This window comes from Helicobacter suis HS1, from assembly GCF_026000295.1.
Lineage (GTDB): Bacteria > Campylobacterota > Campylobacteria > Campylobacterales > Helicobacteraceae > Helicobacter > Helicobacter suis.
Window position 1 is genome coordinate 1,438,275 of sequence record NZ_AP026769.1, and the last position, 227,203, is coordinate 1,665,477.

Below are 227,203 nucleotides of genomic sequence, written 5' to 3' on the forward strand. Positions count from 1 at the left end.
CATACATGTCTTCATTCCAGTTCCAGTAGTGATTAACGGGCATTATCTGCCATTTTAGGATAAATTTCCCCGGTTACAATTTCCCATGGATTTCTATGGCCTTGAACTAGAGTTGTATACCATCAAAGTTACAGATTTGTCCTTCACCAAAGTAGTAAAAGACATTATCATAACCGGCCAAATTCACACTCACGGTGTACATCAGGTTATGCCATGCATTAGAGCGGTTGGTTAAAATCCATTGATCGTTAACTTGTGTGCTATAGCCTGAGATGCGGATATACACATTAGATTCTAGTTTTAATACATTTGCGGCTTTGGCTAAGTGGACTAAGCAACTTTTAGAATAATCGGGGAATAAAGGGCCTTCTGTTTCTTTTAAATGTGGTTATTTTAGTGTAGTTGGAAATACGCAGTTTGGCGATTCATACTACACTTTCCTAGTTCTCTTTGCAGAGGCCTACCAACATAAGAAGAAAAAAGACGAAGGGTTTTGTTTGGGGGTTATAGAGAAAAAAGAGAAGGAAAGCGCGCTTTATAAAGGTTTTTGCTTAGAGGGCTTTAGCCAAATAGATCTTCATAATACCAATAATCCTAAACATATTAACCTTGTCCTTTATAAAAACAAACACCCAACACTTCTTTTTGCACAAAAACCCCAAAAACCTGATACAAAAAAACCTCTTGTAAATTATCTCACCTTCCAGTTTTTCAAAGATCGTTTTTATTTAACCCACTTCTCAGACAACACAAACATTTTTTTTAACCATATAGGCCATGAGTTTCCCATGTATGCGGTTAATAACGCGCTTCTAAATGATCTCTCATCTAAACAAACAAATATTCAGTACAGCAGAACAGACACCTATACAACAAAGATCACACTTGATGGTACGCTCTACACGCTTATTAACCAGACTACAAGTAATCAATCTCAAAAGAAACTCTCCAGTTGTCTAGAAATTAAAAGGGGGAATACAACGCTGCGGGGGAAATTTTGTTTAGATGGCTTGGGTAAGGTAAATTTTGTTTATAAGAAAAATTACATCACCCTAGAATTTTCAGGTCCTCTAGGCCATGAGATTAACCGCAAAGCCTACCTCACCTTTAAAGTGGTACGCGGGATTTTTTATTTGCACCAATACAGCGAGCAAAATTTTAAGGTAAATAAAGATGGCTCTATAAAAATCTTAAGAACGCAGATTATCTATCGCCAAAACAGAGACGATCCACAAAATAAAAACCCTATAACCCTTGATACTCTTAATAGCAACTACCAACGCCAACTACTTAACCAATGTATCAAGCGGGGCTATTGTATGTAGCCCCAAATGTACTTATTACTTGCCAAACCTTCCGCCAGTGGTAGGATAACCATAAATTGAGCCGTCTTTAATTTTCATGTGATCTTCCCAAGGCAATTTATATTTACCTGCGGCTAAATCTTTGATATAGGTTAAACCAGCATCGCTCTCACCGCCCGGTTTAGCCACATATCCACGGTGGCCTAAATTGTAAATATTATTTTCCAAGCCCCAGCTCAAACGGGCATTATCTGCCATTTTAGGATAAATTTCCCCGGTTACAATTTCCCATGGATTTCTATGGCCTTGAACTAGAGTTGTACCATCAAAGTTACAGATTTGTCCTTCACCAAAGTAGTAAAAGACATTATCATAACCGGCCAAATTCACACTCACGGTGTACATCAGGTTATGCCATGCATTAGAGCGGTTGGTTAAAATCCATTGATCGTTAACTTGTGTGCTATAGCCTGAGATGCGGATATACACATTACAACCCTTATAAGCCGCCTCACGCGCTAATTCTGGAATCATGCCATCATGGCAAATACACACAGCTAACTTAGATCCGCCCGGACCCTCACATACGGGCATACCTAAATCCCCCGGATACCAAGGCTCAATAGGATTCCAAGGAAAGAGTTTGCGGTATTTTAAAATGATTTCGCCCTTAGGGTTAATAATAATAGCGGTGTTATAGGGGTTTTTGTTAGGATCGGGGTTGCGCTCCATAATAGAAAATACGCCAAAAACACCTGCTTCTTTACAAGCTTTAGCATACATGTCTGTTTCTTTTCCCGGTACATCTAAAATAAATTCCTCACTGATCCATTTAGCGGTGTTTAAACCTTGTGTGCTGTATTCAGGGAAAATAATGAGTTCTACACCCGGATAACCCGCTTTAGTGGCATGCAAGGTTCTAATAATGCTTTCAATGTTCTTATCAATATCTGCCCGGCCATTAACCACAGGAACGGGAAACTGAATTGCTGCGACTAAAAACCCTTCAATGGGTTTGCCCATACTGCCAATACTGCCCATGAAAACTCCTTAAAATAAGATAAGTGGCCTAGCCACAAAAGCATACTAGGGCAGCAGTTCTAATTGAGGGTAAATAAAAAAGGGGTAACTTTTTTCTGAGGTGTAGTTTAGTTAAACCCCACCCCCTCCTAGCAGATTTTTAAGATTTTTTAGTGGTGTTTTTGATGTATTGATCAGCTAGATACAAGCCATGCCCACTCTCACCCATCAACTTGATTTTATCCAAGAGATTTTTAAAGAGCACTTCCTCTTCATGCTGTTCAGCCACATACCATTGTAAAAAGTTAAAGGTAGCGTAATCTTTGTGACTTAACATGTGATCTACCAAAGTGTTGATAGAGTGGGTGATGTGTTGTTCATGCTTATAAGCTTTTTCAAAGATTTCTACCAGACTTTGAAACGCATGTTCAGGGGCTTTCACTTCCTTGAGGTGTACGCCTACTTCATTCTCGTTTAAATAGGTGATGATTTTAGTCGCATGGGCGTATTCATCGCTAGCATGATTAAATAAAAACAACCCAGCTCCATCAAAACTATGGGTATAACACCAAGAACTCATGCTCATATACAAATTAGCAGAATAAAACTCATCCATCACTTGGCTATTGAGCAACTTAACGGTTTCTTGAGGCAACATAAAAACCATGGCATAAACGCTTTTCTGCTTGTTCTTTGAGTTGTATAATAATCTCTAGGGGATTTAAAACGCTCTGTGGTAAAGCCTGCTCTAATAAAAGATAAGCGCCTTGTTCTAGGCTAAGATGAGTTACATAATAGGCTAAAAGAGAAAAGATATAGGCCACAGCTGTAGTGAAGACAAATAAATAAAGTACAAACTTAGCCCCGCCTGCTTCTTTGCCAAAGGTAATGGTGGCCGCAAAGCAGGGAATATAAAACATGATAAAAACAATAAAGGCAATAGCTGAGGGGAAACTTACATTTTGGGCTAGGGTTTTTCTAAAGCGCATTTGATCTTGGGGGTTATTGCCTAAGGAGTAAAGTACCCCTAAAGTGGAAACAACCACCTCCTTAGCCATAAAGCCGGTAACTAATGAAATGGAAAGTTGCCAATTAAAATCCATAGGTTTAAAAACACCGTGTATAGCCTGCCCTATACGCCCTACTAAGCTATACTCAAGATTGCTTTTTTGTAGGTTTTCCTCTAGCAAATGCAAAGCTTGCTCTTGTTTGGAAGTTTCTAAGGGGTGGGCTTTGAGCTTCTTATATGCGATTTGGTAAGTTGTAAGCGCTTGGGGGTCTTTAGGATACTGCGAGGCAAACCAAATTAAAAGAGCTCCGGCTAAAATATAAGTACCTGCCTTTTTAAGATAAGAAAGAGATCGCGTATAAATACTCACCCAGATTACCTTAGGGCTTGGCATGCGATATTTTGGCATCTCCATGATAAAAGACTCATCTTGCCCTCTAAAAACACTAAGTTTAAGAAATTTAGCCATGAAAAGCGCGACTAGTGCTCCGGTTATATAAATCATGAATAGCACAAAAGAGGCGTATTTATCAGGGAAAAATGTACCCACAAAGAGTACATAAATAGGTAGCCTTGCGCTACAACTCATAAAGCCAATGACAAAGAGAGTAATAAGCCTTTCACGCTGGTTTTGTAGCGTTCGGGTTGCCATGTAAGCAGGTACAGAACAGCCAAAGCCTGTAACAAGCGGGATAAAACTTTTACCATGCAAGCCAAATTTATGAAAAATCCCGTCTAAGAGAAAAGCGACGCGACTCATGTAGCCTGTGGCCTCTAGGAGTGAAATACCCAGATAAAGCACCATAATTAACGGTAAAAAAGAGAGTACCGCCCCTACTCCACCGATGATTCCATTGCCTAAAAGCGAACCTAAACCTGTGTTACTTATATGTGTTTTTAAATAATCACTTAGTAGAGTAAACCCCGTTTCTATAAAACCTTGTAAACTTCCCCCTAGCAAAAAGCTTAAAGAAAACACTAAAAACATCAGCGCTAGAAAGATAGGGATACCATACACTTGGTGCATGAGGTATTTATCAATGGCTTTTGTGTAGTTAGTAGAAGTGGGGATTTGTTTGCAAACTTGTTTGGCTAGTTGTTTACTAAATTTAAGGGTTTCTTGGTTGAGAATAACAGAAAGAGAGCCTTCTTTTAAGGCATGGCATAAACGCTTTTCTGCTTGTTCTTTGAGTTGTATAATAATCTCTAGGGGATTTAAAACGCTCTGTGGTAAAGCCTGCTCTAATAAAAGATAAGCGCCTTGTTCTAGGCTAAGATTATGCGAATTTAAGTAAGCATGTAAATTTTCTAAGGGTTTGGTATTAAGCTGTTTGGCTAAATGATCTAACTCTAGTTTAAAGGCCGGGCTATAGGTGATTGTGGGGGGGGTGTAGGCTTGCTGGTGGAGTGTGATGAGGTGTTCTAGGATTTTTTCGGTATTTAAACGCGTATGAGCAGAGGTACAAATGCAAGGAGCGCCTAGAATTTTAGAAAGCATTTTAATATCAATTTCTAATCCTTCCTCACATGCCTCATCCCACATATTAAGGGCGATGAGAATCTTATGTTGGTTTAAAAGTTGGGTGGTGAGGGTGAGGTTGCGCTCTAAATTGGTACAATCCACTACATTTAAAATAAGATCGTAAGACTCATGATCTAAAAAGCGCTTGGTGATCTTTTCCTCAATGGTAAAATCATTGAGCGCATAAATACCGGGTAAATCAATAATATTGATAGTGTAGCCACCATAAACAACACTAATTTCTGTCTTTTCTACTGTAACTCCTGCAAAATTGCCCACTTTTAAATGCGCGCCACTCACGGCATTGATGAGCGAACTTTTCCCTACATTGGGCGGGGTTTTTAATTTCAGATTAATCTCTAAATCAAAATCCCCACTAGCGCCACTAAGCTGCTTAATAAGTGCTATCTCTAACACCTGCCCCCTTTAAGAGCTAAGTCTAAGACAATAGCGCAAATGATAAAGGGTAAAATCAAGCCCGCTAGCCTCCAAAGCTAAATGTGGTTTAAAGGGGGCGTAAGAGCCTTTAAAATCTGCTTTTTTAGCGTCGCGGTGATACACCGCATTACTATCACCCCTAATAAAAATAAAATGCACAATAGGAAAGCCTAACGCACTTAAATGCAGGCTAGAGGAGCGATCTTTCCAGTCTTTATAGTTTTTAGGATCGTAGATTTCAATTTCTTGCCCTAAAAGCGAACAACCCAAATAATCTTTAGGGATTAAATGATCATGGTTTAATGAATAGGCGATAGCATGGGGAGGTCTTGCATAGGCAATAAACCGGGCTTCTGTAAAATACTGGTAGATACTTGCATGGATACTTGTATCCATGCTTGATTCTTGCCAGCGGTAATCTAATTTATCATGTAAAACAATAAAAGACTCTTCATCTAAATTATCAAAGACGGCATTGTTTTTATTGATAATAAAACGCGTAGCGCCCATGCGCGCTGAAATAGAACCGCGAAAAATGCTAAAAAACCCTTTGCGAAACATAGAAAGCGATACCTTTTGGAGTTGCTCAAGTAATTTTTGATCCACTTCGCGTACATAGATATTCATGACAAAGATTCTAACACATCTAGTTTAAACGGGGTAGACCATTTGAGTAAGACGCTACTTCCATGCGCTAAAGAGGTCTTAATTGGGAGAGATAAAACCTGAGATTCAAGCATAAGAGTAAGGGTATTGCTATTACTATTTAAGACTTTGGCTAATAATCCGTCATCACAGCGTGTAGGGATTTTTATTTGGCATACATGGCGCTTTGATTGTTCTTGTATACACACAAGAGTATCTGCCATTTTATAAGCCTCTATTGGATCGTGGGTGATCATAAGAGTTGTGAGATTAAAATGTACACTTAAATACTTGATCTCTTCTCGTAGTTTTGTACGCATGTTAGAATCAAGGGCATTAAGCGGTTCATCTAAACATAAAATTCCCTGTGGGCTATCAAGTACTCTAAGAATAGCACGCGCTAGGGCAATTCTTTGGGCTTGTCCACCTGAAAGGGTGTCAATTCTGCGTTTTAAAAGCCCTTTTAATTCCATTGAATCAATAATGGCATGTATTTTTTCTAGATCGCGCTTATTAGCAAAGGTGATATTTTGATACACATTTAAATGGGGAAAAAGCCCATAATCTTGGAAAACAAAGCCTACAGAGCGTTTTTGAGGGGGGAGGCAGATTTTTTTATCTGTATCTAGCCACACTTCCTTATTAAAATAAATCCGCCCGCTATCCGGTCTTTCTAATCCAGCTAGCATGCGCAGCAAAGTACTCTTGCCCGCTCCAGATTTGCCTAAAATCCCTATAATTTGCGGGGTTTTTAATTTCAGATTAATCTCTAAATCAAAATCCCCACTAGCGCCACTAAGCTGCTTAATAAGTGCTATCTCTAACACCTGCCCCCTTTAAGAGCTAAGTCTAAGACAATAGCGCAAATGATAAAGGGTAAAATCAAGCCCGCTAGCCTCCAAAGCTAAATGTGGTTTAAAGGGGGCGTAAGAGCCTTTAAAATCTGCTTTTTTAGCGTTTAAATAAGCGCGCGCATTACTATCTTTTGTATAAAGAGGTTCGCCAACAATAGGAAAGCCTAACGCACTTAAATGCAGGCGAATCTGGTGTGTACGCCCTGTGAGTGGGGAAATTTGGAGTAAAGTTTGGTTATTAAAAGCATCAAAGCAAAGAATTTTAATAGTAGTGGCGCTAAACTTGCCTTGCTTATGGATTTGTGATCGCACACCTAGATCGCCTCGCAAATTAGAGGGCTCTAAAATGGGCAAAATGATACTAAAATCCCCGCTCGCATAGTTGTGCATATCTCCTTGCACTAAAGCGGTGTATGTTTTAATGATTTGGTGGTTACTAAAAAGAGCGCGTAGATTTTTTTCATGTTCTTTATTCTGGCTCACTAAAATAATGCCACTAGTTTCATAATCTAGGCGGTGGATTAAGCGCGCTTCTTGGTTATGGCTATAAACACTCTCATAAAGGCTAAAGCTGTGGTAGTTTTTAGGGTGGGAGTAGAGATTTTTAGGCTTGTAGTAGGCCTGAAAAAAGGGAGTAGAGAAAAAGGGTTTATGCAGGGCTGAGGGGAGTGCTTTAAAAAAAGTAAGGGCGATTAAACCTTGTATTTTTTGGGATTTTTTAAGAGGGCTCTGATCTAGGGCTTGCAGACGCCCCCTATCAATATGGCTTTGGGCTTTTTGGACGCTACAATGCAATATATTTGCGACAAATTTCCACGCCTTAATGGGTTCTTTGATCTCAAAGATTTGGCGTACAAAAGGCATTACATGCAGGCTTGTACAAAGGCTTTTAAAAGGGGATTGGGAGCAATAAGACGGGAGGTAAACTCGGGGTGGTATTGCACCCCCACATAAAAGGGGTATTTTTCTAAGGCCATAGCCTCTATCACAACTTGCCCATTTGTATCCACACTCTGCCCCATAACTTTAAGCCCGTGTTGTTCATAATCTTTAAGATAGCTCTTGTTGATCGTGTAGCGGTGGCGGTGGCGCTCCTCTATTTCTAAAGTATTGTAGGCTTTAGCGAGAATAGAGTTTTCTTTGAGGGTGATTTTATGTGTACCAAGGCGCATGCTAGAACCCTTAAGGGTGGTGTTTTCTTGTGTTTGGAGAAGATCAATAACTTTATATGGGGTGTCTTGTTTAAACTCTAAAGAATGCGCGCCTTTTAAACCTAATACCTCTCTTGCAAATTCTACAACCATGAGCTGTGCTCCCAGACACACGCCTAAAAAGGGCATTTTATTTTCTCGTGCATGCGTGATAGCCTGTATCATGCCCTCCACCCCGCGCCCTCCAAATCCACCGGGTACTAAAACCCCCTGCATGCCCTGCATTTTTAAAGCCACTCTTTGTTTTAACTGCTCTAAGCTTTCCCCCTCTTTGAGTTCTAATTCCTCGCTATTGATAAAGACCACCTCTACTTTAACCTGTAAATGCGCCCCTACACAGACCATACTCTCTAAATAGCTTTTATAAGATTCGCTTAAATGGGTGTATTTGCCCACAAAGGCAATAGAGATCGTGCGTTGCGGGCTAAGGATATTGTGCACTAGATCTTCCCAGATTTGTAACTCTCTTTGATCTAAGGAAGCTTTCATAGAAAAATGCGCAAAGAGGGCTTTAAGTAACCCTTCTTGTAAATAATTAGAAGGGCAGGCATAAATACTAGGGGCGTCTTTGGCTTGAATCACATTTTCCACACACACATCACAGCTACTTGCAATCTTAGCCTTCAAATCCGCCCCCAAATCCTGAGCGCAGCGGGCTAAAATGATATTAGCACTCACCCCCAAACGGCGCAACTCAATAATAGAATGCTGGGTGGGTTTGGTTTTAAGTTCTTGACTGGTGGCAATGAAGGGTACTAAAGTTACATGGATATTAGCCACTTGTACACTACCTAGAGTATTTTTAAGTTCACGGATAGCCTCTAAATACACCATTCCCTCAATATCCCCCACAGTACCCCCCACTTCCACGATTAAAAAATCCTTCCCCTGCCCTAGTTTTAAAATCCGCTCTTTGATTTCATCTACAATATGGGGGATTACTTGTATTGTTTTGCCTAAATACTTCCCCTGCCTCTCTTTTTCAATCACGTGTTCGTTTTGTTTAAGAGTAGCAATGCGGCGGATGTCTATGCATACACTGGCATAAAACTTTAAGGCATTGCCCCCTGTGGTGGTCTCAGGACTTCCATAACCCATAGTCCCAATTTTCATGCGAATCTGGTTGATAAAAATTAAGGTGGTATTCATCTTGTGTAAAATTCCGGTGATCTTGCGCAAGGCCTGACTCATTAAACGCGCCTGCAAACCTACATGTTGATCGCCCATGTCGCCTTCAATTTCCTTAATACCCCACCTGTAATAAAAATAAAACGCGTGTGCATGTCCCTTCCTTTTTGGATTTAATAAAGGTCTACAACTAAATAGTTTGTCTTTTGATCAATCTTGTACTGGTATTGCCCATCTAAGATGATAAAGAATCGGTAAAAATTATCATGGGTTTCTAGCGCGATCTGCTCTACATATTTTTGCCCCACCATAAGCCGTTTATCAAAACTTTCCTCGCCTCGATCAATGTCTAGTACTAAACGATAGGGTTTTGTCAAAATAAAAGAGCGCTGGATTTTAGCAGCGGTGCGCAGATAAAGTTTATTTTTGTGAGCCCAAAAATCAAAATTACCTATATGATAAATATTTTCCTTAGGGCCTAAAATAGCCCCTTCTTGGCTGAATGTGAAAGGATAATGCCAGTCAATATACTGGTTAACATCAATTGTTTTTGTATGGATTGAGGCGTCTAAATCTTTATAGGTGAGGGTGATTTTAGTGAGTACTCTAGCAGTAGTTGGTAAAGTGATTTTGACATGCCTAAAATAATCTGGTACTTCATCTCCTAAATGACTTGCCATGTTACTTCCAGATTTCATCAACGGTTCAAAAGGATCTTCACGGGCAATCAAAGTTCCTAGCAATAAAAGCACACATAGTTGTTTTAACATCAAATACCTATCATCTTTTAGGAGGCTCTAATTCTTTAAGTTCAAAGAGCTGTTTTTGGAGTTTGGCATTTTCATATTGCAGATTTTGTACGCTAGCTTGTAAATCATTTTGTTTGCGTTTGAGGGCTAAAAGCACTTCAATAGAGCTATCCCCAAAAAGCAAACTCCCAATATACATTCCAAAAGCAACAATGAGTGAAAACCCTAGCAACACACCCCTATAAATATAGAGAAATTGCCAAGTTTTACCCATTTATTCCCCTTCTGGCATAGCCCACTCTACATCAGACTTATCAAAAAGTTTTTCTTTAATTTTACCGGCAATCTCTGTTGCTAAATCCCCGTCATTTTTTAAGCTTAACTTAGCCGCCTCTCTCCCCTGCCCTAATTTCTTATCCAAATAGCTAAACCACGCCCCGCTTTTTTCTATCACCTCTAGCTTAACACCATAGTCAATCAATTCCCCCGCTTGGCTAATTCCATCTCCATACATAATATCAAACTCTGCCTCTTTAAAAGGGGGCGCTACTTTATTTTTAACCACCTTGACTCTTACGCGATTACCAATGGGGTGTTCGTTTTGTTTAAGAGTAGCAATGCGGCGGATGTCTATGCGTACACTGGCATAAAACTTTAAGGCATTGCCCCCTGTGGTGGTCTCAGGACTTCCATAACCCATAGTCCCAATTTTCATGCGAATCTGGTTGATAAAAATTAAGGTGGTATTCATCTTGTGTAAAATTCCGGTGATCTTGCGCAAGGCCTGACTCATTAAACGCGCCTGCAAACCTACATGTTGATCGCCCATGTCGCCTTCAATTTCTGCACGGGGGGTGAGCGCGGCTACTGAATCTACCACAATCACATCTACCGCCCCGCTACGCGCTAAGGTCTCTAAAATTTCTAGGGCTTCTTCTCCGGTATCTGGCTGAGAAATGAGTAGATTATCTGTATCCACCCCTAATTTTTTGGCATACTGCACATCTAAAGCATGCTCGGCATCAATAAAGGCACAAGTTCCCCCCTCTCTTTGTGCTTGCGCGATGATATGCAAGGTCAAGGTGGTTTTCCCGCTTGATTCTGGTCCATAAACTTCTACAATGCGCCCCTTAGGCACGCCTCCAATCCCTAAAGCCATATCCAAACCTAGCGATCCGGTAGAGGTGACCTCAATGTGTTCAACTTCTTTATCGCCCAAACGCATCAGCGCCCCCTTACCAAATTGTTTATCAATCTGTTTAATTGCTAACTCTAACGCCTTTTGTTTTTGTTCGTCCACAACGACCCCTTACTCAAATTTTACAGCTGGGGATTTTAACAAAGAATAGCTAAAACTAACTTACGCAGGTAGTTTTAAACAAAGGTTTATTTTTTATATGGCAAAATTGGGGCAATTTTTGTGGTTTTTGGGAGAGAATGCGCGGTATTGCAGTGGCTTTAATGGTGGCGCTGTGTTATGCGGGGTGCTTACAACCCATGCAAGACCCCCAAGATGAAAAAGTAGACTCGCAGGTGCGCTGTGGCTTTGGCTCTAGTGGGTGTTAAGCTCAAATGTTAAGGATTAATTTTTGGCAGAGGTGATAGGTGTTAAAAAGGGGGGACTGGTTTTAGATTTACAAAGTGAGGATTTGGAGGCTGGAGAGGCGATTTATTTTGATAATAGCCCGCCTGCTTTAGAGATTATCCGCCACTCATGCGCGCATTTGCTAGCTCAGGCAATTAAACAGCTTTATCCGGACGCGCAATTTTTTGTAGGGCCTGTGGTGCAAGAGGGGTTTTACTACGATTTTAAAACCGCTTCTAAAATTTCTGAGGACGATTTAGGCGTGGTTGAGGCAAAAATGCAAGAGATCGCCAAAAAAAAGCACCCCATTCTCAAACAAACCATGAGTCGCCAAGAAGCCCTAGAACGGTTTAAAAACGATCCGCTTAAACACGCCGTAATGTCTAAAATTGAAGGCGATCATTTCAGTGTTTACACGCAAGGAGAGTTTGAAGATCTGTGCAGAGGCCCCCATCTCCCCCACACCGCCCTTTTACAGCATTTTAAACTCACTAAACTTGCTGGGGCTTATTTGGGCGGTGATGAAAAGGCAGAAATGCTTACACGTATTTATGGAATTGCCTTTGCCACTAAAGAGGCGCTTAAGGAGTATTTATACCAACTAGAGGAGGCTAAAAAACGCGATCACCGCAAACTCGGGCAAGAATTAGGGCTTTTTTGTTTTGATGAGAATTTGGGGGCGGGTTTGCCTATTTGGTTGCCAAACGGAATGCGTTTGCGCGTGCGTCTTGAAAATCTCTTAAGTAAAGCCCTACTGCAATATGGCTATGAACCGGTAAGAGGGCCTGAAATTTTAAAAAGTTCTTTATGGCAAAAGAGCGGGCATTATCAAAACTACAAAGAAAATATGTATTTTACGACCATTGATGAAGTAGAATACGGCATTAAGCCGATGAATTGTGTGGGGCATATTAAAGTTTATGAACACGCTTTGCGATCGTATCGTGAGTTGCCCTTGCGTTTTTATGAGTACGGCGTGGTACACCGGCATGAAAAAAGCGGGGTTTTGCATGGGCTTTTGCGCGTACGCGAATTTACACAAGATGATGCCCATATTTTTTGCCGCTTTGATCAGATCAAAACAGAAGTGCTCTCTATTTTAGAATTTACCAAAAAAGTCATGGGTGTTTTTGGCTTTGAGTATGAAATGGAGTTATCCACTAAGCCTGCTAAATACATTGGAGAGGATCATATCTGGGAACAGGCAACCAATGCGCTTAAACAAGCTTTAGAGGAGCACAATATCTCTTTTGGAATTGATGCGGGCGGGGGGGCGTTTTATGGGCCCAAGATTGATATTAAAATCACCGATGCGATCAGGCGTAAATGGCAATGTGGAACCGTGCAGGTGGATATGAATTTACCCGCGCGCTTTGAGTTGAGTTATACCAATGAAACGGGGAATTTAGAACAACCCGTGATGATTCATCGCGCGATACTGGGTTCTTTTGAGCGTTTTATCGCCATTTTAACCGAACATTACAGCGGGAATTATCCTTTCTTCATCGCGCCGGTGCAAATTGCTTTAGTGCCGGTTTCTATGGATCAATTAGAGTATGCACAAGAAATTTATCACAAACTTAATAAACGGGGCTTTTTTGTGTGCATGGCAGATAAAAATGAGACTTTGAGCAAACGCATCCGCTCCCTAGAAAAACAAAAAATCCCCTTTATTGTGGTGGTGGGAAAAGAGGAAGTGGCGCAGGGCAGTTTAGCCATTCGCGATCGCGCTTTGGGCAAGCAATATACAATGTTGCAAGAGGAATTTTTTCAATCTATGGAGGCAAAAATGCGAGAGGTTAGCTTTTGAGCAAAGAGGAAGTTTTATTAAACCAAGCGATTCGTTTAAAAGAGGTGCGCTGTGTGGGGGAGAGAGGCGAGCAGTTTGGAATCATTTCCTCAGAGGAGGCTTTGCGTATTGCGATGAGTAAGGGCATGGATTTAGTACTCATCTCACCCACAGCTAAGCCCCCAGTGTGTAAGGTTATGGATTATGGCAAATTTTGCTACCAAAGCGAAAAAAAGCAGAAAGAGGCTAGAAAAAAGCAAAGGCAGATTGAAATTAAAGAGATCAAGCTTTCTACTCAAATTGCCCAAAATGATATTAATTATAAAGTCAAGCATGCCAGAGAATTTATTGAGGAGGGCAAACATGTTAAATTTAAGGTGGTGCTTAGGGGTAGAGAGAGCCATGATCCTAAAGCGGGTTTAGCGGTTTTAGAAAAGGTAGCAGAGATGATGAAAGATATTGCCAACGCCGAGAAAGAACCCAAAGCAGAGGGTCGTTTTGTGATGTGGCTTTTTGTACCACAAAAAAAGTAAATTTTGTTAGAAAGGAGAGAAGATGCCCAAGATGAAGACTAACCGCGGAGCAGCGAAGCGTTTTAAGGTGAAAAAAAACCTGATCAAGCGGGGCAGTGCTTTTAAAAGCCATATTTTGACTAAAAAAAGCCCGCAAAGAAAAGCCAACCTCAACGCTCCCCACTATGTGCATGCTACAAATTTGCGCTCAGTAGCAGGGCTTTTGTGTAAAGCTTAAGTTTTTCCCCCTCCAGCCAAGCAAAAAGGGAAAGTTTGATGATAATCACACCTCAAAAGGTAAAGGAAAGTTATGAGAGTTAAAACCGGAGTGGTGCGCCATCGCCGCCACAAGAAAGTTCTAAAACAAGCCCGAGGGTTTTATAGCGGGCGTAGGAAACATTTTAGAAAAGCCAAAGAACAGCTTGAACGCAGTTTGTGCTACGCTTTTAGAGATCGCAAGCAGAAAAAACGCGATTTTAGAAGTCTGTGGATTGTGCGGATCAACGCCGCTTGCCACATGCACAACACCAGTTATTCGCGTTTCATGCACGCGCTTAAAAGTAGCCATATTGAGCTAGATAGAAAAATCCTAGCGGATATGGCAATGAATGATATGCCGGCCTTTTCTAATCTAATAGAGCAGGTTAAAGCCCATTTATCGCCCAGCGCATAAAAACTCTGATTCTTGGATTGGAGTAAAAAGTGCCCCCTTTTTAAAAGGGGGTGGTTTGCAAGAAAAGGTGTTTGCTGGTTTTGTAGTGATTGCTACAAAAATTAATTTTATAATATTATTTTTTTCTGGTTAGTTTTTGTATTTTTATGTTTTTTTTAATAGCATAATGCTAGAATTCTGGCGCTAGAAGTCCATTTAAACTGAAGGAACCTAATGAAAAGAACAATAATAGCCATTCCCCTAGCTACAGCACTTCTAGGTGCTGCAGAGAGCCCGCAGTCCTCATCGAAGAAGTCTGATCACAAACATGCACAGCATGTGCGGATCTCTAAAAAAATGCGAGCCTCTAGCTCAGGACGCGGGGAGAGGAACGCCTTTTTTGTAGGCGCAGATTACCAACTGGGTATGTTTACCTCCACTGAACAAGCTTGTGCGGACGCGGGGCAATGTAGTGAAACAGGCGGAAAAACCGGTTATGGTAACATGGGTAGCCACACCTTTAAAGGAAATATCAATGCCCGTAACCATGTGAGTAATGGTTTTGGGATTGTGGTTGGGTATAAGCACTTCTTTAAAAAGTTGCCTGAGCTTGGAATGCGTTACTATGGCTTTTTTGACTATAACGCTTCTGATTACCGCTACTTTAAAAGCATTGATTCGGATAGCAATTGGAACAATAGCATGTATCACCCCACCAATATTTTTGCCTACGGCGTAGGGACAGATGTACTCTTTAACCCCCAAATTTTCAATAAAGAAAATTTCCACTTTGGCTTTTTTGCTGGGGCTGCCATTGGTGGATCTTCTTTTGGTCCTATGAACTGGTATTATAAAGAGTTAATGCAAACCTATGCTGGGCATATGCGAATCTCTAGCTTTAACTTCTTCCTTAATGGCGGAATTCGCTTTGGCACAAAACATAATGGCTTTGAGGTGGGTATTAAAGTCCCTCTCATCCGCACTAACTACTACACCGCTTTAGGTGATATACCCGCCGGTCTTCCCTTTAAAGCAACTTTACAACGCGACTTTGCTTTCTACTGGCGCTATCTCGTTGACTTCTAAGATTTTACTTTTGCCCCTTATGGGGGCTCTTATGGAGAGCAAGCAACACTGGTGTGTGCCTTGGGCTTCAAACCCAAAGAGCGTTTAGGTGTTCTAAGCGCTGCGAAGTTCGATTCTTTGGCTCTCTTGCCAATCTAAGGTTTTTTAAATGCAACAAATTTTTTTATGCTCGATCTCTAATGTGAGTAGCGGGGATTGTAGCGAGGATTGCGCTTACTGCACCCAGAGTTCTCACCATCAAGGCAAAATCCGCCGTTATAAATTTAAAAAGACTGAGGAAGTTGTGCAAGAGGCTAAGAGATTACATAAATTAGGCGCACTTGGCTTTTGTTTGGTAACCTCTGGACGCGATCTAGACTTACAAAAATGCGAGTACATCGCTAGATTAGCCCAAACAATCAAACAAGAAATCCCGCATTTGCATTTAATTGCTTGTTGCGGGCGCGCTGATGTATCCTCTTTAAAATATCTCAAACAACACGGCATAGACAGCTACAACCACAATTTAGAAACCTCAGAAAAGTTTTTCAAAAATATCTGTTCTACCCACCCTTGGGAAGAGCGTTATCAAACCTGTGAAAACACTCTTGAGGCGGGTTTAAGCTTGTGTTCGGGGGGGATTTTTGGCTTAGGGGAGAGTGTAGATCATCGCATTGAACTTTTAAAAGTTTTGCGATCTCTTACCCCCGCTACCACTCCTATTAACTTTTTTATCCCAAACCCTTCTTTGCCCATTAAAGAGCCCATTTTAAGTCCAGAGCAAGCCCTAGAGTGTGTGATTTTGGCGAGGGAATTTCTCCCTAAAACGCGCTTAATGATTGCTGGGGGGCGCGAGGTGGTTTTTGGTAAAAACCAAAGAGAGATTTTTGAGTACGGCGTAAATGCCATTGTTTTAGGGGACTATCTCACCACAAAGGGCGATGCCCCCAATCAAGATTTACAAATGCTCAAAGAGTATGGCCTGAGTATTGCTACTAGCTGTGATGGGTAGGTTTTTAGAGCGCATACAACAAATTTTTAAAGGCATTTTGGGTTTCTTTTATGCCTGCAGTGCTTTAACTTCTGATCGCATAAAAAAGCGCTTTGAGGAAATGGCCTCTCTTTTTTACTACGCCTCCTCATTAAGCTTTTATACCATTCTCTCCCTCTCTCCTATCTTGCTCTTTATCGCTCTTGTTTTTGTTAGCCCCTTTTCCCAAGCCTTTGAAGTAGAAAAGTTGCTTTTCCCAGATAGCCCGGATTTTATCAAAGTAACCCGCTCTTTTTTTAAATCCTTCATGCAAAATAACCGCGCCTTAGGCATTGTAGAAATCTCTTTTATTGCCCTTGCCTTCTTTTTATTCTGTGAAAACTACCGCTACATCGCCTCTAAAATTTTTAACGCTGAACCGCGCGATTACTTCACCTTTAAAGGAAAAAGGATTTTTGTTTTTTGGGGATTTGGTACGGGGATTGTATTCATGCTTGTCTTGCCCTGTATTTTGATTTATGATCTTAAAATGCAGGATTTAACACAGGGGTGGCAACTCTCTTTTTTACATTGGCTAGGTTCTTATGTTTTCTTTGTTTTACTCTTTCTTATCCCCACTAATAAAACCTTTAAACGGCTTTCATGGTCTCTTGTGTGGAGTTTTATTACAAGTATTTGTTGGAATTTGATGAAATGGGGTTTTGTTTATTATGTGCTTTATAACCGCACCTACCATGAACTCTATGGCTCAATTTCTATCCTATGGTTTTTAATGTCTTATATTTATGTTTCTTGGTTACTTTTGCTCTTTGGCATGTATGGGTGTGAGGTGTGTGATCAGAATAGTAAACCCTTAGTGAAGCGTTCCAATGCTAAGGATATGTAGGTTTGCTTAGTTTGAGGGAATGATTGGCTATTTCATAATAGCGGGATTTATAATAATCACTACAAAGCCAGTACGCGCTTTTTTTCTAAACCACCGCCCTTAAAAAGAGGCGTTTTTTACTCTAATTTCTATAAGTTAGAGTTTTTAGACATATAGGCGCATTAAATATCTGGTAAGCTATTTGTATACACCATAGATCTAGTGAATTATTGACGCGCACCTCTAGTGCGTTGTAGATAATGAAAAGTACGAACTACCCAAAAGCAAGCTTGTCGCGCGCCCCTTTAGGGTTTGGGCGTTGATAAATTTTAACCACTCCTTGATAGTGGAGTGAAACAACTATTCACTAAAAACATCAAGTAGCTAATTTATTTTACCCCACCGCTAAAGGTGAAATTTCTCAAAGTGGATTAAAAGGCGTGTTATTAGGCTTTTTGTTTGGCTAAAACATCTAAAATAGCATTGATAAGTTTAGGGGCTTGATCTTCGCCGTATTGTTTGGCTAACTCAATGGCCTCGTTAATCACAATGGGAGGCTTAGTAGTCGTATAAAGCACCTCATAAGCCCCTAAGCGCAAAATTGCCCTTTCCATGCTCCCAATACGCTTGATAGGCCAATCTTTTAATAAGGGCTGTAAAATTTGATCTAAATTTTCTAGGCGATCTAATGTTCCTTTTAAAAGTTCTAAAGCAAATTGTTGTTGGGCGTTTTTGATCTTTCTTTGGTTTAAAAAATCAGAGGCCTTTTCTAGCACCGCTTCATTCCCGCTTTCATAGGCATATAACAAGCCTACAACTGCCTCTCTAACTTGACTTCTAGTGGCCATTATAACTTCGTATAGAGATTAAGTAATTCAACCAAGGTTTGCATCGCCTCAAAGCCCTTATTGCCCGCTTTACTCCCGGCGCGCTCTAATGCCTGTTCTATATTTTCCGTAGTGAGTAAGCCAAAGCTAACAGGCAGACCATATTTTAAAGTGGTGTTAGCAATGCCCTTTGTAGCCTCTGCGCTGATATAATCAAAATGCGGTGTACCTCCTCTAATGAGTGCCCCTAATACGCATACCCCATCGTATTTTTTAGAAACAAGCAATTTATCTAATACAAAGGGTAATTCGTAAGCCCCCGGAACTCTAATCACGCTTAGATTTTCTAAATTACCTCCATGCCGTTTAAAGTTATCTAGTGCGCCTTCTATCAGTCTATCGCTAATTAAATGGTTAAAGCGCGAGGCTAAAATCGCCACTCTCTCATGCCCGTATAGATTTAATGCCCCTTCAATGCTTTTAAATTCCGCCATTAATATCCTTTAAATAATGTTGTGGGCAACTTTGCAGGGCTAATAAATCCTCTATCAAAGGTTGTAAATGCGCGGTATTAATCATATTAGCCCCATCGCTTAAAGCATTTTTAGGATCGATATGGGTTTCCATAAAAAACCCATCTACCCCCACTACTGCACTAGCCCTAGCTAGAAAAGGCACAAAAGAACTATCCCCCGTACTTTTACCCTGCGCTCCACCCGGCATTTGCACGCTATGGGTTGCATCAAAGATCACTGGGGCAAAGGCGCGCATAATCACAAGTGATCGCATATCCACCACCAAATTAGCATACCCAAAACTAGCCCCCCTCTCACAAAGATAAATCCCATGTTCTAAACAAGCTTGGTAATGGGGGGTTTTATAATTCTTAGCGCGGGTTTTTAATGCCTTCAGCGCGCTATATTGCATGTCCTTAGGGTGCATAAACTGCCCTTTTTTGATATTTAAAATCCGTTTAGTCTGTGCGGCTGCAACAATTAAATCAGTTTGGCGGCATAAAAATGCTGGGATTTGTAATACATCTACTACTTCAGCTACTACACCTGCCTGCGCGCTTTCATGAATATCGGTTAAGAGTTTATAGCCAAATTTATTTTTAATACTCTCTAGCATTAATAAACCCTTTTCTAACCCGGGTCCGCGATAACTCTCTAAACTGGTGCGATTAGCCTTATCAAAACTAGCCTTGAAATAAAAATCAATTCTAGGGTCTGTGGCTAGAGGTTTAAGAGCATTGGCAATAGATTCTAACACAGACATTTCCTCAATCACACAAGGACCAGCAATCAAGACGCATTTAGCCAAACTCTTTCCTTAAATAAGTGGTGTATAATGGCGCATTGTAGTTTATTTTTGCTAAAAAAGGGATATGATGCAGCTGTGTTTGGCGCTAGATTTAGATAATAAGCGCGCATGTTTAGATTTATTAAAACAACTTCAAGGGTTAAATCTGTGGGTAAAATTAGGTTTAAGGGGGTTTATCCGCGAGGGGCCACAGTTTATTCAAGAAATTAAAAACTTGGGCTTTAGAATTTTTTTAGATTTAAAATTACATGACATCGCCTCTACTATGCAAAAAGCCGCTTTAGAGTGTGCTAAATTAGGCGTAGAAATGATCACTTTACATGCCAGTGCTGGGAGTGAGGCGCTAGTAGGCGTGGTAGAAAAAATGCGCGCGTTAAAAAAAGCCCCTCTTTTAATGGGGGTGAGTATTTTAACGAATTTAGAGCAATCTCAGGTAGAACAAATTTACCATGCCTCTTTACAAGATCAAGTTTTACACCTTGCACAAATCTGTTTTAAAAGTGGTTTAGACGGCGTGGTGTGCTCTGTATTTGAGAGTAAGGCGATCAAACAAGCTACTAGTACGCGCTTTTTAACTCTGACCCCGGCTATTCGCCCCTTTACATATTCTTTAGACGATCAAAAACGGGTGGGTAATTTAGAAGATGCTAAGCGCGCTTTAGCTGATTTTATTGTCATTGGCCGCCCTATTTATAACGATTCTAACCCCCTACAAATCACCACCAAGATTTTAGAAAAGATAGGAGACTAGCATGCAGTTTTGTACTAAGGGGAGTGATCTTATTAGTTTTAGAGGCCAAGAAATTGGATTTGTACCCACAATGGGGGCTTTACACTCCGGACATGCTAGTTTAATCCAGAAGGCTAGGGCGCAAAATAAAATCGTGATTGTCTCTATCTTTGTTAACCCGACCCAATTTGGCCCCCATGAAGATTTCAACCAATATCCTAGAACGCTGCAAGCTGATTTAGAACTCTGTGAAGATCTAGGGGTAAGTGCTGTTTTTGCCCCAGAACCTACAGAAATTTATCCTTTTAAACAGAAAATCACACTCCAACCGCCCCCCTCTTTACTAGGCTTTGAAGCTGATGCGCGCCCACATCATTTTGAGGGCGTTTTACAGGTGGTGCTTAAACTCTTTAATCTAGTGCGCCCTAAGCGGGCGTATTTTGGACGCAAAGATGCCCAACAGCTTTTAATTATCCAGCATATGGTGGCTGATTTATTTTTAGAGATAGAAATTGTACCTTGTGAGATTGTACGCGATTCTGATGGACTAGCTTTAAGCTCGCGCAATGTGTATTTGAGCCAAGAGGAGCGCCAAAGCGCGCTTAAACTCCCTCAGGCCTTAATGCGCATAAAAAAGGCTATTAGTGCGGGGCAAAATCATAGCGCTAACTTAATTCAGCTAGGTTTAGAAGTTTTAGAAGGGCTGAAGGTACATTACTTAAGTATCTGTGATCACTACTTAACACCCTTAGATCAAATAAAACCAACAAAAACCCTTATTTTGTGCGCGATTCAAGTGGGGGCTGTGCGGTTATTAGATAATTTATGGGTGTGATTGGCAAAAGTCTAGCTAAAGAAAGGATAGTATCATGCTTTTAAACGCCATTATTGAAAAAGATGAGTTTGGGTATTTTGCCTATGTTCCCACCTTACAAGGTTGCATGACGCAAGGAAAAACTTACGAGGAAATTCTAAAAAACATAAAAGAGGCTATTGAGCTTTATTTAGAAAGTTTGAGAGCTGATGAATTAGCCCTCATTTCTAATAAAAATACGGCAATAGTTCCTATTGAAGTGGCTTTTAATGGCTGATCTGCCTAGACTCACTGCAAAAGAAGCTGAAAGATTGCTATTACAGAATGGTTTTACTCTTGCTAGGCAAAAAGGTAGCCATAAGATATATATAAAAGGTAAGATCAGACAAGTTTTGCCTTTTCATTCTGGTAAAATTTTACACCCCCTATAAAGACCTAACTTAGGAAAATTATCAAGCGCGCTATAAGATTGATAAATATTTCATTAGACCTTTAGATTACTCATAGATTACTCATTGTTACCTAATTAGAAATATAATACCAGAGTATTTAATTGTGGATTTTTTTCATGGTTAGGACGATAGGATTAGTTTTATTAGTTGTTATAGCATTTGGATCAATACCACGAGGCGATTTGTTAGCCGTTGATATTGATATTCGCAACGGGTTATTTGTTGGCGCTCAATATGGCATGAATAATGAGGATTTAAGTAGCCAAACAAAAGTTCCATGCCCAATCTGTGCTTTAGATCAAAGCGTAGTTAGCTTGCCAAGCTTAGATAGCAAGAGTAAATACCCGCCCTCTGTTGTGGGGTGGGTTAATAGCCTTGATTCAAATATCACGCAGGTCTTAAACGAACTTACTGATCTTAATAATCTTTTATTACAGGCTGAAATTGATAACCAAAGTCTAACTTCTCGTACTAGTATTTCTCTCTCAGATATTGCAGATTTACCCACACTTGAGGCACAAATCCAAAGTACAATGGCTGATTTAAAGGCTATATTGATGCCCACGCAGATAGCGCGCAAAATCAAGGTGTACTTTCTAAGTATGCCTCTATGCTATCAGAAATGAAAGTCTTAGTAAACAACTCACTACTGAGGTAAATAATCATAATAACGCTATATCTTCACAAGTGCAAAGTTACAATAAAGCAAAGTCAGAGTATGAAAATAAATTAAACCAATATAATTCAGAGAAGGATAAATACCAGAGCGTAGTTAATAATGTTGCTAACTCTTAGTAACGCGACAAGCAATCAAGAAAATCAAAAAAATCAAACTATACAAGATGTAACCAACAGTATTAATGGCATCATTAAAGGTCTACAAGCTTTAGAAACCGCTAGTTCTTGGCCATTTAATGGAGTTTGGACACAATCTCAATATAACCAAGCGATTAATGCAGGGATAAATGCAACCGGAGTAACCACCAGCTGTATGACGGATAGTACTTGTAAAAATTCAAAACAGACACTTGATCAAATAGCCAAAGATTTAAGTGATGCCCAATATAGAAATCTTAGCCCATGCCTCTATCATGTTAAAAATTGCCCCCTCAGTACACAAACTCCAGAAGAGAAGCTAACAGACTTAACGCAAACTATGGAATGGTTTAGTTGGATGGCTGCTTTGGTGTCTAATAATTCTACAGAAAGAACAGAGTTAATAAACGATTACAAGACTTTTCTTAGTTTGTTGAGTCAACAAACTTATAAGAATTTTCAACAACTATTCCCCACCACCTCCCAAGCTATGCAACCCGCCCCCACTTTCACCACTCCTAATACTTTAAGTTTTAACTACCAAAACTTCGCCAATGCCATTAAAGCAGTAGACACCACAAGAACTAGTTTAGTGCCTATGATGACAAGCTTTAATCGCTTTAATAAACCCTATGCTAATAGAAGTTATAACGGCTCGCTCTTGCTTGGCTACCAGTCTTTTTTTAGTAAACACTTTGGTTATTCTATTCAAGGTAGCGTAGGCTATGGCTATATAGGAAGCCCGCTTTTTAAAATGCAATACTTCGGTGTTAATGCGCTTAGAAACTTACAAGATGTATCCATTAATCTAGGCGCTGATTTGTATTGGGATTTTAACGCCCCAAAGAATAATACCGCCGCATTTTATGGGCTTTTTGTGGGTTTATCTGGCGGGAGTATGAATTATGATCTAAGCGCGCAAAGTGATATTTGGCGTGCTTCTTATGATTTTGATTTAGATTTAGGTTTGCGTTTTCAGTTTGGGGCTAATATTTTTAAAGTCGGGGTAGATATTCCTTTGCTAAAACATAATATTAACTGGCAAATAGAAATGGCAGGGCACGCGCCAATTAATTTTGAAATGCAACAAGGCGTGCAAAGTAGCGGGTTTTTTATCCAATATGATCGCATCATTTTATGGCGCGCCTCTAGTTTTTGGGCAACTATTCACCGCCACTTAAAAAAGAGACATAGAATTGAGCACATCTACGACCCGTATAGATTCTAATCCACAAAGGGCATAGAGTAAAAACTTTCTATGCCACAATAACAACTTTCTAAATTCATCGTCCCCCCTCCGCCTAGCATTATATCGCTATGTCTAAATAAAGCATTAGAGTGAGTTAGATCGTAAAAAACTTGATCAATATCTTTACCCTCAACTAATTTAATTTCAGGGTAGATGTTGTGCAAAATAGAAAAATCTAGCATTTCTTGGGTTTCTTTGATTCCGCCTACCAAAGAGCCATAAACTTTTTTATTCGGATCAAAAACAAGTTGGGCAATGCTAATAGTTGGCATCACATTAAAGGGAGGCAAACCTACAATGGCTAATTCCCCGCCATAAGCCAAACAACGAACATAATCTGTTAAATCATAGCTAGTTGGGATTGTAGAGAGGATAAAATCTAAATTAGCATGTTTGGCGTCTTTAACAGAGCTATAGTAATGTTTAGCGCCCATATCCATTGCCATTTCTTTTTTAGATTCACTTCTTGCAAACACGCTTACCTCAGCTCCCATAGCTAAAGCGTATTTAAATGCCATATGTCCTAATCCGCCAAAACCGGCAATGCCTACTTTAGTGCCTTCTTTGACTTGTGCAAATTTTAAAGGCGAATAAGTGGTGATCCCGGCGCAAAATAAAGGTGCGATTTTTTCAAAGGGCGCGTCACTAGGTACTCTAATCACATAATCCTCATCTACCACAATACAATTAGAATACCCGCCCATGTGGGGTTCGTTGTTGTGGAAGTAATCCGGACAATTATAAGTATGAACAGTCTTTCCATGCTCACAAAGTACTTCATGGTGGTTTAAACAATTAGAACATTGTTTACAAGAATTGACAAAAGTACCCACTCCAGCGCGATCGCCTACTTTAAATTTATGCACATGAGAGCCTACAGCGGTTACAATCCCTACAATTTCATGCCCGGGGATCATCGGATAAATCCCCTCCCCCCATTCGCTATAAGCCGCATGGATATCGCTATGGCAAATCCCGCAGTAGTGAATATCAATTAACACATCATTTTTACCCAGAGCGTGGCGGTTGAAGCGATGTTCTTGAAACTTCCCGTCTTTAGAAAAAATGGCAAAACCTTTGGCTGGTATCATAGTGTCTCCTTTTTTACTTTTAAGATTCATTGAAATTTAAGCATTTTTTAAGAGCTAATATCCTAGCCCGCGCGCGATTTTACTATAAAAATGCTAATAAAAATCATCTACCAAAATACTGGGCTAATAAAGGGGCTTTGAATAGAAAATCAAAATTAACCGCGCCTTTAATAAAAACTTTTTTAGCTCTAGCGTGGTTTTTTGCTTGGATACTCTTGCGGACTGTATTTACATCTTGATTTTGATAGGGCAATAAAGCATTTTGGACAAAATGAAGGACTTCAGGCAGAGTTTTAGCGTGTGCCATTAATTGGTGTTTGAGTAGGTAATGATCATGGTAGAGCCATAAAGAGCGTAAAGACAGAGTAGGCAAACCACAATAACAACTTTCTAAATTCATCGTCCCCCCTCCGCCTAGCATTATATCGCTATGGGCGTATAAATTAGAGGCGCTAAATTTTTGTTCTAAAATGATCACATTTTTAAGATGATTAAAGGCTTTTTTAAGAGGTTTAGCGCTGTAGCGTGGGAGGATTACCAAATTAACATCTAATTCATTTAAAACGGGGATACTTTCATAAAATAGGGTTGTGGGGGTGAATACATAGTGGGCTTGTTCTTCTTGGCGCAATAAAAGAGTGGGGCGCTTACAATTTAAACCACAGGTTTTTCTAAAATCTATCTCACTAGGCTCTTTTAACCACAACACCGGATCAATAAAGGGATAAAAGATCACCTCTTGCGCACCGGCTAATTTATAAGCCTCAAGAGGCACGATAAAAGGAGCAAAGATCACATCTGCTAGGGGGGCGCTGAGTTTAGCTAGTTTTGTAGGTGGCATGATCGTTTGTTTATTGTTGGGTTTAGAGCCTAAGCTTGGGGTGTCTAAAAAGTAGGCAATAGGGATTTGTAAAGCAAAGGCACTTTGCACAGCCTCTACACTTGCACCCACTAGCAATAAATCCGGGCGCTTTTTGGCAAAAAGCTTTAAAAACCAACGGCTACGCCTCAAGCGCTCTATATACTTTTGCTCTAAACTTTCCCCCCGCCCACCAAAACATAAATAAGGCATGTTATAAAGGTCTAAAAGCGCGCAGGTTTCTTGGTAATTAGGGCTACTGCGGGTTGTAATAAGAACTTCTGTTTGCAATAAGGGGAGTAATTCTTTAAAGAATAAAGCTTGTTTAGGATCAATAATATCTAGCCAAATCAAAGCGATTCTGCTAATCTTTCTAACATGGTGTATACAAAATGAGCGCTAATCTTAGCGCTTTCATGTAAAAAGAGATCAAAATCAGCGGGGGCTTCCCCATTTGCCTTATCACTCACACTTCTAAGTACACAAAAAGGGATATTAAAATCCCGGCAAATACAAGCCATGCTAGCTCCCTCCATTTCCACCACAGCCGCACCAAAGATTTGATTCCATGTTTGTTTTACTTCAGGATTGTTTACAAATTGATCGCAAGTGGCCACTATGCCCTCTTTAAGCTCTATATTTAAAGAACGCGCCACGCCTCTAGCTAATGCATTCAGAGTTTTATCACTTTCTACAAATACGCTACTCTCAGGGATAAAACCTAAAGGATGCCCAAAGGCGCTTAAATCCACATCTGCTTGACAAAGTTTGGTAGCTAAGATTAGATCATTAATTTCTAAATCAGTAGCCAAACCCCCCGCTACTCCGCTAAAAATAAGCGCCTCTACACCATAGCGTAAAATCATAATGCTAGCCGTTGTTGCGGCATGTACCTTACCAATTTTACTATAGGCTAAAATTAGGGTGGTGTTTTTAAAAGAGATAATGTAAAAAGTGTTATTGCCTACTTTTTCTGCTCTATGCTGGCTAAATATTTCTAAAAGCGGGGTGATCTCCTCTTGCATCGCTCCCATAACTCCAATGGTTTTAAAAGTAGGCATTTTGCTCCTTGTATTGATGATTAGTTTATTTTAACACATTAAGCTATCCATTAGTAGCGATAAGCTAAAATCTAACTTTGTGCTTGTGGACAGGTGGGTGAGTTGGCTGAAACCACATCCCTGCTAAGGATGCGTAGCCGTAAGGTTACCGAGGGTTCGAATCCCTCCCTGTCCGCCACTCCTTCTGCACTTAAATAGCGCTAGTTTATATCCTGCTTGTATTTTAGTTGTTAGCTATGGAAAAATTTTAAAAGATGAGAGTAAAGCCCCGGTGGCAACCGGGAGAATGAGAACTAGTTGTGTTCTTCCTCATGTTCATGGTGATGATGGTGTTCCCCATGGTGGTGATGATGGTGGTGATGATGACCGCCATAGTAGTGGTGATGGTGGTGATGATGGTGATGTTCTGCACACTCTTCATGCTCATGGCAACATTCATCAGTATGATGTGACATTTTCGTATCCTCCGGAAGTAAAATATTCTCAGTGTCAAACCGAGTGGGGGTATTCTATCTAAGAAAAACTATGTTTTGGTAAACAGCGTTATTAAAGATCAAGCTTGTTTGAAAAAAAGCACGCATTCTTTTTCTAAAGTGTATAACTCATAACGCAAGGTTTTAAAATTTGGAGTGTCTAGTGTGGGGGATAAGATGTATTTAAAACATTCCTCCAACACGCGCGCGCTCTCCTGTGCCCGTTTAAAATTGGCTTGCAGCATGTGCAAATAAGATTGTGCATGCATGCAATCATAAGCACTAAGTACATCTGCATTACTATTTCTTTGCGTGTATAACAGATTAAAATCAACTTTATTTTCAACAAAGATAGAAGTAGCCGTGTGGCGGATTGTTTTAAGGCGTGTGGCTAAATCTTGATGATCGCAAAGATAGCGCATCATATCCTCAACCACTCTAACCCCCTCCTTTAAACGATTCAAATTGGCATCTAAAAGACGCCAAACGGGTTTAGTCGTCGCGACCACCCATAATACCCATGATTTGTAGGAGCGAAACAAAGACATTTAGAAAATCCACATACAAAGCCACAGCGGCTTCTATAGGGCTTTCATAAAGACCTCTAATGATGTTTTGGGTGTCATAGGCAATAAAAAGGCTAAAGAGAATCACACTCACTCCGGCAATAGCCACTTGCATGAGAGGAGAACCTAAGAACAAGTTAATCAAAGAGGCCACCAAAACAACAATCACAGCAATAAAGAGCATTTTGCCCATATTAGCTAGATCGCTTTTGGTTTTAATCGCATACACGCTCATGATGCCAAATATAATAGTTGTCATGCCTAAAGCCTGCCAAATAGCACTTGCTCCTGATCTAGCAATCACAAACCCTAAGAGAGGTACTAGAGTGATACCAGATAAGAAAGCAAAGGCAAAGAGCATTAGCAAGTTAACAGTGGGCATTCTGCGGGTAAACATCAGCCCAAAAAAGGCGGCAATTTCACCAATAAAGAAAGCCCACTTATACTGGACAACAACACCAAAATGCATCAGCCCTATTAGCGCGCCAATGGTAGCCAAAAGAAGGCTGCCGGCGAAGAACTTATAGGTCGTTTTAACAAAATCAACTAAGACTGTTTCACTTTGTTCTGCATGGAAAGAAGTTTCCACCTGCGAACGGTTATACAATGCCATGGTAAGACTCCTTTTATCAAAAAAGTGCTAGGATTGTAGCAGATTGCGATTAATTTATTGCTTAATATTCATTAAATCGTTAGTGTTTAGCTTGAGATAGGAGGATTTGTTGAGGGTTGCAATTAATGGTTTTGGTAGGATTGGTCGTTGTGTGGCTCGGATTTTACTTTCTAGGTATGCGGGGACTTTGGCGCTTATTAATGATCCAGCAGATAGAGAGGTTTTAACCTACTTATTTGAGCATGACAGCGTGCATGGGGTTTATAGGCCGGAGGTATCTTTAGAGGGGGAAAAACTTTGTGTGGGGGATAGTTGCGTACTTTTTAAGCAGTGTCAAAATCCACAGGATTTAGATCTTTTAGGGATAGATATTCTCTTAGAGACTTCGGGGAAATTTAACACCTATGAGGATTTAGAGGTTTTTAGGCAAAAGGGGGCTAAAAAAGTGATTTTAGGCGCGCCCTTTGCACCCAGTGCCTCAGATTTAGCTAAAAAGGCTACTTTTGTATTAGGGGTTAATCACTTTGCTTACAAGAAACAAGATATTATCTCTAATGCCTCTTGTACCACTAATGCCCTCGCGCCTCTTTGCATGCTTTTAGATACGCATTTTGGGATAGAAAGCGCTTTACTCACCACCATTCATAGCTACACAAAAGGACAAGCCCTTGTTGATGGGGTTTTAGGCACGGATAAACGCCGTAGCCGCGCTGCTGCTAATATTATCCCAACCACCACTAGATCGGCTATGGCTCTTTATTATGTTCTGCCTAATCTTGAGGGGAAAATACATGGCCGTAGTGTGCGCGTACCGACTATAGATGTTTCTATGGTGGATTTAAGTGTGTATTTACAAAAGGAAACGGATACCCAAACACTTCTCACACTTTTTAAAGAGGCTAGCCAATCTAATCTTAAGGGCATTTTAGAAGTAGATAGCGCTTATAAAGTGAGTAGCGATCTTGTGGGCAATGAGGCTAGTTGTGTGGTGATAGAAGACATGATTTTTAGTCTAGGTAGGCATGTTAAGATCATGGCGTGGTATGATAATGAATGGGCTTATGCTAAACGGCTAGTAGATTTAGCCCTTTACACGGGGAATGCAGGCGGTGAGTAAACATGGTAATCTAGTTGAATATGGTAGAATTTGGTACATTGTTTTAAGCTAAGATACCTTAGAATTTGTCCTTATTATGATAAAGGGGCGCATGGAAAAGATAGACAAAATCTACCATCTACTCCGTATTAGGGCTATGCATGGATTCTAAGGAGCAAGACCTCCTCAAAGAACAACTTTTTCACGAATTGTATTTAAAAATCCAAGAGAATCAAGCCAAATTAGAACAGGAAATAGCTAGTAAGATTGAAAGTTTGGCTTTATCACACCTAGATTTAAATAGTGTGTTTCGGATTGAAAGACGCAATAGTGCTATGGCTTATAAACTTGTGGTGCTATTAAGTCTGATTAGTTTAGCTTTAACCGTTGCGTTAATTATTCTCTTGCCTCTTAAACAAACCCAGCACCATTTTATTGACTTTGCTAACCAAGATAAACACTATGCCATTATCCAAAGAGCTGATGCAAATTTAGCCAGTAACGAAGCTTTAGTGCGTTCATTAGTAGGCCAATACATTTTAAACCGCGAATCTATTAACCACATTGACGATCAAAACCGCTATGAAGTGGTGCGTTTACAAAGTAACTCGTCAGTTTGGCATGTTTTTGAAAGTCTAGTCGCCTCTAAAAATAGCATTTACACCGCCCCTAAAATGGATCGCGATATTCATATCGTCAATATTGCCTTGCTTAAACATTCTAAGAATCAAAATATCGCCCATGTACAAATTGTGGCTAAACTCTTTGATGCGGGGCAATTAATCCAGCAAAAGCGCTATAACATCGTGCTTAGCTTTACTTTTTTGCCCCCGCCTTCTTTTGATACAACCATGATGCCTAAAAACCCTACTGGCTTTCAAGTCAGCCGCTACAGCGTAACTGAAATGCAAGATCTAAAAACCCTCAAACCCTAAGAATTTAGGCTAATTCCTCTTTTAACAAGCTATTAACCATCGCCGGATTAGCGTTTTTCAGATTTTTAAGCACCTGCCCAACAAAAAACCCTAAAAGTTTTTCTTTACCGCCCTTATAATCCTTAACCTTATCCGGATTAGCCTCTAAAATCGTCTTAATAGCCTTTAAAATCACCTCTTTATCCCCCATTTGGGCTAGATTGTGCTTAGCAATGATCTGCTCAATATCTGCCACACAAGCTACCTTTTGCTCCATCAGTGTATCTAAAATTTCTTTGCCGGCCTTGCCTGAAATATGCTTACTATCAATTAGGCGCACTAAATGGGCTAAAACTTGCGATTCTATAGGGCTATCTTGCAAACTCTGCTCGCCTTGCAAACGGCCTAAAAGTTCCACACTTAGCCAAGTAAAACTCCCCTTAGCGCTAGCCCCCTGCTCTAACATCGCCTCAAAATAATTAGCCATTTCTAAACTACTCACCAAAATATCAGCCTCCTCAGCTTTAAGCCCTAAAACTTTGACATAGCGCTCTTTTTTAGCTTCAGGGAGTTCTTTAATATTTTGCGCCTCTTGCATCAGTTCTACTGGGATAAAAAGGGGCTTTAAATCTGGATCGGGAAAATAGCGATAATCTGCTGAACCTTCTTTATTGCGCATGGATTGGGTGATGCCTTTACTTGTATCAAATAAACGGGTTTCTTGCACCACTTCTTTTTCATAAGTCCCGCGCTCAAAGGCCTCTATTTGGCGTGCTACCTCATAATCAATAGCCTTTTGGATAAATTTAAAGCTATTGAGATTTTTAATCTCTACACGGGTATAGAGTTTCTCCTCCCCTTTGGGGCGGATAGAGACATTAGCATCGCATCTAAAATTACCCTCCTGCATATTGCCATCACAAATATCTAAAAAGCACACAATGCTATGCAATTTTTTAAGATAGCTAATTGCCTCGCTACTACTGCGCATATCCGGGCAACTCACAATCTCTAAAAGCGGCGTGCCTGCGCGGTTTAAATCCACTTGTGAATACTGTGGGCTATGGATATTTTTCCCCGCATCTTCTTCTAAGTGCGCCCTCTCAATAGCAATACGCTTTGCTCCCGCTTCTGTTTGTATGTCTAAATATCCGCGACTCACAATGGGTAATTCAAACTGAGAAATTTGATAGGCTTTGGGCAGATCGGGATAAAAATAGTTTTTACGGGCAAAAACACTATTTTGATTGATTGTTGCATGAATGGCTGTGCCAAAGGCAATGGCTTTTCTTACTGCCTCAATATTGAGCACAGGCAGGGCTCCGGGTAGCCCTAAACACACGGGGCATGTGTTACTATTAGGGGCGTCTTTAAAACTAGTAGGGCAGGAGCAAAATATTTTACTCTTAGTATTAAGCTGGGCGTGTACTTCTAACCCGATAATGGTTTCAAACATGTACTTCCTTATTTTAAAGATAAAGACATTTTACCACGCGCTATTTAACATTCTTAAGCAAAACCTTTCTTTGCGGGGTAGGATTGTATAAATTATGCTGTAATGCAGCCTCATGTGTTTTAGCAAATAGTTAGTTTTAGATCGCTTCACTTTATTTTTGAACGCACAACATGGCATAATGCGCCTATGCTATTTTCTATTTTTTTCGCGGTTTTTATGCATGTCTATTAAAGAGGCGGTTGTTTTGCTTAACATGGGCGGCCCTAATCATTTAGCTGAGGTCGCGCTTTTCCTTAAAAACATGTTTGCTGACCCCTGTATTCTCTCTTTTAAAAACCCTCTTTTGCGCAAAATTTTAGGGAGTTTCATTGTCAAAAACCGCCTACAAAAAGCCCAAGATATTTACAAATGCATTGGCAATAAATCCCCCATTAACGATCTTACCGCTAGGCTTACAAACCGCCTTAATGCTTTGGATACAAGCCGCCACTACACCTATGCTATGCGCTACACCCCTCCCTTTACCTCTATGGTTTTTAACGAATTAGCCCAACAAGGTTTTAATTCTTTAGTGCTTTTTTCTATGTATCCCCAATATTCCACTACCACCACACAATCCTCCATGCAAGAGGCCTTTAAAACCCTAGAAACTTTGCATTTTTACCCTAATCTGCGCATTATTGATCGTTTTTATACCCATTCGCTCTACAACGAGGCCATTATCCAAAGCATTTCTAAAACTTTGCAAAATAGATCTGCAAAAGATTTTGTCTTGATTTTCTCCGTGCATGGATTACCCGAAAGTATAATCAAAGAGGGCGATCCTTATCAGGCTGAATGTTTACACCAAGTAAGTCTTTTAAAACGCTTGCTACTGCCCTTTAAATTTAAACACATTGAACTTTCCTACCAATCTAAAGTAGGCCCTCTTAAGTGGCTAGAGCCTAGCACTGAGAGCATGATAGAACAACACCGCCGCGATAAAATCCTCATTTATCCTTTGGCCTTTAGCATTGATAATTCTGAAACCCTTTTTGAGTTACAAATCCAATATAAACTAGAGGCGACGCGCCTAGCCGTGCCTGAATATTTAGTTTGCCCCTGTTTAAACGATCACCCTCTCTTTGTCAAGGCTATTTTAGAGCTTGTAGAAAATGCCCCCTCCCTAAGCCAAGATTTTAAGACAAAAGGCTACAATGTCCCCTTTAATCCACACCAAGAGGCTTTTAAATGCGTATGATCTCTTATTTTACTTTATTGCTTTTATTATTCCATTTTAGTTTGGCTTCTGATGATGAGATTGATGATAGCATGATTTCCTCAGGCGCGATCTCTCCTAAAAGTACGCTAGAGACAAGCGACAATTTAGACAAACAAAGTTATGCCGGGCTAGAGGATATTTTTCAAGATACCCGTATCATCAGCCCCCATGGCAAACATATGCTACTCATTTTTAGCAAAAATGGCTGTGCGTACTGCGAAATGCTCAAGCAAGATTTAAAACACTATGCAGAGCTTAAAAACTACATCAAAACACACTTTAGCGCCTACTACATCAACACCAGTTATAGTAAAATGCATGATTTTAAAATCGGCACGCCTGAAAAACCCCGCGAGTTAAAATTACCCACTTCCGAGCTTGCTCAGATGTATGAGGTTAACTCCACACCCACCATTGTTTTAGCCGACTCCACCGGTAAAACCATCTATGAACTCCCTGGCTACATGCCCCATGTCCAATTTTTAGCGGTTTTAGAATTTGTAGGCAATAACCTTTATCAGGGCATCAATGACGATAAAATCTTTATCCAAAAACTACGCGCCTACATTCTTAAAAAGACAAGAGAGTCTAAACATGCAAGTTAGGCAAATCTTTGCATTCTTTTTTGGATCTTTTTGGGTAGCCATTCCCCTTATTGTTGTATACGCCACCGCTTGTGCTATGGCCACCTTTATAGAAAACGACTATGGTACTCCTGCTAGCCGTGCTGTTATTTATGACACTTGGTGGTTTAGCGCTTTGCATGTGTATTTGTTAATTGTCATCATTGGTACGATGATCACTTCTAAAGCATGGCAAAGAAAACGCTATATTAGTCTCTTTTTCCATAGTTCGCTAGTGCTTATTATTTTAGGCGCGGGAGTAACCCGCTTTTTTGGCTTTGAGGCCACCATGCATATCCGTCAAGATCAAAGTAGCGATCGTATCCGCACCACAGATAGCTATTTAAATCTCACCGTGCAAAAAAAAGACAGCCCCCCTTTGCATTTTTCTCTTAAAACCCCTCTCTCACCCTTTTCTAAATACCTTCCTAATACGGAGGTTATGGTCTATGGTAAAACACTGCTTTTAGAACCCTTAAGTGTGCGCAAAATGACTCCTAATAAAAAAGATAACCGCGCTCTTTTGGTTATTAAGGTAAGTTTTGATGGAGAAAGCCAGACACTACAAATCATAGGCGGGCATGAGGTAGAAAGCCAAGATGCACAAGCAACTCTTAAAGACCTACAAATACGCCTTAATTGGGGTATTTCAGAGCGCAAACTTCCCTTTAAACTGCATTTAAAACGCTTTGAATTAGAGCGCTATCCCGGTTCTATGAGCCCTTCTTCTTATGCCTCTGAAGTGGAAGTTTTAAGCGCAGATGGCAAGGTGATCAAACCCTATAGGATTTTTATGAACCATGTTTTAGATTATGGCGGGTATCGTTTTTTCCAATCCTCCTACGATCAAGATGAAAAGGGCACGATTCTTTCAGTCAACCGCGATCCGGGTAAAAACTTCACCTATGCGGGCTATGCCATGTTAATCTTGGGCGCACTCTTGTTGCTTTTTAATAAAGAGGGGCGTTTTCAAAAGCTCTCGCGCTTTTTAAAGACCCAACAAGTAGCCGGGATTTTATTAGCCCTTTCTTTAGGGTTTAGCTCTTATGCACGCGCTGAGCAGGGCAAGATTGATATGCACGGGGGCAAGGAGGCAAAAACCCCTGTAGAAAACATGGCTAAAGTTAAGATAGATAAAACCGCTCAAAGAAACGCCCAGATCATTACACGCATGAAAAATCTTAAAACCCACTCTAAAGGCCAATTAGAAAGATTTGGCCGCTTGCAAGTACAAGGCTTTGAGGGGCGCATTAAACCCTTAGACACGCTTAGCATGGAGCTTATCCATAAAATCACCCACCAAGACGACTTTAAAGGCATGGATAATTTACAGGTGATGCTTGGCATGATGCTTTATCCAGATGATTATAAAAATATTAAAATGATCTACACCTCCACGCCTAAACTACGCACGATGATAGGAGTCCCTGCTAACCAAAGGCGGGTAGCTTTTTTGGATCTCTTTGGGCCCCATGGTTATAAACTCCAAAACTATGTAGAGGAAATCAACCAAAAAGCCCCTAAAGATCGCGATGAATTTGATAAAGATGTATTAAAAGTTGATGAGCGCATTAATCTAGTCTACATGATTTTTAGCGGTTCAATCTTAAAGATTTTTCCCAGCCATAAAGGCCAAATTTGGCTCGATCCTGAAGATGCGATTAGAAGTAGCGATGCGACTCTAACTAAAGAGGCCACAGGATTTTTACGGGCTTTGTTTGTAGGCTTTGATATGGGGGTGGATCATAACAAATGGGAGGCGGTTAATAAAACCCTAACAGAGCTAGATGCCTACCAAAAAGCCCATAGCAATCTTTATTTACCTGCCTCCAGAATTAACTCTGAAATCTTTTTAAACCACAGCAATTTTTTCCACTTTTTAATGGCCCCTTATTTATTGCTAGGCGTGTTTTTATTAGTTGTGGTTTTAGTGGCTACCTTTAAAAATAAACCTGTGAATGTCTGGCTACACCGTGGTTTTTACACTGTGCTTTTACTCTGCACTCTAGCCCATACAGTTGGTTTATTATTAAGGTGGTATGTGAGTGGGCATTCTCCTTGGAGTAATGCTTATGAGTCTATGCTTTATATTTCATGGGCATCTACTTTGGCTGGTCTGATCTTGCGCTCTAATTTAGCCCTATGTGCCTCTAGCTTTTTAGCCGGCACAGCGCTATTTGTAGCGCATTTAGGTTTTATGGATCCCCAAATTAGTAATCTAGTGCCGGTTCTTAAATCCTACTGGCTAAATATCCATGTCTCTATTATCACGGCTAGCTATGGCTTTTTAAGTTTGTGCTTTATTTTAGGGTTACTCACTTTGCTTTTATTCTTGCTTAGAAGTCCAAAAAGACCCCATATTGATCAAACTATCCTCTCACTCAGCGCGATTAATGAAATGGGAATGATCATGGGGCTTTTAATGCTAACTGTGGGCAATTTTTTAGGCGGGGTGTGGGCTAATGAATCTTGGGGGCGTTATTGGGGTTGGGACCCTAAGGAAACTTGGGCGCTTATTTCCATTGCGGTTTATGCAGTGATCTTACACTTGCGCTTTTTGCGCTTTGATTACATGCCCTATGTCTTTGCTAGTGCTAGTGTGCTAGGCTTTTACTCTATTTTAATGACCTATTTTGGGGTCAATTACTATCTCTCAGGAATGCACAGTTATGCCGCAGGTGATCCTTTGCCCATTCCTGCTTTTCTTTACCCCTTTGTGGCCTCCACTTTTGCGCTTGTGATTTTGGCTGGATTTAAACGAAAACTAGTCATGGTCAAGATTTAGTCTTGACTTTTGGCCATTTCTACACTAAAATAGCCTTTTTCTCATTTTAAGCGCTTTAGTTCTCCCTAGCGAGGCTTGTAGTTGTCCAATCATCAGAAGAAAACAAGGATTTTAATGGCAGATCACCCTAAACAAAAAACCCATACCCCTGTGAGTGGTTATCGCATTGAGGAGTTGCGCGCAAAACCCACAGAAAAACTTTTAGAAATTGCCAACGAGCTAAGAGTAGAAAACCCGCAGGAATTCAAACGACAAGATTTGATGTTTGAGATTCTTAAAAATCAGGTGAGTCAGGGGGGTTATATCCTCTTTACAGGTATTTTAGAAACAGCAAACGAGGGCTATGGGTTTTTGCGCGGGCTAGATGGGAGTTTTTCAGATAACCAAAACGATACCTATGTGAGCCACTCACAAATTAAGCGCTTTGCGTTGAGAAATGGCGATATTGTAACCGGTCAAGTACGCGCTCCAAGAGATCAAGAAAAATACTATGCCTTGCTTAAAATTGAGGCGGTTAACTACCTCCCCTTAGATGAGATTAGAAACCGCCCGCTTTTTGATAACCTCACCCCGCTTTTCCCTACAGAACAGCTTAAACTAGAGTATGAACCTAATAAGGTAACTGGACGCATTCTTGATCTTTTTAGCCCAATGGGTAAGGGACAGCGCGCGCTTATTGTAGCCCCGCCAAGAACGGGTAAAACCGAACTTATGAAAGAACTAGCCCATGGCATCGCCCGTAACCACCCTGAGGTTGAATTATTAATTTTACTCGTAGATGAACGCCCTGAAGAGGTTACTGACATGCAAAGAAGCGTGAAAGGTCAGGTATTTAGCTCTACTTTTGATTTACCCTCAGCTAATCATATCCGTATTGCTGAATTAGTACTTGAGCGGGCTAAGCGCAGGGTAGAAATGGGAAAAGATGTAGTGATTTTATTAGATTCTATTACAAGATTAGCACGGGCTTATAATGCTATCACACCCTCAAGCGGGAAGGTTTTAAGTGGGGGCGTAGATGCTAATGCTTTGCATAAACCCAAACGCTTTTTTGGGGCGGCGCGCAATATTGAGGAGGGCGGAAGTTTAACCATCATCGCTACAGCTTTGATTGAAACAGGATCGCGCATGGATGAGGTGATTTTTGAGGAATTTAAAGGTACGGGCAATAGTGAAATTGTACTTGCTAGAAGCATTTCTGAAAGGCGTATTTATCCGGCCTTTGATGTGCTCAAATCCGGTACCCGTAAGGATAATATTTTGTTAGGCAAAGATACGCTCACTAAGGTTTGGGTGCTTAGAAATGTGATGCAACAAATGGATGATGTAGAGGCGCTTAATTTTATTTATTCCAAAATGCAAACCACCAAAGACAACCAAGAATTTTTAAGGCTCATGCAGGAGGGGTCTTGAGGGTTGGGGTTTTTGATAGCGGGGTTGGCGGGCTTAGTGTTCTTGAGAGCCTACTTAAAGCCCGTTTATTTGAACACATTATTTATTATGGCGATACGGCGCGCGTGCCTTATGGCCCTAAAGATCCGGCCACTATCCAAAAATTTTCTTTAGAAGCTTTAGATTTTTTCAAACCCTATCAAATTGATATGCTCATTGTGGCGTGTAATAGTGTGAGTGCATGGGCTTTGCCACAAATGCGCAATCAAAGCAAAATGCCCATTGTAGGAGTAATAGAGGCGGGGGTGCTATCTGTGCTTAAAAAAACTTCTCAAGAGCAGCCCATTTTAATATTAGGGACTAAGGCCACTATTGCCTCTAACCGCTACGCAAAAGAACTAGGCGCACATGGTTATAAAAATGTGCAAAGTTTAGCCACAGGGTTATTTGTGCCCTTGATTGAAGAGGGGGTTTTAGAAGGCCCTCTTTTAGAGGCCTGTATGGTGCATTATTTTAAGGATTTAAAATGCGCGCCTTCTGTGGTGGTTTTGGGTTGTACGCATTTTCCTTGGATTGTTTCTAGTTTAAAGGGCTATTTTTTAGAGCGTTTTAAAACTCCATGTGAGTTTGTCCACTCTGGCGAGGCCATTGTAGAGTATCTGCAAGAAAAATACAATCTCCTATCAAGAAATCAAGAAAGTAATTTAGAACTCTTTGCAAGCGGAGATGTTAGTCTTTTAAAACAATTAGCCCATTCTTTGAGATCAAAATAAATAAGCGTAGGAAGCCAGCCAGTAGTAAAAATCCATGCTTAAAAACTTGTTGTTAACCGCGTTGATTTTGCCAAAAGGGATTTTAACCCCTAACTCTACGCGGTGTTGTTTGTCTATGGTGCTACCAAACCCCACATCTAAAACCCCGTTATAGCCCATAAAACTACGGTTATCCGTAGAACTCACTAAAGTATGCGCCCCCTGAAAATAACCAAGCCCTACCCCTATATAAGTGCCAAAGGCGTATTTAGATTTATGGTAAAAATCATTGACCATATCTAGGTGCAAGCCTACAAAAGAGGAAACTAGCGTATTAAAGGCGGTGGGTTTAATAGCCATGAGATATTCAATCTGGCCTCTTAAGGAAACATAGGGGTTAAAATTATGCTGATAACCCCCCTTAAATCCCCAGACAAAGGAATTAATCCATGGTTCTTTATTGGTGCGGTAAGTAGCAAAACCCGTTGTAGCCCCGATAAAAATTTGGTTTTTAGCTAAGGGCTCTGGCTTGTTTTGGCTAGCTCCTATTAAAGCGCTGGCTAGTAATAAAGAGCTAAACAGCCTTCTCATTTGCTACCTGTGGGATTGGAGGGTTATCCTCTTTGGATTTGGGTTTAGCCCCTAGAGATTTAAGCGGTTTATTATCCTGATAGAATTTTTTAAGCTTATCATCAATAGGCGCGATGAGGCGGTAGAAAATAGGCACGACAAGCAAACTAAGTAAAGTTGAGACAATAAGCCCACCACTCATAGCAATGCCAATAGGGGCTTTCATAGCCGAACCTTGTCCTGTAGCTAAAGCTAAGGGCAACATGCCAAAAACCATAGCAATGGTGGTCATCAAAATGGGGCGCAAACGCGATTCGCCTGCTAAAATAACAGCCTCCTCAATGCCATGCCCTTCTTTGCGTTTTTCTTTGGCGATGTCAATAATTAAAGTGGCGTTTTTACCCACCATTCCGATGAGCAAAATCAAGCCCATTAAAGAGAACATACTCATAGGTTGGTGGACTAAACCAAGCGCAAAGAAAGCCCCTGAAAAGCTAAGTGGCATGGTGATCATAATAATGAGAGGCTCAAGGATAGACTCATAGAGTGCAGCTAAAATCATATAAATCAAAATAAAGGCGGTAGAGATGGCTGTTCCAAAGGCAACGCTGTTTTCTTGAACTCTTTCTGACTGTCCTGTAAAAGCAAAGAAAACATTTTGTACAAGCCACTTATCTTTGTGCGCCCTGACTTGGTTTAAAAGATCGCCCAAACTCGCCCCTCCAGCAGGTCTAGCTAAAACGGTAACACTGCGCTGGCGGTTGTAGCGGATGATGTTAGTTGGGACTTTGCGCGTGATGATCTGTACAAGCCCGTCTAAAAACATCAATTTACCATCTTTATTTTTAACCTGAATGCGCTTGATGTCCTCCTCACTCATCTTTTTATTAGAGGGCACGCGGATAATGATGTCATATTCCATGCCATGCTCTTTAAAATAACTCACACGATTAGACCCTGAAAAAGCATTGTTAATTACAGAGGCAATACTTTGGGCTGTTACCCCGTATTTAATCGTGGCTGCACGCAAAACCCGTAACTGAAACTGGGTTTGATAGTCTGAGGTGTTAGTGTGATAACCGGCTACCTTGCCCTTGAGTTCAGGACTTTCTAATAAGAATTTTCGTAGATTTTCTACGGTTTGATCCACAAGTTTTTGATCAGAGGAATAGATATAAACCTGAAAAGCAGCGTTATCCCCACCCCCAATAAGGGGAACTTCACTTGCATTAATAGAAACTAAATCTTTGGCTTCAGGTAGGGCGCGTAGTTTGTTGCGCATCTCTTCCATGATCACAAATTGGTTACGCTTGTGGTGGTTTTTAAGTTGGACATAAAATTTACCCTTAAAGGTGCTTTGGATATTCCCATAGCCTATTTGCATAGAATCAAACTCTACATCTGGATCGGCATCAATGACTCGTTGTAAGGCCTTCATTTTCTGCAACATGTGCTGTAAACTAATATCTGTATCTGCCTTCACCCAGATATAAAACCTACCCCGATCTTCTTGGAGTATAAATTCCATTCCTAATTTGCTAGCCACGCGGACAGAACTAACAAAAATCCCGGCCACGACTAATAAAATAATGAGCTTGTGGTTTAAAATCCAACCTAAGAGTTTGGCATAGAGTTTGTCCATTTTTTGGAAAAAAGGCTCAGTGAAGTTATAAAACGCGGATTGTTTGGAATTTACCAAAATAGAGCTAAGCATAGGAATAACTGTAACCACTACGATATAAGAAATGGCAATAGCTAGCGCCACTGTGATCCCAAAACTTTTAAAAAAGCGCCCCGACATGCCTGTCATACTACCCACAGGGATAAACACCGATAACAGCATAGCCGAGATAGCGATAATAGCAAAGGCAATTTCATGCACGCCTTCATAACTAGCCGTCTTTTTATCCATGCCTGATTCAAGCTTTTTATGGATATTTTCAATCACCACGATCGCATCATCAATAATGATCCCAATAGAGAGGGTAAGAGCAACCATAGTGAGCATGTTTAAAGAAAAGCCCATCCAGTTAACAAGGGCAAAAGTTCCCATGATTGAAATAGGGATACTCATTGCTGAAACAAAGGTAATTGAAAAGCTACGCAAAAACATAAACACCACAGAAACGGCTAAAATCCCGCCTAAAATCAAGTCAAATTTAACATCTTCAATAGAGTGGCGGGTGTAGCTTGTGGTGTCTAAAAAGGGGCGTATATTATAGCCCGGGCTAGCCGCGCGCATGGCATCCATTTCTTTATAAATGGCATCTACAATTTTAATTTCATTAGCCCCAGCGATTTTTTGCACTTCTAATACGATGCCGGGTTCATTTCCATAACTAGCATAGGTGATGTCTGTATCAATGCCCTTTTCAATGGTGGCAATATCGCCTAGTCTTACATTGCTCCCAATCTGGATATTGGCAATATCGCTAAGTTTGTAGCTATTACCATCTACTAAAATTGCGTAATTCTTGGTCTTACTAATGATCTTGCCCCCGTCCATTTCAAGGTTTTGGGTGTTAAGGGTGTTGTAAAGATCATTAAAAGTTAGCCCATATTTGTTTAAAAGAGTTGGATCGGCATAGATACGGATTTGTTTTTCCTGATAGCCATTAAGCTGGACATTGCCCACGCCCTCAACCTTTTGTAGCATGGGTTTGATCACATTTTTAGCATGATCGTTAAGTTCGGCTAAGCTCTGGGTTTTACTGCTCAAAAAGATCGAGAGAATGGCCTGCCCGCTAGTATCTACTTTATCAACGGTGGGTTTTCTGATATTGGTATCATTAAAAGTAACAGAGGAAACCTTATTGATCACATCATTCACCGCTACTGTGATAGGTTTTTCAAGCACAAATTCAATCGTAACCACGCTGACATTAAGCGCACTATTAGAAGTAACCTTTTTAATCCCATCAATTTCCATCACGGCTTCTTCAATTTTATCAGTTACCTTACTCTCTACAATGTCCGCACTTGCTCCGGGGTACTGGGTTTTAACCACCACAATAGGGTAATCCACATTCGGGAAAAGCGCCACGCTGATTTTCTTTAAGGCCATTGTCCCAAAGAAAACAATCATGAGGGCAAACATCACAGTTGTAATGGGTCTTTCAATTGCTATTTTATACATGGCTACTGGATAAATCCATCCCCAAAAGTGCCCGGTACAAGAGAACTATTAGCCGGCAAAAGCGCCTCAGCGCTTACCTTACGGGTACTTGCATCAATAGTAGGATAAATTTTAGTGATGCGTACGCGTCTTTTTTCGGGTTTGCCATCAATGCTATAAACAAATACATCTCCAACTTTTACTTCGGGCAAGTATTTAGAATCAAATTGCAAGACAATTTTAGATCGATGGCTAACTAGTCTAAATAACACCGTACTATTAGCGCTCATTCCATTGCCTAACTCAATGTTTTTACTGGCAATCACCCCATCAAAGGGCGCTCTTAAAATTGTCTTTTCTACGATTGAATCAGCATAATCGCGATCAAACCCTAATTTCTTATAATTAGAATAATAACTGTCTAAGGTGTTTCTATCAATGGCTCTTCCAATTTTTTGGTAGCGCTCATATTGTTTTTGGGCAAAGTCATACTGCTGGATAATGGAAGCAACTTGGGATCTTTTATCCCTATTGTATAAAGTTAAGAGAATATCCCCTTTTTTGACCTTACTGCCCACATCTACATAGATCGCATTTACAATCCCTGCAGAATCTAAAGTTAAATTAGCATCTTGAAGGGCAAGTACATCAAAAACGGCATACACTTCTTTAGCACTAAGTCCTATCACCAATGAAAAGATCATTAAAAGTATTTTCATCTTTCTCCCTTAGCGTACATAATTTTGGATTTCATGCCCACTATAAAAAATATAGTTAGCCTTTTGCATTTCGTAGTTATTTAGCGATTGGTTATAAACCACTTCTGCATCAAAACGAGTCCTTAAAGCCCTAAGATAGGTGGTAAAATCCACCAAATTAGCCGCATACCTTCTTTTAATACTATCATAGGAAATGGTGGCTGATTTTAAACTAGCCTCTGAACTGCGGATTCGATCCACAGCCATGTATATAGATCTGCGGTAAAGCTCTTCATCTTTTTGTTGCTCCATTTTTTTATACATGAGGGTTTTTTCCTGTGATAGTTGATTTAAGCGTACATATTGTTTTTGTAAACTCAATCCAATATCGCTTAAAATATTCAAACTAACCACAATCCCTACAGTGTTTTGTTGTTGTGGGAACAAGTTTCCAAATCTATTATCCTTACCACGGGCAAATGCCGGTTTTTGGATATAGTATTGCCAGTCATCATTAATATCCACTGTAGGGTAGTAGTTGAGTGCCTTATTTTGATAACTAATTGCTGTGATTTGTTCTCTAAGGGCGCGCAAATCTGCTCGTTCCCTGAGTGCAAAAGAGGGCTGAAGAAGAGTAGTACGGCGCAAAGAGTGGATTTTGCTATTAGTCAAATATTCTAAAGTCAAGCGGTTTTGCTCAATAGAAAACTGTATATTAGTAATATCATTCTCACTTAACGCGCTTTGTGCTTTAGCACTCTCTAATTCATCAATGGCTACCAAACCTTGATCATACAAACGCCTAATACGCTTGAGATTGAATTGTAGCTCGGCTAATCTTTCCTTATAGGCCACTAGTTGTGCCATGTTATTGAAATATTGGTAATACTGCTGTACCACTTGCAAATAAATGCTTTGCTTGGTGTATTCCATATTAGCACTACTAGAACGGTAAGAAGCCGCTTGTTGTCTAACGCCATTAACATCGCTAAAACCATTAAACAAATTTAAGGTTAGTTTCGTGTCGAGTAACTGCATACTATAGTTAGGATAAAAAGGCGTGTTTCTGTTGCGGTGGTTAAAGGTATAACTGCCGCTTAAAGTTGGCAAAAACTTAGCTTTAGCAATGGCGTGGTTTTTAAGCGCTTGTGCTACCTGCAGCCTTGCGGCTTGGAGTGAGTAGTTGTTATTGGCATTTTTAATTAAATCTGCCAAACTTAGCGCATTCCCCTCCGTAGAAGCAAAATTATGATCCTCTAGCCTTTCTAATCGTTTCAAATTGAGGTTAAAATCTTCTTCAGGCTGAGGTTGATACCCTTGGAGCTCTAAAGCCTGCAGGTGCAGACAAGTCAAGCAAGCTAAAAGAGCCCCCCATGCTCTCTTTTTATATGAATGTAAACTCATCGCAAACTCCATACTATGTTGTTGTCTAAATTGCTGTAATTATTAAATATTAATGTGGTGTCCTTGGCGGGATTTGAACCCACGGCCTTACGATTAGGAATCATACGCTCTATCCAACTGAGCTACAAGGACCCTTCATAAGACTAACCAAATGGCCTAAAGTTGTAGAAAGCACAACTCTAGGGGATAAAACTTAAATTTACTTTTTCTTACTAGACTTTGTACCTTTGCTAGATTTTTCAGAAGATACAATGTCTTTTAAGACCTTGCCGGGCTTAAATTTAGGCACCATTTTATCTTTAGTCATATAAGTTTTATCACTCCCGGGTACTTTCCCACTCTTGCCCTTTTGTAAAGCCACTTCAAATTTACCAAACCCCACTAATTCCACACTTTCATGGGTGCTAAGGGCTTTTTGTACGGCTCTAACAAACCCATCTAGGGCAAATTCTGCATCTTTTCTGCTATCAAAGGACCCTGCCTCTTTCATCAATTCTACAAACTCTGCTTTTTTCATTTATAATCCTTTCAAGTTGTTCTGTATTGGGTGCAAGGAGGGGGCATTATACTACAAAAACCCAAAAAACCCATAAATCTACGCTAATCCACACTCCATTAAAAATTGAGAATATAAATTACACCTCTACCTATTAAAAATAGGCACAGACTTAAGAGCCCTACAAGCTAGCTATTTGTATGATAATTTTTAGTTAAATTACAAGGGGCATGGGTGTTACAAGTTGCAATCAATGGAACAGGTCGGATTGGTTTGTGTGTGAGTCGCATCCTCGGGGCGCGTACAGATGTAGAACTTGTCGCCCTTAATTCTACCTGTGATACCCCTACTTTAATCCACCTTTTGCGTTTTGATTCTTTGCACAGACCCTCACTACCTATAGAAATGCTGGATACAGATTATATACGCATTGGAAGCCAACAGGTGCGTGTTTTGCATGAAAGAGATCCGGCTAAACTCAATTTTAACCCCGCTACCCTTGTTTTAGAATGCACAGGAAAGTTTAACGATCTAGAACTTTCTAAAGTCCATCTTAAAAATGGGGTAAAACAAGTGATTATCTCTGCTCCGGCTAAGAATACGCCTACCTTTGTTTATGGAGTTAACCACACAAATTATACTGGCCAATCTGTTATCTCTAATGCCTCTTGTACCACTAACGCCCTCGCGCCTCTCTTGCATGTTTTAGATAGCCAATTTGGTTTAGAACATGCTCTCATGACTACGATTCATAGCTACACTAACGATCAAAATCTACTAGATTCTAAACATAAAGACCTACGCCGTGCCCGTGCCGCAGCGCTTAATATTATCCCTACTACTACGGGTGTGAGTAAGGCCGTTGCGCTTATTTTACCCCACCTTAAAGATAAGATCAGCGGTTTAGCCTTGCGTGTGCCTACTCCAGATGTCAGCCTTGTAGATTTAAGTTTTGATACCCGCCTAGACTTAGATTTAGAAACTCTGCATGCTTGTTTGCAAGAGGCTACTCAAGGCGATTTAAAAGGCATTTTAGGTATTGATTCAGACAAACGGGTTTCTAGCGATTTTATCGGCTCACCCTTAAGTGCTATCTACATTCCCGATCAAAGTTTAGTTTTAGGAAAACATCATGGCAAAATTCTAGCTTGGTATGATAATGAAATGGGTTATAGCCATAGATTAGTGGATTTAGCCCTATATATTCATTCTAAAGGAAGCGTATGCTAGCTGGTATTAAGAAAATGCAAGAGGTGCTAGGGATTCAAGATGTAAATTTACAAGATAAAAGGGTGCTTATCCGCGTAGATTTTAATGTCCCTCTGGATAAAAACTTAAATATCACAGAAGATACTAGAATGCGCGAGAGTATCCCCACGATCAACTATTGCATGGATAATGGGGCAAAATCAGTTGTTTTAGTAGGGCATCTAGGACGCCCTGAGGCTAAGGTAGAAGGACAAAAAGAGGAGAGATTTTCCTTTAGCCACCTACTTAAACGACTCGAACGGCTTTTAAATAAGGAAGTGTTATTTGCCAATTCACCCAAAGAGGCTAAGCAACTCTTAGAGACTCAAGATCACCCCATTATCTTAGTGGAGAATCTGCGTTTTTATAAAGGCGAAAAGAATAACGATCCGGAGTTTTCAAAGAAATTAGCTGCTTTGTGTGATATTTATGTTAACGACGCCTTTGGCACAAGTCATCGCAAACACGCTAGTACTTACGGCATCGCTGCCTTTGTGCCCCTTAAAGTAGCCGGCTTTTTGCTTAAAAAAGAGATCAATTCCTTTGCTAAGGCTTTGGCTAATCCTTTAAGACCCGTGCTTTTGATCGTAGGCGGGGCTAAGGTGAGCTCTAAACTCACCCTTTTACACAACATTTTAGAGCGGGTGGATAAGATTATCATCGGTGGGGCGATGAGCAATACCTTTTTAAAAGCGCTGGGGTATGATATGCAGGCCTCTTTGGTGGAGGAGGATTTAATTAATGAGGCTTTAGGGGTTTTAAAGAAGGCAAAAGAGAGAGGGGTGCGGGTTTATCTACCTGTAGATGTGGTGAGTAGTACGCATTTAGAACACACCGATCAAGTACAAATCACCCCCGCGCAAGATATTGCGCTTAATCATATGGTTGTAGACATAGGCCCAGCTACTTCTAAGCTTTTTTCTTTAGTGATCCAACAAAGCCAGACCATTATTTGGAATGGGCCACTTGGGGTTTATGAAGTACCGCTTTTTAGTAGAGGGTCTTTTCAAATCGCCCATAGCATTTCTAATACTTACGCCTATTCTTTAATAGGTGGGGGCGATACGATTGATGTTTTAACCCGTGCGGGTTATAAAGATAGCGTGAGTTTTATCTCCACCGGTGGGGGGGCAAGTTTGGAACTTTTAGAGGGCAAAATTTTAGTTGCCTTTGAGGTGCTTGATCGCAAATAGGAGGCGGACATGGTTAATGTCTTTGCTAAAAACAATAATTTAGTAGAAGTCCATGTCTTTAGCAGTTTTGCTACCCTTTCTTTAGAGGAGAGCAATATTTTATGGTTTGAACTCATCAACCCCACCCAAGCAGAATTAGAGTGCATTATCCAAAATTACTCCCTACACATCTATAAGCGCGAGGATTTAGAAAAAAGTACCATGACTAAGTACTGGGAAAACAGTACTTCTATTATGATCAACACCTTTTTTATCCACAAAGATAGCCCCCTAGCCTTCCACACAGAGGCCATCACTTATCTATTAACCGAAAATATTTTATTTACGATCTATGAGGGCAGTTTGCCCATTTTTGAAGATGTACAAAAGCGCATTTTAGCTAGCCCTAAAAAGTTTCAAGATGGCTTTGATATTCTGGCTAAAATTTTAGAACTCTACTTTGAAAAGGGGGCAGATTGTTTAGAGGAGGTAAATCGCGAAACTAGCGCTTTGCGAAAACACATTGTTTTAGAGCAGGAGGAACTTGACCACGAGGATATTTTAATCACCCTCTCCTTTTTGCAAGAATTTACTATGGAGCTGCGCGACTCGCTCTTTGATAAACGGCGCATCATCACCACCCTACTTAAAAGTAACAAAGTAGATAGCGAGACCAAGAAAGACTTTACTATTATCTTGAAAGATTTTAACTCTTTAGTGGACTTTAGCACGGCTAATCTCAACGCCTTAGATAATATCCAAAATCTTTTCACCTCACAGGTTAATGTGGAGCAAAATAAAATCATTAAGCTCTTTACAGTGGCTACTATGGCGATGATGCCCCCTACTCTAATTGGTACGATCTATGGAATGAATTTTGAAGTGATGCCAGAATTGCGTTGGGAATTTGGCTATCCTATGGCGATTGTGGCAATGGTGATCTCTACGATCTTGCCCATTCTTTACTTTAAAAAGAAAGGCTGGCTATAGCGATTCTACAATCAAGAGAGCTAACACCACACAACCTAAAATAAAGGCGGTGGCAATCCCTTTTAAATTTTTGTATTTTAAAGCCATTAAAAGCCCGCTGGCATAAAACAAACATAAAAACACCCCAAAGGCAAAGCCCAAAACCACAAGAGCTTTACCCGCCCTACCCTTATGGATTTGCATAAGCACCCCTAAAAAATTGCGCTTAATGCTTGTAATGGTGCTAGTGTTGCCCTGAGAACTTAAATTGATTTCATAGCCAGCCGTGCCAATAATCAAAGCTTCTCTGCGCTTTCTAGGCTCAATTTTAGAGGGCAGGGGGATTTTATTTTGTTTAAGAAAATTAAGCAGAAAATCTAATTCTTGTTTAGCAGAAACAAAGGGTACTTGCCATTTTTTAATCTCCGCCCCGCTCTCTGACTTAACCCCTAAAAAGAAGGCAAGCCCACTGATGACAAATAGCAAAGCCATAGGCAAAAAAAACATACTGGTGTGTATATGAAAAAGGCGCGCCCATTTAGTACTCATAAAATAATATGGCTCACAAACTTAGAAAAATTATCCATCACCAACCCGCCTTTTCTAAAGCCAAGCCCGCAAGGTTCAAAGGCATAAAAAACATTGGGTTGGTAATATTCTTGTCCGGCTTTATTTAGCTCGTAGTACTCTTGATACACGGGTTTATGATTGCCATAAGCCCCCTCACTTTTGTGTAGCACCTGCAAATTTGCATCTAGAATTTCTACATTAGCCCCCTCTCTGCCAAAGGCAACTTTTTTAACCTGTTTTTTATGCAAAGGCTCGTAGCTAGCCTCTAGTAATAAAGGGTGGTTAGGGTAGCGATCCCAAAGCAGTTTTAAAAAGCGTTTGCTTTGGAAGAGCAAAGTATAAGCGGGGTTTAAGAAAATCGCCTTTTGATTTTCCATAATGCTTTGCATGAGCATGGCCAACTCCGGTTCATCAATAGCGATATTTTCCCAAGGCACTAACTTAAATAAAAACTCGTAATTCACTCCCTCAAAAAACACCCCTTCAGTGGCGTTAAACTGCACCAAATCTATATAAGTAAACTGGGTTTGAAACCCGGCACTTCTAGCTGCATCCTCTAAAAATTTGACGGTGCGTTCCTCCTCGCTACTGCCCCGTATACTAGAAAAAAGAATCTTCCAGCCCTCATACATGGATTCAAAACCGCTAGTATCCTCGCTTAAAGTAACTAGCCGCTTAAAATTTTGCACCAAAGCCTCATGGATATTATTAAACTGCAAATCCTCATTATAGCCATTGTGTTTGAGCAAAGCCCATTGCACCACCGCGCTCTCGTATAACATAGTCGGGGTATCGGCGTTAAATTCAAGCAACTTAATAGGTTTGCCATCTAGTCCCCCCGCTAAATCAAACCGCCCATAAATATGCCAGTGAATATCATCTTCCCAGCTCTGTCTAATCAAAGGCACGATGCTATTTGGAATATCTAGCTCAAAAAAGCGCTCCTGATCGATCACCATTTGGGCCGTCTCTACAAACATATTATAGAGCTCCTCGCAGGCCTCATAGTAAGCATCTGCTTCCTTTTGGCTGATACTAATTAAATCATTACTAATATAAGGGCTTTTATCCGGATCTGTGTGCCAATCAAGCCCAATTTCTTCTAAAACTTCTTGAGTGAGAGGTTCTAAAGTTTTAATGCGCATGGGTATCCTTTCTCTTAAGAAACAGCGCTAGAGTGGCTATGTGAGCCAAAAAAGCCACTGCGGTTTTGTGAAGGGCTTTGTGAGGGGCTAGTACTATGTGTGCTTTGGGGCGCAGCAGAAGGCGTAGTAGAGGGAGTATGTGGGCTAGAGCTAGCAGGACTAGTACTAGGGCTTTGGTTAAAAAACCCGCTGCGATTTGTAGAAGGCGCAATTGCATTTGAGCCTCTTCCAAAACTATTCTGGCTTCTTTGGTAGGCCTGTGGAGAGGTGTAATTTCTCTGCGCATTCTGGTTGTAATTAGGGTTGTTAAACAGCTTATTACCAATATAACTCCCCAAAATAGCCCCCGCTGCAGAGCCTAGTATTGCCGCGCCTATACCAAGCCCTGAGCCTCCTCCCTCACTAGGGGGCTTAGTTAGCTGGCTATTGCCCTTATCAATTTTAACCTCCTCCTCTTTGATGAATTTTTGAATCTCCTCATCGCTAAGCATCCTCTCCTTGCCCTGCAAATCCCGCACCACTACGCGCGTTTTATCGCTAGGATACTCCTCAGCCACTTTATAACTCTTATCTGCCTGCTCTTGTAAAATCACAAATGCGCCTTTTTTAATGGGCGTGGTATTGCTTGTTTTTTCGGTTGGCTTTTCTTTTTCTTGGTTATTATCTGAGCCCTTACAACCCACCAAAGCCACAACAACCACAGCGCTTAGCCCCCCAACAATAGCATAATCTGAAATTTTCCTAAAGGGTTTTTGCATGGAATATCCTTAGTTAAATAAAACTCCATGATAGCATGTTTTATAAAACTAAGGAATTTTTAATGATCTTAGGCATAGACGAGGCGGGGCGGGGGTGTTTGTGTGGATCGCTATTTGTAGCAGGGGTAGGCTGCACAGCAGAGATAGCCGCTTTTTTTAATAAGCAAGGGCTTAAGGAGAGCAAACAGCTAAAGCGAGAAAAGCGTTTTGAGTTTGCAAAACAGATTCAAGAACACAGAGAGGTTTTAAGCCTTGTGGTGGCTAAAAGCGCGCTAGAAATTGATACTAAAGGTTTGAGTGTGTGTGTGCAAGAGGCTATTACACAAATTGTTTTACGGTTTCCCCACATCTTACATGTAAAACTAGACGGTAATACACTTTTTCATCTCCACTTTAGCCATCTAAGATACTTTGAAGCAATCATTAAGGGCGATTGTCAAATTACCCAAATTGCTATGGCCTCTATTTTAGCTAAGGCCGCTAAAGACAAGGAAATGCTAGCCTTAGATAAAGCTTATCCGGCCTATGGCTTTGTGCGGCACTGTGGGTATGGTACTCAAGAACACCGCAAAGCTATTACGCATTTAGGCTATTTAAAAGAACACCGCAAGAGTTTTAAACTAAAGCCACTTATAGATAGAAACTAAAATAGAGAGGGTGTAAACAGAGATGAGTAATCGTCTATGCCAGATAGAGGGTATTAAAGGAACAAGCTTAACCCCAAGCATGACACCTAAAACACTCCCCACCCCCACCAAAAGCCCCCAACGCATGTTTTGTAAATGCAACAAACCCTGATGACTTAATGAAAAAACCCCACTAACAGAGGAGAAAACAACAAAAAATAAACTCAAAGGTACGCTTTGTTTGGGGCTTAAATTTAAATAGCGGGAGAGAAGCGGGACCATCAAAACCCCCCCGCCAATACCAAGACTGATAGCAAAAATCCCGGTGAGTGCTCCAATCCAAAGGAGGTTGAATTTATCCTTATTGGTTAAATCTTGTAGTTGACTCTCTTGAGAATTTTGCGATGATCCTAAAATAAAGCGCAGGAGTGAATAAAGAGTAACAAGGATAAAAAGGCCTAAAAGGATTTTGTGGGGGACATGGGTTAGAATCAAACCGCTAAAACTTGAGCCAACGAGTCCACCAAGCCCTACATAAAGCCCAACAGACATATTTAAAAGCCCTTTTTTAAAATTAGCCACACTCCCCACTACAGAAGAAAGAGCCATTTGTAAAACAGAAATCCCTACAGCGCTTGCATACGAATGGCCTAAAAAGAGCATTGTTGGTACAATTACCATTCCTCCACCAATGCCAAAAAATCCGGATAACACGCCCGTAAAAACCCCCACCAGTAAAAATAAAAGAGACATAAGATCAATATTTTAACATTCCCCTAGACATTCACCTCATGGTAGATAATCCCCTATTTTGCATTGATCTTTATAGTAGCCTTAGACCACGCTATGTTACCATTACTTTGATTTTTTGCTTTTGTTTTTTATACTCCCTCTTATGGGCTTGTCTTTTGTCCTAGTTTATGCGGGATAAGCCTACCTACAGCCTAAACACTATGCGGGCTAGAGTATATCTTAGATGATTTAGATTTAGTGCTGTTTATGAGTGTTAATCCGGGCTTTGGCGGACAAAAATTTCTCCCTCTTATACTCAAGAAGATCACCCACTTTAAACAGCGCTTTCCCCACTATACCGGCAAAATTGAAGTAGACGGGGGGATTAATGCGGATAATGCAAAAGACTTATGGCAGTGAACCGGTAAAAATTGCTATTTTGCTACTTTTAGCCCATTTAATTAAAACCCCGCCTTAGCTTTAAAAGAATTGCGCAAATCATGATCTCTATTCATTTTTATACCCCTCTTAAACCCTATCTTAATTTGCCGGCACTAACCGGATTTGGGTACGGCTCTAGTAATTTTAATGATGGGTTTTGGGGTACTCTTTTTAGTAGGGGTTCACCCTAAAATTTGGATCACCCTAGCTCTATTTTTTACTATCGCCTCCCCTCTTATTTATAGCTCTTTACATGATTACCAAAAAAAGCGCCTCCATGACTTTATTGCTGAAAAGCCTAATTACCATGTGCGCCAATCCATTATCGCCATTGGTTCGGGTGGGTTACTAGGTAAATCTAAAGAGCAATCCACCCAAGCTAAATTAAAGTTTCTGCCCATTGCCACTAGCGATTTTATTTTTGCCTATTTTGTAGAAAGATTTGGCTTTTTGGGCGCTTTTATACTTCTAGCCTTTTATATGGGTTTTATCTTGCATTTTTTATCCTATTTTGGTAGCGATCCTAAAGATCGATTTTTACAGACCATTACCGGAGGGATTGCCATTTTACTCTTTGTCTATACAAGTATTGATATTGCCATGACTTTAGGTTTAGCCCCTGTAGTAGGCCTACCCCTCCCGCTTTTAAGTTATGGAGGGAGTAGTTTTATTACCTTTATCGCCCTCTTTGCTATCTTTGAAAATCTCCTTGCTTTTAAATTTGGTTTTGGTTATAATCGCCCTCTTAGGCGTGGATTCTTAGCTCAGTTGGTCAGAGCATTCGGCTCATAACCGATTGGTCGTAGGTTCGAACCCTACAGAATCCACCACTTTTGGTATAATTTTCCTATGGAAATAGCAGCCAGTATTCTAAGCGCGGATTTTATGGATTTAAAGCAGAGCATCACACGCGTACATGGCGTGGATCTCTTGCATGTAGATGTGATGGATGGGCATTTTGTGCCTAATCTTACCTTTGGCCCTTGTGTGCTTAAAAATTTAGATCAATATTTTAACATTCCCCTAGACATTCACCTCATGGTAGATAATCCCCTATTTTGCATTGATCTTTATAGTAGCCTTAGACCACGCTATGTTACCATTCATTTAGAAAGTATCCCCCATATCCATAAAACGATTCATTACATTAAAAGTTTGGGTTTTAAAGCCGGGATAAGCCTAAATCCAGCCACTCCCCTATGCGGGCTAGAGTATATCTTAGATGATTTAGATTTAGTGCTGTTTATGAGTGTTAATCCGGGCTTTGGCGGACAAAAATTTCTCCCTCTTATACTCAAGAAGATCACCCACTTTAAACAGCGCTTTCCCCACTATACCGGCAAAATTGAAGTAGACGGGGGGATTAATGCGGATAATGCAAAAGACTTATGGGCTTGTGGGGCTCATGTGCTTGTGGTTGGGAGTTATTTATTTAGCCATGAAAACCCCGCCTTAGCTTTAAAAGAATTGCGCAAATCATGATCTCTATTCATTTTTATACCCCTCTTAAACCCTATCTTAATTTGCCGGCACTTTGCTAGCATGGGCGATCACCCCCTTAAACCATGTTTTTCAGAGCCTTACTACCAATCGCTTTATTGCTTTGTAGACATTGAAACCACCGGATCTAAGCCTGAAAACTCTAGTATGATTGAAATTGCTGCTTTGCTTTATGAACCGCCTAAAAATCCAATGCATAAGGGGCAAATTATCCGGAGTTTTTCTAGTCTAATCCACTGCTTAGAAGTCCCCCCAAAAATTACAGAACTCACCGGCCTTAGCACAGACGATCTTAAAGAAGCGCCCCCTTTAGAAGCTGTATTACAAGATTTTAAACTCTTCATTCAAGATCATATTTTTGTCGCCCACAATGCAGATTTTGATTTTCATTTTATTAGTGCATGTTGTGTGCAAGTTTTAGATAGCGCCTTGTCTAATGCCAAACTTTGCACGCTTAATTTAGCTAGAAAATGCATTCCTAGCCCTAGACACGGCCTTCAATTTCTCAACACATTTTTAGGGTTAGATATTCCTATTTCTCATAGAGCTTATGCCGATGCGCTCGCCTCTTTGCGCGTCTTTGAACATTGCCTGCGCGTACTGCCCCAAGAAATTTATACAGCCCAAGATCTCTTAGATTATGGCACTTAAAAAGGCTTAACTGTTTTATTTTTTAATATCCATTCCTTTAGCAACGCGATCGTTAGCCTCTTTAATTTTATCCATCAAAACCTTACTTTGCTGGGAAAGCTCCACTGTTTTATCCGAAGCTTCCATTCCAGCAGTAATATGCCCCACTACTTGGGAAGTGACTTCACGAATAGAGCCAATGATAGCACCAATCTCAGCTAGAGATTTTTGTGTGCGCTCGGCTAATTTTCTCACCTCATCAGCCACCACCGCAAACCCGCGCCCATGCTCGCCCGCTCTAGCCGCTTCAATAGCAGCATTAAGGGCTAATAAGTTGGTTTGTTCGGCAATATCTTTAATGGTCTGGGTGATTGAAGAAATAGACTCAGATTGTGATGCAAGGTTATCTACTAAATTTGTACTACTTCTCATAGTATCAGCCACACTTTGGATATTGGCTAAAGTCTTTTCTACCATTTCACTCCCATCGCTAGTGAGTTGTTGGTTTTCCTTGATGAGGTTTAAAGTCATGGCTAATTTATTTTCAATGCTATTCTCTTTACTAGTTACATCATGGGCGATTTTAATGATCTTATACACCCTGCCACCTTTATCAAAAACAGGGTTATAAGTGGCTTCTAAGTACACTTTTTTACCGCTTTTGGTTATACGCTCAAAGGTGGATTTTAAAAACTCCCCCCGACGCAACCTATCTTGGCCAGCTTTATAGCTAGGTTGTTTGACCAATTCAGGATCGCAAAACATAGCGTGGTATTTTCCCTTAATTTCATTAAGAGTATAGCCCATGACTTTTAAGAAATTTTCATTAGCGTTAATGACATTAAAATCCGTGTCAAACTCAATAATAACCATTGAACGATCAACAGCATCATAAATAGCTTTTAAATCGCTGCGTTCTAAAATTACATCAGTAACATCTGCAGCAAATTTTAAAATCTTATAAAGTTTACCCTGTACATCTACTACAGGCGTATAACTTGCTTCTAGATAAATGGCTTTACCGCTCTTAGTTAAGCGCTCAAAAATGCCTTGTATGTGTTGCCCCGATCTAAGAGTATTCCAGAATTTGAGATATTCAGGAGACTTTACATATTCTGGATAACAGAAAATTTCATGGGATTTTCCCTTAACTTCTTCTAAGGAATAACCCGTTAATTTTAAAAAGTTAGCATTGGCATTGGGAACATATGAGCCCTTTTGAAGAGCCTATTTCTAATCGCCTCATCACCCCACTTACCAGTGCCTTTGGTGGGTTAGGGGCAGATAAAGTAGCTGATAGCGTGGGTATTGTGGCCTTAAGTGCGGCTGGTATTGGCATTGCCATGCACGCTCTACTCTCTAATTTTTCTAAAGATAAAAATGAGCAAGCTTAGAGAGCAAAAATGCTTGGATAAGATTTAGGGGTTTAAGTCTCATGCTTTTAACAGGGTTTACTCTCCAAGCAGAGCCCATTTTTAACATTTTTGAATTAGGCGTAAAAAGCGCGGAGAGAAGTCTATATGTTGCAGTGGGTAGAAATAACATTACCCAATCTGTTTTAAAAGATAAAGCAACACTTGGAATGTATTTGGTGCAAGAAAAGACAAACCCCTATCTTCAAACAAAGGGATATCATGCAATCCCATAGTAGACTTTTTAAAACTATATCTACCCGTTTAAATCGCCTAACTTCTTTAAATGCCCATAACGAGCATAAAAATATCCATGCAGAACTTACCAAAAAAGGGCTTAGTCGGCGCGATTTTATGAAATGGGCAGGAGCGATGACAGCTACTTTAGCCTTGCCTGCAAGCTTTACCCCTCTAACGGCTAAGGCTGTGGAAGTGGCCAATCGCATGCCTGTTATTTGGTTGCACATGGCTGAGTGTACCGGTTGTAGTGAGAGTTTACTTAGAAGCGAAGATCCTAGCATTGATAGCATCATCTTTGATTACATCAATTTAGAATACCACGAAACAATCATGGTAGCTAGCGGTTATCAAGCCGATCACAGCCTAGAACAAGCCATTACTAAACACAAGGGCAATTATATTTTAATGGTAGAGGGAGGCATTCCACAAGGCACTGAGTACTTTTTAACTGTGGGAGCAGAGGGGCGTACAGGAGCAGAGGAGTGCCGCAGGGCTGCAAAGTATGCTAAAGCTATTTTAGCTATTGGGACTTGCTCAAGCTTTGGGGGTGTGCAGGCGGCCTATCCTAATCCTTCTAACGCACAGCCTCTAAGTAAAATCATTGATAAACCTATTATCAATGTGCCCGGTTGCCCTCCTAGTGAAAAAAACATCGTAGGTTGTGTGCTTTATTTGCTCATGTTTGGGACTGCTCCACGCCTAGATGCTTATAACCGCCCCACTTGGGCCTATGGACGCCGTATCCATGATTTATGCGAACGGCGGGGGCATTTTGATGCCGGCGAGTTTGTACAACACTTTGGCGATGAAAACGCTAAAAATGGCTTTTGTCTTTATAAAATGGGTTGTAAAGGACCTTATACTTTTAATAACTGCTCTAAACTGCGCTTTAACTCACACACTAACTGGCCTATTGGCGCTGGGCATGGATGCATTGGCTGCTCTGAGCCTAATTTTTGGGATACTATGAGCCCTTTTGAAGAGCCTATTTCTAATCGCCTCATCACCCCACTTACCAGTGCCTTTGGTGGGTTAGGGGCAGATAAAGTAGCTGATAGCGTGGGTATTGTGGCCTTAAGTGCGGCTGGTATTGGCATTGCCATGCACGCTCTACTCTCTAATTTTTCTAAAGATAAAAATGAGCAAGCTTAGAGAGCAAAAATGCTTGGATAAGATTTAGGGGGTTTAAGTCTCATGCTTTTAACAGGGTTTACTCTCCAAGCAGAGCCCATTTTTAACATTTTTGAATTAGGCGTAAAAAGCGCGGAGAGAAGTCTATATGTTGCAGTGGGTAGAAATAACATTACCCAATCTGTTTTAAAAGATAAAGCAACACTTGGAATGTATTTGGTGCAAGAAAAGACAAACCCAAATAAGACTTATATGTTTGAAGTTTATGCCAATCAAAAGGGGTATCAAGAACATCTCAAATCAGAACAGGCTTTCTCACTATTTAAAACTTTTGGCTATCCAAAGAGAAGCGGCTAAAATGACGGCTATTTTTGGGGCCAAACAACCCCACCCGCAAAGTTTAACCGTGGGCGGAATCACCTCTGTAATGGATGTGCTAGATCCAACTAGACTTGGTGAGTGGAAAAGCAAGTTTGAAACGGTTAAGGATTTTGTAGAACGGGCTTATTATGCAGATATTGTCATGGCAGCGGGTAGTTTTAATAAAGAGCAAAGTGTGCTAAAGGGTTGTGGGCTTAAAAATTTTATCGCCCATGAAGAAATCCTCTTGAGCAAAGGCAAGTATCTTTTAAGCTCGGGGGTGGTGCTTAATGGCGATTTGAATACACTCCATAAAATTGATGAGAAATTGATCAAAGAGGAGGTAACCCATTCGTGGTATCAATATGAGGGTAAAGAAATCCAGTTACACCCCTATGATGGCAAATTAAAATCACAATGGGTCAGCAAAGCTTACACGCCACACTAGAGGATAACTCCGCTACCCGTGCCTTAATTGCTAAAATGCCCTTTACAGTGCGCATGCAAAATCTATATGGCCGGGAACTAGTCCATCGCTTAGGGGCTAGGGCTTTGCCTACAGGAAAGTTACGCCATGATGCTTGCAAGGTAGGCGATTTGATTTATTGGCCACCTCAAGGAAGTTTAGTGATTTTATACAAGCAAAATGGCGAGATTTTTGAGCGCCAGCAACTAGGGCACATTGAGCAAGATGTGTCTACACTAGGGAGAATAAAAGATATTGAAGTAACTTTTAGTGTGGAACCGTGAGAAAAAAGGCTTACGCAAAAATTTATCATAAAGGAGGCTTAAATGGCTAAAAAAATCATTGTTGATCCAATCACCCGTATTGAGGGGCATTTGCGTATTGAGGTGGTGGTAGACGATCATAATGTAATCACCGATGCCTTCTCTTCCTCCACGCTTTTTAGAGGCCTTGAAACCATCATTAAAAACCGCGATCCACGCGATGCGGGTTTCATTGCCCAGCGTATTTGTGGGGTTTGTACTTACTCACACTATAAGGCTGGGGTGAGTGCGGTAGAAGACGCTCTGGGCATTGTGCCCCCTTTGAATGCACAACTAGTTAGAAGCATGATGAATATCGCGCTACTACTCCATGACCATGTGGTACATTTCTATACCCTGCATGGCCTAGATTGGTGCGATCTACTCAGCGCTCTAAAGGCCGATCCTAAAAAAGCCAGCCAAATAGCTTTCCACTATAGCGATTATCCTTTAGGCACAGGAGCAGACGAGCTTAAAGAGGTGCAAAAACGGGTGGGTGATTTTGCTAAACAGGGCGCACTTGGGCCCTTTAATAATGGCTATTATGGGCATGCTACTTATCACTTTAGCCCCGAGCAAAACCTCATCGTGCTTTCTCACTATTTAAAACTTTTGGCTATCCAAAGAGAAGCGGCTAAAATGACGGCTATTTTTGGGGCCAAACAACCCCACCCGCAAAGTTTAACCGTGGGCGGAATCACCTCTGTAATGGATGTGCTAGATCCAACTAGACTTGGTGAGTGGAAAAGCAAGTTTGAAACGGTTAAGGATTTTGTAGAACGGGCTTATTATGCAGATATTGTCATGGCAGCGGGTAGTTTTAATAAAGAGCAAAGTGTGCTAAAGGGTTGTGGGCTTAAAAATTTTATCGCCCATGAAGAAATCCTCTTGAGCAAAGGCAAGTATCTTTTAAGCTCGGGGGTGGTGCTTAATGGCGATTTGAATACACTCCATAAAATTGATGAGAAATTGATCAAAGAGGAGGTAACCCATTCGTGGTATCAATATGAGGGTAAAGAAATCCAGTTACACCCCTATGATGGCCAAACTAACCCGCACTACACCGGTTTTAAAGACGGGCAAAGTGTGGGCATGGACGGTAAAATGGTAAATAGCAAGGTGCTTGATACGCAAAATAAATACTCTTGGATCAAATCCCCCCGCTATAACGGCCTACCTATGGAAGTGGGGCCTTTAGCCTCTTTAGTAGTGGGTTTAGCGGCTAAAAATCCCCACACCACTAAAGTCGCCCAGCAGTTTTTAAAAGACACCCATCTTCCCATAGAGGCCATTTTTAGCACGCTAGGGCGTACAGCCGCGCGTTGTTTGGAATCTAAAATTTTGGTAGAAAATGGCCTACAAACCCTTAATTCTCTAGTAGAAAATCTCAAATCTGATCAAAGCACATGCGCGCCCTATTACATTGATAAAAACAAGGAATACCAGGGGCGCTATATCGGGCAAGTGCCCCGCGGCATGCTAAGCCACTGGGTGCGCATTAAAAACGGGGTAGTGGCTAATTATCAAGCGGTCGTACCCTCTACTTGGAATGGAGGCGCTAGAGATAGCAAAGGCCAAAAGGGACCATATGAAATGAGTTTGATTGGCACTAAAATTGCTAATCTCACTCAGCCCCTAGAGATTATCCGCACTATCCACTCTTTTGATCCATGCATTGCCTGCTCAGTACACATGATAGATACACAGGGCACAGATTTAGGCGATTTTAAAGTTGAACCTAGTTTTTTAAGGGGAGCCCATGGCAGAGTCTGAATACCACGCAGTAAAAGAATTTTCTGGTTTAGTGCGCTTGTTTCACTGGGGACGGGCTTTGGCGATCTTTTTGCTCTTGCCCACAGGATTTTACATTGCCTACCCCTTTTTACAACCCAGCGCTAGTGTTTATCACGATATGTATTTTTTACAGGCCTATATCCGTAGTTTCCATGAGATGTTAGGCTTTTTCCTCATCGCCCTATCCCTCTTTCGCTTTTACCTCTTTTTCTTTGATAAAAAAAGCCGGAATGAGCGCGCTTCTATCCGGTATGTGGGGCGTCTTAGTGCATGGATTGATCAACTTAAAGTGTACTTTTGGATTGGTAAACCCAAACACGCTAAGAGTACTTATAACCCCTTGCAATTTGTGGCCTACTTTGGTTTGTGTGTGCTACTTGTCATTATTTCTTTAAGCGGCATTGTACTTTATTATAATGTCTATCATAATGGCTTAGGCGAAATACTTGGACATAGCTTTAAATGGTTTGAAGTGCTTTGTGGCGGGCTTTCTAATGTGCGTTATATCCACCATTTAGCCACATGGGGGATTTTGCTTTTTATCCCTATCCATGTTTATATGGTATTTTACAATTCAGTCAAATTCCCAAATGGGGGCGCGGATTCTATCATCTCTGGTATCCGCTATGTGAAAGATTGATCTGAAAATTTTAGTTCTTGGCATTGGCAATATTTTACTAGGCGATGAGGGGGTGGGGGTGCATTTATGCCATTTTTTAAAACATAACTATCATTTTAATCCTCCCATTGATTGCCTTGATGGCGGTACGCTTGCCCAAGCGCTTATCCCTTTTATTGTGGAGTATGAGCGCGTACTTCTTTTAGACTGCGTAGATGTTAAAGACGCGCAAGTAGGCGAGGTGTTTTGTTTTGATTTTAATGATCTCCCTGAAAATATTTCTTGGGCGGGTAGTGCACACGAGGTAGAGATGCTGCAGACCCTTAAACTCACCGCCCTTGTAGGAGATCTGCCCCCCACAACCATTATTGGCCTCATACCTTCTCTAGCCCTAGAAACCACCTTTGAGCTCTCAAATGCCCTTCTTAAAGGAACGCAGATCGCTTTGCAAAAAGCTTTAGAAATTTTAAAAAGCTGGGGCGTACAAGCACAATTAAAGCCTAAGCCTTTGGATTTGCAAGAGTTAGCCTATTTGTCTTATAAATTATGACCTTTGCCTTCTGCTTCGTCGTATTAGATACTTCTCTTTTAGGAATTTTTGATCGCTTTTTAGCTTTCCACGCCTCCACACTTTGCCTTCCCTATGCCTCTATTTTGCAAGATAAAAACTACTCTTTTTATATCAAAGCTACAGAGAATAAAGCCCAAGATTTTGCTACTTTGCTTAGCCAAAGACTACCCGCCTCTTTAGGTTTTAGTTTTGTTAAAGTAGAGGCGCTTAATTTAGAATGCAAATGGCAAAGTGAAAAACCTTTAGAGCCAAAAATAGATGTATTAAAATGGCAGGCTTCTTTAGAGGGGGAGGTTTGGGAGGGCGCTATTTTGCATTTGAACTATCAAGGCGTGCCTTGTGCATTAAGCGATCTTAAGCCCACTTTTTCAGAGATCGCACACACTCTTAAGCAAGGCCAAGAGGTGTGTTTTTCTACTTGCAGGGGAATTAAAGCCTTAAGCCTAAAACCAAGTAGGCGGGTTATGTTTGCTGATTTAAATAGTTTGCTTAGTCTTACGCGTATAGATAAAACAAGCGCACAGACTCTAGCTAGCTATGAAAAACCTAGTATGTGGGTCTGCCCTAAAGAGATTTTTAAACAAGAGCTCTTATTAGCACAAAGCGATCAAATCTTAGCCAGTTTACCCTTTGATCCTTTGCTTGGCCTCTTAGGGAAATTTTTACACGCGTTAGAAATGCCCTATATTTTTATACATGAGAGTGAAAAAGAGGCGCATTTAAGCTATCAATGTTTAGATGTTTATCCTAAAGATCTGAACATCACCCCCTCTAAAAAAGGCGTTATTCTTTGGCATGGACAACACAGCTTAAAGCATGCCATGCAGGCCTTAGAAAAAGAGCGCCATGTACTGATCCATCTTAGTTTTAAAGAGCCTAGTTGTTTTTGGATTAAAGAAGGGAATTATAAGTATCTTTTAACCTTCCAGATAGATACTTCACTCCCCTCTATTTTAAAACGCATCCAACAAGAGCCTAAGGGTGCTTCACTCTATAAAAACTACAAAAAAGAGTTTAAAGCCCTGTGTGAGACACTCGAACAAATTCCCCCCTCAGAGCCTAGTGAAAACCTATTAGATCTTTTAGGGGTGCTTTCTCAGATTTTAGGTTTAAGCCCTTTGAATGATAGTGCGCTTGTCTTTGAACATGCTAGAGCTTTTTTACGCCATAAGGGCCCGCGTATTGATTTTAAGATCATAGAGCGCTACAAAAAGCTTTATTTAGACGATCTAGCCCCCCTAAAAACGGCCATGAGTTTTCATTTAGCTGGGGTAGAAGATGCAACTTTATGCTTTGGAGTGCTTGATTCTTTAGCTGAGTTTTTGGGCAATTTTATTTATGATACTTATCTTAATTTTAGTGTGAATCGGGTGTGTTTGTGTGGCGATGTGTTTTTAGAAAAGGTGTTTTTAGATTTATGCGTGGGCTATTTTCCTAAGGAATGTACTTACCTATGGCCTCCCTTTGAAAATCCATGTTAGAATGAATGCATGCAAAAGAATGATAAAATTTATGTCGCGGGGCATTTAGGGTTGGTAGGGCGCGCATTGGTGGCGTCTTTATTAGATCAAGGCTATACAAATTTAATTTTAAAAACCCATGGTTAATTAGATTTAACCAGACAAAGCGCAGTAGAGGCGTTTTTCAAACAAGAACGCCCCGATGTAGTGATCTTAGCTGCTGCTAAAGTGGGGGGGATTTTAGCCAATAACACCTACAAGGCAGATTTTATTTATCAAAATTTAGCAATCCAAACCAATACAATTCATTGCGCTTACCAATATGGAGTTAAAAAACTCTTATTCTTAGGTTCAACTTGTATTTATCCCAAAGAAAGCCCCCAACCTATCAAAGAAGAATATTTACTCAGTAGCGCCTTAGAACCCACTAATGAGCCCTATGCTATCGCTAAAATTGCCGGGTTAAAAATGTGTGAGGCATACAATGCCCAGTATAAAACTAACTTTATTAGTGTCATGCCCACTAATCTTTATGGCCCCTTTGATAATTTTGATTTACAAAATGCCCATGTCTTACCTGCCCTATTAAGAAAAATGCATTTAGCGCGCCTTTTAGAGCAAGGGCGCATGGATTTAGTGTTACAAGATTTGCAAGTTTCTAGCTCTCAAGAAGGATTAGCCATTTTAGAAAAATATACCATTAGTGCGGAGGCTGTAGGCATTTGGGGAAGTGGTAAACCCAGACGCGAATTTTTGCACACCAGCGATTTAGCGCGCGCTTGTGTGTTTTTATTAGAGCACCAAAAAGCCGCCCCTACAAACAACCATATTAATATTGGCACGGGAGAGGATATTAGCATTCAAGACTTAGCCATGATGATTAAAAAAATCGTTGGTTTTAAAGGCGCGTTAGTTTTTGATCACAGCAAACCCGATGGCACTTTATATAAGTGTAGCGATGTGAGTAAAATCACGCATTTAGGATGGAAAGCCTGTATAGGATTAGAAAAGGGGCTTGAAGATCTTTATTTGTGGTATCAAAATAAACAAACCCTCAAAAGTTAAAAGTCTTTATGTTTCAAATAGTTGATAAGTTGCTTGCAATTTTTCTAAGCGCATGGTATTTGGCTTGATCTTGATCTTGCTTAGGTTCTTTGGTGCAAAACTTTAAATCTTTTTCTAGCCTTTCAGTGTAGGTCAACAACTCTTTTAGATAAGTCAAATAATCTAAGTGAGCGGGCGGTTTTTCTGGCTTAATTATTACACTTAGTCTAGACTTATTAGTCTATTAGAATACAAGGCAACTTGGAAGGGGAAAAACTCTACTCAAGATTGATCAATACTTCCCTGGCTCTCAAATCTGCTCTACTTGTGGAAGTAATACAGGTAAAAGCCACTGCACATTAGAAATTTTGTCTGGTTGCAAAACATATCATCACAGAGACCTCAATGCTAGCATCAATATTAGAAACTATGCTTTAGGTATGCTAGATGAGAGAAATGCTATCAAGGTAGATAAAACTAGGGTAGGGAAACTACCGAAGTTACGCTTGTGAAAGATTCTTCTAAGAGGCAGCAACTCAGCAGGCCTACTACTAGATACTAACAAAATATGTGGATCTATAGGTGCTTTTAGTACATGGCCTATTCTTGTATTCTTGATCCACAAATAGACGATGCATTCAGGGCTCTACCATGTTATTTAGCGCCAGTGAGCCTAAGACTTATACCATTACCTTTAGCAGTGCTAACACCACCCAAACAATCAGCAAAAGCCTACAAATTGTCGTCAAAGATCAAAATCTCAAACATTTAAGATAAGGAAAACTAATGGATAATATCGCTAGTATCTGGCTCAAGTGTAGGAGTTGCTGGGAGTTCTTCTAAGGGCTGGAGCTTTTTAGACTCTGTATTATCCATATAGTGGCTGTGGCTATATCTAAGATTTTTAGTAACTCAGGATCAAAGGGCACACCGCCATTACTCTCTAAACTATAAATACTTAACTGATAACCCGTTTTAGCAACCGCGCCGTAAACCCCCTAGCTTTAGCTATGGGGATATAAGGCGCATGTTTGGTCGTTTTTCAAGCAAAGTGTGTATAATATAGTTCTATGCTCATCGCCTACAAGCAGAAACTCTACAATTCAAGCAAGAACAAGCAGATAGACAGACTCTTGCGTCTTTATGGCATTTGCTACAATCATTGTATCGCTTTGCATAAGCGGTATTATAGGCTCTATAAGAAGCACTTGAATTTCTACACTTTGAAAAAGCACATCACCAAGCTAAAGAGAACAGCACGCTTTGCTTTTTTGAAAACTCTAGGCTCTCAAACCTTGCAAGAGCTAGTAGGGAGGATAGACAAGGTTTATAAAAGATTTTTTAAGAAACAAGGTAGACCACCACGATTTAAAAAGGTGGCTTTATACCAAATCTTTCACATTTAAGGGGGGAACAGGTTATAAAATCCAAAACAACATTATCTCTTTTAATGGCTATCGCTTTAAGTTTGTCAAAACCTACGACCTTGCAGGCAAACCCAAGACCTTAACCATTAAAAGAGATAATCTAGGCGATTATTTCTTGTGCTTGGTGTGCGAAACAGAGGATAACCTTAAGCCCGCAGGCGGTAACAGCGTGGGGCTTGACTTTGGGTTAAAAACTTTTCTCACATGCTCTAATGGCACACAAATCCCATCGCCTTTATTTTTCTCTAAATTCTTGCCTTTGATCCGTGCTTGCTCTCGCTCCCTATCCAAAAAGAAAAGAGGCAGTCATAACCGCCTAAAGGCTAGGCTAAAACTTGCTAGATTGCACCGCAAAGTCCAAAATCTTAGAAAAGACTTTTTCTACAAGATTGCTAATAGCCTAGCCAAACAATACGCCACTATTTTCATTGAAGATTTGAACCTGAAGGGTATGGTTAAACTTTGGGGGCGCAAGATTAATGATTTGGCTTTTGGTGAGTTTGTGGCTATCTTGGAGAGAAAAACCCAAGTGGTTAAGATTGATAGATTCTATCCTAGCTCTAAAACTTGTTCTAATTGTGGAGCACTCAAAGAGGATTTAAGCCTAAAAGATAGGTTTTTTCATTGCCCTTCTTGTGGCTTTTCTTTGGATAGAGATTTGAACGCAAGTATAAATATTCATAGAGTGGGGGCATCCACTCTTGGAGGAGAAGCTGTAAGACCCGCCTAGCGGGCAAGCTTTGATGATCCCAGAATCCCCTAGCTTTAGCTATGGGGAGTATGTCAAGCAAACAGCACCACAGAACACTACAAGCTTATGGCATTGATCTAAACGGCAAAACCTACCAAAGTGCGCAATTTTGGGATAAATGCGAGATCGGCGATAGCCTTGTTGTAGTTGAAAATCCAGACAATCCTAACGAAGTGGATGTATACACACCCACAATGCAATACCTAGCTAAAGCCACTTGTACCGATTTAGGCGCGCTTGCAATGGATCAAAAAGGTTTTAGAGCAGCCAAAAAATCCCACAAAGAAAGAGAACTTAAGCCCTTCATCGGTGAAGTTGAGCGCGCAAAGGCTATGGCTAATAAAAAACGCCAAGCCAAAATAGATGAGATTATCGGCAGAAGGCTTGACATACTCCCCATAGCTAAAGCTAGGGGATTCTGGGATCATCAAAGCTTGCCCGCTAGGCGGGTCTTACAGCTTCTCCTCCAAGAGTGGATGCCCCCACTCTATGAATATTTATACTTGCGTTCAAATCTCTATCCAAAGAAAAGCCACAAGAAGGGCAATGAAAAAACCTATCTTTTAGGCTTAAATCCTCTTTGAGTGCTCCACAATTAGAACAAGTTTTAGAGCTAGGATAGAATCTATCAATCTTAACCACTTGGGTTTTTCTCTCCAAGATAGCCACAAACTCACCAAAAGCCAAATCATTAATCTTGCGCCCCCAAAGTTTAACCATACCCTTCAGGTTCAAATCTTCAATGAAAATAGTGGCGTATTGTTTGGCTAGGCTATTAGCAATCTTGTAGAAAAAGTCTTTTCTAAGATTTTGGACTTTGCGGTGCAATCTAGCAAGTTTTAGCCTAGCCTTTAGGCGGTTATGACTGCCTCTTTTCTTTTTGGATAGGGAGCGAGAGCAAGCACGGATCAAAGGCAAGAATTTAGAGAAAAATAAAGGCGATGGGATTTGTGTGCCATTAGAGCATGTGAGAAAAGTTTTTAACCCAAAGTCAAGCCCCACGCTGTTACCGCCTGCGGGCTTAAGGTTATCCTCTGTTTCGCACACCAAGCACAAGAAATAATCGCCTAGATTATCTCTTTTAATGGTTAAGGTCTTGGGTTTGCCTGCAAGGTCGTAGGTTTTGACAAACTTAAAGCGATAGCCATTAAAAGAGATAATGTTGTCTTGGATTTTATAACCACATTGTGAAAATGTGAAAGACTGATAGTTGGCCACCTTTTTAAATCTAGGCGGTCTGCCTTGTTTCTTAAAAAACTTTTTATAAGCCTTGTCTATCCTCCCTACTAGCTCTTGCAAGGTTTGAGAGCCTAGAGTTTTCAAAAAAGCAAAGCGTGCTGTTCTCTTTAGCTTGGTGATGTGCTTTTTCAAAGTGTAGAAATTCAAGTGCTTCTTATAGAGCCTATAATACCGCTTATGCAAAGCGATACAATGATTGTAGCAAATGCCATAAAGACGCAAGAGTCTGTCTATCTGCTTGTTCTTGCTTGAATTGTAGAGTTTCTGCTTGTAGGCGATGAGCATAGAACTATATTATACACACTTTGCTTGAAAAACGACCAAACATGCGCCTTATATCCCCATAGCTAAAGCTAGGGGGTTTACGGCGCGGTTGCTAAGCTAAATATAGATGTTAAGACCTACTACAAATACCTTAATGAACTTAAGGCTAAAGGCCTTGTAGAAACTGAGGCAATTAGAGATGAACAAGGACGCTTTAGCACAAAAAGCGTCATAAAACTACACACAAACCCAAAGACTATAACCTTAGAAGTACCAGAGGAGGACTAGCATGTTTCAGAAACTCACCACAAACGCCACACTAATAGTCAAGCCCCAGATCAAAGAGGGCTTTGCAGCTATTGATAATAACATTGTCTACCACGCAGACCTAAGCCCCATAGCTACAAAAATTCTTGTGTGGTTAAGAACACTTCCCAGTGATTGGGAAGTCAACACCAAACACGCCTGTAAACACTTGCGGCTCTGCAAAAACACCTACTACAAATACACCCAAGAGCTTAGAGACAAGAGCCTTTTAGACATAGTAGAGATTAGAGATGAGAAAGGGCGCTTCACGGGGAAAACCCAGTTCGTGTTAAAAGACCCAGACTTAGACAAATTAGAGGCAATCCAAAGCCCAACTAAAAAAATTTGCACCATAGCCCATAGCCCACGAAATGATACTACGGATAAAAGCCCTAAAAATGGCGTTATCAAACCCAAAAACCCCCATAAATACGGGGTTACATCCATAGCCCACGAAATGAACCCTAACAAATGTATATATAAGAGAACAAAGAAACATGTACTCTTTACAACCCGCGCCATAAGCCCCTAGCTTTAGCTATGAGGATATAAGGCGCATGCTCTTTGAGCATATTGGAGCATATTGGAGCATATTGGAGCATATTGGAGCATATTGGAGCATATTGGAGCATAACCTATTCACAATGTATTAGTTAACTATAGTTGCGTATAGCACATTGCATAGTTATAACCATGCCGTTGGGATTTATAGCAACAACAACATTGTCTATTCTTGCAAATACCACATTGTATGGTGATACAGGCAAAAGTCCTTGTAGATCAGGTAGAAGTAAGGTTAAAACAAATCATTTTGGAAGTGGCGCAAGAGCTAGAAGTAGAGATTTTGGAGATGGAAACAGATAAGGATCATATCCATATTTTGGCAGAAGTTGATCCTAGCTTTGGGTGATGAAGTTTATTAGGACAGCTAAGGGTAGGAGTAGTCGGCTCTTAAGGCAAGAGTTTGCGCACTTAAGAACTAAATTGCCTACGCCAAACTCTTGTTTTACCTCTTCTGTAGGGGGTGCTCCTTTGGAAGTGATCAAACAATACATCGCCAATCAGCAAAACTCTAAAAAGACCCAAGCAAAAAGAAAGGTGGAAGGCCTATGTTAATCAACCTATAGCAAGGCCTGCAATACCGCTAAATTCAAAGCGCTTAACTTTTCAACATAGTGCCTTAAATGGCTTGGCAAAGCTAAGAACTTCATGGCAGCTACAAATGTTAAATGCTTAGTTAGAAATAAAAGCTTACAGGCACAAAGACCAAGAGGGCTTGTTTAAAAGAAAGTAAAAGGTTGTAGCGTACAAAGTATAAAAATAGGCCCACTACAAGTAACATGACTAAGAGAGAGAATAAATGCGCATAGGCGCTAAGAAAAAATTCATAGGTTTCAGAGGCGTTAGTGGCTAACAGGGTTTCTATCAGGGCTTGGTTTAAACTCGTTTGGTAGTAAGTAGGAGGTAAAAAAATCTAAAGAGGCACAGCCAAGAGAGAGGATAACAATAAGATTTTTACAAATTGTGTTGATTTTTGGGGGGGAGAAAACTTATCAAGAAATACAAAGTATAAAAAGTGCAAAACCATAAAAGGCCACTTTGATCACCAGATAACTTAGCATGCCACTCATATACACATCTGGAGAGAAAAAGCAAGCTACAATAGGTGCAAGCCACGCTATTAAAAGGCGCATATCTACGATCACTTTAGGCATATAAATCCTTTTTAAAATGAAAAGTTAAACTTTGCAAGCAAGCCTAAGTTCACGATTTTAGCACAAGTGATCAAAGTTCTACTATTCTAAGAACACCATTTTTTGGCTATTATTACTTATAATCAAAACAATCATAAACAATAGGAGACAGATTTTTATGCAGGCTATTAATACTCCATTTCTAGGGATTTTCAAAGACACTATACCCATGCCAAACACTAGCCATTAAGTGCCCAGATGATAGTACTTGAAAACTCAGAAGCCCTTGTTTTATGTGTAGTGGGGGTGCTAACCGGTATTACAGCCGGATTTTTTGGCATTGGTGGGGGCGAAGTTGTGGTACCTGCTGCTATCTTTGCAGGTTTTAGTTATAACCATGCCGTTGGGATTTCACTCGCTCAAATGCTTTGTTCTTCTTTAGTAGGCTCGGTGATTAACTATAAAAAAGGTTTGTTAAATTTACAAGAGGGTATTTTTGCGGCTTGTGGGGGATTAATAGGGGCAATCTTGGGAGGCTTTTTATTAAAAGTGATAGATGATCGCATACTCATGGGTGTGTTTGTAGTGGTGGTGTGCTATACCTTTATTGAATATGCTTTTGGGCGCAAAGAAAGGCATTATCAAAACGCACACTTTTACATGCACGCAAAAAAAGCCCCTCTAAAAATCCCTATTATCCATTGGCATTTGAGTAAGACACATGCTATTTTAGTCCTAGCAGGTTTAATTACAGGAATTTTTTCTATTCCACTGGGCATGGGTGGGGGGATTTTAATGGTGCCCTTCTTAGGCTATTTTTTAAAATACGATACACAAAAGATTGTACCTTTGGGTTTGTTCTTTGTGATCTTTTCCTCGCTCTCAGGGGTGATTTCTTTAGCCCACTCCGGCGTACTAAATAGCCACGCTTTACAAGCAGGATTAATCACCGGATTAGGCGCACTAGTAGGTGTTGGCATTGGGATTAAACTGATTTTATTAGCTAATGAAAGAGTCCATAAAATTTTATTACTCTGCATTTATGCGCTCAGTACTTTAGCCACGCTTTATAAACTCATTACAGGCTAATTAAATCCTTAGTCAAAACAATTTCTTGGATATGGTGCTGTTTTTGGATTTTACAAACTTGTATCAGTACATCAACCGCGCTTTTAAAATACTTTTCCACAACTCTTAGATCAAATTTAGCCTTATGCCCCATTTCAATATTAAGTGCAATAGCCTCTAAAACTTGAGATATGCTATTAGCATGCAAAGTACTTAACATGCCCTTATGCCCTGTGTTGGCTAAACGCAAGAATAAAAGCGCGTTTCTAGTATCAATCTCACCAACCATAAGACAATCAGGGCGCATGCGCATGGCCATGTTAAGGGCGTTTTCATAGCTAAAGGGAGTTTGTTCATTCTTGCCCACTAAAAGCCCTACATGGTTTTCAAACCCGCTTAAATCTAGTTCTTGACTATCCTCTACACTCACAACCCGACTTTGCCTAGGAATGTATTCTAAAAGTGCGTTGAGTAAACTAGTCTTGCCACTAGCTGTACCGCCACTAATTAGAATGTTATACCCCTCTTTCACCATATTTTTAAGATCGCCATAACCATAAGGGCAATTTGGCGCGATGATAAAAGCTTCTAAAGGGAATTTTTGGGAGGTTGGGATACGGATATTTAAACTGATTTGGTTATTAGTGGTAATACTAAAGTGATTAGCACTCACTCTATAGCGGGTAAAGGGAATAGAACAGTTAAGGGTAGGGGTTTGCAAATTAAAAGATAAATGGCGGTAATTGCCTAGTTGCTCACAAAAATGTAATAAAAACTCTTTACTAAAGGTGTTGTCATGGATTTTATGGCGTGATCCATCTAGTTTATAAAGCCACAGTTCTTGCTCTGTATTGCTAATTAGTTCGCTAATACCACTTTCTAAATAAGGGATAAAACGGGCAATCTGGGCTTTTAAAACTTTATGGGTGGTGAGTTGAGCTAACACGGTTAAGCGCTTTTTTTAAATCTTCTGGGGTGTCAATGCCTATGCTATTTGTTTGTACATGGCTAGTTGTGATGATCTTATGGTGGTAGAGAGCACGGAGTTGTTCGAGTTTTTCAATCTCTTCTAAGGGGCTTTTTTGAAGAGCACAAAATTCTAAAAGTGTATGGGCTCTAAAGCCATAAATGCCAATATGCCCTAGAAATTCTACAAAAGAGTCATCGCGATTATAAGGAATAACAGCACGGGAAAAATATAAAGCTTGTTTATTTGCACCTAGCACTACTTTAACTAAATTAGGATCAAGGGCTTCTTGAGGGGTGATTGTTTTAATGCATGTGTGCATGAAGGGCGTGTTTTTAGATTCTTCTAAGAGAATAGCGATGATTTCTGGTTCTAAAAAAGGTTCATCGCCTTGTAAATTAACTACCGGCGTTTCTGGAGGTAGATTTAAAAGCATGCAGGCTTGCGCGCATCTATCTGTGCCACTAGTGTGATTCACACTTGTTAAAATAGCCTTGATCTTAAAATCTTCACAGGCTTTTAATAGTAACACATCATCGCATGCAACCACCACCTCATCTACCTTTTGGGCGTTACGGGCTGTAGCCACCAGCATAGGAACCCCGCCAAGTGGCACAAGAAGTTTTCTTTTAAAACGGCTAGATTCTAATCTAGCAGGAATAATAATCATAGATAGCCTTTTTATCAGATAAATTATTATAGTCTTTTATAGCAAGCTTAGCTTTTTTGGCTATGCTCTTATTTATTTTTAAAGAAAGGGTTTATTTGCAAACACTAAGTAGCCAAGATTATCAAAACAAGATAGCTAAGGGAGCGGTTGTGATTAATGTGGGTGCGCATTGGTGTCCGGATTGTCGCAGGATTGAGCCGATTATGGAAGTTTTAGAAAAGGAATATTCAGGGGTGGTGTTTTTTAAAGTGGATTTTGATAAAAGCACAGATTTAAAAGAGACGCTAGGCATTAAGCGTATCCCTACACTTATTTTTTATAAAAATGGGGTAGAAGTGGGTAGTAGGCTAGTAGAGCCTAGTAGTAAAGCAGAGATTGAAAAATCTTTAAAAGTATTGCTGTAATTTGGTTGCGGGGGATGGATTTGAACCACCGACCTTTGGGTTATGAGCCCAACGAGCTACCGGGCTGCTCTACCCCGCGTCTTTGGCTGGGGTAAAAGGATTCGAACCTCTGAATGCCAGGACCAAAACCTGGTGCCTTACCACTTGGCGATACCCCAACAAAAAGCCCCATTCTATCTAATTGCAATGTAAAAGTCAAGCTAACATCTTGGAATATGCACATGGGTAGCTAAGCCACCTAAAGAGGTTTCGCGGTATTTAGGGTCTAAAGATTTACCCACCTCATACATGGTTGAAATCACATCATCTAAGCTTACTTTAGCCTGATAGCCATCTTCAAGTGCTAAACGCGCAGAAGACACCGCTTTAATCGCCCCTACTACATTACGCTCAATGCAAGGGATTTGTACCAAACCACCTACCGGATCACAAGTTAAACCCAAATGGTGTTCCATGGTAATTTCAGCCGCGCTTAAAACTTGTTCTACACTTCCGCCCATTACAAAAGCAAACCCAGCTGCAGCCATAGAAGAAGCAGTCCCCACCTCAGCCTGACACCCCGCCTCAGCCCCGCTTAGTGAGCCATTTCTTTTATATAAATAGCCAATGGCTGCACAGGTGAGTAAAAAATCTACAATTTGTTCGGTTTCTAAAGGTTTAATGTGCTGGTGGCAATAAAGTAACACCGCAGGCACCACCCCACAAGCCCCATTAGTAGGAGCGGTAACCACTTTATGCCCTCTGGCATTTTCCTCACTCACCGCTCGCGCATAGAGTGTAATGTAATCTACTAGGCTTAAAGGATCGGCTTTATTATGCGATTGGATTAGGCGTGTGTAAATTTTAGGGGCTAAAGAAGCCATGCCAATATAACCGGGCAAGCTTTTTTCACTAGAAGAAATCCCACTCTGATAACAAGCTAGCATGGTCTGATAAATTTCTAAACAATAAGTACGGGCATAATTTTCTTTAAACAGGGCATTCTCATGCATCTCTACAATACCGGCAATGTGGGTATGGTGTTTCTCACATAAATTTTCTAGCTCTTTAGCACTGGCAAAGTCAAAGGGAGTGTGGCAATCTTGTGTAGTACTATTTTTTTTGTGTTGTAATTCCTCTTGTGTGTAGATAAATCCCCCGCCGGTGGAGTAATAAATCTCTTGAACTAATAATTTTTGGTGGGCATTAAAGGCTTGTACTTCCATGCCATTTTCATGCAAGGGTAGGGTTTTAGAATCAAAGAGAATATCCTCTTGTAAAGAAAAATCGATCTCTTTTTTTTGGGCTAAAAGGATTTTATGATCTTGGATAGCTTGTTTTAAAATAACCTCTCTTTGTTCTAGCCGTACTTCTCTAGCACTCACACCACTTAAACCTACAATACAAGCTAAATCTGTCAAATGCCCCTTACCGGTAAGAGCAAGCGAGCCATGTAAAATCACACGCACGCGATTAACTTGTTCTATCAAACCTTGTTTGTATAAAAGAGCACAAAAACGCGCACAGGCATCCATAGGTCCAATGGTGTGGGAAGAACTAGGACCAATGCCAATTTTAAATATCGCAGTGATTGATTGGTTAGAAGAGGGCATGGATACACTCCTTATTTAAAAACAATCTCAATAATAGCATTTAAAACGGTTAACACGCCGGTTAAGAAAATAAAAATATCGGCTAAAGGGCTTCTAAATTCTTTCATAGAAGGCAGAGCATACATCGCCACAATGGGTAAAATAAAAGTAACAGCGGCTAAAGCCGGTCCCCCCAAGCTTTCAATAAAACCTAAAATACTAGGGTTGGTATAAGATACGCCAATAATGCTTATCCATAAAAATAAAGTGATCCAAATATCAATGGTTTTATGCCGTTTGGTATTGAGTTTATCTTTAGTAAAAATTTGCACCACTAAGCCTTTTAAACCTTCCTTAGCCCCATAATAATGCCCAAAAAAAGAAGTAATGATGGCTAAAAAGGCCACAATAGGCCCCGCATAGCCGATAATGGGGTTATTTAAAGTGTTGGCAAAATAACTTAATATGGGGATATTTTGTTCTCTAGCCTTGATTAGGTCGGCTGGTTCTAAACAAAGAATACAAGAAAAGACAAAGAACATGACAAAGAATAGTAAAAGTGAGGTGTTGAGTAATTCAATTTGGTTTGTCTTATAGTGTTTGAGTTCGCCGTAATGTTTTTCTACCGCTTGGGCAAAAGTGGAGATAATGGCGCTGTGATTAAAAGAGAAAATCAAAACAGGCAAGGTAAACCATAGAGCTGCAAAAAACCCTTTAAAGGTAGGAATATCTGTGAGCATGGAGGTTTTCCAGTAAGGAATAAGATAGAGAGAAAATACCAATAAAATTAAAGCTAGAGGGTAGACTAAAGCATTAGAGATACGGGTAACCACAGTAGTATTAAAAATCATGACAAAAATCATGCCAGTGATGAGGTGCTCGGCTAAAAAAAAGCGGTTATTTTCAAAATAATGCAGGCCTAATTGGTTACTAAAAAAAGAATCAACGGTATTTGTAATCCCCACCCCATAAGCTAAACAAATAGGATAAAGCGCAAAGAAATACATAAGCGTGATAAAAAAACCAACTTTTCTACCTAAATGTGTGGCGGCATGGGTAATATCCTCATTGCCAATTGCATTTACAAAGCGCGCTAAGGCTCTATGGCTTAACCAAGTCATCGGAAAACTCAAAAGCGCCATCACCACCACAGGCCAAAACCCGTGTTCGCCGGCTCTAATGGGTAAAAATAAGATTCCAGCCCCAATGGCTGTACCAAACATGGACCACATCCAGCGGATGTCAAAAAGATTAAGAGATTTACGCGGATCGTCCATGAATTGCCTTTGATATAAGATAAAATGTTGTGATACCAACAAATTTTATAATAATACTCATTTTATGCCTAATTTTTATAAAACCCATTACAAACAAGATAAAGCGTTATGAATGGCTATTAAATCTGCATGGGCGGGTATATCATGGACACGCAAGATACTAGCCCCATGTGCTAAAGCTAAGCCATGTAAGGCTAATGTTCCGGCTAATCTATCCTGTACTTCTTGTTTACACACCTCCCCGATACTCCCCTTACGGCTACAGCCCACTAACAAAGGATAACCAAAGTGTAGAAAATGTTCTAAATGTTGGATAAGGGTTAGATTCTGAGTTGTGCCTTTAGAAAAACCAAAACCAATATCTAAAATAATGCGATCCACTCCAGATTTTGATAACTCCTCAATTTTAGAAGTGAAAAACGCTTCTAAATCCTGCCATAAATCTTTAGCTGAAAGTAAAGTACCGTCCATTGGTACGCCACATGAATGCATTAAAATCACTTCAGGCTTATAGTATTTGGCTATTTCTAGCATTTGTACATCTCTAAACCCATTAACATCATTAAGCACAGCAAAACCATGTTCAAGCGCAAAAGCAGCCGTTTTAGGGTTATAAGTATCAATGCTAAATTTAATGTGCTGATAAAGTCCTTGATTTTTAATTTCTAAACACAACTCTTTTAGGCGTGCTATTTCTGTATGAGAGTCTACATAAGTGCTTAAAGGCCTAGAGCTAGCCGCTCCAATATCAATATAACTGGTCTTATGCTGTAAAAAAGTTTGGATAGTTTGTAAGGCTTCTTTTGTGCTATAGCGGCTATTAGGATAAAAGCTATCTGGAGTGAGATTAATCACACCCATTAAAGCGGGTTTAATTTGGGCTACTTTGAGGTGTTTTTCTAAAATTTGAGCTAAGTCTTTAAGGCCAAAATCTTGTTCTTTACATTTTTGGCTGAGTCGTTCTAATTGATCTTGAGTGCCAACTAAAAGACAGTTATAGGTTTTCTTTTTTGCCAAAATACAGTCTTTAGGTGTGGCTAGTTCAGCCCCTACGCGCAAGGCTTCTTGTTTTAAAATCAAGGTAGCGCTTAGGGGTAAATCCTCAATTTTAAAACTAAAGAGTCGCCCTTTTTTTGCCATGATTTCTTGGCCGATTTTATGAACTTTAATCTCTTGCAGGGCTAAAGAAAAACTTTTAGGATTTACACGCCGTAAAAACATCAAACTTCTCTAGCCTCCAAAATTGCTAACAGCAAAGGTAATAAATTATAACTAGGGCGCAAATACAAAGCATTAGCATAAACTGCCTCTTGAAAATATTCTAGTTTTTCGTTTAAGTGTGATATGGGTGCGCTTTATTTCTTCAAGTAAAGCGCTAATTTGCATTTGCGTTTCTGCTTTATTCCAATTTTCTTGATCAATTCTTTGTAAGTAGCGATATACTTCATCTAAACTACAGGTGCGTAAGTCTAATCCAAAAGGCTTAGGCGTGGGTTTAACGCGTTTATCTATGCATGGCAGGCGTGAACGGATAGTGGGCAATAGTACATGTTTATGCTTAGCAAATAGAATAAATAGCGTCTTTTCAGGGGGTTCTTCTAAAATTTTAAGCAAGGCATTTTGGGCAAAGATATTGAAAGTATTGGCTGCAATGATGCAAACTTTTTGCTCCCTAGAGCTTAAAGTAGCGCGCCGTTTAATTTCATGGGCATGATCAATTTTAAGCTCTTCTTCTACAAATAATTCTATAAAAACTGGTGTGTTTTGCTCTAAAAAGTACTGTTTTAACTCTGCTTGGTAGCTTTTAGCCTCCTCACAAGGTACATTTGCATAAATAAGGCTACTTGTCATGTTAAACTCAGCTTTCCTAATAAAGCGTCTAATAATATGTGTTCAAAAACTTGATAGAGTTGGAGTAATTGGTGATCGCTTAAAGGGTCTAAAGAATTAAAGCTAATGATTTCCTCTCTAGGGGGTGAATCAAAAGCCCATAAAAGCCCGCGTTCTTGTAAGACTAAATTAGCTATTGGAGAGCTAAAAGCCCCTACATACCACAGAATATGGCTTTGATAAACAAGATTTAAAGTACTGCTTACCAATGCATTTTCTGACTGGTTTAGGCGGGATTGGAGGGTTGTGGGGATTTCAAAAATAGGGATTAAAGGACGCAAAGGGTGGCTATTTAGATGAGAGAGGACATAAAGCTTAAACCATGCGCGCTCTGTATCCGTATCCATCAAAACACTCCCCCCTCCTATAATGTGTTTGATTGCCTGAATACAAGCAATCCAGTTGCAATTTTGTAGCCAATCTTTTAAAAAAGAAGGCTGCTCTTGTAAAATAGGGTATAACCATTGGTACATCTCTATAGTTCTAATTTAAAAGCAGCGTGCAGTGTTTTTAAAGCTAATTGTGCTAAAGCAACATCTACCACAACTGAAATTTTAATTTCACTCGTGCCAATCATTAAAATATTAATGTTTTCTTTGGCTAAAGCTTTAAAGGCCGCGCTGGCAATTCCTGAGTGAGAGCGCATGCCAACCCCTACAACAGAGATTTTAGCAATTTGATCATCACATTCTACCGATCCAATATCTTGTAGATTTTTTAAAACCTGTTTACAAGTTTGTAGATCCTCTTTAGGCACTGTAAAATTAATATCTGTCTTGCCATTGCGCCCCACAGTCTGCACGATTAAATCAATATTGATATTTGCATCTGCTAAAAGCCCAAAGATTTCTCCAGCAATTCCGGGGTAATCACGGGCATCAACGATATTTACACGCGCCTGATCTGTATCCATAGCAATACCGCTCACAATGGGTTTTTCCACAATTTGCTCCTCTGAAGTGATGCGCGTCCCCTCTGTTGTACTAAATGAACTGCGGGTAACTAGCGGAATATGATACTTTTTAGCTAATTCTACCGAGCGGTTAAATAAAACCTTTGCCCCCATAGAGGCTAGCTCTAACATTTCTTCATAACTAATTTGATCGATTTTTCTAGCCTGCGGTACAATGCGCGGATCTGTGGTATAAATCCCATCTACATCGGTATAAATTTCACAAAGATCAGCATGTAAGGCCCCGGCTAAAGCCACCGCGCTTAAATCACTCCCACCTCTGCCTAGAGTAGTAATTTCTCCGTGTACACTCACGCCCTGAAATCCAGCCACCACCACCACAAAATTTTGGGCTAAAAGCTCTTGGATTTTAGAGGGGTTGATTTCTAAGATTTGGGCTTTACTATAGTGTGAATCTGTGAGAATCCCTGCTTCTCTCCCGCTTAAAGAACAAGCCTTTTGCCCTAGAGATTCTAGAGCAATGGCTAATAAAGAACTAGCAATTTGTTCTCCACTGCTTAATAGTCTATCTAATTCTCTTTGATTGGGGCGTGTTCCAAAATAACGGGCTAGATCTAAAAAATCATCTGTAGTATCCCCCATAGCCGAAACCACTACCACCAGATCTTCAAAGCGTTTTTTACTCTCAAGTACCCGTTTGGCTACAGCCTCAATACGCGCACACCCCCCCATACTAGTGCCCCCAAACTTTTGGACCACTAACACTTAAAGATACCCTTCCTTGCGGAAATAACCAATGACTTGTCTATAAACCTGCCGTTTAAAATACACCACTCTATGGAATAAATCCTTAGTTTTGACAAAACAATAGCGATCAAATTCTGGACAAAGGGTTTTAATGTTAACCAGAGCGTTATTTTTAAGCCGTACTAAAAAGTACTTTTGTCTTTGGCCATCAAAGGGGTAGAGCTTTTTAGTCATGGTTGGGGGGAAATCATAGGTGATCCATTTGGGATATTCTGCAATCACTTCCACCGCATCTGTGCCTATTTCCTCTAAAAGCTCGCGGTATAGTGCCATTAAAGGCGTCTCGCCTTGATCAATCCCTCCTTGAGGAAACTGCCATGCTCCTTGAATATCAATGCGCTGTGCGATTAAAAACTCACAATCACTGGGATAATGTGAGGAAAGCACAACAGCGGCCACATTAGGCCGATAACTTTTCTTAGTTTCCATGCTTATCCTTTAGCTGTTTGCACCATATCTTTGACTGCGCAACTTAAAACTAATGGACATTATAGCACACACAAAACTAAGACAGAAAAGACCCCCGCTGTATCTAAACTAGATGATTGGATTATTTTTTAAGAGTAGGGATAAATTTTGATAGCGCATCAATATCTTCATCACTCAAGCTCTGAGCCTGTGCATGCATCACACCACCCGCTCCATACCGATTAAGCGTACCGGCTTTATAACCTGATAAATCCTCTTTAATTGTAGCGCTATCTAGAGTGTTAACCACATGCCCTTTACCAAATGCTTTTTTATCCATAGCAGGTCCATGGCATCCAGCACATCTTTTAACAAGCGTAGACGGATCAGCTGCTCCTAAAAAACTAAACCCCAACACAAAGCCCAAAAGCAAGCACTTTTTCACATAATCTCCTTTGATTATTTTTATCAAAAAACATGTTAAGATGATACTAATTTAAAGATTAAGCCATGTTTAAAATCCCGAGCCCTAGTAGCCTGTATTTGCACATTCCTTTTTGTCAAAGCAAATGTGGCTACTGCGCTTTTAATTCTTTTGTAGGTTTAGATGCGCTAAAAGAAGCCTACACACAGGCTTTAATCTGTGATCTAAAGGCAAGTCTAATAACCTCCCCTGTGCTCTCCTCTATCTTTGTGGGTGGGGGCACGCCTAATAGCCTTAAGCCTAAGTTTTATGAGCAAATTTTTAATGCTATTAGCAAATACGCTTATTTAAAATCAGATATAGAAATCACTTTAGAGGCTAATCCAGACCTAATTAATCAAGAGTGGTGTTGTATATTAAAACAACTAGGGGCTACGCGCCTTTCTATAGGCGTGCAGAGCTTTTTTCCTGATAAATTACACCTCCTACAAAGAGAACACGATCACAGCGCTATTTTTAAAGCACTTGATATAGCCTATCAAAGTGGCTTTGAGCATTTAAGTATCGATCTGATTTATAACACCCCATTGGATACAAAAGAGCGCCTAGAAGAGGAATGCAAACAGGCTAGCAAACTCCCCATTGATCACCTCTCAGCCTACAGCCTCACCCTGGAGGATAATACAAGGCTTATTAAAGATATTAACCCTTGTGAACTTCTTCATTTAGATACATTTCTCAAAGAATGTTTAAAAGATAGAGGGTTTAAACAATATGAAGTTTCTAATTATGCTAGAGATTATCAGGTACGCCATAATTTAGGCTACTGGGAGGGTTTAGAATATTTTGGTTGTGGGGCAGGGGCTGTGGGGAGAATCAAACAACAAAGGCTTTATAAAATTAAAGATGTTGCCACCTATATAGACAACCCTTTTAAAGCGCGGGTAGAAAATCTAAGCCAAAAAGACTTGTGGTTTGAATCGTTGTTTTTAGGTTTGCGCTGTATCTTGGGCGTGCCTTTAGAAGGCTTAGACTCTTTAAAAGTCCAAACACTTCTAAAAGAGAAAATCTGTGTCATAGAAAACAAAAGGCTAATTGCTAGGGATTTTTCCCTAGCCGATGAAATTGCCCTGTGGTTAGTAGACTAACTAAGTTAAGAGCCGTAAAATGTTTTGTTGCACGGTGTTAGCCTGACTCATGGCATAGCTACCAGATTGGGCCAAGATATTATTTTTACTAAAGTTAGCGCTCTCTTCAGCAAAATCCACATCTCTAATTTGTGATTCAGCTGCTTTTACATTCACTTGGGTGATCGTGATGTTATTAACAGTGCTAACCATTTGGTTTTGCACAGAACCCAAATCAGAGCGGATTTTATCTAGCATTTTTTGTGCAGACTCAGCAATATCCATCACCACCATAGCGCCCTTAAGGGTGGTAACCCCAGAACCTAAAGTGAGATTTTCTGCGGCAATGGTTTTATTGTAGTTAGCCCCTGAGGCAGAGCGCACGGCTTGGTTAAATTCACCTAAAACATCTCTAAGATTAACCGTAGTACTAGCCGTTTCACCCTTACCAAAACCAATGGCTTTATAACCGGCATTTGGATCGGTTACATTTGCCCCAGAAACAATTAAGATATCTCTAGCATCTTGGCGCACTAAAGAAAGACGGCCAAAATTTAAAGAACCATTTGTAACCTTTTGGCCTCCATTCATGGTATCTAAGGCCATAACCCCAGAACCGCCCTTTTGATTGCCCCCTTCATCATCAACTTTAAGGCTAATTCCCCTCCCATCAAGACTTCTAAGATTAAGCCGTCCTTTGGCATCTGTATAGGCCTCTACACCGGTTTGGGAGGTTACAGCATTAATTGCAGCGATCAAACGGCCATCGCTATCATTTTTCTTAATGCCCACCACATTACCTATATGAACACCGTTAAGTACTATGTTATCTAGGTTACCCGAACGCACAGCCGTATCTGAGGTGGAGATCACATTAGCCGTAGCCCGTACACCTGTTGCATTAGAGTTTTTATTAATCACCTCTGCTAACACACCAAGACCCGTACCTGCAGAAGTAGAAATCTTCACGCTTTCTAAAGTTACATCATGGGTACCATTAACCTGTTTGAAAGTTAAGGCCACCTCTCCAGCGGCGGTGATAAGACTACCGGTTACAATTTTTGTTTGCCCGATTTTATCTGAAGTAGCTGATCCAATACTAGCCTTAATGGTCTCATTAGAATACGCCCCCACTTGGAACTCTTTATTAGAAAACGCGCCTGATAATAAAGTTTGTCCATTATAAGAGGTGGTGGTCCCGATATTATCCAAACTTTGAATCAAGCGCACAATATCAGCCTGAAGGGCTTTTCTGGATTGGGTATTTTGCCCATCTTGAGCGGCCTGTGTAGCCTTAGTTTTGATGGTATCTAAAATCTTGATTTGCTCATCCATTGCCTTATCTGCAATTTGGATAATGCCCATACCATCATTGGTATTAGAAATAGCCTGCCCTAAACTTTTAGCCTGAGAGCGCAATGAATCCGCAATGGTCATACCCGAAGCGTCATCAGCTGCCTTGTTAATGCGCAAACCAGAACTCAAGCGTTCAAGCGATTCTTTTAAATCGCGTTGTGTTACTAGCCCCACCGCATGGGCGTTTAACGCATTGATATTCGTGTTAACCTGAAATGCCATAATAACTCCTTGTTAATGTTCCTAAAGCTTCCTTGCTTTGGCGCTTGCTATATCGGTTAAAAATGGTTTTACTCAACTCCAAGATTAATTCACTTAAGAAACAGGCACAACTTGAGGGAAACCATAGGCAATAATCGTAACAACAATTCCAATTAGAATCACAAACAAAATAGAATACTTAACCGTGAATTTAAATAGATCAGATTCCTTACCCGCTAAACCCACTGCAGCACAGGCAATTGCAATGCTTTGAGGGCTAATCATTTTGCCTAAAGTCCCCCCCACAGTGTTAGCTGTGATCGTTAAAATTTCAGGAATTTTTAAATTATTAGCGGTGAGTTGTTGGAGTGATCCAAAAAGTAAATTAGAACTTGTATCACTCCCGGTTAAAAACACACCCACCCAGCCGATGATAGGCGAGAAGAAAGTAAAGGCTTTACCGGTATGGGTGAGTGCTAGCGCCATTGTTGCAGAAATCCCGCTATAGTTAGAAACATAAGCAAAACTTAACACAAGCCCGATTGTTAAAACCGGATAGCGCATCTCTTTGAGTGTCTCGCCAAAAACACCCACCGCCTCACTCATTTTAACTTTTAACACAAGCACACTCAAAATAGCCGCAACAAAAATAGCTGTACCTACCGTGTTAATTAAGGGGAGTTTAAAAATAACGGGAGCTGTTGGGCTTTTACCCTCTATAACAAAAGGAGCGCTCTTAAAAATCTTTTGGCTAATGCTTGTAAATTCAAAGTAAAAATCAGAAAAAGCAAGTGCCCCTCCCTTAGCAAAGAGATTTTTAAACCAAGGTTGTGTCCAGACAATAATGGCTAAAATCAAAATAATAAAGGGAGTCCAAGCGATTAAAATTTTATGAATCGGGTGTTGGTGGTGGGTGCTTTGGGTTTGCCCATCGCTTCTAAAAATATGTTTAGGTTGCCAAAAGCGTAAAAATACAGCTGTAGCCACTAAAGAAATGATTGCTGAGAGGATTCCGGGAAGTTCAGGGCCTAAATAGTTAGAACTTAAATACTGCACTAAAGCAAAGCTAAAGGCGGCTACAAAAACAGCCGGAAAAGTTTCTTTAATCCCGCGCAGCCCGTCCATTAAAAAGACGATAAAAAAAGGTACAAGTAGACTAATGAAAAATAAAATCTTGCCCGCCATGGCGCTAATAGCAAGTGCGCTTACACCCACCGCTCCAGCCATAGCGCTAATAGGAATACCCACCGCCCCAAAGGCCACCGGTGCGGTATTAGCAATTAAGCATAGCCCGGCAGCATAAAGCGGGTTTAGCCCTAGTCCGGCTAAAATGGCTGCTGTAATGGCTACAGGTCCTCCAAAACCAATCGCACCTTCTAAAAATGATCCAAAGCAAAAGCCAACTAGAATTACTAAAATGCGGTGATCGGGGGTGATGGATTGTACGCTTTCTTTTAAGATTTCAAAATACCCAGATTTGACACTCAGTTTATAGGAAAATATCGCCGCGATGATAATCCATGCAATAGGCCACAAGCCATAAAGAAAACCATAGGCAAAGCTAGCCCACACCATCGTTGCAGGCATTTTATACACAATAAGCGCGATGAGTGCTGAGAGCGCAACACTTAAAAACGCGGCTACATGCCCTTTTAACTTAAAGACAATTAAGGACATGAAAAACAGCACAATGGGTAAGACAGCAACCAGCGCGCTAAGCCAAATGTTTCCCAGTAAGGGGGCATAAACCTGATGCCATTGCATGGTTTTCCTTTATCTTAAATTAAAAACCGCCTAGTATAACATAAACTAAAGGCTAGCCGTGATCACTTGTATAAAAAAATAGGGCTATTTATCTAAGAAGCAACGCATGCCCGCAAACCCTCTTAAACCCTTGTCTGCTAGAAGTGTGGCCAGTTCAAAGCGCATACCCCCTAAGGCAAATAAGTGTTGTTTAACCTCTAAGCAAAATTGATCTAAATAATCTAAGCCTAGTGGGGGTGGTTTATTAGGCGTTGCAAGAATAGGGCTTAAAGTGCAAAACTGCACCCCTAAATCTAAAGCTTGCATGACTTCTGAGGCGCTGTGGGCGCTATAAAAACGGCTTAGAGTGGGCGGAATTGTTGTAATACCTGCAAGTTCTGCTCCCTTGACATGCACGCCCATAAAACCATGTTCTAACGCTTTTTGTACACTTAATTCAAGATTGGCTAGGTTAAGATAACTGATAACATGGTGGGCATGGCAGGTTTGTACAAAAAGTTTTAAATGAGAATTGGCTATTTGTGTAACTCTTAGGCATGCTCTATCAACAGAGTGGGTTTTAAAAACAGATTGTAAAAGGGTTTGGAAAGCCTCTGTACAAAGACCACCAACAAAAGCAGGGGTAATCCAATAAGCTTCCAGATTGTTTAAAGGCGTTCCTTAGAGCTTTCTTTAAGCATGGCAGACATGGATTTTGAGATCAAAGCAAAGAAACTAAAAAGGGCAAAAACAAAGAGAGTTAAAAAGATTGAGACCACTAAACCAAAATCGCTAAAAATAAAAAAACACAGCCCCCCACAGGTTAGCGCAATCCCTGCAAACAACCCGGCAAAGAAATCCAAAAGCGAAATCAGCGTATCTTTATTCATTTTAAGATTTAATGCCCCTCATCTACCAAAACAGCACCTGCCAAATAGACATAGGTTAAAATCATAAAAACAAAGGCTTGCAAAATGCCCATGAAAAAGAGCACCATAAAGGGCGCAACGGGAATAACCCATGGCACAAGTAAAAGCATGATGAGTAAAAACATATCATCGCCCTTAATATTCCCAAAAAGCCTAAAAGATAAAGAGATGATACGCGAGAGGTGTGAAACAATTTCTACAGGAAACATAATAGGCATGAGCCATTTAACTGGTCCTAAAAAATGGGCAAAATAGCGTATAAAACCCTGCGAACGGATACCCTCAAAATGGTAGTAGAAAAAGACAATGAGAGCTAGTACAAGTGTAAAACTCCAATTTGCCGTAGGCGCTTCAAACCCCGGAACAATCCCTATCATATTGGCATAAAAGACAAAAAGCGCAATGGTGCCGGTTAGAGGAAAATACTTACGCGCCAATTCCTCGCCAATTACATCTTTAGCTACAGATAAAATTCCCTCAATCACAGCCTCATAGATATTTTGTAACCCAAAGGGCACCATTTGTAATCTCTGAGCGGCTATTCTACTAATAATTAAAGTAAAAAGGGCGCAAAATACCGCGTAAAACCCGATGATGAAGTTGTGATCGTCATTAATCAGACCTGCAAAAGTAAAAACCCGATGATCCATGCCTTCTCCAAAATCCCTATTATAACAAAATTACCCAAATTCTAGGCTTAGCACTAAAGCCTAAAGCACAACTACACTTTGGGAGTTTTATTAAAAAACCGGTAATAACCTTGAGCTTTATTAATTTGAGGGGCGCGTGTTAGCACTAAATCCCCCTCTTGCATTTCTTGACTCACACTGCTACCCGCTCCGATGAGTACATGGGAGGGAATATTTAAAGGAGCGATAAGCTGGGTATCACTACCAATAAATACATTTTCCCCAATGGTGATAGAGTGCTTATTTTTGCCATCATAATTACAGGTGATTACCCCCGCTCCAATATTAGTTCCTCTTTGGATTTGACAATCCCCTAAATAGCTCAAATGCCCGGCCTTTACGCCGCTTAATTGGGCATTTTTGATTTCTACAAAATTACCCACATGGCTATCAATAATAGAACAGCCCGGGCGGATATGGGCAAGTGGCCCAACACTACTAGCTATAATTGTGCTTTGCTCAATCACACTATGGGCTTTAATGTGTGCGTCTTTAAGATAACAAGGCCCTATAAGACATACCCCCTGCTCTAAAATACAATTTCCTTCAAAAACCACGCCTTTTTCTAAATAGATTGTGTGTTCTAAGTGCATGCACACGCCTAGATCCATTGCGCTTTGGCGTAACCTCTTAAGCATCACCTCCTCAGCCTTTGCGCGCTCACTTTGGGAGTTAACGCCTAAAAAGTAAGTTGGGTTGACAAATACGGGGGTAAATTCTACACCTGCTTGAGTTGCTAACTGCACTAATTGGGTTAAATAGTATTCTTTCTGCGCATTTAAATTATCTAGCTTAGGTAGAAATGTGTTTAAAAGTGCTTGATCAAAGAGATAAACCCCCGCATTGAGGGTATCAAGGGCTAGAGTGGTTGTATTGGCGTCTTTTTCCTCAATAATGGCTTTGACTTTTCCTTGCTTGAGTTGTACACGCCCATAGCCGGCTGGATTTTCTAGCTTAAAAACCCCAATGGCATTATTTGCTTTGTTAATAAAGGGTTGTAGTGCCTCCTTAGTGATTAAAGGCATGTCGGCATTGAGGACTAACACATGGGAGTGGGCAGTTTTAAGAGGATTTTTATCTTCATTCATGAGTGCCCCGCCAGTGCCCGGGAAGTTTGGATTTTGTAAATGTAAAGAGAAGGGTGTATCTTTGAATGCCTTTTTAATCACCGCCTCTATTTTCTCATGCTGGTGTTGTAAGATCACATGCACATCATCACTAATACAAAGTGCTTCTTGTAAAATCCAAAGCAACATTTCCTGCCCACAAATTTTATGCAAAACTTTAGGCAAAGAAGAGCGCATGCGCGTCCCCTTACCTGCTGCTAAAATCACAACCGAAACCGCCATTAATCCCCTTTAGGCAATTTTAACATCAGGATTATTATACTCAAAGTTTCTCATCCCCATCCAAAGGTCTATTGTTGCGCTTTTTTCTCTTTTGGGCTATTTTGGCTTTTTCTTTAGCATGTGCTGCAACACTTAAAGACCCGGTTATCCCTACTATTAATCTTTCACTAAGTGCCCCCCATACACCTACCCAGCTTGTAACAACGCTAAATGTTGTGTTAGTACTCACCCTTCTAGTGCTAGCCCCTTCGCTTGTTTTAGTGATGACAAGTTTTATCCGCCTCATTGTGGTTTTTTCTTTTCTGCGTACAGCCCTAGGTACGCAACAAACCCCGCCCACACAAATTTTAGTCTCTCTAGCCCTCATCTTGACCTTTTTTATCATGGAACCTGCAGCTAAACAAAGCTATGAAAGCGCGATCAAGCCCTATTTAGTAGAAAAGATTTCTTATACGGAGGCTTTTGAAAAGGGAATTGTACCCTTTAAAGAATTTATGCTTAAAAACACCCGTGAAAAAGACTTAGCCCTCTTTTTTAGAATCCGCCGTTTGGAAAACCCTAAAAACGCTAGTGCTGTGCCCTTAAATATCTTAGTACCCGCCTTTATGATTAGTGAGCTTAAAACGGCCTTTCAAATTGGCTTTTTACTCTACTTACCTTTTTTGGTAATTGATATGGTGGTGAGTTCTATTTTAATGGCTATGGGTATGATGATGTTGCCCCCAGTGATGATCTCCTTACCCTTTAAGATTTTAGTTTTTATTTTAGTAGACGGGTTTAATCTCTTAGTAGAAAATTTAGTGGCTAGTTTTAGGCATATTTCTTAAAGCGCGGCTAACAAATGAAAAACAAAGCAGAGTTAAAAGAATTTTAAAGATGATTTCACTTTGCGCGTGCATTTGTATAAATTTTTCACTTGTAGTATAAACACTCCCTAGACTTTGAGCCCTAAGAATAAAGGGTGTGTAATAAAAGCTGAAGAGAAAAATCAAAACAGAACTAGCCAGATGAGATAGGCGTAAAAGAATAGCTTTTTTGAGTATTAAACTATCTAGCACTAAGATACAGGCTAGGGCGTTTAAAACCCAATTAGAGCGGATAAAAATATGACTCATTAAAATACCTGCATCATACCGGGTAAGAGGTGTGGGTAAAATACTAGAAGTTTTAAAAATAACAGGGGCTACACAGGCTCCGGTAAAAATTACAACCCCAACCCCTATACCCATGAATAAAAGAACTAAAACCCCCCATAGACGCGCTAACAGAGGACTAAAAGAGAAAGTAATAGGCGGCTGTAAAAGCCCAATCGCGCTTGAGGGAAAGATAAGTATTTTCCATAACTGGGGTATACATGTGCGTAACACGCATAGGGATTTTAACCCCTAACTCAAAAGCGCTATGTCTAGCCACCACAAGCCTAACCCCTGTATTAAACATCCATTGAAATTGTGTGGCATTGCTTCCATTTACAGCAGACCAAGTATTGCCCCCTACAGCCACCCCGCCAAAAACACCAAAATTAGATCGCTCCCCATTGAATAAATTAATGAGTAAATCTATTCCCACCCCATAACCGGATAAATTAAAGGTATTTCTACCAAAATACGAGGCATTGTTATACACAATCTTACCAAAGTTAGTTAGCCCCCAGTTATAAAAGCCATAATAACGCAACCCAAAATACCCCTTTTGTCCAAAAAGCTGGTTATAACCTATATGCACCCCTATGCCTTGAGTGATGGCGTTACGATCAGCATAGCTAGGGGTTTGATCGTGTAAAACACGCGCCTTAAAAGTAGAACCCCCCACTTCATACATCGCGCCTACAAAAAAAGCGCTTTGTTCTGCTTGTAAATTCCCTATTAGAGTCAGTGCTCCCGTTAGAATTAAAGTTTTTGATAATTGCATTAAATTTCCTTTATGCACGGAGAGCTAACTTATTAATGGCCTCTGTATGCATGTCGTCCATATGGGTTTTTAAAACTTTAGAATACATGTCTACTAGGCGGTTAGCCTCAATTAAGCGAGTCATTTCAAGTACGGCGTTTACATTGCTTTTTTCTAGGAAGTGTTGGCGCACAATAGGCGCATTGAGTTCTACTCTTTCTGCCATTTTTTCTTGTGGGTAGGTGTATAAATTATTGCCTATTTTCTTTAAAAGCTTTTGGCTTTCAAACCCTACAATGGCTAAATTACCCCCCGGCACTTCCTCATCACCCTGTCTAAAAAATATCGCCCCATTAGGATTAACACTTACACTAGATCCGGGCAACATCTGAATTCCTGCTTGGTTTTCAATACCCCCACGGCTTAGTACATGGTAACCCTCTTTGGTGCTTAAAAACCCCTGTGAATCAATAGTAAAACTCCCATCTCGCGTAAAAGCCACCCCCTGTGGGGTTTGCACGGCAAAATAAGCATTAGAATCACTTAAAGCAAAATCTAGTTCATTATCTGTTTTTTGCATAGGGCCTAAGCTATAATCAGTGTAGCGCTCAGTGATAATGGGCACGCGATTAAGATTGCGGTTAAGATATTTAGCCGCTTGTTTGGTTTGATCGTGTAGGGGGAGTTTATCGCGGTAGTTTTGATAAAGCCGTAAAAAATCGCCCACCACCACATCATCGCGCTTAAAACCGGGGGTGTTTAGATTAGCTAAATTATTAGAAATTTGATCTAATTTATTAAACTCGCTAACCATTCCACCGGTAGCAGCATAGTAGCCACTTGTCATATAGACTCCTAAAACTTTTGTGTTATTATACCATAAAATTCTCAAGGACTAGCGTGCAAGAGACCCTCCAGCATTTCCAAGATATGTTTCATACATGGGGTTATTTATTATTATTTGTCTATTCGCTTGGAAGTGGCTATGTGGGGATTGTGCTAGCTGGGATTTTAAGCGCTGGGGGGCACATGGATATTAAAGTGAGCATGCTAGTAGCGGGTTTGGGTAATTTTGTGGGGAGTTGTTTACTGGTGTATGTGGGGCGTACCCAAAAAAAAGAATTGCATGCCTATTTAACCAAACACAGACGCAAATTTGCTTTAATTTATATCTGGATACGCAAATACGGCGCGTGGTTGATCTTTATTAACAAGTACATTTATGGGGTTAAAACTATGGTGCCTTTAGCCATTGGCCTAAGTAAGTTTGATTTTAAACGCTTTATGTGGCTAAATGCTCTCTCTTGTATACTTTGGACTTTAATTTTAAGTTTGCTAGCCTACTATGCAAGTACTTGGATGCGCCACTCTTTAGAACAAAGTAGTACTTACTCTTATGTGCTGCCCTCAATTTTTATAGGATTTCTTATTATGATGTGGCTTTTAATCATAAAATTAAGCAAAAAAGTTAATCGTTAACACGCAGTTATTTTAAAAAGTGTAGCGTTAAACTCTCAATTAAAGGAGATTTTTATGAAAATTAAGTGGTTTGTTTTTATCCTGAGTAGTGTTTTGGTGATGGGTTGTACTAAAACTGCAGGTACGGCTAATTGTTCAAATAAAAAGCCCGCTGTTGCAAAAGGTCTAGCCCAGCAAGCCCCAGCCGATCAATGCCCTAATGATGGCGAACCTAAACAAGTAGAATAAATAACGCAGCTAGTGCTAATAGATTTTTAGCTAGTGTTGCTTGTTTTCAACAAATTACCTACTAAGCTGGGGTTTTGTTACAGCATTGGAAAGATCGTAAAGCCCATAAAAATACCTGTACTTCTATAGCTATCAATGAGTTTAAGGCTACCATCTGGATCAAGACTACGGGTTTGATTAACTAGCGGAATATGCGCGCCCAAACTCCATTTAAAACGGTTAAACCGCGCGCTTATGCCCACCGTTATATCAATATTTAAATCATAGCGCATAAGCGAGCCCCCAAAATAATTCGCATTCCAAAAGTTTACCACCCCTAAAAGCCCAGCAAATAAACCATAAGCTCTAACTTGTACATGCCCTATTCTAGGAAGCCCCATTTTAGGTACGCTAATCTTGCTATAAACATTAAAAAGTAAATTACTCCCCACGCCTAGTTGGTAGCGATTAAGATTATCTATACTGCTTTGTGTACCCATATACAAATAGCGATAGCCTGCATAGCCATAATAAGACATTCCCACAAAGGAATTAAAATATTTTTGATACCCGGCAGTTGTAAATAGCCCTATTCTTAAAGAGTTTTGGCGCAAATCTTTAGTAGAAAAGGTGATTAAGGGGGCTTGGGGTTTTTGTACTTGGGGCAGATTAGCCGCATTAGTGCTAATAGGAATAATGTCGCTTGGGGTAGTGGGGGTTAGAGTGGGGATATTAGGCATAGATTGGAGGGGAAAGATTTGTTGGGGGGTAAAATTTTTCCAGTTATCGTAGGCACTCTGGGCGGTGTTGATACTAGCTTGTGCAGAATCAGAGCTTGGACTTGTGCTAGAACCAGTGGGGCCATAGGCGGTTTCAAGGACATCGTGTAAGACATCAGAAACTTGATTAGTTAAAAACCCAAAATAGCCCACAAAAATTGCATTCGCCCAAGAGTTGTATCCGCAGACTTGATAGCCTTCTGAAAAACTTAGTCCCACTGTAGGGCTCCGATAACAGTAAGTAACATTGTTCCCATATCGGGTATCTTTTGCAGCCTGTGCTGGTGTGGGGGGTGTTTGTGGGGGCTTATGAGAACCGCTTACAACGCTCATGATCCATATAGGATTAAGTACAAAAAAATCTATCATATCTGTAGCAAAGACATGGGTATAGGCATTTAAAAAGTTACTAACAGCTAAACTACTTCCACTTTGTAAATCCCCTAGTAGAGTGGTATACATAGAGGAGTTTTTAAAATTGCCCGCAAAATCAGCCGCCCCCACATAGTTATTCATCAGATTAAAAAATTTTTGGAAGTTTTGTTTATTTGCTACGCAACCCACATTTGCATGATCACAGTCAGAAGGATAAATTGTAAATTTATGCTCCAGTTTTTGTAAATTAAAAAGCGTACCCCAAATCTGTGCATTGGTATAACCGTCTTTTTTAAGCGCCTGTTCATAATCATTATAAAGCGTCCTAGTGCTGTTGGTAGTAGTTGGCGTTTGATTCCATGCATTTTCTTGATACCCACAACCATTAGCGCCAGATAAACCATTGCTAAAAATAATATTAAAGACACACAGATCGCCAGCGGTAAGATAAGAGCTATGTTGTTCATTGGTTAAAAAAAAGGTGCGTCCGTCTGCATAATTGATCCACTGGTTGTGGAAAGCCCGCCCTAAAATTTCTGTTACCCCTGTAATGGAGTTCATCGCTTGGGTGATGTCTGCATTTTTAGTAGCATTTAATGCAGAAAGCTTATTAGCATTTTCCACTGCAATTTTTTGATCATCTTGGCTTAAAGTTTTATCATCTTGGCTAAATAAGCCCACCATTTTGTTAATATCGCCAGAAAGGGTTAAGAGTGCTTGATAAACTTCAGAGGGGGTTAGAGAAGAGATATCTGTATTTAGAGGTGGGGGGAGAGATAGGGGAGTGTAGGATATGCCTAAATCCTTAGAAATTTGCTCAATCGCACTATTTAGCGATTTAAAAGTACTGATAGCCTGTTTGAGTGTCTTTAAATTTTGCGCGTTGGCTTGGTTGATCTGGGTTTGATCATGTTTAAGCGCTTGTTGTGCGCTGTTGATGAGTTGCTGGTTTTCTTTGTTGTAGGAGTTGATCGTATTGTTAAGATATTGTTGGTAGGCAGATAAAGAGCTATTCACACTAGCTAGCAGATTTTTAACATCTGGATTTTTAGCTAATGCGTCTAATTTATCAACAAGGTGATCTAGGGCTACTGAGGAGGGGTTTGCTTCTTGGAGTTGTTCGGCTAATTTTTTAAGCTGGGTAATGGTTTGTTCTTTATTATCTTGCAAAGAAGAAATAGCTTTGTCATAGGCGCTAATTTCTGCTTGGTAGGCTTGTTGGGCTTGAGTATTAATTGAGCTAGCGTTGCTACTTTGCATAATATCCCCCGGTCCCCCTCCCATGCTAAAGGAAAGAAAGGGACCATCTAAATAAGAGGAGTAGGGGTGGGCTTGGATAAAAGAAAATAGCAGAAAGAAAAGAAAAGCTAATCTTGATATCATCTAAAAAACCCGTGTAAAATTCATGAAAATTTGGGTACTTTTATAGTTATCTATAATATCAAGGGTTTCTAGCCCACCGCTTCTACTAGGGATTTTAATCACGCGGATTTGATTAGTAAGCGGGACATAAAACCCTAAACTCCATTTAAAATGATCGGTTCGTAGACTAATACCAAGTGTAGCGTTGAAGTTGGCGTTATTGTTGACATAGCTATGGCTTTGATCTAAGAGGCTTTCAGTCCAGATATTGACCATAACTAGTAAGCCGCCAAAAAAGCCGTATGCCTGCATTTTAGGGTGGGCTTTGTCTGCGTTTTTGATCTTGCTATAGACATTAAAAAGCATATTAGCGCCAAAACCTAGAGTGTAGCGGTTGACATTATTTAAATCGCTAGCCATTTTCATCGCGCTATTCATATACAAATAGCGGTAGCCAAAATAGCCATAATAAGAGACCCCAAAAAAAGGCGTGAAGTATCTTTGATACCCCCCTTCTGTTTGCATGCCTATTTGTAAAGAGTTGTACCGTCCATGTCCTGTTGGCTGTAAGGGGGGTTGTTTGGAGATTAAAACACTTCCGCCCCCAAGATTCATGCCCAAAGAGAAAAAAGCGCCACTAAGATAAGAGGCAAAAGAGCGGGCGTCTGCGACTACAAAAAAAAAAAAAAAAAACGGATAGAGCTAAAAACCTTATCATCAATCACCTAAATTCTAAAACCATTATTCCAAGAAAAAACTTGAGAAATTTGCCTAGAAACGGTTTTTCAAGCGTAGCACAAATCTAAGTGAAGTGCCCAAATGCTAAAGACATTTGGGCTTCCTAGGCTGATGTTGCCCGTAGGGAGAGTTTGGTTCTCACTCTGTGTCCCTATAGTAGGGATTTTACAGAGTTTGAGCTCCAACGCATTCCCTACAGGTCTCACACATCATATCTCCAAAGGCGTAACTTCCGACACTTCCTGCCGTAGATACGAATGTATGGGGACATTATACCACAAATTAGTGGCATTCATCCCACCCGCTAAAGACGAGTGGGATTTCTGCCGGAGAGTTTTAAATTATATCCCAATGTTTGGGGTTTATAGCCACTTAATCAACTCTCCTACCCAAGCTTCTATTTGTGTAATCCTCTAGTTTAACCACGCTCGCCCTTGACAAAAGGCACAATGTGCATGCCTCTTTTATTGAAATGCACCTTACTAAAAATTTGTCTTTGTTTTTTCTTTGATCCCGCCAAATGGCATAACTATGCCTTCAAAATCGGGGTGTTCAATAATTAATTTTTTATCCCAACACTTCGCGGCTTTTAAAATATTGCATTACGCGATCGCCTCCCTCACCTCCTCAATACTTGGCGCTCTTGTGTAGTAACTCCGCCCTTGTTTATAATTTGGGCTATCTAATACATGCCACTCTTGCTTATCATTCAAGCTTAATAAAGATAGCACGCTTTTGATTGTGGCTAGCACTCTTTGGGTGAAGGGATAGGGCTTTTCAGAAGGCGCGCGTTTAGCTAGCTCATCAAAATCTAACTTCTTAATCTCAAAGCCCTCTTTTAATACGGGCGCTTGTCTGAAGTGCTCTAAACTGACTAACTCTGTGCCTTGAATTTGCAATTCATACCAGCGCCCTAACTTTTGGCCTACTAGTTTTTGCGTGTTTTTGTTAGTGGCCATTAATAGTGGATTATCTAGCACTTCTCTAGCTAAGAAAAAATCAAAAAGATCATTAGCCGGGTTAGCCTTGAGTGTTTTAGCCTTGAGTGTAATAGGCAAACTATCCAAACTACCAAAACGCAAACTACCGCCATTTTTAGAAAGTCTCAAGAGAGTTTTAAAGCGCGCCTAATATACTTTTAAGTAGACTTGTGGCTCTTGAGTTGTCCGCATAAGTGGCTAGCTTGTTTTTATTTTTAAAGAATGGAGTGTTTTGATGGATGATCTCTATAACAAGGCTTTTAAATTCGCACAAAGAGAGCTCAAGGAAGTGTATAAGGAAAAGAGTGAAGTTATCAAAGAGGATATAAACAACCAGATACAAACCATTAAAGAGATCATGGAAAATCCATCGCTCAAAAAAAAAGATGTTTCACGGGTGCGAAGAAGAGACTTTAGATGATAATGATTATGAGCAGTTAGAAAAAGACCTAGTGGATCATTTTAATGTAAAAATGGACATGGGAGTGTCTTTCTATGGAGAGGAGCAAAGAGAACGCGACACATCGTGGTACAGTGAACTTAAACTTGGAAGTGAGAGTTTCTACTGGAATAGACTAAAGAAATATCTCGAGGATCGTTATGCACCAAAGGTGGTTAAACCAATCGATGAAGACACAGACTCAATCATGAATCGAATCGGTGATCCAAGACAAAGCAGTGAAGGTGTATATGGCATGGTAGTAGGGGCTGTGCAATCAGGCAAAACTTCAAACTATGCTTGTCTTATTAATAAAGCCGTAGACGCGGGATATAAATTCATCGTTATTCTTGCCTGGGATAAAGAGAATGTAAGAGGCCAAACACAAAGGCGAATCAATGAAATGTTTGTGGGCAAGGATAGTGCTGGTAAATTAATTGGTGTAGGAAAAGTGTCTACAGAAAAACCTCATCCTGTGAGTCTGGTAACAGAGGAAGACGATTTTAAGAGTAAAGATGTTAAAAAGGCTATTCAGTTAATCGATTTAACAACAAAAATACCTTAGTCCTAGTCGTTAAAAAGCATGAGGACGTACTTAGTAGCATTGCAAAAATATTTAGCACTTATAAGGAAAAAATTTCAGAGCATGCCATGTTACTTATTGATGATGAGTCAGATTATGGATCCATTGACATCAATAAAGCCCATGAGGAGGAACCCAGTGCTATTAATAAGGGGATTAGAGGGAAATAAAATTGCGTGCAATGGTGCTCTTATATTGCCTATACAGCCACGCCCTTTGCCAATATTTTTATCGATTTCAAGTTAGAAAAAGGCAAACTTCCCGATCTCTTTCCAAAGAATTTTATCCACTTTCTTAGACCGCCCACTAACTACTGTGGACTTCAAGAAGAAGACAGTAAGTTTATCGTTAAAAGGGGTTCAAATATTTCAGATTATGAAAGCGCCTTCCCCATAGAACACGGAAAGAATCATAAAGTTCCATATTTGCCAGCAAGCTTGTTAGAGGCTGTTCATGTTTTTTGCCTTAATATAGCTATAAGGCATCTAAGAAAGCAGAAAGAACATAACAGCATGCTAGTAAAATGTTACTCGCTTTAATAATAAACCATCGGTAATGTTTTTAGATTTAACTGTAACTCAAATACATTATGAGAACTTTAAAATTAATTTTTTCTAAAATTATAAAAATTACGAGCACACCTTGCACCTCTTAGCCCACTAGGGAGAAAGTGCAAAGAGTATTGCTTGATACGGTAGTACCCAGTGTATCAGTAAGACTTGTCAACCAAGAAAGCAAAGAGGGACTTGATTACAAACAAAGCACATTAAATGTAATTGTGGTGGGCGGATTGAGATTATCGCGTGGGCTTACACTTGAGGGGTTAAGTGTGAGTTATTTCATTCGGGGGCTACACGATTCAAAAAAATCACAGAAAAAAGTTACCGCTGATACTCTCACGCAGATGGCCCGTTGGTTTGGCTATCGGGATGGCTATGAGGATTTGTGCAAAATTTACATGCCAAAAGAAGTTCAAGATATTTTTGAAAAGATCACTGAAGTTACAAATAACCTCAAGGAACAACTTGAAAAAATGGAACAACTTAGAAAAATGAGAGATGATGAAGAACAAACTCCATTAGATGTTGCACTAAAAATTCAGCATTTTTCTGAACTGTTACCCACAGCTAGAAATAAGATGGGAAATGCTGTACTTTCACGCGGTGATGATAAGAGAATAAGTCTCTCTGATTTTTCAAAAGATGAGCAAATACATAAGGAAAATCTTATTCTGTGCATTCTTTATCTTTGCCCTCAAAACGGGTTACTAGCGTGGGTGTGGTGTTACTTGCCCGTATAAGAGCAAAGCCATGTTCAAAGACCACCCATACCCCATCAATTTCTATGATCTCAGGTTTTCAAAGAAAATCTGGAGGAAAATTTCTTATATGGTCTAAAAGAAGAAGAACATCAAATATGGTGTGTTGTGCGTTTGTTTACTAGTGGTAAGGGTGATGCCGTGGGGGATAAGTTGAAGGTTAATGGAGCAAAAACTGAAATACAGGTGCGTGCAATGGTGCGTGGGGGGGCAGAAGTACATGATGATCATGTAAAACTGGGTTATAGAAAAATAACATCTGGCAATGTCTCTAAAAACGACATAGATGAGGGTGTACCGGTTTTAACATTATATGTCCTAGATTTAAATGGAACAAATGAGGAGAAGACAGTAAGTTTATCGTTAAAAGGGGTTCCTATGTATGATCTGTATCTCCCTGGAGAAGGAAAAGGCAAGGTTTGGATTAACCAAGCGTTCCAGGAAGAGGATGGGGATGATTAGCCTTTAGAGCCTGAGAGGAAGTTTTATTTGATAGTATCTATTTTCAAAATCAGTGCACTTGGTGCACTTAATAGGGCCAGCGATTCATTTAAAAATAAACCATCTACCTGCATGTGCTGTTTTAAATCCTCTAAATTTTAGCCTCGCTTGGATCGGGGTGGTGGTTAGGAAAAGTCCCATCGGGCTTAGCATACAAACTATCAAAGCAAATATCAAGGGCTTGTAATACAGGTATAAGCCCCAAAGCCCCTACACCATTGCCAAAATCTAGCGCAATTTTATAGGGAAAGTTTTTTAAAGAGGTAAAGGCATCAATTAAATAGGTCTGATAGGTCTCTTTAGCGGGTAATGTATGCGTTTTACTTGAATGTGGCTTGAATGCTAGCGGTTTTATGCAGGATGATTTAGTGCACCTGCTAGGCTAAAATAAGGGTTTAAAAGTTTATTTTTTGAGGCTTTGTCTTGATTTATCTCTCTGTTTACTAAAGTAAACAGAACTTACGCTAAACTAGCCCCACGAAAACTTCCTAGGGCTTTAGCTCTAGGGGTTTTCAAATCTTAATGAAAGGAGATTGTTATGAGCAGCAACAGGAACAACAGCAACAACAGCAACAATAACAACAATAACAGCAATAACAGCAACCGCAATAACAGCAACAACAATAACAATAGCAATAACAGCAACAACCAAGACTAGTTATGCTATTCCCCCCTTGCTGGGGGGGCTTTAATCCCTTATCCTTTTTGTTTTTCTAGTAGATTTAGCACAGCCCTCTTGTAGTTTTGCGCGCATTCTTTATCTTTGCCCTCAAAACGGGTTACTAGCGTGGGTGTGGTGTTACTTGCCCGTACAAGAGCAAAGCCATGTTCAAAGACCACCCGTACCCCATCAATTTCTATGATCTCAACAATGGGCGGAAAATCTGGATCTAATTTTCCCTTTAGTGCGCTCTTGAGTTTTTCAATGATATTAAATTTTTCCTCTTCTTTGACACTAATTTTTTCCTCAGGGGTTTTATAAGAATAAGGTAGGGCGTTAATGATCTCTTCTAATTCTGTAGGCGTGGTGCGCACAAACAATTCTAAAAGGCGCAAACAGGCATAAAGCGCATCATCATAGCCAAAATAGCGATCGTTAAAGAATAAATGCCCGCTCATTTCAGCCGCAAAATGGGCGTTTATCTCTTTAAGTTTGACTTTTAAATTGCTATGCCCGGTTTTATACATAATAGCCTGCCCTAGCGCATTGATCGTATCATACATCACCTGCGAACATTTCACCTCGCCAATTACAATAGGTTTAATCCCCTCTTTGGCTAAACTTTGGGCAAATAAAATAGCTAGTTCATCGCCGGTATAAATGTGATTAGGTGTGAGTAAGGCGATGCGATCGCCATCTCCATCAAAGGCAAACCCTATAGAGATATTTTGTACCTGCATGTGCTGTTTTAAATCCTCTAAATTTTTAGCCTCGCTTGGATCGGGGTGGTGGTTAGGAAAAGTCCCATCGGGCTTAGCATACAAACTATCAAAGCAAATATCAAGGGCTTGTAATACAGGTATAAGCCCCAAAGCCCCTACACCATTGCCAAAATCTAGCGCAATTTTATAGGGAAAGTTTTTTAAAGAGGTAAAGGCATCAATTAAATAGGTCTGATAGGTCTCTTTAGCGGGTAATGTATGCGTTTTACTTGAATGTGGCTTGAATGCTAGCGGGTTTTTACGCATCTGCTCTTGGAGTTCTTGAATCTGCTGTCCGTAAAAGGGTTTTTGATTGATCGTGATTTTAAAACCATTGTAATTAGGCGGGTTATGTGAGCCGGTAATCATAATAGAATTTTTAAGGTGGGTATCTTGAATCGGATGAAAGGTAGCAAAGTAAGCAATAGGGGTGGGGATAAGTCCTAGATCATAGACTTTTATAAAATTTTCTAACCCGCTTTTAAGCCACTCAAAAAGAATAGGCGAGTGGGTACGTGCATCATAGCCCACAGCCACAGAGTCGCTCTCTTTAGCCATTAAAGCACCCAGATGTAAACCCAATTGGCGTACCACCTCCTCTGTGAGGTTTTGATCAAAAATCCCTCTAATGTCGTATTCTCTAAAAATACTAGAATCAAGTTGCATAAAAATCCTTAGGGTTTTAATAGATTAAGTGCCTGAGAACAGAGGTCTTTCCAAGGCGAATTAGTAGAGACGGCTACACAGGCTTTAAAAGTGTTTTGTGCTTCTACTAATTGGTTACTCTGTTTTAAAATCGTGCCCTTGCTATAAAGTACATGTTGTCTATCCTTAGGCTCTAGAGATTTACTTAATAATAAATCGCTTTGTTTTAGGGCTTCTTTGAGTTTACCCTGCCGTATTAAAGCGCTGATGAGTTGGTTTTGGGCATAGGGGGTGTAGGTGTTGTTTTCATATTTATCTTGCAAGGCAATGAGATTTTTAGCATAGAGTTCTAAAGTTGTGGGATTATTTGTACTCTTGGCTTCATTTTGCAAGAGTAAAGCATACACCTCAATCATGCGCGCATCTTCTTTAAACCATTTTGCTAAATCAGCATAAATTTTAAACGCCTCTTGTGGGTTATTAGTTTGCATATAATCTAAAAACACTGTAAAGGCAATATCATAGTGCTTTTGGCTTTGACTGAGTATAGCCAAAGAAAGCGCGTCTTTAGCGGCTAGTAAAGAATTTTGATAATCATTAAGCGCGTAGAGATTGCGCCCTTGTCTATATAGCCATGCTAGTTTATCTGTAGATTTATCTTTAAGAGCACTTTGAGAAAAGATAGCAGCCTTTTGATAAAGTGCTTGTTGGTAAAGACAATCAAAGGCCTGTATTTGTTCATCAGCATTAAAGACATGGGGATCAAAGCCAGTAACGCGTACTAAGAAAGAATTAAAGCTCTTACAATCCGCATCTTTAAGCGCTCCCTTGCCTAACTCAATTAAAGCGCCTTGTACATAAGGGGAGCTTTGTTTGAGTTTAAGCTCTAAAACCTGACTATAATACCGGTGTTCTAAAAGTAAAGCCGCCTTATACTCCAAAGCCTTTTGGTATTCATCAGAACTTGCGGGGTAATCTTTAAGGATTTGGTTATAACGGGCTAATTTTTCATCATAATTCCCATGCATTAAAAATAGCACTTTTTTATCGCGGGCTTTGACTAAGGCGATGTGGGTAGCGTTATTGTAATTATCTATGTATTCTGAGTTAGCTAGGTGGGCTTCATTGGGCTGGTTGTTTTTCTCATAGAGTAGACCTAATTCAAAGGTAGCTTTTTCTTGGACATTAAAATCATTGCTTTGATGGGAGAGAAGGGTAGCGATTTTAATAGCGGGTCTAAAAATGGCGCGGTTTTTAAGTTCAGTGAGTAGATCATAGGATCTAGCCGGGTGTTTCATGAAATATTCGTATTTTACCCCAAAACATAGAAAAGGGAGGAATACCGGGCTAAAGAGCATAAAAAGATCGCGCTTAATAGTCCAATTAAAAGCAATGTCGCTTATCAAGCCATTAAAGTTAGCCTCTTGATAGGCTTTTTGAAACCCCATTAAAGCCGCGCTACGATTACCCTCATTGGCTGCTTGCTGTGCTAAACGCATTTGCGAGAGAGGAGAATAGCGACTTTTAGGGTATTCCTCAATAATGCGCTTAAAAGTTGAAGCTGCTTGGGGCATGTGAGAAATAGAACTATAAGCATTGCCTAAAGTAACATCTTTTTTTGTAAAAGTGCCATCGCATTTGGGATTGTGATAGTAAGGGCAATGAGGAATGTATAGAGGTGCTCAATGTTAATAATTGAGGTGGGTGCAAAAGTATCAAAGATTGAAGTGTGAGCAAAGACATAGAGTACCCGCAAGATCACCACAAACCCGGCTATTGGATTCTAAAGCCTCCATATAATAACCATTATCAATCAAGCGCTTGGTATTAAGATATTCTCCTAAACCTTGATCTTTAGCGTGCATAATAGGCTGGTTATCCACATCTAATTCTGGAATTAAGGGCGTTTGGGCTTCATCAATTAAAATAGGAAAATTCAAACCCTCAGGATACACCGCTGTAGGGTCTTTTGTAGTCAAAAAGGGAATGGTGTGTACAAAACCCACAATTTGCCATGTTTTAGAAGATTCTAAGGATAGTCTTTGAATGGGGATACTTTGTTTATAATCATAGGGGAGCGCGAAGAGTTTTTGTTTATTTAGAGCCATTAACACACACATAGATAAAGAGGCGGTTTCTAAACCTAAGAGAATGAGAAACTCTGTTTGGAAAGGCATAAAACCCATTGAAGGGATTGAGGCAATGGTGCAGATAATTTCTTGTAAGGGGTACTTGACTTCTTTGCATTTGAAGGACTTATCATGGGTTAGAGTGAGGGTTGCAAAATCCTCCCCTTTTTCTCTGCCATTTGTGATAGTAAGACTCAGTGCAGGCAATAGCGCACATGCTAGCATTAAAAGCCCTAAAATGCGCGGCATAGACTAGACTCTATTAGAACCCATATACACTTGTAAAACAAAGATAGAAAAGACACATAAAAAAGCCATAGTAGTGGTGAGGGTGTAGAGGGTTGTATTGGCATTGCTTGAAAGGGGCGCGCTAGATTTGACCGGTTCTTTAAAAAACATCGCCACTATAAGGCGCAGATAGTAAACCGCACCCACCGCGCTATTTAACATCATCACAATAGGCAAAAAGATTTGGTGTTCGCTAATAACTTGTTGCAAGATGAGTACTTTACCCCAAAACATAGAAAAGGGAGGAATACCGGCTAAAGAGCATAAAAAGATCGCGCTTAATAGCGCTAAAAAGGGTTTGGTTTGAATCAAGCCATTAAAGCGCTCATAAGGATAATTATAGGTGTGTGCTTTTGCATCATCTTGATTGCTAACCATCCAAAGTACGGCAAATGCCCCGATGTTAGTGAATAAAAATAAAAGCCAATAGACAAAAAGAGCCGACGATCCAACAAAAGCGCAGGCAAGCGCAAAACCAGTATGAGAAATAGAACTATAAGCCATCATGCGCTTAACATCTTTTTGTAAAAGTGCCATCGCATTTGGGATTGTGATAGTAAGGGCAATGAGGAATGTATAGAGGTGCTCAATGTTAATAATTGAGGTGGGTGCAAAAGTATCAAAGATTGAAGTGTGAGCAAAGACATAGAGTACCCGCAAGATCACCACAAACCCGGCTATTTTAGGCACAATGGAGATAAAACCAGCAAAGACCGGGTTATTGCCCTCATAAATATCAGGCATCCAAGTATGAAAAGGCACAAGAGAGACTTTAAAGCCAATCGCTCCAAGCATGCACGCAAGCGCTAAGAGAAAAATAGGTAGGGTTAATGGCATGGCTTTATCAAAAAGTGTACTTCTAAGGCCATCGCTAATTCCTGCTAAATCTAAGCACCCGGTAAGAAAATAAAGTAGAGCTGTGCCCATTGTAAAAAACACGCTAGCCAAAACCCCCATACTAAAATATTTAATCGCCGCTTCAATGCCGGTATTTTTATAATTTAGAGCCATTAACACACACATAGATAAAGAGGCGGTTTCTAAACCTAAGAGAATGAGTAATAAGTGATCAGTAGAAACCATAAGCTCAAAACCAGCGCTCATAAAGAGATAGAGAGAATAAAATTCAGGGGTTTGAAACTCAGTAAAGCGCTCTTGGCTTTGTACTAATAGCAAAAGTAAAAAACTAGCTAAGACTAACAATAACTGCCCATTGAGGGCAAAATTATCATTAAGAATAGTCCCTATATTCTCTATAGGGGGGTTGTAAGTGTAGATAACCACCAGATTAAAGGCTAAAAATACAGAGGCTAAAGATACATTTAACCCGCGTGAAAAACGCATAAAGGCATTGATCAATAAAAGACAAATACCCCCGCCTACACTAATGAGCATGGGTAAGAGGGCTTGTATATCTAACTCAGGGGATAAAGAAGAGAGGATAGAATTCATTATCGTCCTTAGGAAATTAATCGCCCTTGTAGGGTTTGTAATAACACTTGCACGCTTCGCTCAATAGGAGATAAAAGAGGCTTAGGATAAATGCCTAAAAATAAAATAGCAGCTACTAAACATGCCATGATGCTTTTCTCACGCCAACATATATCTTTAAACGCCTGTACACATCTATTTGGTAAACCATAAAAGACCTTTTTATACAGCACTAGCATATAGATAGCAGATAAAATAATGGTGGTTCCGGCTAAAAGCGCAAAAAGAGGGGAGATTTTAAAAAAGCCTAGTAAACTTAAAAATTCACCTACAAAACCGCTAGTTAAGGGCATGCCCACATTGGCTAAAAGAATGATCATAAAAAAGGTGGCATAGGCCGGCATGGTTTGGGCTAATCCTTTAAAGGCCACTATTTTAGTAGAGCGGCTGCGATCATAAAGCATGCCAATGAGCATAAAAAGCCCGGCGCTGACTAAGCCGTGTGAAAACATTGTAAAGATAGCTCCGCCCACGCCCTCTGTATTAAGCGCATATAACCCTAAAAGCGCTACACCCATGTGCGACATGGAGCTATAAGCAACCAGCCGTTTCATCTCTCTTTGGGCACAGGCTAAAATCCCCGCATAAATTACCATGAATAGGGATAAAGTACTCAGAGGCAATAAAAGATAGAGTACGGCATTAGGGAATAAGGGGAGTAAAAAGCGCACCACTGCATAAGTGCCCATTTTAAGAAGTAAGGCAGAAAGTAGGGCTGATCCGGCAACAGGGGCGTTACCATAAGCATAAGGTAACCAGCTATGGAAAGGAAAAATAGGGATTTTAACCGCAATGCCTAAGAAAAGCGCCCCAAAGACCCATAAATACGCATTACCGGGTAGCTCTTGGGCTGGTATCACTTGTGAGAAGGTGTTTAGATCAAAATCCCAGTAGGGATTACCTGAAAAAGTGAGGCAACTATGGGCATAATAGATAATCCCTAAAAGCATGAACAAAGAGGCAAAAAAGGTATAAAGAAAGAATTTAAGTGCAGAATAGATTTTATCTTTAACCCCAAAACGCCCGATTAAATAGAGTGCTGGCAAAAGCGAGGCTTCCCAAAACACATAAAAAAAGATGAGGTTAAGCGCGCTAAACACACCCATTAAAATCCCCTCTAAGAGAAGAAAGCAAATTAGCATGTCTTTAGCATGTTCTGTAACATATAAGGATAGTAAAAAGATCACAAAGGCAGTAAGCAAGATTAAAAAGAGTGAAATCCCATCTACACCCACATGGTAGTTAATGCCCATTAGTTTGAGTAATTCTACAGACTCTTCAAACTGCATCATGCCCGTTTGTTTATCAAATACAGCCCACAATCCTAAAACTAAAAGCAATTCTAAAAAGGCGATCACGACGCCATAAATCTTAGCCTGTTTATCTTGTAACCCAAAAAGGGGCAAAGACGCTAGGATAGGGAAGAATATCAAAACACTTAAAAAATGGTGTGGCAATAGGGCATCCATATTAACTCCAGTAACTTAGCATGGCTAAGAGGGTGATGGCTAGCACCCCAAAGGCCATCCATCTTAGGGTGCTACTTAAATTTCCACTCTGCATAGGGCGCAAAGAAGTACCCAGCAAAACGGGGATTTTAGCCAAAATATCTACAATAGGATCTAAAACGCGTATTTCTACTTTACGCCACAAAATATAGGCAAACTGGAGAAAAATCTGGCTAATCTTAGCATAGAGCTTAGGGATATAATACTGGTTAAAGAGCAAATGATAGAAAAACCCGCCTTCCTTAGCGCTCATGCCTTTTTGGTATTTTTTAATAGCATAGGCAATAGAGGCTAGTACGCCTAAAGTGGTGAGGATTAGTAATAAACCTTTTGGTACAGGGTATTCTGCAAAGGAGGGCACAGAAATAGCTTTAGAGATAAAATCTAAAAAAGAATGCTCAAAAAAGCCCGCTATGATAGCTAAAATCCCTAAGGGTAACATGGCTAATAACATGAAACTAGGCGCTTCATGGGGGTGATCTAGGTTGTGTTTTTGAGGGGCAAAAAAGACAAGCATTAAGAGTCTAAAACTATAAAAGGCGGTAAAAAACGCCCCGATTAATAAAGCCAAGAATAGCCCATGGTGGCCGGTAGCAAAGGCTACTTCTAAAATTTTATCTTTAGAAAAAAAGCCAGCAAAGGGATAAATCCCACACAAAGCTAGCGAGGCTAGTCCCATTAAAATAGCTGTCATTTTTAAGGGTTGGTATAATTTACCCATTTTAGTGATATTAAGTTCATCATGCATGGCATGCATCACATTACCCGCACCCAAAAATAAAAGCGCTTTAAAAAAGGCATGGGTAAAAAGGTGAAACAGCGCTACCCAGTAGGCCCCAAGCCCCGCTCCTACAAACATATAGCCTAATTGGGAGAGAGTAGAGTAGGCAACAATGCGCTTTAAATCTTGATTAACTAATGCCATACTTGCCCCAAAAAGCGCTACAAAAGCCCCTAAACAGGCAATGGCATAACTCACTTGTGGAATTACATGGTAGAGTGGATGGGCGCGTACAACTAAATAAACCCCAGCTGTTACCATAGTGGCCGCGTGGATAAGCGCAGAGACCGGAGTAGGCCCCTCCATAGCATTAGCTAGCCAAGTGTGTAAAGGGAACTGTGCGCTTTTGCCAACCGCCCCGATAAAGAGTAAAACCCCAATCCAAAAGAGCAAATTAGAATCGGTATGTGTAAGATTAGAAAAGACAACAGAATATTGTAACGAGCCAAAAGTCCAGTAGATAAGCAAAATTCCCATAAGCATGCCTAAATCAGCGATGCGATTTATCACAAAGGCTTCAATAGAGGCGTTGTTTGCGCTTTTCTTTTGATACCAAAAGCCAATGAGCAAATAAGAACATAGCCCCACACCCTCCCAGCCTACAAAGAGACCTAAAAAGTTATCGCTAAGTACCAGCACCAGCATAGAAAATACAAAGCCAGAAAGATAGCTAAAATAGCGGTTAAAACCCTTATCTTCTTGCATGTAGCCAATGGAATAGACATGTACTAAAAAAGAAACAACTGTTACCACCACAATCATAACGGTACTGATAGGATCAAGTGCAAAGGAAAAATTAACATGCAAACTACCTAGATTAATCCAATCTAATAACTCTACTTGTACAAGTTGCCCATGTAAGGCCTTTATCAGTAGGCATATAGCCCCCGCACAAGAAAAACCTAGTAAAGTTGAGTTGATCACCCCTACATGTAATCTTTTTGCATGCCCACCCCAAAAACCCGCATAAAGTGCTCCGATTAAAGGCGCAAATAACACAACAAGCAGATCTTGCATTTTCTAGCCTTTCATGCGATTAAGTGAGTCAATGTCTAGGGTTTTATGCTTTTTATACCATAAAATCACCAAGCCTAGCCCCACAGCCACCTCAGAAGCAGCCAAAGCAACCATAAAGAGCGCAAAAACTTGTCCATCTATGTTTTTAAGCGCATGAGAAATTGCGACAAAGGCAACATTAATTGCATTGAGCATGATCTCTGTAGAAAAAAAGAGCATTAAAATATTTTTCCGTCTGAGCATGCCTACTAGTCCCACACAAAAAAGTAACCCTGCAAAAACTAAGTAATGCCCCAGAGTGATCACGCATTTTCCTTTTGGCTAAGATAACTTTTTCTAAGCGCTGTAGTGATTCCACCTATTAGTGCGCTCAAAAGCATCACCCCCCCTGCTTCAAAAGCAATGCGGTATTTAGTGAACACAAAATAACCCATTAAATGAACATTGGTTGTGCTTAGATTAGGTGTAACAATTTGTAAATTCTCAGCGCTAAGGTGGTGTGCGTAGTTATTAAGCGCGGGTGCGCCTAGTATAACAACTAAGAGCAACGCAAAAACGCCGCCTAGTATATAAACTAGCCAAGGTTTATGCGATCTCTCAATCACCTCCTCAGAGGCATTAAAAAACATCATGCCAAAGGCATACATCACAATCACCGCCCCCACATACACTAAAATTTGAACCACGCCTAAAAACTCCGCACCTAGCAAAAAGAAAAAGCCTGAAATAAAAACCATACTAGCAGCTAGAGCACTCATGGCGTATAAAATATTACTTGTACTCACCACGATCAAAGCCATGCTTAAAGTGAAGATTGCAAAGAAATAAAAGGCGATAACCTCAAACATGGGCATCCTTAGGGGTTTCTACTTTTTCTGTACTCTTTTCCTCTGTTTTTTCCTCTGTAGCGTAATCTAGCGGGGTTTGTTGCATTCTTTGGCTAGCGTGTTCACTAGGCGATCCAAAACCGGCAAATTCTTTATGGCTGTGATCTTTAGCACTCTCTATATCTGTTAAAAATTCACTCTTACCCCCAAACTGCGATCGCTGTACACTGCTATTTTCAAAGCGCTGTCCCATTACAATGGCAAGTTCTGGGCAAACCTCCGCACATAGTCCGCAGTAAATGCAACGGCCTAAATTAATCGTGTAGCTGTCTATGTATTTGCGCTCATCAGGGGCTTTATGGGTGATGATTCTAATACAATTACTGGTACAAATCTTTTCGCATAGCCCACACCCGATACACCGTTCATTGCCAGAATCTAAGAGTCTTTGTAAGTGGTGTACAGCGCGGTAGCGCGGGCTTAAGGGGAGTACTTCCATTGGGTAGTGAATGGTAACATCTTTACTAAAAAATTCTTTGATAGTGAGTCCCAAACCTTTAAATAAATCCAAACCAAAACTAGATTTAAGCGTGCCGATGAGTTTAGCGCTAGGGCTATTTTCTTGGGGTTCTTTAGCAAGCCATTTATAGGTTTGTTTTCCCATATGCATTTCTCCTAGATTAAGATAACAAGCGCTGTGATAAGAATATTAAGTAAAGATAAAGGCAACATGATTTTCCAGCACATTCTCATGAGCTGATCGGGGCGGACATGGGGGAAGGTCGCCCGTGCCCACATGGATAAAAAGACAAAAAAGCAGACTTTAATCAAAATAGCAATGCCCCCGGGAATAAAACCCCAAGCACTATAGCCTCCAAAGAATATTAAAGAAATCACAAAACAGAAGGCAAAGAGATGGGCGTACTCAGCTAAGAAAAACATTCCCCATTTAAGCCCGCTATATTCTGTACAAAACCCGGCTACAATTTCGGCTTCATGTTCAAGCAAGTCAAAGGGAGTGCGGTTAAGTTCTGCATAACTAGCAATTAAGAATAAGAAAAAGGCTAAAGGTTGTTTAAAAACCAGCCAGTGAATCATGCCGCCCTCTTGGTAGTGGTTGATCTCTACTAAAGAAAGAGAGCCTACAACCATGATAGGGGCTAAAATGGTGAGTGTACTCACCACTTCAAAGCTAAGCAGTTGGATCGCTGCGCGCGCAGAGCCTAGTAAAGAATATTTGCTATTGGAGGCTAGCCCGGCTAAAAGGGGCGCATAAATACCTGCTGAACCTACGGCTAAAAAGAAAAGCAAGCCTACATTGATGTCTGAGATAATGGGCTTAATGGTATGCCCAAAGAAAGTAAAATCCCCAAAAAAAGGAATGGGCGCCATGCTTACAAAAGCACTCACCATTGCAATTACAGGGGCTATAGCAAAGATAAGGCGGTTTGCATGCTGGGGAATAATGTCCTCTTTGGTAAAGAGTTTGATCGCATCGGCTATGACTTGCAAAAGCCCAAAAGGGCCTACATAAGTAGGGCCTAGTCTTCGCTGAAAATAGGCTAAGACCTTGCGCTCTAAATAAGTCCCAAAAGCCCCTAAACCGGAAAAAACCAGTACCACGACCAAAATTTTTACCAAAGTTTCTATGATCTCAGCGCTCATGCTAGCTCCCACTCTAATTGTGCGAATAAAGTGCCATTAAACACGCCCTCTGTATCTAGGCTAGGGCTTACCATAAACACATCTTGATCAAGCCCATAATCTATATAAAGCGCGCCTTTGAGCTTGCGCCCCTCTTTATGCAAACAAATCAAACTCCCCTCTTGTAAGCCTAAACTTTCTAAATATTTAGGCGAGGTGTAAATGCCCTCTTTGAGTTGGAGATTTTGGCTAGTGAGTGTATGGGTGTTAAACTGGGTTTCGGCAAATTTTAAATAGCTATTAAAAGGCATGCTCTCTAGTTTAGCAATGGGTTCGCTTGGCGTACTCTCTTGTATCTCTTGGGGTTTTAATTTATAACCTCTGTGGTTGCTTTTATCATTAGCATAGAAGTTTTTAAAATCATCATAAGCAAGAGGTTGATAACCCTTTTCTTGGGGTAAAAGAGGGGTATACTCTACCAAACTTTCCCCATAGAGTCCAAAATGCTGGGCAATATCGGCTAAATCTAAACCTGTGTAGGCTAGGGCGGGTCTGATAGGCAAAACGCGCCCCTCAAAGTTAGTTGTACTTGCCTCTATTTGGTTAGGACTTGGCAAGATAAAATCCACGCTCTGTAAACTTTCTTGATCGCATACACAATTTGAATCTAGCACAAAATCCCCCCGTGCGCGCACACCTACGCTAGGGTGCTCGCCTCTATCTTTTTCTAGTTGGCAAATAGAAACAATGCCTAGCGCATTGGCTGTAGGTGGGATCAAAACGATTTTAACTTTGGGGTGTTGGCTAGCCTCTTTAAGCATTCTAGCGATATTGCTTGCTCGTTTGTGTGTGTAAATTTCTTGCCCTATGAGAAGTACAACACTGGGCGCTTTTTCTAAAGCAGTGGTGATTTTCTCATATGTGGCGCTATCTAGTTTAATATCCTCTAACATTTGATAGACCGGTTTAGGTTGCTCTTTAGGCGTTTCTGGAGTTTCTGCTTGAGCCTCCGGATTTTCTTGAGGTATTTCTACTGGTTTTTGGCTTGCTAGTAAACTCTCTAAACTTGGGCTTTTCACACCCAAAGCAAGCAAAATCGCCCCCAAAAAGATTTCCTCAGCATGGCAAGGATAGTTCACAGAAATAACACTACGGCTCATTTTATTAATTGCCTTGTCTGTGAGAGGGTGGCCATAAATAAGTGTTGTACCTTTATTGACTTTAAGCGCGTTGGCAAGGGCGTACTTGATTAGCGGGTTTTCATTGCGAATCTTTGAGCCCACACTCACCACACAACCCGCGTTTTTAATCTCTGAAATATCAGGGAAATTTGTAGGTTTAAACTCCTTTAAAAATTCCTGAAAAGCATAGAGTTCCTCATTATGCAAACTAAAACCACAATGTTTACGCAAATATTCTAATAAATATGCCTCCTCATTATTCACATCTCCGCCGATATAAACTGCTTTAGCCTCTTTAAGTTTTTGCACGGCTTGATTTATATTGCTACTGCCCTCTTTGGAGGCATGCACATCAAAAGCAAAGCGCCCCGCCCCACAAATAGGGTTATGGTAAAAATCATTGCCCACTCTAAAAATTTTCTTTTCCTCGCCTAGCGTATCAAAGTGGCGTACATGATAATCTAGCAAACAACCCGCCGCGCAGTGCATACAAGTTGAATCAATATGGGTGAGTTCCCAAGCATTCGCGCTATAGCTAAAATCTTTATAAACGATCGCACCCACAGGACAAACCGCGATACACTCCCCACAATCAAAACAAGGTACTTCGCCTACAAAACTAATCATGCCCTTTTGTTTGCGACTCCACACACTAAAAGGGTCTTTAGGCATGCTTTCTTTGAATTTGTCGGGGGCGTGTAAATTGACTTTAGTGGCTTTGAGGTTATTATCGCCAATATTATCGCTACAAGTGGTAACACAACGCTCACACATAATACACAAATTAGGATCGTAAGAAGCCTGCGCCCAGAAAGCAAAGGGCTTAGCATCATCGCGCACGGCAAAGGGCTGGGTGTCTACTTGCATGCGCATGGTCATGTCTTGTAATTCACACTCCCCACTTTTATCACACACCCCGCACTCTAAAGGGTGGTTGACATCATAGGTTTGCATGATCATCTGGCGTTCGGTCTTAAGGGCGGGGGTGTTGGTGAGTATATTGGTATTGGGCTTGGGTTTGGTATTACAGCTATAAACCCGTTTACCCTCCACCTCTACCATGCACATCTTACAAGCCACCGTAGGCGAGCACCCGCTTAAATAACAAATAGCCGGGATATACACCCCCGCACTTCTAGCCGCCTCTAAAATGGTTTGCCCTTCTTTGTATTCTACCTTAAACCCGTCTATGTTGATATGTGGCATGCCTACCTCTTTTTGACTACCAAAGTCCAGTCTACGCGGTTAAAACGCAAAGAATTCATTAAAGTATCCCCCCTTTGTTTGACATACTCCGCACTTTGCTCTACGATGTTAAAATCCACCACTTCTAGCATGAAAATCACCACCTCACCAGCTTGTACGCTACGATCTAAAATACCCCCCATGTGGTTTAAAACCGCCTCATTGGGTTGATCTTTTAAGGGGCGCAGATCAAAGCGCTTCATCGATCCACCTCGCCAAAAACCGCGTTGCTTGAGCCAATTACAGTAACCGCGTCGGCTAGATACTGCCCTATTAAAATATCTTGTAAAGAACCAATATGATAAAAACTAGGGGCGCGGATTTTAAGGCGATAAGGGTAGGGATCGCCTTCTGAGTGGATAAAAAAGCCTAATTCTCCTTTAGGCGATTCAGTGGGGGCATATACCTCGCCTTTGGGGGGGCGCATGCCTTGAGTTACAAGCACAAAATGCTGCATCAAGGCATAGTTTTGCGTCATAATGTCCTCTTTAGGGGCAGAAAAATAATGTGGGTTGTGTGCCATGATAACCTTATCTGTGGGGGCGTGCATGGGAATGAGTTGTTCTAAGATACGCAAGGATTGTTCGATCTCTAGCATATAAAGCTGGTAGCGATCATAAGAATCCCCATTATTACCCACCGGAATATCAAAGTCTAATTCGGGGTAAAGTTCATAAGGCTCTTCTTTGCGCACATCATAGGCAATACCCGTACCTCTAAGCATGATTCCGCTAGCCCCCCATGACTTGGCTTGTTCTTGCGTGATCGTGCCTACATTTTCTAAGCGGGCTCTCCAAATACGGTTGCTATCTAGTAATCCTCCTATTAGTTTATGCGTTGCGCGCACCTCTTTTATAAAGGCCTTTAGGCTTTCTAGCCAGTTAGGTGCTAAATCTAAAGGTACGCCCCCGATACGGATAGCATTATGAGTCAGTCTAGCCCCGCAATAATCCTCCATTAAATCTAACCCATACTCGCGGGTTTTAAAGCAGTAAAGAAAAACAGACATCGCCCCCACATCTAAAGCATGCACGCTTAAAAAAAAGATATGTGAAATCACGCGGTTTAGTTCTAATAAAAGGGTGCGAATCACCTGCGCGCGTCTAGGAATTTGCACCCCTAGCAAAGTCTCTACAGCGTGGGCGTAAGCGTAGTTATTACTCGTAGAGGAGGTGTAATCTAATCTGTCGGTGGTTGGCATGTACTCGTTATAGGTCATGTTTTCGCCCAGCTTTTCACAACCTCTATGTAAATAGCCAATTTCAGGCGTAGCCTTGATAATCTTTTCTCCATCAAGTTCTAAAATCAGGCGTAATTGTCCATGTGAGGAGGGGTGTTGAGGCCCAAAGTTAATCACCATTTGGTTATCATCTCTCTCAAAAAGAACATTTTCAAACTGAGGTTTAAGCTTATTAAAGATCTGTGCCATTAGGGACGCTCTTTAAGTTCTGAAGGGTCTTTTGTGTGCAGGTCTTTTACAAATAAAGACTTTTGGAAAGCGTGTTTTTGGGGGTGATCTTCAAGCGGGAGGCCTTTGGATTGTTCATGCCCAATTTTAGAAAAATTGAAAGTATCTTTCTCGTCTACTCGCGCGCTATCTCTTTGCTCAGGCCCGATAATTTCGCGGTATTCTTTGCCAAAAATCTTATCCACTTCATACCACGCGGCATGTTCATCACCCTTTAGCGGATAGGATTTTAAAAGCGGATGGCCTACCCAATCTTCTGGCATTAAAATACGGATTAAATGCGGGTGGCCTTCAAAGACAATCCCAAACATGTCATAAGCTTCTCTTTCACTCCACAGAGCCGATCTAAAAAGGTGGCTAAGGGTGGGAGCTTTAGCGCCTTGTTTGAGAGTGGCCTTTAAACGCAGGCGTCTTTTTTGTACAAAGTTAGGCAGATAAGAGACAAATTGATAAAAGAGTTCAAACTCGCCCCTTTGCTCTAAAAAATCTATCGCGCTCATTTCACTCAAAGTTTCATAGCCTAGATTTTTTAGCCTCTTGGCAATTTCTGCTACCTCTGTCACCTCTACTACAAACACAGCTGTGTTAGTCTCTATAAAATTCTCTAGGATTTTATGATAATAACTAAGGTGGTTGTAGATCACCTCGTAAGCTGTGCCGATAAGAGAAGTTCTGGGCGTGTTTGCAATAACATGGAAGCGATCAGAATAGTGGACATGTTTTTGGACATCGGCATTAGGGCGTTGTTTTCTAACCATCTTTTGATCCTTTAAACTAACCGTTTAGGCGCTTCTTCTGGCAATGCTTTTTGGCGGCGGATTTTATCTTGTAAAACCATTAAGGCATACTGCAAAGTTTCAGGGCGGGGTGCACAGCCGGGCAAATAAATATCTACCGGAATGACGCGATCCACTCCTTGCACGGTGGCATAAGTGTTAAACATGCCACCTGTATTTGCACAAGAGCCCATAGAAATCACCCATTTAGGTTCAGGCATTTGATCATAAAGGCGGCGGGTGAATTCAGCGTGTTTTTTGGTAAGAGTGCCGGCGATAATCATCACATCAGATTGGCGGGGGGAGGCTCTAAAAATCGTACCAAAGCGATCAAAATCAAAGCGCGAGCCACCTGTGGCCATCATTTCAATCGCACAACAAGCCAGCCCATAAGTAAGAGGCCAAAGTGAGTTACTGCGCCCCCAATTTAAAAGCCTGTCTAAACTACTTAAAGCGATAGGAAGCCCACCATTTTTTAAATAACTTACTGCATGCTCTGCCATTCTAGTGCTCCTCTTTTTAGTGCGTAAATAAAACCGATTACTAACAAACCAAGAAAGCTCAACATCTCCAGAAAACCAAATAACCCTAAATCTTTAAAACACAGCGCCCAAGGGAACATGAACACAATTTCTACATCAAAGAGGATAAAAAGCATTGCCATAACATAAAACTGGTGGCTGATACGGTTTTGTTGCTTAAGGGCAATGGGGCCACATTCATAGGCAGAAAGTTTGAGTTTTTCATTCTTTTTTTTGGCAAGCAACCGGCTTAAAAAGCGTTGGATACGCAAAGTCCAGTTAAAGACTAAAAAACTAAAGACTAGTAAGAAAAACGCCCCAAAATACGGATGTTCAAAACCACTCACTCCCACCGCTAGCTCCTTAGCAATTTCAACATAAGGGGTGTTAATCACCGGGACTCTAAAGCCCACTTCTAGGCCGTTGTGTGCTCCAAGATTAGCCCGAATCCCAAAGTTAAACATCCATTGTACAAATGTGGGTGAGTAGTTGATAGTAAATTAGCTATGTGCGGCTAAAAATAGCGCTGCTCCCTCACTTGTAAGGATAATAGGAGAGGGGCTATAAATTTCTCTGTCCTTAAAAAGTTGGCGCTCTTGGCTGCAAAACCCTCCCTCAGGGCCTATAAAAATCCCATTTTCTAGGCTAACTAGCCCTTGAGTTTGATCATGAAAATCAAAAATATAGGCAGTAGGGTAGCGCTCTAAGGCCATTTTTGTATTTTCTAAAACCTCTAACTCCATACATGTACTACGGCCACATTGTTCACAAGATGCAATGAGAATTCTTCTAAAACGCTCCAATTTGGGGGCGTCAATTTTTTCATTCTTTTGGCTAAAGTGGGCGTAGAAAAAACTAATCTTCCCCACGCCCATTTGGTTAAGATAGGGTAAAACTTTTTCAATATTTTTAGACGCGATGATCGCCCAGATTAAATGAGAAGGGCGTTTAGGACAAATTGGGCGTAATTCTTGGCCTAGTAGGGATAAGCGTGCGTGGTGTTTTTTAACTTCTAAGGGCTTGTAAAAATAAAGAATATGATCGGCTAGGTTTCTAAAAACAAGAATTTCTTGAGCATGCATGCGGCGGCTTAGATAAACATGCCTGTAACTTTGTGCTGTTAAAAGTAATTCTTGGCTACCGGCCTCCTTGTGGTAAATAAATTGCATGGATTAAAAGATGTAGATAAGCAGACATAACAATAAATCCAACCCATATAAAGCTTTAGACCATTTGATGTAAGCTAGCATTAGCGATTCTTTTGTGCGGGCTAGTTTGAGTTTGTACACCCGCATGATTTCGCCTAACATGACAATCCCCACCACAAGCCCCATAAGAGCAACTTTACCTGAAAGTACGAAACTTTGCATGGCAAGTAAAAAAATACCGCTAAAAAAGGCCATAGCCACCCACGCAAAAACCATAGGCATCATAAAATACAGGCATTTATTAAGCGTGGCATAATTTTTAACTAGTCCTAAAAAAATTAAATTGATCCCAAAAACAATGGGACCTAAAGCCATTAAAATAGCATGGAAATTGCGGGCATCTTGCCACGCCTCAGCTACCATTGAAAATTTTAAAAATTGTAAACATAGTTGGCATAAAAGGCAATCACCCGCCTAAAAGAATAGGTGATGGTTTGGCCGGTACTAGTCTGCGTATAATAAGGGGTGTTAATCACCGGGACTCTAAAGCCCACTTCTAGGCCGTTGTGTGCTCCAAGATTAGCCCGAATCCCAAAGTTAAACATCCATTGTACAAATGTGGGTGAGTAGTTGATATTATTAGCGCCAATAGATTGTTTGAGGTAATAATTACTAGTGCTCACACAATTTGTATTAGCCACCATTGTAGTACACACATCATTAGCTTTTCCCGCTCCCAAAGTCCAGCTACTCCCCCCCACTGCCATACCGACAAATGTCCCAACATCATATCCCTTATTGCGGTAAAAATCCCAAAGCCCATCGATTCCCACACCATAAAAGAAATTACCTAAAGGGCCCTGTGTGGGATATTTCCTGCCTGTTTTTTGTGAAAAAGCACCCCCTTCTAAACTAATAAGGCCATAGTAACGCAAACCCCACCGCTTAGTTTTGCCAAAAAACTGCTTATACCCCCCCACAAAATCTACACCACCCATATTTGCCGAAAAAGGCTGTTGTGTAGTGGAACTTAAAGTCCTATCTGCATGAGATCCTGCTCCATGGGCGTACTGTAACCCTGCTTCTACATACCAACCATTTTTAGCCGCCCCTAGTGGCAAAGAACCCAAGAGTACACACAATCCTGCTTGATACCATTTACGCATGCTAAACTCCTTTCTTAAAAAGCGCCATTTTAGCAAATTTTACATGAATAAGAGGGCGGATCACAAAGAGTCCATTTTCTGCCTTGTAAATAGGGGGCATTAATAACACCCCCGTACCCAAAATTGCCAACACGATATAAAGGCTAGTAGTCGGGCTAATGCTCACACCAAAACTAAATAAATGAGAAGTGGCATCTAAAATGAGTTTTAAACTAATAAAGGCAAGTACCACAATCACACTTTTTTCTAAATAGACTAGGTAGCGTTTTAAAACCTCTAGCACAAAATAAAGGCTACGCAAACCCAAAATCGCAAACATCATCGCGCTATAAATAATCAAGGGCTCTTTACTCACCGCAATCACGGCCGGTACACTATCAAAGGCAAACATCACATCGCTAAGCTCCATAACAGCTAGACACAAAAAAAGCGGGGTAGCGATGATCTTAGCCTTGCTAAAAGCGCTTTGGTGGTGCAAAGCGTCTTTTTCTGTGCCCTCTAAAGAGTTTTCTAAAGTTTCTAAACGCTCTTTACTAAGGAAAAAATCATGGCCAACAAGTTTTGGATAAACAGGGAAGAATTTATAAACAAGACGATAAGCTAAATGTTTGGAATAATCCTCCTGTGCCTCTTCTTCCTCTTTATCTTGGTTTTTAATCATCACCACACAGCTATAACCCACCAAAAGGCCAAAGAGAATTTCTACATAAACCGAAAGGTGTAATAACCCGGTTCCTATTAAAACAAAGATCAGTCTAAAAACAATCGCGCCGATGATGCCATAATATAGCACGCGGTGGCGATAAATATCTGGGATTTTAAACCATGCAAAAACAGCCATCATTACAAAGAGATTATCTACAGAAAGGGCTTTTTCTAGCACATATCCGGTGAGAAATAAAGACATATTAGTAGGACCATCATGCAAGTAAAGATAGAATGCAAATAAAAGCGCGGTGGCGATCCAAAAAAGCGACCATAAAGTGGCACTTTTAAGCGTGATAACTTGATCTTGGCTATGGGCTTTAAAATCAATCCATAAAGCAAGAGCCATAAAGATTAAAAATACTAATAAATCCATTAAGCCCCCTGTGAATCTAAAAACACACCATCACTAAAACTATTGGCATGCACATTACAAAAGGCATTTTTAAGAGAAGTAAAAAGGGTGGGGTTATTGCGCTCCATTTCTTGTAGAAAATATTTAGTCGCTGATCTAGCAATGGGGGGTTTATCTGAATCGGGTTGTTTGGCCGGGCAATTACAATCCGGGGCGGTAGGGATATTTTGGGATTTGACAAAATCAATGCTTTGTCGTTCACGGATATGAATAAGAGGGCGGATCACAAAGAGTCCATTTTCTGCCTTGTAAATAGGGGGCATGCTGCGCAAACTCCCATTATAAGTAAAGTTCATAAAAAAGCTTTCTACGGCATCATCAAGGTGGTGTGCTAGGGCGAGTTTGTTATAGCCATGTTCTAGCGCGTAGTTATAAAGCACCCCGCGACGCATACGCGAACAAAAACTACAATAAGAACTCTGTTCACGGCGCTTTTCACGGATTGTCTGAGCGATATTGGTATAAAGAATGGTATGGGGGATATTTTGTTCTACACATAAATCACTTAGCCATGCTAAATCTTCTTTCAAGCCATAGTGCACGGTAGCAGCTTGAAAAGTAAAATTAAAGGGGGCGTGTGCTTGCATGCGTGCAAGTAAACAAGAGAGTAAAATAGAATCCTTACCCCCACTTAAGCCTATAAGGATACGATCGCCCTCACTAATTAAATTATAGGTGGCATTAGTCCTACCTACAACATTTAGAATTTTCTTACTGATGTTATAAACCATGCGTGATCCTTTAAATGAGTTGAGCGATTGTCATTGTTAAAATTAATAGCATACTCTAAAAATCTCTTGTCTAATACTAACATAAAGGATCTGAATAAATCCGCATAAAGAGTTAGACAAAAATAGGAGTATTGTCCAAGACCAATGGACTATATAAGAAAATTGTTAAAGTCTAGGTTTCTGGTTGGAAATCTTAGATAAATAAAGAAACTAAAGAAAATCAAGTATTTCTGTCAGATAGGGCGGTACTTCCTTAACATCGGTAATAAAACCTTTAATATGGAGTTTAAACAAGACTTTGTTATTTTGTGTATGTGTACTTAGGAAGCTAACTTTGTGCCGGTTAATGCATAAATTTAGCAAAGTATGCAAAGTATGCATCTATTTCTGTGCGTAAGCTAATACCTGCTTGCTCAAAAGCATTTAAAAGTAGCTCATAACTGCCCTCACCCCCTAAAAAATCCCAAAATTCTTTTGCTACCTTTAGCTCATGTTTTAAATCTAACATACCTGCAATTGTCCACCTAGCATAAGGTTTTGGTTCATAAGGATTATATGGAATAGCTATCAGGCTATTTATTTTGCAGTCTTTAAAATCCAACATTGCAAGAGCAGACCATGTGAGTAGCGTGCGCTTAAATTCTTTAAAACTACCCTTATTTGGCTTTGCTGTTTTTAGATCTATTAAAAGAAGAGTTTTATTTAGCCCCTGGAATCCCAGTAAATACTCTCTATAGCTTAGTGAGGTTTTAGATTAAGTTCTAGTCCTACGGATCAAAAACATAACCTTTTTTTTAAAAACTTAGGCTAAACAGTATTTTGTTTAAGTGTTAATGAAGTTTTTGCACAACTTCAAAATTATTCTTTGCTAGCTCTTTTGCGACTAATCAAAAATACTAGTACCAAAAATTTGTATTCAAACTTTGAATAAAACTAAAAAGCGCCATTCTATCACTTGTATATGATAGAGTCTAAAGTTGCAGTTGATGCTCTGATTGAGGAACGAGTTAATGATAGAAAGATTAGAGATTCAAGCCAAGCTAGAAAAAGCATTGCTGGAAACGCCTTTTCAAATTTGATCATTTACACCTTTTTAAAGAATAAAGCAGAAGGCACTATGTAGCCAAAAACCTAGCTCGTTGATTTCTTTTAAAAAAATCTTTCTTTTGAAATCATGCAAAAAATTAAGATAGGAGAGGAAAGCCAAAAGCCTGATGTAGATTAGTCATTTATAGCCTTGATTCTGTGGGTGTTTTGAAAAAATGCCTGATTCTATCTCTTAAAACTTCTTTACGCGAACGGGCAACACAAACATACAAATGGAAACTTCTAATGGAAATCGCCTATTCAGACTCCAAACTGAAAGAAAAGTACGACATTGTGTATGACCCACCTATTTTACCTTTAGTGTGTTTTGCGACCATAAACTTTTATAATGAAATTGACAGGCCACAACAAAGAGGCATGTTCAAGTTTTTTGCTTATGGAGATTCTAAAACAACCGTGGCCTATGGGCAGTTTAGTACTTTTATTAATGAATGGTTAGGTTTTAAAGACGCACGAAAATTAGATACTAAACTTTTAGGGGGGTTGCGATCTAAGATACTTTACACAAAGGGCGATGTAGGCGATGTAATTCAAGAAATTGCAAAACTAGACTTAAAAAGAGCTCTTGAGGTTTCAAGTTTTTATTATGATCTTGAGGCCAGTATTAAAAATATTTTACCGTTCTTAGCTAAGCAGGCTTTGATATTTTTTGTGGTGGGAAATAGGCGTGTCAAAAATATTGTATTACCTACGAATCGTTTTATTGTGGAAGTATTGTGTATGAATGGGTGCAGACATATAAGCACTATAGATCGCAAAATTTCTAATAAATCCATGCCTCTTAGAAATTCACCCACTAATAATGCAGGGATAAAGGTAAAGACAATGGATACTCGGCGGTGCCCTATCTCTTTGGTTGTTCGGCGGAATGAATGGGTGGGTGGTGTCCGCATCTTTTACTTGTCTTTTGACATAACCTTTCTTAGCGTCTACAATTCCCGTAACTAGTAATCTATCGTTGTCAAGTGTAACTAATAGGTAAGTTAGGTCTTCTTGGTTTTCTGCTTTAAACGCCTTGATATACTCCTGCTTAGGTGGGTCTTTAAAGATGAGTTTAATATCCGGACTTTTCAAAGTCGGCTCTACTAAATTTAGATAGGCCAATCTACTTTGGGTATCTTGTTTAGCCTGCAGGTGTTTAATGAAGTTTTCTTTATTCTCTACTGCCTCTAAACTTTTTAGAAATGCTTTTACATCTAGTTCTTTAGGTATTGGTGTAGCATAGGTGCTTAAATCAAGATTTTTAATAAAGGCCTCTTTGTCGGTGATAACCTTGTAGGGGCGATCTTGATTTTTAAGGGGGAGTGGTAGGGTGTGGCCTATCCTTTTGGGCTAGATCGGAGCCAAGCCCAGACTTAGCCGCGACTTGGTCGAACTTCTGCGCGGGGGTTTTTTGTAAGCCGTTGCTATCCAGTAATTTTTTCCTTCATGTTTCCACCCTTGCGTTAAACCTACTCTAAGCTCTTGATTGTCATAATTAATTAATCTTTGCATTTGAAAGCATCACATTAAAATTTGATAGCTCTATGCCTAATGCGTGCATACCTAGTTCATTAGCCACAGCTAGAGTTGTACCAGATCCACAAAATAAATCCAAAACAATATCACCCTTTTTAAAAAAGGGCTCTTTTAAGAAATGCTCTACAAGTTGGGAATGAATTTACCCCTGTAAGGGTGGAGGCGATGGATGTGTTTTGTTGTTTCTGACTCTTTAAAATTGGCAAGAGAGAGGGCGCAACAAGTGGCTAAAGAGAGCTCTACTAAGCAGTTAGCAGAACAAAGCCAAAAGGCTGTTAAAGACTTTATAGAACAAGGCCAGCCAGCGCTTAAAGAGTTGATTAATCAAGGGCAAGGGCAGTGCAGGCAGTGGCCAAAGAAGATGTTTAGTTGCCCTCCAGCAACTGTCTTATTCTCTAAATAAAGCCTTTTATTTTGCTCTCTTAGCGCCTTAAATTCAGCATAACTTAAACCTTTAGCCTTAGCCTCTTTATAAATCTGTCTATTGCTTTAAGGGGCAACTGCTTAGGGTGCTCTATCACTTCTGCATCAATGTAGTTATTAGGCTCTTGACCTTTAAGGCGGGGAGTGATACTATCATCTCGTAGGCCGCTCGGCGGTGCCCTATCTCTTTGGTTGTTCGGCGGAATGAATGGGTGGGTGGTGTCCGCATCTTTTACTTGTCTTTTGACATAACCTTTCTTAGCGTCTACAATTCCCGTAACTAGTAATCTATCGTTGTCAAGTGTAACTAATAGGTAAGTTAGGTCTTCTTGGTTTTCTGCTTTAAACGCCTTGATATACTCCTGCTTAGGTGGGTCTTTAAAGATGAGTTTAATATCCGGACTTTTCAAAGTCGGCTCTACTAAATTTAGATAGGCCAATCTACTTTGGGTATCTTGTTTAGCCTGCAGGTGTTTAATGAAGTTTTCTTTATTCTCTACTGCCTCTAAACTTTTTAGAAATGCTTTTACATCTAGTTCTTTAGGTACTGGTGTAGCATAGGTGCTTAAATCAAGATTTTTAATAAAGGCCTCTTTGTCGGTGATAACCTTGTAGGGGCGATCTTGATTTTTAAGGGGGGGGAGTGGTAGGGTGTGGCCTATCCTTTTGGGCTAGATCGGAGCCAAGCCCAGACTTAGCCGCGACTTGGTCGAACTTCTGCGCGGGGGGTTTTTTGTAAGCCGTTGCTATCCAGTAATTTTTTCCTTCATGTTTCCACCCTTGCGTTAAACCTACTCTAAGCTCTTGATTGTCTTTTTTAAAGATAATGGTTTTTATTCCCGCTTGATCTGTAACCATTTTCCCCTTGTTTACTATCTCCTCCAACCCATTCCCTAACTTCTCATAAGCACTACTGCCCTCAAATCCTTTAAAGTCATCAAGGTGTTTTTCCACAATCTTAGCTAGTCCATGCCCTTTAAGCTTACCACCTTGATCTCTAATTTCCCCCCACACCAAATCTATATCGCCTAAATTCTCTCTATAAAATGCTCCGGCTACTTGTCCCTCCTTAGTTTCTATGAGTTTAGCGATTGCACCTTTTGATCGTGGTAAAACTCTTTAAAGTTTTGGCCAAAGGCTGGGTTATGGGGCACTTCACCCGCTATCTCATTCTGTAGCCCTCTACCCTCTAGCTTTTGCCCCGCTCCTAGTGTTTCTCTCTCTAAACCTCTAGCTTTTAGCTGTGTTTCAGCTACTCCCCCACTGCTAACACTCCCCCCACTCTCCACACTCTTAGGTAAATTCTGTTCAATCTCTCTAATTAAGGCTTTAGTAGCGTTGCTAAATTCAGCTCTACTTGCGATTTTGTTAAGATTTTGTTTAAAGGCCTCTATGCTGTGGCTCTTATTTAATGCGGCTTTAATGTGATATCTGAGTGCTGCACCACTTACTTTATCATTGAGTGCTTTAGCAAAGGGGATATAGGGCAGAGTTCTAACAATAAAGCCAAAGGCGGCTTTAGTAACTTGGAATTGTGCAGCCCCGCCTACACTAGTAGCAATACTACTTCCAATAGTTCCCCCCGTAGTGGGCTTAAGCGCTTTAGCAATAGCGCTATCTTGATTAAATAATCTATGAAAGCCCTTAGCAATTTCTATAAAGTCTTTAGCGCCTTGAGTTTTAAAACTACTCTCTTTAAGTTCCTCTAGCGCATTCATAAACTTAAAGCTATCTAGCACGCTAATATCTTGGGCATCAACAAGGGATTCTATTAACTATGACCGGATTCTTTAATTATTTACCTAAACAGAACTCTTGAAACATCGCATCTAACATTTCATCAGTGTAGTAGGGTGTGCTGATGGCTACGATACTCTCTAAAGCATCTTTAATATGATAAGAGAATAGCTCTAGCTCCGCGTGTTGTAGGGGTTTTTTAGCAGATTGTAAACTCTTAATACCTAACTCTAGGCTATTTTGCTGGGTTAGAGTGGCTAAAATTAGGCTATCATTTGGATTATGTTCAAATAAGGGTTTGAGCGCTTTTTTTAAAAGAGGCAAACAGGGTTCTTTGGTATTTAGGCTCATAGCAGGGGCAAATAAAGGCGGCAGGACTGCTAAAAGGGCTGTGGTGTCTAGCTTAGTAGGACAATCGTTTTTATTAAAGATAACACAGAGGATTTTATCTTGGTTGGCTTGGAGTAACTCTAAAATAACTTGATCTTGGTGATCTAATGGGCTAGATAAATCAAAAAGGGCTAAAATAATATCGCTCTCTTGCATGCGTTGTTTACTTTTAGCAATTCCTAAACGCTCAATCGGATCGTTAGAGGTGCGTATCCCTGCGGTGTCTATAATTTTTAAAGAACTCCCATAAAGGCTAATGACTTCCTCTATGGTATCTCTGGTGGTACCGGCAATCTCACTTACTAAAGCGCGCTCTTCAAGTAATAAAGCATTAAGCAAGGAGCTTTTACCTACATTGGGCTTACCAATAATGCTTAAAGTATAACCCTCTAATTTAGCACTTCTAGCGCGCGACACTTCTAACACTTTTAAAAGTTGTTGCTCTATTTGTTCTAGATCCTCTTGCATGCGATCTAATAAATTTAAAGGCAAATCCTCCTCCGCATAATCAATCAGTACCTCACTACTAGCTAACAACTTTAAAAGAGCTGTGCGGGTGGTTTGTACAAAGTCTTTTAAAGCCCCCTTGATCTGTTTAGCCATCGCTTTAACCATGTTGGCATTTTGGCTTTCTAAGAGTTTAGCTAGGGCTTGTACTTGGGATAAATCCATGCGGTTATTTAAAAAAGCCCTTTGTGTAAATTCCCCTCCCTTAGCTAAGATTGCCCCCTGCTTTAAACACGCCTCTAAAATCAATCTTGCCACCACCATGCCCCCATGGCATTGTAATTCCACCACATCTTCACCGGTATAGCTATGAGGGGCTTTGAAATAAAGAGCTAGGCATTGATCTAAAAGATCTCCAGTAGCATCATAAAGGCTAACTAAAGTGGCCATGCGGGGGGTAAAGCGTTGTCTATGCGAAAGCGCGTTTAAAATAGAAAGACTTTTAGAACCACTGAGTTTAACAATGGCAATAGCGCCAAGTCCGGGTGGGGTGGCAATGGCAGCAATGGTACTATTTGTAAAAGTCATTGATCACAACCATGGATTCGTGATCATTACTTGCTTGGATACTGACATGTTTATTGGGAAAGACTTCTCTTAAGCGTTTAAGGGCGATGTAGAGTAGCATGCCATCTAAGGGCTTGGTTTGTGCCTTACCTATTTCGCGAACTTGCATGATCACGCTTTGTAAATAACTTTCCATGATTTCTTCTTGATCTTTTAAAAAGCTAGCCACTTCTAAGCGGACATTGTAGTGGTATTTGTAGTGAATCCAATTAAAGAGCAAGTAAGATAGGGCGTTATAACGATAACCTTTCTCGCCAATAATTAAAGCTGAATCAGGGCCGTTAATTTCAATGAGTAGAGTTTGTTCGTTATACAACTCTACATGGATACGCTCAATTTGGTAGGGCAAATAACTAAAAAGGGTATCTAGTTCTTGCTTGATCTCTGTAATCTTTGTCTCTAAAGAATTTGTAGAGGGAGTGGGGGGAGGAGTAGGGGGTGTTTTTTCTAGCTCCTGAGGTTGTTTAGCCTGTTTAATTTTAGCTTCTATAATGGCATCTTTCTTGCCAAAGCCTAAAAAACCACTAGAGGGGGTTTGGATAATTTCATATTCTAGATCCAAAACAGAACATTGCAAGACTGAAGAAGCCTTAATAATAGCTTCCTCAAGGGTTTTAGCTACAATGGTTTGCATCTTCTAGCTCCTAGGCCGTTTTTTGCATTTCGCTCTTCTTTTTGCTTAACATTTGATTAATGAGCCATTGCTGGATAATAGAAAAAATGTTATTGGTTGTCCAGTAAAGCACAAGACCGGCCGGGAAAGTGATCAGAAAGATCGTAAAAAACAGAGGTAACATTTTAAAAATCTTAGCTTGAGTGGGATCGGTAATAGTGCTTGGGGTGAGGGCTTGCTGGGCGTACATGGAAATTCCCATTAAAAGCGGCAAGATAAAATAAGGATCCATTAAAGAAAGATCGTGAATCCAAAGCATCCAACCGGCACTTTTAAGTTCTACAGCGTTGTATAAAACGCGATAAATCGCAAAAAATACAGGGATTTGTAAGAGTATGGGTAAACACCCGCCCAAAGGATTAGCCCCATGTTTTTTATAAAGCTGCATCATGTGCATTTGCAATTTCTGCGGATCGCTTTTGTATTTTTCTTGGAGCTCTTTCATTTTGGGCGCTAGGTCTTTGATTTTTTGCATACTCACCATGCCCTTATAACTCAAAGGATAAAGAATAATCCGTACAATGAGTGTTAAAAGAATGATCGCCCAACCCCAGTTATGGGTGTAGGTGTGCAAATAATCTAGGAGTAAAAACACGGGGCGGGCAAAGAAAGTAATCACCCCATATTCAATCACTTTAGTTAGCATAGGAGAAATCTGTTCTAATAAGCGGTGATCTTTAGGGCCGATGTAACCATGTAAAATGGCATTGCCTTTTAAAGAGACAAAAGGCAAAGGATCTTTACTTGGCTGTGCTTCTATAATGGCATCTAAAGGAGAATCTTTGGTGAAGAAAAGAGAGGTGTAGTAACGATCCACACTAGCAATAAAGGTAGTGGATTTAAAAGTTTGGGTTTGCTTAGCCTTGCCATCTTCAATTTTTTCTAGTTTGTGATCTTGTGTGCCCAAGAGTACCCCGTGGAAGGCATAACCATCAGCATCGGCTATAGGTCTAGAGCCATTTGAAAGTACATAAGCTAAATTCATGGGATGTGTGGGTTTTAATTCTACGCGTAAATCGTAGGTGAGATTAGGGTAGAAGGTCAAAATTTTTTTAACATTGAGATTTTTAAGAGATTGGGTTAAAACCACAGTTTTAGGGGCTTTGTCTATTTGAAGTGTCTGGGTTGAGGCGATATAGGGCGTATTAAAAGCCTCCTGATTAAGTGTAGAATCTACAAAGCGCAATTCTAAAGGCTTTAATGCATTTGATCCCAAAAGGGGCAATTTTTCTAAGGCACTTTTAGGTTTAGAGAGACCTAAAAGCTGTTTGATATGCTCTAAAAAATCTTCTTGTCTGTGGGCTGTAAATTTTTTATCCTTAAGATACACTTGTGCAATGCGCCCTAATGAGTCTATTTCTATTTCCATATCTTTAGAGAGAACTGTAAGGATTATGGAGCTTTTGGGAGTTTGTGCTGCCTGCTTGATAAGAGTAGTGGGGGCGCTATTATTAGTTGTGCTGGTTGGGAGGGCAGTGTGGGGCTTTTCTGTTTGGAAGAAATAACCATAGATGGTTAAAAATAGAAAAGAGAGCACAATGGCTAAAATAAATCGTAAATTATTTTCTTTCACATGAAACCTTAAGAATATAATAAGGATAAAGAGCAGGAGGATTAAGAGGCACTAGATAATAGCGCAGCTTAATTTCTTGGGGGGAATAATATTTTGGGGTGATGTGTTTAGAGCCAATGGGATAATCAATACCCCCTTTGCAATAAGGGTGGCAGGATAACAAACGCCAACAAATCTTTAATAAAGCTTTAAACAACCCTTCATTGTGTAAAAGCCAGAGCGCATAAGTAGAGCATGTGGGATAAAAACGACAACTTGTAGGTTTAAGTACAGAAAGATACTTGCGATAAAATTGCAATAAAATTAAAAGGAATCTCACGCATGCCTCATAACAAGCGGTTTTGTTTTGCGGTATAGACATGCTAAAACCTGTTGTTTTAAATCTTTGTATTTGAGTTGTGTAATCCCTGCTTTAGCCACAAACACGATCACCCGCTCTTTTTCTAAATGGATATTCTTAAAAAGAGAACGCACCCGTCGCTTAATTAAATTTCTCTGCACCGCATTACCCACTTTCTTAGAAACACTCAAGCCCAGTAGAGAAGTGCTAGGATAGCTAAAAAATTTGGGTAACCCATCTAAGGGGAGAGAATACATGGTAAAAAACTTGCTATGTATTCTCATGCCTTTTTTGTAAAGATAGTTAAACTGCTGGGTTGTTTTTAGAGATTGCACCTCGCAAGAATCAAACCGCTAATTGTCTTCTCCCCTTAGCACGGCGGGCTTTGATAACCTTACGGCCATTTTTAGTTTTCATCCTCACCAAAAAGCCATGTGTGCGCTTTCTAGGCGTATTATGGGGCTGATAGGTGCGTTTCATTCTCTAATCCTTTAAAATTTTCAAAAGCTCTATTTTAGCTTGTTTTGCTAAAAACTATCTAAAGTCTAATGGCTGCTGTTTTTATCTTCTACCAAAATATAAAGTTGGTTGAGATTATGGGTTTGTAATAAATCCACCACCTTAACAAAGCTATCTAAATTGCTATTTTTATCTCCCTGCAAAATAATAGGCGTGTCTTTAGCATATCTTGTTACCGCTTGCTTGAGAGCCTCAAAACTTACCTTTTTTTTGTCCAAATAAAACTCGCCCTTGTGTGAAATAGCAATATTAACTTGTTTTTTATCCAGCACATCTTGGGCTTTATCCGAGCTTTGATCCACTTTGGGAATATTGATAGGCAGTTTAGAGGTAGAGACAAAAGAAGCAGTGGTGAGTACGATAACCAAAAGCACCAACATGATGTCAATAAAAGGCACCACATTCATGGAGTCTATTTTTTTCATCTATCTTCCTAAAAATCTGTATCTAGGCGATTATACCCCGCTCCCTCTGTGGCCGGGTGGTGGTAAATATCCCATTTAGTCGCGATAATCTCGCTTTTGCGCACCAACATGTTATAAATCACAACAGAAGGAATAGCCACAATCAGACCCATACCAGTAGATTTAAGCGCAAGGGCTAAACCAACCATGATTGCTTTAGTATCCACCGCTGAGGTATTGCCTAGTTCAATAAAGGTAATCATGATCCCTGTTACCGTGCCCAAAAGTCCCACATAAGGCGCGTTAGAACCAATAGTGGCCACTAAGGTTAAACGGCGGTGTAAATCTAGTTCTAGCTTGCGTTTATCTTTATAATCATCTACGCGCACGGTGGCATAAAACCACACCCGCTCAATCCCAATAGCAATCACGATCACTGATAAAAACGCCAAAAATCCCAAAATCCCATAATCCACCATCTCTTTCACATTCCACCCCGCAAATGATTCCTTAATTGGCTCTTAGCCTCCCTATCTAAAACCCTTTGTTTCATGCTCTCTCTTTTATCATAAAGTTTCTTACCCTTCACCAAAGCGATCTGGAGTTTCACCCGGTTTTTAGCGTTAAAATATAACTGCAATGCCACGATACTAAGGCGCTTTTGACCCACTTCAACAGACCATTTATGAATCTGTTTTTTGTGTAGTAGCAATTTACGAGGCCGTCTCTCATCGGGTTTATAATAAACATTGGCCGTTGGTAGATGCCCAACATGCACCCCAAATAAAAAAGCCTCGCCTCTGATAATCCTAACAAAATTATCCTTTAAATTTACCCTACCCACACGGATTGCCTTGACCTCAGAACCTGCCAAAACAATACCCGCCTCCAAAGTCTCTAAAATCTCATAATCAAAGAAAGCCTTTTTATTGCGTATCGGCTCTTTCACACACTTCCTTAAGTCTAAAAAAGCTACTCCCACTCCCGCTAAAAAAATAAGGCTGTGTATTATCTAAATGTTTCTCAAACTCTTTTAATGCAGGGTAAAGTGTGATAGCAGGGGTGTACAGATCATTAAGAGTGGCGCGCGTGAAATGTTTGAGTAAAGTATGGCTCTGTATTGTTTTCCAATTTTGCTCTCCTTTAGTGGACATAGATAGGCGATCAAAGGCTTGATAAACTTGAGCTGTGTTACAAAAAATTTCAGGGGTTAAAATTTCTATTTCTAAACTCTCCTCTTCAAAAGACTCGATTAGCTCACCAAAATGAAAAACATGCGCACTATTAAAGCCAGAGATAAAAAAATTCACATCACTGCCTACTTGTGCGCCAATTTGATAACATTCTTGTAAACTCAAACCTAATTCTAAACGGGTATTAAGCTCTCTTAAAAGCACCCCCGCATCTGCACTCCCGCCTCCAAGCCCTGCACCTATAGGGATATGTTTTTCTACTTCAATGGCTAATTCTAGGGTTTCGGGGTGGTTTTTAGCTTGGAGGTGAGTTTTAAGTATCTGTAGCATTTTATAAATCGTGTTTTTCTCAAGAGAGCAAGCAAAATTACCCTTAAGCAAAAAGGGAGCTCTTTTAACAAAAAGATAATCGCATATTTGGGTTTTTACAAGCATTAGCCTAGATAAAAGAGTGTGATAAGACGCCTCCAATCCTAGAATTTTTAAAAAGATATTCACCTTAGGATAGGCGATACACTCAAACGCATTCATTCTAATTTACCCAGTTGTTTACCAATGCCCTCTAAAAGCGTATCGCTAACATCTCCGGAGGCTTTCTTGTTTTCTAAAGCCACCGCTTCTTTGAGTTCAGAGCGCAAAATAAGCAAGTGAGAGGGGGCATCAAAACCAAGTTTTACACTTCCCTTATCAATTGAGACAACCCGTATATGGATATGCTCCCCAATCACCACACCCTCCCCTAATTTTCTGGCTAAAATTAACATTTAGAATCATTGCGCTAAGATATGAATCGTTTCAATGATATCCCCTTGCTTTAAACTATCCAAAACCCTTAAACTCTCCTCCTCCTCAATTTGTCCAAAAACCGTATGCTCCCCGTCTAAATGGGGTTGGGGCTCAAAACAGAGGAAAAACTGGCTACCACCCGTGTCTCTGCCGGCATGTGCCATGCTTAATGCGCCCCTTTTATGTTTGTGCGGGTTATTTTGCACTTCACAGCGGATACGATAATCTGGTCCACCCATTCCCGTACCAAGAGGACAACCCCCCTGAGCTACAAACCCGGTAATTACGCGGTGAAAATTTAGCCTATTATAAAAACCCTCTTTGGCTAAAGTCGCAAAATTAGTTACCGCCTGTGGCGCTTCTTGCCCGAATAAGTGGATTTTAATCGCCCCCTTATTGGTTTTAATAACCGCATACTGATAAGAAGCCAAAAGTGTGGGGTCTATTTCATAAACTTTTAGAGCTTTCATGGATACCTTTGAAAAATTAAATGATCGCCGTATTTTACCGATTTCACCTTAATTTTATGCAGTGGGGTGTTTATGTGGGCTCTGTTAGCTCTCTTTTTTTTAGGGTGTGTTTTGCACGCAGAAAAGGCGCTAGATACCTCTCTGATTCACCACACTAAACGCTCTCATGCCACCAAAAAAATACCCCGCCAAAATCAAAAGATCACCAAAAGCGCTAAAAAACCTAATAAACAACAAGTAAAACAGCATAAAGAACAAAATAACGCCAACCTAGAACCGCTCCATCTTTGGATTTATAGCACCGTTTTTTTAATCGCCTATTTTAAAGATGGGCACTACAAACAAGGCTATGGGCTTTTACTCCAAAACGGGCATGTGCTAACCTCTTCTGAGTTGGCCTATGATAAGGGCATGTATGCCACAACTTTTGTAGCCAAAATGCAAGATGATAGCGGGCCTATGTTAATCTGTGTAGCGCGGTTGCGCCTTAAGGCCATTGATCGAAACCGCGGGTTATCCTTGCTTAATACCCATGCTTTTACCAACGACTATTGCCAAATCCGCCCAGAAAGTTACTACCATGCCCGCATCTACACAAAATACGGGCAAGATTTACTCACCAAAAATTCCAACCCACGCAAAGCCTTACAAATTTACTACCCTAAGATTAGCGATCAAGGTACTTTTGAAGTAGGCACTTTTGAAGTATCAACATATAAGGATATTTTAGAAAAGAGCCGCAAGGATATTAATTATAGTGGTCAATATCTTAATTATAATCTTAATTATAGGGATCTACATCGGATCATACGGCCTCTCCTTAAAGATGTCTATGGTCGACCCCTTTTTAACCACAAAGATGAGTTTATAGGCATGGCCGTCTCTCTTCCTAATCAAAATAATGTTTTTGCCACCAAACGCGTGATCCAAGATTTTTTACTAGATTTAAAACACCGCTCTATTTTTTAACAATTCTAAGCCCCCCTTAAGCTTAAAAACTATACAATGCCCCTTTTGCTAAATAGCAAGTGCTTAGCAAATGCTAAAGCAAGTGATCTTTGACATTTAAGCAAGAGAGTCTTGTAGCCAAGTTTGTTTTTACTTTTTGTTTTTTGTCTTTGGCTTAAGAACTCTAGTTAAAAACCTAGTTAAAACTTAAGAGTAATCTTGAGCCAGTTTAGGATTAACTTTATGGAGAGTTTGATCCTGGCTCAGAGTGAACGCTGGCGGCGTGCCTAATACATGCAAGTCGAACGATGAAGCCTAGCTTGCTAGGTTGATTAGTGGCGCACGGGTGAGTAATGCATAGATGACATGCCCTTTAGTTTGGAATAGCCACTAGAAATGGTGATTAATACCAAATACTACCTTACGAGGGAAAGATTTATCGCTAAAGGATTGGTCTATGTCCTATCAGCTTGTTGGTGAGGTAAAGGCTCACCAAGGCTATGACGGGTATCCGGCCTGAGAGGGTGAGCGGACACACTGGAACTGAGACACGGTCCAGACTCCTACGGGAGGCAGCAGTAGGGAATATTGCTCAATGGGGGAAACCCTGAAGCAGCAACGCCGCGTGGAGGATGAAGGTTTTAGGATCGTAAACTCCTTTTGTTAGAGAAGATAATGACGGTATCTAACGAATAAGCACCGGCTAACTCCGTGCCAGCAGCCGCGGTAATACGGAGGGTGCAAGCGTTACTCGGAATCACTGGGCGTAAAGAGTGCGTAGGCGGGAGGACAAGTCAGGTGTGAAATCCTATGGCTTAACCATAGAACTGCATTTGAAACTATCCTTCTGGAGTGTGGGAGAGGTAGGTGGAATTCTTGGTGTAGGGGTAAAATCCGTAGAGATCAAGAGGAATACTCATTGCGAAGGCGACCTGCTGGAACATCACTGACGCTGATTGCACGAAAGCGTGGGGAGCAAACAGGATTAGATACCCTGGTAGTCCACGCCCTAAACGATGGATGCTAGTTGTTGGGAGGCTTTGTCTTTCCAGTAATGCAGCTAACGCCTTAAGCATCCCGCCTGGGGAGTACGGTCGCAAGATTAAAACTCAAAGGAATAGACGGGGACCCGCACAAGCGGTGGAGCATGTGGTTTAATTCGAGGATACACGAAGAACCTTACCTAGGCTTGACATTGAAGGAATTCCCTAGAAATAGGGGAGTGTCTAGCTTGCTAGACCCTGAAAACAGGTGCTGCACGGCTGTCGTCAGCTCGTGTCGTGAGATGTTGGGTTAAGTCCCGCAACGAGCGCAACCCTTTTTCTTAGTTGCTAACAGGTTATGCTGCGCACTCTAAGAAGACTGCCTGCGTAAGCAGGAGGAAGGTGAGGACGACGTCAAGTCATCATGGCCCTTACGCCTAGGGCTACACACGTGCTACAATGGGGTGCACAAAGAGATGCAAAGCCGCGAGGCAGAGCTAATCTATAAAACACCTCCTAGTTCGGATTGCAGGCTGCAACTCGCCTGCATGAAGCTGGAATCGCTAGTAATCGCAAATCAGCTATGTTGCGGTGAATACGTTCCCGGGTCTTGTACTCACCGCCCGTCACACCATGGGAGTTGTGTTTGCCTTAAGTCAGGATGCTAAAGCAGCTACTGCCCACGGCACACACAGCGACTGGGGTGAAGTCGTAACAAGGTAACCGTAGGTGAACCTGCGGTTGGATCACCTCCTTTCTTAGAGAAATGCCCTTGCATTTGTTTGCAAGGGCCACAGGCTCAAGGCTCTCTTGCTTAGGTGTTGGAGGCAAATGTTGAAGGTTGTTAGGGAGTATGCTGTTTCTGTCTCATGGTTATGTGGATAAACTTAAGAAACAGTGTCGCTCTTTTCTACTCTCCATCGCAGGTCGCCCGCTTTTCTTTTTAAGTTCCATAGTGGTTTTAATGACGCGTAAACGCAGAACCCTTCCCTCTTGCAAAACCCTTTTAGTGATTAGGCTTGATAATCTGGGCGATTATTGTCTATTTAGAAATTTTTTACAACCTTTGCGCGAAACTTACGCGGACTATGAAATCACCCTTGTGTGCAATGCGGCTTATTATGAGATAGTTCAGGCCTGTGATGCAGCTTATTTAGATCACATCATTCCAGTAGATATATCTAGGTGGTATTCTTATATCCATGGCTTCTTCTACCATCTTAAAATACTCTATCAACTCTCATGTAAAAGTTATACAACCATCTTAGTTCCCTTGCGCAGACGCAGTATTTGGGCAGATGACTATTTAGCTCGGTTCCTCCCTGCTAGCCATAAAATTTGTACACAAGAAGTGCATCTCCCTCATGACCCCTATAACATGTTTAATGATCCGACATTTTATACCACCATGATAGACACTTCATTTGCACCTCTCTTTGAATTCGATCGTAATAAATATGTTTTTAGTCAGTTATTAGGAAAACCTCTTACAGAAATCACCTATCACCTTGATCTATCTTCTTTACCAAAAGATTTCTCTCTCCCTTGCCCTGAAAAGTACGGTGTTTTTGTTTTAGGCGCTTCAAGTCCTCGTAGAAAATGGGCTTTAACCTCTTGGATACAACTGGCTCAAAAAATAGATCCCTCTTTTAAAGTTGTGCTGTGCGGTACTGCAGGTGAAGTTTTAGAAGGCGCAAAGATTGAGCGATCCTGTCCGCGTGTACTTAATTTAGTGCGTAAAACTAGTTTGTTAGAACTTGTACATGTGCTTTCTCGGGCTTCTTTTATTGTATCTACAGAATCAGGTGTTCCCCATCTTGCAATGGCTCTAGGCTTGGGGCCTGTTTTTGTCATCTCAAATGGCAATGGTCTTGGGTATTTTGTACCCTACCCTCAACATCTTACTAACACCGATTACCATGTTATCTATCATCCAGAAATAGAAGCGCTTTTACAAACCCCACATGGCTTTGGTCGCTGCATGGAGGCTTATAAAGATAATAGACTAGACTTACGCATATCCCATCCAGAGTTTGCTAAGAGGGTAGCAGAAAAAATGTTTCCTGATTTTGTCAAAGATATTTAGTTTATCCCGTACAAAGAATTTGGTTCTCTTAAATAAGGATTTTTAAAATTACACTACAAACTGCACTTAAAGAGACCAGTGAACTTTAGCTTGATTTTACAAGTATCTTTTTAACCATTTTTTAGCTCTGGCTGTTGTAAACGCCTGCCTTAAGATTGTTAGATATTTTTTGATAAATTATCGCTGAAATATGAGATTAGCATGCCGTTATACTATTAGGATCTATTACAAAATCACTGATTGAAATACGTGAATCACCCCTCCCTAAAGGGAGGAGCTTCCTAACTAACAGAAACTAGGGTTTCTGAACTCGAAAGGCTTTGCTGTTTAGAGTCTGCAAGGCTAATTCCTAACCCAAGAGACTTTAACCCCGCTCTTAAGATATTCTTAGCGGCATTGATGTCCCTATGCTCTGTGTATTCACATACAGGACAGCAATACTCTCTATGATTTAACTTAAGTTGGCGGTTGATATTCCCGCAATGATGACAGGTTTTGCTCGTGTATTGTGGAGGGACTTTCACAAAAAGTTTGCCATTATGCTGTTGTTTGTATTCTAAGAATTTGATGATTTGGTAGAATGAGGTATTAAGAATAGACCTATTCAAGCCACTCTTTTGTTTCACATTCCTAAGTTTAGCTCTCTTGGTCATATTCTTGACTTGTAAGTTCTCAACTGCTACCAATTCAAACTTGTTAGAAAGTCCGCTTGTGATTTTGTGATACCTATCTTCCTTCTTGTGTTTAGATTTAGTAAAAATGGCATTCAAAGAATTTTGGCATTTGTAAAAATTCCTCCCTAGTTTTGTTTTGGTCTGTTTAGACTTTAAAACCCTGCGACTCTGTTTTCTTTGCAGTCTTTTAAAGGCTAAATTATATTTAGCTAAGTTAAATGTCTTAGAATGCGTAGGAATGAGAGTCCCGTCACTTAAAGCGATGTCATGGATATTTAAATCTAAACCTATGGCTTTGTCTTGGTGGCTTAGGGTTTTTAAGGGCGTGATGTCCCTATGGTATTCCACGCTAAAGCTCACAAAATAGCGTTCATTCAGGCAAGAAAAAGTGATTTGTTAAATGGTGCAATCTTTAGGCAAATCCCTAGACCAGCGCACTTTAAAATCTTGGCGCATCAGTCTTAAAATCTTAAAGCGTTTGTTGCAATCTTTAATGGAGTAACCTTGATTATTCCAATTAAAGCTCTGTTTAGCAATCTTGGAGTTTTTAAATCTGGGAAAGCCTCTATCTTTGAGGGTTAAAGCACTTTTGAGAGCTTTTTGCGCGTTGATACGGCTTTGTTGCGCCACAACACTAGAAAAGCTTTAATCTCTTTGTTTAAGATGATACTTAATCTTTGTGTCTAAGGCACTAGAGCTTGACCATTGTCTTTGGCTTTTCTCTAGGGTCTTATTCGTGTTGTATTGCTCTTGTTGCAAGTTTAGGCAGATATTATAGGCTTGGTTGTAAATGAAAAAATGGTGCTTGAGTAAAGCCTTTTGCTCTTTTGTAGGGAACAAGCGGTATTTAAAACCCTTATTGATCTGCATTTTTGGAGTTTAGCATAATTATGTTAATATTGGTCTATGGTAAAGTCTAGTGATATTAGACACGGCAGACATTGTGTATTTCTCTTGCATGTGCATTTGATCTTTGTAACAAAATATAGGCGTAAGGCTTTCAGCAAAGAAGTGATAGACTTTCTAGGCGAAGTCTTTAAAAAAGTGTGTGAGGACTTTGAAAGCGAGTTAGTAGAGTTTGATGGAGAATCTGATCATGTGCATTTGCTCATCAACTACCCACCCAAAGTGAGTATTTCTAAGCTGGTTAATTCTTTGAAAGGTGTGAGCTCTAGAAGGGTGCGTGCCCAGCAGTTTAAAAGTGTTTGTAACACATTATGGGGTGATCACTTGTGGTCGCCTAGCTATTTTGCTGGCAGTTGTGGCGGTGCTCCTTTGGAGCTGATTAAACGCTATATCCAAGAGCAAGAAACACCTGTTTAGTTATGCGTCTGTGCGCTTACATCTCCGCCCTAAAGGACGGAGTTTTACGCGCGTTCAGATAAAAAGCCACTTACAAGTAACCATATGGCGGGTTTATGTGTACTAGCCGGGTGATTGTCTTTAGGTACTGTTTATGGGTGCGATTAAGGGCACACAACATAACGATATTTTATCACCTCTTACGCCTGCGTATTTTGCAAGTCTTGGAACTCCTTATTGTTCTTTAGCTGGTTGACTTGGTAGCTATCAAGTAAGATTGTATAGCTGTAGTTTTGCACAGCAATACCGCCATTACTCACCATTTCAGAACGAATTGGCTTAATTGGGAAAGCTTGGGTATTGTTATGTTTAACCTGCTACGCCTAAAACCCCCCAAAAGAGAATTACATGATTGATCCAAAGCACCACAACAGCCAATATAATTAAAAAAATGCCTGTGATATAACGCGCTTTTTCCTCTAAAAATTTTGCTTTAAAACCCTTGATAAAAGACCTCTTCTCTTGCATATGTGTCTTCGCGATAACCAAGCCTATAGTATCTATCTAAATGTCTATCTAAATGTCTATCTAAATGTCTATCTAAATGTCTATCTAAATGTCTATCTAAATGTCTATCTAAATGTCTATCTAAATGTCTATCCAGAATGATACGAAAAATCTTATGATAAATCCTACCACAAAACTTATAGCCAACACGAGCCACCGCCTTAAATTTTGCATTCATTTTAAATCCTAACCAAAGTAAATAAGAACACTTAGGATAACATAATCGGATAACATAATCCAATTTTAATTTTCTCATTAAATGATCATTAAAATCTCTGATCATAAAATCAGCAAAAAGGATTGCCATGTTAGATATTGTTGTTGTGGGAGGGGGGGCATGCAGGTATTGAGGCTTCTATTGTGGCGGCTAAAATGGGCGCTAAGGTGCATCTACTCACGCTTTTAATAGAAATAAGCCTTTACTTTAAAATTTTCCTTCTCTAAGGCTTTGATCATCTCACCTCGCCCACCATAATTAAGCCCTACAAATCCAATATCATAGACACGCTCTACATTTTCTAAGGGGTGGTAGAAATCTAAACTAGAGGCTAGAGGGAAATAAAAAGCGGGCGTGCCCTCTTTAAGTATCCATTCTACTTTTTCAGGCGCTGTAGTGAGGGCTAGATCAATGAAGGGTAAAATGGCATGTGTGCCCAAAGGACTATCTAAACCATAGCCAGCTGCATCATCCATTTGTAGATTAAGGATTTTAAGGTCTTTGTAGCGGTGTTTGATCAACAATAAATCTCTAGGACTGTAATTCCACCCCCACCCTTGGATCATTAAAAGATCGGGTTTTGCATTTGCTGGGGCGTTGTCTATAATTTCACAAATTTTAGTGGTGTTAATAAAAGAGTTTGCCTCTTTGCAGTTAAGCAAGCGACCCATGTTAAATCCATAATGTGCTGTCCCATAGCTCCCATCATCTTGATAAAACAAGTACACCTCCTCACACACCTTTGATAAATCCTGAATAAACCCGCTTTTATCCTGCTCTGCATCATTGCCCGCAAAAAGTACAATGGGTTTTCTATCTTTAAACTTGTCTCTAAAGACCTGATTAAATCCTCTTTTTTCTAAAAGTTCTTGGGTGTAGCTTTCAAAATTAAGGGTGCTCCAATCAGGAGGTGTAACTAATAAATCTGTCTTATTGCAACTAGAACAATTAACAAAGGGAAAATTTTGATAAAAGACCTCTTCTCTTGCATATGTGTCTTCGCGATAACCAAGCCTATAGTATCTATCTAAATGTCAACAAGTTATTCACTCCATTAAAGGCTTAGAGCACGCCCACATTACGCGCTATGGTTATGCCATTGAGTATGATTTTATCCAGCCTACAGGGCTTGAATACTCCCTAGAGAGTAAACAGATTAAAAATCTCTATTTAGCAGGCCAAATCAATGGTACAACTGGCTATGAAGAGGCAGCAGCACAAGGATTACTTGCCGGAATTAATGCTTGTTTGACTTTACAAAATAAACCCCCCTTAATTTTGCGGCGTGATGAGGCCTACATCGGTGTGATGATTGATGATTTAGTCAGTAAGGGCACACAAGATATTGTTGTTGTGGGAGGGGGGCATGCAGGTATTGAGGCTTCTATTGTGGCGGCTAAAATGGGCGCTAAGGTGCATCTACTCACGCTTTTAATAGAAAATATCGGGCTAGCTAGCTGTAACCCGGCCATTGGTGGACTTGGTAAGGGGCATTTGGTTAAAGAAATTGATGCCTTAGGCGGGGTCATGGGGATTTTAAGCGATTTATCTGGTTTGCAATTTCGCATCCTTAATGCCTCTAAAGGACCAGCTGTACGGGGTACGCGCGCTCAAATTGATATGGATCTCTACCGCCAAAATGCCCGCAATTTAGTGTTAAACACTTCTAATTTAAGCGTTTCTCAAGAAATGGTGGAGGGTTTACTCATAGAAAATGGGGCTGTGGTGGGGGTTAAAAGTACTCTTGGTAAAGAATATAAAGCCTCAAAGGTTATTCTCACTACAGGAACTTTTTTACAAGGCCTAGTACACATCGGGACACATACAAGCCAAAACGGGCGCTTTGGTGAGAGCGCTTCTATTGAGCTAGCCAAGCATTTAAAAACTCTAGGTTTAGAAATAGGGCGGCTTAAAACCGGCACCTGCCCGCGTTTGGCTGGAAATAGCATTGATTTTACAGAGCTAGAAGCCCACTTTGGGGATTTTCCTCCGCCTAAATTTAGCCATAAAACAAAGGATTTTAACCCCATACAATTACCCTGTTTTATCACCTACACTAATTCTAAAACCCACGCCCTTATTGAGCAAAATTTCCATTTAGCGCCTATGTTTAGCGGCCAAATAGAGGGGGTGGGGCCGCGTTATTGCCCTAGCATTGAGGATAAAATTTATCGCTTTAAAGATAAAGAGCGCCACCAACTTTTTTTAGAACCCCAAACAAAAAGTGGCAGTGAGTATTATGTCAACGGGCTAAGTACTTCTCTACCCTTTCATTTACAAGAACAAGTTATTCACTCCATTAAAGGCTTAGAGCACGCCCACATTACGCGCTATGGTTATGCCATTGAGTATGATTTTATCCAGCCTACAGGGCTTGAATACTCCCTAGAGAGTAAACAGATTAAAAATCTCTATTTAGCAGGCCAAATCAATGGTACAACTGGCTATGAAGAGGCAGCAGCACAAGGATTACTTGCCGGAATTAATGCTTGTTTGACTTTACAAAATAAACCCCCCTTAATTTTGCGGCGTGATGAGGCCTACATCGGTGTGATGATTGATGATTTAGTCAGTAAGGGCACACAAGAACCTTATCGCATGTTTACCTCTCGCGCTGAATACCGCCTACTACTACGAGAGGATAATGCAAGGTGGCGTCTTTGCAAGTATGCTTATGCTTTAGGATTAATGAGTGAGAAAGAGCATGCCAAATTACAAAAGCAACAAGATCAGATCACAAAAGCCCTAGAAAATCTTAAAAACACACATTTTACGCCCTCTAAAGAAACCCTACAAAAACTCCAAGATTTAGGACAAGAGGGGATTAATGATAAATGTAATGGGGTGTTTTTAGCCGGACGCGATAGCTGTAGTGTAGAGATTTTAAGCTCTCTTTTTAGCTTTTTACAAAATTTAGAGCCAGAGGTTTTAGAGCAAGTTAAAATTGCCTGTAAATACCATAGCTACATTGAAAAACAAAGCGCCTCTATTGCAAGAATGGAGCAGATGTTACAAAATAAAATCCCCTCAGATTTTGTCTTCCATAAAATCCCCGGTCTTGGCCTAGAGGCCATAGAAAAGTTAGAGAGATTTCGCCCTAAAAGTCTCTTTGAGGCCTCACAGATTAGCGGAATCACCCCTTCTAACTTAGAAGTGTTGCAACTCTACCTCCACCTACACACTAAAACCACTCTTAAAGAGCTCCCATGAATGCTATTACTCTTGCCCAAAAACTTTTAACCTACCCAACTATCACACCCAAAGAAGAGGGGGTTTTTGCCTACCTAGCCTCTCTTTTGCCAGATTTTAAAGTCTTGCACGCTAATAAAGAACCGGTTAAAAATATATTTCTTTATAGAGATTTTGGCGGGGAAAACCCCTTGCATTTTTGCTTTGCCGGGCATGTAGATGTTGTGCCTCCGGGGGAGGGCTGGAGTGTAGATCCTTTTGCTGGGGTACTTGTGGATAATTTTTTATATGGGCGCGGAGCGCAGGATATGAAGGGAGGCATTGCGGCCTTTTTTTGTGCTGTGATAGAGTTTTGTAAACATGTTCAAAAGCCAAAAATCCCTTTGATTCTCTCTATTCTTTTAACCAGTGATGAGGAGGGTAAAGCCAAGTTTGGTACAAAACACATGCTAGAGGTTTTGCAAAAAAAGCATTTATTGCCCCATTTTGCTTTAGTGGCCGAACCTACGAGTATGCAGACCCTAGGCGATAGTATTAAAGTTGGTAGAAGAGGGTCAATCAGCGGAAACATCATCGTACAAGGCGTGCCCGGGCATGTGGCCTATCCTAAAAAATGTTTAAATCCTATTGATCTTATTTCTGATAAATTGAATTTACTAGCCGGAGCGCTTTTAGACAAGGGTGATGCTTTTTTTGAGCCCTCCCGCTTGGTGCTTACCTCCATTGAAAGCCATGTGCCCGCAGAAAACATGACACCCAGAAGCCTAAAGATTGCCTTTAATGTCCGCCATTCGCCCGCCACCACGCGCGAAGATGTGGAAAATTTCTTAGATAGAGTACTCTCTAAAGTCCCCTGTGATATTCATTTAAGACAAAATTCTTTGCCCTTTGTCTCCTCTAAAGATAGCCTCATTCTCTCATATCTTAAACAAGCCATTACAGAAGTTTTAGAAATCACCCCTGCACTTAACACTAAGGGGGGCACTAGCGATGCGCGCTTTTTTAGGGCGCTGGGGGTGGAGGTTGTAGAGTTTGGTGTGTGTAACGATCGCATCCACTCTACTGATGAGAGGGTAGGGGTGGAGGAGTTAGAACAACTCCAAAGCGTCTTTTTTAGATTGCTTGATTTGTTTTTTAAAAAATCGCTAGAAAGATGACACGCCTTTAGGTGGGGTAATCCTGCGCGTCTTTATATGTTGGAGATCAAATTTAGGGATAGCCAACATTTCCTACAGGCAACCCCAGCATAAGCCAAGTGTTTTTAGCATTAATGTTTTTAGCATTTGAGCGTTTCACAAGGGTTTTTATAAATCAAAGCTTTAATTGCCCTAAAAACTTTAATTGCTTTTTCCAAAGCATTTCTTCTAAATTGATTTTCTGGAGTGTGCTAACTGCCCTTAAAGACTGGCTAGCAGAGTCTGCAAATTACGCACAGATTGCAAAGCAAGCTTCCTAAAAATCTGCTGGAGTGCACACCTAGCGAGCTTTACACACAATACTCTACGGGTAAATACACCCCTTATTAGGGCTTTGCCTCGAGATGTTGTAGAAAGGTAAAAGCGCTAAAGGGGTAGATAGACAAGTGCTACAGCACACTTATAAAAAAAATACTACAACTAGAAAAATCCACTCACGCTGCCCATGAAACATAACTTACGAGCCCTTTTGAAATATTCCTCAGCCTTTTGTAAATCTTTTTCTACACCCTCTCCATTCCTATACATGACCCCCAAGTTGAAAAAAGCCCCAGCATGCCCCCCGTCTGCTACTTTTTGAAGAACCCTATGGCTTTTTGGTAATCCTTATCCTCATAAGCTTTTAATGCTACATCCAAAATCCTCTGACATTTTCTGTTCTCCTTTGAAATAAGACTGCTCTCTTAAATTCTACTTTTTTACTTGCTACAGCTAGCGCTTAGGCGCAAAGACTCTAAAAGCTTCCCGCCCTCATTTCCAAACTCTACGCTTTTTTAAGAAACTTCATAGCCTTTTTGGGTTTGGCTTTCATGCCAATGCCCCTAGCTCTAGTTATAAAAAACATAACCACGCTAAGAGCTTTTAAAGTAGCGCAATTTCAAGAGTTTTCTACACTTTTTGGGTAACAGAAACGATACCCCCTACGGCGCACGGTTTCTACGGTGGAAATACCTAGTGGTTTGTCCATTTTTTGGCGAATCTGATTAATGGCCACCTCAATCACATTAGGCGTTACTAATTCTGGCTCTTCCCAAATAGCGTCTAAAAGTTGCTCTTTAGACACGATTTGATCGCGGTGGCGTGCTAGATGAGTAAGCACTTCAAAGGGTTTACCTTTAACTTCAATTTCCTTACCCTTATATACGATCTTTTCCTCATCTGGATTAATCACAAGATCTTCAATTTCAATAATGCTAGAACCCCAAAAGCGTAGTCTCGCCTCAATCCTAGCCACAAGCACCCCCAAATCAAAAGGCTTAGCGATAAAATCATCTACCCCCTCCTTAAAGGCTTTGATTTCTTGCTCACTGGAGGCATTATTGGCTAGCATGATGCTTACAATAGAGGCGTGTTTAGCCTTTGCATAAGGTACTAAACTTAAGCCATTACCATCGCTAAGCTCTAAACTAATCAGTACAAGATCGTAATTGCGGATGCTGATGTAATACTCGCCATCCTCTAAATTCTCTGCTACATCTACCTGAAAACTCTTTTCGCTGAGGTAGGCGCTAATTTCTTTGCTTAAATCAGCGTTGTTTTCCACCAACAAGATACGCATTCAAATCCTTTAACTTAAACTTAAATTATTATAACAAAAGTTTAAGAGAAAATTCCAGATATTTTAGATATTTTAACTAGCCGGCATTTAGTCGGCACGGGCGGGGTAACTCCCCCTCCTTATCCCCGTCCGTTGTTACATCTTTCTTTTAGCTTCAATCCCAAGTAATTTTAAACCAATTGTTAGACTCAAGCTTACCATTTGGCAAAGTTTTAAATAGGGCAATTCTTGCGGGGTGTCTAAAATTCTATAGGCATTATAAAAACTGTGAAAATCGGCAGCTAAACCTTTAAGATAATCGCATATCTTTTGCAACTCCCTATCTTGAAAGGCGGTTTGTAAAATTTTAGGCAAATTAAGAGCGTTAAAAAGAAGAGCGCCCCCAGACTCGGGGAGATTTTCTAAAGAACTTGAGAGAATAGCCTGCAAGCTAGCATTAGGCTTTTGGAAGAATTTTTCTAACATGGTGTGGATACGGGCGTTGGCGTAGTGGATATAAAAAATGGGATTAGAACTGTCTTGTTTTTGCAAACTAGCAATGTCAAATTCTAAATGCGTATCTAGCTTTTTACTCAGAAACACAAAACGCAAAGCATCTTTGCCCATGTCCTCTAGTACATCGCTAAGCAGCACTGAATTACCCGCCCGCTTACTCATTTTATAAGGCTTGCCATTTTGCAATAAAGCCACCATTTGCACCAAAAGCACCTCTAACTTTTGTGCCTCATAGCCTAGAAACTGCAAAGCTGCCTTGATACGGGCTACATAGCCGTGGTGATCAGCCCCAAAAATATTAATGTAATGATCAAAGCCCTGTTTGAATTTATAATCATGGTAGGTGATGTCCCCAGCGATATAGGTAAAGTCCCCATCATTTTTACGAATCACGCGATCTTTTTCATCTCCAAACATGCTAGATTTAAGCCACCTCTTGCCCTCAAATTCATACACGCCTCCGGCCTGCTCTAAACGCTTAAAAACCTCCTCTTGATGCGCAAACATCGCCCTTTCACTCGCATAATTTTCTATAACAATTCCCAAATCTGCTAAACTCTGCTCTATTTGAGCTAATACCACTTCTTTAGCAAAGTCTCCTAATGTGGCGTAAAGATTGGGATCATTGTTATTTAAATCCGGGAAATGCTCCAATGCCTTTTGAGCTAGTTCATTGATATACGCGCCTCTATAATACTCTGTTGGGTATTCTACTTTGAGATGTTGCATCTCACAAATAGCTAGCCAAAGTGAAAGGCCGAGTAATTTAATCTGTGCGCCTAGATCGTTGACATAATATTCGGTGTGTACTCTGTAGCCTAAAAAGCGGGCTAAATTGCCAAAGCTATCTCCAAAAATTGCCCCTCTGGCATGCCCGATATGCAAAGGTCCTGTAGGATTTGCGCTGACAAATTCTAAATAAAGGCTCTCGTTTTTATCCGCTTCTTTGCCAAAATCTACCCCCAGTTTTAAGGCCTGATTGCAAAAGCGATCTAAAAAACTTTCTTTGAGGGTAAAATTAATATAGCCATTGAGTGCTTCTATTTTTGCAAAAACAGCCTGACACTCTTCATCTTCTAAAAGACGATCCACCAACTCTAGCGCGATAATCTTAGGTGGCTTTTTATACACCTTTGCTAAAGGAAAAGCAACCACACTAGCATAATGCCCTAAACTTCTATCTTTAGGGTGCTCTAAGATCACCTCTGTTTGTAAAACCCGTTCTAGTAGGGTTTTGATCGTGTAATGCATTTAGCTAACTTTGGTAGGGTCTTTAGTTTGTGTGCTACTCTGTGGGCTATTTGGGGTTTGTGGATTAGGGCTAGTGGTGTGTAAAGTTTGCACCTCCTCCTTACCCTCTTTTTTCTCCTCCTCATCATCTTTCACAGCCTTTTTAAAGTTCTTAATCCCGCTACCAAGCCCCTTAGCCAACTCAGGGATTCTTTTAGCCCCAAATAAAAGCAAGATCACCACTAAAACAATCAGCCAATGCCAAACACTTGTAAAACCACCCATGTTTATCCTTTTATAGGGATTTTTTCCATATTAGCATAGCCTAACTTAGTCTTTCCAAGCACGGCAAAGTTGCTCCTTAGGAAACATCTGTTGTTTATAGCGCAAGGTGTGAGCTACTTCTAGCACCATTTTTTTAGAAAGCTCTAAATCCTCGTTGATGAGCACATAATCAAACTGATCTATCTCTTGGAGTTCTTTAAAAGCCGTGATGAGGCGCTTTGTGATCACCTCGTTACTATCTGTTTGTCGTTGCTCTAAACGGGTGCGTAAAACCTGTGCATTTTTAGTCGTGATAAAAATAGAAGTCGCTTGAGGATAAATATTTTTAACGCTACGATGCCCCTGTACATCAATATCAAGTAGTACAAGTTTATTCACTTTCAAAGCCTGCTCAATGGGTATAAGAGAAGTGCCATAATAATAGCCGTGTACTTTAGCCCATTCTAAAAACTGATGTTTGTCAATCCCTTCTAAAAAAGCCTCTTGGCTTACAAAATAATAATGCTTCCCCTCAATCTCTCCTTCTCGTTTGGGACGCGTTGTGGTTGAGATAGAAAAATAAATATCCTCACATTGCTCTAATAAATGCCTCACAAGGGTACTCTTACCCGATCCACTTGGACCAGCTAAGATGAGCATGCGATAGGCAGTCATGTTTTATCAGCTAATTGGACCTGAACATGGAGGGTTTTATTCTCTAAAATCTTAGGATCAATGGGCAAATCTTTAAGCAAGGTTTGTAAATCAAAACTTAAGCTCAAAGGGGGCAAACTTGGTTGTTCTTTTTGAGGCATTTGCTCTTGAGGTATTTCCTCTTGTGGCGCTTGCTCTTGGGGTGTGGCTTCTGCTTTCTTATCCTCCTTATCTGCCTCCTCCTCTTTTACTTCCTCTGCTGTCTCTGTACTCTTTGGCTGTTCTTTTGGCTGTGCCTCTTGCTTGGCCTCTTCACTGGGTATTTCAGATTCATCCATCACACTAGCCATAACCGGCTCAGGAATGTCTTCAATTTTTTCAAACTCTTGGGATTCTTTTTCAGGCGGGGTTGTTAAAGATTCTTTAGATTCTGTAGATTCTTGTACGGGTGTTAAACTTTCTGGCTCTGAGGCTTGGGGTTGTGTCTCTTTTTCTAAGGGGATTTCTGAAATTTCTGGTTGCTCTTTAAGTTCTTGAGATTCTTGAATTGGCTCTTGAGGTTCTTTTTCTACATGTTCAACTTCTGCACTTTCCTCGACCTCTTGATTAGCCTCTTTGTCTTGAGAAGATGGGGGGGTTTCTTTTGCCTCTACTTCCTCCTTTTTAGACTCTTCTATTTGGGGTTCTTCAGATTCTGTATCTTGAGTTGAACTAGAATCTGCATGGGGGGTTTCTTGTGGCATCTCTTGTGCTTCTTGTGCTAAAGAAGGTTCTATATCTGTGAGGGGTTGTATATCCTCCATAGCCGTGTGCATCGCGCTATCCATTCCATGCATGCTATCCATGAGCTCTTGAGCCTCAGGAGAATTTTCTTGCATTAAATCCTCAAGCATGTCCATATGTACACTATCTGCATGGGTGTGGGATTCAAGGGGAATATCATCTGGAAGAGCAGAGTCTGGCGTGGGTTCTTTAGAGCTATCTGTCTCTTTTTTAGGGGTGTGTGTTTCTACTGGCAATAAATCCTCTAAATTTAACCCTTCTGTGTTATCGTGATGGGTTGGGGTTTCTTGGGTTGGGGTTTCTGGTGGCAAGGGGGTTTGACTTGTTTCTTCTGCCTTTTGCTCTTTTTGCTCGTGTTCTTGTGGTTTAGCCTGTGAGGGTTCTTGTGATGTTATAGGTTCTTGTGATTCTGTAGGCGTTTCTGGGATTGCCTCTTCTTTATGTTCTTCTTTATGTTCGCCCCCCTCTGCTTTCTGCTCTACTTTTTGCTCAGGAGTGCTTGAAGAGACCTCATGTTCTCCGGGGACATCTAACAATCCTTTTAGTTGATCTAAACTGGAATCAATATCCTCTAAAAATTTTGTATCTGCAGGTTGTGTTTGTTCTACTTGGGGACTTGAGGCTTGCTTAGGGGCTTGATCACTAGGAGAGGTGTCCATAACTCTTTGCAAAATATAAAGTACATCTGTGGGTAAAAAAGGTTTTTGGATGCAATGCGTAAACCCCTCACACTCCTCCACACCCTTTCTATGCAAGAACGTTTTAAAGTGTACTTTTTCTAAGTAGGGTTTGATCTGTGCATATTCCTCGCCACCTATAGCTGTATCGTCTGCAAAAAAGAAATACGCCTGATCTTCTTGTAGCAATGAAATAGCATCCCCTACACGATCTACGGCCACTAGCTCTAGGTTTAACTTTTTAGCGATGTTTTCAAAAAGCTTACCCACCATCTTATTTTGATTGACTAATAGAATTTTCAAGGACTCTCCTTAAGCTAGGCTAGCTAAGCTGTGGATTATAATACAACTTCGCCTTTTTTTACTTTAACCATAAGGACATTCATGCGCTCTATTAAAGCCTCTTTATTTTCAAGTCTACTAGCTTTTAGTCTTAATTTGCAGGCTGATTCTACCCTATACATGCTCCCTTATGAACAAAATGAGGCGCTTAAAAGTTTAATTAGTGGGATTAATGCGGCTAAGAGTAATATAAACATCGCCATTTATAGTTTTACCCATAGAGACATTAGCAAGGCGTTAAAAGATGCTGCTAGCCGTGGCGTTCGTATTAATATCATCTTTGATCGCAGTTCTAATATCCATAGCGAATATTCTGCAATGGGCTATCTTTCTAAATATCGTGGGATTAATACTTGTATGCTTAGTGGTAGAGAAGCGCGTAAGATTGGGCGTGGTAGGCATGAGTATGAAGGTATCATGCACCAAAAACTAGCTCTTATTGATAATAACACCATCTTTTTAGGTTCGGCTAATTGGAGTAAAAACGCTTTTGAGAATAATTACGAACTCCTAATGAGGGATAACAACCCAGCCATTATCCAAAAAGCCCAGAGTTATTTCAAAAAGATGTGGGCGGGGTGCCAACACCCTTAAAAATGATAGCTATACCCTATATAAAAGGCAAAGGTACGGCGGAAAGTGATGCTGTAATGGCTATCGCTGTAGTAAGTGTGGTTAATTGTAGGGATTTTAAACCCAAGATCGATGCCATGCGCACCTACCACTAAGGCGCGAATCCCTACATCAAATAGAAACTGGAAAGCGCTCACACTAGGCTTAGCACCTGCGGGCAAGCCCATCGCGTTTTGCCCATTTACACCCATTAGCCAAGAATTCCCAGCAATGGCCACACCGACATAAAAACCCAAATCTAAAGAAATATCATCGCGATAAAATGCCCCCTGAAAGAAGTTATAAAAAAAATCCGCTGCTGCTCCATAGGCAAGCATATTATTGCTCCCATAATAAGCCCCTCCTCCATAGGGGCTAGATTTATAGCGCGCTCCATACCCATTCCAGTCTAAAAAGGCATAATAGCGCATTCCAAACATCTGATCATCACGGAAGTAGCCTGTATACCCGATATTAAACCCTAGCCCATTAGCCCCAACATTCATGTCATTACGCCCCGGCTGAAAAACACTTGTAGCTGTGGCATTGGTTGTTAAAATAGCTACGGTACCTGTCTGGTAATTTGCACCGATAAATAAACCATCTTTCCAAGAAGTGTGTCTTCTAAATTGATCGCTAGGCTGTGCATATAAAGACCCCGCCCCTAAGATCATTGTAAAAAACCACCCTAATTCCTTGCTTCGCATATTTCTCCCTAAATCTTAAATGCGTCCAAACAAAGCGCCATTATAGTATAATTGGGCACAAAATGTGCCAAATTTTTTTTAGAAAGGATGGTTGTGCTTATCAAATTCATTTCCCCAAAAAGCTTGCTAATCCATGCACTTTTTCTTTCTATAGCTCTAAGTGTAGAACCCGGGATTAAATTTGATCCACCCGACTATGTAGAGGACATGCCCTCTAAAGAATTTATCCCCCAAATTGCCAAACCCGGTAGTTTATTTGGGCAAGGAGAACGCCCCTTATTTGCCGATAGACGGGCTATGAAACCTAATGATTTGGTTACTGTGATGATTAATGAAAACGCCAGTGCCAACTATAGCGCCTCTAAAAATTACACCAACACCTCCAATGGCAACTCCACAGCCCCCAGACTTACCTACAATGGCACTAATCCTAATAAAAGAAACCAAGCCCAGTTTTTAGACGATCAAAGCAATTATAACCTCACCCAATCAACCACTAACAACACTTTTAAGGGTGGGGGTTCGCAAAAGAAAAGTGAGGATATGAAACTTACTATCACCGCTAGAATTGTCAAAGTCTTAGAAAATGGTAATTATTTCATTTATGGTAGCCGCGAAATTTTGGTGGACGGAGAGAAACAAATCATTAAAATTAGCGGTGTTGTACGCCCCTTTGATATTAGCCGTAATAACACGATTGAATCTAAATACATCGCCGATGCCAAAATCGCCTACACCCATATCGGAAGTTTAAGCGCAAGTAATAAAAAAAAGCTAGCTAGCGATGTGTTAGATTCAAGCTTTCCCTTTTAATGCAACAGATCATTGCCTTAATTTTAGCTAGAGGAGGGAGTAAGCGCATTCCTTTAAAAAATATCACCCCCTTTTTAGGTAAACCTTTAATCTTGCATGTGATCCAAGCGGTGTTAGAATCTAAGCTCTTTGCGCAGGTTGTGGTGTCTACTGATTGTGAAAAAATTGCGCAAATTGCCAAAACACATGGCGCATCTGTACCATTTTTGCGCCCTAAAAATCTAGCGGGGGATTTCACACCCACTTTAGAAGTAATTGCCCATGCCATTAAAACCCTATCTATCCATGAAAGAACTATGCTTTGTGTACTCTATGGCACCAGTGTTTTTCTGCGGGCTAATTACATTAAAAAAGCCCTCAAAGCCCTAGAAAACAACCCCCATAAAAAGTACGCCTTTGCTTGTAGTGCTTATAGTGCCTCTCCTTACCGCTCTTTTAGTATCCAAGAAAACAACCCCACCCCGCTTTTTGTAGAAAACATGCCAAAACGCTCCCAAGATTTACCCCCCCTTTATCACGATGTAGGCTTATTCTATTTAGGGCAGGCTTTGCATTTTGCACGATTAGAGCCTCTTTTAGCCCCTCACTCTATCCCGCTTATTTTGCCTCATCTTTATGTGCAAGATATTAATACGCCTGAAGACCTAGAATTAGCCACTCTCAAATACACCTTTTTAAAGACCCATGCAAATTAGTATTTTTTGTGATGCCACGCCTCAAAGTGGACTAGGGCATTTAAAACGTATGCAAAAACTCAAAGCCTTGTTAGAAACAATGGGGGCACAAACAACCCTATTTGCTTCACACTCTACTGATCTACCCCCAGATTGGCACAAGGCTAGTATCCATGCTAAGGTGGTTATTATAGATAGCTATTTAGCGCCCCTATCTTTTTACAAAACGATCTCTTCTAAGCTTGTGGTGTTTGAAGATATGCCACAAACATACCCCCCCCATGTTTTTGTGATCAACCCGGGGTATCAAGCCCATACCCGCTACACAACAACAGCACAACAAAACCCGCGTTATTTTCTAGGCATTGATTTTTTACCCATTGATCCGCTCTTTATCTCAAAGAATAAAGCGCTTAAACCCACCCTTTCTAAACTCTTTCTTTCCTTTGGAGGCAGTGATTTAGCTTTGCCCTTTTACCAAAAAGCCCTAAACTTACTCCAAAAGACACCCCTAGAAGTACACATAACCGCCCCTCTTAATATAATCCAAGCCCTACAAATTAACTATCTACAAAGCCCTAAATACTACTACCATGCCAATGCTTGCTTTAAAGACATTGCCTTTTTAATGCAAGAGAGTGATTTAGCTTTACTAGCTGGGGGGGGCATGCTTTATGAAGCTATTTTAAGTAAAACCCCCATTATTGCAATCCCTGTTGCACCTAACCAACAGCCCCAAGTACAAGCACTCAGCGCGCAAGGATCATGCCATGCTAGTAGTTTAGAAGGGTTATTAGAGTCTGTGCAAATTTTAAGTCCACTGCACAATAGAGAGCGCATGCAAAAAGATCAAGAAAAGCTAAAAATAGGGCATAAATTACACAAAACCATGCAAGAGATTTTAACATGTTAGATTCATCTACTTTTTGCCAAGAATTACTGCTTAAAAGTTTTGAAATCCCTTCCAATCCTTTTAAAAAATACCCGCCCTTACTTGCCTGTCATTTTATCCACACAAGCCAAGAGGAGCGTTTGCAAATTTTAGCCTTTAGAAACCACCCTAAAACAACGGCGTGGATGTATACAGAAGAAATCACCCTCGCCTCTCATTTGCACTTTATAGAACAACTCAAACAGAGCAATAACAGCGCTTATTATCTTTTTAAACAAGGGGATTTATTGCTTGGAGTGGGATCGCTAAGCCGAATCCACCCCACGCATCGCCATGCTTTTTTAGGGATTTATAAAAACCCAGATTTAGAACATGTGGGCGGGCAAATTTTAGATGCTTTAGAATTCATCGCCTTCTTTAAAATGCGCCTGCATTCTATCCATTTAGAAGTTTTAGCAACCAACGAACAAGCTATCACCTTTTATACCCACCATGCTTACCGCAAGGGAGGGCTTTTAAAAGATTTTATTTACCGCCAAAGAAGTTACCATGATGTGTGGCTATTTTCTAAACTCTCGCCCCTTTAAACTCTTTAAAAAAGGCTATGGGTGATTCCTTTAATCGTTGCAGAACTTAGTTCTAACCATGCCAACTCCCTAGAAATTGCCCAAAAATCTTTAATCACCCTTAAAAATATCGGTGCCGGTGCTGTTAAACTCCAAACTTATACCCCAGATTGCATGGCGCTTAAAACCCCTATGTGTATCCAAGGTACGCTTTGGAATCAACAAAACCTCTATGAACTTTACAAACAGGCAGCCATGCCCTTAGAGTGGCACGCCCCACTCTTTAAACTAGCCAAAAGTTTAGATTTACTTCTCTTTAGTTCTGTTTTTAGTTTAAAAGGTTTAGAGCTTTTAGAAAGTTTAGAGTGTCCTTTATATAAGATTGCTAGTTTTGAGATCACCGATTTAGAGCTAATTTTCCACACCGCTAGTACTCAAAAACCTATCATTATCTCTACAGGCATTGCCACACACGCAGAAATTTTAGACGCATTAGAAGCCTGCAATAAGGCAAATAACAGCGCTATCACCCTTTTAAAATGCACCAGCGCCTACCCTGCTCCACTAAAAGAGGCTAATTTGCTTTCTATGCCAAAACTACAAGAGAAATACGGGGTTAATTATGGTTTAAGTGATCATACACTAGGAAATCTTAGCGCTATTATTGCCACCACTCTAGGGGCATCTATGATTGAAAAACATTTTATGTTAGATAAGAGTTTAGACACTCCCGATCGCGCCTTTAGTATAGATACAGAAGAATTTAGCCAACTGATTCAAGCCGTGCACAATACAGCCCTAGCTCTAGGTAGTTCTAACCCCACTTTAAACCCGCATATTTTACAAGAGGGGCGTCAGTTTGCCCGCTCCCTTTTTGTGATCAAAGCGCTTAAAAAAGGCGCAATTTTCACTAAAGAAAACATTAAAGCCCTGCGCCCTAACACAGGCCTAGCCCCTAAATACCTCCCACAAATTCTAGGTAAGAAAGCTACTAAAGATTTAGATTACGGCCATCCGCTTACTTGGGGAGATGTACAAGATTATCTATCTGCCCCTTGAGCCAAACACTTAGCACATATCACAAAAAGTTTCATGTCATGGCTGACAAGTTTAGCCTTATGTTCTTGTGCCACTTGGATTTGGCGCTCTTCAATTTCTAAATCTACAAATTCAATAATTTCCCCACAATGCAAACAAATGATGTGATCGTGGTGTTTTTTGGCTGCAATTTCATAGCGCCGCCCTGAAACCAATAGCATTGCTGAGGTTATTAAAGATGATGTCAGTAACATATGATCTCTCTTACAAACCTCTTTAGTAACAGCTGATGCGGCTAACTATTCTATTGAAAATCTCAATAACTTAGCCTTTTGTTGTTTGGCTAAAACCGATCATGTGGTCTATAAAGGCAATTTTTGCTTGGAGTTTTTTAAACCATTTTTCCTAATAGAAATACTAGATAGCTCTAAAATAGACTCTAAAGTTTCTAACCGTTGCATATAATCAATGAAACATTTTTCTTATATGCCCAGTTATCGCAGTATGGAAGGATGCCATAAGGAAGTATACACGACAGTGCTAACGCCCTTGTTGAACAGTATGATAATGCTAAGAATTTGTAGTGTATAATGCGTGTTTAATATTGTTGCAAGGGGTTGACATGTTTTTTAACAAGGGTTTAAAGCAATCAGAGGATAAAGACGCTGAGATCAAGTCTTTACAAAAAAAGCTAGATTTTTATAGACAGCTTGTGGATTTGTGTAGCCATATGGGTTTTATTGGGGTTAAAGATCATAAGATCGTATTTAAAACAGGAGAAATTGTTAATATGGAGGGCATTGATAGCAAGGCTAGTGATCTCTCTAGCCCTAATGAGGATTTTAGCCTTAACAACCGTCTATATAAAACCAAGAGCCAAAATATTGATGGGATACTTTATCACTCTGTGATGCAAACCTCTGATCTTCTCATTGAATGTGGTAAAAACCAAATCTTTAATCTCTACCACACCAGCATGCGCGAAGGGCTTGAAGAGTTGCAAGCCACCGTGCAAGATATTTTTAAAGATACAGATGATTTATTCCGTGCAGCAGCTACAGGTGTGGAAAACGCTAAAATCACCATTGAAAAAATGGATAAGGCTAGTGAAAATATCTCCAATTTACATGAAAAAATGCAAAACGCCACCTCTTTAGCCGACTCGCTTAATCAGCGCAGTAGCGAAATTACCCAAGTTATTTCTCTGATTGATGATATTGCCGAACAAACCAACTTATTAGCCCTTAATGCTGCTATTGAAGCGGCTAGAGCGGGCGAGCATGGGCGCGGGTTTGCGGTGGTGGCTGATGAGGTGAGAAAACTTGCTGAAAAAACCCAAAAAGCCACAAAAGAAATTGCTGTGGTGGTTAAATCCATGCAACAAGAGGCTAACGATATTCAGACTAACACACATGAAACCAATAGCATTGCTGAGGTTATTAAAGATGATGTCAGTAACATGCGATCTCTCTTACAAACCTCTTTAGTAACAGCTGATGCGGCTAACTATTCTATTGAAAATCTCAATAACTTAGCCTTTTGTTGTTTGGCTAAAACCGATCATGTGGTCTATAAAGGCAATTTATACGGCGTGGTTTTTGATATTCCTAATCACTTTAAAATAGTAGATAGCCATAACTGCCGTTTGGGCAAATGGTATTATGAGGGCGATGGAAAGAAACATTTTTCTTATATGCCCAGTTATCGCAGTATGGAAGGATGCCATAAGGAAGTACACGACAGTGCTAACGCCCTTGTTGAACAGCTCAAAGATCGCAGTCAAGTTAGTTTTGAGACGATTGAAAAGGCTATCAGTGCTGTTGAGAGAAGCTCTAAAGAAGTGCATAATGCTATTGATAGAATAAGCCAAGAAAAAGGAGAGGAGTTACGCAAAAAAATCAGCAATATCCTAAACACCACCTCCCCTAATACTTAAAATTGTTTAATCACGCTTTAAAAGCCCTAAAACGGGCTAATCTGCACAGAGAACGATGCCTTTACCCCCCCACTTTAGCAGACTTTGCCTCCAATGATTATTTAGCTTTAGCATCGCGTAAAGATTTATTACAAGAAGCTTTTCATATCTTACAAAATCTACCCTCCCACGCCCCCAAAGCCTCCATGCTTGTTAATGGCTATTATCCCTTGCACCAAGAATTAGAAAATTATCTTTGTGATCTTTTGGGGTTTGAAAGTTGTGTGTTAGTGGGGAGTGCTTTTTTAGGCAACCTTGCCCTTATAGATGCTTTGGTGCGTAAAAATGATTGGCTTTTAATGGATGCACACTACCATGCTAGCGGGCAGTTTTTGGCTAAAAAATCCCCCAATACCCTTTTTTTTGAACACAATAACCCGCAAGATTTGAAGACAAAACTAAATACTTGCCATAATAAAGGCCAGCTTTTCATCGCCATAGAGGGGGTGTATTCTATGGATGGGGAGATCGCGCCTTTAGAAATCCTAGAAATTGCAGAAAGCTATGGAGCGTATTTGATTTTAGATGAGGCGCATAGCTTAGGCAGTATAGGGGAGCATTTATTAGGGCTTTTAGATCACTACCAGTATAAACCTACAGAAAAAATGATTTTATTAGGGGCTTTTTCTAAGGCTTATGGCAGTTATGGGGGATTTATAGCAGGGTCTATAGAGATGATTGACTTTTTATGTAACCGCGCTAAGAGTATTCTTTACACCACAAGCCCCTCTTTGCTTGATACCGCCTTGAGCTTTGTTAATCTCAAACACCTTTATAACAACACAAAACACTACCAAGAAATTTTAAAACAAATGCGCGCCTGTTTAGATCGCTTTAATTGGCACACACAGAGCAATATTTTTACCCTACCCTTTGTAAATTCTACCGCTTTGTTAGAAATGCAGGATCGCCTGATCAAACATGGATTTTTATGCGCGGCTATCCGTCCCCCAACCACAGCAAACCCTCTTTTACGCCTCTGTTTAAATATCCAGCCCCAAAGAACTTTAGAACTTTTAGAGGACTTATGTTATCTGTTAAAACATTCTCTTTAAAAATCCTGTCAGTTAGTCTATATTCTCACACAAGTTTGTGCTAGTTTGGGCAATCTCTTATGGGATTTGGCGTTTTGGAAAAATTGAACAAAAATGGGGGCAATCTAACAAAATAGATCACTTCTAACTTGCTCTTATTTAGCATTGCTTAAACTCTAAGGCCTGTAAAGCTGGCATGCTTAAGCCTGCAATCCCCTCTAAAGATCCATAAGTGTGGCTGATAAGCGATAAAATCTGATCGATTCGTTTTTCCTGTTTAGCCCAATGTTTTTGCATGGCTTGCTTTTCTTTTCTCAAATCCTCTTGCATCTGCATAAAATGTGTACTCGTGGCTACCCTATGCTTTGGGGATTGTCTTTTTGCATGTCTTAGGAGTGGGTTTATTAATTTTAGCAAATGAACCTCATTTTTATTCGTTGGCCATGACGGCTTATTTACTTGGCTCTAGGCATGCCTTTGATGCCGATCACATTGCCTGTATTGATAACACAATCCGCAAACTTTCCCAACAAAAACAAAATGCTATGGGGGTGGGTTTTTACTTTTCTATGGGTCATTCTAGTGTGGTGATTTTAAGTATTGTAATTAGTGCCTTTGCAATTGGCTGGTTTGAAGGGCATGTGCCCGCTTTTAAAGAAGTAGGGAGCATTATAGGAACTTTGGTTTCTGGCCTCTTTTTAATCATTGTGGGTTTACACCCTTCTGGCCTTTTTTAATCTCCTCAATGCGATCTAGGGGAAAATGAACGCGCATATGATCAAGAAGCCCTAGAAGCCCTGCTACAAGAACGCGGACTTATAAATCGTTTTTTTAAACCCTTATTTGTCTTTATCTCTAAAAGCTGGCATATCTACCCCATTGGCTTTTTATTTGGTCTGGGTTTTGATACAGCTAGTGAAATCGCCCTTTTAGCCCTTTCAGGGGCTGCACTTAAAACAAGCATTATGGGCATGCTCGCCTTGCCTATTTGCTTTGCTGCTGGCATGAGTTTATTAGACACTTGCGATGGAATTTTTATGGTTAAAGCCTATGACTGGGCATTTAAAACACCTCTGCGCAAGATTTATTACAATATCACTATCACGGCTTTAAGCGTACTAGTGGCCTTAGTAATTGGAGGTGTAGAACTCTTCCAAGTTTTAAGCCAAAAAATGCACTGGGAATTTCATGGAGTATTAGGGTATTTACAAAACCTAGATTTTGGGCATCTTGGTTATTATTTAGTGGGCATGTTTGTGCTAGTTTGGGCAATCTCTTATGGGATTTGGCGTTTTGGAAAAATTGAACAAAAATGGGGGCAATCTAACAAAATAGATCACTAAAAATAACCTTGAGTTTTCTATTGCTTAAACTCTAAGGCCTGTAAAGCTGGCATGCTTAAGCCTGCAATCCCCTCTAAAGATCCATAAGTGTGGCTGATAAGCGATAAAATCTGATCGATTCGTTTTTCCTGTTTAGCCCAATGTTTTTGCATGGCTTGCTTTTCTTTTCTCAAATCCTCTTGCATCTGCATAAAATTCTCCACAATACCTTGTATTTGCAGATTAAATTCTGTGCTTGTTAAGTAATGATAAAGCGAGTGTGCTTTATCTGCTTTGTCCTCTTGACTTTTTTGTACTAAGGCTATCCGTTCTACCATTGCACGCAAAAGCACACTTAAACCTTTAAATTCCTCAAAAGTACACACATAAACCCCCTCTAATAAACCCATTCTTTCCATCTCCTTAGGCAAGATAGCACTCACCAAGACCCCTACCTCTGCCCCCTCTGCTTGCATATCCTCCTTGAGTTTAACAATCCACTCTTTATTAAAGTTCTTTGTATTCTTACTCTCATAACAAATAGTCCCGCAAAAAAGCCCCTGCCTTGTATAAACCTTGTGTAAACAATCCGCACCCTTCTGGCCTTTTTTAATCTCCTCAATGCGATCTAGGGGAAAATGAACGCGCAAATACTCCTCAATAACCCTCTCCTGTGCCTCACCTTGGAGTTGTTGAGAAGTACTCTCAGCGCGCTTTTGTATTTCTAATGCACTCTGTTTAAGCTGGTTAATCTGCTCCTCTTTTTCTTGGAGTTTGATCTCATAATCAGCTTGGAGGCGCTCTTTTAGTTGCTGTAATTGCGTACTTAATTGTGCGGCACTTTGTGCCTCTATTGCAGCGCGCATCTCCTCTTTATCCCGTTTCAATTTTTCATTTTCAGTTTCTAGGGCGTACATCTTTTTTAATTGATTAGATTTTTCTGTATTTTCTTTTTGTAGAAGTTCTAAAGCCCCTTCCTGTTCGCGCTTAACTTCCATACGGATAGAATGATATAGTTCTTGTCGTTCTTTCTCTAAGGCTCTAGCCACGCCCTCTTGTACCTGTTGGTTAAGAGTCTTTTCTTTCTCTTCTAAATTTTTAAAAGCTTGTTTGTATTCCTGCCTTTTGGCTTGTACTTCTTGCTCAAAATGAGCCTTTTGCTCTGCTAAAAAGTCGCTTGCATCAATGGATTTATGACAATGAGGACAGATTAAGTTTTGCATGGTGTTTCTTTAATGTGTGGTACCAAAAGTCGGACTCGAACCGACACGGAGTTGCCTCCACCAGATTTTGAGTCTAGCGTGTCTACCAATTCCACCATTTTGGCTCTTTTAGGCCTTTTATCCCGCTTACGCCGCCTTAAACTTAAAAGGGTTGTGGTTTGAAAAAAACCTTTAAAACCTCCGGTTTTTTCCTGCGGTTTTTGATCTTCTGTTCAGCTAACCTTTTTAGGGTTTTAGGCTTGATAAAACCTGCAGTTTTTTAAGCGGTTTTCTGGTGCACTGGGCGAGAGTTGAACTCGCACGGGTTACCCCACCACCCCCTCAAGATGGCGTGTCTACCAGTTCCACCACCAGTGCAAGAGCCCCCTCCTCTCTTTCTAGGCCAAGAAGGGGTTACTATAAATAGCCACAATAGCAAACACTAAGGTATAAATCACCTGTGCTTCAATCATGGCCATAGCAATAAACATCGTAGTGAGTAATTTACCGCCCACACCCGGGTTACGCGCTGTACCCGTAATAGCTGCGGCAGCTGCATTGCCCATTCCTATTGCACCCCCGCAGGCTGCTACTCCTAAGCCCACTACCGCGCCTACAACGGAATAAGACTTAATCATATCCGTTCCGCTTATATCCGCTCCAAAGACCAGCCCCACCGCTCCTAAAAAGAAAAGCACAACAAACTTCATGGACTCAACAACCTCGCTCAATTGTTAAAATTTTCACAAGTCTTAATTATAGCACCATTAAGCTTAAGTTAAAATGACATGTACCTTGCCCTGCTCTATTTTAGAAACCTGACAGGTTAAAGAGGTATCTGGCTTTAAATTTTGCCAATCTAAATCTTTCAGATCACTTTTGTGTAGTAAGGCTTGGCCACCTCCACTTAAACGCACAAATACACCAAAATCCACCACCTTTTTAACCCATGCCTGTACCTGCTCCCCAGCCACATAAGAAGGGATTTCCAGAGATTCTAAAATAAAATCTTTAGCTTTTAATACCGCTTCTTGAATGCCATGGATACACACTTGTCCGCTTTGTTTATCCAAATCAATTTGCACGGCAAAGCGCTGTAAAATTTCTTTAATATTCTTCCCACCTGTGCCTATAAGGGCGCTGATTTTGGAGGGTGGGATATAAAAACTCTCTGAGATAGGCATGGCTTTTGTATTAATGGGCATGATCTGTGCTATCTCTTGCATGCGCTCTAAAATCACCGTGCGGGCTTGTTTAGCCTGCTTTAAAATTTCACCTAGCCACTCTAAGCAAATGCCAGATAACTTAGTATCCATTTGCATCGCTAAAACCCCTTGATGGGTACCGGCAATTTTAAAATCCATATCCCCTTGCATGTCCTCTAAAGCGCTAATATCACTTAAAATAGCATACTTATCCCCCTCTACCATAAGCCCCATTGCCACACCGGCTACTAAATCGCGTATATCAATCCCAGCTGCTTTTAAAGCCAAAGAACCCGCGCACACGCTAGCCATAGAACTAGAACCATTGGATTCTAAAATTTCAGAAACAAGGCGAATCACGGGGTGTTGTTCTGGTAACGTGCTCTCTAAAGCTTTTTGTGCCAAATGCCCATGCCCTAATTCGCGCCGGCTTAATGCACCCATAGGCATGGCCTCACCCACACAAAAGGGGGGGAAATTATAATGCAACATAAAACGCTCTTTAGAAGGTGTTTTTTCATAAGTGCCTAGCCCTTGTTTGGCATCATTTTCACTCCCTAAAGTACAAGCCACTAAGGCTTGAGTGTGCCCGCGCTCAAAAAGCACGCTAGAGTGGCAGGCGGGTAAAAGATTGGTTTCTATATAAATGGGGCGGATTTGTGTGAGAGTGCGGCCATCGGGTCGTTGTTGTTTTTCTATGATTTCTGATCGCAAATGGGCATACAAACATGTTTGTAAAGCCAATTTGAGTTCCTCTAAACTCACTTGTTGGCCTTCTAAGTTGAGTTCTTCGGCTATTTTTTGGATTAAATCCTGTACTTGGGCGTTGCGTTCGCTTCTAGCCATTAGACTTGAGGTTTCTAAAATAATGGCTTTAAAGCGCGAATTGAGTAAATCTATGAGGGCTGTATTTGGTTTAATGGGGTCTTTCATAGAGAGATTTTTTGGTTTTCTATGGGGGGTGAAGTGGTGGTAATAGTGCATGCAATATTCTTGTATTTGTGTGTGGGCATGCCTAATTAAATCTAATAGTTTGGATTCTTCTAAAGCATGTTGGCTTGAATCTTTTATCTGCATTTCTATCATCAAAATAGCCTCCGCATTCCCCACTACTAACAAATCCAAAGACTTAGCCGTATCTGTGCCATTTAAACGCATGGCATGGATTGTTGTATCTACGCCAATATTGGCTAAATAAAGCGCATTGCTAGCAGCATTGAGTGCACAAACTTGTAAATCGCTTTGGTAATCATAACTGAGTACTAAAAGAGTGATCTGGGTGGGGTAGGTGTATCCTTTAGGGAAGAGAGGGCGTAAACTGCGATCAATAAGGCGTGAGGTGAGGGTTTCAAAGTTATCCATTTTTCCCTCGCGTCTTAAAAAGTTGCTTGGAAAACGCCCAACCGCATAAGCCCTTTGGGCATATTGCACGCTTAGGGGTAAAAAGTCAGCTTCTGTGTGTTGTCTATCCACCACCACGCTAGCTAAAATCACCGTGCCTTTATAGCGATAAAGTAAAGCGCTATCTGCTGTCTTAGCTACATAATCAATTTTAAATTCTTGTCCGTTAATTTCAATGTTTTGCATAAGGATTAGCAAAGTCAAGTACCTGACTGATACGCCAGTACTCCAATTTCAGCCCATTGAGCCCATAAAGATATTGGGTGAGAGTGTTCCACACTGACAAAATATTCAGGGCGATACACACTAATCACTCCATCACAAAGTAAAGAGAGAGCATCGGCTACATTTTTGGGCACTGCGTAGGGGTGAATATAAATATTTTTTGTTGGGCTAGAGCGCTAAGGGTGTACATATTAGAGTTAAATAGCCCATTTGCAAAGGTGTAATAGGCCCCGCTTAGTATAGCTTGTAGCTGGATTGTGTGCAAAAGTTTATGGTATTCGCGCGCTAAATCGCTATTAAGGTAGAGAGCATAGCTACTGTTTAGCCTCGCCATAAACATAGTCTAAAGTGATTTCAAAAGAGTTAATCAGATTTTCATTCATAAGAATACCCATGTTTTCACTCACCAATGCAATCTCACATTCGCGGTTTAAGGGGGCATAAATAGGAGCTGTAAAGAGAAAATCTAAAGCCGTCCCTAGTTTTTTAGAGAGTGCATGGGCAAATTTTAACCCTTTCAGACTGGTAACAAGCACCACAGCGTTTTTGGTGTCTAAATGCCGAATGAGGATTTCATTCATGAGCTGGTTAAGCGCATCTTCAGGGCTAGCAAACATGAAAGTATCTACTAAATTACCCATATTATCTCCTCCTTAATGAGCGGTAGGTCAAACTAGTTTTAGTGATTGGAGAAAAATCTAAGGTAAACTTGACATAGTTATTTTCATAAACCCTTAAAGGATCGCTTGGGTTACTTGTTAATACAGGGCGGCGCTGGTTAACAAACTCTAAGCCAAATCCAAAACAGCGAATCTTTTTAAAAATCCCGATATTCCAATTAAGTACGACATTATTTTCAATATCATAACCCACAGATGTCATGAGAGAAAACCATCTAAAATCATTACTCAAGCCTGCTTTGATGTAGTTAGAGTTGTTAGTGGAAATTTTATCAAGGGCAGTTTCATTAAAATTCTTTTTCAAGTAGTAAGAAATGTTGGCGCTTAAAAATTTATGGGTGTAGTTTGCATTAATAGAGGCCTCAGTTAGGCTGTTATAAAACCAAGAGTAAAAAATTGTGCCATAAATATCCAAACCTCTTAAAGGGGAAAAGCCAATCTTACTTTCCATAGGACTCTGAGCAATAGAGGTAGGATTAGCAAAGTCAAGTACCTGACTGATACGCCAGTAGAGCAATTCCTGCCCATTGAGCCCATAAAGATATTGGGTGAGATTTAAATAAAGTTGGCTATTAGAGGGGTTTGGGCTAAAGAGTAAAGAGGGATTCCACACAGCATCATAAAGGTGGTTTTGGTAGTCATACTGCGTAAGGGTATCATTCGTGTAGCTATTTTGGGCTAGAGCGCTAAGGGTGTACATATTAGAGTTAAATAGCCCATTTGCAAAGGTGTAATAGGCCCCGCTTAGTACAGCTTGTAGCTGGATTGTGTGCAAAAGTTTATGGTATTCGCGCGCTAAATCGCTATTAAGGTAGAGAGCATAGCTACTAGAAAAGTAATTCCCAAATTCTCTGGATTGATTACCCACTTGGGGAATATAGCTGGTTTTTTGATTCAAAATGGCTAAGTTACTCAAATCAATCGTATTCCATAGCCCCACAGAGAGGTATTTTTTAAAGAGAGAAAATTGCAACCCTAAAGGTACATTGATCGTATTTTGTACATAGCCATAACCCACTGGGCGCACCACATTGTGGAATTGGTAGTCTAAAGAGTAAAGGAGGTGTTTCCAGCCTAAAGTGTTTAAATATTTGTGGTATTGCAAATTAGGCAGGGATTGGAAGGTCTCATTATTATTAATCTTATTAAGGTTTAAAAAATACCGGAGATAAAAGCCATAAAAGTGGTTATTAGTTTGGACATAGTAATTAACCCGCGACATGTGGGTCGCATCAGTGATGCGTTTATTGACCTTTTCAAAGCGCACATAGTCTAAGTCATTCATATAGAGAAAATCTATATAGGAGGCATTATCTAAAGACTTTTTGAGTCCAAAATATTTTTGCAAAGTCTGGCGGCTTGCATTGAGCATTTCAAGCCCGTAGATATTTTGGTTACGCAAATCGTATTTTCTAGTGTAGGCGTTGTAGTTTCTAAAATAGCGCATGTTAAATAAAAATTTATCTTGATGGGAATTAATCCAACGGGCTTGAAAATTTATTCCTAACCCGCGTTTAGAACGGATTTGAGGGACCAAAGTCATATCCCAAGAATTTTTAGGGGCGATGTAGATAGGTTGTAGATAGATAAAACCGGCTAAGTTTGAATCACTAAATTCAGGATAGAGTAGGCCGCTAGAGCGCTTATTACTGGTAGAAACAAAGGCATAGGGAAAATAAAATATGGGGATTTGCCCCAAATAAACTTTAGGATTCCAAAGAGAAAGGTGGGATTTATCCACATTATAATGGCCGGAAGAAGCGTTGACATGCCAAATGGGGTTTTCAATATCACAGCCTGAAGTTGTGAGGTTTTTAATCTTGTATCTATTTTGTTTGGCGTGGGCAATATCAGCGCTGATCCAAATCCCTGTAACGCTATCTTGTACATAAAAGGGAAAGATGAGTTCGTATTTTTTATCTAATTTAATCTTGATATGCTCACTTTGTACTAAAAGCCCCTCTCCACGATAAACCTTAACATGCCCATCTATTGTGGCTTCTTTCTTTTGGGTGTCATAGATTACGCGATCGGCTAGAATGTAGACATCATAATTAAGCAAAACAGCATGCCCAGTGGCCACTACAATATTGTTTTTAGAATCCACGCGATCGGCTAATAACTCAAAAATCTTATGGTTTTTCTTATTAAATTTTTGCACGGCTACTTGTTGCTTGCTAAAAAGTACACCTAGCAATAAAAGAATGATAAAAGTACCGCGCCACAACACTCATTTAGACACAATAACCAAAGTCTTGGCATGCCGGTCATGGAAAGTACGGCCAAATTTATCCTTAAAGCAATAAGCCAAAGGAAAAAATAGCAACGCCTCTTTATACAAACAACGCTTCATGCGCGCAAGAAATGGGGGTTTATCTAAACTGCTCACATCTAAGATACGCAAGTGGAAAACTAACTTACCAATACTGTTACCTAAAAAGCCCATCAATAAACTTTCATAAAGAATATGCAAACCAAAGAAAGCACACAGAAAGCGTAAAAAAATGGGGTGTAAAGGCAAATAGGGGTGCAAATCCCAACTTAGAAAGCTCACCCAAACTAAATCCACCCCATAAGCCCCCACACGCCACGAAAAAGGGGCAATTACAAGATGTTCTTTATAGAGTCGTTCTTCTAGTTTGGCTTCCATGCGCCTCTAAAGTGATCCAATATCTTCGCGAAACTGCATGCCTTCAAATTGTACCTTTTTAACTAAGTTGTAAGCGTGGTTTTTAGCCTCACTCAGCGATTTACCCCAACCCACGCACACACACACCCCCCCCAGAAACCAAAAATACCCCATTTTCTTGTACAATTTTGCCTAAATCCAAATGGGCATTTTTTTCATTCATGGGATCAATATAAACATTTTGCCCCCCAGAAATTTTATAAGGATAATCTTTAGAAGCCAGTACAACACCTAGTGTATGTTGGGGGTGTAATTCTAATTCTATTGTATCCAAACGATCCTCCAAAGTTGCCTCCAATAAATCTAACAGAGGCGTTTTTAACAAAGGTAAAAGCACACTACACTCAGGGTCTCCTAAACGGACATTAAACTCAAGCAAATAAGGTTCTAATTGCCCCTCTTGTTCAACTACCATAATCCCCGCATAAAGCACCCCTATAAAAGGCGTGCCCGCCTCTACCATTGCTTTTAATGCAGGCTCTATAATTTGGCTTGCAATCTTGTTTTTTAAAACCTCATCACATAAACTTGAAGGCGCGAAAGCCCCCATTCCGCCCGTATTTGGCCCCTCTGGGGTGAGTTTTTTATAATCATGGCAGGGGGGTAAAAGAAGATAGTTTTGGTGGTGCACCAGAGCAAAGATAGAGAGTTCAAAACCTTTTAAATATTGTTCTACTAGCACTTTTGAGTGTTTTTCTTGCAATAAAAGTTGCCCCAGTATTTGTTTGTATTCCTCTTCACTCTGGACCACCACCACGCCCTTACCTCCAGAAAGTCCATCAACTTTAACCACTAATGGAAAGCCTAGAGCGGCAACCTGTTCTTGTGCTAGAGTGTGATCGCGCACAATACAGTAAGGGGCTGTTGGGATATGATATTGTGTGGCTAGATTTTTGGTAAAACTTTTAGAACCCTCTAGGATACTAGCCTTTTTACTAGGGCCAAAAACAGCAAGACCGGATTCTTTAAGCATGTCAGCCAAACCCCCCACTAAAGGTTCTTCAGGTCCAATTACAACTAAATCAACACCCTTTTGCAGGGCAAAATCTACAATTTGGGTATATTCTTCTAAGGGGATATTCTCGCCAATGCTTTGTGTGCCACCATTGCCCGGGCAAAAATACAGCTCACTTATGCGCGTATCCTCTTTTAATTTGCGCCCCAAAGCATACTCGCGCGCTCCGCCCCCGATAATTAAAATTTTTTTCTTCATTTACGCCCTATTTTTGATCACCCAAACGACCGTTACTTGTGTGCGTAGTTCAAAGAAGCTATAAGAGGCCAAGAGGATCTCTTTAGGGGGCAAATACCAGATGCCCATCACACCAAAACCACTACTGACAGCCTCACAAAGATGGATAAAAGAACTTGCCATTTTAAGAAACACGCATCGCCCAGGCTTTGGCGCCATTATACTAAATTTTACTTAAGTGTGCTATCCAATAGCAGCTCTAGCTTTAGCTAAGCAAATTAAGGCGCTAGCTAAGGGTTTTATACTCTGATTTTGGGGGGGTATCTATTGTTGGAAAGTATCAATCTAGGTTGTGGATATTGCTAATTAAATTATAAAGAAACCAACTATCACCATTGATAAAGATCTGTGGTTTAGCTCTTACCCCATCTTTATGGACACTAATCCCGTCTGAATAGGGCGTGATAGAGATGAGTTTAGCAAAGGGAATTCTCAAACTCTTAGATTTTCCACAAAAATAAAGGTGCTTGGTGGTGATAGCTAATAAGCCAGTGTCTACATAAGACATCTGCTCTTCTTGGATTTTATGCCCCTTAAATGCCCCTACGCGGTAGTACACACCCTTAGCAATTCTTAGACTCACACCCTGAGATCCTCCCACATACGAACTCACAGTTTTCATCTCAAAATACTGAACCCCATTTTCTGCCCAAATCAATTTTTCATTTTTCATAAACACAAAGGGCAAAGAATCGCCTATAATGTTAATTCCTGTAGGCATCACACCCTCACAGACATGCCTTAAAATTGAGCCCTGTTTGAGCTTGGCATAGTAGCCATTGGAGTCTAAATCCTCTTGAGAGAGATTAAAAAAAGCGATCAATTTTAAAACGCCCTCTTCCTCTTACTCAGTTAAAAGCCCATCCTCAAGGGCTGTTTGGATAGCAGCCTCAACCCCCTTAATAAGCAAATTTCTTTGCAAAGATTGATCAATAAAACTTCCTTGGGCAATTTGTTGGATGCGTCCTTGTAGATTTTTTAAATCCTCTGGACTGGTAGCTTGTTTGGTGTAATGATCACTGATTATATCTTGAATAGCTTTTTGACCCTCTAGGTGCTCTCTTTGGCACTCCTTGTGTTTACGCCTTAAAAACCCCGCCTTTTGCCCACAAAAAATACAAATACCCACGACCAAAAACTTTCTTACTTTAATTTATAAGCCGCCACTGGCTCTCTAAAGGCCCCAATCATACCATGCCCTAAGTTAAAAATAAACTCTAATTTTATCCTAACTTTAAGATATGCTTTTACACCCTCTAGCAGTGATTAGCCTGTAAGCACTAAATCCGCCAAAAGTACAGCTAATTAAAAAGAAATAGCGCTATCTCCTATAAATCCAGCTAAATCAAGCAAAAGCGCCCATTTTGCCAAAAAGCTCCGCCACAAAAGGAAGTATTAAGAGGAGTAAGACAAAGATCACACCAAAGAAAACACCACAGAGTAATTATCCATGTTCACCTCCTCCCCATAATTGAGATTTCTTAAGATTCTTTCTTTCTCGCGGTTAGCCAAATCCATAATGTATTGAAACTTCTTATCACTCTCTCCCTTGAAGTCAAAAAGCCATGTAGTGAAGTCTTGTTTCTTTTTGCTTAGATTTGTAAAAGCCTCTTGAATGGCGGTATTTATATCTTTGCCAATGCTATTGGCATAATCTTGCCAAATATTTCTTACATCATTAACTAGGGTAGTGAATCACCCACCCGCTAAAGACGGGTGGGCTTCTTGCTTCAACGATCCATAACTAGCAGTATCCAGTATGTAGCCATACTTGGTTACAGCCCCGTTAGCGGAATCTCCACAAGCGTAACTTCGGGTAATCCCTACCCTAGTTTTATCTACCTTGATAGCGTGTCGCTCATCTAGCATTCCCAAAGCATAGTTTCTGATATTGATGCTAGCGTTTAGGTCTCTGTGGTGGTATGTTTGACAACAAGGGTAGATAAAATTTCTAATAGGCAGTGGCTTTTTACCTGTGTTGCTCCCACAGGTCGAGCAGATTTGAGAGCTAGGGAAGTATTGGTCAATTTTGATAAGGGTTTTACCCTTCCAACCAGCCTTATATTCTAATAGACTAATGAGCCTAGACCAGCTGGCATTGGCAATGCTCTTAGCGAGTTTGTGGTTTTTGACCAAATTCCTAACTTTCAAGGTTTCTACTGCTATCAAATCGTATTGATTGGTTATCTCATTACTGATTTTATGTAGGTAGTCCTCTCTGCTATTCCTGATAGAAGCGTGGATTTGTGCCACTTTCTTAGCTTGTTTTTTTCTATTATTAGAACCTTTTAGTTTCTTAGACAATCTCCTTTGCGCTTTAGTGAGTTTGGTTTGTAGATTCTGGAAAAACTTTTTATATGGGTAGAACACGCCATTGCTGGCGATGACTAAAGACTCTAAACCCATATCTAAACCCACAGCTTTTCTGATAGTTGTGGGTTTAGGTTCAGGCTCATTATCCTCATAGCTTATAGAGAGATAGTATTTATCCAATCTAAAGTCAAAAATCAAATTTTGCAAATGGTTTTGTTTAATGACAACTAGAGAGCTAAGAACTTATCAAAGCTCCTAGCAATAGCCTAAGCCATTTGAAAAAATGGCCAAATTTGAGCCTATCAAATCCCCAAGGGGGGTAGGAAAAATGATGACACGAGCTAAGCAACTTGATAGTTTCGTGTGTGAAGTGGGTTTGTAAGGCGCATGCTAAAGGCTTTGTGCTATAGTCGTTAAAGTAGGATACTCTTGGAGGAGAAATTGGTAGACTGCCTAGCTACCAAGCCTTAAAGTACTCTGCGATGAGATTTTTGGAAGAGAGAATTTTGTAGGAAACATTGTTTGGCTTAAGGGGAACGCACAAAACGATGTATCAGCATTGCAAAAAAACCACGAATATATTTTATCTTACGCCAAAGATATTAAAACAAAATCTCTTAGCAAAATCACAAGAGAGGAAAAGGTAAAGGTTTTCAAAGACGAAAAAACGGGGCGGTTTTTGTTTGCAAAAACAATTAATCTACAAAAATTAGGATTGAACTATATAGACGAAAAATTTTTAGATAGTGATTCATTCACGGCAAATTTTATTGAAAAAATAGGAGGGAACAATTTCAAATTTACGATAAAAGTTTAGTAAAAGTCCAAGTTTGGAAGTTGAAAGCGGTTGTGGGGACTTGTAAATAGAAAAGACCAACACGGTGTATGAGACAAAAGCTTGCACCAGAATTAAGGTATCTTTTATGGTGTCTGTGTAAGAATACCTGTGAAGTTAAATCGGGGCGCTCCCCCGGCTCTCTTTGAGGGTTTCTTTATTTTTCAGTTTTCAGTTTTTTCGGTTTTTCTTGTTTCATACTTTTTTTGATTAGCCGTTTTGGGAAACAGCCTGTTGAAAGTGCCTTAAATGCAATAAAAACTCTAAAAAATATTCAATCTTTTCATATGCAAGGCTTACAATCCGTCCAGGATGATTTATGCCACTACTTGGCGCGCAAGCAGAAAGTCTAGGATAGGCAATGCTTTCTTTGATCCTTGCTTTGCTAAATTCTCCCAGTGAAAACAAGCGTTTCTAAGGCTAGAGAACAGATCTAAAACAATATTGACCTCATGGTAGTTAGGCAGTTTTGAATCTACTTTTTTGTTAAGATGGCAGAAGTCTCTAAAGTTTAGTCTGTGTTTTCTAAAGTCAAAAATCAAATTTTGCAAATGGTTTTGTTTAATGACAACAATGAGCGATCCTAGTGTCAAATTAGACAATAGGTGTGAGTTATAAGCTCTTGGATCAGCGATTTGTATATAATCTACATACTCCTTAGTGGCCTTATCTTTATGGCGTATTTTTGGACCCATTCTGTGGTAGTGGGATGTCTGCAATCGAAGCATTAAGAGCTAATAGAAAGGCCATTTGTTTCGATCTAAATCCATTGAGTTCATTTTTTATTGAGGTTTATACTTCAGATTTTGATCATGATAGTTTTAAGAAAGTAGCGTTAGAAATTGTTGCTGGTGTGAGAGACGATGAATATTATAAAAAATTGTGGGAGTATGATGGCATTATCCACAATGTCAAATACGATAAAAACGAGATTTACGAAGTGTGTCTGAGCGAATACAAAAAACATAAATTTAAAAATAGTACGCGGAGAGCGCGGACACAGCAAGATTTAGAAGCGCTATTGTTTGCAAAAACAATTAATCTACAAAAATTAGGATTGAACTATATAGACGAAAAATTTTTAGATAGTGATTCATTCACGGCAAATTTTATTGAAAAAATAGGAGGGAACAATTTCAAATTTATTTGGACGGAGAGAAATCTTTATGCCCTATCGTTGCTATTTAGTAAAATTCTAGAAGTTAAAGATGAGAACATCAAGAAGTTTTTAGTATTTGGTTTTTTGATGACAACACATCTATGTTGTAAAATGAACATACCAAGAAGAGAACAGGCATGTAGAAACTTCTCCACAAGCTGGGGCAGGAGTGCCTATGTGTGTTCTAGTAGGCAGATGGAGCAAAATCCACTCATTGTTTTTTATCATAGTTGTTTTGGGAAACAGTCTGTTGAAAGTGCCTTAAAATGTGCAAATACCTACATAGATAAAAGCAAAATCAAGCTCAAAAGGGTTACTTATGCAGATAAAAGGAAGTTAGACAATGCCTTTAGCTTGAAATATGGGAGTGTTAATGTTTTGACTCTAGCAGACTATGTTGGTGAGAATTCGGTGGATTTTATATTGACAGATCCACCTTATGGCGGACTTGTGCAGTATTTTGATCTGTCTTATCTGTGGTTAGTTTGGCTGAAGAAATACGATGTTAAATTTGGAGAGATCGATTTTAATGGCGAGATCACAATCAATAAAAAGTTTGACTTGAAAAATTATGGCATAAGATTTACAAATGCTCTAAAACAACTACACAGAGTACTTAAAGATGGGGGAAAAATGGTTATCACATTCCACAATAAAAATATCCAGATATGGAATTGTTTCATCAGAAGCTTGCAAGATGCGGGTTTTATCATAGAGAAGGTGATCCACCAGAAAAATAGGCGTAGTGGAGAGTCTGTTGTGGCAAATCCATACGGGACTTCTGGTACAGATTTTTACATCAGATGCATCAAAAGAATTGCATCTCTAGATAAAAGCAAATCTTTAGATAATCTTAACGAAATGATAGTAAAGATAGGCATAAGAGCAATTTCTGCTAGAAACGAACCCACTCCTTTTGTCATTTTATTTGACGCCATACTAGCTGAAATTACAAGTAGTGGCTATATCTTTAGCCATGATTGCGATGGCGATATTAAAAAAGCTCTGTCTGCTGAAATTGGAAAGACTTTTATCATTACAGATCGTGGCAAAGCTACCAAAGCAGATAGACTATGGTGGTTAAAAGAGCCCCATAAGCATATTTCCCTTTACCATGTTCCATTGAGCGATCGAGTAGATAAGGTGATACTGTATGAGCTTAAAACAAAAGCGTTGATCACACTAGATGATGCACTTGCAGCGATCTACAAAAACTTCCCTAATGGTCTGACACTCACAGAGAGCAGTATCCAAGCAAGTTTAAAAAAATTCGCCCTTAAATCAAGTGGTGGCTATGTTTATAACAAAAATGCAGAAGGTGTCTTGCAAGCTACCAAACACACAGAATACATTTACTATATTGGCAACATAGGCAAAAAACTTGGTTATAAGATTTATGTGGGTAAGAGAGAACAGCCAGAAAAAATTACGATTAAAGGGCAAGAGATTCATTTGAGGAGTATTTGTGATGTCCTAAATTTGCAAGAAGTTTTAAACCTAAATCAAGAAGAATACTTTGTAAGTCGAGCAGAAATGATTGATCTTATATTCATCAAAAATAATAAAATCAAGTGCATATTTGAGGTTGAGAATTCAACTAATATCGTCACAGCATTACATAGGGCTTCTGTGCTAGATGACAATGTAGATAAAATCATTGTGATTCCTGATGCTAGAAAAAATGAATTACTCAGACTCAAAGACACATTAACAAGAAAGGTGATAAAAGATCACAACTGGAAATATATCACCTATAGCGATGTGGATAACTTAAATCATACCAAGAATCCAAACTTAGCTACCTATCTAAAGGCAATCGATGGGTAATGCAGAAGGAAAGTATGATAAGCGCAACACTTTAAATGATTTAACGGGTAAGGAATGGCTCAAATTAACTTCTAGCTTTTGGTTTAGTGAAAAGTGTGGGCTTGATAAGGAGGCTTTCAAACATCCTGCACCTTTTTTAGTTAAAGACATTGAAAAACTCATCAAGCTTTTTACAAAGAAACACATGACTATCTTGGATCCCTTTTGTGGTAGTGGGACAAGTTTAATTGCTGCTTACAACTTAGAGAGATATGGTATTGGGTTTGATTTGAGTAAAGAGTATTATCAGTTAGCCAAAGATAGATTAAGTGCACTGGGTGCGATTCAACAGGACCATTACCAGTATATTTTGGGCCATAATTTAGATTTAGTGAAAAAGTTGCAGGAGGATAGCGTGGATTATGTAGTTACCTCCCCACCCTACTACAATATTCTAAAAAATAAATCAGAGATAGAAATTTGCGCTCAAAGAGGATCTTGCAAGGAGTAAAAACAATGTTACATAGAATAAATCTTTCTTTAGGACTCTTGTTGCTTTTAGTATATTTTTGTTTAGGAGAGCAAAATAAATCTGAACCAACTGAATTTGAACCCCCACGCGTTGTTAAGTTACTCAGGAATCAACTGTTCTATCGTGATCAGTGATTTTACCGTCAATAAGAAGGAAACAAATGTCGTTGGCGATGTTGTCAGATTGATGGTAGATTGTGGGTACGAGTTTTGCGGAAATGTGGCATTAATACAGGAGAACAAGCCGGTTTTGTCTTGCACACCTATAAACCAGGTGTAGAGGAGATAGATGATCATTATCGTGGCAACATAAAAACAAGCAGCATGTGTTTTGGATTTTAGAGGGTTCTAAATAAGGGGCTCTTATTTTGTACTCTCATGAGGGTTTAGATACAAAAGAGAGGTACTAGTGGTTAATCTTTAGCCATTTAAGAAATCGTTATACTCTAAATGCAATCAATGTTTACAACAGGGGATATTGCAAGGAGCAGACGATGAATCAAACAGCGTTACACAAAGCGGGTACTTTTTTAGGGCTTTTGTTAGTCTTGGCTAATCTTGCTTGGGGGAGTTGCAGTACACAATATGGTGATTTTGTGATCAAGCAAGCAAAGAGTTTTGCAAAAAAAATCGCTACTGGCGATCCAGACGATATACTATGGAGTCCACAATTTGTAGTGGAGAGAAGCCAAGCGCTCATAGGTAAAACCCTTTATTGTGGGGTTGTGGTGCGTGGTTACAGAGCAGGGTATTATAATGATGACGGGCGTATAGCTCGGATAGGTGTGGATTTTGCATGTTTTGGATTTGCCAAAGATTCTAAATAGTATCCGGGTTCTTGTTTGATGTTACATTCAGATTTTGATTTATCAGAAATCAATATGGAGTTTAAAAAAGAGGCCTTTATTCTACACTTTCGTGAAGATTATTGGACGGGAGGAAAATCTATTGATTAGCTGACCTTTATTTTTGAGCCCTCTAAAGATCGCTATTCTTTAAAAGCACTCAACAGTCAAATCAATAAAGATCCTATAGACTCTGTTTATCGCCAAAAGCCAGATGGCAAGGAAATTTTTATGGATGCAATGAAGCCACATATTGTAAATGATTTGATAGAACTTTGCGCTCAAAGAGGATCTTGCAAGGAGTAAAAACAATGTTACATAGAATAAATCTTTCTTTAGGACTCTTGTTGCTTTTAGTACATTTTTGTTTAGGAGAGCAAAATAAATCTGAACCAACTGAATTTGAACCCCCACGCGTTGTTAAGTTACTCAGGAATCAATATGAGGACTTTGATACTAAAAAGTTAAAACTTAATCTTAAGAAAAGAACACCAGAAGAGGAGACAGAAGAGGGTTTTCCTTTTGATGTCTTTGAGGAGAATAAGGCTCATGTGGGTAAAACCCTTTATCGTGGTTTTGTCTTGCACACCTATAAACCAGGTGTAGAGGAGATAGATGATCATTATCGTGGCAACATAAAAACAAGCAGCATGTGTTTTGGATTTTAGAGGGTTCTAAATGGCATAAGGGTTTTTGTTTGGATCTTAACCCTGTGGCCACCTTTTCACAAATCAGCTTAAATTTTAAAGAAAATGTGTTTATTTTGCGCATCAATGAATGGGCTGTTGAATGCGATTGGGAGCATAGAAGTTTAGATATTTTAATCTTTAAACCAGTTGGAGATCGTTATATCTTGCAAGCATACAGCCGTGTTAATGATACAGCTAATGATATTGATCCTTTTTATCGCCAAAAGCGAGATGGCAAGCAAATTTTCATGGATCAAATTGACAATGATGTATTACAGGGTTTAGAGAATCGCTGCTATAAAAAGCGTTATTGCCAAACATATGAGGAGAAAAATGGGATTAATTAGAATAAGCGCTACTTTAGGGCTTTTGTTGTTTTTAACCAATCTTGCTTGGGGGGTAGAGTGCATGGATATTAAAACCGATCTTCAAGAACAAACTCAGGCATTTGTAAAAACACTCATAACCCCACAAAGCCATATAGATCCAAGCTCTGGACTCCAAGCTGCCTATGTGCTAGAGACGCATAAAGCCCATATAGACGAAAATCTGTATTGTGCTTTGATAGCACGCCTTTATGCAGCAAACATAGAAAAAGTAGAATTTGAAGAGGAAAGGGGTGCGCCCTTTTCTAGGGGGGTTGTTAGTGTACGCGCCATGTGCTTTAGAGTGATTAAAGAATCTAAAAAGGGTTTGCAAACAGCATTTAAGGGATTTTGTCTAAACCTTGAGTCTGAATCTACCCAATCACAAATATTGCCCTTAAAGACAATGTAGCTATCTTAGAAACTATGGGCGTGCAAAGAGAGGCTAGTTTAGACCTCATTACAAAAATTAGAAACTTTTGTGTTTAAAGAGCTACATAATCGCTACCTCTTGTTAGACTACAGCATGAAAATAACAGGAGAACATATTGCAAAATCAGATGTAATGATCAACCCTATTTATCGCCAGAAGCGAGATGGCAAGCAAATTTTTATGGACAAAATCAATAATTCAGTCTTAGAGGATTTAAAGGGTGCTTGTGCTGATAAGAAATTTTGTAAATTTAGTGATGATGATTAAATGGATAAGGCTTGGGTTTTTGTTGCTTTTTCTTAAAAGCCGCTATTTAACCTTTTGTGCTAACATGGAAGGCCAAAACTTTTAAGGAGGATTTAAGCATGACAGAAAATGCACAAAGAACCCAAAGTCTTAATAATAACCCTAACTTGAGTAAAAAAGATGTACAGGTTGTTGAAAGGATTTTAAGTAAAAACGATCTAAAAGCTTTGGAGATGAAAAAGCGTTACCAAGTTGATGGGCTATATGTACTTAATTTTATGAGTTCACCCGGGAGTGGTAAAACCACACTTTTAGAAAATTTAGCAGAATTTGAGGATTTTAAATTCTGCGTCATTGAGGGGGATTTACAGACTAATAGAGATGCCAATCGCCTATTAAAAAAGAATGTACAAGCCCAGCAAATCACCACCGGCGAAGCCTGCCATTTAGAGGCAAGTATGCTAGAGGGAGCGTATGATATTTTAAAAGAAAAGGGCGCGCTTAAAGAAAGTAATTATCTGATTATTGAAAATGTAGGCAATTTAGTTTGCCCTTCTAGCTATAATTTAGGCGCAGCTATGAATATTGTTTTACTCTCCACACCTGAGGGTGATGATAAAGTACTCAAATACCCTAGCATGTTTTTATGCGCCGATGCGGTGGTGGTGAGCAAGGCTGATTTAATGGAGGTTTTTAATTTTAGACTCTCTCAAGTCCAAGAGGATATGGCTAAACTCAAACCCAATACCCCTATTTTTACACTCAGCAGTAAAGATAAAAATAGTTTAGAGGTCTTTAAAGACTTTCTAACAGAGCAACGCGCTAAAAATTACCAATCTGCCCATGTGTTCTAATGTGTTTGGCTATTCCTTCTAAAGTCATTGCCCTTAAAGACAATGTAGCTATCTTAGAAACTATGGGCGTGCAAAGAGAGGCTAGTTTAGACCTCATGGAAGAAGAGGTAAAGGTGGGGGATTTTGTGCTTTTACATATTGGCTTTGTGGTGAGTAAAATTGATACCGCCGATGCGCTTGAATCGCTAAAGCTTTATGCGCAAATGATAGCCAATATGGGCGATGATGCTTAATTTTATAGATGCCTTTAGAGATAAAGATACAATCTTAGCCTTAATTGGTAAAATCAAAACACAGGCTAAAAAACTTAACACGCCGCTTAAAATCATGGAGGTGTGTGGGGGGCATACCCATACTTTAATGCGCTATGGGCTTTTATCCTTGCTTAAAGAGACAAATTTAGAATTTGTTCATGGCCCAGGCTGCCCGGTATGTGTGATGCCAAAATTACGCATTGATCAAGCCATCGCTCTAGCAAATATGCCCCAAACTATTTTAATCACCCTAGCAGATATGATGCGTGTCCCAGGTAGCCAAGCAAGTTTACAACAAGTTAGAGCGCAGGGACAAGATGTGCGTTTTGTTTACTCTCCCTTGCAAGTTTTAGAAATTGCTAAGCAAAATCCACAAAAAAATGTCGTGTATGTGGCTATTGGATTTGAAACCACGACTCCGATGAGTGCTAGTTTACTCTTGCAGGCTAGGAAGCAAGGCTTAAAAAATCTCTTTGTGCATAATAACCATGTTCTTGTACCTCCTAGCGTGGCAGCTGTTTTAGAAAATACTTCTATTGATGCTTTAATCGCTCCCTCCCATGTAAGTGTGATCACAGGGGCTAAAATTTATCAACCCTTATTAGAGCGCTTTAATATCCCTATTGTAGTGGCTGGATTTGAACCGGTGGATATGCTAGAGGGTATTTTGTGGATAGTTAGACAAGTACTCAATAAACAAGTCAAATTAGAAATCCAGTATAGCCGTGTGGTGGATATGCAGGGTAATTTAAAAGCACAGCGCTTAATCCAAGAGACCATGCAAGTGCGCTCTAGTTTTGAGTGGCGCGGGCTAGGCCAAATTGCTTTTTCAGCGATGCAGATTAATTCTAGTTATGCGAGCCTTGATGTAGAACTTGTTTTTAAAGAGGTATTGCCCACGACTTCTAATCAAGATCATAAATATTGTTTATGTGGGCAGATTTTAAAGGGTCAAGCCAAACCCATAGATTGTAAACTCTTTAATAAAACCTGCACCCCGGATCACCCAGTAGGCGCGTGCATGGTGAGCTCTGAGGGGGCTTGTGCGGCTTATTTTAGATACCTCAGTTAAGCACCTTTTTTACCCACAAGTTTTTGATACTTAGGATTTTTAGGATCCATCGTTACGATACTAAAACTCAAATTATTAATTTCTGTATGAGACTTGATGTAGTCATTGATTTCTTGCAAGGTCAAATGTTTAATGCGATCTAGCATGATTTTCTCATAATCCAGAGGCAAACCTAGATAGAAATCATGAAACTTATTAGTGAGCCGTTTTCCAATCGTCTCATTTGCTAGAGGTTCAGAACCAAGTAAAAATTTCTTAGCCCCGTCTAACTCCTCCTGCGTGATCCCTTTTTCTACAAACTCTTTAATCACCTTTCTAACAAGGGCGATACTCTTTTCTTGGTGTTCTAATTTAGTTTGTAAATACCCTGTGGTGCAATTAATGATGCGAGAGAGTTGGATTCGCATATAAGCGCTGTATGCTAGCCCCTCTTTAACACGGATTGTATCCATTAAGCGCGATCCAAACCCACTAGAACCTAGCACAAAACCCATAACCCTAGCCAAAGGCAACTCTTGAGCTAAATTCTTCATGACAAAAGGAGATCCAAAGTAAATATAAGCCTGTTGGCTATCTTTATAAACTACTTTGGTTTGTGGCTCTTGAGCGGCGCTAAAATAAGGGGTGAAGAAAGGTTTATTAGAAGGCAAAATTTCTAAAATAGGCTTTAGAGATTCTAAAGTCTTATGCACATCTAAGTCGCCACCCATGACAATAATAAGCCGCTCAATATCTAAATCATCTTCTAAGCGCTTTTTAACATCTTCTAAAGAGATGGATTTAATGCTTTTTGGCGTACCAATGGCTGGATTAGCTAGAGGCGTATTAGCAAAAAGAATTTTATTTAACCCTAGCTGGGCTACATAGTCAAAATTACTCTCTCTATTAAGAGCAGCGGCTACCATGCGTTGTTGTACCTTTTCTAAAGCACCGGGGGTAAGATTTGGTGAGAGCAATAAATCATGTAAATAACCAATGGCTTTATCCTGATACTCTTTTAAAAAACCCAAATCAATGTGCAAAGACTCTAGGCGAATGTCCGCGCTTAAAGTGATAGCAAGCTGTTCAAGTTTTTCAGCAAAGGCCACACTGCCTAATTCTTTCGTACCCTCATTTAATAAATTGGCGCTAAGTTTAGAGAGTCCAAATTTATCTTTATCCATGATATTACCCCCGCCCATGAACATCAATCTAATTGTCCCCATGGGTAATAAATGGTTATCCTCATAGATAACTGGAATTTTAATGCCCTTAACTTCAAAATAGGTAAGCCCCTTACCAACTTGATCTCTTTTGATCACCTGTGCTTGTGTCTGCTTAGTTTCTTGCTGCATGCTTTTTTCCTTCCATATTCCAATTACCACGAGAACCACTACCAATAAGGCTAATAAAACAATATAGCGCCGTTTGATTTTTTTAAGCATGGTAGTACTTTAAAATTTCATAAGCGGTATTGCGTTTAGCAGCCTTGCTCCCAATATCTCCGATGAGATCTACCATCTGCTTTTCATTCAGGCAAAAACTTGTGCCCGCTGCTTTGACCACATTTTCCTCCATCATCACACTCCCTAAATCATTAGCACCAAAAAGAAGGGCTAATTGCCCGATAAAAGCCCCTTGAGTAACCCATGAACTTTGGATATTTTTCACATTGTCTAAAAACAAACGGCTACAGGCTAAAAGCCGCAAATAGCGATTAGAACTAGCCTTTTTAATGTGGGGCATTTCTTTTTGTAAAGGTGTAAAATCCGGCTGAAAACTCCATAAAATAAAGGCCCTAAAACCCCCTGTTTCATCTTGTAAATTGCGCACCCTTTCTAAATGTTCTGCAATGTCTTCATCTGTATCAACCGTGCCAAACATCATAGTTGCCGTGCTTTTAATCCCTAATTTATGCGCCTCTTTATGCACTTCAATCCAGCGATTAGCGCTTAACTTTTTAGGCGCGATTACTGCTCTAACCCGATTGCTTAATATTTCAGCCCCAGCCCCCGGAATAGAGCTAAGCCCGGCCTGTTTTAAACGCATAAGCACTTCTTGCAAAGAAAGTTTAGAGACCTTAGCGATGTAGTCAATTTCTACAGCTGAAAAACCATGAATGGTAATGGTGGGGAATTTTTGTGCGATATGAGAAACTAAATTTTCATAATAGTCTATTTTTAACTTAGGGTGTACCCCCCCTTGAAATAAAATCTGTGTACCTCCAATGGCTAAGAGCTCCTCAATTTTTTGATCAATAGTGGCAAAATCTAGGATATAGGCCTCTGAGTCTTTAAGATCTCTTTTAAACGCACAAAACTTACAATCCACAAAACAAATATTAGTGTAATTGATATTGCGATCTACAATAAAAGTTGTGGTGTTTTCTGGGTGTAATTCTTGCTTTTTGGCTAGGGCCATTTTGCCTAATTCTTTTAGAGGCTTATTTGCTAAAAAATCTAATAATTCTGTACGGCTCAATCGTTGCATCATATTCTCCTAAAAACGCGTTCCCATAGAAAATTCAAAGCGCTGGGTTAAATCGCCTAGATTGGGGTTAAACCACAAACCTTTTTTATCGCTAAATTCATTAAAGAAAGCAATAGGAAAGATCAGCACTAATGGACCCATGGGCGAAATCCATTCAACTTGAATTCCTGTAGAAGCCCGCCAAGTGGCATGTTCAAATCCAGCCCCTACGACTCCATAATCTTTAAACTGCACATCAGTAGAGGGCTGGTTTTGCCAAAAGCCCCCTGTACGGGTAGCGGTTTTAAAAGTCAAAAAGCCCCAGTCAAAAAACCAAGCTAAACGCATTTTGGCCGACTTGAGTAATCCATAGCTTAACTCTACAGAGCCTGTATAAAGCCCATCACCCCCCACCCACATGCCATATGCGGTTTTGGGTGTGATAGAACCATTTCTAAAGCCTCTAATAGTGGTTACGCCCCCTAGATAAAAGACTGAGTTAAGGGGCAAATAATCCTCTTTATTGTAGCGGAAAATATAACCCCCTTGTGTTTTAAAACGGGCAATCAAGTCAATTAAGAGGTATTTTTGTAAATGTTTATAAGCGGCAAATTTACCATAAACTTTAGTGTTGCGCACATTCCCGCCTAAACCATTCCAAGAATTAAGTGGCTCACTTGAGGGCAGACCGGCCATACTTGTGTAGTTAGAAAAAGTAAAGCCATTTTTGGGGAAATAATAATCATCTGTATTATCAAAGCTAGTACTCAATGTAAAAGAGCTTGTAGTAGGCGTACTGTAATTACGATCCCAAAGTCCGCGTAAGGGCTGTCCATTAACCCCGATAATTGGCTGGCCATCTGGGTATGTGATAACGGTTTTATCGCTGCTATAAAACATTTCATACAAGGGGCTACTAAAGCCTAAAATTTTGTTTAAACTAAAGTTATAACCCACATTCATGCTAAAGGTGTTTGTGAGCATGCGCCCCACACTCAAACTAAATCCCCCACCTTGTTGGATATAGTTATAACTAATGAGGTATTCAGCAAAGAGGCTAATAGAGGAGCTATAACGGCTATCAAAGACCCGTGGATTTCTTAAGGTTAAATTCCCAGAGAACATGCGCCCACTCCCGCGAATCCCATAATGCCTATACCCCCCACCAGTAGAAATATTGGCATATAAACTCATGCTTTGACCCGTACCAAAGAGGTTTCTCTCACTCACACTCCCATTAAGCATTAACCCCCCATAACTCCCATACCCTAAACCAAATTGGAGTTGTCCGGTGCGCCCTTCTTCTACATTAACTAACAGATCCATTAACTGGCTATTGATACGCCGTTCCTCAATCTTGACTTTAGAGAAGTAACCCAAACGGCGTAGGGAGTTTTCAGAACTAGCCACCTTAGAAAGACTATATCGTTCTTTGGGGTTTAACCACACCTCGCGGCGAATCACCCGGTCGCTCGTGCGTTGGTTGCCTGAGATGATAATATCATTAATATAGACCATATCCCCCGTTTCAATATGATAAATGATTTTAACAGTGCCATGTTTTTCATCTTTATCTAGATCAGGTTTAACCACTGCAAAAGCATAACCCTGATCGGCAACTTCGCGTTTAAGAGTCTGGGCATCAGCGCGCATGTGCTCAATGTTAAAAATCCCATTTTTACGGACTTTAACAGATCTTAGTAGTTTAGCAATGGGTACAACAGGTTTACTAATTTGAATCTCAACCCCAGAGACGCGGTACTGGATACCTTCTTTAACCTTATAGTAAAGTTTGGCTCTATGGGTACTAAAGTTGGTGTTTAAAAAGGGAGCAGAGACATTGACATCTAAGAAGCCATTGCGCAAATACACATCTTGGATGCGCATAGAATCATATTCCAGATCATTTAAGTGTAATTTACCCGCGTTTAACCCCCACATCCAACCCATAAAATCGCGCTGTTTGTTGGCGCTTAAGGATTCTACTACGCGGGATTTAAGTTGTTTACGCCCCTCATAAGAAGATTTAGTGATGTAAATATTACTCCCACGATTGACATCAAAGATAATGCGATACGCCCCCCCGCCGGCTAGACTCTCTGTGCGCACCTCTACCACGCTTCCATAGTATCCTTGTTGTTCTAAAGCCGTTCTTAGGATATATTTAGCATTTTCTAGTTTTGTTTCATCGTAGGTATCGCCCTTTTTAATCCCCATTTGGGTATAAAGAGTGTCTTTTTCTTTTTCCGTACCATAACCCTTAATCTCAATCCCAGCGATGCGTGGCTTTTCTTTAAAATGGAAAACCAAATGCCCTTTATTAAAGGTGGCATAAACATCTTCAAAATAGCCCTGATTATACAAAGCCAAAACGGCATCATCAATTTTTTTCAGATCTAAAGGGTCATTCTCTTTAATTTTAACAATCTCACTTGCCAGCATATCAGACATATAGGAGAGATCTCTATATTCTATGCTGTCAATTCTCTCCTCTGCATCTAATGGCAAAAAAAACTGGCCAATACAAACCAAAATAACCGTGAAAAACTTTTTGATGCGAACCCTTAAGTATTATTTTTGCTTGTAGTGAGCGCATTATACCAAAAAATAACCTTGAGTAAACAAAAATAAAAAAATATTCACCAGATTTGGATAGGATTGTATAGGCTGTCCCTCTCAACGGGTTTAAAACGCGCATCTTGGATTTGATAAATTAGATCTTCTTTATTAATCCCTCTTTTACTTTTAGCCCCTCCAGCTGATTGAATCATCTCCACCTCAATCGTCCCGTCTAAATCATCAGCCCCAAATTCTTGCGCCACAAGGGCTAAATTAAGCCCCAAAGTTGCCCAATAAGCTTTGATATGTGGGATATTAAATAAAACAATGCGCGCAATGGCGATAGTCTTTAAAATCTCTACCGCGCTAGGACTTTTTTCTACCTTTAAAAAATTATTATCCCGCTGATAAAGCAATGGGATAAAAGCGTTAAACCCACCCTCTTTTGCTTTTACTTTTGCTAAATCGCTTTGTGCCATTTTAAGCCGGTGCATGTGATCAAGGCGGTGTAATTGATTTTCCACATGCCCAAAAAGCATGGTCGCATTGCTCATTTTGCCCAAAGAATGCCAATAACGGTGGATTTCAATCCAACGCTTAGAACTCACCTTACCGCTACAAATGTGTTTTCTAACTGTCTCATCAAAGATTTCTGCCCCGCCCCCGGGCATAGAATCCACCCCCGCCTCTGCCATGTTTTCTAAAACTTGCTCATAGGGCTTATTAAACTTAGTGCTTAAAAAATGCACCTCAGCTGCAGTCATCGCTTTTAAATGCAACCCTGCAAAGTGAGTTTTGATTTTTCTAAACAGATCAAAATACCACTCATAGCTATAATGCGGGTTATGCGCACTCACTACATGCACCTCTTTAATGCCCCGCTTATAAGATTGTTCAATTTGTTCTAAAATCTGCTCATGGCTCATCTCATAAGGATTAGGATTTTTACGGCTGGCCGAAAAGGCGCAAAATTTACAGCTATCTTGGCAAATATTGCTAGGGTTGATGTGGCGGTTGGTGTTAAAATAAACTTGATCTTGGTGTAGTTGTGTGCGGATTGCATGGGCTACTTCTGCTAGAGAATACAGATCATAATCATAGAGTTTAACAAGTTGTGTGGGGCTTAAATCTGCCTGATTAAAAGCTTGTTGTAATAAATCCATTGTTTCCCTTGTGTTTTAATTACCTTTGGCAAAAATCCCACTCGTCTTTAGTGGGTAGAATGAAGCTATTATTTCCACTATTTTGTAGTACAACACTCGCGTACATTCGCTCCCACGGCAGGAAGTGCCGAAAGTTACGCCTTTGGCAGACAGATGTGTGAGACCTGCAAGCGAATGCGTTGGAGCTCAAACTCTGTAAAATCCCTACCATAGGGACACAGAGTGAGAACCAAACTCTCCCTACGGGCAACATCAGCCAAGCAAGCCTAAAAGTCTTTAGCATTTGGGCACTCCACCTACCCTCCGGTTTTATAAAAAGCGCGTTCTGAAACTTGGTTTTGTAGCCCTAGTTGCCATAGGTTTTTCTCAGGCTTGTTATATACAGATTGTTTTAACACTTGGCGCATTTGCTCTGGATTGGCCTGCATGATCGCCTCTTTAGCCTGAACACTATCTTGGTAGTACAAACAAGGAAAAATCGTCCCATCAGCACTCAAGCGGACTTTATTACAGTGTTTGCAAAAATTATCATTGTGCGGGGCGATGATTCCAAAACAATAACCATCTTCTAACGCATAAATCTTAGAAGGGCTTAGCCCCTCTTCTTTGAGTGTAATAGAGGGATATTTTTTTGTAATGGCTTGTAAAATTTGGGTTTCACTCAAACCTTTAAGTTGGCGATTGGCATGGGTGTTTTCCATAAACTCAATATAACGGATTTGGGCGTTTTTTGATCTAGCAAATTCTAAAAGCTCTATAATTTCATCATCATTAATCCCCTGTAAAACAACCATATTAAACTTCAAGCCTAAACCCATTCTCAAGGCCACATTAATGCCTTCTAAAACAGCCTTTAAGCCATCTTTTTGAGAGATTTTGGCCACCCTTTCAGCTTTAAGCGAATCTAAGGAGACATTCACCCGCTCTAAACCGGCCTCTTTTAAATCGCGTGCGTGTGCTTTGAGTAAAAACCCATTTGTAGTAAGCCCTAAGGAGACTTGCGGGTTGTAAGCATGGATTTTTGCAATAAAAGAGGCTAGATCTTTGCGGATTAAAGGTTCGCCACCGGTGATGCGGATTTTTCTAATGCCCTCATCAATGGCCACTTTGAGAAATTCTAACATCTTATCTAGTGGCAATAATTCCTCTCGATCAAAAAAATCCATAGGCGTGGTGGGCATACAATATTGGCATCTAAAATTACATTGTTTGGTAACAGAGACACGCAGATAGTCTATTTGGCGTCCAAAGGTGTCCACTAACATAAAAGCACCTCCAGTTTTTGAGGTAAAATAGCAAAACCACTCCCAATTTGTCCTGAAACCATTTAGGAGGGTGCAAGTTTCAATCTAGCATGTTAGGCTAAAAACATGGAAAATACTTTACCCTCTACTCCAGTAATCAACAAAGGTTCTAAGTCTGAGGCGGGCATGTTAGGCGAGTTTAAGGTTTATAATGTTGATGGTGAGGAAGTGCTAAGCCTTTATAGCATGGAGAACTTCGGAACGCCCACAGATAGCGCTAACCTTGATAAGCCAATTATCCCTCGCCTATATACTTTGCAATGGGCAAATAGTTCTGTTTGTGTCCCACCACTCTACCGCAAAGCCCATAAATTAGGTCTAAACAAGGCTATTTGGCTACATGATCCTAATAATCCTAGATTTGCCGATCGCCGTATTATGATCCATGTTGGCAATAATGCTCTTGATACTCTAGGCTGTATTTTGCTAGGCACTGGCTATAACGAACAAACAGGCCAGATCACTAACTCTACTAAGGCCGTTGAGCAGTTTTATAACTTTTGCGATACGCATGGCATTTCTAATATTGTCCTAGAAGTTAGAGGTTTAAAGTCTAATGCCTAAGTCCAATATTTTTAAAATGCTCTCAATTGGTGTTGTAAGTGTAGGTCTAACTCTCAGTATTGCCCAAAATATCCATTACTTTTTACTCTATAATACCAGTATTGAAGCCCTTACTGCCTGTGCAGTCCAGCCCGATAAAACTTTAACGAATTATCCGGCTAGAATGGATTTGATCGATGCCTTAAGCAATCACCCTAACAACAATACAATCGCTTCTAAAGTGCTAAGTGATTTGATCAAGCAAGCAAAGGCTTATGGGATTACTAAATCCATGTTGATTGATGAGCTTACTAAGAAGCTTGATTAATGGATTTTATTGCTAGCGCGCTCAAGCTCCAACAATACGCCGAACTCTTGCCTATTGGGCTAATTGGCATTGTAGGGGGCACTCTAAATTACTTTAGTAGTGGGAGTAAAGGCCTGAAACACGCGTTTAAGTTTGCCTGTGTGAGTGGCTTTATTAGTCTATGCGTGTTTACCATGCTTAGCGCTACCGATCTGCCATACATGGCCAAAGTCGGATTTAGTGCCAGTGTGGGCTACTTTGGGATTGATAAGGCTATTGAGGTGGTAAAAAATATTCTTAGTATCCGTAAGTAGTCAAGTAGTCTCATGACAAAACAATCTCTTAAATTGCATTCTAAGCCCCGCGTTAACCAATTGCTATACATATATATAGCCTCAGGCCTTCTAGAGCATTCTCATAAGCCAACAAAGGGGAATGTTATAGCAAGTGGGGCGCTCAGGGGTGTAGTATACTTGATAGCCTTAGCTTAGTATATCTTAGTCTAATATACTTAACATACTTTAGCCTATCACTATCAAGTAAACCTTTAAAATTTTGCGTTCAATTCTTAAGGTTATTTTAAGTGCCCTTTTATCCTTTTCTTGTCTTAGGTGTGTTGGTATTAGGTTTAGCTAGCTCTGTAGGCGGTATTATTCACTTGAGCAAACAAAACGCTTTACTTAAGGAACGGGTTTTACATGCCCTAGATCAGGTGCAGGAGCAAAACCGCCAGATTAAAGAATTAGAGTTAAACACAAAAGACTACCTAGAAAAACACCGCCCCAGTAACACTAAAACGATACAACAACGCTATAGTCAAACTAAAACCGCTAAAGAACTCCACACTTGCCAAGAACAATTAACCCATGTAGAAAACTTGCTACAAATTTTTAAAAGCCAAACTGACGCCTTAAAAGTTAACCCTTGAAAAACCCCTAAAATGTGGCCATTATCCCTAAGTTAATACTACTGAAAGGAAAAGTTTATGCCCACACTAGAGGATAAGACAAAGGAGCTTGAAACACTCAAGAATGAAATTAGCCAAGCAGAGGCTAGCCTAGAGGCTGACTTTGCCAAATACGCGGCTGAAAACATGGATGAGAAGCTAGAGCAGTTGTTTTTTGATAACAAAGAACAATTTGTTCAAGAACTCTTGACTATGCAAAACCAGTTTCTCAAAGACAAACTAGGCGATAAGGCAAAACGCGCTAGTGAGCTCCACGAGGAAATTAGCACCGAGCAAACTAAGCAAGAGTTAGAAAACATCAAAGAGCAATTCAAGCAAAATCACCCAGAGGCAAACATGGATGATCTCATTAGATTTTATAATGAGGACTTACCCCCCAAATATCGCAACCAGCTAGACCAACTAGAGGGTTTAAACTTCTTTAACCAGCTCTACGAGCTTTACAAGGCCTTTAGTGGGGAACAAGCCCCAGAGAATGGCGCTAATGAGCAACCAGAAAACCCAGACCCTAACTTACCTAAACGCCTTAATGGCAATGCCACCAGCAGCCCCGATCAAGCCCCTAAAGAACTTGTGATGAATAGATTTTAAGGAGAACACATGGCACTTAATCTAAATAACATTAATATCGCTAATTGGAAGAATGACCCAAATGTCAGCGTAAAAATCGCTGAGCAAATAGAATTAGCCAGTTGGGCAAAAAGCCCCTTTGAGCCTTTAACAGGGCGGGGCAGTGATAGAGGTGTAAGAACTTATCTAATTGATGATGTCCAGCCTTATAGACCACGCCTAAAAGCCCAGCTTAGTGGTAGCGGTGTAAGAGGCAATACAGATTTTAACGCTAACTTTGATAATTTAGAAATTCTAAGCCAAACCATTTATCCCGAAGTGGTGGGTAATGCGATCAAATCAGAGATCAAAGTATACAGCGCGCTAAAACATATTGATTTTGTTAAGGAGGCTAGCGATAGTCTAACAGAGTGGATACAGGCTAAACGCGATCGGGCTTTAGTTTGTGCACTGAGCAATGACTTTACTAACGCGGTGGTGTGTGATAAAGCAGAAGGCTATAAAACCCCCCAGTTAAAACAAAGTGTCAGAGATTTTAGCAAAACCATAACCAAAGATGACACGATGAACTTAAGGGCGATTAGACGCGCCATATTCCAAGCCCGCGCGGGTGTCAAGCATGACAATAGCCAAGCCTTCCCCATTAAGCCAATTCGTTCTGAAATGGTGAATAATGGCGGGGTTGTTGTGCAAAACTACAGCTACATTATCCTACTAGATAGCTACCAAGTCAACCAACTAAAAAGCGATAAGGAGTTTCAAGACCTCCAAAAATACGCCGGAGTTAGAGGGGATAAAAACGCCCTTTTTAGCGGCATTATGGGAGTTGTGGATAATTGCCCGATCTTAGATATGGGCGTATGGACTAGCATGAATGTAGGGCTACTGAACTCTGAGGTAGCCGATGAGGAGTTTAAGGCTAACATCAATACCCAAAATGTTAGCAAAATCACCCCCCCTAGTAGCTATGCAGCAGATACCCCAGTAAGTATTGGGGCATTAATTGGAGCAAGTGCTTTAGTGCTAGCAGGCAATAGCGCGATTAACTTTTATATCAATGAATCCGAAGATGCAGGCAGAAAGACAATTTGTGGGGTTGATCGCATTTTAGCCATTAGCAAAGCCCGATTCCAAGCAGCTAATAATGTGCCCAGCGTGTATAACAATACAGACTTTAGTGTAATTGGGCTATTTAGCGCAAAGATTTAAGGAGGAAAAAATGACCCAATATATCCAAAATATTAGCTATCTAGCTGTGGTTAAGTTTAGACTAGATGAACCCAACAAAGCTTTAGTACTTCTCCCAAAGGGGGCTGAAGTGATTAGCCTAAATCTTGAGATAGTAGAACCCCTTAACGCATCAACTACCATTGATATAGGGTTAGACAAGGCAGAAGACTACTTTTTAAACGATATTAAAGCTGACAAAAAAGGCTTTAGCCAATCTAGCTAACTACTTCACTCAAGCACTAACCAAAGCATTAATGCCACAATCACCAATCCGGCTAAGCCAACTAAAGAAGTAGAAACTGAACCTAAAGAGGCTCAGCAAAACACAGAAAGTAAAGGCAAAGCCAAAGAACTTAAACCCACTGAGCCCAAACTAGGTTTAGCAATCTTGCGTGTGCACTACTTTATGCCTAGCCAAATCCAAATAGAGATTTAAATGTATCTAGGTGGCCTAAATATTAGTAGCGCCCTTCAGGGTGCAGGAGTGGGGCATAACTTTAGTAACTTTAGCACAAGTATAGGCGAGAAATTAGGTGGTAGTGGGATAAGCAGTTTAGGGAGCAACTTAGGCAATTCTCTAGGTTTATCTAGCATGGTAGGCATAGGTGCACAAGGGCTAGGAGCGGCCTTAGGAATAGCTAACTTAGGCTTTGGGATACATTCTACTTTAGAGCAAACCAAACTAGCCAAAGAAAGCCTAAAGCTAGCCCGCCAGCAATTTATGGAAGAGAATAAGCGCTATGAAGCCAGAGAAAACGAGCGAATCAATGCTAATAAAGAAATTGCCAACACCGCCAGCAGTTATAACCTAAATCCCCAAACCCCGATGAGTAGAGAATGAGACTAGTAGAGTTTAAGAGCGCAGGAGTGGTGGAGCTACTAACTAGATATGGGCAGATCAAGTAAAGCTAAATGTAGAGAGCTCTGCCATGCTAGCTCCTAATGCACTCTCAGAAACCTATGTATTCAAAAATGATCATCAAGTGATAACCTTTAGTGTATGTGAGGGGCAGGGCACACTTAACCCACTGGATTACCCTAAAGCTTATCACTTTGTAGAATTAGATGTAAAAGCCCTAGAGCTCTACCTAATGCACCAACAACGCCCCACTAGTGCAAAGCAAGCGGAATTAATACAGGCCTTTCTAACAATCTATGATCTCAACATTTCTAAATCCAACTACTATCTAACCCCGCCATACTTTAAAAAAGTGGAGGAAAAACTACTATGTTAGCTGTGATTGAAGTATTAGAGGCGATCAGAAGTCGCCTTAAAGATGATGATTATACAAACCTAAGATTTAGTGATACAGAACTACTAGATACACTTAATAGCGCCCTAAAGGCCTTAATTGTGGAATTCAAACTAAACAAACGCCAAAGCACACTAGAGTTTAAAAACGATGAATCAATTCAGATTGAGAACTTGCTAAGTATCCTTGAGGCCTACTACAATAACCAGATCATAGAATGCACCCAAATACCTAGCAACACCCTGAGTCTAGTAGTCAATCAAAACACCTTAAGTATCGCCCCCTTCACTTCGGGTAATCTAAGAATTACTTATTGTGCCCATGAGGAGTTAACTAACATTGAGGACTTTATAAAAGTGCCCGCACTAGCCAAAGACGCGCTAGTGTATGGCACACTAAGCAAGTTATTAGAAATCCCAACTAATGAAAATAACCCAAATACAATCGCGATTTATAAGCAATTGCTCAAAGAGGCTAAAAACACCCTAGCACTCTACTTAAATAATCTCTTTGGGCAAAATACCCACTTCAGTAGGGTGGTGCGCGTATGAATATCAATCGCTTTATACGAAATTTCTTAGAACTTAGAGAGGCACTAGGGACTCAAAATTGCAGCACTAAAGAACTTAATAGTTTATGCATGCAAGGCGCGCTAGAGTTTGAAAAGCTTTACCTGCAAGAAAGCCAACAAGCCCTAGCAGAGGAACAGGTTAAAGCGCGCATTGAAATAGAGTATCTAACCGCGCAATATAACCTAGAGGCCACTAAGGCTAACACCCTAAATAACTTGATTCAGTGCGCTAGCATGCTAAAGAGTTTGAAAGATAATGCCGCCATTAACCGCGCAAATGCTTATGTGAGTTTTTTACAAGTTGTGGGCAATGCAAATAATGGATCGGCTATTGGCCAACATGCTAACAATGTGATCAACACTATTAATCTAATCGGTATGGATAGCCAGACAAACACCTTAGAAGAGTGCTTGAAAAATCTAACTAAAGAATTAGATAACTTTAATAACCTCGCCGGAGCGGGCGATACAATCCAGATTTTTAGCCAAAGTTTAGAGACGCTACCTAATCACCCCGTGAAGGTGTGGGGCTTTAGCACCCTTAAGGATAGCACCGACAGCTTTAGAGTTGATAACCAGCCTAGCATTCAGGGCTCTACCATGTTATTTAGCGCCAGTGAGCCTAAGACTTATACAATCACCTTTAGCAGTGCTAACACCACCCAAACAATCAGCAAAAGCCTACAAATTGTCGTCAAAGATCAAAATCTCAAACATCTAAAATAGGAAACACAATGGATAACCAAACCCCCATTCAAGATTTAGAAAACCTCCCCGCTACTCCTAAGCTTGAACCCGATACTAGCGACATAGCAGACTTAATCAAACCTAGCCAAATCCCTACAGCTGACTTATACAAAGACTTCACCCTCAAGCTTGAGGAGGCGCTTGAAAATAATAATAATTGGAAAGAACAAGTTTATTGGTGCCTAGATGGGCTAAATAGGCTACTGAATGCCTTTATTGACTTTAGAAAAGTGCAAGATGACAGCCTAAAAGAGTTGCCCAAGATTGAGGCACAAACTGAATACATCAAAGATCAAGTTAAACGCATTGAGCAGATCAGCCAGACATATAATGCCTACTTTGATGAGTTCAACTACATTATGGGCAAGAACAACGGCCTTATTAATCAAAACTTCGCCTATGTGCAAAATGAAATCAGCCTAGCCAATAGCATTCTGACACAGACTACTAACAATATCCACGATATTTTAAAGTACAAGTCTGAAGTAGAAAGCACCTTAAGTAAGCTTAATGCCTTGCCAGAAGCCCAAAAACGCTTAAATGAGTTATTTAGTAAGTCTGAAGCCTATTTAAACGATCTTAACAAGGCTACAATAGAGGCACAAACTAGTATAGGACAACACAGCATAGAAGCCCAAAACGCCCTACAATCTCTAAGAGGCCAGCTAGATACTAATTTAAGTCAACGCGCTTTAGAACTCCAAAACAGCCTAAAAAGTCTTGAGAGTAGTTTGGCTGAAAATGTCAAACAAAAGTTAGAACAAAACAATAATAAAATTGAGGAGTACAAAAAGCTAGCCCAAGAAAAGATACAAGAAATGGCGCGCTATTTAGCTGTAGCGATCAAGTTAAGAGATTATGCACAGGCCACTCAAAAAGCCCTAGATCAAATCCTGAAAGAGGCGCTAGATCAAATCAACGCCACTACCGCTCACCAAAAGTTAGCCATAGAAACCCACACAAATAGCCTAATTGATCAAAGTAAGGAAAGTATCAAAGAGTATCAAAAATCCATGATTAAGGAATTCAACAAAGATAGCGCCCCACTAGCTGCAGCTCTAGCCACCATTCAAACACTTCTTGAAAAACTACAGGCTAGATCAACTAAATTAGGCCTAGACTTCACCACCACAACCTATACAGAAAACGCCACTTTTGCAGTGCCTAAAGCAGGGATTTACTACTACGTGTTTTTGCAAGCAGGGGCGGGTAGTAACACCGACGGGAATAACCAAAATATAACGAGCTTTGGCGATAAGCTAAGTATCAGCAACACCAGCACCGCTACAAGCGGCACTGTAAAGAGTGCTTGGCTTAAGCTAGAAAATCAAGAAAATATTAGTATTAGTGTGGCTAGTGGAGGCTTATGCGTAGTTAGCTATGCAACTAGGTTGAAGCTTGAAGATGTGGCTAAGGATAGTATCGCTACAGAAGGTGCGTAAAGCACAGAAACTACAGGAGAGAACTAAATGTATCCAGACATCAGCGCAGGTAGAGGCGGATTAGCGCTATTCACTGAAAGTTTGAACAATCTTAGAGGCGCGCATGCCAATATGGCTAATGCTATGCAAAACTTTAGCGCGCAATTGCAAGGTGCAGCTAATAGCACGCATAGTATCTTAGAAAATGAGGAACAAAAGGCCTTAAAGCAAAAGGTGATCGATCATAACCAAAGAATGGATTTAGCCATGCAAGGCTTTAGAGAAAATCAGGCTCAAGCCGCACAAGACTACCAGCAACAAGTCTTTAAACACTCTCAGGCAATGGATCGAGTCAATAACGCCTTAAAAACCAATGAACTTAAGATAAAGCAAGCAAAAAATCAGGCAGATATTGCAGCCAGTAATGCCGCTACTACCGCCCAAAATGCCCAAAACTTCATACTAGGATCAACTATAGCCACAGGCGGGGGTGCAGAACACATTAAAGCCGCCCAAAGCCTTAAAAGGCCACTATTAGGCAATTTTAGACCCCCTAACTTACAAAAACCTATGATCAAGACTAAGATGACCACACCCCCGCTATCCACTCCACAACTCACTACAGCCCAGTTTAACCCAATGATACGCCCATGAATAAAGAGGAAATCAAAAGAGAACTAGCTTTAAGAGAATTAGGCAAAAGAGACCTTTATACCTTTATCAAACTCAAGTGGGAGCGCTATAACCTAGCGCCCTTTATGGAGGGGTGGCATATTAGATACTTAGCTAAAGTGCTTGAAAACACTTTGCCAAATAGTGAGGAACTCATCACCCGTTTAATGATCAATATGCCCCCTAGCTATGGTAAAACTGAAATTATCGCAAGGTGTTTTATCGCTTGGAGTTTAGGCAAAGATCGATCGCGCAAATACTTTTATATCAGTTATAGCGATGATCTGTGTAGAAAGATCGCTAATCAAGTGCGCGATTTGATGAAGTCAAAATTCTTTAGCTAGATATTCCCCGAACCTTTAGAATTCTTACAAGATAACGCCCAAGAATTTGTGTTAAGAGAAGGCGGAGGCTTATTTGTTACCACTCTTAAAAGTGCTTTAACAGGCTTTCATGCCCACCAAATCCTAATAGATGATCCAATTAAAGTTTCAGAAATGGGCAGTAAAAGCGCAATTAAGGCCGTGCATGCCAACTTTAAAGAAAGTGTGCTAAGTAGACTACAAGATAATAAAAGCAACATCACTATCTTAATGCAAAGACTAGGCTTAAATGATCTATGCGGCTACTTACTTAATCCTAGAGAGTTTGAAGAAGCTAGTATTGATGAGTGGAAAGTCATAAAGCTACAAGCCATTAATGAAAATCAAGAAATATATAGCGTGGGTAACTTTAACTATATCCGTCAGCCTAAAGAAGCCTTGTTTAAGCAGCGCCACAATTTAGATCAACTAGAGGAACTAAGACTACAAATGGGCAATGATGAATTTAGCGCCCAGTATCAGCAAGAACCCATTAGCACGAGCGGGGGCTACTTTGATGAACAATACTATACAAATGTTTTTGATCATGAATTAGGCCAGATCAATACCTACATTTTTGTCGATAATGCACTCAGTCTAAAGCAAAGTGCAGATAATCGCGCTGTAGTTGTAGTGGGTGTGGAAAATTACAAAAATAGCGCTAGATATGTGGTGTTAGAATGTTATTGTGGCATATGGAGCGAAGAGATCACCATAAGCTATATCTTGCAGGCTAAGGCTAAATTTAAAGAAGCTAAAACCTATATTGAAAGCGACGGGGGCGGGCTAGTGTTGCACCGCCTATTAATGGTAGAGTTAGCCAAACATAACCAACGCGCTAAAGAGAACTACACAGAGGGGCTAAATAATGCGATCACTTGTTATACACCTAGTAGACAAGTCAGCAAAGTAGATAAAATTAAAGCCATGCGACCCTATTACAATACGGGCTATCTAGTCTTTAGCCATACCTGCAGCAATCAAGCCCAGATCAAAAAAGAACTCTTTAGTTTTAACCCAGATAAGCCCTTTAAGCAAGACGATACCATAGACGCGCTAGCTAGTGCAATCAACCACCCAGAGGTTAAACCCCCCTTTATTAGCCAAAGTAACAACACCTACAAATCCCAAACCCATACTAGCACTAAGCGCACATGGAGGATATAGAAAGCCGCGCAAATGCCACAATAGGCAATAATGCAAACCTAGAAAGCCAAAAAAAGAGAAAAGGCAAGAGTGTTGGAGTGGCTTAAATGTGGCTTAAATAAGCAAGTTTTAAGATTATAGTATTAGGCTTAGCTATCTTGAGTATGATAGGCTAAAGTTAAACAAAGCCTAACCCTTGAAAGATTTTAAAAATTTAGCTTAAATACACTCACTCTAGGCTAAGCACATCTTAGTTAGGCAGAACTCTAAGAGCAAGGTTTTAAAAGCTAGCCTAGAGTAAACCCTACCCCTTGATAAACTTTTTAAATGTAGTCATACTCCGATCATGGCTACACTAGACTTTAACAAATTAGAACAAGACGGAATAGACACTAAGCAAGTTTTAGACTTTGTAAAATCTAGCAATAGCAACTTTAACCACGCAGAACTAGAAAAGTATTATGAAAGTCAAGGCTTTAATCAGGCGCAGATTAATAGTGCCCTATACAATGATCTTAAGACTTTAGGCACTAATTTAAACATTGAACCACTCCAAACAACACCACAACTACAGCCCACTAGCTTAAATGTAACAGATCACCAAGATGACCTAACAAATACGCTTGAAGTTGTGCCTACTAAAGCCCTTGATCCAACAAAGAATACAGCGCCACAGAATGAGCTATTAGCCCAAACTAATACTAACAAAAGCCCTTTAGAGAGCTCTAGGGCTGTAAGTGAACAAGATGTAAAAGCGCCACAAAGTAGCCCTAGCGCTAAGAGTGTTACAGAAAGTCAAGAGCTCTACACAAGCAAAAAACCCTTTAGTTTAGAGGATTTAGAACAACGGGCAAGTAAGCTAGATAGCCTATTTAACCAACTCACCCCAGACATGCTTAAAAGCAAAGAAGCAAAAAAACAAGACTTAGAATTAGATAGCCTTGTTCAAGAAGCCATAGAAAACAGAGTGCCTTATGCAAAACTCCCGGAGGCAATGAAACAACATTTAACCTACAAAGGCCTTTATGGGGGCGATCTAAGATTAAATAAGGGTGAAAGAGAATACAAGGCAGAAATCACCCGCCAAAGTATTTTAAAAGTTAAGAATGCTAAAGACTTAAGTCAGGAACAGAAAAGCCAAATCTATCGCGATAGAAACATCTTAACGAATTACTTTAATAGCTTATTCAAAGATGAAAACGAGGACTTAAAGGAATATCAAGAAAATTTAAAATCTCAAGCGATCACTAAAGACCTCCAAAAGGCCATAACGCTGTATGACAATATCGCACCCGGTAAAAGTGTAGCTAGTTTGATCTTTGGGAGTGATCCTAAAGAAGTGGCAGAATATAGAAAAGGCGCAACAGATATTGCTAAAGGTTTAGGGTTTGATAACTTAGAGTTTAGCAACAAGGGCGAGATTTACGCCATTAAAGATAACAAAACCTATAAAAATAATGATAGTTTCTTTGATAACTTTAAAAACATTATTGCTGCCAATGCAGGCAGTATAACAGGGAGTTTAGTAGGCAGTCTAGTAGGCGCAGCTAAGGGGGCAAGCAGAGGCAGCAGAGGCGGATTAGTAGGCACTATTGCAGGCGGAGCAATTGGGGCATTTGTTGGAGGTGCAGGTGATGCAGCCCTAACTAATTTTGTGCTAAACCGCGATCAAAACTTCAACGAAACAATCAAACATGCCACACAAGAGGGGTTATTAAGTGTAGTGGGTGATGTTGCCTTTATGGGCGCAGCTAAGGCTATTGCTAAAGTAGGCGACATTCCTAAAGCTTTAGGTAGAGCTAGTGATTATCTACCCGTAGTGGGCACACTTAAGCGGGCAATGAGTGGAAATGATAGAGCCGCACAAAGACTTATCAATCAGGTTTACACTCCAGAACAAGAACAGGCCTTAAAAGAATTTGGGCAAAGCTTTGGAGGTGGGACTAAATTTGAAAATGCTAAAAGCCCACTAAGAGAGAAAATAGCAAGTAGTTTTGGGGAGGATAGCGGGGCGCTTAAAGCCTTTGATAGTGCTTATAATATTCTAACTTTGCCCACACATACAGAGAGACAAGAGGGCTTTATTAGGGCTATTAGAGCCGATGAGAGCGGGAATTTATTAGCCTTTCTAACTGAAGCGGATCTTAACAAAATCGCAAGTAGAGCCCCTTAAAAGTATTCTAAACAAGACTACAGCAAACCTAAAAGAACAGCTTGAAAATCTCCAGCTAAATAAGGGCGATATAAAGGCAATCTTTGATGATCTAGAAAAAGGCACTAAGGAAAGTTATAACGACGCTATAGACAAAACAATCCCAGCGGTGCTAACAAACGATATTAAGACCACACTAAACCCAGAGAATAAAGCCAATGGATTAAGTTTTAACCAGTTTAAAGCCGAGTTAAAAGATCAAGGTTTAGATCAAGAGGCTAAAGGCTTTTTAAATGTGATTGAGAAAAACATTTATAACCCTGCAGGGGTGAACTTTAGACAACTCAATAGCTCTCTTAAGCTCCTTAATGCTTATCACAAGAATACTAAAGACCCTAACTTTAAACAGGTGAGAGGGACTTAGTTAGAAGGGTTTTTAAGAAGAGACATTAAAGCAGGCATTGATAACTTATTTGAACAACTCCCTAAAAATAAAGTAGATCAATACAAAGAACTCTACAACACCGCGCTAAATGATTATGCGACTATGAAACAGACCCTAAAAGATGTTAAGAAATTAGGGCTAAGAGATGCGCACAATAGCACAGAAAAAGCCCTTGATAGCCTTATTAAGTTTACTAAAGGGCAGGGTGATAAGCTAGATAATCTCAGTGCCATTAGCAAAGGTTTAAGTAACTCTAATAGAGAAGTCTTAGAACTTAATATGCTTGATAGACTTTTTAAAAAATCCCTTGTTGATGCCCAAGATATTAGCGTGCTAGATAGCTTTAAGTTTATGAATGCGCTAGAGGAACTTAAAGAGAGTAGTTTTAAAACTCAAGGCGCTAAAGACTTTATAGAAATTGCTAAGGGCTTTCATAGATTATTTAATCAAGATAGCGCTATTGCTAAAGCGCTTAAGCCCACTACGGGGGGAACTATTGGAAGTAGTATTGCTACTAGTGTAGGCGGGGCTGCACAATTCCAAGTTACTAAAGCCGCCTTTGGCTTTATTGTTAGAACTCTGCCCTATATCCCCTTTGCTAAAGCACTCAATGATAAAGTAAGTGGTGCAGCACTCAGATATCACATTAAAGCCGCATTAAATAAGAGCCACAGCATAGAGGCCTTTAAACAAAATCTTAACAAAATCGCAAGTAGAGCTGAATTTAGCAACGCTACTAGAGCCCTAATTAGAGAGATTGAACAGAATTTACCTAAGAGTGTGGAGGGTGGGGGCACTCAAACAAATATAGAGGGGAGAGCTCTACAAAATGAAGTGCCTGTAAAGGTACAAGATCAAGCACAAGTAGTTAAGGCACAAGAAATACAAGATACAGAATTAGCGCCTAAGAGTGTGGGCAACACACCCGCAGCAGAACAAACACTACCCACTAAAACCAAATTAGAAAGAGATTTAGCCCCACAAGAAATACACGAGGTAATTAGCAAGTGGGATTTAAGCGCCACAAGTAATAAGAGTGGCAAACAAAGATTAGTGGTTGCTAGAGTAGAAGCAAAGGAGGCAGAAGAACTAACAAAAGCCCTTGAATTCACAGGTGAGAGGGACTTAGTCCGAGAGATCGACTCCCACCAAGTGATCCACGCCCTTAAACAACATGGCGATATAGCCAAAGAAGCGCAAAGAGGGCAAATTGCGATCAACTTAGAGGATATTAGCCACTACATAGACACCATAAAAGAAGCCGACTTTAAGCATATCCAAGATAATAGGCGCGTGTTATATGCTAAGCAAGTTAACGGGCATGTTGTTGTGATAGAGGAGGCGTTAAGCGGGCAAGATAAATTAAGATTTTTTGATATGTGGAAACAAAGAGGCAAGCTTAATAAGGAAGTATTGCTATCCCACAGCCAACGCCCTAACACGACTTCAAGCCTTAATCTTGAAGGCCATATGCCTAGCAATATCACGACCCCTCCTACGCCTTCCTCAAAGGGATACGACTTAGACCGAACTCTAAGCAGGGGTTATCAGCCAGAGGCTACTAAATCCCCCCTTAAAAGTCAAGAGACTAACACTAATAACTACATTGATGTAGAAGTGATCGATCACCCTAAAGCACTCCCCTACAAGACTACAGGACAGATTTATAAAGAGGCTAAAGCTAAGGGTTTAAGCTATGTAGAGTTTAAGGCTTTAAGAGATCAAGAAAAAGCCACTAGAGCCCTACACACCACAAGATACATTGAGTTTAAAAAAGCTGAAAGTCAAAACATTAAAGATTTGCTAGATTCTAGTAAACCCTTAAGAATGCTTAAACCTACTGAAATTACAGAGAGATTATTAGATCAGGTTAAAAAGCACAATGCTAAGGTGTGGGTTGGAGAACTTAAAGATTTAACATTAGCTAATCAACTTAAGCTAGATACAAACCACCCCATTAAAATTACCTTTAATGGTAGTTCACTTACCCATGTAGAAAAACAACACGGCCAACATTCCATTCACTATCTTAAAAACAAACAACCCCCAGTAGGGATACAAGATATTAGGGAGTATCCTAAAGTGATCAATGAGGCGGATGTAAGCAAGATTATAGAAAACAAAGACGGCCAAAAGCTATTAGCTAGTGCTAAACAAATTAACGGGTATTTTATGGTGGTAGAGACTATTAGCACAAAACACAATGAGCTAAAACTTAAAACACTTTATAAGGAAAATGGAGAGTGGAGTAAAAATAAAATCTTTAGCGATAATGGCAACATGGGTTTACGACTATCTAAAGATAGCGAAGACTCGCTAAGCCCTAAACCTAGTGTCCACTTAGACGCACGACCCCAAGTTACCACCCCCGATAGTAGTAGCCTCCCCCTTAAAAATCAAGATGAGTTAACCCCTGAAGTACAAGAACTTCTAACTAAAATTAGGCAGGATTGGAATAACAAAGTTAACAGCAATTCTAAAACAGACTTTCAAAAAGCCGTGAACAAACATTTAGGCTTAGAAAATGGTAATTATTCCCCTAATCTATCGCCTGATGTGAAAAAGGCCTTAAAGCATAGCTATGATCAAGATAGTTTGAGTATTGCTAAGGGAATTGAAATAGACTATCCGATTAAAGCCACCCAAACCCTACCCTACTTCAAAACCGCTTTAGAAAATCCAGATTATCTCTTGCAAAACTTAAGGGGGGAATTGAAATTTATAAAAAAAATAGATGAGGATCATTACGCGGTAGTGCAGTGGAATAGGTATTTTAACAGCTTTGATCCTAAAAAGGATACCCCATATTGGCGCTTAGAATTATGGGATCAAGAATCGCTAAAAAGTGAACTTAAATACACTAATTCAACCGACCCTATAGATTTAGCAAGAGGATTTACTAGCAAACAGATACATAATGGCCAATTAGGCTTTAGCAAAGAGGAAGTAAACAAATGGCGTTTAGAGGAACTAGAAAGAAGTAATGCACACAAAGCAGCATTACAAAAAGATATAGAGGAAATGGTCAAAGAAGAGACCTCAAAAAAGAACACTAAACCCAAAAAAGCCAAAGATTATAACCAGCCTGAAAAGATCAGTTTAGATAATTTATACAAAGTCTCTACAAATCTACCGGTGAATGCGAGCTTTGGGAAAAATTATACTTCCTATCGGTGGAATGGCAAGAAAGAAAAGGCCATTGAGGGGCTTTTACACTTAATGTATGAAAAAACGCGCAGGAGTGGCCAAATTGCCCCCGCATTCTACAGACAAGATTTAGGCGGCATTGATGTATATACACAATTTGAACTTAAAAGCATTGGAGGCTCTGGTATCAAAGATCAGCCCAGTAAAGGCCTAGAATTACTTAAAGATCAACCACAAGACTTTTTAACACCTGTTGGGCAAGCTAATAAAGACTTTCAAAAATGGCGCAACACCCATTTAGCAGCTTATATTACTAAAACGATCTTAGAGGGTGATGTAATAGAAGTAGGTCATAATAAAGTCATTTTGAGCATGAGAGATACCTACAATGGCAAGATATGGGATATTGAAGCAGGAATACATTTTACAAACAATGCAGACCCCAGCCAGCCTAAGCGTTATATGCTTGAGGAGTTTAAAGTTAGGGAAGTCAAAGAGAAACCCGCATTAAGTAGAAGTGAGGGAAAGACTTCCACTACTAAATCAGAAAATCAAGAAATCCCCCATAATAAAGCCTTTGGTACAAACTTTAAAGAGTTTTACCATGATCCTAAAGGGGCAATTGCTAAACTCATAGAGGTTAAAGAAGGCCAAGTTGCAGGGGCATTTTATAGAGAGGATTTAGGCGATATAGATTTGGTGTGGGGGGGAATTTAGAGATCAAGGTGGTAAGCTTAAAGGGCATGGACTAGCTAAGATCGTAGAAAAACACCTTGATGACTTTAAAGGGTTTGAGGGGAATAGTGCACTTGAGAAGTTAGGTAGGGGGTTGGAGGAAATAGTAGAAAATGGAAAAGTAGTTATGCAAGAAAACCAAAGAGCTACGATTGTATGGCACGAAGGGAAACACTTATACAAAGTGGGACTTAAAAATAATTGGATGGGCAAACCAACTAAAAATAGATGGATTGTAACCGCCTATCAAGATAACAAGGTGAAGGAGAAGCCTTAAAGATTATCCACTCCAAAGGCTTTACTAGTAACGAGACTCTGTTACTAAACTCCAAAAGAAACATTACCATAACACCCCTTAAATCCTAACATGAATATCAAACTTACCACCACCCTAACCTTGTTACTCACCGCCTGCACCCCCCCGCGTTATCTACCAAAAGGTTTATATCCCCACTAAGTGTAATATTATTAAGCCAGAGAGACCGCCTAAAAGTTTGCACTTTATAGATTATCTGAAAGAGTTGTTGATCTACACTGAAAGGCTAGAAAAAGATTTAGAGTTTTGCACAAAAGAGATTAAGCCCACACCTACAAACCCCGCACAAGTGGCACAATAACCATATCTAAACCATTAGAGAGCTAAAAAAGAGAAAAGGGGCAGAGTGTTGGAGGGGCTTAAATGGGGCTTAAATAAGAGAGATTTAAGCTTATAGAATTAGGCTTAGCTAGCTTGAGTGTGATAGGCTAAAGTTAAAAACACATAACTATGGACACTTGCTACAAGTGAGGCGCATTAATTAGCCTAGAGCTCCACACCGCCCAACAAATGCCCATAACAACGCGGGTTTAAAGGTGTGTGAGAGCTCTACTAGGTGAAATAACACCCTTAGAAAAAACATGGCTCTAGATAATGCTATTGTAAGAGTGCGCCCCGGAGCGCTAAGTGGGCGCTAGAGCCCCGCATTCACTCCCTACAATTCACAAATCCTAACCCTTTAAAGATTTTACAAACTTTGCTAATCTAGCTAAATCCGTTGCTGATTATTCCTTTGTAGAACGGATCTTGTGGCGGGTAACCCTAAACCTTCTAAATGGCACTTAGAAACACACTCTCCCGCCACAAGTAAAGGTTAAGAATGAAAAGTTACACAGAATTAGAACAAGATTTTAGAACCGATTTTAACCACGCACAAACCAGCATTGAGGAGTTTAAAAAGGCTAAAGCTTATTATCACGGGGAACAACTCCCCCCCGATGTGTTAAATATCATTGAGGAGCGTGGACAGACCCCGATTGTGGAAAATATCTACAAAATGATCATTAACAAGATTTTAGGCTATAAGATAAGTAGCATTCAAGAAGTTAGGCTAACTCCTAGACAAGAACAAGACAAGCCCTTAGCTGATCTGCTAAATGACTTACTCAAATACTTTTCCCAAAAGCGCAACTATGATAAGGAGATTATTAAGCGGGATAGAGATTTGTTAATGGGCGGGTTAGGCGTGATTGGGTTGTGGACAATAGGCGATAGTGAGGGCAATATTGATATTGAAATTAAGGCAATTAGCCCTGAGAGTTTCATTATTGATTATTTTAGCACCGATAGCAATGCCTTAGATGCTAGGCGCATGCATAAGATGTTAGTTGTAGATGAGGAAAGCCTAAAAAGATTATTGCCCGGTGTGGAAGTGGTGTATAACTACAGCCACAAGGAACGGCTAGCTAAGATTATTGAGAGTTGGTATATTGAATTTGAGGAAGCTAGTGGGGAATTAGTTTGGAACAGATATATTTGGGGACTAGAGGGGGGCGTGTATAAAGTTGAATCTAAACCCTTCAAAAATGGCTTAAACCCCTTTGTGGTGGCTAAATATTATGTAGATCAAAATAACAACTATTACGGCTTATTTAGAGACATTAAGCCCATGCAGGAATAACAACATCATATCAACTATGCGGAGAATCGCATGGGAAATATGATGGGGAGCTTTAAGGCGATGTTTGAGGAGGATAGCGTACTTAACATTGATGAGTTCGTAGAAAACATGGCTCTAGATAATGCTATTGTAAGAGTGCGCCCCGGAGCGCTAAAAGACGGCAAAATCCAATTTATGAATAATCAAGCCGACATAGCCGCGCTAAGTGCTAAGGCTGAACAAAAACGCAACCTTTTAAAGATACTAGCGGGGCTAAATGATGAAAGTTTAGGCATGGCTATAAATAGACAAAGTGGAGTGGCCATAGCCCAGCGCCGCGAGAGTGGGCTTATGGGATTGCAAAACTTTTTAAAAGTCAGTGATGACATGGATAAGCTGATCTATGAATTAGCGGTGTCTTTAATTAGCCACTACTTTACTAAAAAGCAAGTCTTTAGAATTGTAGATAAGAAAGTTGGCGATCGCTACTTTGGCATTAATGATAACCCTACTAACATGATCAGGCCTTGTAAGTTCGATCTTATCTACAAAACCCAACTCAAAATAGAAAGTAAAGATGAAAGATTTAGCCAATGGAATGAGTTACTCAAAATGCTTAGTGGTATTAGACCTGATCTAGTTCCTAACTTATTGCCGCTTGTGCTAAATGATTTAGATAGCCCGATAGTGGCTGATGTTGAGGAGGTGATAGCTCAGGCTCAAGAGGCACAGCAACAACAAGCAGAGGCACAAGCGCCTTATCAGCAACAACTCCAAGCCCTAGAAATGCAAAAGATAGCTGCACAAATTGCGGAGTTACAAGCTAAAGCCCAAAAATACAGCCAACAAGGCGCTTTAGTAGAGGCTCACACGGCTAGCGAGCAGATCAACCAAAATTTAGACTTAGCTAACTTAGCTGCAGCTCAAGATCAAGGCGTTCAAAACCCACAAGTTAGCCCCACAAAGCCCACCCATGCACAAGGGAGTAAATGGCAAAAGTATTTTAGTGCCCAACACCTAGAGTATTAGGCTAAAAAGAGGAAAGGAGCGGCGCAAAAATGCTAAAAAACCTTGAAAATCTTAAAGGTATACTTGATAGTAATAGGATTAAGTATTATGAGTATACTAGTATAAAATATACTAAGTTAAGGCTATCAAGCGAAACATACCCAAATATTTCACGCTAAACCATTCTACCTTATTAGCTAGGAGTTAACATGCAACCCCATATAGAATTTGACCGCGAGAAAATTAGAAAAGATTTTGGAAGTTTGCCTAAATTTGCTAAGGCTTATGGAATAAGCTTTGGAGTGCTTAGATACCGCCTTGATAACCCCTATTATATCCGTATGTTGGTATCCGATAAGGTATTTAGAGCCTTTGAGCAAATGGAAAAAGATGGCTATGTGCGCATAGTCAAATGGCTACAAAAGCCTAACCCTTGATAGATCGCTTAAATCTTAGCTAAATCCTTATCCAACCTAAACTCAAGGAAGTAGCATGGATAACCTAACACCACACGAACAAGCCCTTTTAGAACAATACGACGACTATTTAGCCTATCAGGGGGCACAGGGGGAGGATGAGACAGATTTTTACGATGATGATCAGAGCTTTAGCCAAGATAGCTCACCAAACAAGGATCAATAATGGCTAAAGCGATCTTAGAAACTAGCGGTAAATGTGAAAGCAATACCAGTTATGCACTCATTGAGGCTAACCGCGTCAAAGATATTTTTAAGGGCTCTAGTCTACCTAGCTACAACACGCAACACATCAAGCTCTTTGCTCTCCCTGCGGGGGAGGAGTATAAGTATGCTATAGGACAAGCGCTAAATGAGAATGGCGAGCTTGAGGAGCTTAGCCTAGATCAAGCTAAGGCCATGCAAATTAGCAAAGTGATAAGTGCCTTTGAGCTTGAGGTGGCTAGAGTGCAAAAAGAATACATCCCCTTAGATGAAGTGCTAACCTTTGAGTTGCAGTATCAAGAAGCCATGTTAGGCATTACCCAAAATACGCCCTTTATCAATGAATTAGCTAAAGTTAGAGGAGAAAACCGCATTGATCTAATCAATAAGATTAAAGAGAAACACGAGACCTACACTACAAAGTTAGCCACACTGCTAGGGAGCAAAGCTAAGGCCGTTAAGCAAATTGAAAACGCTAGCAACATTGAGGAAGTCATTAAGATCAACTACAGCGCCCCTCAACCAACTACCTAAATAAATGCCTTTAATCTTTGATAGAGGCGATAAGAAGTATAAGGCTTATGTGCGCAACTGGACAGCGCATTATAAAAGGCTTTATTGTGAGACCCGCGATAACTACAACCTAAGAATTGATGATTATACTTGTGAATGTAACGCTATTAGAGTGGCTAAGGCAAAGGCTGATGAACACTTTCAGGTATTTAGCGATGCCTTTAGAGGCGGCAATATCGGCAATATCATAGGCGCATTTATCAGTGCTATTATTGGCATAGGACTAGCGGTATTTACAGGAGGGGCTAGCCTAGTAGCAACTATTGTTAGCACCACTGCAGCTGTAACTAGTGCAGTTACTGCTATTGTGGGTAGTATTGCTATGGGAGTGCTCAATGAACATTCTAAGAATGCTATTAGATACTATCAAAACACCACTAGCAATATTGGCATAGCCACACAGATAGCCAAAAGCCAAACAAGCGCTAAAAATCCCCGTGTCAATGCGCTAATCTATCACCCCTACGAAATTCTAGCCGAAGGCAGTATCTACAAGGACGGAGCTCCGGGCAGTGTTAGCTATATTGGCATTGAGGCCTTTAACCCCATGCGTGGGATATTAGGCACTAAATCTATTAATGTGCTAGGTGAGAAAATTAACAACCGCGCCCATAGGCATATGGCAGGAAATGCCTACTATGACGGGCTAAATTTAGACATGCCAAAAGCCCAACATAACCTTTATAATCCAAAGAATATTGAGTATCTTAAAATTAAGATTGATAGCCGCATTAAGCAACTAGAACAAGGCTTTAAAATCCCAGCAGAGAACTACTTTGGAGCGTTTGATGAAGGAGGAAATCCACTGGGGAGAATGTATGAGGAACATAGCAAAGCTGACATTACACCCATAGTTAATCACATCAATACAGAAAGCTTTATTATCCAAAACCAATACTACCGCGAGGGAAAAAGACTACCACTATTTGAGAAAATGAACCCTCCGGGCAAAGTGCGAATCAGAAGTTTTTACGAATCTAAGGGATTAGTGCATGTTAGCCAATGGCGACAAGATTATGAATTTAGTAGGAAGTATTGGTATTGGTATGATTACGCCATTGATCAAGACGGCTATATCCAATATAAAAAACGCAATGATGAAAGCTATAATGAAGGCCATAAGGTTGGCGCTAAGGTGCTAGCCTTGCTGTGGTATGAACAAAACAGAGAACCTCCAAACATAAGCGAACTAGCCCAACGCTACCTAGACAAAGAGAAACTTAACCTAAGTGTAGATGAGGAATATAGCGCGCAAAGAGCTTATGAGGACTACCTAATAGAATATTGGCACTGCTTTAGCGTATATCTACTAGATGAGACCACTAATTTAAGGCCAAATGATAGCGCTTATAGAGATTGGTATTATTGGAAATATGAGGCGATAGTAGGATTTGATAATAAACGACAGAACTACTATGATACCATTATTCAAGTGCAAAGCTGGGATCAAGTCTTTTTCAACAGCATAGTAGAACAAAATGTATCACTTAATGAAGTGGAGATTAGAAAGCAAAACACCTTTAAAGCCTTTATACGGGCTAAACTAGCGGAGCAAGAAAACTTTTATCTTGCTTGTAAACATTTAAGTTCTTTGCTAGAAATAAATCCACAAGACTTACTGAAAAAAAACGCCGCACTATTTGATCAATACCCTCAAGCCTTCCAAATTTTGCCATTACTTTTAGCTATCAGAAATCCTTCTGAAAAAAAACGCCGCACTATTTGATCAATACCCTCAAGCCTTCCAAATTTTGCCATTACTTTTAGCTATCAGAAATCCTTTAGAGATCGTTTTAAACCCTTCAGGTCAGGAAGTACCACTACAAAGTTATTTAGATAGTGCTACGGGAGTTTGTACCTTTCTAACAGAAAGTGGGCTCATTTTAAGTTCGGGGCGTATCCACAATCTAGAGGATTTTATTTTTTGTATTGAAGTAGGACTAGATAGCAATGCGCGCAAAAATCGCAGTGGCTTATTAATGGAGGCACATTTAGAACATATTTTTAAGCAAGCGGGACTAAATTTTAAAACACAAGTGAGTACAAAGGAGTTTGAGGATTTGCATCGGAATTTTGGCAAGGATATTAAAAAATTTGATTTTGTGGTTTTTCACTTATCCTAGCCTTTTGGCCTACCAACATGCTAAAATGGCGGTGGAGGGAGTAAACTTAATGAGGTGGCTAGAGCCTATCAAGAACTTGCCTCACACTTTAAAAAACACGCACAGAAACGCTTTATTTGGATCACAGATGGGCAAGGGTGGCTGGAGGCCAAAAATAAACTTGAGGAGGCTTATAAGAGTGTGTGTATCTATAATTTAAGTCAATTAGAAAGGCTATTAGATGAACTCAAAACCTAAACCCATTTTTGTAAGCGAGGATTTTAAATTCACTCTCTACCACAACGATTGTAAAGAAATCTTGGCACATATGCCAGAGTGCTTTGATTTAATCTTTGCCGATCCGCCTTATTTTCTCTCTAATAATGGCCTCACCATTGAAAGCGGTCAGATTGTAAGTGTGAATAAAGGCAGTTGGGATCGATTAGAGGGAATTGATCAAATCCATGCGTTTAATTTAGAATGGCTTAGGCTTGCCAAAGAGGCGCTTAAACCTAGTGGCTCTATTTTAATCAGCGCTACCCAGCATAATCTCTTTTCTTTGGGGCTGGCCTTGCAAACTCTAGGCTTTAAACTCTTAAATACAATCACTTGGCATAAAAGCAACCCCCCGCCTAATTTTTCCTGCCGTACTTTAGTGCATGCTAGTGAGCAGATTTTATGGGCTAGAAAAAGCCCTAAACATGCCCATATCTTTAACTATGAGCGCATGAAAGCGTTAAATCAAGGTAAACAAATGCGCGATGTGTGGACTCTGCCCTCCATTGCATCTTTTGAAAAGAAATGTGGCAAGCACCCCACACAAAAACCTTTAAATCTGCTTTTGCGCCTGCTTTTAATGGCTAGTAACAAAGAGAGTCTCATTGGCGATCCTTTTAGTGGATCGAGCAGTACAGGCATTGCGGCTAATCTTTTGGGGCGATCTTTTGTGGGTATGGAGAAAGAGCAGGATTTTATTAAACTTTCTATCAAGCGCAGGCAAGAGCTTGAAGTGCATTTAGAGGATTTTAAAAAACTAGTACAAAAAATGGGGGTATTAGAATGCTAGATATTCCTTGTGTGATTTTAACCGGAGGCAAAAGCGCGCGCATGCAGGTTCAAGGAAAACAACAAGATAAAGCTTTGCTTCCCTTTGGCACTTATCCTAGCCTTTTGGCCTACCAACATGCTAAAATGGCGCGTCTTTTTAACCAAGTTTATATCAGCGCTAAAAAACCTTATGCACTCCAAGCCAATTATATTTTAGATGAAAAGATCGATCTATTTAGCCCTTTACTTGGGGTTTATAGCGCTCTTAAAACACTTAAGCAAAGTATTTTTATTCTCCCAATAGATATGCCCCTTGTAGGCCAAAAAACGATTAATGCACTCTGTGCTCGTGCTTCTCAAGCAGGCGTGATTTATGCTAAAAGTGCACAAACCTTTTATTTAATCGGGTGTTGGCAACCTAGCATGCTGGAGGTTTTACAGCACTTGCAGATTAATACGCCCATGCGCCAAATCCTTGCTCGGGGTTTAGCCCTAGAGGTAGAAGAGGGTTTAGAGTTTAGTAACTGCAACACCTATACAGATTACCAAAACGCCCTAGCGCATTTAAAGGATAGCCATGACAGATGAGGAAAAAACAGAACTCCCCTCAGCTAAAAAGATTGAAAAAGCCCGTGAAGAGGGCAATGTTGCTAAAAGTATAGAGGTTTTAGGGTTTTTAGGCTTATTAGCTGGCTTTGGGGGGGTTTTTGCTCTCTTTAAAGTTTGGTTAGATGGCTTTGAAAGCATGTTTAGACAGTCTTTACGCTACATTGCTTTAGATTTCACGCCCCATAATTTACATGTTCTTGCGCTGCAATTATTCAAAGATATTTTATGGATTTTATTACCCATTCTTGGTTTGCTAGCCTTAGTGGCGTTTTTATCTAATGTACTGCAATTTGGCTTTTTATTTAGCCCTAAGGCCATTGCGCCTAAATGGATGAAAATTAACCCCATTCATGGCTTTAAAAATCTCTTTAGTCTCAAACGGCTTTTAGAGGGGCTACTTATCACGGCTAAGGTTTGTATTGCCTTTGTTTTGGGTTTTGTACTGGTGTATTCGTTTATAGATGAGTTAGGCGGGGTGGCGCGGTTTGACTTTAGAGATCAGGCATTGTGGTTTAGGGGTAAGGCTTTAGAACTCATCGCTAGTTTGTTATTTTTATTTTTAATCACCTCTTTATTAGATTTTCTACTCAAACGCAGGCAGTATATCCAGTCGTTAAAAATGAGCAAGCAAGAGATCAAAGATGAGTACAGACAACAAGAGGGTAACCCTGAAATGAAGGCTAAAATCAAACAGCTCATGCTTAAAAATTCCATGAGCAAGATGATGGCAGCTATCCCTAGCGCCAATGTCGTGGTAACTAATCCAACCCACTATGCTATTGCCTTGCGCTTTGAGGAAAAAGATCCAGCCCCGGTGGTGGTGGCTAAGGGCATTGATCACTTAGCTATCCGCATTAAAGGCATTGCTAGAGAACATGGGGTAGAAATTATAGAAAATCCCCAACTAGCCCGCGAACTTTATAAAGAGGTAGATGTAGATGAGGTGATTCCTAAAGTGTTGTTTGAAGCGGTGGCGATTGTTTTTGCCCAAGTTGCCCATATTGAACAAATGCGTAAAAAGCAACAAAGTACCTAATAAAGATATTTTTAGCCTAAGGATACTCCCTACCCACCCGCTAAAGTGGGATTTGTTGCCAAAGTTGACTAAAGAGATAGGCGATAGAGTTTTTTACGCTCTGAAGAGCTAGCGATGTTTAAAAGTTTGCGGTATTTTGTAATGGTGCGGCGTACCATTTTTAGCCCGAATTTTTGTTCTACTAATTTTAAGATTTGTAAATCGCTCATGGGTTGTTGGTGGTCTTCATGTTTAATGAGCTCTAAAAGAAATTCTTTAATAGAGGCATTAGAAATATCCCCCTCTAAGGCGGTGGTAAAAAAGCTTTTAATCGGGAAAACTCCCCGCGAGCATGCTAAATACTTATTAGAAATTGCCCTAGAGATCGTGCTAGCCGAGTAGCCAAATTCATTAGCAATATCTACCAAACGCATAGGTTTAATGGCCTTTCCTTTAAAAAAGTCGTACTGATACTCCACTAGCATTAATCCAATTTTTTGGATAGTTTGCCGGCGCATTTGTAAGGCATCTACTAAATCCCTAGCCTCTTTAAGTTTTTCACGCAAATAGGCGCTATTTTCCCGGATATGCTTCTCCTCTATCACCACTTTTGGGTAATAACTATCATTGAGTTGTACATAAATGCCCCCCTCTTGTTCAAGCACTAAAATATCCGGAATAACGGGAGGTAGATTTTCTTTAAAATCTAGGGCGGGAGGGTTTTTAAAAGAAGTGATGATCTGCATAGCCTTTGTGTAATGGGATAAATGGCTAAAATTTTTATGATCCTCTAAATTGTGGATAATTTTGATACAAAGATCATAAATGGGCGTATCTAGCTCATCGTGGTGATCTAGTTGGAATAAAAAACTCTCTTGTATATTGCACGCACCAATACCCGGGGGGTCTAAATAAGCAAAGCGCTGGCGTACGCTTTCATAGGTTTTAGTACTCACCCCTAAATGCGCAGCTTGCACCGTACTATCACCCTCAAAATACCCTTCGCTATTTAGATTATCTATAATGTCATTGGCAATTTGTACCGAAAGAGGTGTTGGGAAAAGAGGGGGGAGGATTTGTTCATGCAAGCTTTCATATAAAGTTTTAGAATAGGTGCTTAACATCTCTATTTTAGTTCCCAAAGCACTTTTTAAAGAATAAGGGCGCTGTATCTTGGATTTAAACGCGCTAAAATCCTCCTGCAAGCCACTTTGTACATGTACAAAGGGATTATCCTTAGCACAAATCTGCAAGGTTTCCTCAAGTTCTAAAGGATCGCTTTGTAAAATGGGTAACCAACTCTTTAAAGTTGCAGAGAGTTTATTTTTAAGTAAAGATCTAGCGCGTAGTGATCCCATGCTAAGCCTTGAAATGCTCGCCTAAATAGTATTTACGCACTAAGGCATTTTCATAAATCTGAGCGCTATTGCCACTAGCTAGCAAAGTACCGCTTTTAATCACATATGCGCGGTGGCACACGCTTAAAGTTTCGCGCACATTGTGATCGGTAATAAGCACCCCTATTTTTCTCTCCACTAAATGCTCAATGATCTTTTGAATATCTAACACCGCGATTGGATCAACCCCCGCAAAAGGCTCGTCTAATAAAATAAATTTGGGGTTTTTAATCAATGCCCTAGCAATTTCTACCCGCCGCCGCTCCCCTCCACTTAAAGACATACCCCTTCGATCTTTAATTCCTTGAATATTAAAGGCCTCTAACATTTCCTCAATTTTAGAAGAAGCCTCTTTAGAGGTTTTAAAAGTGGTTTGGGCTGCTAGCATCAAATTATCCTGTACACTTAAATCCTTAAAAATACTTGACTCTTGGGGTAAATAACCTATGCCCATGTTAGATCGCTGGTGCAAGGGATAACTTGAGAGGTCTTGATCGTTTAAATACACCTTGCCTCCGCTGGGCTGTAACAAACCACAAATCATGTAAAAGGTCGTGGTTTTACCTGCACCATTTGGCCCCAGTAAACCCACCACCTGCCCGCTTTCTACTTCCAAAGAAACATCAAAGACGATCTTTGTTTTCTTAATCTGTTTGCTTAGATTTTCCGCTCTTAATTTATCCATGTCTTAACTTATAATGGCATGTGTGTTGCGTACGCTTTAAACTCAAAATAAATGGATCAAACCCAAAAGAGCGCAATAAAGAGTATAAAGCCTCTCCTCCCCACTCAATAAAATGCACCCCTTTTTGCTCTAATTTTTCTAAAATGCCTAAAGTGAATAACTCCTCTACTTCTTTAAGGTAAAAATCATAATGGTAGATACAAAGAGTAGGGGATTGATAAACATGCAAGAGAGTAAAAGTAGGCGAAGTGGCTAGAGGGGCGTTTAAGACTTTGCAATAATGCTGGATTAAAGTCGTCTTACCACTGGCTAGATCGCCTTGTAATAAAAAAATACAGGGAAGAGTTTGGGTGTACTCCTCTAAAGCTAGCACGACTTGATCAATTTGATCTAAATTAGCCTGCATGTCTAACATTAACTATCCTCAACCTCACAATCTGTAGTACCCAAATTCTCCTGCATGGCTTTCATTAGATCTTGGTGATCTTGCATAAACGCGTGGCTAATCTCTGTTTCTGGCTTGGCCTGCACCTTAATAGCCTCTATTTTAACCCCTTTACCATAGAATTTTTGTATACATGGTTCGATCAAACTATGGTAATGCTGGTTTAAAATCTTTTTAGCCGGTTCATCTGCACTAGAATGCCACTTTAAAACACCCTCAGAAAAAGAGTGAAATGTAATGAATCGCTCAAAGACTTTACCCAATTCTTGGTTATCTTGGTAGAGTTGTTTAATAAGTTGTGTGAATAATTCTTGCGGGCTAGATTGAGGGGGTGGTGTTGTTAAAGAAGTGTTGGTTTCTTGCATGCTAGATTGCATTTTAAGGGCGCTAAGTGCTAGTACAAACCCCCCATCTGCTCCCCAGTATAAGAGTTGTTTAGCCTTAGCTAAAATCTCAATAAAGAGGCCGGATAATTTTAAAGAAAAACGACCCTGTAGTACCGCCTCTTTTAAAAAAACCCCCATTTCCTCTAAAACCATAGAAATTTCATACTCCTCTAACGCTTTTAACATGTCTTTTAAAACATCTTCTTTACACTCCACTATAGCCTTAAAAAAATCCTCTAAAATCTGTGTATTTACCATGCCAAGCATTTGGCTTACACCCTGCGCACTAATATGCTGGTTGGTATAACTAATGGCCTGATCGCTTAATGTTAAAGTGTCTCGTAAACTCCCCCCCCCACTTCTAGCCAGTATCTCTAAAGCGCTTTGCTCATAAGAAACCCCCTCTTGATCTAAAATGGATTGGAGGCGTTGCACAATAGCTTTAGGGGCGATTTTTTTAAAGTGAAAATGTTGGGTACGGCTTAAAATGGTGGCGGGTAATTTATGCGGATCGGTGGTAGCTAAAATAAATTTAACATGCGCGGGGGGTTCTTCTAAGGTCTTTAATAGCGCATTAAATGCCTCTTTAGTGAGCATGTGGGCTTCATCAATCATAAAAATTTTAAAACGACCCAAGCTAGGCTTATACTTTGTTTGTTCAATAATGTTGCGCACATCTTCAATCCGCCGGTTAGACGCGCCATCTATTTCTATAATGTCTAAATGGCGATCTTTAAGGGCATCTAGGCAATTTAAACAGCTATCACAAGGTATGCTACTAGGTCCTTTTTCACACTGCAAAGCCCGCGCAAAAATGCGCGCTGTGCTAGTTTTACCACTCCCGCGTAAACCGCTAAACAAATACGCATGGGCTAAACGCGCGTGATCAAGGGCTAGGCTTAAAGTGTTAGAAACACTTTCCTGTCCGATTAAATCCTTGAAATGCTTAGGGCGGTATTTAAGCGCAAGAGTCAAGGGCACACCTTTAGGATTAATGCAACATTATAGCCTAAAGAGGTGGGTTTCTCAAACAAGTTATGCTAAGATCAGCGTATTTTTTAAAATTTGAGGAGATCATGGTAGGTCGTTTATTTTTAGCGGTGATGCTGGGTTTAGAGCTTACTTTTGCAGCCACTTTGCCTCCTATTAAAGGCAGAGCTTTAGCGCTAACTAGCCATCCTTTAGCAGATAAAATTGGGCAAAAAGTTTTAGATGAGGGCGGTAATGCCATTGATGCGGCGGTGGCTATTGGCTATGCTTTAGCAGTGGTACACCCAGCAGCAGGCAATATCGGCGGAGGTGGGTTTGCGTTAATCCATTTAGCCAATGGCGAAAACATTAGCCTAGATTTTCGCGAAAAAGCGCCTATGAAGGCTAGTAAAAACATGTATTTAGACAAAAATGGAAGAGTGATTCCTAATTTAAGCACCGATGGCTATTTGTCCGCAGGGGTACCGGGCACTGTAGCGGGTTTAAGTGCGATGTTAGAAAAATATGGCACGCGTAAACTAGCAACTTTGATAGAACCAGCAATAGAGCTAGCCCAAAATGGCTTTAGGCTCACAGAAAGACAAGGGCAGACTATTTTAGAGGCAAAGCCTCGCCTTTCTAAATATGCCAGTAGCCGTAAATACTTTTTAAAAAAGGGAATGGTGTCTTATAAGGCTGGGGATTTACTCGTACAAAAGGATTTAGCTAAAACCCTTACTCTTATTAAAGATCAAGGCCCCTCTGCCTTTTATCACGGCAAGATAGCCGATCTCATCGTAGAGGACATGCGCAAAAATGGGGGGATCATCACTAAGAAAGATTTAGCTAGTTATAAAGTGGTGTGGCGCAAACCAGTGGTGGGGACTTATCGGGGTTATAAAATCATCTCAATGGGACCGCCTAGTTCAGGAGGCACGCATTTAATTGAAATTTTAAACACAATGGAAAATGCCAATATCCACGATTTAGGCTTTGGTTCGAGTCAAACAATTCATATCATGGCCGAAGCCGAGCGCCAAGCTTATGCGGATCGATCGGTTTACATGGGCGATCCAGATTTCATGAATATCCCGCTTGAAAAGCTTATTAGTAAAGCCTATGCTAAAAAAATCTATGAAAATATCAAACCTGACAAGGCCACCCCTAGTACACAAGTCCACCCGGGCTTAGGCCAACTCCATGAAGGGCAAAACACCACCCACTATTCAGTAGCTGATAAATGGGGGAATGCGGTGAGTGTTACCTACACGATTAATGCTTCTTATGGGAGTGCAGCAGCTATTAATAAAGCAGGCTTTTTACTCAATGATGAAATGGATGATTTTTCTATCAAGGCCGGCACGCCAAATCTCTACGGGGTCATAGGCGGAGATGCCAATGCTATTGAGCCTAATAAACGGCCTCTTAGCTCTATGTCGCCTACTATTGTGCTTAAAAATAATAAAGTCTTTATGGTGGTGGGTAGTCCGGGCGGGGCGCGTATCATCACAACGGTACTACAAGTGATTAGTAATGTTATTGATCATGGCATGAATATCTCGCAGGCTGTGGGGGCTGCGCGCTTTCATATGCAATGGCTACCAGATGAAATCCGCACCGAACCTTTTGGAATGGTAAAAGATGTAGAGGAAAATTTAGAGAAAATGGGCTATAAGGTTGTGGTTAAACCGGTGATGGGAGATGTGAATGCCATTGTTATTGATTCTAAAAGCCACATCATGTATGGGGCTCAAGATCCACGCAAGGAATTTTAAATGCAACAACATTTAGAAGGTTCTCTTTTAGAAGAAATTAGGGGTAAGGCGTGTGTTTTACAGGTGCTTGAAAATGAAGAACTAGGGCTAATAGGGCGTGTTAGCGGATCACAAGAGGCGTTATTTGTACAAAAGGATTCTTTTATGCAAAGCGAATTACTCGCCCATGTGGGGGCTTGCGTGCTTGTTGAGGGGCAAAATGCACTTGTAGTGGGGGGGTTTGATTTAGAGATGGCCTTTGAACTCTTTAAGCATGATTTGCAGGTGGATTTTGTGCAAGAGGAGTATAGGATTTTAGAAGCCCTCGCGCCTTTTTTTGCACATTTCCAAGAAACCCGCGATCACCCCCATTTTAAGCACTACAGCCAGATTTTAGACTTAGAGGTTAAAAAGTATGATCTGATCATTTCTCTAAGTCCACTGAATGCCCACCAAATAGATGGCTTACAACGCATGCTAAGCATGCAAGGGATTTTAATCTGCGCCTCTTACCACCCACTCTTAAAACAGCAAAATTTTAAAAACGCTTTAGAGGCGCTAGCGCCTTTTTTTGCAGTGATCATGCCCTTTTTTAACCCCTACTCTTTAACACCTGCTTATTTTCTCTTTGCCTCCAAACATTTCCACCCAGAGGCAGATATGATCTTACAAAAAATAGACATGCTTGAAGATCTCAGGCACTATAATGCTATGTTGCACCAAGCCGCCTTTGCCCAGCCTAACTGGTTTTATCCAACCTACAAAGGGCTTTTAAAGAATTGAAACATGCCTTTGTACTCACCGGAGGGATAGCCACAGGCAAGAGCACAGTAGGCAATCTTTTAAGTTTGCATGGGTTTAGTGTGCTAGATGCAGATAAAATTGCGCATGGACTCTTTGAAGCACACAACCAAGAGATTGCAAAAATGTTTATGGACAAGCAAAGTATTAGCCGTCAAGAGCTCGCCCCGCTTATCTTTAATAACCAAGAAGCCCGCGCCAAATTAGAGGCCTTTTTGCACCCCAAAATCCGCGAGCAAATGCTTAAAAGTGCGCAAGAATTAGAGAAACACAATAAGCCTTATTTTTTAGATATTCCGCTTTATTACGAAATTGAGGGGATTAAACATTATGGGATTTCTCAGATCGTGCTTGTTTATGCACCCAGAGCCTTACAAATAGAGCGCCTACAAAAGCGAGATAGCCATTTAAGTTTAGAACAGATAGAAAAGCGCCTAAGTGCCCAACTAGATATAGAGTTTAAAAAATCCTTAGCTCCATTGAGGCTAGCGAGGCGGTACGCATCGCCTATTTTGATACGGCACATCTCTTAGTTATCCAAAAAAATCTGCTGAGCTAATATTTGATACCAGATAGCAAACACGCCATAGCTGCCTATTATGTTTTAAGCACAGCAGAGGCAAGTTCTAATTTAGCGCGCTTTGATGGGGTGCGCTATGGCAGGCGTGCACAAGCCCATAACCTTAAAGAACTCTATATTAAAAGCCGGAGCGAGGGCTTTGGGGCGGAGGTGAAACGGCGCATTATATTAGGTAATTTTGTGCTCAGTAGCGGGTATTTTGATGCCTACTATCTAAAAGCAAAGCAAGCCCGCGCCTTTATCAAGGCTGACGGCTAACTTTTAATCGCGATTTGCTAAGATTAGAAAATTTTTACAATCTAAGGAGAAACATGCTAAGTCTCAAACAAGCCATGTCTTTAGGTGGCTCAGATTTAGAGCAACTCAAAAAAGAAATCAGCCAGAAAGTCCAAGAGAATTTAGAACTCAACGCCTACATCTGCTCCCCAGAGGCAAATACAGGAGGCGTACCCATTCTCATTAAAGATAACATTAATGTGGAGGGCTGGGAGATCACCTGTGCTAGCCGGATTTTACAAGGCTATAAAGCCCCTTATAGCGCCACCGCCATTATAAACTTGCAGCAAAATGGAATGTGTGCCTTTGGACGGGGTAATATGGATGAGTTTGCTATGGGTAGTACTAGCGAATCAAGTTTTTATGGGCCCGTGAAAAACCCTAAAGATTTAGCCCGCGTGGCTGGGGGGAGTTCTGGGGGTTGTGCGAGTGCTGTAGCGGGGGGATTAGCCATTGCTGCGCTTGGGAGTGATACAGGTGGATCGATTCGCCAACCGGCTAGTTATTGTGGCTGTGTAGGGCTTAAGCCCACTTATGGGCGGGTGAGTCGCTATGGTTTGGTTGCTTATAGTTCTAGTTTAGATCAAATAGGACCCTTAACCCAAAATGTAGAGGACTGCGCGCTTTTATTAGACGCCATTAGTGGATACGATCCACACGATTCAACAAGTGCCAAGTTAGAGAACCCTTTAACCTTTAAAAATCTCAATAAAGAGCGGCGTTTAAAAATTGGGGTGTTGAATAATTATTTAGAAGAGGCTAGCGAGGCGGTACGCATCGCCTATTTTGATACGGCACATCTCTTAGAGCAAATGGGGCATACAATCGTGCATCAAGAAATAACAGATAGCAAACACGCCATAGCTGCCTATTATGTTTTAAGCACAGCAGAGGCAAGTTCTAATTTAGCGCGCTTTGATGGGGTGCGCTATGGCAGGCGTGCACAAGCCCATAACCTTAAAGAACTCTATATTAAAAGCCGGAGCGAGGGCTTTGGGGCGGAGGTGAAACGGCGCATTATATTAGGTAATTTTGTGCTCAGTAGCGGGTATTTTGATGCCTACTATCTAAAAGCAAAGCAAGCCCGCGCCTTTATCAAGGCTGAGTACAACAAACTGTTTAAAGAAGTAGATGTTATTTTAGCCCCCGTAGCTCCAGATATTGCGCCTAAATTTAACGCCCATACTAGCCCCTTGCAGATGTATTTAAGCGATGTATACACCGTGGGAGTGAATTTAGCCGGTTTACCCGCTCTTTCCTTACCCGTAGCACAGAGTAAGGAGGGCTTGCCCATTGGCATGCAACTTATCGGGCGTGCTTTTGCAGAACAAGATATTTTAGATGTGGCCTTTGGTTTGGAGGAGGAAGTAGATTTTGTGTTTAAAGGAGAAGTATGCAAATAATTCAAAAAGCCTTGACTTTTGAAGATGTCCTTCTTGTGCCATGTTTTTCTGCTGTATTGCCCCAAGAGGTGAGTGTACACTCGCGTTTAAGCGTGCACATTGATTTAAATATCCCCTTTATTAGCGCGGCAATGGATACGGTAACAGAATACCAAAGCGCTATTGCTATGGCCAGATTAGGCGGTATTGGTGTGATTCATAAAAACATGGATACTAATTCGCAAGTAGCACAGGTTCTTAAAGTTAAAAAGAGTGAAAGCGGGGTGATTCACGATCCGATTTATATCTATGCAGACGCGAGTTTAGCAGAGGCTAAAGAGATTACAGATAATTATAAAATCTCAGGTGTACCTGTTGTGGATAAGGAAAGTAGGTTAATTGGTATCTTGACAAACCGCGATCTGCGCTTTGAAACAGATTGGGCTAAAAAAGTAGAGGAGGTGATGACTAAAGCCCCGCTTATCACGGCTAAAGCAGGCGTGAGTTTAGAGCAGGCTCAAGCCATCATGCACAAACATAAAATAGAAAAACTCCCCCTTGTAGATGAAAACAACATTTTAAAAGGGCTCATCACCATTAAAGATATCCAAAAGCGCATTGAATACCCACAGGCCAATAAAGATCATCTAGGGCGTTTACGGGTGGGTGCAGCTATTGGGGTTAAACAAATTGAGCGGGCGCGTGCTTTGGTTAAGGCTGGGGTAGATGTGTTGGTGCTAGATAGCGCGCATGGGCATTCTTTAAATGTGATTAAAACCCTAGAGGCGATTAAAAAAGAATTAGCCGTAGATGTGGTGGTGGGTAATGTCGTAACCGCACAGGCGAGTAAAGATTTAATCAATGCAGGAGCCGATGCGATTAAAGTAGGCATTGGTCCGGGGAGTATTTGTACAACCCGCATTGTAGCTGGTGTAGGTATGCCTCAGATGAGTGCAATTGATGCATGCTATCAAGAGGCAAGCAAACATAATATCCCCATTATTGCCGATGGCGGGATTAAATATTCAGGAGATGTAGCTAAGGCTTTGGCTGTGGGGGCGTCATGTGTGATGATTGGGAGTTTATTAGCCGGCACAGAAGAATCCCCCGGAGACATGCTCATCTATCAAGGACGCCAATATAAAAGTTATAGAGGCATGGGCAGTATTGGGGCGATGAGTAGGGGCAGTTCTGATCGCTATTTTCAAGAGGGGCTAGCCTCTGAAAAACTTGTACCAGAGGGCATTGAGGGGCGCGTGCCTTACAGGGGTAGGGTGGCTGATATTCTTTACCAGTTAGTGGGGGGTTTGCGATCGTCTATGGGTTATTTGGGCGCTAAGGATATTCCCACCCTCACTAAAAACGCCCAGTTTGTACAAATCACACAAGCCGGTCTTAAAGAATCCCATGTACACGATGTAGACATCACTAAAGAAGCCCCCAATTACCACGGATGAACCGAAATAAAATTTTTAGGGTAAAATACCCCCTTTTAAACCAAAAGATGAGGTTATTTGGATGGATTATTACGAACTTTTGGGTGTGGAAAGAAGCGCGAGTAAGGAGGCCATTAAAAAAGCCTTCAAACAGCTAGCCCGTAAATACCACCCTGATTACAACCCGGATAATAAAGAGGCAGAGGAAAAATTCAAACGCATTAGCGAAGCTTACAGCGTACTTAGCGATGATGAAAAGCGCCAAATTTATGATCGCTATGGCAAAGAAGGCTTAGAGGGTAGAGGTATGGGGGGATTTAATGATCTCTCAGATATTTTTTCTAACCTGTTTGGGGAGGATTCGATTTTTGGTAACGCCTTTGGTTTTGGCAATGCCACAAGGCAAAAACAATCCAAAATCCCTAAAGATCTGCGCATGCCCTTAAAACTTAGTTTTAAAGAGGCGGTTTTTGGCTGTAAAAAAACTATTAAACTAGACTATAAGACCCTGTGTTCTACTTGTCAAGGGAGTGGGGCTAAGGCGGGCAAATTAGAAACCTGTAGCAGTTGTAAAGGCAGAGGGCAGACTTTTATCCAACAGGGTTTTATGACCCTTTCTAGTACTTGCCCTAGATGCCATGGAAGCGGGGAAATTGTGGCAGAAAAATGCAGCGCATGTAAGGGGGAGGGCTTTAGCTTAGCCCAAGAGAGTTTTGAGATCAATGTGCCTGAGGGAATCGATCAACAAATGCGTATCCGCGTGTCTTCTAAAGGCAATGAATACAAAAAGGGCATGCGCGGGGATTTGTATGTGGAGGCGGTGGTTGGAGAAGATGAGCATTTTGTGCGCGATGGTAGCCAAATTTATATAGAGGTACCGGTTTTTTTTACCTCTATTCCACTGGGCAGTAAAATTATGGTGCCCTCCCTTAAAAAGGAATTAGAGCTACAAATCCCGCCTAATACAGGCGATCGCGCGCAGTTTGTGTTTAGAGGCGAGGGGGTAAAAGATGTGAATACGGGGCGTTATGGCGATTTGATCGCGGTGGTAAAAATTATCTATCCTAAAAAGCTAGAGGAGAAACAAAAAGAGCTCTTACTCAAACTCCATGAAAGCTTTGGCTATGAAAGCGAACCATATAAAAATGTCTTTGAGGTGTGTTATGGCAAAGTCAAACGCTGGTGGCAAGATCTCACCAAGAGCAAGGAGGCGTAGGGCTAGATTGCGCAGGGTAGGCTCTGCAATGTCCTATCCTATGATTATGGAACGCAGATTTACTAGAAAACTTTTGAATGCCTAGAGAAACGCTCCCCCTCTACCACTTCTTGCCTTTACACTCCCGCGCCTTAGCCTCGTTTAATTTTTAGGATTTGCTAGGTGTTGTTTTGTTATTTACGCTCACAAGGCTAACCGCGCTAGAATTAAAAAAGTCTTTTAGGAAAAATTTCATGAGCTTACTTTTTGGATTAGCATGCGTTTAAACTTTGACTTGCCTCCAATATAGGGCATATACTGCGTTAGTTTTGCAATTTTAAACCCACACTCTAACACACCATTTAAAATAGGATTGGTTGACACTGCAAAGGGTAAATCGTAGTCGTTAGGGATATAGCTATTATCCACGAGTAAAGTCCCGCTATCATCAAATCTTTTATACACATCAGGAATCTCCTCAAGGGGGACAAACTTTAGTCTAGCATTATTAACTCTATTTTTAATGGAAAAATTAGTAAAAAATGCCCTGCTGCGCGCACTAACTGGCGTTTAGGGGTAAGAAACCAATCCACACGGGTATACCCTTTCCTCTCTACTTTGTGGGCAAAATAGGAAATGCGTAGCTTTTTCTTAGCGTAGCTTTTTCTTAAGTGAAGCTTTTTTTGAGTAAACTTCCCCTTAGCATAGCTTGTAGTAAAGCTTTTAGCATAGCTTTCTCTTAAGCTTTTATAAACTCTCTTAAGCTTTCATAAAAGCAAACTTTAACTTTCTTTGTAACTTTGCCACACACAAAAGCTTAGTGTGCTTTATTTCATGCGCTCCCTCTTTGGTGAAAATATAACCTTTCACTCCTGCATTAAATAAATCCTGTTGGCTACCATAATGGGTGCAAATGAGTTTTTTAAGCTTTAATCTAAAGAAATGCCTTAAAAAATACAGGGCAAAAGCAGATGAATCTGTATAGTCTCTCCTCTCTCCTATAGCATCATCGCAGTTACAAAACACAACTTTATCTTGCCATATTTTTAAAGGATAGTTTGCTAACTCAACGAAGTTTTTGTTTCTTGACCACTTCTATCCTTTAAGCCAACATAAATAAGAACATTTTTTGTTGTTTTGGCTTATCATTTTATTAAAGGAAAAACATGGCGTGGTGATGGGCTTGACTTCTTGTTTTTGCTTGGGTGGCTTGCTACTAACCTTAGCGATAAAATGTGCATGCGCGCTAATAAAGCTAACATAGGTTTCAAAAAGACTTGGGTTAAAAAAATAAATCTCTGAGGGGACCTGCTCTCTTAAATGTGCAAACGCGTTTTTCATATCTTGCTCAATTACGCGCATGTTAGCAACCTCACATGTAAAAAGATAGCTATAGGTCTGCTCACTTGACTTACCTGTGATGTGGTTATATTCTTTCAGCCGCCTCTCTAAATTATTTGTAATACCTATTTTACACTTGCTCTTTTCTAGGTTGGATTGGACTATGTAGAGATATTGTTTCATGCGCTTCCTAAAGGTTTAAAGAAAAAGTTCTTTAGCATTTTAACACACACGAAGCACTGATAGATTGATAGATTAATGAGTATAAATAGCTATTAGTTTTTTAACAATCCCCCGCATCACCCTACTTTCCCACTCTTGCAAAGAGCAGTATCATCGGCGTTAGAGAGCTTGACTTCCAGGTTCGGGATGGAGCTGGGTATTTCCTCTCTACTAGGGACACGGGAGAAAAAAGCGTAGCTTTTTCTTAGCGTAGCTTTTTCTTAAGTGAAGCTTTTTTTGAGTAAACTTCCCCTTAGCATAGCTTGTAGTAAAGCTTTTAGCATAGCTTTCTCTTAAGCTTTTATAAACTCTCTTAAGCTTTCATAAAAGCAAACTTTAACTTTCTTTGTAACTTTGCCACACACAAAAGCTTAAATTGTTTAAAACTTTGGGTATTGAGATCAGTCTGCCAAAGGTAATGTGTGCGCATCTAGTGGGATTGCCACCTTTGAGAGCGAAGTTTATAACCTTTATAGACAAGGGCACAGTACCGCTAGCTGTACCTTTAATTTTGATGGGCATAGAACCTTGATTTGAAAACCTATTTCTAGATAAATCCATAAGGGCTACCCTCTACTATAGCTTTTAAATAACGCGCTTATCTGCTACTTCTTAGTCTAAACGAAGTTTTTGTTTCTTGACCACTTCTATCCTTTAAGCCAACATAAATAAGAACATTTTTTGTTGTTTTGGCTTATCATTTTATTAAAGGAAAAACATGAAATTTATTTTAGCCCCCGATTCTTTTAAAGAGAGCATGAGTGCTAAAGAAGCGGCTGAGGCCATGCAAAGAGGGATTAAACGGGCAATGCCTGAGGCGCTTTGTGTGCGCGTGCCTATGGCTGATGGAGGTGAGGGGACTTTAGAAAGCTTATTAGAAAGCAGAGACGCAGAGAGGGTTTTAGTAGAGGTAAAAGATCCGCTTATGCGCAAAGTGCAAGCAAGCTATGGGATTTTAGAGGGAGGTAAAAGTGCTGTGATTGAAATAGCACAAGCAAGCGGCATTCATTTAGTAGACAGAGAGCAAAGAAACCCACTTATAGCAAGTTCTTATGGAGTAGGTGAGCTGATTAAAAACGCGCTAGATAGAAAAGTTAAGCATATTTTAATCGGACTTGGAGGGAGTGCAAGCAATGACGGGGGCGTGGGGATGTTAAGAGCTTTGGGGGCGCGCTTTTTAGACAAAGAGGGCAAAGAGCTAGAAGAAGGCGGTGCAGCGCTGAAAAATTTAAATCACCTTGATTTAAGTGCCTTAGATTCCCGGCTTAAAAGTGTGGCTATTGAGGTGGCTTGCGATGTGAATTGTGAATTGGTAGGAGAACAAGGGGCTTCTATGATCTTTGGGGCACAAAAGGGGGCTAGTGCAAGCATGATTAAAGAGCTAGATACAGCCTTAAGCCATTATGCACAAACAATTGTAGCTGGAGCGGGAGCAGCTGGTGGGCTTGGAGCGGGGACTTTGCTTTTAAATGCCCATTTACAAAAAGGAATTGATCTAATTATCAAGCACACACAATTAGAGGAAAAGATTAAAGGAGCGGATTTTGTCTTTACAGGCGAGGGGAGTATTGATTATCAAACTCTATTTGGTAAAACCGCTTTAGGGGTATCGTTGGTGGCACAAAGGGCTAAAGTACCTGTGGTGGTTTTTGCGGGCAATATTGGCAAGGGAGCGGAGGCTTTATATGATTATGGAATACGGGCTATGTTTGGGATTCTCCCCGGGGTGTGTGATTTAAAACAAGCCTTAAAAGAGGGGGCTATTAATTTACAGAATACTACTGAAAATGTTGTGCGGCTTATTGGAGTGAAGCGTCCAAATGCTAAAGATATTTAAGTTTGCTATCTGTGTTACCTGTAGGGAGGTTTAGTTTTCACTTTGTGCCCCCTATAGTTATAGATTTTACAGAATTTAAGCCACCAACACATTCTCTAAGATCAAATCGCATAATCTGGGTCATACTCCCCGCGCGTTAAGCTAGCAGATTAAGAGAATCATCATAGGCTAGCTAGCTAGCGGCGGTCTCACAGCCTCTACTCTTTAGAGTTGAGCCCTTACTCTGACAATTGTAGTACAAAAACTTTTAGCACACGCCTTAATCGCTTTAGCTAAAGCTTGCGGGCTTTAGCGCGTAATCGGTAACTTTTTAGTACTCCCTGCCGTAATATAGATGTGTACGGGTGTTGTACCAAAATAGTAGCACTTGTCCGCCCGCTACGCAAATGATAAATAATTAAAAAGGGATTAGCTATTTTTAAGTTGTTCTAGGCGTTCTTTTTTCGTTCCAATTTCAGTAATCTGGATACCAAAGTTGCCATCTACAATCACCACCTCGCCCTTAGCAATCACCTTATCATCTACTAAAATTTCTAAAGGATCATTGACCATTTGGTTAAGCTCAACTACACTACCAATATCCATAGAAACAACATCTTTTAAAATCATCTTTTTTTGCCCAATCCGCACCCTGACATTGAGTTTAATATCTAAAAGCATATTAATATTGCGGATTTCAGTCTGTTCTAGGGGGTGATCGCCATCTACATGATCGTTATTATGCTGTACCACTGGGATATTTGGCATAGCTGGGCCTTGGATAGGCTTAGAGATATTTTTGATAACTTCTTTTTTCTTAAAGGTTTCAATAAAAAGCCCGCCGCAAAAAATAAAGAAACTAGACTGGATCTGATCTAAAGAAAAACTAAATTCAAATCCATCGCTATAGGGGTCTAATAAAGAAGCATCATGGGCAAAAACCGCCCCCTCTATCTCAAAACTTAGTTTAGGTAGTACTTCTTGGGATTTTAAAGCCGTTGTAAGCGCTCCAAATACATTAGAGCCAATTTCTTTAATCGCATCTAAATCATCTGGTTCTAAGGTTTCTTTACTTTTCCCTTCACCTCCTACCATTAAATCTGCTAGAGCTGTAGCCATAGGAATGGGGATAGCTAGGGTGATGGTTAAATTAGTATCTGCGATATGAACATTAATTGAAGCGTTATTGACAAAGATAAAATCCCCAACAGAAATTTCACTTTTAAGTGCCACTTCAGGAACTTTACCTAGTAAACCGCCAATGGTAGAAATAAATTCCTGTGTAAAGAGTTTTAAGAAATCATCAATCATTCTTCTTCCTCCTTAATATTGCCGATTTTGATTTTGCGTTGGTTTTCTAGCACTTCTAAGATTTCTTTAACGCGATCTTTTTCTGTTTGAATCACTTCTTTAATTTGGATAGTTTTACGATACCCCTTATACCCCACAGTGGCTAAGTAGCGCTCTTTTTTATCAATATTAACCACCACCACATCATTAGCCACTTTATTTAAGCGAATCGTATCCCCCACCACTAAATCTAAAACCTCCTTCAAAGTTAATTGTA

General features: G+C 40.3%; 234 protein-coding genes, 8 tRNA genes, 2 rRNA genes and 27 pseudogenes (2 of these 271 only partly in view). 125 read left to right on the forward strand and 146 right to left on the reverse strand.

Annotated features, from left to right (window positions below):
- On the reverse strand, positions 1-43 hold the start of the coding sequence (locus tag OO773_RS07930) for a hypothetical protein (RefSeq protein WP_264828527.1). It extends 575 nt beyond the left edge of the window; the window shows 43 of its 618 coding nt (coding positions 1-43); it begins with the start codon at positions 41-43; its stop codon lies beyond the left edge, outside the window.
- Positions 36-289 (reverse strand): annotated as a pseudogene (gene amiF / locus OO773_RS07935) (formamidase); the annotation flags it as partial. The gene OO773_RS07930 and the pseudogene amiF, both read right to left, overlap by 8 nt.
- 208 nt (positions 290-497) lie before the next feature.
- Here amiF and OO773_RS07940 point away from each other — a divergent pair.
- Entirely contained in the window at positions 498-1,325 is an 828-nt protein-coding gene (locus OO773_RS07940; RefSeq protein ID WP_264828528.1) for a hypothetical protein, read from the forward strand.
- Positions 1,326-1,340: 15 nt separating this feature from the next.
- On the opposite strand, the gene OO773_RS07945 is transcribed toward OO773_RS07940, so the two are convergent.
- From OO773_RS07945 to recA, 10 genes and pseudogenes are all read right to left on the reverse strand, one after another.
- Positions 1,341-2,345: a formamidase gene (locus OO773_RS07945; protein ID WP_006564459.1), complete on the reverse strand. Its 1,005-nt coding sequence runs from the start codon at positions 2,343-2,345 to the stop codon at positions 1,341-1,343.
- A gap of 139 nt (positions 2,346-2,484) precedes the next feature.
- Positions 2,485-2,982 carry a ferritin gene (locus OO773_RS07950; RefSeq protein WP_034375472.1) on the reverse strand — a complete coding sequence of 166 codons (498 nt, stop codon included), beginning with the start codon at positions 2,980-2,982 and terminating at the stop codon, positions 2,485-2,487.
- 121 nt (positions 2,983-3,103) lie between these two features.
- A pseudogene (gene feoB, locus OO773_RS07955) lies at positions 3,104-5,272 on the reverse strand (ferrous iron transport protein B); the annotation flags it as partial.
- Positions 5,273-5,281: 9 nt separating this feature from the next.
- Positions 5,282-5,920 carry a class II aldolase/adducin family protein gene (locus tag OO773_RS07960; RefSeq protein ID WP_264828529.1) on the reverse strand — a complete coding sequence of 213 codons (639 nt, stop codon included), beginning with the start codon at positions 5,918-5,920 and terminating at the stop codon, positions 5,282-5,284.
- Entirely contained in the window at positions 5,917-6,765 is an 849-nt protein-coding gene (locus tag OO773_RS07965) for an ATP-binding cassette domain-containing protein (RefSeq protein ID WP_006564455.1), read from the reverse strand. Before OO773_RS07965 ends, OO773_RS07960 begins: the two co-directional genes overlap by 4 nt.
- 9 nt (positions 6,766-6,774) lie before the next feature.
- Positions 6,775-7,656 (reverse strand): pseudouridine synthase family protein, encoded by an 882-nt coding sequence (locus OO773_RS07970; protein WP_231102797.1) that lies wholly within the window; start codon positions 7,654-7,656, stop codon positions 6,775-6,777.
- Positions 7,656-9,230, reverse strand: a complete 1,575-nt coding sequence (gene pyrG / locus OO773_RS07975; protein ID WP_319952018.1) for a glutamine hydrolyzing CTP synthase — start codon at positions 9,228-9,230, stop codon at positions 7,656-7,658. The genes OO773_RS07970 and pyrG overlap by 1 nt, the downstream gene beginning before the upstream one ends.
- Before the next feature lie 74 nt (positions 9,231-9,304).
- Positions 9,305-9,901: an AMIN domain-containing protein gene (locus OO773_RS07980; RefSeq protein WP_034376921.1), complete on the reverse strand. Its 597-nt coding sequence runs from the start codon at positions 9,899-9,901 to the stop codon at positions 9,305-9,307.
- Positions 9,902-9,911: 10 nt separating this feature from the next.
- The gene (locus OO773_RS07985) at positions 9,912-10,154 is read right to left on the reverse strand and encodes a hypothetical protein (protein ID WP_034376919.1); all 243 of its coding nucleotides are present in this window, start codon (positions 10,152-10,154) and stop codon (positions 9,912-9,914) included.
- The gene (gene recA / locus OO773_RS07990; RefSeq protein ID WP_006564451.1) at positions 10,155-11,180 is read right to left on the reverse strand and encodes a recombinase RecA; all 1,026 of its coding nucleotides are present in this window, start codon (positions 11,178-11,180) and stop codon (positions 10,155-10,157) included.
- A 137-nt stretch (positions 11,181-11,317) separates the two neighbouring features.
- On the opposite strand from recA, the gene OO773_RS07995 reads away from it, so the two are divergent.
- The 9 genes from OO773_RS07995 (at position 11,318) to OO773_RS08035 (ending at position 17,360) form a co-directional block, all read left to right on the forward strand.
- Complete coding sequence (locus tag OO773_RS07995; RefSeq protein ID WP_255298804.1) at positions 11,318-11,446, forward strand: hypothetical protein; 129 nt, start codon at positions 11,318-11,320, stop codon at positions 11,444-11,446.
- A 23-nt stretch (positions 11,447-11,469) separates the two neighbouring features.
- Positions 11,470-13,275, forward strand: a complete 1,806-nt coding sequence (thrS, locus tag OO773_RS08000; protein ID WP_006564449.1) for a threonine--tRNA ligase — start codon at positions 11,470-11,472, stop codon at positions 13,273-13,275.
- Positions 13,272-13,787: a translation initiation factor IF-3 gene (gene infC / locus OO773_RS08005; protein ID WP_006564448.1), complete on the forward strand. Its 516-nt coding sequence runs from the start codon at positions 13,272-13,274 to the stop codon at positions 13,785-13,787. Before thrS ends, infC begins: the two co-directional genes overlap by 4 nt.
- A 22-nt stretch (positions 13,788-13,809) precedes the next feature.
- Positions 13,810-14,004 (forward strand): 50S ribosomal protein L35, encoded by a 195-nt coding sequence (gene rpmI / locus OO773_RS08010; protein ID WP_006565320.1) that lies wholly within the window; start codon positions 13,810-13,812, stop codon positions 14,002-14,004.
- Between the two features lie 72 nt (positions 14,005-14,076).
- Positions 14,077-14,439 carry a 50S ribosomal protein L20 gene (rplT, locus tag OO773_RS08015; protein ID WP_006564446.1) on the forward strand — a complete coding sequence of 121 codons (363 nt, stop codon included), beginning with the start codon at positions 14,077-14,079 and terminating at the stop codon, positions 14,437-14,439.
- Between the two features lie 213 nt (positions 14,440-14,652).
- On the forward strand, positions 14,653-15,504 hold the full coding sequence (locus OO773_RS08020; RefSeq protein WP_006564445.1) for an outer membrane protein: 852 nt from the start codon (positions 14,653-14,655) through the stop codon (positions 15,502-15,504).
- 34 nt (positions 15,505-15,538) lie between these two features.
- Positions 15,539-15,636: transfer RNA gene (locus OO773_RS08025), tRNA-Sec, on the forward strand.
- A 16-nt stretch (positions 15,637-15,652) separates the two neighbouring features.
- On the forward strand, positions 15,653-16,495 hold the full coding sequence (locus tag OO773_RS08030; RefSeq protein WP_006564444.1) for a biotin synthase: 843 nt from the start codon (positions 15,653-15,655) through the stop codon (positions 16,493-16,495).
- A gap of 13 nt (positions 16,496-16,508) precedes the next feature.
- Positions 16,509-17,360 carry a YihY family inner membrane protein gene (locus OO773_RS08035; protein WP_370412969.1) on the forward strand — a complete coding sequence of 284 codons (852 nt, stop codon included), beginning with the start codon at positions 16,509-16,511 and terminating at the stop codon, positions 17,358-17,360.
- A gap of 425 nt (positions 17,361-17,785) precedes the next feature.
- Here the strand turns inward: OO773_RS08035 and nusB are convergent, their stop codons facing one another.
- The 3 genes from nusB to kdsA are packed head-to-tail and all read right to left on the reverse strand — an operon-like array spanning position 17,786 to position 19,444.
- On the reverse strand, positions 17,786-18,187 hold the full coding sequence (gene nusB, locus OO773_RS08040; RefSeq protein ID WP_006564442.1) for a transcription antitermination factor NusB: 402 nt from the start codon (positions 18,185-18,187) through the stop codon (positions 17,786-17,788).
- Positions 18,187-18,660: a 6,7-dimethyl-8-ribityllumazine synthase gene (gene ribH, locus OO773_RS08045; RefSeq protein ID WP_006564441.1), complete on the reverse strand. Its 474-nt coding sequence runs from the start codon at positions 18,658-18,660 to the stop codon at positions 18,187-18,189. The genes nusB and ribH overlap by 1 nt, the downstream gene beginning before the upstream one ends.
- Positions 18,647-19,444 (reverse strand): 3-deoxy-8-phosphooctulonate synthase, encoded by a 798-nt coding sequence (kdsA, locus tag OO773_RS08050; RefSeq protein ID WP_233424228.1) that lies wholly within the window; start codon positions 19,442-19,444, stop codon positions 18,647-18,649. The genes ribH and kdsA overlap by 14 nt, the downstream gene beginning before the upstream one ends.
- 109 nt (positions 19,445-19,553) lie before the next feature.
- Between kdsA and pyrF the strand changes: the two genes are divergently transcribed.
- From pyrF to OO773_RS08080, 6 genes are all read left to right on the forward strand, one after another.
- A complete protein-coding gene (gene pyrF, locus OO773_RS08055) occupies positions 19,554-20,240 on the forward strand; it encodes an orotidine-5'-phosphate decarboxylase (RefSeq protein ID WP_006564439.1) in 687 nt (228 codons plus the stop codon).
- Position 20,241: 1 nt separating this feature from the next.
- The gene (gene panC / locus OO773_RS08060; protein ID WP_006564438.1) at positions 20,242-21,054 is read left to right on the forward strand and encodes a pantoate--beta-alanine ligase; all 813 of its coding nucleotides are present in this window, start codon (positions 20,242-20,244) and stop codon (positions 21,052-21,054) included.
- Positions 21,055-21,088: 34 nt separating this feature from the next.
- On the forward strand, positions 21,089-21,310 hold the full coding sequence (locus OO773_RS08065; RefSeq protein ID WP_034376916.1) for a type II toxin-antitoxin system HicB family antitoxin: 222 nt from the start codon (positions 21,089-21,091) through the stop codon (positions 21,308-21,310).
- Positions 21,303-21,464: a type II toxin-antitoxin system HicA family toxin gene (locus OO773_RS08070; RefSeq protein ID WP_034376914.1), complete on the forward strand. Its 162-nt coding sequence runs from the start codon at positions 21,303-21,305 to the stop codon at positions 21,462-21,464. Before OO773_RS08065 ends, OO773_RS08070 begins: the two co-directional genes overlap by 8 nt.
- 137 nt (positions 21,465-21,601) lie before the next feature.
- Positions 21,602-22,111, forward strand: coding sequence for a hypothetical protein (locus tag OO773_RS08075; protein WP_141556980.1), 510 nt, complete (start codon positions 21,602-21,604; stop codon positions 22,109-22,111).
- Positions 22,112-22,263: 152 nt separating this feature from the next.
- Positions 22,264-23,529: a porin family protein gene (locus tag OO773_RS08080; RefSeq protein ID WP_034376910.1), complete on the forward strand. Its 1,266-nt coding sequence runs from the start codon at positions 22,264-22,266 to the stop codon at positions 23,527-23,529.
- Here OO773_RS08080 and OO773_RS08085 read toward each other — a convergent pair.
- The 3 genes from OO773_RS08085 to OO773_RS08095 all read right to left on the reverse strand — a co-directional run bounded on the left by OO773_RS08085 (position 23,526) and on the right by OO773_RS08095 (position 26,561).
- Positions 23,526-24,641: an NAD(P)-dependent alcohol dehydrogenase gene (locus tag OO773_RS08085; RefSeq protein ID WP_264828530.1), complete on the reverse strand. Its 1,116-nt coding sequence runs from the start codon at positions 24,639-24,641 to the stop codon at positions 23,526-23,528. The genes OO773_RS08080 and OO773_RS08085 overlap by 4 nt on opposite strands.
- A 103-nt stretch (positions 24,642-24,744) precedes the next feature.
- Positions 24,745-25,854, reverse strand: a complete 1,110-nt coding sequence (locus OO773_RS08090; protein WP_264828531.1) for a DUF354 domain-containing protein — start codon at positions 25,852-25,854, stop codon at positions 24,745-24,747.
- Positions 25,851-26,561, reverse strand: coding sequence for a 5'-methylthioadenosine/adenosylhomocysteine nucleosidase (locus tag OO773_RS08095; protein ID WP_006564435.1), 711 nt, complete (start codon positions 26,559-26,561; stop codon positions 25,851-25,853). Before OO773_RS08095 ends, OO773_RS08090 begins: the two co-directional genes overlap by 4 nt.
- An 87-nt stretch (positions 26,562-26,648) precedes the next feature.
- On the opposite strand from OO773_RS08095, the gene OO773_RS08100 reads away from it, so the two are divergent.
- A tRNA-Ser gene (locus OO773_RS08100) sits at positions 26,649-26,739 on the forward strand.
- A 69-nt stretch (positions 26,740-26,808) separates the two neighbouring features.
- Here the strand turns inward: OO773_RS08100 and OO773_RS08105 are convergent.
- From OO773_RS08105 to OO773_RS08115, 3 genes are all read right to left on the reverse strand, one after another.
- A complete protein-coding gene (locus OO773_RS08105; protein WP_163499887.1) occupies positions 26,809-27,000 on the reverse strand; it encodes a hypothetical protein in 192 nt (63 codons plus the stop codon).
- A 114-nt stretch (positions 27,001-27,114) separates the two neighbouring features.
- Positions 27,115-27,543 (reverse strand): hypothetical protein, encoded by a 429-nt coding sequence (locus tag OO773_RS08110; protein ID WP_034376904.1) that lies wholly within the window; start codon positions 27,541-27,543, stop codon positions 27,115-27,117.
- Entirely contained in the window at positions 27,527-28,213 is a 687-nt protein-coding gene (locus tag OO773_RS08115; protein ID WP_006564434.1) for a Bax inhibitor-1/YccA family protein, read from the reverse strand. The genes OO773_RS08110 and OO773_RS08115 overlap by 17 nt, the downstream gene beginning before the upstream one ends.
- A 109-nt stretch (positions 28,214-28,322) precedes the next feature.
- Between OO773_RS08115 and OO773_RS08120 the strand changes: the two genes are divergently transcribed.
- Positions 28,323-29,330 (forward strand): type I glyceraldehyde-3-phosphate dehydrogenase, encoded by a 1,008-nt coding sequence (locus OO773_RS08120; protein WP_006564433.1) that lies wholly within the window; start codon positions 28,323-28,325, stop codon positions 29,328-29,330.
- 140 nt (positions 29,331-29,470) lie between these two features.
- Positions 29,471-30,244 (forward strand): type IV secretion system protein, encoded by a 774-nt coding sequence (locus OO773_RS08125; RefSeq protein WP_040499194.1) that lies wholly within the window; start codon positions 29,471-29,473, stop codon positions 30,242-30,244.
- Between the two features lie 4 nt (positions 30,245-30,248).
- Here OO773_RS08125 and gatB read toward each other — a convergent pair whose 3' ends face one another.
- A complete protein-coding gene (gatB, locus tag OO773_RS08130) occupies positions 30,249-31,679 on the reverse strand; it encodes an Asp-tRNA(Asn)/Glu-tRNA(Gln) amidotransferase subunit GatB (RefSeq protein ID WP_034376900.1) in 1,431 nt (476 codons plus the stop codon).
- A 220-nt stretch (positions 31,680-31,899) separates the two neighbouring features.
- On the opposite strand from gatB, the gene hemH reads away from it, so the two are divergent.
- From hemH to murI, 5 genes are all read left to right on the forward strand, one after another.
- Positions 31,900-32,919 carry a ferrochelatase gene (gene hemH, locus OO773_RS08135; RefSeq protein WP_006564431.1) on the forward strand — a complete coding sequence of 340 codons (1,020 nt, stop codon included), beginning with the start codon at positions 31,900-31,902 and terminating at the stop codon, positions 32,917-32,919.
- Positions 32,910-33,545 (forward strand): SoxW family protein, encoded by a 636-nt coding sequence (locus OO773_RS08140; RefSeq protein WP_006564430.1) that lies wholly within the window; start codon positions 32,910-32,912, stop codon positions 33,543-33,545. Before hemH ends, OO773_RS08140 begins: the two co-directional genes overlap by 10 nt.
- Positions 33,535-36,348, forward strand: a complete 2,814-nt coding sequence (ccsA, locus tag OO773_RS08145) for a cytochrome c biogenesis protein (RefSeq protein ID WP_176486482.1) — start codon at positions 33,535-33,537, stop codon at positions 36,346-36,348. Before OO773_RS08140 ends, ccsA begins: the two co-directional genes overlap by 11 nt.
- 114 nt (positions 36,349-36,462) lie before the next feature.
- Positions 36,463-37,761 carry a transcription termination factor Rho gene (gene rho / locus OO773_RS08150; RefSeq protein WP_034376898.1) on the forward strand — a complete coding sequence of 433 codons (1,299 nt, stop codon included), beginning with the start codon at positions 36,463-36,465 and terminating at the stop codon, positions 37,759-37,761.
- Positions 37,758-38,513, forward strand: a complete 756-nt coding sequence (murI, locus tag OO773_RS08155; RefSeq protein WP_034376896.1) for a glutamate racemase — start codon at positions 37,758-37,760, stop codon at positions 38,511-38,513. Before rho ends, murI begins: the two co-directional genes overlap by 4 nt.
- Here murI and OO773_RS08160 read toward each other — a convergent pair.
- From OO773_RS08160 to OO773_RS08185, 6 genes are all read right to left on the reverse strand, one after another.
- On the reverse strand, positions 38,505-39,083 hold the full coding sequence (locus OO773_RS08160) for an outer membrane beta-barrel protein (protein WP_006564426.1): 579 nt from the start codon (positions 39,081-39,083) through the stop codon (positions 38,505-38,507). The genes murI and OO773_RS08160 overlap by 9 nt on opposite strands.
- Positions 39,067-42,198: an efflux RND transporter permease subunit gene (locus tag OO773_RS08165; RefSeq protein ID WP_006564425.1), complete on the reverse strand. Its 3,132-nt coding sequence runs from the start codon at positions 42,196-42,198 to the stop codon at positions 39,067-39,069. The genes OO773_RS08160 and OO773_RS08165 overlap by 17 nt, the downstream gene beginning before the upstream one ends.
- A 2-nt stretch (positions 42,199-42,200) precedes the next feature.
- On the reverse strand, positions 42,201-42,896 hold the full coding sequence (locus tag OO773_RS08170) for an efflux RND transporter periplasmic adaptor subunit (RefSeq protein ID WP_006564424.1): 696 nt from the start codon (positions 42,894-42,896) through the stop codon (positions 42,201-42,203).
- A 9-nt stretch (positions 42,897-42,905) separates the two neighbouring features.
- Positions 42,906-44,153: a TolC family protein gene (locus OO773_RS08175; protein ID WP_006564423.1), complete on the reverse strand. Its 1,248-nt coding sequence runs from the start codon at positions 44,151-44,153 to the stop codon at positions 42,906-42,908.
- A gap of 181 nt (positions 44,154-44,334) precedes the next feature.
- Positions 44,335-44,411: transfer RNA gene (locus OO773_RS08180), tRNA-Arg, on the reverse strand.
- Between the two features lie 67 nt (positions 44,412-44,478).
- On the reverse strand, positions 44,479-44,796 hold the full coding sequence (locus OO773_RS08185; RefSeq protein ID WP_006564422.1) for an HU family DNA-binding protein: 318 nt from the start codon (positions 44,794-44,796) through the stop codon (positions 44,479-44,481).
- A 213-nt stretch (positions 44,797-45,009) separates the two neighbouring features.
- Between OO773_RS08185 and OO773_RS08190 the strand changes: the two genes are divergently transcribed.
- From OO773_RS08190 to corA, 3 genes are read left to right on the forward strand one after another with little or no spacing between them, the layout of a single operon-like run.
- The gene (locus tag OO773_RS08190; RefSeq protein ID WP_006564421.1) at positions 45,010-46,005 is read left to right on the forward strand and encodes a type I glyceraldehyde-3-phosphate dehydrogenase; all 996 of its coding nucleotides are present in this window, start codon (positions 45,010-45,012) and stop codon (positions 46,003-46,005) included.
- Positions 45,999-47,216: a phosphoglycerate kinase gene (locus tag OO773_RS08195; protein WP_006564420.1), complete on the forward strand. Its 1,218-nt coding sequence runs from the start codon at positions 45,999-46,001 to the stop codon at positions 47,214-47,216. Before OO773_RS08190 ends, OO773_RS08195 begins: the two co-directional genes overlap by 7 nt.
- A 9-nt stretch (positions 47,217-47,225) precedes the next feature.
- Positions 47,226-48,185: a magnesium/cobalt transporter CorA gene (gene corA / locus OO773_RS08200; protein ID WP_006564419.1), complete on the forward strand. Its 960-nt coding sequence runs from the start codon at positions 47,226-47,228 to the stop codon at positions 48,183-48,185.
- Here corA and OO773_RS08205 read toward each other — a convergent pair.
- The 3 genes from OO773_RS08205 to OO773_RS08215 are packed head-to-tail and all read right to left on the reverse strand — an operon-like array spanning position 48,180 to position 50,637.
- Entirely contained in the window at positions 48,180-48,713 is a 534-nt protein-coding gene (locus OO773_RS08205; protein ID WP_006564418.1) for a PepSY domain-containing protein, read from the reverse strand. The genes corA and OO773_RS08205 overlap by 6 nt on opposite strands.
- Entirely contained in the window at positions 48,710-49,879 is a 1,170-nt protein-coding gene (locus OO773_RS08210) for a glutathionylspermidine synthase family protein (RefSeq protein ID WP_040499193.1), read from the reverse strand. Before OO773_RS08210 ends, OO773_RS08205 begins: the two co-directional genes overlap by 4 nt.
- A 14-nt stretch (positions 49,880-49,893) precedes the next feature.
- Positions 49,894-50,637, reverse strand: a complete 744-nt coding sequence (locus tag OO773_RS08215) for a UPF0323 family lipoprotein (RefSeq protein WP_006564416.1) — start codon at positions 50,635-50,637, stop codon at positions 49,894-49,896.
- A 62-nt stretch (positions 50,638-50,699) separates the two neighbouring features.
- Here OO773_RS08215 and OO773_RS08220 point away from each other — a divergent pair, with 62 nt between their 5' ends.
- Positions 50,700-51,284, forward strand: coding sequence for a ribonuclease HII (locus OO773_RS08220; protein WP_006564415.1), 585 nt, complete (start codon positions 50,700-50,702; stop codon positions 51,282-51,284).
- On the opposite strand, the gene OO773_RS08225 is transcribed toward OO773_RS08220, so the two are convergent.
- The gene (locus tag OO773_RS08225; protein ID WP_050780195.1) at positions 51,258-52,016 is read right to left on the reverse strand and encodes a sulfite exporter TauE/SafE family protein; all 759 of its coding nucleotides are present in this window, start codon (positions 52,014-52,016) and stop codon (positions 51,258-51,260) included. The two genes, OO773_RS08220 and OO773_RS08225, sit on opposite strands and share 27 nt — an antisense overlap.
- Positions 52,017-52,262: 246 nt before the next feature.
- Here OO773_RS08225 and OO773_RS08230 point away from each other — a divergent pair, with 246 nt between their 5' ends.
- From OO773_RS08230 to OO773_RS08250, 5 genes and pseudogenes are all read left to right on the forward strand, one after another.
- Positions 52,263-52,415, forward strand: a complete 153-nt coding sequence (locus OO773_RS08230) for a beta/alpha barrel domain-containing protein (protein ID WP_264828532.1) — start codon at positions 52,263-52,265, stop codon at positions 52,413-52,415.
- A pseudogene (locus OO773_RS08235) lies at positions 52,411-53,228 on the forward strand (FtsW/RodA/SpoVE family cell cycle protein); the annotation flags it as partial. The gene OO773_RS08230 and the pseudogene OO773_RS08235, both read left to right, overlap by 5 nt.
- Positions 53,190-53,266: transfer RNA gene (locus OO773_RS08240), tRNA-Ile, on the forward strand. The pseudogene OO773_RS08235 and the gene OO773_RS08240, both read left to right, overlap by 39 nt.
- Before the next feature lie 19 nt (positions 53,267-53,285).
- Positions 53,286-53,918: a ribulose-phosphate 3-epimerase gene (gene rpe, locus OO773_RS08245; RefSeq protein WP_034376926.1), complete on the forward strand. Its 633-nt coding sequence runs from the start codon at positions 53,286-53,288 to the stop codon at positions 53,916-53,918.
- Between the two features lie 60 nt (positions 53,919-53,978).
- Positions 53,979-54,587, forward strand: coding sequence for an exonuclease domain-containing protein (locus tag OO773_RS08250; protein WP_231102794.1), 609 nt, complete (start codon positions 53,979-53,981; stop codon positions 54,585-54,587).
- A gap of 15 nt (positions 54,588-54,602) precedes the next feature.
- Here OO773_RS08250 and OO773_RS09875 read toward each other — a convergent pair.
- Positions 54,603-55,736, reverse strand: a pseudogene (locus tag OO773_RS09875) (methyl-accepting chemotaxis protein); the annotation flags it as partial.
- 29 nt (positions 55,737-55,765) lie between these two features.
- On the opposite strand from OO773_RS09875, the pseudogene OO773_RS08265 reads away from it, so the two are divergent.
- The 10 genes and pseudogenes from OO773_RS08265 to OO773_RS08310 form a co-directional block, all read left to right on the forward strand.
- Positions 55,766-55,960 (forward strand): annotated as a pseudogene (locus tag OO773_RS08265) (Ni/Fe hydrogenase); the annotation flags it as partial.
- A 240-nt stretch (positions 55,961-56,200) separates the two neighbouring features.
- Positions 56,201-57,370, forward strand: a complete 1,170-nt coding sequence (locus OO773_RS08270) for a hydrogenase small subunit (RefSeq protein ID WP_006564411.1) — start codon at positions 56,201-56,203, stop codon at positions 57,368-57,370.
- A gap of 42 nt (positions 57,371-57,412) precedes the next feature.
- Positions 57,413-57,706, forward strand: a complete 294-nt coding sequence (locus tag OO773_RS08275) for a putative quinol monooxygenase (RefSeq protein WP_264828534.1) — start codon at positions 57,413-57,415, stop codon at positions 57,704-57,706.
- Positions 57,660-58,115, forward strand: a pseudogene (locus tag OO773_RS08280) (nickel-dependent hydrogenase large subunit); the annotation flags it as partial. The gene OO773_RS08275 and the pseudogene OO773_RS08280, both read left to right, overlap by 47 nt.
- 11 nt (positions 58,116-58,126) lie before the next feature.
- A complete protein-coding gene (locus OO773_RS08285; protein ID WP_264828535.1) occupies positions 58,127-58,459 on the forward strand; it encodes a cyclophilin-like fold protein in 333 nt (110 codons plus the stop codon).
- Between the two features lie 42 nt (positions 58,460-58,501).
- The gene (locus tag OO773_RS08290) at positions 58,502-60,250 is read left to right on the forward strand and encodes a nickel-dependent hydrogenase large subunit (RefSeq protein WP_006564409.1); all 1,749 of its coding nucleotides are present in this window, start codon (positions 58,502-58,504) and stop codon (positions 60,248-60,250) included.
- Positions 60,237-60,911: a Ni/Fe-hydrogenase, b-type cytochrome subunit gene (gene cybH, locus OO773_RS08295; protein WP_006564408.1), complete on the forward strand. Its 675-nt coding sequence runs from the start codon at positions 60,237-60,239 to the stop codon at positions 60,909-60,911. Before OO773_RS08290 ends, cybH begins: the two co-directional genes overlap by 14 nt.
- Complete coding sequence (locus OO773_RS08300) at positions 60,907-61,440, forward strand: HyaD/HybD family hydrogenase maturation endopeptidase (RefSeq protein ID WP_264828742.1); 534 nt, start codon at positions 60,907-60,909, stop codon at positions 61,438-61,440. The genes cybH and OO773_RS08300 overlap by 5 nt, the downstream gene beginning before the upstream one ends.
- Positions 61,437-62,942 (forward strand): hypothetical protein, encoded by a 1,506-nt coding sequence (locus OO773_RS08305; protein WP_006565210.1) that lies wholly within the window; start codon positions 61,437-61,439, stop codon positions 62,940-62,942. Before OO773_RS08300 ends, OO773_RS08305 begins: the two co-directional genes overlap by 4 nt.
- A 9-nt stretch (positions 62,943-62,951) precedes the next feature.
- Positions 62,952-63,986: pseudogene (locus OO773_RS08310) on the forward strand (GDP-L-fucose synthase family protein).
- 13 nt (positions 63,987-63,999) lie between these two features.
- Here OO773_RS08310 and OO773_RS08315 read toward each other — a convergent pair.
- Positions 64,000-64,122 carry a hypothetical protein gene (locus OO773_RS08315; RefSeq protein WP_256623991.1) on the reverse strand — a complete coding sequence of 41 codons (123 nt, stop codon included), beginning with the start codon at positions 64,120-64,122 and terminating at the stop codon, positions 64,000-64,002.
- Positions 64,123-64,194: 72 nt separating this feature from the next.
- Between OO773_RS08315 and OO773_RS08320 the strand changes: the two are divergent.
- From OO773_RS08320 to OO773_RS08330, 3 genes and pseudogenes are all read left to right on the forward strand, one after another.
- Positions 64,195-64,490, forward strand: a pseudogene (locus OO773_RS08320) (zinc ribbon domain-containing protein); the annotation flags it as partial.
- A 126-nt stretch (positions 64,491-64,616) separates the two neighbouring features.
- Complete coding sequence (locus OO773_RS08325) at positions 64,617-64,742, forward strand: hypothetical protein (protein WP_255298854.1); 126 nt, start codon at positions 64,617-64,619, stop codon at positions 64,740-64,742.
- 293 nt (positions 64,743-65,035) lie between these two features.
- Positions 65,036-66,122: pseudogene (locus tag OO773_RS08330) on the forward strand (RNA-guided endonuclease InsQ/TnpB family protein).
- Between the two features lie 462 nt (positions 66,123-66,584).
- Here the strand turns inward: OO773_RS08330 and OO773_RS08335 are convergent.
- Positions 66,585-67,667 (reverse strand): RNA-guided endonuclease InsQ/TnpB family protein, encoded by a 1,083-nt coding sequence (locus OO773_RS08335; protein ID WP_073193814.1) that lies wholly within the window; start codon positions 67,665-67,667, stop codon positions 66,585-66,587.
- 268 nt (positions 67,668-67,935) lie between these two features.
- On the opposite strand from OO773_RS08335, the gene OO773_RS08340 reads away from it, so the two are divergent.
- Both OO773_RS08340 and tnpA (OO773_RS08345) read left to right on the forward strand, forming a co-directional pair.
- Entirely contained in the window at positions 67,936-68,484 is a 549-nt protein-coding gene (locus tag OO773_RS08340; RefSeq protein WP_040499251.1) for a hypothetical protein, read from the forward strand.
- Positions 68,485-68,656: 172 nt separating this feature from the next.
- Positions 68,657-69,069 (forward strand): annotated as a pseudogene (gene tnpA, locus OO773_RS08345) (IS200/IS605 family transposase); the annotation flags it as partial.
- Positions 69,070-69,505: 436 nt separating this feature from the next.
- Here tnpA (OO773_RS08345) and OO773_RS08350 read toward each other — a convergent pair.
- Positions 69,506-69,667, reverse strand: coding sequence for a hypothetical protein (locus tag OO773_RS08350; protein ID WP_158650306.1), 162 nt, complete (start codon positions 69,665-69,667; stop codon positions 69,506-69,508).
- 237 nt (positions 69,668-69,904) lie between these two features.
- Here OO773_RS08350 and OO773_RS08355 point away from each other — a divergent pair, with 237 nt between their 5' ends.
- On the forward strand, positions 69,905-70,735 hold the full coding sequence (locus OO773_RS08355; RefSeq protein ID WP_006563832.1) for a sulfite exporter TauE/SafE family protein: 831 nt from the start codon (positions 69,905-69,907) through the stop codon (positions 70,733-70,735).
- Here the strand turns inward: OO773_RS08355 and OO773_RS08360 are convergent.
- On the reverse strand, positions 70,725-71,660 hold the full coding sequence (locus OO773_RS08360; RefSeq protein ID WP_006563833.1) for a CpaF/VirB11 family protein: 936 nt from the start codon (positions 71,658-71,660) through the stop codon (positions 70,725-70,727). The genes OO773_RS08355 and OO773_RS08360 overlap by 11 nt on opposite strands.
- Complete coding sequence (gene kdsB / locus OO773_RS08365) at positions 71,635-72,351, reverse strand: 3-deoxy-manno-octulosonate cytidylyltransferase (protein WP_006563834.1); 717 nt, start codon at positions 72,349-72,351, stop codon at positions 71,635-71,637. Before kdsB ends, OO773_RS08360 begins: the two co-directional genes overlap by 26 nt.
- Before the next feature lie 62 nt (positions 72,352-72,413).
- Here kdsB and OO773_RS08370 point away from each other — a divergent pair, with 62 nt between their 5' ends.
- Positions 72,414-72,755 (forward strand): thioredoxin family protein, encoded by a 342-nt coding sequence (locus OO773_RS08370; protein WP_034376026.1) that lies wholly within the window; start codon positions 72,414-72,416, stop codon positions 72,753-72,755.
- A 2-nt stretch (positions 72,756-72,757) separates the two neighbouring features.
- Here the strand turns inward: OO773_RS08370 and OO773_RS08375 are convergent.
- From OO773_RS08375 to OO773_RS08420, 10 genes are all read right to left on the reverse strand, one after another.
- A tRNA-Met gene (locus OO773_RS08375) sits at positions 72,758-72,834 on the reverse strand.
- Between the two features lie 4 nt (positions 72,835-72,838).
- Positions 72,839-72,913 (reverse strand) — tRNA-Gln (locus OO773_RS08380).
- Positions 72,914-72,955: 42 nt separating this feature from the next.
- Entirely contained in the window at positions 72,956-74,347 is a 1,392-nt protein-coding gene (locus OO773_RS08385; RefSeq protein WP_006563836.1) for an L-serine ammonia-lyase, read from the reverse strand.
- Between the two features lie 11 nt (positions 74,348-74,358).
- Complete coding sequence (locus tag OO773_RS08390) at positions 74,359-75,624, reverse strand: aromatic amino acid transport family protein (protein ID WP_176485203.1); 1,266 nt, start codon at positions 75,622-75,624, stop codon at positions 74,359-74,361.
- 66 nt (positions 75,625-75,690) lie between these two features.
- The gene (gene folP, locus OO773_RS08395) at positions 75,691-76,824 is read right to left on the reverse strand and encodes a dihydropteroate synthase (protein WP_006563838.1); all 1,134 of its coding nucleotides are present in this window, start codon (positions 76,822-76,824) and stop codon (positions 75,691-75,693) included.
- A gap of 72 nt (positions 76,825-76,896) precedes the next feature.
- Complete coding sequence (locus tag OO773_RS08400; protein ID WP_264828536.1) at positions 76,897-77,454, reverse strand: DNA polymerase III subunit delta'; 558 nt, start codon at positions 77,452-77,454, stop codon at positions 76,897-76,899.
- Positions 77,451-77,966, reverse strand: coding sequence for a HobA family DNA replication regulator (locus tag OO773_RS08405; RefSeq protein ID WP_231102924.1), 516 nt, complete (start codon positions 77,964-77,966; stop codon positions 77,451-77,453). The genes OO773_RS08400 and OO773_RS08405 overlap by 4 nt, the downstream gene beginning before the upstream one ends.
- A gap of 2 nt (positions 77,967-77,968) precedes the next feature.
- The gene (locus tag OO773_RS08410; RefSeq protein WP_006563841.1) at positions 77,969-79,171 is read right to left on the reverse strand and encodes an aspartate kinase; all 1,203 of its coding nucleotides are present in this window, start codon (positions 79,169-79,171) and stop codon (positions 77,969-77,971) included.
- Entirely contained in the window at positions 79,172-79,642 is a 471-nt protein-coding gene (locus tag OO773_RS08415) for an RNA pyrophosphohydrolase (RefSeq protein ID WP_006565159.1), read from the reverse strand. It lies immediately after the preceding gene.
- Positions 79,643-79,763: 121 nt separating this feature from the next.
- A complete protein-coding gene (locus OO773_RS08420) occupies positions 79,764-80,066 on the reverse strand; it encodes a c-type cytochrome (protein WP_006563843.1) in 303 nt (100 codons plus the stop codon).
- Positions 80,067-80,131: 65 nt separating this feature from the next.
- On the opposite strand from OO773_RS08420, the gene hemW reads away from it, so the two are divergent.
- On the forward strand, positions 80,132-81,193 hold the full coding sequence (gene hemW / locus OO773_RS08425) for a radical SAM family heme chaperone HemW (protein ID WP_006563844.1): 1,062 nt from the start codon (positions 80,132-80,134) through the stop codon (positions 81,191-81,193).
- On the opposite strand, the gene OO773_RS08430 is transcribed toward hemW, so the two are convergent.
- The 6 genes from OO773_RS08430 to glmU form a co-directional block, all read right to left on the reverse strand.
- On the reverse strand, positions 81,194-82,750 hold the full coding sequence (locus tag OO773_RS08430; protein ID WP_034376012.1) for a flagellin A: 1,557 nt from the start codon (positions 82,748-82,750) through the stop codon (positions 81,194-81,196).
- A 93-nt stretch (positions 82,751-82,843) separates the two neighbouring features.
- Complete coding sequence (locus tag OO773_RS08435; RefSeq protein ID WP_006563846.1) at positions 82,844-84,493, reverse strand: L-lactate permease; 1,650 nt, start codon at positions 84,491-84,493, stop codon at positions 82,844-82,846.
- An 84-nt stretch (positions 84,494-84,577) separates the two neighbouring features.
- Complete coding sequence (locus tag OO773_RS08440; protein WP_231102923.1) at positions 84,578-84,895, reverse strand: thiamine phosphate synthase; 318 nt, start codon at positions 84,893-84,895, stop codon at positions 84,578-84,580.
- A 245-nt stretch (positions 84,896-85,140) separates the two neighbouring features.
- Positions 85,141-85,362, reverse strand: a complete 222-nt coding sequence (locus OO773_RS08445) for a hypothetical protein (protein ID WP_034376010.1) — start codon at positions 85,360-85,362, stop codon at positions 85,141-85,143.
- 8 nt (positions 85,363-85,370) lie between these two features.
- On the reverse strand, positions 85,371-86,051 hold the full coding sequence (locus OO773_RS08450; protein WP_006563847.1) for a F0F1 ATP synthase subunit A: 681 nt from the start codon (positions 86,049-86,051) through the stop codon (positions 85,371-85,373).
- A gap of 71 nt (positions 86,052-86,122) precedes the next feature.
- A complete protein-coding gene (gene glmU, locus OO773_RS08455) occupies positions 86,123-87,439 on the reverse strand; it encodes a bifunctional UDP-N-acetylglucosamine diphosphorylase/glucosamine-1-phosphate N-acetyltransferase GlmU (protein WP_073115605.1) in 1,317 nt (438 codons plus the stop codon).
- Positions 87,440-87,513: 74 nt separating this feature from the next.
- Between glmU and fliP the strand changes: the two genes are divergently transcribed.
- Positions 87,514-88,266 carry a flagellar type III secretion system pore protein FliP gene (fliP, locus tag OO773_RS08460; RefSeq protein ID WP_006563849.1) on the forward strand — a complete coding sequence of 251 codons (753 nt, stop codon included), beginning with the start codon at positions 87,514-87,516 and terminating at the stop codon, positions 88,264-88,266.
- On the opposite strand, the gene OO773_RS08465 is transcribed toward fliP, so the two are convergent.
- From OO773_RS08465 to OO773_RS08475, 3 genes are read right to left on the reverse strand one after another with little or no spacing between them, the layout of a single operon-like run.
- Positions 88,237-88,668, reverse strand: a complete 432-nt coding sequence (locus tag OO773_RS08465; protein WP_233424209.1) for a DUF4149 domain-containing protein — start codon at positions 88,666-88,668, stop codon at positions 88,237-88,239. The two genes, fliP and OO773_RS08465, sit on opposite strands and share 30 nt — an antisense overlap.
- Positions 88,669-88,711: 43 nt before the next feature.
- Entirely contained in the window at positions 88,712-89,350 is a 639-nt protein-coding gene (locus tag OO773_RS08470) for an outer membrane beta-barrel protein (protein ID WP_034376008.1), read from the reverse strand.
- A 10-nt stretch (positions 89,351-89,360) separates the two neighbouring features.
- Positions 89,361-90,176 carry a flagellar hook-basal body protein gene (locus tag OO773_RS08475; protein ID WP_176485200.1) on the reverse strand — a complete coding sequence of 272 codons (816 nt, stop codon included), beginning with the start codon at positions 90,174-90,176 and terminating at the stop codon, positions 89,361-89,363.
- 53 nt (positions 90,177-90,229) lie between these two features.
- Between OO773_RS08475 and OO773_RS08480 the strand changes: the two genes are divergently transcribed.
- Together OO773_RS08480 and OO773_RS08485 are read left to right on the forward strand one after the other, a co-directional pair.
- Complete coding sequence (locus tag OO773_RS08480; RefSeq protein WP_050780127.1) at positions 90,230-90,808, forward strand: DedA family protein; 579 nt, start codon at positions 90,230-90,232, stop codon at positions 90,806-90,808.
- 54 nt (positions 90,809-90,862) lie between these two features.
- Positions 90,863-91,036: a hypothetical protein gene (locus OO773_RS08485; RefSeq protein WP_155729039.1), complete on the forward strand. Its 174-nt coding sequence runs from the start codon at positions 90,863-90,865 to the stop codon at positions 91,034-91,036.
- Between the two features lie 77 nt (positions 91,037-91,113).
- Here OO773_RS08485 and OO773_RS08490 read toward each other — a convergent pair whose 3' ends face one another.
- The 3 genes from OO773_RS08490 to OO773_RS08500 all read right to left on the reverse strand — a co-directional run bounded on the left by OO773_RS08490 (position 91,114) and on the right by OO773_RS08500 (position 95,351).
- Positions 91,114-93,429 (reverse strand): outer membrane beta-barrel protein, encoded by a 2,316-nt coding sequence (locus tag OO773_RS08490; RefSeq protein ID WP_050780128.1) that lies wholly within the window; start codon positions 93,427-93,429, stop codon positions 91,114-91,116.
- A gap of 123 nt (positions 93,430-93,552) precedes the next feature.
- Positions 93,553-94,146 carry an outer membrane beta-barrel protein gene (locus tag OO773_RS08495; RefSeq protein WP_073115602.1) on the reverse strand — a complete coding sequence of 198 codons (594 nt, stop codon included), beginning with the start codon at positions 94,144-94,146 and terminating at the stop codon, positions 93,553-93,555.
- A gap of 725 nt (positions 94,147-94,871) precedes the next feature.
- Positions 94,872-95,351, reverse strand: coding sequence for a hypothetical protein (locus OO773_RS08500; protein ID WP_141556970.1), 480 nt, complete (start codon positions 95,349-95,351; stop codon positions 94,872-94,874).
- A 133-nt stretch (positions 95,352-95,484) separates the two neighbouring features.
- Between OO773_RS08500 and OO773_RS08505 the strand changes: the two genes are divergently transcribed.
- The 3 genes and pseudogenes from OO773_RS08505 to OO773_RS08515 form a co-directional block, all read left to right on the forward strand.
- A complete protein-coding gene (locus OO773_RS08505; protein WP_040499129.1) occupies positions 95,485-95,670 on the forward strand; it encodes a hypothetical protein in 186 nt (61 codons plus the stop codon).
- A 31-nt stretch (positions 95,671-95,701) separates the two neighbouring features.
- A complete protein-coding gene (locus OO773_RS08510) occupies positions 95,702-96,253 on the forward strand; it encodes a hypothetical protein (protein WP_141556971.1) in 552 nt (183 codons plus the stop codon).
- Positions 96,254-96,941: 688 nt separating this feature from the next.
- Positions 96,942-97,319, forward strand: a pseudogene (locus OO773_RS08515) (Z1 domain-containing protein); the annotation flags it as partial.
- A gap of 178 nt (positions 97,320-97,497) precedes the next feature.
- Here the strand turns inward: OO773_RS08515 and OO773_RS08520 are convergent.
- A pseudogene (locus OO773_RS08520) lies at positions 97,498-97,623 on the reverse strand (hypothetical protein); the annotation flags it as partial.
- A gap of 74 nt (positions 97,624-97,697) precedes the next feature.
- Here OO773_RS08520 and OO773_RS08525 point away from each other — a divergent pair.
- Positions 97,698-98,051, forward strand: coding sequence for a hypothetical protein (locus OO773_RS08525; protein WP_163499958.1), 354 nt, complete (start codon positions 97,698-97,700; stop codon positions 98,049-98,051).
- Between the two features lie 89 nt (positions 98,052-98,140).
- Here the strand turns inward: OO773_RS08525 and OO773_RS08530 are convergent.
- The 24 genes and pseudogenes from OO773_RS08530 to OO773_RS08645 all read right to left on the reverse strand — a co-directional run.
- Positions 98,141-98,445 (reverse strand): annotated as a pseudogene (locus OO773_RS08530) (phosphomannomutase/phosphoglucomutase); the annotation flags it as partial.
- Positions 98,446-98,592: 147 nt separating this feature from the next.
- Entirely contained in the window at positions 98,593-98,742 is a 150-nt protein-coding gene (locus OO773_RS08535; RefSeq protein WP_163556552.1) for a hypothetical protein, read from the reverse strand.
- 44 nt (positions 98,743-98,786) lie between these two features.
- Positions 98,787-100,178 carry a phosphomannomutase/phosphoglucomutase gene (locus tag OO773_RS08540; protein WP_006564112.1) on the reverse strand — a complete coding sequence of 464 codons (1,392 nt, stop codon included), beginning with the start codon at positions 100,176-100,178 and terminating at the stop codon, positions 98,787-98,789.
- Positions 100,179-100,186: 8 nt separating this feature from the next.
- Complete coding sequence (locus OO773_RS08545; protein WP_264828539.1) at positions 100,187-101,731, reverse strand: tetratricopeptide repeat protein; 1,545 nt, start codon at positions 101,729-101,731, stop codon at positions 100,187-100,189.
- A gap of 141 nt (positions 101,732-101,872) precedes the next feature.
- Positions 101,873-102,535 carry a DUF7494 domain-containing protein gene (locus tag OO773_RS08550; RefSeq protein WP_264828540.1) on the reverse strand — a complete coding sequence of 221 codons (663 nt, stop codon included), beginning with the start codon at positions 102,533-102,535 and terminating at the stop codon, positions 101,873-101,875.
- Positions 102,536-102,538: 3 nt separating this feature from the next.
- A complete protein-coding gene (locus OO773_RS08555) occupies positions 102,539-104,026 on the reverse strand; it encodes an NADH-quinone oxidoreductase subunit N (protein ID WP_178137349.1) in 1,488 nt (495 codons plus the stop codon).
- Between the two features lie 8 nt (positions 104,027-104,034).
- Entirely contained in the window at positions 104,035-105,534 is a 1,500-nt protein-coding gene (locus OO773_RS08560) for a complex I subunit 4 family protein (RefSeq protein WP_006564115.1), read from the reverse strand.
- 1 nt (position 105,535) lies between these two features.
- Complete coding sequence (gene nuoL / locus OO773_RS08565) at positions 105,536-107,371, reverse strand: NADH-quinone oxidoreductase subunit L (protein ID WP_040499133.1); 1,836 nt, start codon at positions 107,369-107,371, stop codon at positions 105,536-105,538.
- 3 nt (positions 107,372-107,374) lie between these two features.
- On the reverse strand, positions 107,375-107,677 hold the full coding sequence (gene nuoK / locus OO773_RS08570) for an NADH-quinone oxidoreductase subunit NuoK (protein WP_006564117.1): 303 nt from the start codon (positions 107,675-107,677) through the stop codon (positions 107,375-107,377).
- A complete protein-coding gene (locus OO773_RS08575) occupies positions 107,674-108,219 on the reverse strand; it encodes an NADH-quinone oxidoreductase subunit J (protein WP_006564118.1) in 546 nt (181 codons plus the stop codon). The genes nuoK and OO773_RS08575 overlap by 4 nt, the downstream gene beginning before the upstream one ends.
- Positions 108,212-108,862, reverse strand: a complete 651-nt coding sequence (nuoI, locus tag OO773_RS08580) for an NADH-quinone oxidoreductase subunit NuoI (protein WP_034375092.1) — start codon at positions 108,860-108,862, stop codon at positions 108,212-108,214. The genes OO773_RS08575 and nuoI overlap by 8 nt, the downstream gene beginning before the upstream one ends.
- A gap of 11 nt (positions 108,863-108,873) precedes the next feature.
- Positions 108,874-109,863 (reverse strand): NADH-quinone oxidoreductase subunit NuoH, encoded by a 990-nt coding sequence (gene nuoH, locus OO773_RS08585; protein ID WP_040499134.1) that lies wholly within the window; start codon positions 109,861-109,863, stop codon positions 108,874-108,876.
- Positions 109,860-112,229, reverse strand: a complete 2,370-nt coding sequence (locus tag OO773_RS08590) for an NADH-quinone oxidoreductase subunit G (protein WP_040499135.1) — start codon at positions 112,227-112,229, stop codon at positions 109,860-109,862. The genes nuoH and OO773_RS08590 overlap by 4 nt, the downstream gene beginning before the upstream one ends.
- Before the next feature lie 2 nt (positions 112,230-112,231).
- Positions 112,232-112,471: an NADH-ubiquinone oxidoreductase subunit E family protein gene (locus tag OO773_RS08595; RefSeq protein ID WP_006564122.1), complete on the reverse strand. Its 240-nt coding sequence runs from the start codon at positions 112,469-112,471 to the stop codon at positions 112,232-112,234.
- Complete coding sequence (nuoD, locus tag OO773_RS08600) at positions 112,468-113,697, reverse strand: NADH dehydrogenase (quinone) subunit D (protein ID WP_006564123.1); 1,230 nt, start codon at positions 113,695-113,697, stop codon at positions 112,468-112,470. The genes OO773_RS08595 and nuoD overlap by 4 nt, the downstream gene beginning before the upstream one ends.
- Positions 113,697-114,494 (reverse strand): NADH-quinone oxidoreductase subunit C, encoded by a 798-nt coding sequence (locus tag OO773_RS08605; protein WP_006564124.1) that lies wholly within the window; start codon positions 114,492-114,494, stop codon positions 113,697-113,699. Before OO773_RS08605 ends, nuoD begins: the two co-directional genes overlap by 1 nt.
- 11 nt (positions 114,495-114,505) lie before the next feature.
- Positions 114,506-115,015 (reverse strand): NuoB/complex I 20 kDa subunit family protein, encoded by a 510-nt coding sequence (locus OO773_RS08610; RefSeq protein ID WP_034375881.1) that lies wholly within the window; start codon positions 115,013-115,015, stop codon positions 114,506-114,508.
- The gene (locus OO773_RS08615; protein WP_006565125.1) at positions 114,997-115,386 is read right to left on the reverse strand and encodes an NAD(P)H-quinone oxidoreductase subunit 3; all 390 of its coding nucleotides are present in this window, start codon (positions 115,384-115,386) and stop codon (positions 114,997-114,999) included. Before OO773_RS08615 ends, OO773_RS08610 begins: the two co-directional genes overlap by 19 nt.
- Positions 115,387-115,533: 147 nt before the next feature.
- Positions 115,534-116,202, reverse strand: a complete 669-nt coding sequence (locus OO773_RS08620) for a 16S rRNA (uracil(1498)-N(3))-methyltransferase (protein ID WP_006564127.1) — start codon at positions 116,200-116,202, stop codon at positions 115,534-115,536.
- A gap of 3 nt (positions 116,203-116,205) precedes the next feature.
- Complete coding sequence (locus OO773_RS08625; protein ID WP_231102852.1) at positions 116,206-116,604, reverse strand: hypothetical protein; 399 nt, start codon at positions 116,602-116,604, stop codon at positions 116,206-116,208.
- Positions 116,605-116,612: 8 nt separating this feature from the next.
- A complete protein-coding gene (locus tag OO773_RS08630) occupies positions 116,613-117,347 on the reverse strand; it encodes an outer membrane protein (RefSeq protein WP_231102851.1) in 735 nt (244 codons plus the stop codon).
- A gap of 1 nt (position 117,348) precedes the next feature.
- Positions 117,349-118,428: a TerC/Alx family metal homeostasis membrane protein gene (locus tag OO773_RS08635; RefSeq protein ID WP_264828542.1), complete on the reverse strand. Its 1,080-nt coding sequence runs from the start codon at positions 118,426-118,428 to the stop codon at positions 117,349-117,351.
- Positions 118,428-119,198, reverse strand: coding sequence for a tRNA 2-thiocytidine(32) synthetase TtcA (locus OO773_RS08640; protein WP_006564131.1), 771 nt, complete (start codon positions 119,196-119,198; stop codon positions 118,428-118,430). Before OO773_RS08640 ends, OO773_RS08635 begins: the two co-directional genes overlap by 1 nt.
- A gap of 343 nt (positions 119,199-119,541) precedes the next feature.
- Positions 119,542-119,919 carry a TdeIII family type II restriction endonuclease gene (locus OO773_RS08645; RefSeq protein ID WP_006565128.1) on the reverse strand — a complete coding sequence of 126 codons (378 nt, stop codon included), beginning with the start codon at positions 119,917-119,919 and terminating at the stop codon, positions 119,542-119,544.
- A gap of 234 nt (positions 119,920-120,153) precedes the next feature.
- Here OO773_RS08645 and OO773_RS08650 point away from each other — a divergent pair, with 234 nt between their 5' ends.
- The 3 genes and pseudogenes from OO773_RS08650 (at position 120,154) to OO773_RS08660 (ending at position 121,253) form a co-directional block, all read left to right on the forward strand.
- Positions 120,154-120,321 (forward strand): hypothetical protein, encoded by a 168-nt coding sequence (locus tag OO773_RS08650; protein WP_264828543.1) that lies wholly within the window; start codon positions 120,154-120,156, stop codon positions 120,319-120,321.
- Between the two features lie 122 nt (positions 120,322-120,443).
- Positions 120,444-120,509, forward strand: a pseudogene (locus OO773_RS08655) (hypothetical protein); the annotation flags it as partial.
- Positions 120,510-120,530: 21 nt separating this feature from the next.
- Positions 120,531-121,253: a hypothetical protein gene (locus tag OO773_RS08660; protein WP_264828751.1), complete on the forward strand. Its 723-nt coding sequence runs from the start codon at positions 120,531-120,533 to the stop codon at positions 121,251-121,253.
- 384 nt (positions 121,254-121,637) lie between these two features.
- On the opposite strand, the gene OO773_RS10115 is transcribed toward OO773_RS08660, so the two are convergent.
- Both OO773_RS10115 and OO773_RS08665 read right to left on the reverse strand, forming a co-directional pair.
- Complete coding sequence (locus OO773_RS10115) at positions 121,638-121,799, reverse strand: putative barnase/colicin E5 family endoribonuclease (RefSeq protein WP_406600078.1); 162 nt, start codon at positions 121,797-121,799, stop codon at positions 121,638-121,640.
- Positions 121,783-121,902, reverse strand: a complete 120-nt coding sequence (locus tag OO773_RS08665; RefSeq protein ID WP_264828544.1) for a site-specific DNA-methyltransferase — start codon at positions 121,900-121,902, stop codon at positions 121,783-121,785. Before OO773_RS08665 ends, OO773_RS10115 begins: the two co-directional genes overlap by 17 nt.
- 90 nt (positions 121,903-121,992) lie before the next feature.
- Between OO773_RS08665 and OO773_RS08670 the strand changes: the two genes are divergently transcribed.
- Complete coding sequence (locus tag OO773_RS08670) at positions 121,993-122,226, forward strand: hypothetical protein (RefSeq protein WP_034375887.1); 234 nt, start codon at positions 121,993-121,995, stop codon at positions 122,224-122,226.
- 43 nt (positions 122,227-122,269) lie between these two features.
- Here OO773_RS08670 and OO773_RS08675 read toward each other — a convergent pair whose 3' ends face one another.
- The 15 genes from OO773_RS08675 to OO773_RS08745 form a co-directional block, all read right to left on the reverse strand.
- Positions 122,270-122,686, reverse strand: coding sequence for a hypothetical protein (locus tag OO773_RS08675; protein ID WP_080555228.1), 417 nt, complete (start codon positions 122,684-122,686; stop codon positions 122,270-122,272).
- A gap of 190 nt (positions 122,687-122,876) precedes the next feature.
- Positions 122,877-123,260: a putative barnase/colicin E5 family endoribonuclease gene (locus OO773_RS08680; RefSeq protein WP_143440991.1), complete on the reverse strand. Its 384-nt coding sequence runs from the start codon at positions 123,258-123,260 to the stop codon at positions 122,877-122,879.
- A gap of 62 nt (positions 123,261-123,322) precedes the next feature.
- On the reverse strand, positions 123,323-123,985 hold the full coding sequence (locus OO773_RS08685) for a hypothetical protein (protein ID WP_264828545.1): 663 nt from the start codon (positions 123,983-123,985) through the stop codon (positions 123,323-123,325).
- A 55-nt stretch (positions 123,986-124,040) separates the two neighbouring features.
- Entirely contained in the window at positions 124,041-125,408 is a 1,368-nt protein-coding gene (gene mnmE / locus OO773_RS08690) for a tRNA uridine-5-carboxymethylaminomethyl(34) synthesis GTPase MnmE (RefSeq protein ID WP_006564556.1), read from the reverse strand.
- Entirely contained in the window at positions 125,392-126,081 is a 690-nt protein-coding gene (locus OO773_RS08695) for a Jag N-terminal domain-containing protein (RefSeq protein ID WP_006564557.1), read from the reverse strand. Before OO773_RS08695 ends, mnmE begins: the two co-directional genes overlap by 17 nt.
- Before the next feature lie 10 nt (positions 126,082-126,091).
- Positions 126,092-127,693: a membrane protein insertase YidC gene (gene yidC, locus OO773_RS08700; RefSeq protein WP_176485327.1), complete on the reverse strand. Its 1,602-nt coding sequence runs from the start codon at positions 127,691-127,693 to the stop codon at positions 126,092-126,094.
- Entirely contained in the window at positions 127,680-128,012 is a 333-nt protein-coding gene (yidD, locus tag OO773_RS08705) for a membrane protein insertion efficiency factor YidD (protein WP_034377214.1), read from the reverse strand. The genes yidC and yidD overlap by 14 nt, the downstream gene beginning before the upstream one ends.
- A complete protein-coding gene (gene rnpA, locus OO773_RS08710; protein ID WP_231102847.1) occupies positions 128,009-128,317 on the reverse strand; it encodes a ribonuclease P protein component in 309 nt (102 codons plus the stop codon). The genes yidD and rnpA overlap by 4 nt, the downstream gene beginning before the upstream one ends.
- A gap of 61 nt (positions 128,318-128,378) precedes the next feature.
- On the reverse strand, positions 128,379-128,513 hold the full coding sequence (rpmH, locus tag OO773_RS08715) for a 50S ribosomal protein L34 (RefSeq protein WP_006564561.1): 135 nt from the start codon (positions 128,511-128,513) through the stop codon (positions 128,379-128,381).
- 65 nt (positions 128,514-128,578) lie between these two features.
- Positions 128,579-128,977: an ExbD/TolR family protein gene (locus OO773_RS08720; RefSeq protein WP_006564562.1), complete on the reverse strand. Its 399-nt coding sequence runs from the start codon at positions 128,975-128,977 to the stop codon at positions 128,579-128,581.
- A gap of 8 nt (positions 128,978-128,985) precedes the next feature.
- Positions 128,986-129,444: a TonB-system energizer ExbB gene (gene exbB / locus OO773_RS08725; RefSeq protein WP_100069289.1), complete on the reverse strand. Its 459-nt coding sequence runs from the start codon at positions 129,442-129,444 to the stop codon at positions 128,986-128,988.
- Positions 129,441-129,905, reverse strand: a complete 465-nt coding sequence (smpB, locus tag OO773_RS08730) for an SsrA-binding protein (protein ID WP_176485326.1) — start codon at positions 129,903-129,905, stop codon at positions 129,441-129,443. Before smpB ends, exbB begins: the two co-directional genes overlap by 4 nt.
- Positions 129,883-130,680: a 4-(cytidine 5'-diphospho)-2-C-methyl-D-erythritol kinase gene (locus tag OO773_RS08735; RefSeq protein WP_176485325.1), complete on the reverse strand. Its 798-nt coding sequence runs from the start codon at positions 130,678-130,680 to the stop codon at positions 129,883-129,885. The genes smpB and OO773_RS08735 overlap by 23 nt, the downstream gene beginning before the upstream one ends.
- Positions 130,677-130,913 (reverse strand): carbon storage regulator, encoded by a 237-nt coding sequence (locus OO773_RS08740; protein ID WP_006564566.1) that lies wholly within the window; start codon positions 130,911-130,913, stop codon positions 130,677-130,679. The genes OO773_RS08735 and OO773_RS08740 overlap by 4 nt, the downstream gene beginning before the upstream one ends.
- A 6-nt stretch (positions 130,914-130,919) precedes the next feature.
- Positions 130,920-131,405: a peptidylprolyl isomerase gene (locus OO773_RS08745; RefSeq protein WP_176485324.1), complete on the reverse strand. Its 486-nt coding sequence runs from the start codon at positions 131,403-131,405 to the stop codon at positions 130,920-130,922.
- Between the two features lie 72 nt (positions 131,406-131,477).
- Here OO773_RS08745 and OO773_RS08750 point away from each other — a divergent pair, with 72 nt between their 5' ends.
- From OO773_RS08750 to OO773_RS08760, 3 genes are all read left to right on the forward strand, one after another.
- Entirely contained in the window at positions 131,478-132,374 is an 897-nt protein-coding gene (locus tag OO773_RS08750) for a hypothetical protein (RefSeq protein WP_232048853.1), read from the forward strand.
- 219 nt (positions 132,375-132,593) lie between these two features.
- Positions 132,594-134,093: ribosomal RNA gene (locus OO773_RS08755) — 16S ribosomal RNA — on the forward strand.
- A 96-nt stretch (positions 134,094-134,189) separates the two neighbouring features.
- Positions 134,190-135,422: a glycosyltransferase family 9 protein gene (locus OO773_RS08760; RefSeq protein WP_141556996.1), complete on the forward strand. Its 1,233-nt coding sequence runs from the start codon at positions 134,190-134,192 to the stop codon at positions 135,420-135,422.
- Positions 135,423-135,703: 281 nt separating this feature from the next.
- Here the strand turns inward: OO773_RS08760 and OO773_RS08765 are convergent.
- Positions 135,704-136,966, reverse strand: a pseudogene (locus OO773_RS08765) (RNA-guided endonuclease InsQ/TnpB family protein).
- 36 nt (positions 136,967-137,002) lie between these two features.
- Between OO773_RS08765 and tnpA (OO773_RS08770) the strand changes: the two are divergent.
- A complete protein-coding gene (gene tnpA / locus OO773_RS08770; RefSeq protein ID WP_040499039.1) occupies positions 137,003-137,419 on the forward strand; it encodes an IS200/IS605 family transposase in 417 nt (138 codons plus the stop codon).
- A gap of 348 nt (positions 137,420-137,767) precedes the next feature.
- On the opposite strand, the gene OO773_RS10120 is transcribed toward tnpA (OO773_RS08770), so the two are convergent.
- Both OO773_RS10120 and OO773_RS08775 read right to left on the reverse strand, forming a co-directional pair.
- Positions 137,768-137,926 (reverse strand): hypothetical protein, encoded by a 159-nt coding sequence (locus tag OO773_RS10120; protein WP_406600079.1) that lies wholly within the window; start codon positions 137,924-137,926, stop codon positions 137,768-137,770.
- Positions 137,892-138,143, reverse strand: a complete 252-nt coding sequence (locus OO773_RS08775; protein ID WP_264828546.1) for a hypothetical protein — start codon at positions 138,141-138,143, stop codon at positions 137,892-137,894. Before OO773_RS08775 ends, OO773_RS10120 begins: the two co-directional genes overlap by 35 nt.
- Before the next feature lie 127 nt (positions 138,144-138,270).
- Here OO773_RS08775 and OO773_RS10125 point away from each other — a divergent pair.
- Positions 138,271-138,380: pseudogene (locus OO773_RS10125) on the forward strand (FAD-dependent oxidoreductase); the annotation flags it as partial.
- Here the strand turns inward: OO773_RS10125 and OO773_RS08780 are convergent.
- A complete protein-coding gene (locus OO773_RS08780) occupies positions 138,368-138,904 on the reverse strand; it encodes a CgeB family protein (protein WP_264828547.1) in 537 nt (178 codons plus the stop codon). The pseudogene OO773_RS10125 and the gene OO773_RS08780 overlap by 13 nt on opposite strands.
- 313 nt (positions 138,905-139,217) lie before the next feature.
- Between OO773_RS08780 and OO773_RS10130 the strand changes: the two are divergent.
- The 3 genes and pseudogenes from OO773_RS10130 to dapE all read left to right on the forward strand — a co-directional run.
- Positions 139,218-139,526: pseudogene (locus OO773_RS10130) on the forward strand (FAD-dependent oxidoreductase); the annotation flags it as partial.
- Positions 139,527-139,583: 57 nt separating this feature from the next.
- Positions 139,584-141,392: a tRNA uridine-5-carboxymethylaminomethyl(34) synthesis enzyme MnmG gene (gene mnmG, locus OO773_RS08790; protein WP_406600088.1), complete on the forward strand. Its 1,809-nt coding sequence runs from the start codon at positions 139,584-139,586 to the stop codon at positions 141,390-141,392.
- Complete coding sequence (gene dapE, locus OO773_RS08795; protein ID WP_006564251.1) at positions 141,389-142,528, forward strand: succinyl-diaminopimelate desuccinylase; 1,140 nt, start codon at positions 141,389-141,391, stop codon at positions 142,526-142,528. Before mnmG ends, dapE begins: the two co-directional genes overlap by 4 nt.
- Before the next feature lie 459 nt (positions 142,529-142,987).
- Here the strand turns inward: dapE and OO773_RS10135 are convergent, their stop codons facing one another.
- From OO773_RS10135 to OO773_RS08825, 6 genes are all read right to left on the reverse strand, one after another.
- Positions 142,988-143,095 (reverse strand): SEL1-like repeat protein, encoded by a 108-nt coding sequence (locus OO773_RS10135; protein WP_081255407.1) that lies wholly within the window; start codon positions 143,093-143,095, stop codon positions 142,988-142,990.
- 349 nt (positions 143,096-143,444) lie between these two features.
- Positions 143,445-144,125, reverse strand: coding sequence for a homeostatic response regulator transcription factor HsrA (gene hsrA, locus OO773_RS08805; RefSeq protein ID WP_006564252.1), 681 nt, complete (start codon positions 144,123-144,125; stop codon positions 143,445-143,447).
- Between the two features lie 135 nt (positions 144,126-144,260).
- Positions 144,261-145,871, reverse strand: a complete 1,611-nt coding sequence (argS, locus tag OO773_RS08810) for an arginine--tRNA ligase (RefSeq protein ID WP_006564253.1) — start codon at positions 145,869-145,871, stop codon at positions 144,261-144,263.
- On the reverse strand, positions 145,872-146,135 hold the full coding sequence (gene tatA / locus OO773_RS08815) for a twin-arginine translocase TatA/TatE family subunit (protein WP_006564254.1): 264 nt from the start codon (positions 146,133-146,135) through the stop codon (positions 145,872-145,874). It lies immediately after the preceding gene.
- A gap of 45 nt (positions 146,136-146,180) precedes the next feature.
- On the reverse strand, positions 146,181-146,789 hold the full coding sequence (gene gmk / locus OO773_RS08820; RefSeq protein ID WP_006564255.1) for a guanylate kinase: 609 nt from the start codon (positions 146,787-146,789) through the stop codon (positions 146,181-146,183).
- On the reverse strand, positions 146,786-148,531 hold the full coding sequence (locus OO773_RS08825) for a hypothetical protein (RefSeq protein WP_034375814.1): 1,746 nt from the start codon (positions 148,529-148,531) through the stop codon (positions 146,786-146,788). Before OO773_RS08825 ends, gmk begins: the two co-directional genes overlap by 4 nt.
- An 81-nt stretch (positions 148,532-148,612) precedes the next feature.
- On the opposite strand from OO773_RS08825, the gene OO773_RS08830 reads away from it, so the two are divergent.
- The gene (locus tag OO773_RS08830) at positions 148,613-149,164 is read left to right on the forward strand and encodes a phospholipase D-like domain-containing protein (RefSeq protein ID WP_176485971.1); all 552 of its coding nucleotides are present in this window, start codon (positions 148,613-148,615) and stop codon (positions 149,162-149,164) included.
- On the opposite strand, the gene OO773_RS08835 is transcribed toward OO773_RS08830, so the two are convergent.
- A complete protein-coding gene (locus tag OO773_RS08835; protein WP_006564257.1) occupies positions 149,161-149,889 on the reverse strand; it encodes an outer membrane protein in 729 nt (242 codons plus the stop codon). The two genes, OO773_RS08830 and OO773_RS08835, sit on opposite strands and share 4 nt — an antisense overlap.
- Before the next feature lie 87 nt (positions 149,890-149,976).
- Between OO773_RS08835 and flgH the strand changes: the two genes are divergently transcribed.
- Genes flgH through pseI form a run of 5 tightly spaced genes read left to right on the forward strand, consistent with a single transcriptional unit; the run spans position 149,977 to position 153,893 of the window.
- Positions 149,977-150,702 carry a flagellar basal body L-ring protein FlgH gene (gene flgH, locus OO773_RS08840; protein ID WP_176485240.1) on the forward strand — a complete coding sequence of 242 codons (726 nt, stop codon included), beginning with the start codon at positions 149,977-149,979 and terminating at the stop codon, positions 150,700-150,702.
- A complete protein-coding gene (gene pseF / locus OO773_RS08845; protein WP_006564259.1) occupies positions 150,702-151,397 on the forward strand; it encodes a pseudaminic acid cytidylyltransferase in 696 nt (231 codons plus the stop codon). The genes flgH and pseF overlap by 1 nt, the downstream gene beginning before the upstream one ends.
- Positions 151,387-152,289, forward strand: coding sequence for a hypothetical protein (locus tag OO773_RS08850; RefSeq protein WP_006564260.1), 903 nt, complete (start codon positions 151,387-151,389; stop codon positions 152,287-152,289). Before pseF ends, OO773_RS08850 begins: the two co-directional genes overlap by 11 nt.
- On the forward strand, positions 152,283-152,855 hold the full coding sequence (gene pseH, locus OO773_RS08855) for a UDP-4-amino-4,6-dideoxy-N-acetyl-beta-L-altrosamine N-acetyltransferase (RefSeq protein WP_232087199.1): 573 nt from the start codon (positions 152,283-152,285) through the stop codon (positions 152,853-152,855). Before OO773_RS08850 ends, pseH begins: the two co-directional genes overlap by 7 nt.
- Positions 152,856-152,876: 21 nt before the next feature.
- Positions 152,877-153,893 carry a pseudaminic acid synthase gene (gene pseI, locus OO773_RS08860; protein WP_006564262.1) on the forward strand — a complete coding sequence of 339 codons (1,017 nt, stop codon included), beginning with the start codon at positions 152,877-152,879 and terminating at the stop codon, positions 153,891-153,893.
- On the opposite strand, the pseudogene OO773_RS10140 reads toward pseI, so the two are convergent.
- Together OO773_RS10140 and OO773_RS10145 are read right to left on the reverse strand one after the other, a co-directional pair.
- Positions 153,875-154,084: pseudogene (locus OO773_RS10140) on the reverse strand (transcriptional repressor); the annotation flags it as partial. The gene pseI and the pseudogene OO773_RS10140 overlap by 19 nt on opposite strands.
- Positions 154,085-154,246: 162 nt before the next feature.
- Positions 154,247-154,333: pseudogene (locus OO773_RS10145) on the reverse strand (transcriptional repressor); the annotation flags it as partial.
- A gap of 161 nt (positions 154,334-154,494) precedes the next feature.
- Between OO773_RS10145 and OO773_RS08870 the strand changes: the two are divergent.
- The gene (locus OO773_RS08870) at positions 154,495-155,808 is read left to right on the forward strand and encodes a methyl-accepting chemotaxis protein (protein WP_178137346.1); all 1,314 of its coding nucleotides are present in this window, start codon (positions 154,495-154,497) and stop codon (positions 155,806-155,808) included.
- A 2-nt stretch (positions 155,809-155,810) separates the two neighbouring features.
- Positions 155,811-156,902, forward strand: coding sequence for an aminotransferase class I/II-fold pyridoxal phosphate-dependent enzyme (locus tag OO773_RS08875; RefSeq protein ID WP_006564265.1), 1,092 nt, complete (start codon positions 155,811-155,813; stop codon positions 156,900-156,902).
- Between the two features lie 138 nt (positions 156,903-157,040).
- Here the strand turns inward: OO773_RS08875 and OO773_RS08880 are convergent, their stop codons facing one another.
- Positions 157,041-157,211 (reverse strand): DUF2130 domain-containing protein, encoded by a 171-nt coding sequence (locus OO773_RS08880; protein ID WP_264828548.1) that lies wholly within the window; start codon positions 157,209-157,211, stop codon positions 157,041-157,043.
- 11 nt (positions 157,212-157,222) lie between these two features.
- Between OO773_RS08880 and OO773_RS08885 the strand changes: the two are divergent.
- Positions 157,223-158,224, forward strand: a pseudogene (locus OO773_RS08885) (HoxN/HupN/NixA family nickel/cobalt transporter).
- A 17-nt stretch (positions 158,225-158,241) separates the two neighbouring features.
- On the opposite strand, the gene OO773_RS08890 reads toward OO773_RS08885, so the two are convergent.
- The 15 genes and pseudogenes from OO773_RS08890 to OO773_RS08965 form a co-directional block, all read right to left on the reverse strand.
- A complete protein-coding gene (locus OO773_RS08890) occupies positions 158,242-159,426 on the reverse strand; it encodes a DUF2130 domain-containing protein (RefSeq protein ID WP_006564267.1) in 1,185 nt (394 codons plus the stop codon).
- Between the two features lie 17 nt (positions 159,427-159,443).
- Positions 159,444-159,530 (reverse strand) — tRNA-Leu (locus OO773_RS08895).
- Between the two features lie 168 nt (positions 159,531-159,698).
- A tRNA-Leu gene (locus OO773_RS08900) sits at positions 159,699-159,783 on the reverse strand.
- A gap of 20 nt (positions 159,784-159,803) precedes the next feature.
- Entirely contained in the window at positions 159,804-160,115 is a 312-nt protein-coding gene (locus OO773_RS08905) for a F0F1 ATP synthase subunit C (RefSeq protein WP_034375811.1), read from the reverse strand.
- 63 nt (positions 160,116-160,178) lie between these two features.
- Positions 160,179-162,197 (reverse strand): polyribonucleotide nucleotidyltransferase, encoded by a 2,019-nt coding sequence (locus tag OO773_RS08910; RefSeq protein ID WP_006564269.1) that lies wholly within the window; start codon positions 162,195-162,197, stop codon positions 160,179-160,181.
- A gap of 353 nt (positions 162,198-162,550) precedes the next feature.
- Complete coding sequence (locus OO773_RS10150; protein WP_406600080.1) at positions 162,551-162,877, reverse strand: hypothetical protein; 327 nt, start codon at positions 162,875-162,877, stop codon at positions 162,551-162,553.
- A 1-nt stretch (position 162,878) separates the two neighbouring features.
- The gene (locus OO773_RS08920) at positions 162,879-165,143 is read right to left on the reverse strand and encodes an LPS-assembly protein LptD (RefSeq protein ID WP_247599795.1); all 2,265 of its coding nucleotides are present in this window, start codon (positions 165,141-165,143) and stop codon (positions 162,879-162,881) included.
- 3 nt (positions 165,144-165,146) lie between these two features.
- The gene (locus OO773_RS08925) at positions 165,147-165,566 is read right to left on the reverse strand and encodes an RDD family protein (RefSeq protein WP_006564272.1); all 420 of its coding nucleotides are present in this window, start codon (positions 165,564-165,566) and stop codon (positions 165,147-165,149) included.
- Between the two features lie 6 nt (positions 165,567-165,572).
- Positions 165,573-165,719, reverse strand: coding sequence for a phosphoribosylglycinamide synthetase C domain-containing protein (locus tag OO773_RS08930; RefSeq protein WP_264828549.1), 147 nt, complete (start codon positions 165,717-165,719; stop codon positions 165,573-165,575).
- The gene (purD, locus tag OO773_RS08935; RefSeq protein ID WP_264828550.1) at positions 165,667-166,818 is read right to left on the reverse strand and encodes a phosphoribosylamine--glycine ligase; all 1,152 of its coding nucleotides are present in this window, start codon (positions 166,816-166,818) and stop codon (positions 165,667-165,669) included. The genes OO773_RS08930 and purD overlap by 53 nt, the downstream gene beginning before the upstream one ends.
- The gene (locus OO773_RS08940; RefSeq protein ID WP_155729038.1) at positions 166,819-166,992 is read right to left on the reverse strand and encodes a hypothetical protein; all 174 of its coding nucleotides are present in this window, start codon (positions 166,990-166,992) and stop codon (positions 166,819-166,821) included.
- A 145-nt stretch (positions 166,993-167,137) separates the two neighbouring features.
- Positions 167,138-167,680, reverse strand: coding sequence for a hypothetical protein (locus OO773_RS08945; protein WP_050780176.1), 543 nt, complete (start codon positions 167,678-167,680; stop codon positions 167,138-167,140).
- 21 nt (positions 167,681-167,701) lie between these two features.
- Complete coding sequence (locus tag OO773_RS08950) at positions 167,702-167,986, reverse strand: hypothetical protein (protein WP_050780177.1); 285 nt, start codon at positions 167,984-167,986, stop codon at positions 167,702-167,704.
- A 566-nt stretch (positions 167,987-168,552) separates the two neighbouring features.
- Positions 168,553-169,347: pseudogene (locus OO773_RS08955) on the reverse strand (RNA-guided endonuclease TnpB family protein); the annotation flags it as partial.
- Between the two features lie 975 nt (positions 169,348-170,322).
- Complete coding sequence (locus OO773_RS08965) at positions 170,323-170,700, reverse strand: hypothetical protein (protein WP_034376404.1); 378 nt, start codon at positions 170,698-170,700, stop codon at positions 170,323-170,325.
- Here OO773_RS08965 and OO773_RS08970 point away from each other — a divergent pair.
- The 10 genes from OO773_RS08970 to hypD all read left to right on the forward strand — a co-directional run bounded on the left by OO773_RS08970 (position 170,691) and on the right by hypD (position 178,259).
- On the forward strand, positions 170,691-172,991 hold the full coding sequence (locus OO773_RS08970; protein ID WP_040499233.1) for a DNA methyltransferase: 2,301 nt from the start codon (positions 170,691-170,693) through the stop codon (positions 172,989-172,991). The genes OO773_RS08965 and OO773_RS08970 overlap by 10 nt on opposite strands.
- Positions 172,984-173,481 carry a site-specific DNA-methyltransferase gene (locus OO773_RS08975; RefSeq protein ID WP_264828551.1) on the forward strand — a complete coding sequence of 166 codons (498 nt, stop codon included), beginning with the start codon at positions 172,984-172,986 and terminating at the stop codon, positions 173,479-173,481. The genes OO773_RS08970 and OO773_RS08975 overlap by 8 nt, the downstream gene beginning before the upstream one ends.
- A gap of 514 nt (positions 173,482-173,995) precedes the next feature.
- Positions 173,996-174,328, forward strand: a complete 333-nt coding sequence (locus OO773_RS08980) for a hypothetical protein (RefSeq protein ID WP_050780217.1) — start codon at positions 173,996-173,998, stop codon at positions 174,326-174,328.
- 329 nt (positions 174,329-174,657) lie between these two features.
- Positions 174,658-175,014: a hypothetical protein gene (locus OO773_RS08985; protein ID WP_040499231.1), complete on the forward strand. Its 357-nt coding sequence runs from the start codon at positions 174,658-174,660 to the stop codon at positions 175,012-175,014.
- On the forward strand, positions 174,999-175,382 hold the full coding sequence (locus OO773_RS08990; RefSeq protein WP_040499230.1) for a hypothetical protein: 384 nt from the start codon (positions 174,999-175,001) through the stop codon (positions 175,380-175,382). The genes OO773_RS08985 and OO773_RS08990 overlap by 16 nt, the downstream gene beginning before the upstream one ends.
- A complete protein-coding gene (locus tag OO773_RS08995; RefSeq protein WP_264828552.1) occupies positions 175,369-175,812 on the forward strand; it encodes a hypothetical protein in 444 nt (147 codons plus the stop codon). The genes OO773_RS08990 and OO773_RS08995 overlap by 14 nt, the downstream gene beginning before the upstream one ends.
- A gap of 114 nt (positions 175,813-175,926) precedes the next feature.
- Entirely contained in the window at positions 175,927-176,100 is a 174-nt protein-coding gene (locus tag OO773_RS09000; protein WP_264828553.1) for a hypothetical protein, read from the forward strand.
- Positions 176,101-176,198: 98 nt separating this feature from the next.
- The gene (gene hypB, locus OO773_RS09005; RefSeq protein WP_006565231.1) at positions 176,199-176,933 is read left to right on the forward strand and encodes a hydrogenase nickel incorporation protein HypB; all 735 of its coding nucleotides are present in this window, start codon (positions 176,199-176,201) and stop codon (positions 176,931-176,933) included.
- A complete protein-coding gene (locus OO773_RS09010; RefSeq protein WP_006565230.1) occupies positions 176,933-177,166 on the forward strand; it encodes a HypC/HybG/HupF family hydrogenase formation chaperone in 234 nt (77 codons plus the stop codon). Before hypB ends, OO773_RS09010 begins: the two co-directional genes overlap by 1 nt.
- Positions 177,159-178,259, forward strand: coding sequence for a hydrogenase formation protein HypD (hypD, locus tag OO773_RS09015; RefSeq protein WP_104640316.1), 1,101 nt, complete (start codon positions 177,159-177,161; stop codon positions 178,257-178,259). Before OO773_RS09010 ends, hypD begins: the two co-directional genes overlap by 8 nt.
- Here the strand turns inward: hypD and OO773_RS09020 are convergent.
- The 5 genes from OO773_RS09020 to moaA form a co-directional block, all read right to left on the reverse strand.
- The gene (locus OO773_RS09020; protein ID WP_006564400.1) at positions 178,256-179,464 is read right to left on the reverse strand and encodes a M16 family metallopeptidase; all 1,209 of its coding nucleotides are present in this window, start codon (positions 179,462-179,464) and stop codon (positions 178,256-178,258) included. The genes hypD and OO773_RS09020 overlap by 4 nt on opposite strands.
- A gap of 211 nt (positions 179,465-179,675) precedes the next feature.
- Entirely contained in the window at positions 179,676-180,728 is a 1,053-nt protein-coding gene (locus OO773_RS09025) for a dehypoxanthine futalosine cyclase (protein ID WP_006564401.1), read from the reverse strand.
- A gap of 9 nt (positions 180,729-180,737) precedes the next feature.
- Entirely contained in the window at positions 180,738-183,158 is a 2,421-nt protein-coding gene (bamA, locus tag OO773_RS09030) for an outer membrane protein assembly factor BamA (protein ID WP_231102908.1), read from the reverse strand.
- Positions 183,159-183,346: 188 nt separating this feature from the next.
- Positions 183,347-184,429 carry an aminofutalosine synthase MqnE gene (gene mqnE / locus OO773_RS09035; protein ID WP_006564403.1) on the reverse strand — a complete coding sequence of 361 codons (1,083 nt, stop codon included), beginning with the start codon at positions 184,427-184,429 and terminating at the stop codon, positions 183,347-183,349.
- Between the two features lie 296 nt (positions 184,430-184,725).
- Positions 184,726-185,694, reverse strand: coding sequence for a GTP 3',8-cyclase MoaA (gene moaA, locus OO773_RS09040; protein ID WP_178137344.1), 969 nt, complete (start codon positions 185,692-185,694; stop codon positions 184,726-184,728).
- A 105-nt stretch (positions 185,695-185,799) separates the two neighbouring features.
- Between moaA and OO773_RS09045 the strand changes: the two genes are divergently transcribed.
- From OO773_RS09045 to flhB, 27 genes and pseudogenes are all read left to right on the forward strand, one after another.
- A complete protein-coding gene (locus OO773_RS09045; RefSeq protein ID WP_264828554.1) occupies positions 185,800-186,297 on the forward strand; it encodes a DUF5675 family protein in 498 nt (165 codons plus the stop codon).
- Entirely contained in the window at positions 186,290-186,604 is a 315-nt protein-coding gene (locus tag OO773_RS09050) for a hypothetical protein (RefSeq protein WP_040499162.1), read from the forward strand. Before OO773_RS09045 ends, OO773_RS09050 begins: the two co-directional genes overlap by 8 nt.
- Positions 186,604-186,897 carry a phage holin family protein gene (locus OO773_RS09055; protein ID WP_040499161.1) on the forward strand — a complete coding sequence of 98 codons (294 nt, stop codon included), beginning with the start codon at positions 186,604-186,606 and terminating at the stop codon, positions 186,895-186,897. The genes OO773_RS09050 and OO773_RS09055 overlap by 1 nt, the downstream gene beginning before the upstream one ends.
- 269 nt (positions 186,898-187,166) lie before the next feature.
- A complete protein-coding gene (locus OO773_RS09060) occupies positions 187,167-187,511 on the forward strand; it encodes a hypothetical protein (RefSeq protein WP_034377303.1) in 345 nt (114 codons plus the stop codon).
- A 57-nt stretch (positions 187,512-187,568) separates the two neighbouring features.
- Positions 187,569-188,141 (forward strand): hypothetical protein, encoded by a 573-nt coding sequence (locus OO773_RS09065; protein WP_034377302.1) that lies wholly within the window; start codon positions 187,569-187,571, stop codon positions 188,139-188,141.
- 9 nt (positions 188,142-188,150) lie between these two features.
- A complete protein-coding gene (locus OO773_RS09070) occupies positions 188,151-189,329 on the forward strand; it encodes a phage capsid family protein (protein WP_006564706.1) in 1,179 nt (392 codons plus the stop codon).
- A gap of 10 nt (positions 189,330-189,339) precedes the next feature.
- Complete coding sequence (locus OO773_RS09075; RefSeq protein ID WP_040499259.1) at positions 189,340-189,573, forward strand: hypothetical protein; 234 nt, start codon at positions 189,340-189,342, stop codon at positions 189,571-189,573.
- A gap of 213 nt (positions 189,574-189,786) precedes the next feature.
- Positions 189,787-190,191, forward strand: a complete 405-nt coding sequence (locus OO773_RS09080) for a hypothetical protein (protein ID WP_050780222.1) — start codon at positions 189,787-189,789, stop codon at positions 190,189-190,191.
- 88 nt (positions 190,192-190,279) lie between these two features.
- Positions 190,280-190,585: a hypothetical protein gene (locus tag OO773_RS09085; protein ID WP_050780223.1), complete on the forward strand. Its 306-nt coding sequence runs from the start codon at positions 190,280-190,282 to the stop codon at positions 190,583-190,585.
- A complete protein-coding gene (locus OO773_RS09090; RefSeq protein ID WP_006564707.1) occupies positions 190,579-191,154 on the forward strand; it encodes a hypothetical protein in 576 nt (191 codons plus the stop codon). Before OO773_RS09085 ends, OO773_RS09090 begins: the two co-directional genes overlap by 7 nt.
- The gene (locus OO773_RS09095) at positions 191,151-191,900 is read left to right on the forward strand and encodes a hypothetical protein (RefSeq protein ID WP_006564708.1); all 750 of its coding nucleotides are present in this window, start codon (positions 191,151-191,153) and stop codon (positions 191,898-191,900) included. Before OO773_RS09090 ends, OO773_RS09095 begins: the two co-directional genes overlap by 4 nt.
- Positions 191,901-191,908: 8 nt before the next feature.
- Positions 191,909-193,363 carry a coiled-coil domain-containing protein gene (locus OO773_RS09100; RefSeq protein ID WP_034375333.1) on the forward strand — a complete coding sequence of 485 codons (1,455 nt, stop codon included), beginning with the start codon at positions 191,909-191,911 and terminating at the stop codon, positions 193,361-193,363.
- Between the two features lie 27 nt (positions 193,364-193,390).
- On the forward strand, positions 193,391-193,996 hold the full coding sequence (locus OO773_RS09105; protein WP_034375331.1) for a hypothetical protein: 606 nt from the start codon (positions 193,391-193,393) through the stop codon (positions 193,994-193,996).
- Positions 193,993-195,543 (forward strand): annotated as a pseudogene (locus tag OO773_RS09110) (hypothetical protein). Before OO773_RS09105 ends, OO773_RS09110 begins: the two are co-directional and overlap by 4 nt.
- A 325-nt stretch (positions 195,544-195,868) precedes the next feature.
- The gene (locus OO773_RS09115; RefSeq protein WP_264828555.1) at positions 195,869-197,695 is read left to right on the forward strand and encodes a hypothetical protein; all 1,827 of its coding nucleotides are present in this window, start codon (positions 195,869-195,871) and stop codon (positions 197,693-197,695) included.
- Positions 197,696-197,843: 148 nt separating this feature from the next.
- Positions 197,844-198,098, forward strand: a complete 255-nt coding sequence (locus tag OO773_RS09120) for a hypothetical protein (RefSeq protein ID WP_264828556.1) — start codon at positions 197,844-197,846, stop codon at positions 198,096-198,098.
- A gap of 123 nt (positions 198,099-198,221) precedes the next feature.
- Positions 198,222-201,983 (forward strand): PBECR3 domain-containing polyvalent protein, encoded by a 3,762-nt coding sequence (locus tag OO773_RS09125; protein ID WP_264828557.1) that lies wholly within the window; start codon positions 198,222-198,224, stop codon positions 201,981-201,983.
- 40 nt (positions 201,984-202,023) lie between these two features.
- On the forward strand, positions 202,024-202,278 hold the full coding sequence (locus OO773_RS10155) for a putative barnase/colicin E5 family endoribonuclease (RefSeq protein WP_406600089.1): 255 nt from the start codon (positions 202,024-202,026) through the stop codon (positions 202,276-202,278).
- A gap of 859 nt (positions 202,279-203,137) precedes the next feature.
- Positions 203,138-204,946, forward strand: a pseudogene (locus OO773_RS09135) (portal protein).
- A gap of 188 nt (positions 204,947-205,134) precedes the next feature.
- Positions 205,135-205,362, forward strand: coding sequence for a hypothetical protein (locus tag OO773_RS09140; RefSeq protein ID WP_034375309.1), 228 nt, complete (start codon positions 205,135-205,137; stop codon positions 205,360-205,362).
- A gap of 55 nt (positions 205,363-205,417) precedes the next feature.
- Complete coding sequence (locus tag OO773_RS09145; RefSeq protein WP_156240603.1) at positions 205,418-205,567, forward strand: hypothetical protein; 150 nt, start codon at positions 205,418-205,420, stop codon at positions 205,565-205,567.
- The gene (locus OO773_RS09150; RefSeq protein WP_050780121.1) at positions 205,567-206,139 is read left to right on the forward strand and encodes a hypothetical protein; all 573 of its coding nucleotides are present in this window, start codon (positions 205,567-205,569) and stop codon (positions 206,137-206,139) included. The genes OO773_RS09145 and OO773_RS09150 overlap by 1 nt, the downstream gene beginning before the upstream one ends.
- Positions 206,140-206,143: 4 nt before the next feature.
- Positions 206,144-207,904 carry a hypothetical protein gene (locus OO773_RS09155; protein WP_073115658.1) on the forward strand — a complete coding sequence of 587 codons (1,761 nt, stop codon included), beginning with the start codon at positions 206,144-206,146 and terminating at the stop codon, positions 207,902-207,904.
- Between the two features lie 25 nt (positions 207,905-207,929).
- Positions 207,930-208,538, forward strand: a pseudogene (locus OO773_RS09160) (DpnII family type II restriction endonuclease).
- The gene (locus tag OO773_RS09165; protein ID WP_006564059.1) at positions 208,522-209,346 is read left to right on the forward strand and encodes a DNA-methyltransferase; all 825 of its coding nucleotides are present in this window, start codon (positions 208,522-208,524) and stop codon (positions 209,344-209,346) included. Before OO773_RS09160 ends, OO773_RS09165 begins: the two are co-directional and overlap by 17 nt.
- Complete coding sequence (locus OO773_RS09170) at positions 209,340-209,915, forward strand: NTP transferase domain-containing protein (RefSeq protein ID WP_006564058.1); 576 nt, start codon at positions 209,340-209,342, stop codon at positions 209,913-209,915. The genes OO773_RS09165 and OO773_RS09170 overlap by 7 nt, the downstream gene beginning before the upstream one ends.
- Positions 209,905-210,972: a flagellar biosynthesis protein FlhB gene (gene flhB, locus OO773_RS09175; RefSeq protein WP_034375784.1), complete on the forward strand. Its 1,068-nt coding sequence runs from the start codon at positions 209,905-209,907 to the stop codon at positions 210,970-210,972. The genes OO773_RS09170 and flhB overlap by 11 nt, the downstream gene beginning before the upstream one ends.
- Positions 210,973-211,040: 68 nt before the next feature.
- On the opposite strand, the gene OO773_RS09180 is transcribed toward flhB, so the two are convergent.
- From OO773_RS09180 to dnaX, 4 genes are read right to left on the reverse strand one after another with little or no spacing between them, the layout of a single operon-like run.
- Positions 211,041-212,309: an RNA polymerase factor sigma-54 gene (locus tag OO773_RS09180; protein ID WP_006564057.1), complete on the reverse strand. Its 1,269-nt coding sequence runs from the start codon at positions 212,307-212,309 to the stop codon at positions 211,041-211,043.
- 1 nt (position 212,310) lies between these two features.
- Complete coding sequence (lptB, locus tag OO773_RS09185) at positions 212,311-213,033, reverse strand: LPS export ABC transporter ATP-binding protein (RefSeq protein WP_006564056.1); 723 nt, start codon at positions 213,031-213,033, stop codon at positions 212,311-212,313.
- Positions 213,026-213,448: a tRNA (adenosine(37)-N6)-threonylcarbamoyltransferase complex ATPase subunit type 1 TsaE gene (gene tsaE / locus OO773_RS09190; RefSeq protein WP_006564055.1), complete on the reverse strand. Its 423-nt coding sequence runs from the start codon at positions 213,446-213,448 to the stop codon at positions 213,026-213,028. The genes lptB and tsaE overlap by 8 nt, the downstream gene beginning before the upstream one ends.
- The gene (gene dnaX, locus OO773_RS09195) at positions 213,448-214,860 is read right to left on the reverse strand and encodes a DNA polymerase III subunit gamma/tau (RefSeq protein ID WP_006564054.1); all 1,413 of its coding nucleotides are present in this window, start codon (positions 214,858-214,860) and stop codon (positions 213,448-213,450) included. Before dnaX ends, tsaE begins: the two co-directional genes overlap by 1 nt.
- Positions 214,861-214,940: 80 nt before the next feature.
- On the opposite strand from dnaX, the gene ggt reads away from it, so the two are divergent.
- The 7 genes and pseudogenes from ggt to dnaJ all read left to right on the forward strand — a co-directional run bounded on the left by ggt (position 214,941) and on the right by dnaJ (position 222,278).
- Complete coding sequence (gene ggt / locus OO773_RS09200; protein ID WP_370413155.1) at positions 214,941-216,608, forward strand: gamma-glutamyltransferase; 1,668 nt, start codon at positions 214,941-214,943, stop codon at positions 216,606-216,608.
- Positions 216,609-217,370 carry a spermine/spermidine synthase domain-containing protein gene (locus tag OO773_RS09205; RefSeq protein ID WP_006564052.1) on the forward strand — a complete coding sequence of 254 codons (762 nt, stop codon included), beginning with the start codon at positions 216,609-216,611 and terminating at the stop codon, positions 217,368-217,370.
- A complete protein-coding gene (gene coaE, locus OO773_RS09210) occupies positions 217,367-217,921 on the forward strand; it encodes a dephospho-CoA kinase (RefSeq protein ID WP_264828558.1) in 555 nt (184 codons plus the stop codon). Before OO773_RS09205 ends, coaE begins: the two co-directional genes overlap by 4 nt.
- Before the next feature lie 53 nt (positions 217,922-217,974).
- Positions 217,975-218,214: pseudogene (locus OO773_RS09215) on the forward strand (amidase family protein); the annotation flags it as partial.
- Positions 218,215-218,279: 65 nt separating this feature from the next.
- Positions 218,280-219,647, forward strand: coding sequence for an Asp-tRNA(Asn)/Glu-tRNA(Gln) amidotransferase subunit GatA (gatA, locus tag OO773_RS09220; RefSeq protein ID WP_034375788.1), 1,368 nt, complete (start codon positions 218,280-218,282; stop codon positions 219,645-219,647).
- Positions 219,638-221,083 (forward strand): IMP dehydrogenase, encoded by a 1,446-nt coding sequence (gene guaB, locus OO773_RS09225; RefSeq protein WP_006564049.1) that lies wholly within the window; start codon positions 219,638-219,640, stop codon positions 221,081-221,083. Before gatA ends, guaB begins: the two co-directional genes overlap by 10 nt.
- A gap of 61 nt (positions 221,084-221,144) precedes the next feature.
- On the forward strand, positions 221,145-222,278 hold the full coding sequence (dnaJ, locus tag OO773_RS09230) for a molecular chaperone DnaJ (protein ID WP_006564048.1): 1,134 nt from the start codon (positions 221,145-221,147) through the stop codon (positions 222,276-222,278).
- Between the two features lie 231 nt (positions 222,279-222,509).
- Here dnaJ and OO773_RS09235 read toward each other — a convergent pair whose 3' ends face one another.
- The 4 genes and pseudogenes from OO773_RS09235 to rrf all read right to left on the reverse strand — a co-directional run bounded on the left by OO773_RS09235 (position 222,510) and on the right by rrf (position 224,005).
- Entirely contained in the window at positions 222,510-222,722 is a 213-nt protein-coding gene (locus tag OO773_RS09235; protein ID WP_034377062.1) for a hypothetical protein, read from the reverse strand.
- A gap of 353 nt (positions 222,723-223,075) precedes the next feature.
- A pseudogene (locus OO773_RS09240) lies at positions 223,076-223,325 on the reverse strand (adenine-specific methyltransferase EcoRI family protein); the annotation flags it as partial.
- A gap of 27 nt (positions 223,326-223,352) precedes the next feature.
- Positions 223,353-223,781, reverse strand: a complete 429-nt coding sequence (locus OO773_RS09245) for a GIY-YIG nuclease family protein (protein ID WP_264828560.1) — start codon at positions 223,779-223,781, stop codon at positions 223,353-223,355.
- Between the two features lie 108 nt (positions 223,782-223,889).
- A 5S ribosomal RNA gene (gene rrf / locus OO773_RS09250) occupies positions 223,890-224,005 on the reverse strand.
- A 235-nt stretch (positions 224,006-224,240) separates the two neighbouring features.
- On the opposite strand from rrf, the pseudogene OO773_RS10160 reads away from it, so the two are divergent.
- Positions 224,241-224,352, forward strand: a pseudogene (locus tag OO773_RS10160) (BglII/BstYI family type II restriction endonuclease); the annotation flags it as partial.
- Positions 224,353-224,538: 186 nt separating this feature from the next.
- On the forward strand, positions 224,539-225,657 hold the full coding sequence (locus OO773_RS09255) for a glycerate kinase family protein (RefSeq protein ID WP_006564393.1): 1,119 nt from the start codon (positions 224,539-224,541) through the stop codon (positions 225,655-225,657).
- A 408-nt stretch (positions 225,658-226,065) separates the two neighbouring features.
- Here OO773_RS09255 and fliY read toward each other — a convergent pair whose 3' ends face one another.
- Together fliY and fliM are read right to left on the reverse strand one after the other, a co-directional pair.
- Complete coding sequence (gene fliY, locus OO773_RS09260) at positions 226,066-226,947, reverse strand: flagellar motor switch protein FliY (protein WP_006564392.1); 882 nt, start codon at positions 226,945-226,947, stop codon at positions 226,066-226,068.
- A protein-coding gene (gene fliM / locus OO773_RS09265; RefSeq protein WP_006564391.1) for a flagellar motor switch protein FliM crosses the window boundary here: on the reverse strand, positions 226,944-227,203 show its final stretch. Its footprint extends 802 nt past the window's final position; the window shows 260 of its 1,062 coding nt (coding positions 803-1,062); its start codon lies off the right edge, out of view; the stop codon is at positions 226,944-226,946. Before fliM ends, fliY begins: the two co-directional genes overlap by 4 nt.

What these genes read in the sequence shown, in the direction of transcription:
- OO773_RS09050 (WP_040499162.1), top strand. Translation starts at nt 186,290, where the DNA reads ATGCCTAAGTCCAATATTTTTAAAATGCTCTCAATTGGTGTTGTAAGT.
- ggt (WP_370413155.1), top strand. Translation starts at nt 214,941, where the DNA reads ATGGTAGGTCGTTTATTTTTAGCGGTGATGCTGGGTTTAGAGCTTACT.
- OO773_RS10135 (WP_081255407.1), bottom strand. Translation starts at nt 143,095, where the DNA reads ATGTATAGGAATGGAGAGGGTGTAGAAAAAGATTTACAAAAGGCTGAG.
- OO773_RS09165 (WP_006564059.1), top strand. Translation starts at nt 208,522, where the DNA reads ATGAACTCAAAACCTAAACCCATTTTTGTAAGCGAGGATTTTAAATTC.
- OO773_RS09205 (WP_006564052.1), top strand. Translation starts at nt 216,609, where the DNA reads ATGCAACAACATTTAGAAGGTTCTCTTTTAGAAGAAATTAGGGGTAAG.
- OO773_RS08660 (WP_264828751.1), top strand. Translation starts at nt 120,531, where the DNA reads ATGGAAATCGCCTATTCAGACTCCAAACTGAAAGAAAAGTACGACATT.
- OO773_RS07970 (WP_231102797.1), bottom strand. Translation starts at nt 7,656, where the DNA reads ATGCCTTTTGTACGCCAAATCTTTGAGATCAAAGAACCCATTAAGGCG.
- OO773_RS09070 (WP_006564706.1), top strand. Translation starts at nt 188,151, where the DNA reads ATGGCACTTAATCTAAATAACATTAATATCGCTAATTGGAAGAATGAC.
- OO773_RS08975 (WP_264828551.1), top strand. Translation starts at nt 172,984, where the DNA reads ATGGGTAATGCAGAAGGAAAGTATGATAAGCGCAACACTTTAAATGAT.
- OO773_RS10120 (WP_406600079.1), bottom strand. Translation starts at nt 137,926, where the DNA reads ATGCAAGAGAAGAGGTCTTTTATCAAGGGTTTTAAAGCAAAATTTTTA.
- folP (WP_006563838.1), bottom strand. Translation starts at nt 76,824, where the DNA reads ATGTTTTTACGGCGTGTAAATCCTAAAAGTTTTTCTTTAGCCCTGCAA.
- OO773_RS08870 (WP_178137346.1), top strand. Translation starts at nt 154,495, where the DNA reads ATGTTTTTTAACAAGGGTTTAAAGCAATCAGAGGATAAAGACGCTGAG.
- OO773_RS07985 (WP_034376919.1), bottom strand. Translation starts at nt 10,154, where the DNA reads ATGGGTAAAACTTGGCAATTTCTCTATATTTATAGGGGTGTGTTGCTA.
- OO773_RS08440 (WP_231102923.1), bottom strand. Translation starts at nt 84,895, where the DNA reads ATGGGCGTGCATGTCAAGGGAGCAGAACTTGCAGGTATTACAACAATT.
- OO773_RS08470 (WP_034376008.1), bottom strand. Translation starts at nt 89,350, where the DNA reads ATGCAATTATCAAAAACTTTAATTCTAACGGGAGCACTGACTCTAATA.
- flgH (WP_176485240.1), top strand. Translation starts at nt 149,977, where the DNA reads ATGGTTGTGCTTATCAAATTCATTTCCCCAAAAAGCTTGCTAATCCAT.
- OO773_RS09125 (WP_264828557.1), top strand. Translation starts at nt 198,222, where the DNA reads ATGAAACAGACCCTAAAAGATGTTAAGAAATTAGGGCTAAGAGATGCG.
- OO773_RS09095 (WP_006564708.1), top strand. Translation starts at nt 191,151, where the DNA reads ATGAATATCAATCGCTTTATACGAAATTTCTTAGAACTTAGAGAGGCA.
- dapE (WP_006564251.1), top strand. Translation starts at nt 141,389, where the DNA reads ATGAATGCTATTACTCTTGCCCAAAAACTTTTAACCTACCCAACTATC.
- nusB (WP_006564442.1), bottom strand. Translation starts at nt 18,187, where the DNA reads ATGGCCACTAGAAGTCAAGTTAGAGAGGCAGTTGTAGGCTTGTTATAT.
- flhB (WP_034375784.1), top strand. Translation starts at nt 209,905, where the DNA reads ATGACAGATGAGGAAAAAACAGAACTCCCCTCAGCTAAAAAGATTGAA.
- OO773_RS08165 (WP_006564425.1), bottom strand. Translation starts at nt 42,198, where the DNA reads ATGTATAAAATAGCAATTGAAAGACCCATTACAACTGTGATGTTTGCC.
- pyrG (WP_319952018.1), bottom strand. Translation starts at nt 9,230, where the DNA reads ATGGGCGATCAACATGTAGGTTTGCAGGCGCGTTTAATGAGTCAGGCC.
- OO773_RS08575 (WP_006564118.1), bottom strand. Translation starts at nt 108,219, where the DNA reads ATGTTTGAGGTTATCGCCTTTTATTTCTTTGCAATCTTCACTTTAAGC.
- OO773_RS08720 (WP_006564562.1), bottom strand. Translation starts at nt 128,977, where the DNA reads ATGAAAAAAATAGACTCCATGAATGTGGTGCCTTTTATTGACATCATG.
- OO773_RS08985 (WP_040499231.1), top strand. Translation starts at nt 174,658, where the DNA reads ATGTTACATAGAATAAATCTTTCTTTAGGACTCTTGTTGCTTTTAGTA.
- OO773_RS08095 (WP_006564435.1), bottom strand. Translation starts at nt 26,561, where the DNA reads ATGCCTACTTTTAAAACCATTGGAGTTATGGGAGCGATGCAAGAGGAG.
- OO773_RS08540 (WP_006564112.1), bottom strand. Translation starts at nt 100,178, where the DNA reads ATGCAACTTGATTCTAGTATTTTTAGAGAATACGACATTAGAGGGATT.
- OO773_RS08335 (WP_073193814.1), bottom strand. Translation starts at nt 67,667, where the DNA reads ATGCTCATCGCCTACAAGCAGAAACTCTACAATTCAAGCAAGAACAAG.
- mnmE (WP_006564556.1), bottom strand. Translation starts at nt 125,408, where the DNA reads ATGACTTTTACAAATAGTACCATTGCTGCCATTGCCACCCCACCCGGA.
- OO773_RS09150 (WP_050780121.1), top strand. Translation starts at nt 205,567, where the DNA reads ATGGCTAAAGCGATCTTAGAAACTAGCGGTAAATGTGAAAGCAATACC.
- OO773_RS09145 (WP_156240603.1), top strand. Translation starts at nt 205,418, where the DNA reads ATGGATAACCTAACACCACACGAACAAGCCCTTTTAGAACAATACGAC.
- OO773_RS08030 (WP_006564444.1), top strand. Translation starts at nt 15,653, where the DNA reads ATGCAACAAATTTTTTTATGCTCGATCTCTAATGTGAGTAGCGGGGAT.
- argS (WP_006564253.1), bottom strand. Translation starts at nt 145,871, where the DNA reads ATGCATTACACGATCAAAACCCTACTAGAACGGGTTTTACAAACAGAG.
- tsaE (WP_006564055.1), bottom strand. Translation starts at nt 213,448, where the DNA reads ATGTTAGACATGCAGGCTAATTTAGATCAAATTGATCAAGTCGTGCTA.
- OO773_RS08670 (WP_034375887.1), top strand. Translation starts at nt 121,993, where the DNA reads ATGTGTTTTGTTGTTTCTGACTCTTTAAAATTGGCAAGAGAGAGGGCG.
- OO773_RS08185 (WP_006564422.1), bottom strand. Translation starts at nt 44,796, where the DNA reads ATGAAAAAAGCAGAGTTTGTAGAATTGATGAAAGAGGCAGGGTCCTTT.
- OO773_RS10150 (WP_406600080.1), bottom strand. Translation starts at nt 162,877, where the DNA reads ATGGGTAATTTAGTAGATACTTTCATGTTTGCTAGCCCTGAAGATGCG.
- OO773_RS08160 (WP_006564426.1), bottom strand. Translation starts at nt 39,083, where the DNA reads ATGAGAAGGCTGTTTAGCTCTTTATTACTAGCCAGCGCTTTAATAGGA.
- OO773_RS08275 (WP_264828534.1), top strand. Translation starts at nt 57,413, where the DNA reads ATGCTTTTAACAGGGTTTACTCTCCAAGCAGAGCCCATTTTTAACATT.
- OO773_RS08115 (WP_006564434.1), bottom strand. Translation starts at nt 28,213, where the DNA reads ATGGCATTGTATAACCGTTCGCAGGTGGAAACTTCTTTCCATGCAGAA.
- OO773_RS08880 (WP_264828548.1), bottom strand. Translation starts at nt 157,211, where the DNA reads ATGCAAGAGGATTTGAGAAAAGAAAAGCAAGCCATGCAAAAACATTGG.
- rpmH (WP_006564561.1), bottom strand. Translation starts at nt 128,513, where the DNA reads ATGAAACGCACCTATCAGCCCCATAATACGCCTAGAAAGCGCACACAT.
- kdsB (WP_006563834.1), bottom strand. Translation starts at nt 72,351, where the DNA reads ATGATTATTATTCCTGCTAGATTAGAATCTAGCCGTTTTAAAAGAAAA.
- cybH (WP_006564408.1), top strand. Translation starts at nt 60,237, where the DNA reads ATGGCAGAGTCTGAATACCACGCAGTAAAAGAATTTTCTGGTTTAGTG.
- OO773_RS08625 (WP_231102852.1), bottom strand. Translation starts at nt 116,604, where the DNA reads ATGGTAGCTGAGGCGTGGCAAGATGCCCGCAATTTCCATGCTATTTTA.
- OO773_RS09065 (WP_034377302.1), top strand. Translation starts at nt 187,569, where the DNA reads ATGCCCACACTAGAGGATAAGACAAAGGAGCTTGAAACACTCAAGAAT.
- OO773_RS08640 (WP_006564131.1), bottom strand. Translation starts at nt 119,198, where the DNA reads ATGGTTTATAACATCAGTAAGAAAATTCTAAATGTTGTAGGTAGGACT.
- OO773_RS08450 (WP_006563847.1), bottom strand. Translation starts at nt 86,051, where the DNA reads ATGGATCATCGGGTTTTTACTTTTGCAGGTCTGATTAATGACGATCAC.
- OO773_RS09000 (WP_264828553.1), top strand. Translation starts at nt 175,927, where the DNA reads ATGAAAATAACAGGAGAACATATTGCAAAATCAGATGTAATGATCAAC.
- OO773_RS08430 (WP_034376012.1), bottom strand. Translation starts at nt 82,750, where the DNA reads ATGGCATTTCAGGTTAACACGAATATCAATGCGTTAAACGCCCATGCG.
- OO773_RS09025 (WP_006564401.1), bottom strand. Translation starts at nt 180,728, where the DNA reads ATGCAACGATTGAGCCGTACAGAATTATTAGATTTTTTAGCAAATAAG.
- gmk (WP_006564255.1), bottom strand. Translation starts at nt 146,789, where the DNA reads ATGACTGCCTATCGCATGCTCATCTTAGCTGGTCCAAGTGGATCGGGT.
- OO773_RS08630 (WP_231102851.1), bottom strand. Translation starts at nt 117,347, where the DNA reads ATGCGTAAATGGTATCAAGCAGGATTGTGTGTACTCTTGGGTTCTTTG.
- OO773_RS08635 (WP_264828542.1), bottom strand. Translation starts at nt 118,428, where the DNA reads ATGGATTTATTAGTATTTTTAATCTTTATGGCTCTTGCTTTATGGATT.
- mqnE (WP_006564403.1), bottom strand. Translation starts at nt 184,429, where the DNA reads ATGGATTTATTACAACAAGCTTTTAATCAGGCAGATTTAAGCCCCACA.
- OO773_RS08340 (WP_040499251.1), top strand. Translation starts at nt 67,936, where the DNA reads ATGTTTCAGAAACTCACCACAAACGCCACACTAATAGTCAAGCCCCAG.
- OO773_RS08105 (WP_163499887.1), bottom strand. Translation starts at nt 27,000, where the DNA reads ATGAATGTTGCCATGAGCATGAAGAGTGTGCAGAACATCACCATCATC.
- OO773_RS08545 (WP_264828539.1), bottom strand. Translation starts at nt 101,731, where the DNA reads ATGCCCCAAGCAGCTTCAACTTTTAAGCGCATTATTGAGGAATACCCT.
- OO773_RS08850 (WP_006564260.1), top strand. Translation starts at nt 151,387, where the DNA reads ATGCAAATTAGTATTTTTTGTGATGCCACGCCTCAAAGTGGACTAGGG.
- OO773_RS09115 (WP_264828555.1), top strand. Translation starts at nt 195,869, where the DNA reads ATGGCTACACTAGACTTTAACAAATTAGAACAAGACGGAATAGACACT.
- OO773_RS08465 (WP_233424209.1), bottom strand. Translation starts at nt 88,668, where the DNA reads ATGGGTATAGGGGTTGGGGTTGTAATTTTTACCGGAGCCTGTGTAGCC.
- OO773_RS08075 (WP_141556980.1), top strand. Translation starts at nt 21,602, where the DNA reads ATGGTTAGGACGATAGGATTAGTTTTATTAGTTGTTATAGCATTTGGA.
- OO773_RS08775 (WP_264828546.1), bottom strand. Translation starts at nt 138,143, where the DNA reads ATGAATGCAAAATTTAAGGCGGTGGCTCGTGTTGGCTATAAGTTTTGT.
- OO773_RS08250 (WP_231102794.1), top strand. Translation starts at nt 53,979, where the DNA reads ATGGGCGATCACCCCCTTAAACCATGTTTTTCAGAGCCTTACTACCAA.
- OO773_RS09045 (WP_264828554.1), top strand. Translation starts at nt 185,800, where the DNA reads ATGGAAAATACTTTACCCTCTACTCCAGTAATCAACAAAGGTTCTAAG.
- OO773_RS08220 (WP_006564415.1), top strand. Translation starts at nt 50,700, where the DNA reads ATGATCTTAGGCATAGACGAGGCGGGGCGGGGGTGTTTGTGTGGATCG.
- OO773_RS08590 (WP_040499135.1), bottom strand. Translation starts at nt 112,229, where the DNA reads ATGCCACATATCAACATAGACGGGTTTAAGGTAGAATACAAAGAAGGG.
- OO773_RS08290 (WP_006564409.1), top strand. Translation starts at nt 58,502, where the DNA reads ATGGCTAAAAAAATCATTGTTGATCCAATCACCCGTATTGAGGGGCAT.
- OO773_RS08490 (WP_050780128.1), bottom strand. Translation starts at nt 93,429, where the DNA reads ATGCAAAGTAGCAACGCTAGCTCAATTAATACTCAAGCCCAACAAGCC.
- OO773_RS08415 (WP_006565159.1), bottom strand. Translation starts at nt 79,642, where the DNA reads ATGGAAACTAAGAAAAGTTATCGGCCTAATGTGGCCGCTGTTGTGCTT.
- OO773_RS09020 (WP_006564400.1), bottom strand. Translation starts at nt 179,464, where the DNA reads ATGGGGACAATTAGATTGATGTTCATGGGCGGGGGTAATATCATGGAT.
- OO773_RS09090 (WP_006564707.1), top strand. Translation starts at nt 190,579, where the DNA reads ATGTTAGCTGTGATTGAAGTATTAGAGGCGATCAGAAGTCGCCTTAAA.
- OO773_RS08070 (WP_034376914.1), top strand. Translation starts at nt 21,303, where the DNA reads ATGGCTGATCTGCCTAGACTCACTGCAAAAGAAGCTGAAAGATTGCTA.
- OO773_RS08085 (WP_264828530.1), bottom strand. Translation starts at nt 24,641, where the DNA reads ATGATACCAGCCAAAGGTTTTGCCATTTTTTCTAAAGACGGGAAGTTT.
- nuoD (WP_006564123.1), bottom strand. Translation starts at nt 113,697, where the DNA reads ATGGCACAGATCTTTAATAAGCTTAAACCTCAGTTTGAAAATGTTCTT.
- OO773_RS08965 (WP_034376404.1), bottom strand. Translation starts at nt 170,700, where the DNA reads ATGGGTCCAAAAATACGCCATAAAGATAAGGCCACTAAGGAGTATGTA.
- OO773_RS08910 (WP_006564269.1), bottom strand. Translation starts at nt 162,197, where the DNA reads ATGCAAAACATTGAAATTAACGGACAAGAATTTAAAATTGATTATGTA.
- tnpA (WP_040499039.1), top strand. Translation starts at nt 137,003, where the DNA reads ATGGTAAAGTCTAGTGATATTAGACACGGCAGACATTGTGTATTTCTC.
- OO773_RS08560 (WP_006564115.1), bottom strand. Translation starts at nt 105,534, where the DNA reads ATGGATGCCCTATTGCCACACCATTTTTTAAGTGTTTTGATATTCTTC.
- OO773_RS08505 (WP_040499129.1), top strand. Translation starts at nt 95,485, where the DNA reads ATGGATGATCTCTATAACAAGGCTTTTAAATTCGCACAAAGAGAGCTC.
- OO773_RS08385 (WP_006563836.1), bottom strand. Translation starts at nt 74,347, where the DNA reads ATGCCCTCTTCTAACCAATCAATCACTGCGATATTTAAAATTGGCATT.
- OO773_RS08170 (WP_006564424.1), bottom strand. Translation starts at nt 42,896, where the DNA reads ATGAAAATACTTTTAATGATCTTTTCATTGGTGATAGGACTTAGTGCT.
- hsrA (WP_006564252.1), bottom strand. Translation starts at nt 144,125, where the DNA reads ATGCGTATCTTGTTGGTGGAAAACAACGCTGATTTAAGCAAAGAAATT.
- nuoL (WP_040499133.1), bottom strand. Translation starts at nt 107,371, where the DNA reads ATGCAAGATCTGCTTGTTGTGTTATTTGCGCCTTTAATCGGAGCACTT.
- OO773_RS09085 (WP_050780223.1), top strand. Translation starts at nt 190,280, where the DNA reads ATGCTAGCTCCTAATGCACTCTCAGAAACCTATGTATTCAAAAATGAT.
- OO773_RS09055 (WP_040499161.1), top strand. Translation starts at nt 186,604, where the DNA reads ATGGATTTTATTGCTAGCGCGCTCAAGCTCCAACAATACGCCGAACTC.
- OO773_RS08980 (WP_050780217.1), top strand. Translation starts at nt 173,996, where the DNA reads ATGAATCAAACAGCGTTACACAAAGCGGGTACTTTTTTAGGGCTTTTG.
- OO773_RS08140 (WP_006564430.1), top strand. Translation starts at nt 32,910, where the DNA reads ATGCGTATGATCTCTTATTTTACTTTATTGCTTTTATTATTCCATTTT.
- mnmG (WP_406600088.1), top strand. Translation starts at nt 139,584, where the DNA reads ATGGGCGCTAAGGTGCATCTACTCACGCTTTTAATAGAAAATATCGGG.
- OO773_RS09255 (WP_006564393.1), top strand. Translation starts at nt 224,539, where the DNA reads ATGAAATTTATTTTAGCCCCCGATTCTTTTAAAGAGAGCATGAGTGCT.
- kdsA (WP_233424228.1), bottom strand. Translation starts at nt 19,444, where the DNA reads ATGTCTGTGTTAGAATCTATTGCCAATGCTCTTAAACCTCTAGCCACA.
- rpe (WP_034376926.1), top strand. Translation starts at nt 53,286, where the DNA reads ATGGAAATAGCAGCCAGTATTCTAAGCGCGGATTTTATGGATTTAAAG.
- OO773_RS08125 (WP_040499194.1), top strand. Translation starts at nt 29,471, where the DNA reads ATGGATTCTAAGGAGCAAGACCTCCTCAAAGAACAACTTTTTCACGAA.
- nuoI (WP_034375092.1), bottom strand. Translation starts at nt 108,862, where the DNA reads ATGGGAAAACAAACCTATAAATGGCTTGCTAAAGAACCCCAAGAAAAT.
- OO773_RS08550 (WP_264828540.1), bottom strand. Translation starts at nt 102,535, where the DNA reads ATGCCGCGCATTTTAGGGCTTTTAATGCTAGCATGTGCGCTATTGCCT.
- OO773_RS08750 (WP_232048853.1), top strand. Translation starts at nt 131,478, where the DNA reads ATGTGGGCTCTGTTAGCTCTCTTTTTTTTAGGGTGTGTTTTGCACGCA.
- OO773_RS08065 (WP_034376916.1), top strand. Translation starts at nt 21,089, where the DNA reads ATGCTTTTAAACGCCATTATTGAAAAAGATGAGTTTGGGTATTTTGCC.
- OO773_RS09080 (WP_050780222.1), top strand. Translation starts at nt 189,787, where the DNA reads ATGTATCTAGGTGGCCTAAATATTAGTAGCGCCCTTCAGGGTGCAGGA.
- bamA (WP_231102908.1), bottom strand. Translation starts at nt 183,158, where the DNA reads ATGTCTGATATGCTGGCAAGTGAGATTGTTAAAATTAAAGAGAATGAC.
- OO773_RS08925 (WP_006564272.1), bottom strand. Translation starts at nt 165,566, where the DNA reads ATGGAAGCCAAACTAGAAGAACGACTCTATAAAGAACATCTTGTAATT.
- OO773_RS09140 (WP_034375309.1), top strand. Translation starts at nt 205,135, where the DNA reads ATGCAACCCCATATAGAATTTGACCGCGAGAAAATTAGAAAAGATTTT.
- OO773_RS10115 (WP_406600078.1), bottom strand. Translation starts at nt 121,799, where the DNA reads ATGCAAAGATTAATTAATTATGACAATCAAGAGCTTAGAGTAGGTTTA.
- OO773_RS08230 (WP_264828532.1), top strand. Translation starts at nt 52,263, where the DNA reads ATGAGTGTTAATCCGGGCTTTGGCGGACAAAAATTTCTCCCTCTTATA.
- hypD (WP_104640316.1), top strand. Translation starts at nt 177,159, where the DNA reads ATGCTTAATTTTATAGATGCCTTTAGAGATAAAGATACAATCTTAGCC.
- rpmI (WP_006565320.1), top strand. Translation starts at nt 13,810, where the DNA reads ATGCCCAAGATGAAGACTAACCGCGGAGCAGCGAAGCGTTTTAAGGTG.
- OO773_RS08595 (WP_006564122.1), bottom strand. Translation starts at nt 112,471, where the DNA reads ATGAAGCGCTTTGATCTGCGCCCCTTAAAAGATCAACCCAATGAGGCG.
- guaB (WP_006564049.1), top strand. Translation starts at nt 219,638, where the DNA reads ATGCAAATAATTCAAAAAGCCTTGACTTTTGAAGATGTCCTTCTTGTG.
- hemW (WP_006563844.1), top strand. Translation starts at nt 80,132, where the DNA reads ATGTTTAAAATCCCGAGCCCTAGTAGCCTGTATTTGCACATTCCTTTT.
- OO773_RS09075 (WP_040499259.1), top strand. Translation starts at nt 189,340, where the DNA reads ATGACCCAATATATCCAAAATATTAGCTATCTAGCTGTGGTTAAGTTT.
- gatB (WP_034376900.1), bottom strand. Translation starts at nt 31,679, where the DNA reads ATGTTTGAAACCATTATCGGGTTAGAAGTACACGCCCAGCTTAATACT.
- OO773_RS07945 (WP_006564459.1), bottom strand. Translation starts at nt 2,345, where the DNA reads ATGGGCAGTATTGGCAGTATGGGCAAACCCATTGAAGGGTTTTTAGTC.
- pyrF (WP_006564439.1), top strand. Translation starts at nt 19,554, where the DNA reads ATGATGCAGCTGTGTTTGGCGCTAGATTTAGATAATAAGCGCGCATGT.
- OO773_RS08495 (WP_073115602.1), bottom strand. Translation starts at nt 94,146, where the DNA reads ATGAATCTTGGGGGCGGAAGTGTTTTAATCTCCAAACAACCCCCCTTA.
- moaA (WP_178137344.1), bottom strand. Translation starts at nt 185,694, where the DNA reads ATGTTAGTGGACACCTTTGGACGCCAAATAGACTATCTGCGTGTCTCT.
- gatA (WP_034375788.1), top strand. Translation starts at nt 218,280, where the DNA reads ATGCTAAGTCTCAAACAAGCCATGTCTTTAGGTGGCTCAGATTTAGAG.
- OO773_RS08905 (WP_034375811.1), bottom strand. Translation starts at nt 160,115, where the DNA reads ATGAAGTTTGTTGTGCTTTTCTTTTTAGGAGCGGTGGGGCTGGTCTTT.
- pseF (WP_006564259.1), top strand. Translation starts at nt 150,702, where the DNA reads ATGCAACAGATCATTGCCTTAATTTTAGCTAGAGGAGGGAGTAAGCGC.
- OO773_RS08830 (WP_176485971.1), top strand. Translation starts at nt 148,613, where the DNA reads ATGCGCTCTATTAAAGCCTCTTTATTTTCAAGTCTACTAGCTTTTAGT.
- OO773_RS08325 (WP_255298854.1), top strand. Translation starts at nt 64,617, where the DNA reads ATGTTATTTAGCGCCAGTGAGCCTAAGACTTATACCATTACCTTTAGC.
- OO773_RS08195 (WP_006564420.1), top strand. Translation starts at nt 45,999, where the DNA reads ATGCTAGCTGGTATTAAGAAAATGCAAGAGGTGCTAGGGATTCAAGAT.
- OO773_RS08740 (WP_006564566.1), bottom strand. Translation starts at nt 130,913, where the DNA reads ATGTTAATTTTAGCCAGAAAATTAGGGGAGGGTGTGGTGATTGGGGAG.
- OO773_RS08610 (WP_034375881.1), bottom strand. Translation starts at nt 115,015, where the DNA reads ATGGCAGAGCATGCAGTAAGTTATTTAAAAAATGGTGGGCTTCCTATC.
- OO773_RS08745 (WP_176485324.1), bottom strand. Translation starts at nt 131,405, where the DNA reads ATGAAAGCTCTAAAAGTTTATGAAATAGACCCCACACTTTTGGCTTCT.
- purD (WP_264828550.1), bottom strand. Translation starts at nt 166,818, where the DNA reads ATGAAGAAAAAAATTTTAATTATCGGGGGCGGAGCGCGCGAGTATGCT.
- OO773_RS07980 (WP_034376921.1), bottom strand. Translation starts at nt 9,901, where the DNA reads ATGTTAAAACAACTATGTGTGCTTTTATTGCTAGGAACTTTGATTGCC.
- hypB (WP_006565231.1), top strand. Translation starts at nt 176,199, where the DNA reads ATGACAGAAAATGCACAAAGAACCCAAAGTCTTAATAATAACCCTAAC.
- OO773_RS08215 (WP_006564416.1), bottom strand. Translation starts at nt 50,637, where the DNA reads ATGCAAAAACCCTTTAGGAAAATTTCAGATTATGCTATTGTTGGGGGG.
- OO773_RS08555 (WP_178137349.1), bottom strand. Translation starts at nt 104,026, where the DNA reads ATGAATTCTATCCTCTCTTCTTTATCCCCTGAGTTAGATATACAAGCC.
- OO773_RS08405 (WP_231102924.1), bottom strand. Translation starts at nt 77,966, where the DNA reads ATGTACCAATGGTTATACCCTATTTTACAAGAGCAGCCTTCTTTTTTA.
- OO773_RS08435 (WP_006563846.1), bottom strand. Translation starts at nt 84,493, where the DNA reads ATGCAATGGCATCAGGTTTATGCCCCCTTACTGGGAAACATTTGGCTT.
- rplT (WP_006564446.1), top strand. Translation starts at nt 14,077, where the DNA reads ATGAGAGTTAAAACCGGAGTGGTGCGCCATCGCCGCCACAAGAAAGTT.
- OO773_RS08305 (WP_006565210.1), top strand. Translation starts at nt 61,437, where the DNA reads ATGACCTTTGCCTTCTGCTTCGTCGTATTAGATACTTCTCTTTTAGGA.
- OO773_RS09170 (WP_006564058.1), top strand. Translation starts at nt 209,340, where the DNA reads ATGCTAGATATTCCTTGTGTGATTTTAACCGGAGGCAAAAGCGCGCGC.
- OO773_RS08620 (WP_006564127.1), bottom strand. Translation starts at nt 116,202, where the DNA reads ATGCAATTTATTTACCACAAGGAGGCCGGTAGCCAAGAATTACTTTTA.
- tatA (WP_006564254.1), bottom strand. Translation starts at nt 146,135, where the DNA reads ATGGGTGGTTTTACAAGTGTTTGGCATTGGCTGATTGTTTTAGTGGTG.
- OO773_RS08205 (WP_006564418.1), bottom strand. Translation starts at nt 48,713, where the DNA reads ATGAGTACTAAATGGGCGCGCCTTTTTCATATACACACCAGTATGTTT.
- OO773_RS08760 (WP_141556996.1), top strand. Translation starts at nt 134,190, where the DNA reads ATGCTGTTTCTGTCTCATGGTTATGTGGATAAACTTAAGAAACAGTGT.
- OO773_RS08285 (WP_264828535.1), top strand. Translation starts at nt 58,127, where the DNA reads ATGGGTCAGCAAAGCTTACACGCCACACTAGAGGATAACTCCGCTACC.
- OO773_RS07995 (WP_255298804.1), top strand. Translation starts at nt 11,318, where the DNA reads ATGCGCGGTATTGCAGTGGCTTTAATGGTGGCGCTGTGTTATGCGGGG.
- dnaJ (WP_006564048.1), top strand. Translation starts at nt 221,145, where the DNA reads ATGGATTATTACGAACTTTTGGGTGTGGAAAGAAGCGCGAGTAAGGAG.
- OO773_RS08020 (WP_006564445.1), top strand. Translation starts at nt 14,653, where the DNA reads ATGAAAAGAACAATAATAGCCATTCCCCTAGCTACAGCACTTCTAGGT.
- fliY (WP_006564392.1), bottom strand. Translation starts at nt 226,947, where the DNA reads ATGATTGATGATTTCTTAAAACTCTTTACACAGGAATTTATTTCTACC.
- hemH (WP_006564431.1), top strand. Translation starts at nt 31,900, where the DNA reads ATGTCTATTAAAGAGGCGGTTGTTTTGCTTAACATGGGCGGCCCTAAT.
- nuoH (WP_040499134.1), bottom strand. Translation starts at nt 109,863, where the DNA reads ATGAGCGCTGAGATCATAGAAACTTTGGTAAAAATTTTGGTCGTGGTA.
- OO773_RS08695 (WP_006564557.1), bottom strand. Translation starts at nt 126,081, where the DNA reads ATGCAAACCATTGTAGCTAAAACCCTTGAGGAAGCTATTATTAAGGCT.
- rnpA (WP_231102847.1), bottom strand. Translation starts at nt 128,317, where the DNA reads ATGAGAATACATAGCAAGTTTTTTACCATGTATTCTCTCCCCTTAGAT.
- OO773_RS09180 (WP_006564057.1), bottom strand. Translation starts at nt 212,309, where the DNA reads ATGGGATCACTACGCGCTAGATCTTTACTTAAAAATAAACTCTCTGCA.
- OO773_RS07950 (WP_034375472.1), bottom strand. Translation starts at nt 2,982, where the DNA reads ATGTTGCCTCAAGAAACCGTTAAGTTGCTCAATAGCCAAGTGATGGAT.
- ribH (WP_006564441.1), bottom strand. Translation starts at nt 18,660, where the DNA reads ATGGCGGAATTTAAAAGCATTGAAGGGGCATTAAATCTATACGGGCAT.
- pseH (WP_232087199.1), top strand. Translation starts at nt 152,283, where the DNA reads ATGTTAGATTCATCTACTTTTTGCCAAGAATTACTGCTTAAAAGTTTT.
- panC (WP_006564438.1), top strand. Translation starts at nt 20,242, where the DNA reads ATGCAGTTTTGTACTAAGGGGAGTGATCTTATTAGTTTTAGAGGCCAA.
- OO773_RS08350 (WP_158650306.1), bottom strand. Translation starts at nt 69,667, where the DNA reads ATGCCTAAAGTGATCGTAGATATGCGCCTTTTAATAGCGTGGCTTGCA.
- OO773_RS08995 (WP_264828552.1), top strand. Translation starts at nt 175,369, where the DNA reads ATGGGATTAATTAGAATAAGCGCTACTTTAGGGCTTTTGTTGTTTTTA.
- OO773_RS07960 (WP_264828529.1), bottom strand. Translation starts at nt 5,920, where the DNA reads ATGAATATCTATGTACGCGAAGTGGATCAAAAATTACTTGAGCAACTC.
- lptB (WP_006564056.1), bottom strand. Translation starts at nt 213,033, where the DNA reads ATGGATAAATTAAGAGCGGAAAATCTAAGCAAACAGATTAAGAAAACA.
- corA (WP_006564419.1), top strand. Translation starts at nt 47,226, where the DNA reads ATGGTTAATGTCTTTGCTAAAAACAATAATTTAGTAGAAGTCCATGTC.
- OO773_RS08835 (WP_006564257.1), bottom strand. Translation starts at nt 149,889, where the DNA reads ATGCGAAGCAAGGAATTAGGGTGGTTTTTTACAATGATCTTAGGGGCG.
- OO773_RS08475 (WP_176485200.1), bottom strand. Translation starts at nt 90,176, where the DNA reads ATGACAAGTGGCTACTATGCTGCTACCGGTGGAATGGTTAGCGAGTTT.
- OO773_RS08890 (WP_006564267.1), bottom strand. Translation starts at nt 159,426, where the DNA reads ATGCAAAACTTAATCTGTCCTCATTGTCATAAATCCATTGATGCAAGC.
- OO773_RS08605 (WP_006564124.1), bottom strand. Translation starts at nt 114,494, where the DNA reads ATGGTTAGAAAACAACGCCCTAATGCCGATGTCCAAAAACATGTCCAC.
- OO773_RS08210 (WP_040499193.1), bottom strand. Translation starts at nt 49,879, where the DNA reads ATGCGCATTAAAACTTTAGAACCTCTCACTCAAGAAGTTTTAGAAGAA.
- OO773_RS08445 (WP_034376010.1), bottom strand. Translation starts at nt 85,362, where the DNA reads ATGAATAAAGATACGCTGATTTCGCTTTTGGATTTCTTTGCCGGGTTG.
- OO773_RS08735 (WP_176485325.1), bottom strand. Translation starts at nt 130,680, where the DNA reads ATGAATGCGTTTGAGTGTATCGCCTATCCTAAGGTGAATATCTTTTTA.
- rho (WP_034376898.1), top strand. Translation starts at nt 36,463, where the DNA reads ATGGCAGATCACCCTAAACAAAAAACCCATACCCCTGTGAGTGGTTAT.
- OO773_RS08225 (WP_050780195.1), bottom strand. Translation starts at nt 52,016, where the DNA reads ATGTCTCTTTTATTTTTACTGGTGGGGGTTTTTACGGGCGTGTTATCC.
- OO773_RS09105 (WP_034375331.1), top strand. Translation starts at nt 193,391, where the DNA reads ATGTATCCAGACATCAGCGCAGGTAGAGGCGGATTAGCGCTATTCACT.
- OO773_RS08485 (WP_155729039.1), top strand. Translation starts at nt 90,863, where the DNA reads ATGAAAATTAAGTGGTTTGTTTTTATCCTGAGTAGTGTTTTGGTGATG.
- OO773_RS08400 (WP_264828536.1), bottom strand. Translation starts at nt 77,454, where the DNA reads ATGACAAGTAGCCTTATTTATGCAAATGTACCTTGTGAGGAGGCTAAA.
- OO773_RS09245 (WP_264828560.1), bottom strand. Translation starts at nt 223,781, where the DNA reads ATGAAACAATATCTCTACATAGTCCAATCCAACCTAGAAAAGAGCAAG.
- OO773_RS08080 (WP_034376910.1), top strand. Translation starts at nt 22,264, where the DNA reads ATGTTGCTAACTCTTAGTAACGCGACAAGCAATCAAGAAAATCAAAAA.
- OO773_RS08270 (WP_006564411.1), top strand. Translation starts at nt 56,201, where the DNA reads ATGCAATCCCATAGTAGACTTTTTAAAACTATATCTACCCGTTTAAAT.
- OO773_RS08355 (WP_006563832.1), top strand. Translation starts at nt 69,905, where the DNA reads ATGATAGTACTTGAAAACTCAGAAGCCCTTGTTTTATGTGTAGTGGGG.
- OO773_RS08930 (WP_264828549.1), bottom strand. Translation starts at nt 165,719, where the DNA reads ATGGGGTATTTTTGGTTTCTGGGGGGGGTGTGTGTGTGCGTGGGTTGG.
- ccsA (WP_176486482.1), top strand. Translation starts at nt 33,535, where the DNA reads ATGCAAGTTAGGCAAATCTTTGCATTCTTTTTTGGATCTTTTTGGGTA.
- OO773_RS08370 (WP_034376026.1), top strand. Translation starts at nt 72,414, where the DNA reads ATGCTCTTATTTATTTTTAAAGAAAGGGTTTATTTGCAAACACTAAGT.
- OO773_RS09155 (WP_073115658.1), top strand. Translation starts at nt 206,144, where the DNA reads ATGCCTTTAATCTTTGATAGAGGCGATAAGAAGTATAAGGCTTATGTG.
- glmU (WP_073115605.1), bottom strand. Translation starts at nt 87,439, where the DNA reads ATGGCGGTTTCGGTTGTGATTTTAGCAGCAGGTAAGGGGACGCGCATG.
- OO773_RS09100 (WP_034375333.1), top strand. Translation starts at nt 191,909, where the DNA reads ATGGATAACCAAACCCCCATTCAAGATTTAGAAAACCTCCCCGCTACT.
- OO773_RS09010 (WP_006565230.1), top strand. Translation starts at nt 176,933, where the DNA reads ATGTGTTTGGCTATTCCTTCTAAAGTCATTGCCCTTAAAGACAATGTA.